The organism is Luteimonas sp. A482, from assembly GCF_054072655.1.
In genome coordinates this window covers 1,645,104-1,872,626 of sequence record NZ_JBSVRO010000001.1, presented here as the reverse complement: position 1 = coordinate 1,872,626, position 227,523 = coordinate 1,645,104, and the positions used below count along the sequence as shown (strand labels likewise).

Annotated in this window: 204 protein-coding genes, 5 tRNA genes and 3 pseudogenes (2 of these 212 running past the window's edge); 116 read left to right on the top strand and 96 right to left on the bottom strand. The window is 68.1% G+C overall.

Features of this window, described 5'->3' with window-relative positions; translation table 11 throughout:
• The 6 genes from bamB to ACW5DW_RS08330 all read left to right on the top strand — a co-directional run.
• On the top strand, positions 1-851 hold the 3' portion of the coding sequence (gene bamB, locus ACW5DW_RS08355) for an outer membrane protein assembly factor BamB (protein WP_457018295.1). Its footprint begins 376 nt before the window's first position; 851 of the gene's 1,227 nt are visible here — the last part of the coding sequence; its start codon lies beyond the left edge, outside the window; the stop codon is at positions 849-851.
• Between the two features lie 427 nt (positions 852-1,278).
• Complete coding sequence (gene der / locus ACW5DW_RS08350) at positions 1,279-2,673, top strand: ribosome biogenesis GTPase Der (protein ID WP_457018294.1); 1,395 nt, start codon at positions 1,279-1,281, stop codon at positions 2,671-2,673.
• A gap of 7 nt (positions 2,674-2,680) precedes the next feature.
• On the top strand, positions 2,681-3,277 hold the full coding sequence (gene mobA / locus ACW5DW_RS08345) for a molybdenum cofactor guanylyltransferase (protein ID WP_457018293.1): 597 nt from the start codon (positions 2,681-2,683) through the stop codon (positions 3,275-3,277).
• A 3-nt stretch (positions 3,278-3,280) separates the two neighbouring features.
• Positions 3,281-4,510 carry a molybdopterin molybdotransferase MoeA gene (locus ACW5DW_RS08340; RefSeq protein ID WP_457018292.1) on the top strand — a complete coding sequence of 410 codons (1,230 nt, stop codon included), beginning with the start codon at positions 3,281-3,283 and terminating at the stop codon, positions 4,508-4,510.
• Positions 4,511-4,653: 143 nt separating this feature from the next.
• A complete protein-coding gene (gene moeB / locus ACW5DW_RS08335; protein ID WP_457018291.1) occupies positions 4,654-5,781 on the top strand; it encodes a molybdopterin-synthase adenylyltransferase MoeB in 1,128 nt (375 codons plus the stop codon).
• A 197-nt stretch (positions 5,782-5,978) separates the two neighbouring features.
• Positions 5,979-6,836, top strand: a complete 858-nt coding sequence (locus tag ACW5DW_RS08330; RefSeq protein WP_457018290.1) for a DUF2272 domain-containing protein — start codon at positions 5,979-5,981, stop codon at positions 6,834-6,836.
• 33 nt (positions 6,837-6,869) lie between these two features.
• Here ACW5DW_RS08330 and ACW5DW_RS08325 read toward each other — a convergent pair whose 3' ends face one another.
• Complete coding sequence (locus tag ACW5DW_RS08325) at positions 6,870-7,178, bottom strand: DUF1244 domain-containing protein (RefSeq protein WP_457018289.1); 309 nt, start codon at positions 7,176-7,178, stop codon at positions 6,870-6,872.
• Between the two features lie 71 nt (positions 7,179-7,249).
• Between ACW5DW_RS08325 and folD the strand changes: the two genes are divergently transcribed.
• The 5 genes from folD to ACW5DW_RS08300 all read left to right on the top strand — a co-directional run bounded on the left by folD (position 7,250) and on the right by ACW5DW_RS08300 (position 12,359).
• A complete protein-coding gene (gene folD / locus ACW5DW_RS08320) occupies positions 7,250-8,128 on the top strand; it encodes a bifunctional methylenetetrahydrofolate dehydrogenase/methenyltetrahydrofolate cyclohydrolase FolD (RefSeq protein WP_457018288.1) in 879 nt (292 codons plus the stop codon).
• Positions 8,129-8,270: 142 nt separating this feature from the next.
• A complete protein-coding gene (coxB, locus tag ACW5DW_RS08315; protein ID WP_457018287.1) occupies positions 8,271-8,966 on the top strand; it encodes a cytochrome c oxidase subunit II in 696 nt (231 codons plus the stop codon).
• Positions 8,963-11,488, top strand: coding sequence for a cytochrome c oxidase subunit I (gene ctaD, locus ACW5DW_RS08310; RefSeq protein WP_457018286.1), 2,526 nt, complete (start codon positions 8,963-8,965; stop codon positions 11,486-11,488). Before coxB ends, ctaD begins: the two co-directional genes overlap by 4 nt.
• Positions 11,485-11,820: a hypothetical protein gene (locus ACW5DW_RS08305; RefSeq protein WP_457018285.1), complete on the top strand. Its 336-nt coding sequence runs from the start codon at positions 11,485-11,487 to the stop codon at positions 11,818-11,820. Before ctaD ends, ACW5DW_RS08305 begins: the two co-directional genes overlap by 4 nt.
• An 8-nt stretch (positions 11,821-11,828) precedes the next feature.
• Positions 11,829-12,359 (top strand): DUF2231 domain-containing protein, encoded by a 531-nt coding sequence (locus tag ACW5DW_RS08300; protein ID WP_457018284.1) that lies wholly within the window; start codon positions 11,829-11,831, stop codon positions 12,357-12,359.
• Here ACW5DW_RS08300 and ACW5DW_RS08295 read toward each other — a convergent pair.
• Positions 12,305-12,820, bottom strand: coding sequence for a CopD family protein (locus ACW5DW_RS08295; protein WP_457018283.1), 516 nt, complete (start codon positions 12,818-12,820; stop codon positions 12,305-12,307). The genes ACW5DW_RS08300 and ACW5DW_RS08295 overlap by 55 nt on opposite strands.
• A gap of 81 nt (positions 12,821-12,901) precedes the next feature.
• On the opposite strand from ACW5DW_RS08295, the gene ACW5DW_RS08290 reads away from it, so the two are divergent.
• From ACW5DW_RS08290 to tadA, 5 genes are all read left to right on the top strand, one after another.
• On the top strand, positions 12,902-13,822 hold the full coding sequence (locus ACW5DW_RS08290; RefSeq protein WP_457018282.1) for a cytochrome c oxidase assembly protein: 921 nt from the start codon (positions 12,902-12,904) through the stop codon (positions 13,820-13,822).
• 164 nt (positions 13,823-13,986) lie between these two features.
• On the top strand, positions 13,987-15,444 hold the full coding sequence (gene guaB / locus ACW5DW_RS08285) for an IMP dehydrogenase (RefSeq protein ID WP_457018281.1): 1,458 nt from the start codon (positions 13,987-13,989) through the stop codon (positions 15,442-15,444).
• Between the two features lie 135 nt (positions 15,445-15,579).
• Positions 15,580-17,145, top strand: coding sequence for a glutamine-hydrolyzing GMP synthase (guaA, locus tag ACW5DW_RS08280; RefSeq protein WP_457018280.1), 1,566 nt, complete (start codon positions 15,580-15,582; stop codon positions 17,143-17,145).
• Between the two features lie 67 nt (positions 17,146-17,212).
• The gene (locus tag ACW5DW_RS08275; protein ID WP_457018279.1) at positions 17,213-18,199 is read left to right on the top strand and encodes an aldo/keto reductase; all 987 of its coding nucleotides are present in this window, start codon (positions 17,213-17,215) and stop codon (positions 18,197-18,199) included.
• A gap of 14 nt (positions 18,200-18,213) precedes the next feature.
• The gene (gene tadA / locus ACW5DW_RS08270) at positions 18,214-18,771 is read left to right on the top strand and encodes a tRNA adenosine(34) deaminase TadA (protein WP_457018278.1); all 558 of its coding nucleotides are present in this window, start codon (positions 18,214-18,216) and stop codon (positions 18,769-18,771) included.
• Between the two features lie 87 nt (positions 18,772-18,858).
• Here the strand turns inward: tadA and ACW5DW_RS08265 are convergent, their stop codons facing one another.
• Positions 18,859-19,338, bottom strand: a complete 480-nt coding sequence (locus tag ACW5DW_RS08265) for a DUF2721 domain-containing protein (RefSeq protein WP_457018277.1) — start codon at positions 19,336-19,338, stop codon at positions 18,859-18,861.
• Between the two features lie 64 nt (positions 19,339-19,402).
• Between ACW5DW_RS08265 and orn the strand changes: the two genes are divergently transcribed.
• A complete protein-coding gene (gene orn, locus ACW5DW_RS08260; RefSeq protein ID WP_457018436.1) occupies positions 19,403-19,984 on the top strand; it encodes an oligoribonuclease in 582 nt (193 codons plus the stop codon).
• A gap of 54 nt (positions 19,985-20,038) precedes the next feature.
• A complete protein-coding gene (locus ACW5DW_RS08255) occupies positions 20,039-20,896 on the top strand; it encodes an EcsC family protein (protein WP_457018276.1) in 858 nt (285 codons plus the stop codon).
• A 40-nt stretch (positions 20,897-20,936) separates the two neighbouring features.
• Here ACW5DW_RS08255 and ppsA read toward each other — a convergent pair whose 3' ends face one another.
• A complete protein-coding gene (gene ppsA / locus ACW5DW_RS08250; RefSeq protein ID WP_457018275.1) occupies positions 20,937-23,354 on the bottom strand; it encodes a phosphoenolpyruvate synthase in 2,418 nt (805 codons plus the stop codon).
• 114 nt (positions 23,355-23,468) lie between these two features.
• Here ppsA and ppsR point away from each other — a divergent pair, with 114 nt between their 5' ends.
• A complete protein-coding gene (gene ppsR, locus ACW5DW_RS08245; RefSeq protein ID WP_457018274.1) occupies positions 23,469-24,290 on the top strand; it encodes a posphoenolpyruvate synthetase regulatory kinase/phosphorylase PpsR in 822 nt (273 codons plus the stop codon).
• Between the two features lie 216 nt (positions 24,291-24,506).
• Positions 24,507-24,989 (top strand): DUF1249 domain-containing protein, encoded by a 483-nt coding sequence (locus ACW5DW_RS08240; protein WP_457018273.1) that lies wholly within the window; start codon positions 24,507-24,509, stop codon positions 24,987-24,989.
• A 142-nt stretch (positions 24,990-25,131) separates the two neighbouring features.
• Here ACW5DW_RS08240 and ACW5DW_RS08235 read toward each other — a convergent pair.
• The 4 genes from ACW5DW_RS08235 to ACW5DW_RS08220 form a co-directional block, all read right to left on the bottom strand.
• Positions 25,132-25,207 (bottom strand) — tRNA-Glu (locus ACW5DW_RS08235).
• Positions 25,208-25,261: 54 nt separating this feature from the next.
• Positions 25,262-25,337: transfer RNA gene (locus ACW5DW_RS08230), tRNA-Ala, on the bottom strand.
• 44 nt (positions 25,338-25,381) lie between these two features.
• Entirely contained in the window at positions 25,382-25,648 is a 267-nt protein-coding gene (locus ACW5DW_RS08225; RefSeq protein WP_457018272.1) for a hypothetical protein, read from the bottom strand.
• A 193-nt stretch (positions 25,649-25,841) separates the two neighbouring features.
• Positions 25,842-26,270: a DUF4124 domain-containing protein gene (locus ACW5DW_RS08220; RefSeq protein ID WP_457018271.1), complete on the bottom strand. Its 429-nt coding sequence runs from the start codon at positions 26,268-26,270 to the stop codon at positions 25,842-25,844.
• Positions 26,271-26,552: 282 nt separating this feature from the next.
• On the opposite strand from ACW5DW_RS08220, the gene ACW5DW_RS08215 reads away from it, so the two are divergent.
• Positions 26,553-27,029, top strand: coding sequence for a hypothetical protein (locus tag ACW5DW_RS08215; RefSeq protein WP_457018270.1), 477 nt, complete (start codon positions 26,553-26,555; stop codon positions 27,027-27,029).
• Positions 27,030-27,039: 10 nt separating this feature from the next.
• Here the strand turns inward: ACW5DW_RS08215 and cydB are convergent, their stop codons facing one another.
• The 5 genes from cydB to ACW5DW_RS08190 form a co-directional block, all read right to left on the bottom strand.
• Positions 27,040-28,053: a cytochrome d ubiquinol oxidase subunit II gene (gene cydB / locus ACW5DW_RS08210; RefSeq protein WP_457018269.1), complete on the bottom strand. Its 1,014-nt coding sequence runs from the start codon at positions 28,051-28,053 to the stop codon at positions 27,040-27,042.
• Complete coding sequence (locus ACW5DW_RS08205; RefSeq protein WP_457018268.1) at positions 28,053-29,456, bottom strand: cytochrome ubiquinol oxidase subunit I; 1,404 nt, start codon at positions 29,454-29,456, stop codon at positions 28,053-28,055. The genes cydB and ACW5DW_RS08205 overlap by 1 nt, the downstream gene beginning before the upstream one ends.
• 127 nt (positions 29,457-29,583) lie before the next feature.
• The gene (locus ACW5DW_RS08200) at positions 29,584-30,741 is read right to left on the bottom strand and encodes a BON domain-containing protein (RefSeq protein WP_457018267.1); all 1,158 of its coding nucleotides are present in this window, start codon (positions 30,739-30,741) and stop codon (positions 29,584-29,586) included.
• Complete coding sequence (locus tag ACW5DW_RS08195; protein WP_457018266.1) at positions 30,734-31,594, bottom strand: SDR family oxidoreductase; 861 nt, start codon at positions 31,592-31,594, stop codon at positions 30,734-30,736. The genes ACW5DW_RS08200 and ACW5DW_RS08195 overlap by 8 nt, the downstream gene beginning before the upstream one ends.
• A gap of 215 nt (positions 31,595-31,809) precedes the next feature.
• A complete protein-coding gene (locus tag ACW5DW_RS08190; protein ID WP_457018265.1) occupies positions 31,810-32,112 on the bottom strand; it encodes a DUF3247 family protein in 303 nt (100 codons plus the stop codon).
• A gap of 243 nt (positions 32,113-32,355) precedes the next feature.
• Between ACW5DW_RS08190 and ACW5DW_RS08185 the strand changes: the two genes are divergently transcribed.
• Together ACW5DW_RS08185 and ACW5DW_RS08180 are read left to right on the top strand one after the other, a co-directional pair.
• A complete protein-coding gene (locus ACW5DW_RS08185; protein ID WP_457018264.1) occupies positions 32,356-32,532 on the top strand; it encodes a hypothetical protein in 177 nt (58 codons plus the stop codon).
• 240 nt (positions 32,533-32,772) lie between these two features.
• On the top strand, positions 32,773-32,943 hold the full coding sequence (locus ACW5DW_RS08180; RefSeq protein WP_457018263.1) for a hypothetical protein: 171 nt from the start codon (positions 32,773-32,775) through the stop codon (positions 32,941-32,943).
• An 18-nt stretch (positions 32,944-32,961) separates the two neighbouring features.
• Here ACW5DW_RS08180 and ACW5DW_RS08175 read toward each other — a convergent pair whose 3' ends face one another.
• From ACW5DW_RS08175 to ACW5DW_RS08165, 3 genes are all read right to left on the bottom strand, one after another.
• Positions 32,962-33,600, bottom strand: a complete 639-nt coding sequence (locus ACW5DW_RS08175; RefSeq protein ID WP_457018262.1) for a M15 family metallopeptidase — start codon at positions 33,598-33,600, stop codon at positions 32,962-32,964.
• A gap of 261 nt (positions 33,601-33,861) precedes the next feature.
• Positions 33,862-35,397 (bottom strand): serine hydrolase, encoded by a 1,536-nt coding sequence (locus tag ACW5DW_RS08170; RefSeq protein WP_457018261.1) that lies wholly within the window; start codon positions 35,395-35,397, stop codon positions 33,862-33,864.
• A gap of 116 nt (positions 35,398-35,513) precedes the next feature.
• Positions 35,514-38,411: a TonB-dependent receptor domain-containing protein gene (locus ACW5DW_RS08165; protein WP_457018260.1), complete on the bottom strand. Its 2,898-nt coding sequence runs from the start codon at positions 38,409-38,411 to the stop codon at positions 35,514-35,516.
• 386 nt (positions 38,412-38,797) lie between these two features.
• Between ACW5DW_RS08165 and ACW5DW_RS08160 the strand changes: the two genes are divergently transcribed.
• The 4 genes from ACW5DW_RS08160 (at position 38,798) to ACW5DW_RS08145 (ending at position 43,597) form a co-directional block, all read left to right on the top strand.
• On the top strand, positions 38,798-40,147 hold the full coding sequence (locus ACW5DW_RS08160; RefSeq protein ID WP_457018259.1) for a C40 family peptidase: 1,350 nt from the start codon (positions 38,798-38,800) through the stop codon (positions 40,145-40,147).
• Positions 40,148-40,190: 43 nt separating this feature from the next.
• On the top strand, positions 40,191-41,288 hold the full coding sequence (locus ACW5DW_RS08155) for a dipeptide epimerase (RefSeq protein ID WP_457018258.1): 1,098 nt from the start codon (positions 40,191-40,193) through the stop codon (positions 41,286-41,288).
• A 4-nt stretch (positions 41,289-41,292) separates the two neighbouring features.
• Entirely contained in the window at positions 41,293-42,135 is an 843-nt protein-coding gene (locus tag ACW5DW_RS08150; protein ID WP_457018257.1) for a MurR/RpiR family transcriptional regulator, read from the top strand.
• Positions 42,136-42,310: 175 nt separating this feature from the next.
• On the top strand, positions 42,311-43,597 hold the full coding sequence (locus ACW5DW_RS08145) for a dicarboxylate/amino acid:cation symporter (protein WP_457018256.1): 1,287 nt from the start codon (positions 42,311-42,313) through the stop codon (positions 43,595-43,597).
• 25 nt (positions 43,598-43,622) lie between these two features.
• Here ACW5DW_RS08145 and ACW5DW_RS08140 read toward each other — a convergent pair whose 3' ends face one another.
• From ACW5DW_RS08140 to ACW5DW_RS08080, 13 genes are all read right to left on the bottom strand, one after another.
• Entirely contained in the window at positions 43,623-45,251 is a 1,629-nt protein-coding gene (locus ACW5DW_RS08140) for an FMN-binding glutamate synthase family protein (RefSeq protein WP_457018255.1), read from the bottom strand.
• 537 nt (positions 45,252-45,788) lie between these two features.
• Positions 45,789-45,862, bottom strand: a tRNA-Cys gene (locus ACW5DW_RS08135).
• 81 nt (positions 45,863-45,943) lie between these two features.
• Positions 45,944-46,019 (bottom strand) — tRNA-Gly (locus tag ACW5DW_RS08130).
• Positions 46,010-46,660, bottom strand: a complete 651-nt coding sequence (pgsA, locus tag ACW5DW_RS08125; RefSeq protein ID WP_457018254.1) for a CDP-diacylglycerol--glycerol-3-phosphate 3-phosphatidyltransferase — start codon at positions 46,658-46,660, stop codon at positions 46,010-46,012. Before pgsA ends, ACW5DW_RS08130 begins: the two co-directional genes overlap by 10 nt.
• Positions 46,657-48,822: an excinuclease ABC subunit UvrC gene (uvrC, locus tag ACW5DW_RS08120; RefSeq protein WP_457018253.1), complete on the bottom strand. Its 2,166-nt coding sequence runs from the start codon at positions 48,820-48,822 to the stop codon at positions 46,657-46,659. The genes pgsA and uvrC overlap by 4 nt, the downstream gene beginning before the upstream one ends.
• Positions 48,819-50,243 carry a thioredoxin-like domain-containing protein gene (locus ACW5DW_RS08115; protein ID WP_457018252.1) on the bottom strand — a complete coding sequence of 475 codons (1,425 nt, stop codon included), beginning with the start codon at positions 50,241-50,243 and terminating at the stop codon, positions 48,819-48,821. Before ACW5DW_RS08115 ends, uvrC begins: the two co-directional genes overlap by 4 nt.
• Positions 50,244-50,252: 9 nt before the next feature.
• Positions 50,253-50,735, bottom strand: a complete 483-nt coding sequence (locus tag ACW5DW_RS08110; protein WP_457018435.1) for a low molecular weight protein-tyrosine-phosphatase — start codon at positions 50,733-50,735, stop codon at positions 50,253-50,255.
• Between the two features lie 4 nt (positions 50,736-50,739).
• A complete protein-coding gene (kdsB, locus tag ACW5DW_RS08105) occupies positions 50,740-51,510 on the bottom strand; it encodes a 3-deoxy-manno-octulosonate cytidylyltransferase (protein WP_457018251.1) in 771 nt (256 codons plus the stop codon).
• Positions 51,511-51,714: 204 nt separating this feature from the next.
• The gene (gene lpxK, locus ACW5DW_RS08100; protein WP_457018250.1) at positions 51,715-52,737 is read right to left on the bottom strand and encodes a tetraacyldisaccharide 4'-kinase; all 1,023 of its coding nucleotides are present in this window, start codon (positions 52,735-52,737) and stop codon (positions 51,715-51,717) included.
• Complete coding sequence (gene msbA / locus ACW5DW_RS08095; protein ID WP_457018249.1) at positions 52,734-54,506, bottom strand: lipid A export permease/ATP-binding protein MsbA; 1,773 nt, start codon at positions 54,504-54,506, stop codon at positions 52,734-52,736. Before msbA ends, lpxK begins: the two co-directional genes overlap by 4 nt.
• 7 nt (positions 54,507-54,513) lie before the next feature.
• On the bottom strand, positions 54,514-54,942 hold the full coding sequence (locus tag ACW5DW_RS08090; RefSeq protein ID WP_457018248.1) for an ExbD/TolR family protein: 429 nt from the start codon (positions 54,940-54,942) through the stop codon (positions 54,514-54,516).
• 9 nt (positions 54,943-54,951) lie between these two features.
• On the bottom strand, positions 54,952-55,629 hold the full coding sequence (locus ACW5DW_RS08085) for a MotA/TolQ/ExbB proton channel family protein (RefSeq protein ID WP_457018247.1): 678 nt from the start codon (positions 55,627-55,629) through the stop codon (positions 54,952-54,954).
• A gap of 53 nt (positions 55,630-55,682) precedes the next feature.
• Positions 55,683-58,037, bottom strand: coding sequence for a DNA internalization-related competence protein ComEC/Rec2 (locus ACW5DW_RS08080; RefSeq protein WP_457018246.1), 2,355 nt, complete (start codon positions 58,035-58,037; stop codon positions 55,683-55,685).
• Positions 58,038-58,233: 196 nt separating this feature from the next.
• On the opposite strand from ACW5DW_RS08080, the gene ACW5DW_RS08075 reads away from it, so the two are divergent.
• Entirely contained in the window at positions 58,234-59,337 is a 1,104-nt protein-coding gene (locus ACW5DW_RS08075) for an NAD(P)/FAD-dependent oxidoreductase (protein ID WP_457018245.1), read from the top strand.
• 571 nt (positions 59,338-59,908) lie between these two features.
• Here ACW5DW_RS08075 and ACW5DW_RS08070 read toward each other — a convergent pair.
• Entirely contained in the window at positions 59,909-60,706 is a 798-nt protein-coding gene (locus ACW5DW_RS08070) for an amidohydrolase (RefSeq protein ID WP_457018244.1), read from the bottom strand.
• A 142-nt stretch (positions 60,707-60,848) separates the two neighbouring features.
• On the bottom strand, positions 60,849-61,994 hold the full coding sequence (locus ACW5DW_RS08065; RefSeq protein WP_457018243.1) for a pyridoxal phosphate-dependent aminotransferase: 1,146 nt from the start codon (positions 61,992-61,994) through the stop codon (positions 60,849-60,851).
• Positions 61,995-62,069: 75 nt separating this feature from the next.
• Between ACW5DW_RS08065 and ACW5DW_RS08060 the strand changes: the two genes are divergently transcribed.
• From ACW5DW_RS08060 to ACW5DW_RS07960, 21 genes are all read left to right on the top strand, one after another.
• Positions 62,070-62,561: a DUF3293 domain-containing protein gene (locus ACW5DW_RS08060; RefSeq protein WP_457018242.1), complete on the top strand. Its 492-nt coding sequence runs from the start codon at positions 62,070-62,072 to the stop codon at positions 62,559-62,561.
• A 34-nt stretch (positions 62,562-62,595) separates the two neighbouring features.
• A complete protein-coding gene (gene ccmA, locus ACW5DW_RS08055; RefSeq protein WP_457018241.1) occupies positions 62,596-63,252 on the top strand; it encodes a heme ABC exporter ATP-binding protein CcmA in 657 nt (218 codons plus the stop codon).
• Positions 63,249-63,944 carry a heme exporter protein CcmB gene (gene ccmB / locus ACW5DW_RS08050; protein ID WP_457018240.1) on the top strand — a complete coding sequence of 232 codons (696 nt, stop codon included), beginning with the start codon at positions 63,249-63,251 and terminating at the stop codon, positions 63,942-63,944. Before ccmA ends, ccmB begins: the two co-directional genes overlap by 4 nt.
• A gap of 417 nt (positions 63,945-64,361) precedes the next feature.
• Complete coding sequence (gene ccmC, locus ACW5DW_RS08045; RefSeq protein ID WP_457018434.1) at positions 64,362-65,111, top strand: heme ABC transporter permease CcmC; 750 nt, start codon at positions 64,362-64,364, stop codon at positions 65,109-65,111.
• On the top strand, positions 65,108-65,278 hold the full coding sequence (gene ccmD, locus ACW5DW_RS08040) for a heme exporter protein CcmD (RefSeq protein WP_457018239.1): 171 nt from the start codon (positions 65,108-65,110) through the stop codon (positions 65,276-65,278). The genes ccmC and ccmD overlap by 4 nt, the downstream gene beginning before the upstream one ends.
• Positions 65,275-65,757, top strand: a complete 483-nt coding sequence (ccmE, locus tag ACW5DW_RS08035) for a cytochrome c maturation protein CcmE (protein ID WP_457018238.1) — start codon at positions 65,275-65,277, stop codon at positions 65,755-65,757. The genes ccmD and ccmE overlap by 4 nt, the downstream gene beginning before the upstream one ends.
• A gap of 193 nt (positions 65,758-65,950) precedes the next feature.
• Positions 65,951-67,957 (top strand): heme lyase CcmF/NrfE family subunit, encoded by a 2,007-nt coding sequence (locus ACW5DW_RS08030; protein WP_457018237.1) that lies wholly within the window; start codon positions 65,951-65,953, stop codon positions 67,955-67,957.
• Positions 67,957-68,514 carry a DsbE family thiol:disulfide interchange protein gene (locus ACW5DW_RS08025; RefSeq protein ID WP_457018236.1) on the top strand — a complete coding sequence of 186 codons (558 nt, stop codon included), beginning with the start codon at positions 67,957-67,959 and terminating at the stop codon, positions 68,512-68,514. The genes ACW5DW_RS08030 and ACW5DW_RS08025 overlap by 1 nt, the downstream gene beginning before the upstream one ends.
• 26 nt (positions 68,515-68,540) lie before the next feature.
• The gene (locus ACW5DW_RS08020) at positions 68,541-68,975 is read left to right on the top strand and encodes a cytochrome c-type biogenesis protein (protein ID WP_457018433.1); all 435 of its coding nucleotides are present in this window, start codon (positions 68,541-68,543) and stop codon (positions 68,973-68,975) included.
• Positions 68,972-70,042, top strand: a complete 1,071-nt coding sequence (locus ACW5DW_RS08015; RefSeq protein WP_457018235.1) for a tetratricopeptide repeat protein — start codon at positions 68,972-68,974, stop codon at positions 70,040-70,042. The genes ACW5DW_RS08020 and ACW5DW_RS08015 overlap by 4 nt, the downstream gene beginning before the upstream one ends.
• Before the next feature lie 90 nt (positions 70,043-70,132).
• Positions 70,133-71,245: a homoserine O-acetyltransferase MetX gene (gene metX, locus ACW5DW_RS08010; protein WP_457018234.1), complete on the top strand. Its 1,113-nt coding sequence runs from the start codon at positions 70,133-70,135 to the stop codon at positions 71,243-71,245.
• Between the two features lie 65 nt (positions 71,246-71,310).
• A complete protein-coding gene (locus ACW5DW_RS08005) occupies positions 71,311-71,904 on the top strand; it encodes a cysteine dioxygenase (protein WP_457018233.1) in 594 nt (197 codons plus the stop codon).
• A 49-nt stretch (positions 71,905-71,953) separates the two neighbouring features.
• Positions 71,954-72,412 carry a DUF2214 family protein gene (locus ACW5DW_RS08000; RefSeq protein WP_457018232.1) on the top strand — a complete coding sequence of 153 codons (459 nt, stop codon included), beginning with the start codon at positions 71,954-71,956 and terminating at the stop codon, positions 72,410-72,412.
• Between the two features lie 40 nt (positions 72,413-72,452).
• A tRNA-Leu gene (locus ACW5DW_RS07995) sits at positions 72,453-72,539 on the top strand.
• 569 nt (positions 72,540-73,108) lie between these two features.
• Positions 73,109-74,023, top strand: a complete 915-nt coding sequence (locus ACW5DW_RS07990; protein ID WP_457018231.1) for a nucleotidyltransferase domain-containing protein — start codon at positions 73,109-73,111, stop codon at positions 74,021-74,023.
• A gap of 84 nt (positions 74,024-74,107) precedes the next feature.
• Positions 74,108-74,674 carry a Cap15 family cyclic dinucleotide receptor domain-containing protein gene (locus ACW5DW_RS07985; protein WP_457018230.1) on the top strand — a complete coding sequence of 189 codons (567 nt, stop codon included), beginning with the start codon at positions 74,108-74,110 and terminating at the stop codon, positions 74,672-74,674.
• Positions 74,671-75,012 carry a hypothetical protein gene (locus ACW5DW_RS07980; protein WP_457018229.1) on the top strand — a complete coding sequence of 114 codons (342 nt, stop codon included), beginning with the start codon at positions 74,671-74,673 and terminating at the stop codon, positions 75,010-75,012. The genes ACW5DW_RS07985 and ACW5DW_RS07980 overlap by 4 nt, the downstream gene beginning before the upstream one ends.
• 236 nt (positions 75,013-75,248) lie before the next feature.
• A complete protein-coding gene (locus tag ACW5DW_RS07975; protein WP_457018228.1) occupies positions 75,249-75,674 on the top strand; it encodes a hypothetical protein in 426 nt (141 codons plus the stop codon).
• Between the two features lie 658 nt (positions 75,675-76,332).
• Entirely contained in the window at positions 76,333-77,742 is a 1,410-nt protein-coding gene (locus tag ACW5DW_RS07970) for an ATP-dependent DNA helicase (RefSeq protein ID WP_457018227.1), read from the top strand.
• Positions 77,743-77,994: 252 nt separating this feature from the next.
• Positions 77,995-79,182: a PQQ-dependent sugar dehydrogenase gene (locus tag ACW5DW_RS07965; RefSeq protein WP_457018432.1), complete on the top strand. Its 1,188-nt coding sequence runs from the start codon at positions 77,995-77,997 to the stop codon at positions 79,180-79,182.
• 90 nt (positions 79,183-79,272) lie between these two features.
• Positions 79,273-79,923 (top strand): glutathione S-transferase family protein, encoded by a 651-nt coding sequence (locus tag ACW5DW_RS07960; protein WP_457018226.1) that lies wholly within the window; start codon positions 79,273-79,275, stop codon positions 79,921-79,923.
• A gap of 7 nt (positions 79,924-79,930) precedes the next feature.
• Here the strand turns inward: ACW5DW_RS07960 and ACW5DW_RS07955 are convergent, their stop codons facing one another.
• Positions 79,931-80,674 (bottom strand): extensin-like domain-containing protein, encoded by a 744-nt coding sequence (locus tag ACW5DW_RS07955; RefSeq protein WP_457018225.1) that lies wholly within the window; start codon positions 80,672-80,674, stop codon positions 79,931-79,933.
• 156 nt (positions 80,675-80,830) lie between these two features.
• Between ACW5DW_RS07955 and ACW5DW_RS07950 the strand changes: the two genes are divergently transcribed.
• Complete coding sequence (locus tag ACW5DW_RS07950; protein ID WP_457018224.1) at positions 80,831-81,193, top strand: glycine zipper 2TM domain-containing protein; 363 nt, start codon at positions 80,831-80,833, stop codon at positions 81,191-81,193.
• Between the two features lie 209 nt (positions 81,194-81,402).
• On the opposite strand, the gene ACW5DW_RS07945 is transcribed toward ACW5DW_RS07950, so the two are convergent.
• The 3 genes from ACW5DW_RS07945 to ACW5DW_RS07935 form a co-directional block, all read right to left on the bottom strand.
• Complete coding sequence (locus ACW5DW_RS07945) at positions 81,403-82,542, bottom strand: NAD-dependent epimerase/dehydratase family protein (protein WP_457018223.1); 1,140 nt, start codon at positions 82,540-82,542, stop codon at positions 81,403-81,405.
• A gap of 185 nt (positions 82,543-82,727) precedes the next feature.
• Positions 82,728-83,072: a RidA family protein gene (locus ACW5DW_RS07940; protein WP_457018222.1), complete on the bottom strand. Its 345-nt coding sequence runs from the start codon at positions 83,070-83,072 to the stop codon at positions 82,728-82,730.
• A 115-nt stretch (positions 83,073-83,187) separates the two neighbouring features.
• On the bottom strand, positions 83,188-85,305 hold the full coding sequence (locus ACW5DW_RS07935) for a M13 family metallopeptidase (protein WP_457018221.1): 2,118 nt from the start codon (positions 85,303-85,305) through the stop codon (positions 83,188-83,190).
• 196 nt (positions 85,306-85,501) lie between these two features.
• On the opposite strand from ACW5DW_RS07935, the gene ACW5DW_RS07930 reads away from it, so the two are divergent.
• Positions 85,502-86,551: a diguanylate cyclase gene (locus ACW5DW_RS07930; RefSeq protein ID WP_457018220.1), complete on the top strand. Its 1,050-nt coding sequence runs from the start codon at positions 85,502-85,504 to the stop codon at positions 86,549-86,551.
• 114 nt (positions 86,552-86,665) lie between these two features.
• On the opposite strand, the gene ACW5DW_RS07925 is transcribed toward ACW5DW_RS07930, so the two are convergent.
• From ACW5DW_RS07925 to ACW5DW_RS07890, 8 genes are all read right to left on the bottom strand, one after another.
• On the bottom strand, positions 86,666-87,508 hold the full coding sequence (locus tag ACW5DW_RS07925; RefSeq protein WP_457018219.1) for an endonuclease/exonuclease/phosphatase family protein: 843 nt from the start codon (positions 87,506-87,508) through the stop codon (positions 86,666-86,668).
• A 40-nt stretch (positions 87,509-87,548) separates the two neighbouring features.
• Positions 87,549-88,853 (bottom strand): acyltransferase family protein, encoded by a 1,305-nt coding sequence (locus ACW5DW_RS07920; RefSeq protein ID WP_457018218.1) that lies wholly within the window; start codon positions 88,851-88,853, stop codon positions 87,549-87,551.
• Positions 88,854-88,898: 45 nt separating this feature from the next.
• Positions 88,899-89,429, bottom strand: coding sequence for a hypothetical protein (locus ACW5DW_RS07915; RefSeq protein WP_457018217.1), 531 nt, complete (start codon positions 89,427-89,429; stop codon positions 88,899-88,901).
• A 269-nt stretch (positions 89,430-89,698) separates the two neighbouring features.
• Positions 89,699-91,591, bottom strand: coding sequence for a right-handed parallel beta-helix repeat-containing protein (locus ACW5DW_RS07910; protein ID WP_457018216.1), 1,893 nt, complete (start codon positions 91,589-91,591; stop codon positions 89,699-89,701).
• 156 nt (positions 91,592-91,747) lie between these two features.
• Positions 91,748-94,414, bottom strand: coding sequence for a DNA ligase D (ligD, locus tag ACW5DW_RS07905; RefSeq protein WP_457018215.1), 2,667 nt, complete (start codon positions 94,412-94,414; stop codon positions 91,748-91,750).
• Positions 94,411-95,244 carry an exodeoxyribonuclease III gene (gene xth / locus ACW5DW_RS07900; protein ID WP_457018214.1) on the bottom strand — a complete coding sequence of 278 codons (834 nt, stop codon included), beginning with the start codon at positions 95,242-95,244 and terminating at the stop codon, positions 94,411-94,413. Before xth ends, ligD begins: the two co-directional genes overlap by 4 nt.
• A 159-nt stretch (positions 95,245-95,403) precedes the next feature.
• Positions 95,404-97,956 (bottom strand): diguanylate cyclase, encoded by a 2,553-nt coding sequence (locus ACW5DW_RS07895; protein WP_457018213.1) that lies wholly within the window; start codon positions 97,954-97,956, stop codon positions 95,404-95,406.
• 27 nt (positions 97,957-97,983) lie between these two features.
• Entirely contained in the window at positions 97,984-98,199 is a 216-nt protein-coding gene (locus ACW5DW_RS07890; RefSeq protein ID WP_457018212.1) for a hypothetical protein, read from the bottom strand.
• Positions 98,200-98,544: 345 nt separating this feature from the next.
• On the opposite strand from ACW5DW_RS07890, the gene ACW5DW_RS07885 reads away from it, so the two are divergent.
• Entirely contained in the window at positions 98,545-98,973 is a 429-nt protein-coding gene (locus ACW5DW_RS07885; RefSeq protein ID WP_457018211.1) for a DUF2231 domain-containing protein, read from the top strand.
• Positions 98,970-100,367: a PQQ-dependent sugar dehydrogenase gene (locus ACW5DW_RS07880; RefSeq protein WP_457018210.1), complete on the top strand. Its 1,398-nt coding sequence runs from the start codon at positions 98,970-98,972 to the stop codon at positions 100,365-100,367. The genes ACW5DW_RS07885 and ACW5DW_RS07880 overlap by 4 nt, the downstream gene beginning before the upstream one ends.
• Before the next feature lie 45 nt (positions 100,368-100,412).
• Here the strand turns inward: ACW5DW_RS07880 and ACW5DW_RS07875 are convergent, their stop codons facing one another.
• From ACW5DW_RS07875 to gntA, 6 genes are all read right to left on the bottom strand, one after another.
• Positions 100,413-101,357: a S66 peptidase family protein gene (locus tag ACW5DW_RS07875; RefSeq protein WP_457018209.1), complete on the bottom strand. Its 945-nt coding sequence runs from the start codon at positions 101,355-101,357 to the stop codon at positions 100,413-100,415.
• Positions 101,358-101,674: 317 nt separating this feature from the next.
• A complete protein-coding gene (locus ACW5DW_RS07870; RefSeq protein ID WP_457018208.1) occupies positions 101,675-102,421 on the bottom strand; it encodes an outer membrane beta-barrel protein in 747 nt (248 codons plus the stop codon).
• Positions 102,422-102,737: 316 nt separating this feature from the next.
• The gene (locus tag ACW5DW_RS07865; RefSeq protein ID WP_457018207.1) at positions 102,738-104,198 is read right to left on the bottom strand and encodes a catalase; all 1,461 of its coding nucleotides are present in this window, start codon (positions 104,196-104,198) and stop codon (positions 102,738-102,740) included.
• 91 nt (positions 104,199-104,289) lie between these two features.
• A complete protein-coding gene (locus tag ACW5DW_RS07860; protein ID WP_457018206.1) occupies positions 104,290-105,255 on the bottom strand; it encodes a glutathione S-transferase family protein in 966 nt (321 codons plus the stop codon).
• A 132-nt stretch (positions 105,256-105,387) separates the two neighbouring features.
• Positions 105,388-106,035, bottom strand: a complete 648-nt coding sequence (locus tag ACW5DW_RS07855; RefSeq protein ID WP_457018205.1) for a DUF1989 domain-containing protein — start codon at positions 106,033-106,035, stop codon at positions 105,388-105,390.
• A complete protein-coding gene (gene gntA / locus ACW5DW_RS07850) occupies positions 106,032-106,775 on the bottom strand; it encodes a guanitoxin biosynthesis heme-dependent pre-guanitoxin N-hydroxylase GntA (protein ID WP_457018204.1) in 744 nt (247 codons plus the stop codon). Before gntA ends, ACW5DW_RS07855 begins: the two co-directional genes overlap by 4 nt.
• A gap of 148 nt (positions 106,776-106,923) precedes the next feature.
• On the opposite strand from gntA, the gene ACW5DW_RS07845 reads away from it, so the two are divergent.
• A complete protein-coding gene (locus ACW5DW_RS07845) occupies positions 106,924-107,055 on the top strand; it encodes a hypothetical protein (RefSeq protein WP_457018203.1) in 132 nt (43 codons plus the stop codon).
• 340 nt (positions 107,056-107,395) lie between these two features.
• On the opposite strand, the gene ACW5DW_RS07840 is transcribed toward ACW5DW_RS07845, so the two are convergent.
• Together ACW5DW_RS07840 and ACW5DW_RS07835 are read right to left on the bottom strand one after the other, a co-directional pair.
• Positions 107,396-108,652: a CynX/NimT family MFS transporter gene (locus ACW5DW_RS07840; RefSeq protein ID WP_457018202.1), complete on the bottom strand. Its 1,257-nt coding sequence runs from the start codon at positions 108,650-108,652 to the stop codon at positions 107,396-107,398.
• 52 nt (positions 108,653-108,704) lie between these two features.
• Complete coding sequence (locus ACW5DW_RS07835) at positions 108,705-108,962, bottom strand: hypothetical protein (protein WP_457018201.1); 258 nt, start codon at positions 108,960-108,962, stop codon at positions 108,705-108,707.
• A gap of 250 nt (positions 108,963-109,212) precedes the next feature.
• Here ACW5DW_RS07835 and ACW5DW_RS07830 point away from each other — a divergent pair, with 250 nt between their 5' ends.
• The 7 genes from ACW5DW_RS07830 to ACW5DW_RS07800 all read left to right on the top strand — a co-directional run bounded on the left by ACW5DW_RS07830 (position 109,213) and on the right by ACW5DW_RS07800 (position 117,307).
• Positions 109,213-110,571, top strand: a complete 1,359-nt coding sequence (locus tag ACW5DW_RS07830) for a M14 family zinc carboxypeptidase (protein ID WP_457018200.1) — start codon at positions 109,213-109,215, stop codon at positions 110,569-110,571.
• A gap of 141 nt (positions 110,572-110,712) precedes the next feature.
• Positions 110,713-110,970: a helix-turn-helix domain-containing protein gene (locus tag ACW5DW_RS07825; RefSeq protein WP_457018199.1), complete on the top strand. Its 258-nt coding sequence runs from the start codon at positions 110,713-110,715 to the stop codon at positions 110,968-110,970.
• Positions 110,971-110,973: 3 nt separating this feature from the next.
• Entirely contained in the window at positions 110,974-112,680 is a 1,707-nt protein-coding gene (locus tag ACW5DW_RS07820) for a SulP family inorganic anion transporter (protein WP_457018198.1), read from the top strand.
• A 146-nt stretch (positions 112,681-112,826) separates the two neighbouring features.
• Positions 112,827-113,684, top strand: coding sequence for an N-formylglutamate amidohydrolase (locus ACW5DW_RS07815; protein ID WP_457018197.1), 858 nt, complete (start codon positions 112,827-112,829; stop codon positions 113,682-113,684).
• Complete coding sequence (locus tag ACW5DW_RS07810) at positions 113,684-114,901, top strand: tyrosine/phenylalanine carboxypeptidase domain-containing protein (RefSeq protein ID WP_457018196.1); 1,218 nt, start codon at positions 113,684-113,686, stop codon at positions 114,899-114,901. Before ACW5DW_RS07815 ends, ACW5DW_RS07810 begins: the two co-directional genes overlap by 1 nt.
• Entirely contained in the window at positions 114,898-115,959 is a 1,062-nt protein-coding gene (locus ACW5DW_RS07805; RefSeq protein ID WP_457018195.1) for an ATP-grasp domain-containing protein, read from the top strand. Before ACW5DW_RS07810 ends, ACW5DW_RS07805 begins: the two co-directional genes overlap by 4 nt.
• A 379-nt stretch (positions 115,960-116,338) precedes the next feature.
• On the top strand, positions 116,339-117,307 hold the full coding sequence (locus tag ACW5DW_RS07800; protein ID WP_457018194.1) for an alpha/beta hydrolase: 969 nt from the start codon (positions 116,339-116,341) through the stop codon (positions 117,305-117,307).
• Between the two features lie 282 nt (positions 117,308-117,589).
• On the opposite strand, the gene ACW5DW_RS07795 is transcribed toward ACW5DW_RS07800, so the two are convergent.
• Positions 117,590-118,447 carry a PA4780 family RIO1-like protein kinase gene (locus ACW5DW_RS07795; protein WP_457018193.1) on the bottom strand — a complete coding sequence of 286 codons (858 nt, stop codon included), beginning with the start codon at positions 118,445-118,447 and terminating at the stop codon, positions 117,590-117,592.
• A 121-nt stretch (positions 118,448-118,568) separates the two neighbouring features.
• On the opposite strand from ACW5DW_RS07795, the gene ACW5DW_RS07790 reads away from it, so the two are divergent.
• Entirely contained in the window at positions 118,569-119,291 is a 723-nt protein-coding gene (locus ACW5DW_RS07790) for an rRNA pseudouridine synthase (protein WP_457018192.1), read from the top strand.
• 54 nt (positions 119,292-119,345) lie between these two features.
• Here ACW5DW_RS07790 and ACW5DW_RS07785 read toward each other — a convergent pair whose 3' ends face one another.
• A complete protein-coding gene (locus ACW5DW_RS07785; protein WP_457018191.1) occupies positions 119,346-122,027 on the bottom strand; it encodes a glycoside hydrolase family 3 C-terminal domain-containing protein in 2,682 nt (893 codons plus the stop codon).
• Positions 122,028-122,312: 285 nt separating this feature from the next.
• Between ACW5DW_RS07785 and ACW5DW_RS07780 the strand changes: the two genes are divergently transcribed.
• Entirely contained in the window at positions 122,313-122,861 is a 549-nt protein-coding gene (locus tag ACW5DW_RS07780) for a YaeQ family protein (protein ID WP_457018190.1), read from the top strand.
• A 70-nt stretch (positions 122,862-122,931) separates the two neighbouring features.
• Here ACW5DW_RS07780 and ACW5DW_RS07775 read toward each other — a convergent pair whose 3' ends face one another.
• Positions 122,932-123,630 (bottom strand): class I SAM-dependent methyltransferase, encoded by a 699-nt coding sequence (locus ACW5DW_RS07775; RefSeq protein WP_457018189.1) that lies wholly within the window; start codon positions 123,628-123,630, stop codon positions 122,932-122,934.
• A gap of 233 nt (positions 123,631-123,863) precedes the next feature.
• Between ACW5DW_RS07775 and ACW5DW_RS07770 the strand changes: the two genes are divergently transcribed.
• Entirely contained in the window at positions 123,864-124,847 is a 984-nt protein-coding gene (locus ACW5DW_RS07770) for a GGDEF domain-containing protein (RefSeq protein WP_457018188.1), read from the top strand.
• Between the two features lie 514 nt (positions 124,848-125,361).
• Here the strand turns inward: ACW5DW_RS07770 and ACW5DW_RS07765 are convergent.
• Together ACW5DW_RS07765 and ACW5DW_RS07760 are read right to left on the bottom strand one after the other, a co-directional pair.
• Positions 125,362-126,384, bottom strand: a complete 1,023-nt coding sequence (locus tag ACW5DW_RS07765) for a histone deacetylase family protein (protein WP_457018186.1) — start codon at positions 126,382-126,384, stop codon at positions 125,362-125,364.
• Positions 126,385-126,603: 219 nt separating this feature from the next.
• Complete coding sequence (locus tag ACW5DW_RS07760; RefSeq protein WP_457018184.1) at positions 126,604-127,863, bottom strand: amidohydrolase; 1,260 nt, start codon at positions 127,861-127,863, stop codon at positions 126,604-126,606.
• Positions 127,864-128,151: 288 nt separating this feature from the next.
• Here ACW5DW_RS07760 and ACW5DW_RS07755 point away from each other — a divergent pair, with 288 nt between their 5' ends.
• Positions 128,152-128,943: an alpha/beta fold hydrolase gene (locus ACW5DW_RS07755; protein WP_457018183.1), complete on the top strand. Its 792-nt coding sequence runs from the start codon at positions 128,152-128,154 to the stop codon at positions 128,941-128,943.
• Positions 128,944-129,021: 78 nt separating this feature from the next.
• Here the strand turns inward: ACW5DW_RS07755 and ACW5DW_RS07750 are convergent, their stop codons facing one another.
• The 6 genes from ACW5DW_RS07750 to ACW5DW_RS07725 all read right to left on the bottom strand — a co-directional run bounded on the left by ACW5DW_RS07750 (position 129,022) and on the right by ACW5DW_RS07725 (position 133,750).
• Entirely contained in the window at positions 129,022-129,411 is a 390-nt protein-coding gene (locus tag ACW5DW_RS07750) for a hypothetical protein (protein ID WP_457018182.1), read from the bottom strand.
• Between the two features lie 215 nt (positions 129,412-129,626).
• Positions 129,627-129,860, bottom strand: a complete 234-nt coding sequence (locus tag ACW5DW_RS07745) for a hypothetical protein (protein ID WP_457018181.1) — start codon at positions 129,858-129,860, stop codon at positions 129,627-129,629.
• A 449-nt stretch (positions 129,861-130,309) separates the two neighbouring features.
• Positions 130,310-131,200 (bottom strand): pseudouridine synthase, encoded by an 891-nt coding sequence (locus ACW5DW_RS07740; protein ID WP_457018180.1) that lies wholly within the window; start codon positions 131,198-131,200, stop codon positions 130,310-130,312.
• A gap of 78 nt (positions 131,201-131,278) precedes the next feature.
• Complete coding sequence (locus ACW5DW_RS07735; protein WP_457018179.1) at positions 131,279-131,749, bottom strand: DUF1456 family protein; 471 nt, start codon at positions 131,747-131,749, stop codon at positions 131,279-131,281.
• A gap of 63 nt (positions 131,750-131,812) precedes the next feature.
• Entirely contained in the window at positions 131,813-132,919 is a 1,107-nt protein-coding gene (locus tag ACW5DW_RS07730) for an alkene reductase (RefSeq protein ID WP_457018178.1), read from the bottom strand.
• Between the two features lie 69 nt (positions 132,920-132,988).
• Positions 132,989-133,750 carry a hypothetical protein gene (locus ACW5DW_RS07725; protein WP_457018177.1) on the bottom strand — a complete coding sequence of 254 codons (762 nt, stop codon included), beginning with the start codon at positions 133,748-133,750 and terminating at the stop codon, positions 132,989-132,991.
• A gap of 202 nt (positions 133,751-133,952) precedes the next feature.
• On the opposite strand from ACW5DW_RS07725, the gene ACW5DW_RS07720 reads away from it, so the two are divergent.
• From ACW5DW_RS07720 to ACW5DW_RS07710, 3 genes are all read left to right on the top strand, one after another.
• Entirely contained in the window at positions 133,953-134,375 is a 423-nt protein-coding gene (locus ACW5DW_RS07720) for a YciI family protein (protein WP_457018176.1), read from the top strand.
• 210 nt (positions 134,376-134,585) lie between these two features.
• Positions 134,586-135,353, top strand: a complete 768-nt coding sequence (locus ACW5DW_RS07715) for a HipA family kinase (RefSeq protein WP_457018431.1) — start codon at positions 134,586-134,588, stop codon at positions 135,351-135,353.
• Positions 135,340-135,735, top strand: a complete 396-nt coding sequence (locus tag ACW5DW_RS07710) for a DUF3037 domain-containing protein (RefSeq protein WP_457018175.1) — start codon at positions 135,340-135,342, stop codon at positions 135,733-135,735. Before ACW5DW_RS07715 ends, ACW5DW_RS07710 begins: the two co-directional genes overlap by 14 nt.
• 36 nt (positions 135,736-135,771) lie before the next feature.
• Here the strand turns inward: ACW5DW_RS07710 and ACW5DW_RS07705 are convergent, their stop codons facing one another.
• From ACW5DW_RS07705 to ACW5DW_RS07695, 3 genes are all read right to left on the bottom strand, one after another.
• Positions 135,772-136,683, bottom strand: a complete 912-nt coding sequence (locus tag ACW5DW_RS07705; protein WP_457018174.1) for an acyltransferase — start codon at positions 136,681-136,683, stop codon at positions 135,772-135,774.
• Between the two features lie 91 nt (positions 136,684-136,774).
• A complete protein-coding gene (locus tag ACW5DW_RS07700; protein ID WP_457018172.1) occupies positions 136,775-138,079 on the bottom strand; it encodes a PQQ-dependent sugar dehydrogenase in 1,305 nt (434 codons plus the stop codon).
• 153 nt (positions 138,080-138,232) lie between these two features.
• The gene (locus tag ACW5DW_RS07695) at positions 138,233-139,747 is read right to left on the bottom strand and encodes a beta-N-acetylhexosaminidase (protein WP_457018171.1); all 1,515 of its coding nucleotides are present in this window, start codon (positions 139,745-139,747) and stop codon (positions 138,233-138,235) included.
• A gap of 374 nt (positions 139,748-140,121) precedes the next feature.
• Here ACW5DW_RS07695 and ACW5DW_RS07690 point away from each other — a divergent pair, with 374 nt between their 5' ends.
• On the top strand, positions 140,122-140,475 hold the full coding sequence (locus tag ACW5DW_RS07690; protein WP_457018169.1) for a nuclear transport factor 2 family protein: 354 nt from the start codon (positions 140,122-140,124) through the stop codon (positions 140,473-140,475).
• A 24-nt stretch (positions 140,476-140,499) separates the two neighbouring features.
• Here ACW5DW_RS07690 and ACW5DW_RS07685 read toward each other — a convergent pair whose 3' ends face one another.
• The 5 genes from ACW5DW_RS07685 to ACW5DW_RS07665 all read right to left on the bottom strand — a co-directional run bounded on the left by ACW5DW_RS07685 (position 140,500) and on the right by ACW5DW_RS07665 (position 144,986).
• Complete coding sequence (locus ACW5DW_RS07685) at positions 140,500-141,453, bottom strand: glutaminase (protein WP_457018167.1); 954 nt, start codon at positions 141,451-141,453, stop codon at positions 140,500-140,502.
• A 126-nt stretch (positions 141,454-141,579) separates the two neighbouring features.
• A complete protein-coding gene (locus tag ACW5DW_RS07680) occupies positions 141,580-142,548 on the bottom strand; it encodes a DUF4344 domain-containing metallopeptidase (RefSeq protein WP_457018166.1) in 969 nt (322 codons plus the stop codon).
• 73 nt (positions 142,549-142,621) lie between these two features.
• Positions 142,622-143,722, bottom strand: a complete 1,101-nt coding sequence (locus tag ACW5DW_RS07675) for an extracellular catalytic domain type 1 short-chain-length polyhydroxyalkanoate depolymerase (protein ID WP_457018165.1) — start codon at positions 143,720-143,722, stop codon at positions 142,622-142,624.
• Positions 143,723-143,735: 13 nt separating this feature from the next.
• Positions 143,736-144,146, bottom strand: a complete 411-nt coding sequence (locus ACW5DW_RS07670) for a hypothetical protein (protein WP_457018164.1) — start codon at positions 144,144-144,146, stop codon at positions 143,736-143,738.
• 162 nt (positions 144,147-144,308) lie between these two features.
• Positions 144,309-144,986, bottom strand: coding sequence for a DUF5666 domain-containing protein (locus tag ACW5DW_RS07665; protein WP_457018163.1), 678 nt, complete (start codon positions 144,984-144,986; stop codon positions 144,309-144,311).
• Between the two features lie 218 nt (positions 144,987-145,204).
• On the opposite strand from ACW5DW_RS07665, the gene ACW5DW_RS07660 reads away from it, so the two are divergent.
• The 7 genes from ACW5DW_RS07660 to ACW5DW_RS07630 all read left to right on the top strand — a co-directional run bounded on the left by ACW5DW_RS07660 (position 145,205) and on the right by ACW5DW_RS07630 (position 151,923).
• Complete coding sequence (locus ACW5DW_RS07660; protein WP_457018162.1) at positions 145,205-146,794, top strand: SDR family NAD(P)-dependent oxidoreductase; 1,590 nt, start codon at positions 145,205-145,207, stop codon at positions 146,792-146,794.
• Positions 146,795-147,149: 355 nt separating this feature from the next.
• Positions 147,150-147,644, top strand: a complete 495-nt coding sequence (locus tag ACW5DW_RS07655) for a response regulator transcription factor (RefSeq protein WP_457018161.1) — start codon at positions 147,150-147,152, stop codon at positions 147,642-147,644.
• Positions 147,645-147,729: 85 nt separating this feature from the next.
• A complete protein-coding gene (locus tag ACW5DW_RS07650; protein ID WP_457018160.1) occupies positions 147,730-148,845 on the top strand; it encodes a hypothetical protein in 1,116 nt (371 codons plus the stop codon).
• A gap of 271 nt (positions 148,846-149,116) precedes the next feature.
• On the top strand, positions 149,117-149,494 hold the full coding sequence (locus ACW5DW_RS07645; RefSeq protein ID WP_457018159.1) for a hypothetical protein: 378 nt from the start codon (positions 149,117-149,119) through the stop codon (positions 149,492-149,494).
• Positions 149,495-149,876: 382 nt separating this feature from the next.
• Positions 149,877-150,542, top strand: a complete 666-nt coding sequence (locus tag ACW5DW_RS07640) for an NAD-dependent epimerase/dehydratase family protein (RefSeq protein WP_457018158.1) — start codon at positions 149,877-149,879, stop codon at positions 150,540-150,542.
• Positions 150,543-150,715: 173 nt separating this feature from the next.
• Positions 150,716-151,033, top strand: coding sequence for an HPF/RaiA family ribosome-associated protein (locus ACW5DW_RS07635; protein ID WP_457018157.1), 318 nt, complete (start codon positions 150,716-150,718; stop codon positions 151,031-151,033).
• 221 nt (positions 151,034-151,254) lie between these two features.
• Complete coding sequence (locus tag ACW5DW_RS07630; RefSeq protein ID WP_457018156.1) at positions 151,255-151,923, top strand: class I SAM-dependent methyltransferase; 669 nt, start codon at positions 151,255-151,257, stop codon at positions 151,921-151,923.
• 83 nt (positions 151,924-152,006) lie between these two features.
• Here the strand turns inward: ACW5DW_RS07630 and ACW5DW_RS07625 are convergent, their stop codons facing one another.
• The 4 genes from ACW5DW_RS07625 to ACW5DW_RS07610 form a co-directional block, all read right to left on the bottom strand.
• Positions 152,007-152,357 carry a hypothetical protein gene (locus ACW5DW_RS07625; protein ID WP_457018155.1) on the bottom strand — a complete coding sequence of 117 codons (351 nt, stop codon included), beginning with the start codon at positions 152,355-152,357 and terminating at the stop codon, positions 152,007-152,009.
• A gap of 21 nt (positions 152,358-152,378) precedes the next feature.
• A complete protein-coding gene (locus ACW5DW_RS07620; protein ID WP_457018154.1) occupies positions 152,379-152,747 on the bottom strand; it encodes a YajD family HNH nuclease in 369 nt (122 codons plus the stop codon).
• Between the two features lie 118 nt (positions 152,748-152,865).
• Positions 152,866-153,933, bottom strand: coding sequence for an HDOD domain-containing protein (locus ACW5DW_RS07615; RefSeq protein ID WP_457018153.1), 1,068 nt, complete (start codon positions 153,931-153,933; stop codon positions 152,866-152,868).
• Positions 153,934-154,070: 137 nt separating this feature from the next.
• Positions 154,071-154,724 carry a GNAT family N-acetyltransferase gene (locus ACW5DW_RS07610; RefSeq protein WP_457018152.1) on the bottom strand — a complete coding sequence of 218 codons (654 nt, stop codon included), beginning with the start codon at positions 154,722-154,724 and terminating at the stop codon, positions 154,071-154,073.
• A gap of 502 nt (positions 154,725-155,226) precedes the next feature.
• Between ACW5DW_RS07610 and ACW5DW_RS07605 the strand changes: the two genes are divergently transcribed.
• The 4 genes from ACW5DW_RS07605 to ACW5DW_RS07590 all read left to right on the top strand — a co-directional run bounded on the left by ACW5DW_RS07605 (position 155,227) and on the right by ACW5DW_RS07590 (position 159,894).
• Positions 155,227-155,718, top strand: coding sequence for a Csu type fimbrial protein (locus ACW5DW_RS07605; protein ID WP_457018151.1), 492 nt, complete (start codon positions 155,227-155,229; stop codon positions 155,716-155,718).
• A gap of 84 nt (positions 155,719-155,802) precedes the next feature.
• Positions 155,803-156,555, top strand: a complete 753-nt coding sequence (locus tag ACW5DW_RS07600; protein ID WP_457018150.1) for a fimbrial biogenesis chaperone — start codon at positions 155,803-155,805, stop codon at positions 156,553-156,555.
• Positions 156,556-156,643: 88 nt separating this feature from the next.
• Positions 156,644-158,935 carry a fimbria/pilus outer membrane usher protein gene (locus ACW5DW_RS07595; protein ID WP_457018149.1) on the top strand — a complete coding sequence of 764 codons (2,292 nt, stop codon included), beginning with the start codon at positions 156,644-156,646 and terminating at the stop codon, positions 158,933-158,935.
• The gene (locus ACW5DW_RS07590; protein WP_457018148.1) at positions 158,926-159,894 is read left to right on the top strand and encodes a Csu type fimbrial protein; all 969 of its coding nucleotides are present in this window, start codon (positions 158,926-158,928) and stop codon (positions 159,892-159,894) included. Before ACW5DW_RS07595 ends, ACW5DW_RS07590 begins: the two co-directional genes overlap by 10 nt.
• A gap of 21 nt (positions 159,895-159,915) precedes the next feature.
• Here ACW5DW_RS07590 and ACW5DW_RS07585 read toward each other — a convergent pair whose 3' ends face one another.
• Positions 159,916-160,266: a helix-turn-helix domain-containing protein gene (locus tag ACW5DW_RS07585; RefSeq protein WP_457018147.1), complete on the bottom strand. Its 351-nt coding sequence runs from the start codon at positions 160,264-160,266 to the stop codon at positions 159,916-159,918.
• A gap of 432 nt (positions 160,267-160,698) precedes the next feature.
• On the opposite strand from ACW5DW_RS07585, the gene ACW5DW_RS07580 reads away from it, so the two are divergent.
• The 5 genes from ACW5DW_RS07580 (at position 160,699) to ACW5DW_RS07560 (ending at position 166,528) form a co-directional block, all read left to right on the top strand.
• Complete coding sequence (locus ACW5DW_RS07580) at positions 160,699-162,312, top strand: CoA transferase (RefSeq protein ID WP_457018146.1); 1,614 nt, start codon at positions 160,699-160,701, stop codon at positions 162,310-162,312.
• 81 nt (positions 162,313-162,393) lie between these two features.
• Positions 162,394-163,152 carry a transporter gene (locus tag ACW5DW_RS07575; RefSeq protein ID WP_457018145.1) on the top strand — a complete coding sequence of 253 codons (759 nt, stop codon included), beginning with the start codon at positions 162,394-162,396 and terminating at the stop codon, positions 163,150-163,152.
• Positions 163,153-163,226: 74 nt separating this feature from the next.
• The gene (locus ACW5DW_RS07570; protein ID WP_457018144.1) at positions 163,227-164,609 is read left to right on the top strand and encodes a carbohydrate porin; all 1,383 of its coding nucleotides are present in this window, start codon (positions 163,227-163,229) and stop codon (positions 164,607-164,609) included.
• A gap of 99 nt (positions 164,610-164,708) precedes the next feature.
• Positions 164,709-165,974, top strand: a complete 1,266-nt coding sequence (locus ACW5DW_RS07565; protein WP_457018143.1) for a lipopolysaccharide biosynthesis protein — start codon at positions 164,709-164,711, stop codon at positions 165,972-165,974.
• A 110-nt stretch (positions 165,975-166,084) separates the two neighbouring features.
• Entirely contained in the window at positions 166,085-166,528 is a 444-nt protein-coding gene (locus tag ACW5DW_RS07560) for an FKBP-type peptidyl-prolyl cis-trans isomerase (RefSeq protein ID WP_457018142.1), read from the top strand.
• A 63-nt stretch (positions 166,529-166,591) separates the two neighbouring features.
• On the opposite strand, the gene ACW5DW_RS07555 is transcribed toward ACW5DW_RS07560, so the two are convergent.
• The 7 genes from ACW5DW_RS07555 to ACW5DW_RS07525 all read right to left on the bottom strand — a co-directional run bounded on the left by ACW5DW_RS07555 (position 166,592) and on the right by ACW5DW_RS07525 (position 173,307).
• The gene (locus tag ACW5DW_RS07555) at positions 166,592-167,632 is read right to left on the bottom strand and encodes a sensor histidine kinase (RefSeq protein WP_457018141.1); all 1,041 of its coding nucleotides are present in this window, start codon (positions 167,630-167,632) and stop codon (positions 166,592-166,594) included.
• A gap of 25 nt (positions 167,633-167,657) precedes the next feature.
• Positions 167,658-169,145, bottom strand: coding sequence for an RAD55 family ATPase (locus ACW5DW_RS07550; RefSeq protein ID WP_457018140.1), 1,488 nt, complete (start codon positions 169,143-169,145; stop codon positions 167,658-167,660).
• Entirely contained in the window at positions 169,142-169,552 is a 411-nt protein-coding gene (locus ACW5DW_RS07545) for a hypothetical protein (RefSeq protein WP_457018139.1), read from the bottom strand. Before ACW5DW_RS07545 ends, ACW5DW_RS07550 begins: the two co-directional genes overlap by 4 nt.
• A gap of 122 nt (positions 169,553-169,674) precedes the next feature.
• Positions 169,675-170,460, bottom strand: coding sequence for a restriction endonuclease (locus tag ACW5DW_RS07540; protein WP_457018138.1), 786 nt, complete (start codon positions 170,458-170,460; stop codon positions 169,675-169,677).
• 2 nt (positions 170,461-170,462) lie between these two features.
• A complete protein-coding gene (locus tag ACW5DW_RS07535; RefSeq protein ID WP_457018137.1) occupies positions 170,463-171,188 on the bottom strand; it encodes a phospholipase D family protein in 726 nt (241 codons plus the stop codon).
• A 167-nt stretch (positions 171,189-171,355) separates the two neighbouring features.
• Positions 171,356-172,801 (bottom strand): hypothetical protein, encoded by a 1,446-nt coding sequence (locus ACW5DW_RS07530; protein ID WP_457018136.1) that lies wholly within the window; start codon positions 172,799-172,801, stop codon positions 171,356-171,358.
• Complete coding sequence (locus ACW5DW_RS07525; protein ID WP_457018135.1) at positions 172,798-173,307, bottom strand: hypothetical protein; 510 nt, start codon at positions 173,305-173,307, stop codon at positions 172,798-172,800. The genes ACW5DW_RS07530 and ACW5DW_RS07525 overlap by 4 nt, the downstream gene beginning before the upstream one ends.
• Positions 173,308-173,518: 211 nt before the next feature.
• Between ACW5DW_RS07525 and ACW5DW_RS07520 the strand changes: the two genes are divergently transcribed.
• Positions 173,519-173,824 carry a YdeI/OmpD-associated family protein gene (locus ACW5DW_RS07520; protein ID WP_457018134.1) on the top strand — a complete coding sequence of 102 codons (306 nt, stop codon included), beginning with the start codon at positions 173,519-173,521 and terminating at the stop codon, positions 173,822-173,824.
• A 33-nt stretch (positions 173,825-173,857) separates the two neighbouring features.
• Here ACW5DW_RS07520 and ACW5DW_RS07515 read toward each other — a convergent pair whose 3' ends face one another.
• Complete coding sequence (locus ACW5DW_RS07515; protein ID WP_457018133.1) at positions 173,858-175,171, bottom strand: aminotransferase class V-fold PLP-dependent enzyme; 1,314 nt, start codon at positions 175,169-175,171, stop codon at positions 173,858-173,860.
• Between the two features lie 325 nt (positions 175,172-175,496).
• Between ACW5DW_RS07515 and ACW5DW_RS07510 the strand changes: the two genes are divergently transcribed.
• Positions 175,497-175,976, top strand: a complete 480-nt coding sequence (locus ACW5DW_RS07510; protein WP_457018132.1) for a VOC family protein — start codon at positions 175,497-175,499, stop codon at positions 175,974-175,976.
• A 217-nt stretch (positions 175,977-176,193) separates the two neighbouring features.
• On the top strand, positions 176,194-176,622 hold the full coding sequence (locus ACW5DW_RS07505) for a VOC family protein (protein ID WP_457018131.1): 429 nt from the start codon (positions 176,194-176,196) through the stop codon (positions 176,620-176,622).
• Positions 176,623-176,781: 159 nt separating this feature from the next.
• Here ACW5DW_RS07505 and ACW5DW_RS07500 read toward each other — a convergent pair whose 3' ends face one another.
• Together ACW5DW_RS07500 and ACW5DW_RS07495 are read right to left on the bottom strand one after the other, a co-directional pair.
• The gene (locus ACW5DW_RS07500; protein ID WP_457018130.1) at positions 176,782-178,074 is read right to left on the bottom strand and encodes a DUF3238 domain-containing protein; all 1,293 of its coding nucleotides are present in this window, start codon (positions 178,072-178,074) and stop codon (positions 176,782-176,784) included.
• A 203-nt stretch (positions 178,075-178,277) separates the two neighbouring features.
• Positions 178,278-178,667, bottom strand: coding sequence for a cupin domain-containing protein (locus ACW5DW_RS07495; protein ID WP_457018129.1), 390 nt, complete (start codon positions 178,665-178,667; stop codon positions 178,278-178,280).
• A 574-nt stretch (positions 178,668-179,241) separates the two neighbouring features.
• Here ACW5DW_RS07495 and ACW5DW_RS07490 point away from each other — a divergent pair.
• The gene (locus tag ACW5DW_RS07490; RefSeq protein ID WP_457018127.1) at positions 179,242-181,860 is read left to right on the top strand and encodes a reprolysin-like metallopeptidase; all 2,619 of its coding nucleotides are present in this window, start codon (positions 179,242-179,244) and stop codon (positions 181,858-181,860) included.
• 108 nt (positions 181,861-181,968) lie between these two features.
• Here the strand turns inward: ACW5DW_RS07490 and ACW5DW_RS07485 are convergent, their stop codons facing one another.
• Positions 181,969-182,559, bottom strand: coding sequence for an NADPH-dependent FMN reductase (locus tag ACW5DW_RS07485; protein ID WP_457018125.1), 591 nt, complete (start codon positions 182,557-182,559; stop codon positions 181,969-181,971).
• 58 nt (positions 182,560-182,617) lie between these two features.
• Positions 182,618-183,418 (bottom strand): annotated as a pseudogene (locus ACW5DW_RS07480) (transposase).
• A 190-nt stretch (positions 183,419-183,608) separates the two neighbouring features.
• On the opposite strand from ACW5DW_RS07480, the gene ACW5DW_RS07475 reads away from it, so the two are divergent.
• The 3 genes from ACW5DW_RS07475 to ACW5DW_RS07465 are packed head-to-tail and all read left to right on the top strand — an operon-like array spanning position 183,609 to position 186,340.
• Positions 183,609-184,757 (top strand): SPFH domain-containing protein, encoded by a 1,149-nt coding sequence (locus tag ACW5DW_RS07475; protein ID WP_457018124.1) that lies wholly within the window; start codon positions 183,609-183,611, stop codon positions 184,755-184,757.
• Positions 184,758-184,775: 18 nt separating this feature from the next.
• Entirely contained in the window at positions 184,776-186,092 is a 1,317-nt protein-coding gene (locus tag ACW5DW_RS07470) for a TFIIB-type zinc ribbon-containing protein (protein ID WP_457018123.1), read from the top strand.
• Positions 186,089-186,340: a hypothetical protein gene (locus ACW5DW_RS07465; RefSeq protein ID WP_457018122.1), complete on the top strand. Its 252-nt coding sequence runs from the start codon at positions 186,089-186,091 to the stop codon at positions 186,338-186,340. The genes ACW5DW_RS07470 and ACW5DW_RS07465 overlap by 4 nt, the downstream gene beginning before the upstream one ends.
• A gap of 39 nt (positions 186,341-186,379) precedes the next feature.
• On the opposite strand, the gene ACW5DW_RS07460 is transcribed toward ACW5DW_RS07465, so the two are convergent.
• From ACW5DW_RS07460 to ACW5DW_RS07450, 3 genes are all read right to left on the bottom strand, one after another.
• Positions 186,380-186,808 (bottom strand): hypothetical protein, encoded by a 429-nt coding sequence (locus ACW5DW_RS07460; protein WP_457018121.1) that lies wholly within the window; start codon positions 186,806-186,808, stop codon positions 186,380-186,382.
• Positions 186,809-186,940: 132 nt separating this feature from the next.
• On the bottom strand, positions 186,941-187,972 hold the full coding sequence (locus tag ACW5DW_RS07455; protein WP_457018120.1) for a helix-turn-helix domain-containing protein: 1,032 nt from the start codon (positions 187,970-187,972) through the stop codon (positions 186,941-186,943).
• Positions 187,973-188,139: 167 nt separating this feature from the next.
• Complete coding sequence (locus tag ACW5DW_RS07450) at positions 188,140-188,838, bottom strand: transposase (RefSeq protein ID WP_457018119.1); 699 nt, start codon at positions 188,836-188,838, stop codon at positions 188,140-188,142.
• Between the two features lie 897 nt (positions 188,839-189,735).
• Between ACW5DW_RS07450 and ACW5DW_RS07445 the strand changes: the two genes are divergently transcribed.
• The 7 genes and pseudogenes from ACW5DW_RS07445 (at position 189,736) to ACW5DW_RS07415 (ending at position 196,984) form a co-directional block, all read left to right on the top strand.
• A complete protein-coding gene (locus tag ACW5DW_RS07445) occupies positions 189,736-190,503 on the top strand; it encodes an eCIS core domain-containing protein (protein ID WP_457018118.1) in 768 nt (255 codons plus the stop codon).
• Between the two features lie 402 nt (positions 190,504-190,905).
• Positions 190,906-191,604, top strand: a complete 699-nt coding sequence (locus ACW5DW_RS07440) for a transposase (RefSeq protein WP_457018117.1) — start codon at positions 190,906-190,908, stop codon at positions 191,602-191,604.
• Between the two features lie 17 nt (positions 191,605-191,621).
• Positions 191,622-192,509, top strand: coding sequence for an IS3 family transposase (locus tag ACW5DW_RS07435; RefSeq protein WP_457018430.1), 888 nt, complete (start codon positions 191,622-191,624; stop codon positions 192,507-192,509).
• 127 nt (positions 192,510-192,636) lie between these two features.
• Positions 192,637-192,801: pseudogene (locus ACW5DW_RS07430) on the top strand (IS4 family transposase); the annotation flags it as partial.
• Between the two features lie 166 nt (positions 192,802-192,967).
• Positions 192,968-195,445, top strand: coding sequence for a glycoside hydrolase family 9 protein (locus ACW5DW_RS07425; protein ID WP_457018116.1), 2,478 nt, complete (start codon positions 192,968-192,970; stop codon positions 195,443-195,445).
• Positions 195,446-195,654: 209 nt separating this feature from the next.
• A complete protein-coding gene (locus tag ACW5DW_RS07420) occupies positions 195,655-196,359 on the top strand; it encodes a transposase (protein ID WP_457018115.1) in 705 nt (234 codons plus the stop codon).
• Entirely contained in the window at positions 196,355-196,984 is a 630-nt protein-coding gene (locus ACW5DW_RS07415) for a transposase (protein ID WP_457018429.1), read from the top strand. The genes ACW5DW_RS07420 and ACW5DW_RS07415 overlap by 5 nt, the downstream gene beginning before the upstream one ends.
• Before the next feature lie 37 nt (positions 196,985-197,021).
• Here the strand turns inward: ACW5DW_RS07415 and ACW5DW_RS07410 are convergent, their stop codons facing one another.
• From ACW5DW_RS07410 to ACW5DW_RS07395, 4 genes and pseudogenes are all read right to left on the bottom strand, one after another.
• On the bottom strand, positions 197,022-197,732 hold the full coding sequence (locus ACW5DW_RS07410; RefSeq protein WP_457018442.1) for a hypothetical protein: 711 nt from the start codon (positions 197,730-197,732) through the stop codon (positions 197,022-197,024).
• A 201-nt stretch (positions 197,733-197,933) separates the two neighbouring features.
• Positions 197,934-198,125, bottom strand: a pseudogene (locus tag ACW5DW_RS07405) (J domain-containing protein); the annotation flags it as partial.
• 115 nt (positions 198,126-198,240) lie between these two features.
• Positions 198,241-199,560 (bottom strand): STAS-like domain-containing protein, encoded by a 1,320-nt coding sequence (locus tag ACW5DW_RS07400; RefSeq protein WP_457018114.1) that lies wholly within the window; start codon positions 199,558-199,560, stop codon positions 198,241-198,243.
• 46 nt (positions 199,561-199,606) lie between these two features.
• The gene (locus ACW5DW_RS07395; protein WP_457018113.1) at positions 199,607-203,419 is read right to left on the bottom strand and encodes a methylmalonyl-CoA mutase family protein; all 3,813 of its coding nucleotides are present in this window, start codon (positions 203,417-203,419) and stop codon (positions 199,607-199,609) included.
• Positions 203,420-203,556: 137 nt separating this feature from the next.
• On the opposite strand from ACW5DW_RS07395, the gene ACW5DW_RS07390 reads away from it, so the two are divergent.
• From ACW5DW_RS07390 to ACW5DW_RS07380, 3 genes are all read left to right on the top strand, one after another.
• Positions 203,557-205,119 (top strand): phospholipase D family protein, encoded by a 1,563-nt coding sequence (locus ACW5DW_RS07390; protein ID WP_457018112.1) that lies wholly within the window; start codon positions 203,557-203,559, stop codon positions 205,117-205,119.
• A 367-nt stretch (positions 205,120-205,486) separates the two neighbouring features.
• Complete coding sequence (locus tag ACW5DW_RS07385) at positions 205,487-206,587, top strand: Glu/Leu/Phe/Val dehydrogenase dimerization domain-containing protein (RefSeq protein ID WP_457018111.1); 1,101 nt, start codon at positions 205,487-205,489, stop codon at positions 206,585-206,587.
• A gap of 281 nt (positions 206,588-206,868) precedes the next feature.
• Complete coding sequence (locus ACW5DW_RS07380) at positions 206,869-208,026, top strand: acyl-CoA dehydrogenase family protein (RefSeq protein ID WP_457018110.1); 1,158 nt, start codon at positions 206,869-206,871, stop codon at positions 208,024-208,026.
• An 87-nt stretch (positions 208,027-208,113) separates the two neighbouring features.
• Here ACW5DW_RS07380 and ACW5DW_RS07375 read toward each other — a convergent pair whose 3' ends face one another.
• The gene (locus tag ACW5DW_RS07375) at positions 208,114-210,963 is read right to left on the bottom strand and encodes a S8 family serine peptidase (RefSeq protein ID WP_457018109.1); all 2,850 of its coding nucleotides are present in this window, start codon (positions 210,961-210,963) and stop codon (positions 208,114-208,116) included.
• Positions 210,964-211,114: 151 nt separating this feature from the next.
• Between ACW5DW_RS07375 and ACW5DW_RS07370 the strand changes: the two genes are divergently transcribed.
• From ACW5DW_RS07370 to ACW5DW_RS07340, 7 genes are all read left to right on the top strand, one after another.
• Positions 211,115-212,287, top strand: a complete 1,173-nt coding sequence (locus ACW5DW_RS07370; RefSeq protein ID WP_457018108.1) for a thiolase family protein — start codon at positions 211,115-211,117, stop codon at positions 212,285-212,287.
• Between the two features lie 131 nt (positions 212,288-212,418).
• Positions 212,419-212,754: a hypothetical protein gene (locus ACW5DW_RS07365; protein ID WP_457018107.1), complete on the top strand. Its 336-nt coding sequence runs from the start codon at positions 212,419-212,421 to the stop codon at positions 212,752-212,754.
• Between the two features lie 147 nt (positions 212,755-212,901).
• Positions 212,902-213,240, top strand: a complete 339-nt coding sequence (locus ACW5DW_RS07360; RefSeq protein ID WP_457018106.1) for a hypothetical protein — start codon at positions 212,902-212,904, stop codon at positions 213,238-213,240.
• 126 nt (positions 213,241-213,366) lie between these two features.
• Complete coding sequence (locus ACW5DW_RS07355) at positions 213,367-214,974, top strand: carboxyl transferase domain-containing protein (protein ID WP_457018105.1); 1,608 nt, start codon at positions 213,367-213,369, stop codon at positions 214,972-214,974.
• A gap of 277 nt (positions 214,975-215,251) precedes the next feature.
• Positions 215,252-216,586: a glycosyl hydrolase family 8 gene (locus tag ACW5DW_RS07350; RefSeq protein ID WP_457018104.1), complete on the top strand. Its 1,335-nt coding sequence runs from the start codon at positions 215,252-215,254 to the stop codon at positions 216,584-216,586.
• Between the two features lie 162 nt (positions 216,587-216,748).
• Positions 216,749-217,312: a bactofilin family protein gene (locus tag ACW5DW_RS07345; RefSeq protein ID WP_457018103.1), complete on the top strand. Its 564-nt coding sequence runs from the start codon at positions 216,749-216,751 to the stop codon at positions 217,310-217,312.
• Positions 217,313-217,316: 4 nt separating this feature from the next.
• Positions 217,317-217,697, top strand: coding sequence for a hypothetical protein (locus tag ACW5DW_RS07340; protein WP_457018102.1), 381 nt, complete (start codon positions 217,317-217,319; stop codon positions 217,695-217,697).
• Positions 217,698-218,072: 375 nt separating this feature from the next.
• On the opposite strand, the gene ACW5DW_RS07335 is transcribed toward ACW5DW_RS07340, so the two are convergent.
• The gene (locus tag ACW5DW_RS07335; RefSeq protein WP_457018101.1) at positions 218,073-220,013 is read right to left on the bottom strand and encodes an FTR1 family protein; all 1,941 of its coding nucleotides are present in this window, start codon (positions 220,011-220,013) and stop codon (positions 218,073-218,075) included.
• A 409-nt stretch (positions 220,014-220,422) separates the two neighbouring features.
• On the opposite strand from ACW5DW_RS07335, the gene ACW5DW_RS07330 reads away from it, so the two are divergent.
• The 7 genes from ACW5DW_RS07330 to ACW5DW_RS07300 all read left to right on the top strand — a co-directional run.
• The gene (locus tag ACW5DW_RS07330) at positions 220,423-221,205 is read left to right on the top strand and encodes an enoyl-CoA hydratase-related protein (RefSeq protein ID WP_457018100.1); all 783 of its coding nucleotides are present in this window, start codon (positions 220,423-220,425) and stop codon (positions 221,203-221,205) included.
• 72 nt (positions 221,206-221,277) lie between these two features.
• Positions 221,278-221,661, top strand: a complete 384-nt coding sequence (locus ACW5DW_RS07325; protein ID WP_457018099.1) for a GxxExxY protein — start codon at positions 221,278-221,280, stop codon at positions 221,659-221,661.
• Positions 221,662-221,708: 47 nt separating this feature from the next.
• Positions 221,709-223,709 carry an acetyl/propionyl/methylcrotonyl-CoA carboxylase subunit alpha gene (locus ACW5DW_RS07320; protein WP_457018098.1) on the top strand — a complete coding sequence of 667 codons (2,001 nt, stop codon included), beginning with the start codon at positions 221,709-221,711 and terminating at the stop codon, positions 223,707-223,709.
• A complete protein-coding gene (locus tag ACW5DW_RS07315) occupies positions 223,706-223,849 on the top strand; it encodes a hypothetical protein (protein WP_457018097.1) in 144 nt (47 codons plus the stop codon). The genes ACW5DW_RS07320 and ACW5DW_RS07315 overlap by 4 nt, the downstream gene beginning before the upstream one ends.
• Complete coding sequence (locus tag ACW5DW_RS07310) at positions 223,846-224,739, top strand: hydroxymethylglutaryl-CoA lyase (protein WP_457018096.1); 894 nt, start codon at positions 223,846-223,848, stop codon at positions 224,737-224,739. Before ACW5DW_RS07315 ends, ACW5DW_RS07310 begins: the two co-directional genes overlap by 4 nt.
• The gene (locus tag ACW5DW_RS07305) at positions 224,736-227,294 is read left to right on the top strand and encodes a sensor domain-containing protein (RefSeq protein ID WP_457018095.1); all 2,559 of its coding nucleotides are present in this window, start codon (positions 224,736-224,738) and stop codon (positions 227,292-227,294) included. The genes ACW5DW_RS07310 and ACW5DW_RS07305 overlap by 4 nt, the downstream gene beginning before the upstream one ends.
• Positions 227,295-227,348: 54 nt before the next feature.
• A protein-coding gene (locus ACW5DW_RS07300) for an SDR family NAD(P)-dependent oxidoreductase (protein ID WP_457018093.1) crosses the window boundary here: on the top strand, positions 227,349-227,523 show its start. 596 nt of this gene lie beyond the right edge of the window; 175 of the gene's 771 nt are visible here — the first part of the coding sequence; its start codon is at positions 227,349-227,351; the stop codon falls past the right edge of the window.

The window sequence follows — 227,523 nt, the reverse complement described above, 5'->3', positions numbered from 1 at the left end:
TGAGCGGTGGCCCCGGCGCCGGCGATGGCCTGGTCGTGGTCGGCAGCCTCGACGGCGAAGTGGTGGCGCTGGACGCAGCCACCGGCGCCGAGCGCTGGCAGGCCAAGGTGCCCAACGAAGTGATCGCCGCGCCCGTGATCGGGCAGGGGATGGTGTTCGTGCGCTCCAACGACGGCCGGCTGAGCGCATTCGACGCAGCCAGCGGCGAGCGCCGCTGGTTCTGGACGCGCGAACTGCCGTCGCTGACGGTGCGCGGCAACGACGGCCCGGTGCTCGGCCCGGGCTTCGTATTCATCGGCAACGACGACGGTACCCTGGCCGCGCTGTCGCTGTCCGACGGCCGCCAGGTGTGGGACCTGCCGATCGCGCAGCCCGATGGCCGCACCGAGCTCGACCGCATGGCCGACATCGACGGCTCGCCGGTGCTCGATGGCACCGTGCTGTATGCCAGCAGCTACAAACAGTCGACCATGGCCATCGACGCGCCCAGCGGCCGTCCGATCTGGGTCAGCGATCGCGGCGGCTCGTCGCAACCCGGCCTGTCGGTCGACAAGGTGCTGGTGTCCGACCGCAACGGCACCGTCTGGGGCCTGGACCGCAGCTCCGGCAATCCGGCCTGGGAACAGGGTGGCCTGGCGCGACGCAACGTGGGCGGCGTGGCGGTGCACGGCGACTACGCGGTGGTCGGCGATCTGGACGGCTACCTGCACTGGCTGCGCCTGGACAGCGGCGACTTCGCCGCCCGTGAACGCGCCGGTCGCGCAGCCATCAAGGGCGCGCCCGTGGTGTCTGACGGCATCCTGGTGGTGCAGAACGTGAAGGGCGACCTGACGGCCTGGCGGATCGATTGATTCGGGGCGGGCGGAGACCCTGACGCGCGGCGGGTTGCCGTCACGGCAGGTCCCGCGCGCGGCTGGAGTTGCATCTACAACCCGGGGTATCCCCATACCCGGCGCCGACTGGAGCGCCTTCAGGCGCGATCGGAAGGTCTGATCACGGCTGAAGCCGCTGTCTGCAGGGCACCGGGCGGTCGGCCGACCGGTGGCAGCTTCGGGCGGCGACAGGCGCCTGGCCAGGTCGAATCGCTGTCGCGGCTGGAGTCGCAGCGGCATCCAACGATCCAGCCGGCCCGCACCGGCGCTGCGCCGGGGGCGTGGGCAGGTTACGCTTTGCAGTCCGGTCGCCCTCGCAGTGGGCGCACAGCAGGCTGGCCCATGGCGGCGCGCGCTGCGCTGCGGCATCCCCGGCTTTCCATTCGCTCCTCCTGAACGGCTCAACATGCTCTCCTCCGTCGCCCTCGTGGGCCGCCCCAATGTCGGCAAGTCGACGCTGTTCAATGCCTTGACGCGCACCCGTGACGCGCTGGTGCATGACCAGCCCGGCGTCACCCGCGACCGTCATTACGGCGTCTGCCGCCTGGACGATGCGCGGCCGTTCGTGGTCATCGACACCGGCGGCATTGCCGGTGAAGAGGAAGGCCTTGCCGGCGCGACGGCCCGCCAGGCGCGTGCCGCCGCCGCCGAGGCCGACCTGGTGCTGTTCGTGGTGGACGGCCGCGAAGGCGCGTCCGCGCTGGACGACGAGATCCTGCAGTGGCTGCGCAAGACCGCGCGCCCGGTGCTGCTGGTGGTCAACAAGACCGATGGCCTGGACGCGCGCGCCGCGCTGGCCGAGTTCGCGCGCTTCGGTTTTGCCGACAGCTTTGCGGTGTCGTCCGCGCATCGCCAGGGCATCGACGAACTGCTCGATACGGTGCTCGAGCGCCTGCCGGCTGATCGCGAAGAACCAGACGAAGACGCGGGCCGCGTGCGCGTGGCCTTCGTCGGACGGCCCAACGTGGGCAAGTCGACCCTGGTCAACCGCATCCTCGGCGAGGAGCGCATGATCGCGTCCGACGTGCCGGGCACGACGCGCGATTCGATCTCGGTCGACCTGGAGCGCGACGGTCGCAGCTATCGCCTGATCGATACCGCCGGCCTGCGCCGCAAGGGCAGGGTCGAGGAGGTGATCGAGAAGTTTTCGATCATCAAGACCCTGCAGGCGATCGAGGAATGCCAGGTCGCGGTGATCATGATCGACGCCGTCGAAGGCGTGACCGACCAGGACGCGGCCGTGCTCGGCGCGGTACTCGACGCCGGTCGCGCGCTGGTGGTCGCGGTCAACAAGTGGGACGGGCTCAGCACCTACCAGCGCGAGCAGACCGAATCGCTGCTGTCGCGCAAGCTTACCTTCGTGTCCTGGGCCGAGGCGGTGCGCATCAGCGCCAAGCATGGCTCGGGCCTGCGCGAGCTGTTCGGCGCGATCCACCGCGCCCATGCCTCGGCCACGCGTCAGTTCAGCACTTCCGAGGTCACCCGCGCGCTCGAGATCGCCTACGAGGCCAGTCCGCCGCCGGTGGTGCGCGGGCACGCGCCGAAGCTGCGATTCGCGCACCCGGGCGGCGAGAACCCGCCGACCTTCATCGTCCACGGCTCGCGCCTGAAGTCGCTGCCGGCGACGTACTCGCGCTACCTGGAGAACTTCTTCCGCAAGCGCTTCAAGCTGGTCGGCACGCCGGTGCGCTTCGTGTTCAAGGAAGGCGACAACCCGTACAAGGACAAGAAAAACGTGCTCAGCGTGCGCCAGGTGGCGAAGAGGAAGCGCCTGATCCGCCACGTCAAGCGCGGCAGGTAGGCCTGGCGTGACCGTCCGGCCCGACGCCATCGCGCGGGAGCACATCACCCTGGGCATCCTGGCCGGCGGGCGCGCCACGCGCCTGGGCGGCCGCGACAAGGCCTGGCTGCAGCGCGAGGGCGTCGCACAGGTCGTGCGCCTGGCGCAGCGGTTTGGCGCGGAAACCGGGGCTGTGCTGGTGAGCGCGAACCGTGAACTGCCGCGCTACGCGCAGGCCGGGATCGAGGCCGTTCCCGATCGCATCGAAGACGCGGGCCCGCTGGGCGGCCTCGATGCGCTGGCTGCTGCCTGCCGCACGCCGTGGCTGCTGACCCTTCCGGTCGACCTGGTCGATGCCAACGACTGCCTGCTGCGCACGCTGGTTTCCGCCGCTGCCGCCAATGGCGCCCGTGCACAGGACGAATCGGGCCTGCAGCCGCTGGTCGCACTCTGGCGCGTGGACGCGTTGCGGGACGCTGCCAGCGCGGCGCTGCGCGGCGGCACGCTCGCCGTGCAGGCGCTGCAGCTGCGGCTGGACATGGCCGTGGTCCACTTCGCGGGGGTACGCTTCGGCAACCTCAACACGCCCGACGACCTGCGCGCGGCCGGCATCGACACGCACTGAAGCATGGCCAACCACGACTTTCCCAGCCACATCAGCTACGCCGAGGCGCGCGCGATCATCGCGCGCATTGCAGAACAGCGCCGCATGCCGAACGAGCGGGTCGCCATCGCGCGGGCACATGGACGCGTGCTGGCAGGCGATGTGGTCGCCTCGATGGCGATGCCGGCCTTCGACAATTCGGCGATGGACGGCTTTGCGCTGCGCCACGCCGACCTGGCCGCCGACGGCGAAACCATCCTCACCCTGCGTGGCGAACAGTTCGCAGGTCCGGCTACGGTGGTCGAAGTCGGGCCCGGCGAGTGCGCGCGGATCACCACGGGAGCGCCGCTGCCGCCGGGCGCGGACACGGTGGTGATGAAAGAGCGTGCGGTCGTCGAAGGGGATTGCGTGCGCATCCTTGGGCCGGTCGCGGCTGGTCGCAACGTGCGGCGCCGCGGCGAGGATGTGGTTGCAGGCGACCTGCTGGCCTTGGCTGGCGAGGTGCTCGGCCCGGCCCGCGTCGCGCTGCTGGCTGCGCAGGGCATCGATTCGCTCGAGGTCGCGCGGCGGCCGACCGTCGCGGTGTTTTCCACCGGCGACGAACTGGTCGAACCCGGCATGCCGCTGGCGCATGGCCAGGTCTACAACTCCAACCGCGAACTGTTGATGGGTCTGCTGCGCGCCGAGGGCCTGGAGCCGGTGGCCTGGCCGACCTTGCCCGACGATGGCGCCGCGATCGAATCGGCCCTGCGCCATGCCGGCGAAGCCTTCGACGTGGTGCTGACCTGCGGCGGCGTGTCGGCCGGCGAAAAGGACCTGCTTCCGGCGCTGCTGCAGCGGCGCGGCAGCGTGCATTTCTGGAAGCTGCGGATGCGGCCCGGCATGCCGGCGCTGTTCGCCGACGGCGGCACGCTCGGGCCGGCGCTGTTCCTGTGCCTGCCGGGCAACCCGGTGTCGGTGCTGGCCACTTGCCTGGCGCTTGCGCGGCCGCTGCTGGACGGGCTGCAGGGCAGGGCGCCGCGCAAGTCCTGGCGTGCGCGGCTGTCCTCGCCATGGTGCAAGCGCCACGAGCGTCGGGAATTCCTGCGCGGGCGGTTGCTGAGCGGTGAGGATGGCGTTCTGCTGATCGAGCCGGACCCGGCCGATGGCTCCCATCGCATGCGCGCGGCCGCCGATGCCGACGCGCTGATGGTGCTGGAAGAAGGCGAGCGCGAGTACGCCGCCGGCAGCGTCGTCGAGGTGCTGCTTTACTGAGGCCTTTGATGGGCCGGCGCGGTCGCTTTCTCCCTCATCCGCTTGCGGGGGAGGGGAGGGGTGGGGGCGTCGGCGCCTCGTCCCTGAACGCAGCGATCCGCACCATGCGGCCACTCCAGCCTTCCCGGGGCGATAATCGACCCATGGCCAAGGAGATCACCCCACGCGACGCCAGCTACCGGCTCGCCCAGGGCGCCGTGCTGGTGGACGTGCGCGACGATCACGAGCGCGAGCTGGGCATGGCCCAGGGCGCATTGGGCGTCGCGCGCGACGAACTGGAAGCCGCGCCCCACCAGTACCTGCCCGGGCCGGACGCCGAGATCGTGCTGATCTGCCAGACCGGCGGGCGCTCGATGCTGGCTGCCGAACAACTGCTGCGCCGCGGCTACCAGCGCGTGTTCTCGGTGCGCGGCGGCACCCTGATGTGGCAGGCCGAAGGGTTTCCGCTGACGCGGCCCGCGGGCACGGTCGACCAGGACTTCCACGAACGCTACTCGCGCCACCTGCGGCTACCGGAGATCGGCGCCCGCGGCCAGCGCAGGCTCGAGGCGGCCAACGTCGTCGTGGTCGGTGCGGGCGGCCTGGGCTCGCCGGCGGCCTTCTACCTGGCCGCAGCCGGGGTGGGGCAACTGCGCCTGATCGATGACGACGTGGTCGACCGCAGCAACCTGCAGCGCCAGATCCTGCACACCGATGCCGACATCGGCGTGGCCAAGGTCGAGTCGGCGCAGACGCGGCTGTCCGCGCTCAACCCGCGGATATCGATCGAGCCGATGGTCGCGCGGCTGGACTCGGCCAACGTCGAGCAGCTGATTGGCGAGGCCGATGTGGTGGTCGACGGCGGCGACAACTTCCCCGTGCGCTACCTGCTCAATGACGCCTGCGTGCACCTGCGCAAGCCTCTGGTGTACGGCGCCGTGCACCGCTTCGAGGGCCAGGTGAGCGTGTTCGATGCAGGGCGCGAGCGGGGCCGCATGCCCTGCTATCGCTGCCTGTTCCCGGAGCCGCCGCCCGCCGGGTCCGCGCCCAACTGCAGCGAGGTCGGCGTGCTTGGCGTGCTGCCGGGCGTGATCGGCATGCTGCAGGCGACCGAGGCGCTCAAGCTGCTGCTGCATATCGGCGAGCCGCTGAGCGGGCGACTGCTGCATTTCGATGCGCTGTCGATGCGCTTCCGCGAAACCCGGCTTGCGCCCGATCCGGACTGCCCGCTGTGCGCGCCGGGCGCGACCTTCCCCGGTTATATCGACTACGCGGCATTCTGCGCTGGCTGAGCCGAAGCGGCACGGCGACGCCGCCTGCACAACCCTGTGCTAGCGTCGGTGGCGCCGCGGGGACCAGTGGGGAGTATGCGATCGGTCCGGACGGCGCCTTTCTACCAGGTGCAGGTGACCTCTTGCCGCGAATCGCCTTACTGCTGTTGCTGCTGTGCGGGCTGCCGTCCTTACCGGCGCAGGCCTCGGATCCCTGCATGCGCCTGGCCACGCCGGCCGCGGACGACGTGCCTGGCCGGATCGCCGCCGCGGCCTGCGAAGAGCACCGAATCTGGTACCGGCCTTTCATCGAGACCGATGGACGGGTGGGCGTGGTGAGCGTGCGCGAGGCCCAGCGCACGCGGCTGGCGAACGGGCAGCCGGCCTGGCAGCGGGTGATCGAGTACTGGCGCGGCAGCGGGCTGCTGTGGCAGGCAGGCGCCGGCGATTGCGCCTATGGCGACGTGCCCGAGCCGTCGTGCCGGACCTTCGTCTTGGACACGCCGTGGTCGGCCGCGTTCGTGTCCTGGGTGATGCAGCGCGCGGGACTGCCGGGCTTCGGTGGATCCGCGAGCCACCTGGGCTACGTACGGCGCGCCTACCGCGAACCCTTCCTCAGCCCCTACCGCGTGTCGAACCCGGAGTCGGGCAAGGTCGCGGTGGGCGACATGCTGTGCAGCGTGCGCGGCGGCTCCCGCATGTACGGGTTCGGCGAACTGGCCAACGTGCTCAGCGGCAACGAGCCGGGCCTGGGCATGCACTGCGACATCGTGGTCGGCACGTCCATCCGCGAGCGCGTGCAGTACGCCCACCTGGTCGGCGGTAATGTGTTGGACACCGTCGCCATGCGCGAACTGCCGCTGAGCCCCGGCGGGCGCTTCGCCGCGCTGCCCATGCGCACCGCCGCCGATCCGGAGTGCACGCCCGAGAGCCGCCACGTCTGCGACCTCAACCGCCAGGACTGGTCGGTGCTCCTGCAACTGCGTCCGGCAGGCGAGCTCGCCGGGCTGCGGGTCGGTCCTGAACCGGTCGCGGCGCCGCCAGCGCCGGTGCCCGCCAGTCCGGCGCAGGAATAAGCTGTCGCGCCGCGCCGACGCCGTTGCGGCGGGTCAGCCGTGGCGCTGGCGCGCGGCTTCGAAGGCGGCCAGCTGTGCGGGGGTCGCTTCGCGCTGGTGTCGCGCCTTCCATTGCGCGAAGGGCTCGCCGTACACGGTGGCGCGCGCCTCGTCCTTGTCCATCTCGATCCCGCGCGCCTGCGCCGCATCGCGATACCAGTCGGCCAGGCAGTTGCGGCAGAAGCCGGCAAGGATCATCAGGTCGATGTTCTGCACGTCCGGCCGCTGCTGCAGCAGGTGCTCGCGCAGGCGGCGGAAGACGGCGGCCTCGATATGGACGGTGTCGTCGGTGCTGGGCTGCATGGGCGCTCCTTGGCGGCGTGCGGGGATGACGTGAGACAATACGCGTTCCCGTTTCCGGCCTCCATGACGGCATGACCGCACGCATCCTCGATGGCAAGCGCATCGCCGATTCACTGCTCGACGAACTGCGCTTGCGCGTCGACGCGCGCGTGGCAGCCAACCTGCCGCGTCCGGGGCTGGCCGTGGTGCTGGTCGGCGGCGATCCGGCCTCGCAGTCCTACGTGCGCAACAAGCGCCGGGCGGCCGAGAAGGTCGGCATCCGCGCCCTCGACTACGATCTTCCCGCCGGCACCAGCGAAACCGAACTGCTGGACCTGATCGACCGGCTCAACGCCGATCCGGCCGTGCACGGCATCCTCGTGCAGCTGCCGCTGCCGGGCATCGCCGATGCGACGCGCCTGATCCATCGCATCGACCCGCGCAAGGACGTGGACGGCTTCCACCCCGAGAACGTCGGCCACCTGGCGCTACGCCAGTTCGGCCTGCGTCCCTGCACGCCGCGCGGCATCACCACGCTGCTGGCCTACACCGACCAGCCCGTGCGCGGGCGCAGCGCGACCATCGTCGGCGTGAGCAACCACGTCGGCCGGCCGATGGCGCTGGAGCTGCTGATCGCCGGCTGCACGGTCACCAGCTGTCACAAGTTCACCCCGCGCAACGAACTGCAGCGGCACGTGGGCGAGGCCGATATCCTGGTGGTGGCGGTGGGCCGGCCGGGTCTGATCCCGGGCGAGTGGGTGAAGCCGGGCGCGGTGGTGATCGACGTGGGCATCAACCGCCTCGACGATGGCCGCCTTACCGGCGATGTTGAATTCGCGCCGGCCGCGCAGCGCGCGAGCTGGATCACGCCGGTACCCGGCGGCGTCGGCCCGATGACCGTGGCCACGCTGATGCAGAACACGATCGAGGCCACCGAGGCCGCGGAAGCGAGCCAAGCGCTCTGCGGCTGATCGTTGCGCCTGTCCGGCGGCGAGCAGGCTCGCAGGGAGTTCACGGCGCGCTGGGCAGACTGACTTTTCCTGTGCACGGGCCGCGCGCTTGCCGCCCCGGGAGGGAGGGGTCATCGAGCGTTATCGACGTGCAATCGGCTGGATGGCCTGCGCAGCATGTGTGGCGGCGCTCGCGTCCGCCTGCGCCGGTCCACAGTCCGCGCTCGATCCGGCGGGGCCGGCCGCCGGCGCGATTGCCACCAGCTGGTGGCTGATGGCGGCAGGCGCGCTTGCCGCCTGGATCATGGTCCTCGTGCTGGCCACGTTGGCCATGCGCCGCGGTCGCAGGCTTGCCACGACGTCCGGCAGGCGTTTGATCATTGCCGGCGGCGTGGTGCTGCCCATCTCACTGCTGTCGGCGCTGCTGGTCTACGGCACACTGGCCAGTGACCGCATCACCGGCGAGAGCGCGCAGATTGGGCATGTGGTGCAGGTCACCGCGCGCCAGTGGCAGTGGGAGTTCGAATACCTCGACGCCGATGGCACTGCGCTTGCCGCTTCGATCGATCATCTCGCCATGCCGCTAGGCGAGATGGTGGAGTTCCGCGTCGACAGCAGCGATGTCATCCACAGCTTCTGGGTCCCGCGCCTGGGCGGCAAGATCGACGCGATCCCGGGCCGCACCAACATGCTGCGCCTGCGCGCCGACCAGGCTGGCCCGATGCGCGGCCAGTGCGCGGAGTTCTGCGGCCTGGAGCATGCGCTGATGGCGTTCGAGGTGACGGTGCTGGCGCCGGACGACTACGCACGCTGGTTGCTGGACAACTCGATCGATGACACCGCGGGCGCGCGGCAGTGAGCGCGGCCGTGGAACAGGCGGACGGGCACGCGCAACGGCTCGAGGCGCTGCGCAGGATCTGGAGCAACGGGCCGGGCCTGCGCGGGCAGCTGACCGCCGTCAACCACGGCACCATCGCGATGCGCTTCATCGTCACCGGCTTCGCTTTCATGCTGGTCGGCGGACTGCTGTCGATGTTCATCCGCCTGCAGCTGGCCTGGTTCGATGCCGACGTGCTCGATCCCGAGCGCTACAACCAGTTCGTGACCCTGCACGGCACGACGATGATGTTCCTGTTCGCGGTGCCGATCATGGAAGGCTTCGCGATGTACCTGCTGCCCAAGATGCTGGGCGCGCGCGACCTGCCGTTTCCACGGCTGAGTGCGTTCGGCTGGTGGTGCTACCTGTTCGGCGGCTTGTTCCTGTATTCGAGCCTGCTGTTCGACGCGGCGCCCGACGGTGGCTGGTTCATGTACGTGCCGCTCACCGATGCCAAGTTCTCTCCGGGCAAGGGCCCGGACTTCTGGCTGATCGGCGTGACCTTCGCCGAGATCGCGGCGGTGACCGCGGCAGTGGAGCTGATCGTGGCGATCCTGCTCACCCGCGCGCCCGGCATGGACATCCGCCGCATGCCGCTGTTCGCCTGGGCGATCCTGGTGATGGCTTTCATGATCGCGCTTGGCTTCCCCCCGTTGATCCTGGCCAGCATCCTGCTGGAGCTGCAGCGTGCGTTTGGCTTCGTGTTCTTCGACCCGGCACTGGGTGGGGATCCACTGCTGTGGCAACACCTGTTCTGGCTGTTCGGCCATCCCGAGGTCTACATCATCTTCCTGCCGGCCGCGGGCGTGGTGTCGATGCTGGTGCCCACCTTCGCGCGGCGGCCGATCGTGGGCTATGCCTGGATCGTGCTCGCGCTGGTGTCCACGGGCTTTCTCAGCTTCGGGCTGTGGGTGCACCACATGTTCGCGGTCGGCATCCCGCTGCTGGCGCTGGCGTTCTTCAGCGCGGCCAGCATGGCGGTGGCGATCCCGACGTCGATCCAGGTCTTCGCCTGGATCGCCACGCTGTGGGCGGGGCGGCCGTGGCTGCGCCTGCCGATGCTGCACATCCTGGGCTTCTTCGTGGTGTTCGTGCTGGGCGGCCTGACCGGGGTGATGCTGGCCTTCGTGCCGTTCGACTGGCAGGCGCACGACACGCATTTCGTCGTGGCGCACCTGCACTACGTGCTGATCGGCGGAATGATGTTCCCGCTGTTCGCGGGGCTGTATTACTGGCTGCCGCTGGCGAGCGGGCGGATGCCGTCGGAGAGCCTCGGCCGGATGGCGTTCTGGCTGGTGATCATCGGCTTCCACCTGACCTTTGTGCCGATGCACCTGACCGGGCTGCTCGGCATGCCGCGGCGGGTGTACACGTATTCGCCGGCGCTGGGGGTGGAGTGGATCAACCTGCTGTCCACCGCCGCCAGCTTCGTACTCGCCGTCGGTATCGTCGCGATCCTGGTCGATGCGGGGCTGTGCTTCCTGCACGGTCGCCGCGCGCGCGCCAACCCCTGGCGCGCGGGCACCCTGGAGTGGGCGGTGCCGGTGCCGGTGCCCAACTACAACTTCGCCTCGATGCCGAGCGTGGACGATGCGTATCCGCTGTGGCGCGACCGCGGGCTGGCCGAGCGGGTCAACCGGACCGACGGGCTGCTGGGCGATCCCGCGCGCGGACGACGCGAGCTGCTGGGCACGGGCATGGTCTCGGCGCGGCCGGAGCAGGTGGTGTTCCTGTCCGGGTCGTCGTGGCTGCCGCTGGCCTGCGCAGGCGTGATCACCGTGCTGCTGGCCTGCTTCATCGCCGGCCAGTACCTGCTGGCGGCCGCCTGCTTGGTGCCGCTGCTGGCCTTGTTCTGCGGCTGGGCCTGGACCACCGGCTGGCGCGGCGGCCCGATATCGGTGGACGCGGGTAACGGCCTGGTTCTGCCCTCGCAGTACGCCTGCCGCAACGCGCCGGGATGGTGGGCCATCGTGGTGACGATGCTCATCGTCGGATCGCTGTTCGCCTCGCTGGTGTTTGCCTACTTCTACCTCTGGCTGGGCAGCGACGCCTGGCCGCCCGCGGGGATGGGCGACGCGGCGCCCGGCACGATGCACTACGCCGCGCTGGCCCTGCTTGCGATCGCGTGGCTGGGCGGTGCGGCGGCGACGGCGGCACTGCGCGCTGGACTGCGGCGTCGCCGCCGCGTCGCGGTGCCAGCCATTGTGGCGGCGGTGGCGGCGATCGCGTTCGCCGCGATCCACGTCACGCTGCTGTCGGGTTCGCCCGGCGCGCCGCAGGCGCATGCCTATGCGTCGGTGGTCTGGACGCTGGCCGGCTTCTGCGCGCTGCACCTGCTGGTGGCGGCGCTGCTGTGCCTGCAGGTGTCCGCGCGCGTGGGGCGGCGGCTGGTGGATTCGGCGCGGTCGCTGGAATGGCGCGTGGCGCATGCGTTCCTGCGCTATGCGATCGTGCAGGCCGCGATCGGCTGGGCGGTCATCCACCTGTTCCCGGTGCTGCAGTGAGCGCGCCGCGACGCCAGCGGCGGCTGAGCTGGATCGCGAGCCCGTTCGTGGTCTGGGGCCTGCATTTCGTCGCGGTCTATTCCATCCAGGGCCTGGCCTGCGGCCGCGGCTGGCCGGTGACGGGCGCGTGGCTGGGCATGGGCCTGGCGACCGTGCCCGCGTTCGCGTCGGTGGCGTGGATCGGGCTGCACGCGCGGCGCGAACTGCTGGCGCCGGAGGTGTCGGGAGAGAAAAGGTTTGCCGCGAAGGTGGTGGCGATGCTGTCGCTGCTGGCCCTGGTGGCGATGGCGTTCACCAGCTTGCCGATACTGCTGCTGCAGCCGTGCGAGTGAGGACAGGCATGCGCAAGACGCTCAGGCAACCGGTTGCGGAACAGCGCAGCCCCTCGGTGGAGAGCCGGGTGGCGATCAAGCACCATCCGCTGCATCCGATCATGGTGGTCTATCCGATCGCCTGCCTGACGCTGCTGCTGCCAGCCGACGTACTCCACCTGTGGAGCGGCGAGACGTTCTGGGCCGAGGTCGCCTGGTGGCTGAATGTCGTGGGCCTCGTCGCTGGCCTGTTCGCAGCCGCGCTGGGCATCTGCGACATGTTCCTGATCCGCGTGGCGCGCAGGCACGTGTCGGCATGGAGCCATTTCATCGCCGGGGTGATGCTGCTGGCGCTGGCGGCGATGGGCGTCTGGCTGCGCTGGCCCGACCCCGCTGCGGCCGGATGGTGGGCGCTGCTGCAGTCGGCGCCGACGGCGGGCATGGTGCTGGTGGTGGGTTGGCTCGGCGGCACGCTCACCTTCGGGCACGGGATCGGCGTCTATGGTCATCGCGAGCGCGAGGACGGCCGGTCTTCCGCAGACCGGGCGCTGGACGAATGAGCAGGACCCTCGACCGCCTGCACCCCGGGCGGCGGAAGATCGCCCACGCTGCGCGGCTTGGCGCCGGTCAGGGCGGCGATCGCCAGCAGCAGCAACAGTGGCGTCCAGCCGAGCAGGGCAGGCAGCACGCCGCCGCGCCGCCGCTTGCCCTTGCCAAGCGCGTGCAGTTGCGCGCCCATCCACAGGTGCACCAGCACCACCAGCGCGACCAGGCCCAGTTTGGCGATCAGCCAGGCGCCGGGCGCCACCCATGGGATCAGGGCCATGCCCAGGGCGATGGTGAGCACGCCGGCCGGCGTGGCAACGCGGAAGAACAGCCGGTTGGCGACCGGGTTGAAGAAGTCCGCCCGCCCGTCGCGCTCGCCGCGACGGCGCGCGGCGAACAGTCGCACGAGCAGGAACAGTCCGGTAAACCAGACCGACATGGATGCGATGTGCGCGACCTTCAGCCAGAACTGCATGGCGCGACTCCTGTGAGGTGTGGGCGATACAGCGGATCCGTCGTTCCGCAGCGACGGGCATCCTCCTTGCCGGGGCAGGACGTGCCCGGGCGCAGGGGGCGCCGCTCGCGCACCGCCGTTTGGCCAGGGCTGCCCGCACTGGTTGCCGTTGCGGTGTCGCCGCTGCCGGCCGCCGCCCACGACAGCGGCCACGGCGTGCCCAGCCTGGCCACGGCCTGGACGCTGTCGCCGCTGCTGCTTGTGCCGCTTGCGCTGTTCGCCTCGCTGTACGTGCTCGGGCTTTGGCGCCTGTGGCGCGGCGGGCATGTCGGGCGCGGCGTGTCCGTGGCCGAGGCGGCGGCGTTCGGCGGCGGCGTGCTGGCGCTGCTGCTTGCGACCGTCTGGCCGTTCGACGCGCTGGGCGAATGGTCGCTGGCCGCGCACATGGCGCAGCACATGCTGCTGCTTGCGGTCGCGCCGCCGCTGCTGCTGGCCGCACGCCCGCGCGCGACACTGGCCGCGGCCCTGCCGCCGGACTGGTCGCGCCTGTCGCATCGCCTCGCGCAGGCCTGCGCGATCCCGCCGCTGCGCTCGCTGGCGGCGGCGACGCTGGCCAACGTGATGGTGATGTGGGGCTGGCACAGCCCGGCCGCGCTCGAACTCGCGCTGGCCAACGAAGCGGTGCACTGGCTGATGCACGGCAGCTTCCTGATCGCCGGCCTATGGCTGTGGACCCTGCTGTGGCAGCGCATCCGCGACGACGCCGCGGGAGGCGCGCTGGCCGGCGCGGTCGCCATCGTGGTGGTCATGATGCAGATGGGCTTCCTTGGCGCATTGATGACCTTCTCGCGGCGCAGCCTGTACCCGTACTACGCCGAACGTGCGCCCGAGCTCGGCCTGGGAGTCCTGGCCGACCAGCAGCTGGCCGGCCTGATCATGTGGGTGCCGTCGTGCCTGCCGTACCTGGTTGGTGCGATCTGGCTGCTGGCGCGGGAGTTCGGACGGCTGCGGCAGATCAGCTGACGCGGAAGCCACCGGGGCCATTCTGGGCAGGCAAGGGTTGATGGCGGGTGATCTGCGGCGAAGGGCCTCGCGCACGCTCCGGTTTTTCGCGCGCGAAGAACCACTCGCGGGCCTGTCGCGGCGCGGTATAATGTCGCGCTTCCCCTCCGATCCCGGGACTGCCGATGCTCCGCATCCAGGCTGAAGCACTGACGTACGACGACGTTTCCCTCGTCCCCGCGCACTCCATCGTCCTGCCCAAGGACGTCTCGCTCGCCAGCAACCTCACCCGCTCGCTGCGCCTGAATCTGCCGGTGGTCTCGGCGGCGATGGACACGGTCACCGAGGCGCGCCTGGCCATCGCCATGGCCCAGCTCGGCGGCATCGGCATCGTGCACAAGAACATGAGTGCCGAGCGCCAGGCAAGCGAAGTGCAGCAGGTCAAGAACTTCGAGGCCGGCGTGATCCGCGAGCCGTTCACGGTCAGCCCCGACACCACCATCGGCGAAGTGCTCAAGCTGACTCGCGCCCGCAACATCTCCGGCGTGCCGGTGGTGGACGGCGGCCAGCTGGTCGGCATCGTCACCGGGCGCGACATGCGCTTTGAGAAGAAGCTCGACGACCCGGTGCGCAACATCATGACCAAGAAGGACCGCCTGGTCACCGTGCACGAAGGCGCGAGCGACGACGAGGTCATCGGCCTGCTGCACAGGCACCGCATCGAGAAGGTGCTGGTGGTCAACGACGCGTTCGAACTGCGTGGGCTGATCACCGTCAAGGACATCCAGAAGAAGTCCGACAACCCCAATGCCGCCTATGACCCGGACGAGCAACTGCTGGTCGGGGCGGCGGTTGGCGTGGGCGGCGACACCGAACACCGCATCGAACTGCTGGCCGCGGCCGGGGTGGACGTGGTGATCGTCGATACCGCGCATGGCCACTCGCAGGGCGTGCTCGACCGCGTGGCCTGGGTGAAGAAGCAGTTCCCGCGGCTGCAGGTGATCGGCGGCAACATCGTCACCGGCGATGCCGCGCTGGCGCTGATGGACGTGGGCGCAGATGCGGTCAAGGTCGGCATCGGCCCGGGCTCGATCTGCACCACGCGCATGGTGGCCGGCGTGGGCGTGCCGCAGATCACCGCGATCTCGATGGTGGCCGAGGCACTGCAGGACCGCATCCCGCTGATCGCAGATGGCGGCATCCGCTACTCGGGCGACCTGGGCAAGGCGCTGGCGGCCGGTGCATCGACGATCATGATCGGCGGCCTGTTCGCCGGCACCGAGGAATCGCCTGGCGAGGCCGAACTGTTCCAGGGCCGCAGCTACAAGAGTTACCGCGGCATGGGCTCGCTGGGCGCGATGGAGAAGGGCAGCAAGGACCGCTATTTCCAGGACTCGAGCGACCCCGACAAGCTCGTGCCCGAGGGCATCGAAGGCCGCGTGCCGTATCGCGGCCCGCTGGGCGGGGTGGTCCACCAGCTTGCCGGCGGACTGCGCGCAAGCATGGGCTACGTCGGCTGTGCGTCCATCGACGAGATGCGCAAGAAGCCGCAGTTCGTCAAGACCACCGGTGCCGGCCAGCGCGAGAGCCACGTCCACGACGTGCAGATCACCAAGGAACCGCCGAACTACCGGATGGGGTGAGGCAACCCGCTTGCGCGGCACTGCCGCGCGGGCTGCCGAACGCCCGGCCATGGTGGCCGGGCCGGGCCATTCACGGACGTGGCGCCCTCTCCATGGTCGCCGCGCCAACTCTTGAAGCTGCCGTCCGAAGGTTCCATGACCGACATCCATTCCGACAAGATCCTGATCCTCGACTTCGGCGCGCAGTACACGCAGCTGATCGCACGCCGCATCCGCGAGATCGGCGTCTATTGCGAGATCTGGGCCTGGGATCATGATCCCTCCGAAATCGCTGCGTTCGGCGCGAAAGGCATCATCCTGTCCGGCGGGCCGGAGTCGACCACGCTGCCGGGTGCGCCGGCGGCGCCGCAGGAAGTGTTCGACAGCGGACTGCCGATCCTGGGCATCTGCTACGGCATGCAGACGCTGGCCGCGCAGCTGGGCGGTGCGACCGAAGCAGCCGACCAGCGCGAGTTCGGCCATGCCGAGGTCGACATCGTCCATCCCGATGCCTTGTTCTCCGGCCTGACCGACCATCCGGGCGCGCAGCGCCTGAACGTGTGGATGAGCCACGGCGACCACGTCTCGCGCGCGCCCCCGGGCTTCACCGTCACCGCCAGCACAGCGCGCATCCCGGTCGCCGCGATGGCCGACGAGCAACGGCGCTGGTACGGCGTGCAGTTCCACCCGGAAGTCACGCATACGCTGCAGGGCCAGACCCTGCTGCGCCGCTTCGTCACCGATGTCTGCGGCTGCACCACGCGGTGGACGGCGGCGCAGATCATCGAGGACCAGATCGCGCGCGTGCGCGAACAGGTGGGTTCGGACGAGGTGGTCCTGGGCTTGTCGGGTGGCGTGGATTCGTCCGTCGTCGCCGCGCTGCTGCACCAGGCGATCGGCGAGCAGCTGACCTGCGTGTTCGTCGACACCGGCCTGCTGCGCTGGCAGGAAGGCGACCAGGTGATGGCGATGTTCGCCGAACACATGGGCGTCAAGGTGATCCGCGTCGACGCCGCCGACCGCTATTTCAAGGCGCTCGAGGGCGTGGTCGACCCGGAAGCCAAGCGCAAGATCATCGGCAACCTGTTCATCGAGATCTTCGAGGAGCAGTCCGACAGGCTGAAGAACGCGCGCTGGCTGGCGCAGGGCACGATCTACCCGGACGTGATCGAGTCCGCCGGCAGCGGGACCGGCAAGGCCCACGTCATCAAGAGCCACCACAACGTCGGTGGCCTGCCCGAACACATGAAGCTGGGCCTGGTCGAACCGCTGCGCGAGCTGTTCAAGGACGAGGTGCGGCGCCTGGGCGTCGAGCTCGGCCTGCCGCGGACCATGGTCTACCGCCACCCGTTCCCCGGGCCTGGCCTGGGCGTGCGCATCCTGGGCGAGGTCAAGCGCGAGTACGCAGAACTGCTGGCGCGCGCCGACGCGATCTTCATCGAGGAACTGCGCAAGGCCGACCTGTATGACAAGACCTCGCAGGCGTTCGCCGTGTTCCTGCCGGTGAAGTCCGTGGGCGTGGTCGGCGACGCGCGCGCCTACGAGTGGGTGATCGCCCTGCGCGCGGTGGAGACCATCGACTTCATGACCGCGCACTGGGCGCACCTGCCGTACGACTTCCTCGGCACGGTGAGCAACCGCATCATCAATGAGCTGCGCGGCATCTCGCGCGTGGTGTACGACATCTCCGGCAAGCCGCCGGCGACGATCGAGTGGGAGTAGCGGGTTTGGAAGCCGGGGCGGGGCGGAGCGTTATGCTTGCGTTCCGTCCATCCAGCAGGATCGCCTGATGCACTCCAGACCCTTCGGCCGCACCGGCCGCAACGTTGGTGAAATCGGCTTCGGCGCCTGGGCCATCGGCGCGGCCTGGGGCAAGGTCGATGACGCCGAGTCCGTGGCCGCGCTGCATGCGGCGCTCGATGCCGGCCTGGATTTCATCGACACCGCAGATGTGTATGGCGACGGCCATTCCGAACGACTGATCGCACGCGTGCTCAAGGAGCGCGGAGGGGAGCGCCCGTTCGTGGCGACCAAGGTGGGGCGGCGCCTGCCGTCCCAGACGGTGGAGGGCTACACCGCGAATAATCTCGAGAGCTGGATCGACCGCAACCTGCACAACCTCGCAACCGACTGCCTGGACCTGGTGCAGCTGCACTGTCCGCCGACCGACGCCTACTACCATGCCGAGTTGTTCGAGCGGATGGATCGCCTCGTCGAGCGCGGCAAGCTGCGCAGCTATGGCGTCAGCGTCGAGCGCGTGGAAGAGGCGCTCAAGGCCATCGAGTATCCGAACGTCGCCAGCGTGCAGATCATCTACAACATGTTCCGCCTGCGGCCGGCGCAGCTGTTGTTCCGCGAGGCCAAGCGGCGCGGCGTGGCGGTCATCGTGCGCGTGCCGCTTGCCAGCGGCCTGCTCAGCGGCAAGTTCCGCGCCGATACGCGCTTCGAGGCCGATGACCATCGCCAGTTCAACCGCCAGGGCGAGGCGTTCGACGTCGGCGAGACGTTTTCCGGCGTGCCCTACGAAGTCGGCCTTGCCGCGGTCGAAGAGCTGCGTCCGCTGGTGCCCGAAGGCGCGACGATGGCGCAGCTGGCGCTGCGCTGGATCCTGATGGACGATGCGGTGAGCGTCGTGATCCCGGGCGCCCGCAACCGCGAGCAGGCGTTGGGCAATATTGCCGCGGCCGATCTGCCTGCGCTTTCGCAGGCGACGATGGATGCGGTCGCGCGGATCTACGACGAACACATCCGCCCGCACGTGCACCAGCGCTGGTGAGCCGCGGGCAGCCCATGCACGGCACGCCTCTCCCGCCTGACGACAGCGCAACGCTGGTGACCGACGAGCGCTGGATGCGACACGCCTTCGCGCTGGCCGACCGCGCCGTACGCGAGTTCGACGAGATCCCCGTCGGCGCCGTGCTGCTGGGCCCGGGCGGCGCGCTGCTTGGCGAGGGCTGGAACCGCAACCTCGCCGAGCACGATCCCACCGCACATGCGGAAATCGTGGCCATGCGCGAGGCTGGACGCGCGATGGGCAACCACCGGCTCGTCGGCGCCACCCTTTACGTGACCCTTGAGCCTTGCGCGATGTGCGCGATGGCGATGGTGCACGCCCGCATCGCGCGCCTGGTGTACGGTGCCGCCGATCCCAAGACCGGCGCCTGCGGCAGCGTCTTCGACCTGGTCGCAGACCCGCGCCACAACCATCGGATCGCGGTGCAGGGTGGGCTGCTGGGTGACGAGGCAGGCCGGCGCCTGAGCAACTACTTTCGCGCGAAGCGCGGCAAGGCGCCGCTCGATCCTTCGGGCGAATCGCCTCTCGAACCACACCCCGAACCGCCCCTGTAGGAGCGGCTTCAGCCGCGAACGGACCGGGCGTATGAAGCCAAGGCTCCCTCGCGGCTGAAGCCGCTCCTACAGGGGGCGAACAGCCCCCTACTGGGCCGGGCCGCGCCGGCTTGCGAAACGGTGGCGGTCGTCCATCTCGTCGTTGACAGCCCGCACCGCCATCGAGGCTTCGCTGGCCAGCAGCAGGCTCGATCCGAACATCGACAGCACGCCCAGTACCGCCATGATCGTCGGCCCCGGTCCGAACAGGTGGTTGAAGAACGAGTCGCCTGCGACCAGCAGGCTGGTGCCCACGAAGCAGCTGATCGCCACGTACAGCAACTGGCTGGCGCGCAGGATGATCTGGCTGCGTCGGCGTTGCACCGTGATCCGCCGCTCCAGTACGGCGCGTTCGCCGGCATCCTCGATCTCGGCTAGGTCCTTGAGCAACTGCCGCGCGCGATCGATGATGCGCGCCAGGCGCGCGTTGGCCGAAGCCAGCAGCGCCGCGGTTGCGGTCAGGAAGAACGCGGGCGCGAGCATCGCGGTGAGGATGGCGTAGTGGGCCATCGAAGCGTTGGAGGGCATGGCGACTCGGGAGCGGGCGGGGCGGCGGGTTATCATGCCGCGTCCCGACAACCACCGCGAGCGCATGGCACCGCACGACACTGCACAGGGCGACGGCTACCTGGTCTGGATCGACCTGGAAATGACCGGCCTGGACACCGACCGCGACTCGATCCTCGAGATCGCCACGGTGGTCACCGACGCTGGACTCAAGGTACTGGCCGAAGGTCCGGCCTTCGCGATCGCGCATCCGCTCTCGGCGCTCGAAGCCATGGACGAGTGGAACCGCAACCAGCACGGCAAGTCCGGCCTGTGGCGGCGAGTGCTGGAGGAGGGCGTCGCGATGGCCGAGGCCGAGCAGCGCACGCTGGCCTTCCTGCAACAGTGGCTGGGTCCGCGGCAGTCGCCGATGTGCGGCAACTCGATCTGCCAGGACCGCCGCTTCCTGCACCGGCAGATGCCGGAGCTGGAACGCTTCTTCCATTACCGCAACCTCGACGTCAGCACGCTCAAGGAGCTGGCCCGGCGCTGGGCGCCACAGGTGCTGTCCGGCGTCAAAAAGGCGGCCGCGCATACCGCGCTGAGCGACGTGCACGACTCGATCGATGAACTGCGCCACTACCGGCGCTTCATGGGGCCGCTGTCGGGCCAGCCTGCGCCGGCCTGAACCGTGGCGCGCGTCAAGGCTCCTGCCCACGCGCGGGAGCGCTAGCATCTCGCCATGGCACAGATGATCGAACCGGCCGGCGGCCTGTCCGCCGATACCCTGGACCGCGCGGATCTGCTGCGCGCCGTAGCGCTCCTGGAAGCGCCAACCATCACCGCGCGCATGGCCAATCTGGTTGGCGCGCCGCTGGAGTTCGCGGTGCGTGCGTTGCCCGCGTCGGTCTCCGCGCGCATCCATGGCGCGGTCGAGGCCGCGCTGTACCGTTCAGCGCAGGTCGCGCTGTCGAGCATGGACAACCGCCCCGGTCGCGTCGCGTCCACGCGCTGGCACAAGGTGGCGGCAGCGACCACCGGCGCGATAGGCGGGGCATTCGGCTTCACCGCGCTGTTCGTGGAGCTGCCGGTTTCGACAACAATCATGATGCGCGCGGTGGCGGACGTGGCGCGCAGCGAAGGCTTCGACCTGTCCGACCTGGCCACTCGCCAGTCCTGCCTCGAAGTCTTCGCCCTGGGCGGCAAGTCGACCAAGGATGACGCCAGCGAAACCGGCTACTACCTCGCGCGCGGCTTCACCGCCGACGTGATGCGCCACCTTTCCGCGGAACTGGCGGGACGCAGCCTGGCGGGGCAGGGGCTGACCGGCGGGATCGGGTCAAAGGAAACGGGCAAGTGGCTGGCGAAACTGGTGGAGAAGGCCGCCGCCCGCTTCGGTGTCGTGGTGACTGAGAAGTTCGCGGCACAGGCCGTGCCCATCGTCGGCGCTGCGACGGGCGCCGCGCTCAACACCATGTTCACCGACTACTACCAGGACGTAGCCCGTGGTCACTTCATCGTGCGACGCCTGGAGCGGCGCTATGGCGAAGCGGTCGTGCGCGAGGCATACAACCGGCTGGCGCGGGGCAGGGCGGGTTGAGCATGCGTGCCCGCGGCGCCTGCCGCGGGCACGTCCACGATCAGCTCCTGGCGTCGGCCTTCGCCTTCGACTTGGCCAGCTTCAGCCAGGTATCGACCACGGTGTCCGGATTCAGCGACACCGACTCGATGCCTTCCTCCATCAGCCACTGCGCCAGATCGGGATGGTCGCTCGGCCCCTGGCCGCAGATGCCGATGTACTTGCCCTTGGCGCGTGCGGCCTTGATCGCCATCGACAGCAGCTTCTTCACCGCCGGATTCCGCTCGTCGAACAGGTGGGCGACGATCGATGAATCGCGGTCGAGCCCCAGGGTGAGCTGGGTCAGGTCGTTGGAACCGATCGAGAAGCCGTCGAAGATCTCGAGGAATTCCTCGGCCAGCAGCGCATTCGAGGGCACCTCGCACATCATGATGATCTTCAGGCCGTTCTCGCCCCGGCGCAGGCCGTTCTCGGCCAGCACCTCGATCACCCTGTGGCCTTCCTCCAGGGTGCGCACGAACGGAATCATCACCCAGAGGTTGTCCAGGCCCATCTCGTTGCGGACGCGCAGCACGGCGCGGCATTCCAGAGCGAACGCCTTGGTGAACGAGGGATCGACGTAGCGGCTGGCGCCGCGGAAACCGATCATCGGGTTCTCTTCATGCGGCTCGTAGTTCGTGCCGCCAATCAGGTTGGCGTACTCGTTGGACTTGAAGTCCGACAGCCGCACGATCACCGGATTGGGCGCCACCGACGCGGTCAGCGTGGCGATGCCTTCGGCAAGCCGGTCGACATAGAAATCCACCGGCGAGGCATAGCCGGCGCTCTTCTCGTCGATCTTCTTCTTCGTCGCCGCGTCCTGGCGGTCGTATTCGAGCAGCGCATTGGGATGCACCCCGATGTGCGCGGCGATGATCATCTCCAGCCGCGCCAGGCCGATACCGGCGTTGGGCAGCTGGCCGAAGTCGAACGCGCGCTCGGGGTTGGCGACGTTCATCATGATCTTGAGCGGCGCCTCGGGCATCGAGGCCAGGTCGGTGGTGATGCGATCGAAGGGCAGGGCGCCGTCGTAGATGAAACCGGTATCGCCCTCGGCGCAGCTGACCGTGACTTCCTTGCCGTCCTCGATCACGTCGAGCGCGTTGCCGGTGCCGACCACCGCCGGTACCCCAAGCTCGCGCGCGATGATCGCGGCGTGGCAGGTGCGGCCGCCGCGGTTGGTGACGATTGCCGCGGCGCGCTTCATCACCGGCTCCCAGTCGGGATCGGTCATGTCGGCGACCAGCACGTCGCCCGGCTGCACGCGCGCCATGTCATCGAGGCTGCGCACCACGCGTGCGACGCCGCTGCCGATCCTCTGGCCGATCGCGCGTCCCTCGGCAATCACGGGGCCGCGCTGCTCCAGCGCGTAACGCTCGATCTGGGTCGCCTTGGTGCGCGACTTCACGGTCTCCGGACGCGCCTGCACGATGAACAGCTTGCCGCTGACGCCGTCCTTCGCCCACTCGATGTCCATCGGACGGCCGTAATGCTCCTCGATCACCAGCGCCTGCTTCGACAGCTCATGCACGTCGGCATCGGAGAGCGAGAAGCTGCGGCGCAGTTCGGCCGGCGTCTCCTCGGTCCTCACCCGCTCGCCGGGCTGGTCGGAATAGACCATGCGCAGCTGCTTGGCACCGATCGAGCGGCGCAGGATGGCGGGCTTTCCGGCCTTGAGCGTGGGTTTGTAAACGTAGAACTCATCGGGATTGACCGCACCCTGCACGACCATTTCGCCCAGGCCGAAGCTCGAGGTCACGAAGACCACGTCGCGGAAGCCAGACTCGGTGTCGAGGGTGAACAGCACGCCGGACGCGCCGACGTCCGAACGCACCATCAGCTGCACGCCCGACGAGAGGAACACGTCCTCGTGCTTGAAGCCGTGGTGCACGCGATAGGCGATGGCGCGATCGTTGTAGAGGCTGGCGAAGACCTCCTTGACCTTGCGCACCACGTCATCGGCACCGGTCACGTTGAGGAAGGTCTCCTGCTGTCCTGCGAACGATGCGTCAGGCAGGTCCTCGGCGGTGGCCGAGGAGCGCACCGCGACCGCGATCTCGCCCCCGCCGTTGTCGGCGCACAGCTGCGCATAGGCCTTGCGGATGTCGGCATCCAGCCCGGACTGCAGCGGCGCGTCGATCACCCAGCCACGGATCTCGCCACCGGCCGAGGTCAGCGCGCCGACGTCCTCCACGTCGAGCGGTGCGAGCCGGTCGAAGATGCGCTGGTGCAGGTCGTTGTGCGCGATGAAGTCCTTGAACGCATCGGCCGTGGTCGCGAAGCCACCGGGCACCGACACACCCAGCCCGGAGAGCTCGCCGATCATCTCGCCGAGCGACGAATTCTTGCCGCCAACCTGAGCCAGGTCGGACAGCCGCAGGTCGTTCAACCAGAGGATGTTGGCCGTCGGTCCGGACGGCTGCGGTGCAGACTGGTTCAAGGCGGAACTCCCAAGTGTGGCGAAAGCGAAAGGACCAGGCAGCGCCCAGTCGAAAAGACGCTATTTTAGCCCCCACACCGGCCACGACAGCCGCCCGCGAACAAGGAGACAGCGTTGTCAACGACCAGACTCGTGTTCTACGTATCCGATGGGACCGGTATCACCGCCGAAACCATCGGCCACAGCCTGCTCACCCAGTTCGCTGGCACGAAGTTCACCACCAGCCGCATTCCCTTCGTCGACAGCGTGGAGCGCGCAGAAGATGTGGCCGAGCGCATCCGTACAACCGCCGCGGCGGAAGAGCAGCGCCCGATCGTGATCAATTCATCGGTCAACCCCGCCATCTCTGCGGCACTTGCCCAGAGCGGGGCGCTGATGCTGGATGTGTTCGAGCCGTTCATCGAGCGCCTCGAATCCGAACTCGGTCAACAGCGCCAGGCCAAGGTGGGGCAGGCGCACGGCATGGTCGATTTCGACACCTACCACCGGCGTATCAACGCGATGAATTTCGCGCTCGCCCACGACGACGGCATGTCGATCAACTACGACCAGGCCGACGTGATCCTGGTGGCGGTGTCGCGCGCGGGAAAGACGCCGACGTGCATCTATCTGGCGCTCCATCACGGCGTGGCTGCAGCCAACTACCCGCTGACCGACGAAGACCTGGAACATGACCGCCTGCCGTCGCGCCTGCGCGCGCACCGCTCCAAGCTGTTCGGCCTGACCATCGATCCGGTGCGCCTGCAGCAGATCCGCCAGGAACGGCGACCGGATTCGCACTACGCGGACCTCGAAACCTGCAAACGCGAGGTGCTCGCGGCCGAGAAGCTGTTCCGCGCCGAACGCATCCCGCTGCTCAGCACCACCCATGTTTCCATCGAGGAAATCTCGAGCAAGGTGATGTCGACCCTGGGTCTGGAGCGGGTCATGTATTGACGGGGCAGGGGAGGCGTGTCGCGCAGCCTGCGTTGCGCGGCAACTGCACGGTGTGCCGGACACCCATGCGGGAATTCGATGGCAGCGCGCTGCGCCGACATGATCCTCATGCGCCGGGTGTTACGCGCGGAGCCCTCTACAAGTTCCTTAACGTAGGCGCTTCCGGCTGAATCTTCAATCCTGCCCGCGCGCGACGCCAGCGTGTAGGATCGATCCATGCACCAGGTCGCCGCACGCAACACGCAGATCCCCAGGCTCGGCCGTTTCGGCTGGCTGATGGGTCTGTACGCGGAGAACTTCCAGCGCATGACGCGCTTGTTCGAACCGGCAGACCTGGCCGTCGGACGCCATGTTTCGAGCATCGGCAACGGGCTGGACGTGCAGCTCGACGTGCTCGAGCAGCATGTCTACACCACCGAGCTGCGCCTGACCTACACCGTAATTGATCCCGTTACCGGCGAGCCGGATCCGTCCGCATTCCTGCGCCTGTACCGCGACGCCAGGCAGGCCGAGGCCACCCACTGCTACGTCGGGCGCCGCTGGCAGGACGTGATCGGCATGTACCCGCCGCCGGGCGAAGTACTCGACCACCGCATGCGGATGAACACCTTCCTCGGCAAATGGCTGCAGTACCTGGCCGAAAGCGGCCATGGTGTGGCCACGCTGCGGCCGGTCGAGCCGGAAGTCGTCGGGACCTGAGCCCGCAAACGCCGCTGCAGGAGCGGCTTCAGCCGCGACCGCGATACGCCGTGCCCGTTCGAATGCCAACGCGCCTTGCCGCGAAGCACTGGCATTCTCGCGCTAAAAAAATGGGCCCGGAATATCCGGGCCCATTGAAAAGTGGCGTCCCCACGGGGATTCGAACCCCGGTCGCTACCGTGAAAGGGTAATGTCCTAGGCCTCTAGACGATGGGGACGCTGTAAAACCTTTCTTCCGCTCATTTTCCGTGCGGCCTGTGCAGCGGAAAACGTGGTGGAGCCAGGCGGGATCGAACCGCCGACCTCCTGCATGCCATGCAGGCGCTCTCCCAGCTGAGCTATGGCCCCACGTGCTGGAAAGCGCGAAATTGTAGGGGCGACCGTGATATCCGTCAACAGGTGTCGACCGATCCGAGCGACGCGCCGCGTACATCCTCGCTGCAGAGGTTCAGTTGCAGCGCCTGCGGCAGACTCAAAACTTGCTGTTGCTGACGGACCAAGCTGTTGCGCAGCTGCGCGATGTTTGTCGATGGCCAACCTCGAAACGCAATCCACATCAAGGTTGCGTTCGTGGCGGTGGTCATCGCGAACACGGGAAAGAACGGCACCGGCACGAGGATGGGAACGTGGCTCCCAAGGATCCGGCTGTACTGGGACAATTTGGAAGGCGGGAACCACCAACTCACCGGGCGCGCCGATCAGGATGTTACATAATATGCATTATGCGAAATCAAGGATGTGCCGATCCGGCACAGAAACCGCCTCGCCCGGAAGGAATTTTCGGTCACCGCTGAGCGCTTCGGCAATGTTGGCGGATGACAGGGACTGCGGACGCGCTGCCCTACACCGGAATCAACGCTTGCAGGCCCGGTTGACGCCTTCGTCCAGGCGTTGGAGATCCTCATAGGTACGCTTCAAGCCGAGGATTCTCAGCATCGTGTCCCGGTACGCCTTCGCGTCCTCGCAGGCTTTGTTGTTTCGATCCGGATCCCACGGCATCGGCCGGGCTCGCGACGGCGCCCGGACGGCTCCGGATGCCGGCAGGAAGCTGCCGACCTGCCGTGATGCCTGAGCACGCCGTACGGCATCACTCCGGGCGGCCCGCGAGGTTTCGGTTTCCTCATAGGCATCAACGGCGACGCGCTTGGTCTCGCGCGAGGTTGCCGGACACGGCGCGTCCTGAATGCTCACGCCGCCCTTGTAGTCCACACACCGGTACAGATTCTGCGCGCCAACCGGAGACATCACGGTCAACAGCACTATCGCCAGGAAACCTTTCATCCCCGCCTCCCCAAAGGCTGGGCGAACTATAGCAACGGAAGAACAAGGGAGCGCGCGCGTTCCGGCTGGAGTTCCCGGGAACACGGAAGCTTCCCGTTGGGTGATCTGCATCTGGCCAGACAGGCGGCAGGCGCACCATCCCGTCGCATCGCGAACACCCTGCCCGCGGCCGGGCCCGCGAGCCCTTCGCCCTGCGTTTACATCCGCCGCACACCCACGTGCCTAGACTCGTCCATTCCCAGCGACGGCAGCGAGGTCGACATGTCCATGAAGCATCGCCACGTGTTCAGAACGCGCAATGTCGATGACGCCAGCCGGGCCGTGCAGGCGGCGGTGGCTGGCGGCATTCCCGATGGCGACGTGCACATCGTGGCGCGCGGCGACATCGAGGTGGGACGGGTCAGCGACCGCCACAAGATGGCCGACAGCGACCTCATCCCTGCGGCCATGCGCGGCATGCTCATCGGTGCAGGCCTCGGGCTGGTGCTGGCCATCGTGCTGATGCTGGGCTGGGATGCGCCGATGTGGTCGCTGTGGATCGCCATACCCGGAGGCGCCGTGGTGGGAGGCTTGGCGGCTTCGCTGGCAGGGGCATCGATCCAGGATCCCGTCCGGCGCCAGTTCGCGTCCGAGCTCGAGGCTGGCGACGTGCTGGTGGTGGTGGACGCCGACGCCGATTCCATGCCGGCCGTACACCAGGCGATGGAACTCGCGGGTGCGACTCCGCTGTCCTACGATGCGCCATCGGCGATGACCTGAGCGGAGGGGCTCAGTGGTAGCCCTGCCCCGCCACGATCTTGCCGCGGAACACCCGGTACGACCACGCCGTGTAGCCCAGGATCACCGGCAGCATCACCACGACGCCGGCCAGCATGAAACCCTGCGACGAAGGCGGCGCGGCAGCCTCCCACAGCGTCAGCGATGGCGGTACCAGGTAGGGCCACATGCCCAGCACCAGGCCGGCGAAGCCCAGGCCGAAGAAGCACAGGGTGAGCACGAACGGGCGTGCGTCGCGGCCTTCGGCCATCGCGGCGCGCCACAGCGCGAACGCGGTCAGCACGGTCAGCACCGGCACCGGCGACAGCCACCAGAAATTGCCGGCTTCGAACCAGCGTGCCATGACCCTTGAATCCAGGAACGGCAGCCAGGCGCTGACCAGTCCCATGAATACCGCGACGACCAGCACCAGCGGCCGCGTCAGCACGCGCGCCATGCGCTGCAGGGTGCCCTCGGTCTTGAGGATCAGCCAGGTGCTGCCCAGCAGCGCATAGCCGAACACCAGCGCGGCCCCGGTAAGCATCGAGAACGGGCTGAACCATGACAGCAGGCCGCCGATGTAGCGACCCTCCTGCACCGGCATGCCTTCCACCAGCGCGCCCAGGATGACGCCCTGCCAGAACGCCGCGCACAGCGATCCCAGCGCGAATGCCCAGCCCCACAGCCACCGCGTGCTGCCGGCCTTGAAACGGAACTCGAAGGCGACACCGCGAAACACCAGCGCCACCAGCATCAGCAGCACCGGCAGGTACAGCGCCGACAGCACCAGCGCGTAGGCCTTCGGGAAGGCAGCCAGCAGCCCCACCCCGCCCAGCACCAGCCAGGTCTCGTTGCCGTCCCAGATGGGCGCCGCGGTGTTCATCATCAGGTCGAGCTGGTCGCCGTCCTCGGCGAAGGGTGCGAGGATGCCCAGACCGAGCACGAAGCCGTCGAGCACGACATACATCAACACGCCGAATCCGATCACGCCAAACCACACCACCGGCAGCCAGGTCTCGATGGGCATCAGCGTATTCCTTCTTCCAGTGATGCGTCTGCCGCGCTCAGCGGCCGCGCAGGGGTGCGCTCGCCGCCCTCGGTTTCTGGCTCAGGCTCGTGCGGCATCGGGCCGCGGCGCAGCATGTTCAGGATGTAGGTCGTGCCAAAGCCGAAGACCACCGCGTAGACCAGCATGTAGATGCCCAGCGACAGCGCCACGCTGGACGCGCCGACGTCACTGACCGCGTCCGCAGTGCGCAACTGCCCGTACACCACCCAGGGCTGGCGCCCCATCTCGGTGACGAACCAGCCGGCAAGAATGGCGATGAAACCCGCAGGCAGCATCACATTCCATGCGCGATGCAGGTGTCGGGCCGTCGCCAGCCGTCCCTGTCGCCAGCGCACGCCCGAGGCGACGGCCAGCAGCAGCATCGCCATGCCAAGTCCGACCATGACCCGGAACGCGTAGAACACCGGCGCCACCGGCGGCAGTTCCTCCGCTGGGGCCGAGTCCAGTGCATCGATCTGCCCATCCCAGGTGTGGGTCAGGATCATGCCGCCCAGGCGCGGGATGGCGATCTGCTGGCGGTTGGTGGCGGCCGCCTGGTCGGGAATCGCCCACAGCACCAGCGGCATGCCCTCGCCTTCCGGCAGCCGTTCCCAGTGGCCCTCCATGGCAGCCACCTTCAGCGGCTGGTGTTCGGCCGTGTTGAGGCCATGCAGGTCGCCGACCAGGATCTGCAGCGGCAGCACGATCAGCGCGAACGCGGTCGCCAGGCGCAGCATGCGGATCGCCGGCTCCCGATGCACGCCCTTGCGCAGGTACCAGCCCGACACGCCCCCAATCACGAAACAGGTGGTCAGGAAGGCGGCCAGGGTCATGTGCACCAGGCGATACGGAAACGAAGGATTGAAGATCACTTCGCGCCACGAAGTGACGTGGAAGATCCCGTCCACCAGTTCGACGCCCTGCGGCGTATGCATCCAGCTGTTGGCAGCCAGGATCCAGAAGGTGGACAGCAGCGTGCCCAGCGCCACCATGCAGGTCGCCAGGAAATGCAGCCGCTCCGACACGCGCTTCCAGCCGAACAGCATCACGCCAAGGAAGGTGGCCTCCAGAAAGAACGCGGTCAGCACCTCGAAACCAAGCAGCGGGCCGATCACGGCGCCCGCGCGCTCGGCGAACACCGACCAGTTGGTGCCGATCTGGAAGCTCATCACGATGCCGCTGACCACGCCCATGCCGAACGACACGGCGAAGATCTTCAGCCAGAAGAAATACAGGTCCTTCCACACCGTGTCGCGGGTGCGCAGCCAGCGATACTCCAGGAAGGCCAGCCAGCTCGACAGCCCGATCGTGAAGGCCGGAAACAGAACGTGGAAGCTGATGACGAAGCCGAACTGGATTCGCGAAAGAAGCAGGGCATCCATCGCGCTGGAATACCACAGCGGCCGCGAAATCCGGGTTAACCCCCTCAGCCTCACCCGCCAACGGTGGCGCAACAAGAAGGGATGGACCCCTACGGGCCCGTCCCTTCCAAAGACCTTCCGCTAGACCTCAGTGGGGTTGTTGCGGCGTCTGCGTACCACCCTGTGCAGTCTGTCCGGTACTGCTGCTACCGCCAGTGCCGCCCGCGCTGGGGGTGCCATCTGTGCTGCCACTGCCGCCGGCGGCGCCAGTGCTGCCGGTCGCGCTTGTGCCACTGCCTGGCTCGCTCGCACCCCGCGTCCGCGCAGAATCGTCTCCGCCGCGCGCACCCGTGGTGGTACTGGTATCGAAGTCGCCTTGGGCCGCGGGCTCCTCCGCCGCCACCTGGATGCGGTTGTCGAGATCCTTGACCCCGGAGATCGAATCGGCGATGTCCTCGGCGCGATGCTTCATCCAGCGCGTGGGCACCTTGCCCTCGAGCACCACACTCCCCTGCTCGCAGCGCACTTCGATGTCCGTGGCGTCAACGATCGGATCATCGCAGAGCCGCTCGTTCACCTCGTCGAGGATGCGCGCGTCCGATCGGGTGTAGCCACGCGGCCCGCGGCCGCGATGACTGCCCTGCCCCTGCGTACGATAGGCCTGCTCCCAGCGTGACGAAGCATCTTCGGCGCCCTGCGTGCCACCGGCCCTGCCCGCCGGCCTGCCCCCGGCCTGTCGGCGCCCTTCGCCTCCAAACCCGAAGCTGCCCGGAAGATAGTCGTCTTCATGGGGCCGGAATCCGCCAGGCTGGCTGCCGTAGTGGCGCGCACCAGCCTGTTCTTCATGGCGCGATTCCCAGCCCGGACGGCCACGGTTGCGCGCCAGTTCGTCGGCGCGTGCATCGAACTCGCGCGCCGGTCGGTCGTCGTAGTCATGGCCGCCGCGCCGGGCACGTGCACCATGGTCGCCCCCGGCGGAAAACGAGTGCTCGTCGGACGTATAGCGTGCGTAGCCGGTCTCGGCTTCCCGTCGCGGCGTGGACCAGTCGTCGCGTCCCGCATCGGCGCGCCCTCCCTGGAACCCGCTGCGCGGCCCGTTGAACTGTTCCCCGCCATCATGACGAGGCGGATGATCGTCGCCCTGCTCCCGTCGCGTTGCGGCATGCAGCCACTCGCGACCTTGCTCGAGGTACTGCGCGCCGGTTTCAAGCAGGCGTTCGGCAACCGCCCTGAGCTCGCCGACGCCGGCGACATTGTGTTCGTTGTCGGGGCGATGACCCCAACGTGATCGGTTGGAATTACGCACTGATATGCCCTCCTCCGTTGATGTGGATGGTCTGGCCGGTAATGAACGATGCTTCTTCGCTCGCCAGGAACACGTAGGCCGGCGCGACTTCGGCAGGCTGTCCCGGGCGCTTGAGCAGGGTCGAGGCGCCAAACTCGGCGACTTCCTCCGCGCTGAAACTGGCCGGGATCAGCGGCGTCCAGATCGGGCCTGGCGCCACCGCGTTGACGCGCACGCCGCGATCCGCCACGGCCTGGGCCAGCGAAAAGGTCAGCGCGTGGATGGCGCCCTTGGTCGCGGCGTAGTCGATCAGCTTCTCGTGCCCGCGCACTCCGGTGACCGAACCGGTGTTGATGATCGATCCGCCTTCGCCCAGGTGCTCAAGTGCAGACGTGGCCATGTTGATGTACGCGAACACATTGGTGCGGAACGTGCGCTCGACCTGACCCGGGGTCAGGTCCTCGGGCTTGTCGACGGTGTGCTGTTCGGCTGCATTGTTGACCAGGATGTCGAGCCGGCCGTGTGCATCAACAGTGCGGCGCACCAGCTCGCGGCAGAACTCCGGATCGCCCAGGTCGCCTGCGATAGCGGTGCATTCGCTGCCTTCGGCCACCACCAGGCGTTCCGTTTCGGAGGCATCCTCTTCTTCGTCGAGATAGCCGATCACGACCTTCGCGCCTTCGCGGGCGAAGTGGATGGCGACTGCGCGGCCGATCCCGCTGTCGCCGCCGGTAATGAGCGCCACCTTGCCGTCCAGGCGCTTCGATCCGCGGTAGCTGTCGCGGATGCTCTGCGGTTGAGGCTGCATCTTCGACTGTTCCCCCGGCTGGTGCTCCTGCTCCTGCGGCGGCAGCTTCGCGGGTTCGTCGTTCATTCTGCGCTCCGTCCTTAATGGGTGGGTACCATGGCATCCAACCCGTGCAGTCCGTGTCGCGGCGGTCTTGCGGAACCGGCAACGCATTGCGTCACACGCGCCTTCGACGCTGCCAGTTCGTGGGAAGCTGCGCATCGGCAACTGCGCAGTTTCCGACGCAGATCAGGGATCGCCGCGACTCCTCTTAGAGCGTCGCGCCAGGCTCACGTCGGATTTCAGCTGCCCGGCGCCTCGTCCGATGGCCGGTGACTCACATCCACCACGTCGTCCAGCCAGAAGTAGCGCACCACGCCCATGCCACCGATGTCGTCGAGCTTGAGCACGGCGTTCATGCCCTCCCTGCCCTCGTGATCGATGAAGGTCTGCAGGCCGGGCTTGGCCAGCACCACGCCCGATACGGACGCACCGCTGGCCAGGGTGACGGTGACGCGCGCCTCCTGCTCCAGCGTGTCGCACAGCGACGAGAGTCTTTGGATGTCCTGTTGTCGGGTATGCACCCGGTCCGCGTGTTGCGCCATGAGCCTTCGCCTGGGGGATATCTGCGACCGATCCTACGTGCCGGCGTGTCAAGCCCGTGCGTGCAAACGGCGCGGGAACGTGCGTCCGGGGTGCAGTGATTAGCAGGCGTTCAGTCCCTGCATTCGCACCGTTGTCAGCCTGGCGTAAGTTGCGGCGGCCGCACTTTGCGACGCGAGTGGAGTCACGTCGGCGCAACATCCGCTGCGCTATCAATCAACCCTTCCAACACGAGGCACGCACCCATGAACCGCGACCGCAAGGATCTGCAGGACCCGGCGTCCCAACCAGCTGGCGAATCGCCGGACGAGCGGCGCGCGCGCAAGGCGCGGGCAAGCGAGAACCAGGACGAAGCCCTGGAGGAAACATTCCCGGCCAGCGACCCGGTGTCGCCGTTCATTCCGGCGAAAAGACCCGAATGAAGGAGGCCGGGCGCGGCGCGTGCCCGCAGCCTTTGATGGGCTCTGCAGATGCGGCTCCTGCCGAACGGAATTGAATTGCAGGCGATTGCGGCTGAAGATGCCCCCGGGACCAGTGGGTTCGTCACTTCCCGGCAAGATAAGCGTAGATCGCCTGATTTTCTCCGACATCCGCAGCAAATTGACAAATTTTTACACGGTTCACGCTATGGTGGCGCACCATCCGCTACCAGAAGACCTTTGATGGCCCCCAAGAACAACAACACAGTCCTCCGCAAGTCCGGGAAGTCCGGCGGCAAGCAGAACGCAGCCCTCACCCGCGAGCAGATCGAAGACCACATGACGGCGTTCCGCAAGGCCGGCGGCAAGGTCGAGAAGCTCGGAAACACCAATACATTCAAGAAGATCGGCTGATACCGCGATCCGGTCCGCTCAGCGGATCGGCACATCGTGGAAGGCCTCAGGTGGCGGATGCATCCGCAACGTGTAGTGCCACCACTCCAACGGATAGTTCTCGAAACCGTGCCGCGCCATGGTATCGCGCAGCCGTGCGCGGCTGTCGCGCTGCCCCTGGCTGATGCCGGGGTGGTCGGTGTTGGCACGTGGATCGAAGAAGTCGAACGCCGTGCCCATGTCGAGCGGCGAGCAGCCGCGCTGCCCGCAGCGAAGCAGCGTGAGGTCCACCGTCGCGCCCCTGCTGTGGCCGGACTGGTCGGCGATGTAGCCGGGCACCAGGCCGGCCTTGTCCAGCGCCGGGTAGTACTCGGCCTTGGTCGACTGGTCGCCCGTGTCCGCCGCCCAGCGCACGAACTGGCGCACCGCGCGTGCGGGACGGTAGCAGTCGAAGATGCGCAGGCGCAGGCCTTGCCGCCGCAGCTCCAGTTCGACATTCCGCAGCGCCTCGGCCGCCGGACGCAGCAGGTAGCACTTTGCTGCGCCGTAGCCGTCGACCGGCCTGCCGGTGAAGTTGCGCGGGCCGGCGTAGCGAATGTCGAGGTCGATGTCGGGCACCAGTTGCCCGATGTCCACCATGCCGACGGATTCGGGCGTGCCTGCGTGTTCGGGTGACACGCCATCTGCGGCAGCGCGCATAGCTGGCCCGGGAACGGTCTGCGGCGACGTGGTGCAGGCCGCGCAAAGCAGCATTCCGAGCAGCGCCATGCCCAGGCCGAGTCCGCGCCTGCCTGTCGATTCACCCGATGCGCGTGGCGCTTGGCAGCAGTGGGAAGCATCGGTCATGCAGTGTCCTCCGGCGCAGGCGCCACGGGACGCTGGATCCAGGCCCCCGGATGGATGAAGCAACTGCCCTGGCCTCCCATGACACCAGGCTGCTCAGGGCGCCGGGCAGTCGCCGATACGCTCGAAAGCGAGATCCTCGAAGTCGTAGCTGAAGTCCGCATCCGGGTCCACCTTGGCCATCGTCATCCGGGTGGAGGCGTCGCTGGCGTCGAACGAGAGCCAGGCCTCGACGTCCACGTCGGGATCATGCCAGTCCACCAGCAGCCGGTCGCGGCTGCGCAGCACAGCGCCGTGCAGCTTGGGCGACTTCAGCGCACGGAACTCGACGCCCTCGCCCGCCGCGCACACCAGCGCTTCGCCAAACCAGGGGTCGGCGTAACGTCCCGGCACCAGCAGCCGATCGGATGCCGTGGCCGTTGCGCGGTCGTCGGCAATTGGGCCGGCCGCATCGGCCGGCGCTTCCCCCGCGGCTGCGCGCGCCGTCGCCAGCAGGCCGGCGTAACGGGCTACCGTCAGCGCGGCGTCATGCGGTTGGGTGTAGCGCTTGACCAGCACCTGGCCCAGCACCGTTCGCAGCTCGTCCGCGTTGCCGTTGGCCAGGATCACGATGCCGACACCGAGTTCCGGCAGCAGCGTGAGCGCCGAATACATGCCCGACAGCGTGCCGGTGTGCGACACCTTCCATCTGCCGTCGACGTCGGCCAGCCGCCAGCCGTAGCCATAAGCCGAGAAATGGCTGTTGTCCCAGTCGCGCATGCGTTGCGACAGCGGCATCGGCATGTGGTTCTTCCAGACTTCCCCGCGCTGCGTTTCCGACAGCCAGGGTGCGCCGGCTGCGTCCAGGCCATGGTGCGTGGGCTGCAGCCACATCGCCGCCCAGCGCAGCATGTCGTCCAGGCTGCAGCGGAGGCCGCCGGCCGCCATCATCGGCACGTCCGCAATCACTTCGCCATCCTGGCGCACCACCACCTGCGTGCCGCCGGGCTGGCGCATGTGCGGCTGCGCGACGTTGCCCACCGCGTCGCGCCTCCACTGCCCGGCCTGGCATCTGTCCATGCCCAACGGCTGGAACAATTCGCGGCGAACCAGCTCGTCGAACGGCGTGGCGCCCACGGCTGCGGCCACCTCGCCGGCAACGATGTAGAGCGTGTTGTCGTAGGCGTAGCGCGAACGGAAGCTGTAGGCCGGCTTGAGGTGTCGCAGCCCGCGGATCACGTCCTCGCGCGTGAACAGGTTGGGCTCCGGCCACAGCATCAGGTCGCCGGCGCCGGCGCCGAGCCCGCTGTTGTGGATCAGCAGGTCGCGCACCTGCATCTCGCGCGTGCCCCAGTCGTCGTGCATGCGGAACTGCGGCAGGTGCTTCACCACCGGATCGGTCCAGTCCAGCTTGCCCTGGTCGACCAGCCGCGCCAGCACGGCCGCGGTCATCGCCTTGCTGTTGGATGCGATCTTGAACAGCGTGTCGCGGTCGATGGCCTGCCCGCTGCCGGCAGCAAGTTCCCCGCGCGTGCGCGCGAACACGACCTCGCCACCGACGATCACACCCACCGCCAGACCGGGCGGGTCGTACCGCTCGAAGGCGTCGTCGAACGCGGCCTCGAGCGCGGCGACATCCGCGTCGGCTCCCACGTCGGGCGCGGGTTGGCGAGCGTGCGCGCAGGCCGCCGACAGCATCATCAGCGCACAGGAAAGGAAACGGCCCGCGTGCAGGCCGTTTCCACGCGTAGCAGCTGAAGCCTGCACGGTCACCAGAAGTCGTATTGCACCAGCAAGGTATAGGCGCGTCCACGCGGATCGGCGATGCGCGGCTCCCAGCCGGCGCCGCTGGCCCAGTCGTTCTTGTGCGCGGTGAACGGCGGATCCTCGTCCAGCAGGTTCTTCACGCCGAAGGTGAGGCGCAGGTTGTCGAAGCCGCTGTAGGTGGTGCTGTAGTTGTAGGTGATGTAACGGTCGACGTCGGGGTTCCACTGCGAAGGAATGTAGTGGCCGTTCGAGACGCTGGTCGGCTCCTCGTCCTTGTAGCCGTGGCGATAGAGCTGGGTCAGGCTGTGCGACCAGTCGCCGCGCGACCAGGCGAAACCGAGCGTGTGCTTCCAGCGCAGCGGCAGGCTCCAGTAGCGGATGTACTCACCGACCCGGTTCTCGGAGTACGGCATGAACTCGAGCAGCTTGTCCTGGTAGTTGTCCAGGTAGCTGCCGTTGAGGTTGACGTTCCAGTTGCCGCCGGCCAGTTCGCCGCGGACGTTGAGGTCGAGCTCGACGCCACTCATCAGGGTGCCGCCCGAGTTGACGAAGCGACGGTCGATCAGGACCACCTGGCCGGCTGCATCACGGATCCAGTTGGCGCTGAAGATATCGTAGTTGTCGCGCAGGACGTCGAGATCCGGGCCGGTGCGGATGGTGTTGAGGCGTTCGATCTGCCACCAGTCCAGGCTCATGTTGAACCAGTCCACTGGCGCGAGCACGAAGCCGAGGCTCTTCTGCCTGGACTCTTCGGGCGCGAGGTTCGGGTTGCCGCCGGTGAGGATATCCGGGTCTATCTGCTCGCAGCCCGGCACGCTTACGTCCACCACGCCGCCCGGGCAGGAGGCCGGGTCGGCCAGGTCCAGCGCGTTGTTCTGGCTCTCGGTCATGCCGCTGAACAGCTTGCTGAACTCCGGCGCCTTGAAGCCGGTGCTGTAGGCGCCGCGAACGGCCAGCGCATCGATCGGCTGCCACTTGAACGAGACCTTGGGATTGGCGGTGCCGCCGAAGCCGCTGTAGTGGTCATAACGGGCGGCAAGGGTGGCTTCGAAGCGCTCGAAGAACGGCAGGTGGATCTCGGTAAACACCGCCTTGACGTCGCGGCTGACCTCGTCGAGGGCGTTGGCATCATCGAATGGCGCGTTGAAGATCGCCGGGCGCGTATCGGCGGCGCGGGGGTCGCCGTTGAACTCGAACGCTTCGCGCCGCAGGTCGACGCCGACCGCGACCTGCAGGTCGCCGCCGGGCAGAGGGCCAATGCTGCCCGACATCACCGCATCGAAATTGGTGACCGTGGACTTGCCGCCATACAGCACCACGCCCTGCGCAGAAGCCGCCTGCAGCGCCGCGACGGCCTCCGCGCTCTGCTGCTGCCCGGGCATCAGGAACGGGTTGAGCAGGCCATCCGCGAAAGCCGCCTGCAGTCCCTCGACGTAGTGATAGCCCGTTCCGAGTTGGGACTCGGATTCGCTGGAAGCGCGCGACAGGCCAAGGCTGTAGTCCCAGCCGCCGAGCGTGCCGTCCAGGCCGGTCATGAATCGGAAGGCTTTGGTGGTGGACTCGATCTCGCGCGGCCCGCACTCCATGCAGCGCCAGCGATAGCCGATGGGCGCGCCGTAGGTCAGCGCACCGGCGCCGAAGTAATCGGCCATCGCGCCGTAGACCATGTCGTAGGTGTCACGGGTGCGGTCGTTGAGCGGATACCAGGTGGAGGGGTTGAACACCGCCGTCGCGGTAGCGGACGAGGAGATCTGGTTGGGTTCGAAAATGCGGTTGGCCTTCGCGTTCGAGCCCATGAACTCGACATAGGCCTGGTGCGAATCGTCGATCCGGAAGGTTGCCCGCCCGATCGCCTGCACGGTTTCCAGCGGCTGCTGCATGACTGCGGCGGCCGGATAGTCCCAGGTGCAGCCGTAGCGCGATGCCACGCTGGCCGCGGTGGTGGCCCACAGCCGGTAGTCGTACGGCCCCATCATGTCGCTGCCGGCCTCACAGCCGGGGCCGCCGGGCAGGTTGAGGGTGTTGACGCCGTTGACCGTGGCGCCGTCAGGCGCGGTGAGCGTCGTTCCGGTGAGCCCGCCGGCGAGGTTGAAGATGGTCGCGAACGGTGTGCCGCGCGTATCGGGCGAGAGTCCGCGCTCGGGCTGCAGGCTGTTGGAGAAGTCGCGGGCGTTGCCGCGGAGCACGTCGTTCTTCCTTGCGCCCACGCTCAGAAAGGCGTTCCAGCGGTCGCGGTCCAGGTCGCCGCCGCCCACCAGGAAGTCGGTGCGGTAGATGTTGCCGCCACCATCCTCGGTCAGGTCGACGAAGGTCGATGCCTGCGCGCCCTGGTAGTCGGTGCGGGTGATGAAGTTGATGACCCCGCCGATGGCGTCGGTGCCGTAGATCGCGGATGCACCGTCGCGCAGCACCTCGACACGGTCGATCGCGGCGAACGGGATCGAGTTCAGGTCGACGGCGGTGCCGCGCAGGCCGTGGGTCGCCACGCGGCGGCCGTTGAGCAGCACCAGCGTCGCATCCGCGCCCTGCCCGCGCAGGTTGGCGCCGGACACGCCATTGTTGCCGCGCAGGTCGGCCGGCGCGATGCCGGCGTTGGCCGACAGGTTGTCCGATCCGTTGCCGGCGATGTTCATGTACATCATCAACTGTTCGGCGGACGAGATGCCCTGCGCCTCGATCTCCGCCTTCTGGATCACGGTGACCGGCAACGCCGCTTCGATATCCGTGCGCTTGATGCGCGAGCCGGTGACGCTGATGCGGTCGAGCGTGCGCGTGGCTTCGCTGGCCGTGTCCGCGGGCGCGGTGTCCTGGGCGGCGGCAGTCCCTGCCAGTGCAAGCGCGATGGCGAACGGAAGCGCGGATACCAGCGCGGTTGTGTTGCGGGTGCGGACTGCAGCCATGGAATTTCCCCGGAAAAAGTGGTCGACAAGCGACGCACAGGCGCGTTGGAACAGATACGCCCGAGTCCGTTGTCGTGTGTTGCCCCCTGCCCTGTTGCCTGAAACGCGCCCCGGAATCCCGTCGGTTTCCGGGTGCGCGTCGCAATGTCGCGCGCCGGATATCCGCACGCCCCTGGAGTCATCGTGCGGCTGCCGTCGTTACCGGAGTGGCTCTGTCGGCTGTGTAACATGACCGTAGTGCGTGGTCAATAAATTATTCTTGACAGAACAACAAGATGAATGATGTATTCCCAGCCGGCGGAAGCGCGGCTTTCCGCAGGAGATTTCTCTTGCAAGAGCGTCGTTCGCTCGCAGGACTGCGATGGCTGGTGGCGGGAATGCTTGCGATGGCCGCATGCGGCTCCAGTGCGCGGGCGCTCCACGATCCGCAGGCCGAAGTGCTGCCCGGCGTGGTCCAGGCGCAGTTGCAGCCGGCGTACTGGGCAGGCCGCTTGCGCGATGCGGATCGCATCATCCTCGATGCCGACGCCATCGCCGCGCACAACGCGCGGATGCGCCAGTCCGAACCATCCTTGCACGACATCGAACAGCTGCCCTCCACGATCGAGGCCGAGCAGGTGCGCGCCTGGATCGAGGCCGCCTCGCCGCGTCCGGAGGGCACGCTGTACGACGCGGACGGCAAGGAAGGCAGCGCCCGCGCAATGGACAGGCTGGTCAACGCGCTCGACCTCAAGGGCATCCCGCAGACCCAGGTGACCCGCCATGGCATGGTGGTGCGGCGCGCGGACCTGCGCACGTTCCCGACCCACCTGCGCGTGTTCAGCACGCCCGACGATCGCGACATCGATCGCTTCCAGGAAAGCGCGCTGTTCCCCGGGACGCCGGTGGCGGTGGTGCACCGCAGCCGCGACCGGCGCTGGCTGTTCGTGCTCAGCGAAACCTATGCGGCGTGGATTGAATCGGACGCGGTGGCGTTCGGCGACAAGGCGGATATCTTCGCCTACACGCGCCGCATCCCCTTCCTCGTGGTCACCGGCGCGCAGGTGCGCACGGTGCACACGCCCGAGCGCCCGGCCGTCTCCGCGGTGCTGCTCGACATGGGCGTGCGCCTGCCGCTTGCCGACTGGCCGACGGACGAGCCGCTCAACGGCCAGCATCCCGGCTTCGGCCATGCGGTGGAACTGCCGGTGCGCGGCGACGATGGCAGGCTGGAGTTCGCGCCCGCGCTGATTCCGCGCTCGGCCGACGTCTCGCCCGACTATCTGCCGCTGACCAAGACCGCGCTGATCGCGCAGGCGTTCAAGTTCCTGGGCGAACGCTACGGCTGGGGCCACCGTTACGACGCGCGCGACTGCAGCGGCTTCGTGTCCGAGGTCTACCGCAGCTTCGGCCTGCTGCTGCCGCGCAATACCAGTGCGCAATCGCGCAGTCCGGGCCTGGACGGGATCGCCATCGACGCAAGCCTCGGTCACGACGAGCGCCTGCGCCTGCTGCGCCAGACCGAGGTGGGCGACCTGATCTATATTCCGGGCCACGTGATGATGGTGATCGGTCGCATCGAAGGCGAGACGTACGTGATCCACGACACCGCCGGCATCTCGCTGCTGGGCGAGGGCGGCGCGCTGCGCAGGTACCGGCTCAACGGCGTGGTGGTCACCCCGCTGCTGCCGCTGATGTCGGACGCCACCACCGCGACCGTCGACCGCATCACCAACATCCGGCGCATCCGGCCATGAGCGACACAGGGAAGGCGGCCGCGGCCGCGGGGAACCCACACGCATGAAGATCACCGAGGTGCGCCTGGGGCGGGTCCGGGTGCCGCTGAAAACGCCGTTCAAGACCGCGCTGCGTACCGTCGACATGGTCGAGGACATCATCGTCTCGATCCACACCGACAGCGGTCACGTGGGCTACGGCGAGGCCGCGCCCACGGCGGTGATCACCGGCGACACCCACGGCTCGATCATCGAGGCGATCGGGCGGATCATCGCGCCGCGGCTGATCGGCGAGGACGTGGCCAACCTCAACCGCATCGTGCGCCTGGTGCAGACGGCGCTGGAGCGCAACACGAGCGCCAAGGCCGCGGTCGAGATCGCGGTGTACGACCTGTGGGGCCAACTGCACGGCGCGCCGCTGTATCGCATGCTTGGCGGCGGCGAACCGGTGATCACCACCGACATCACCATCAGCGTCGACCATATCGACAAGATGGTGTCGGATTCGCTGTCGGCGGTGGCGCGTGGCTTCGAGTCCCTCAAGATCAAGGTTGGCAAGGACATCGGACTGGACGTGGAGCGGGTCAAGGCGATCCACGCCGCGGTCGAAGGCCGCGCCCTGCTCCGCCTCGATGCCAACCAGGGCTGGAGCGCCAAGCAGGCCGTGCAGGCGATGCATGCGCTCGAGGACGCGGGCGTGCACATGGAGCTGCTCGAGCAGCCGGTGCGCGCGCGCGACATCGCCGGGCTCAAGTACGTCAGCGACCGGATCAGGACGCCGGTGATGGCCGACGAGAGTGTGTTCGGGCCGCTGGAGGTGATCGAGCTGATCGAACAGCGCGCCGCGGACATCATCAACATCAAGCTGATGAAGACCGGCGGCATCTCCAACGCGATCCGCATTGCCGACATCGCCGCGCTGTACGGGGTGGAGTGCATGATCGGCTGCATGATCGAAACCAGCATCAGCGTGGCCGCGGCCGTGCACCTGGCGATCGCCAAGTCCGACGTGATCACCAAGGTCGACCTCGATGGCCCTTCGCTGTGCGCATTCGACCCGGTCGACGGCGGGGTCAGCTTCAACGAATCCGAGATCTCGGTGTCCGAAGCGCCGGGCCTGGGCATCCGCGCGATCCGTGGCTACCAGCCGATCGTCAGCTGAGCCGATGCAGCCGCTGCTGATCATCCGCTCCGAGCGGGGACAGATGTCGGCGATCGAGCGCCGCATCGCCGACTTCATCCTCGACAACGCTCAGCTGTTGCGCGACTACTCGTCCCAGCAGCTGGCCAATGCGCTCGGCATCAGCCAGTCGAGCGTGGTCAAGTTCAGTCAGAAGCTTGGCTTCAAGGGCTATCCGGACCTGAAGTATTCGATTGGCGAGGCGGTTGCGCGCGCCGGTGAAAGCGTCGAGCCGGAGAGCCCGTTCCGCACCGGCGATGGGCAGGACACGTTCGCGCGCACGCTGTGGCAGGCCAAGTCGCGCGCCGAGGAGGAAACGCGGCTGCTCAACCCGCCCGATCGCCTCGAAGCCCTGGCCGGCATGGTGCGCGACGCGGACAAGACCTTCGTGGTCGGGATCGGCGAGGACAGCGTGATGGCGCGCGCCTTCGCCATCCGGCTGTCGCTGCTGGGCTTCCTTGCGATTCACCATTTCGATCCGGTGCTGGTGCCGGCCGAGGTGTCGAGCTCGCGCCGTGACGACGTGCTGCTGCTGTTCTCCGAACGCGGCGAGGCCGCAACGCTGTCCCGGCTGGCGCGCGTGTTCCGCACGCGCGGTGGCAAGGTGGTCTCGGTGACCCGCCACACCGCCAACGGGCTGCGCGCCCACGCCGACCTGGCGCTGCTGGTCTCGGCCTACGACGAGGCGCGGCACGTCGAACCCCTGCTCTACCAGGCCGCCCTGCAGCAGTTGCTGGACCTGGTGTTCCTGCGGCTGTGCGATGACGAATCACGGCGGCGACGCCTGGACGATTACCGGGAACACGTGCGCTCGCTGCTGGACGGATGAGTGTCTGCACGATGACCTGCTTCCGCACCGCCCGGGATCCAGTCGGGCGCACCTCCCCCGCAACGACGACGATCATGGGTCGCCGCCCACGCCGGCCCGCGACCCGATCCCGCAAGCGCGACTGGCCGGTTCGTGATATCCAGTCTGCCGCCGCAACCCCTCCACCAGGACCGCCATGACCCAAGCCACCCCCGGCGCGCGCCCCCGCCTGTCCACGCCCGCCCGGGTTCTGATCGCGCTGCTGCTCGGCGCCGCCGTCGGCTTGCCGCTGGCTGCATTCGACCCGGCCCAGGCCGCGCAGGTGGCCGATGCGGTGCAGCCGATCGGCAGGCTCTGGCTCAATGCGCTGCAGATGACCGTGGTGCCGCTGGTTGCCGCGCTGGTGGTGGTGGGCATCAACTCGGCGGCCGATGCGGCTGCATCCGGGCGCACGGCGCGTACGGCGATCGTGGTGTTCCTGGTGTTGCTGGCGCTGGCGGGTGCGTTCGCCGCGGTTGCCGCGCCGGCGTTCCTGTCGATGGTGCCCCGCGACGAGGCGCTCATCGCCACCTTTCGCGCTGCGATCGATGCGCCCGAGAACCTGCCCGTCGCGCCCGGCTTCGGCGCCTGGCTGACCAACATCATTCCCAGCAATGCGATCGCCGCCGCGGCCAACAGCGCCATGCTGCCGCTGGTGGTGTTCGCGATGTTCTTCGGCTTCGGCCTCACCCGGATCGATCCGGATCGCCGGGTGCGCATGCTCGAGCTGGTGCGCACCCTCGGCGACACCATGCTGGTGGTGGTGCGCTGGGTGCTGTGGGCCGCGCCCGTCGGCGTGTTCGCACTGGTGTTGGCGGTGTGCGCGCGGGTCGGCCTCGACATGCTCAGCGCGCTGGGCTACTACATCCTCACCCAGTGCGCGCTCTATATCGCGATCACCTTGCTGCTTTACGTGGTCGCGGTTGTCGCGGCAGGCGAGCGCCCTGCCCGCTTCGCCAAGGCGCTGCTGCCGGTGCAGGCGATCGCGGCCAGTACGCAGTCCTCATTGGCCTCGCTGCCGGTGATGATCGAAACCGCGCGCATGCGCCTGGGCTATCCGCTGGCGGTCACCTCGCTGGTGCTGCCGATGGCGGTATCGCTGTTCCGCATCGCCAGCCCGCCGCAGTACATCGTGGTCGCCTGCTTTATCGCATGGCTGTATGGCATCGACCTCACCGCGCTGCAGCTCGGCACCGCGGTGGGGTTGAGCATCGTGGTGAGCATGGGCTCGGTCGGCCTGCCGGGGCAGGTGAGCTTCATGACCAACAACATGCCGATTACCCAGTCGCTGGGCCTGCCGATCGAGCCGCTGGGCGTGCTGCTGGCGGTGGACACGATCCCGGACGTGTTTGCCACGGTCGCCAACACCTCGGCCGACGTCACCGCGACCGCGATCGTGGTCAAGCAAGCGGGGCATGCGGGCGAGATCGACGACGTGGTTTGAGCTCCGCCGGCGACGCCCTGCCCAACTAGGTCAGCTTGCTCCGCCGCATTTCCAGGGTACGTTCGGGCGGCGCGAAGGAATCGGCCCGCGCATTCGACCAGAACGCGCGGAACACCGCGTGCTCTGGCACGTGGGCGAGCAGTTCGCCCGGATCCAGGAAACGGTACAGCGCCGAGAGCGAGCGCACCTCGGTGGGCGAGACGCGGCGCAGGATGTGTTCCGGGCCGAGCTGCGAGGGATGCTCCAGTCCGGCCGCACCCAGCATGTCGCGCAGTGCGCGCAGGGTGTTCTGGTGGAAGTTGGCCACGCGCGTGGCCTTGTCCTCGACGTCGAGCGCGCGCCAGCGCGACGGGTTCTGGGTCGCCACGCCGGTCGGGCACAGGTCGTTGTGGCAGCTGCGTGCCTGGATGCAGCCCAGCGCGAACATGAAGCCGCGCCCGGCGTTGCACCAGTCCGCGCCCATGGCCACGGTGCGGGCGATGTCGAAGGCGCTGGCGATGCGGCCGGCGGCGGCGATCTTCATCCGGTCGCGCAGGCCGATCCCGACCAGGGTGTTGTGCACCAGCATCAGCCCTTCGTGCATCGGCACGCCGACATGGTTGATGAACTCCAGCGGCGAGGCGCCGGTGCCGCCCTCGGCGCCGTCGACGACGATGAAGTCCGGCGTGATGCCCGTTTCCAGCATCGCCTTGGCGACGCCGAACCACTCCCAGGGATGGCCGATCGCGAGCTTGAAGCCGGTCGGCTTGCCGCCCGACAGTTCACGCAGCCGCGCCACGAACGCGAGCAGCCCCGCAGGCGTGGAAAACTCCGAATGCGACGCCGGCGATATGCAGTCCACGCCCGCCGGCACGCCGCGTGCGATCGCGATCTCGGCGGTCACCTTGGCCGCCGGCAACATGCCGCCGTGCCCGGGCTTGGCGCCCTGGGAGAGCTTGAGTTCGATCATCCTTACCTGCGGGTCGCGCGCGTTCGCGGCGAAGCGCTCCTCGCTGAAGCGCCCTGCCTGGTCGCGGCAGCCGAAGTAGCCCGATCCGATTTCCCAGACCAGGTCGCCACCGCGTTCGCGGTGGTAGGACGAGATCGAACCTTCGCCGGTGTCGTGGTAGAAATTCCCGCGCCGGGCACCTTCGTTGAGCGCGCGGATCGCGTTGGCCGACAGCGAGCCGAAGCTCATCGCCGAAATGTTGAACACGCTCGCGTCGTAGGGCGTGGACTGCGCGCCGCCCACCAGCACCCGGAAGTCGTGCGACTCGGCGTGGGCGGGAGCCAGCGAGTGGTTGATCCACTCGTAGCTGACGTCGTAGGGGTCGTGCTCGCTGCCGAACGGCACGGTGTCGCGTTCGTTCTTGGCGCGCTGGTAGACCAGAGCACGCTTCTCGCGCGAAAACGGCACCTCGGCCAGGTCGTCCTCGATGAAGTACTGGCGGATCTCCGGCCGGATCGACTCCAAGCCATAGCGGAAGTGCGCGATCACCGGGTACAGACGGCGCAGCGTCGTGCGCGTCTGCAGCACGTCGACCAGGCCCAGCAGCGCCAGCGCGCCGGACGATGCCGCCAGCCACCACCATGCCGGAGACCACGCGAGCGCCAGCACGATTCCGGTCAGCGCAAGGGCGATGGAGGCGAACCAGACGGTACGGCGATTGAACATTGGCAGCGGGGCGACGCGCGGGATGGCGCGAGGCCATGATCACATAGGTGGGTGATGCGGGCGTCCGTGCTGCGCAACGATTGCAGGAGCGGCCTGTAGGAGCGGCTTCAGCCGCGATGGCACGCCAGGCCGCGTCACGGCCGATTTTGCAATCGCGGCTGAAGCCGCTCCTACAGGGGCGCGGGAGGATGAGGTGGTGCCCGAGGCCGGGCTCGAACCGGCATGACCGCGAGGTCGAGGGATTTTCGTACCACTTCGACTTTCGCCGCCGGCCGAAGCCGTTCGTGGTCTGGAGCACGCCTTCACCGTGGCGCAGTGCGCTGTAGGTGCCCGCCGTCTGCTCTCTACACCTTCCTTCCGCGAACGGAAGGCTTGGCTCGGCGTTGGCGCGGACCGGGGTCCAGGGCGTTCACCGACTTTGACGGGTGCCACCTCCGGCGTTTCCACCGGAGGGCTCAATTGTTCAAGTCCCTTGTGTCTACCGATTTCACCACTCGGGCGTGGCCGGCGGTCGCGTCACGCTCCCTGTGCGGGAGATGGAGGCCTGGGTCGGAATTGAACCGGCGTACGCGGATTTGCAGTCCGCTGCATAACCACTCTGCCACCAGGCCGGTGACGCTCGCCGCGAGCAACGATACACGCTCGCGGCGCTGATAAACAAAACCCCGGCGGTGCCGGGGCCTGCTTGAAACTGGAGCGGGAAACGAGACTCGAACTCGCGACCTCAACCTTGGCAAGGTTGCGCTCTACCAACTGAGCTATTCCCGCGTTGAGCCGCGCATTTTACCTGGTGGCCGTGGCGTGTCAACAGCCGAGTCCTCTGCAGCGCGCAGGACCGGCCAGGCCGCAAGCAGATAGGCCACTCCGGACCACAGGGTGAGCAAGGCCGCCGCGCCCAGCAGCCAGTCGCCGATGTGGAACACCGGCACGCCCATCCAGATGTCGGTGCCCGGCTGCAGCGGGTGGCGCGGGTTGATCGAGTACAGCAGGCACGACAGCGCGACCATCTGCGCGATGGTCTTGATCTTGCCGATCGCGGCCACCTTCACCGTCGCCCGCTGGCCCAGTTCGGCCATCCATTCGCGCAGCGCCGACACCGCGATCTCGCGGCCCACGATCACAGCCGCCCAGAACGCCATCCACGGCGTGGGATGGCCCTGCACGATCAGGAACAGCGCCACCGCCACCATCAGCTTGTCGGCGACCGGGTCGAGGAACGCGCCGAACGCGGAGTACTGGTTGTAGCGGCGCGCGATCCAGCCGTCCAGCCAGTCCGTGACCGCGGCCAGGATGAAGACGAAGGCGGACGCGAAGTTGGTCCACTGCGAAGGCATGTAGAACACGGCGACCAGCACCGGGATCAGCACGATCCGCAGCAGGGTCAGCCGGGTGGGGACGGTCAGCTTCATTTCGACGAGGGGGGTGGGCCGGGGGGAGCGGCATCCTGCAGGCCGTGCAGGGTCGCATAGATTCGCCCGGCCAGCGCCGCGTTCACGCCCTCGACCCGGGCGATCTCCTCGATCCCCGCGGCCTTCAGCCCGCCCAGTCCGCCGAAATGCTTGAGCAGGCTGGCGCGCCGGCGCGGCCCGATGCCCGGGATGTCTTCCAGCCTGCTGACGCTGCGCGCCTTCTGGCGACGGCCGCGGTGGCCGGTGATGGCAAAACGATGGGCTTCGTCGCGGACCTGCTGGATCAGCTGCAGGCCGGGCGAATCGGCGCCGGGGCGCAGCTCGCGGCCGTCGGGCAGGAGCAGGCGCTCGTGGCCGGCGCGACGTTCCTCGCCCTTGGCCACGCCGACGATGATCACGCCGGGGCTGCCCGGGCGGGTGGAAGCCTCGATACCCAGCGAGGCCAGCACGCCGCGGGCCTGCGCGACCTGCCCTGCCCCGCCGTCGATCAGCAGCAGGTCGGGGAGGATGCCGGCGGGTTTGGGTTCGCGTGGTGGTCGGGACGGTGCGTCCGGGGGCTGCGGGGATTGCCCGCTGTGCCCGGACTGATGGGGCGGGGGCGGCTGCGCGGGAGATTCCTCCCTGCGGTCGGAATGACAAGCGGATTCGCGATCGGAATGCGAGTCGGATTCGCGATCGGAAAGAGAGTCGGATTCGCGATCGGAATGAACGTCGGATTCGCTGCTTGAAGGGAGTTCGGGAGGAGGCGCCGGCGCCGGCTCGCGCGCTTCCGCCGCGCGGCGGAAGCGGCGCGTCAGCGCCTGCTGCATGGCGGCGTAGTCGTCGCCCGGCTCGATGCCGGCGATGTTGTAGCGGCGGTACTGGCTGCGCACCGCGCCTTCGGTATCGAACACCACGCACGAAGCAACGGTCGCCTCGCCCATGGTGTGGCTGATGTCGAAGCATTCGATGCGCGTCGGCGCCCGCTCCAGGCCCAGCAGTTCGCACAGCGAATCGATTCGCGCCTGCTGCGCGGCGCGGCTGCCCAGTTCGGTCGCGAGCGACAGCTCCGCGTTGCGCCGTGCCAGGTCGACGTAGCCCGCGCGTTCGCCGCGCACGCTGTGGCGGATCTGCACCTTGTGGCCGGTGGCGGCGGTGAGCGCCTGCTCCAGCAGTTCGGTGTCCTCGATCGCGCGGTCGAGCACGATCTCGCGCGGGGCCGGCTGCTCGCCGTAGTACTGCGAGACGAAGGCGGCCAACACTTCGGCCGGGTTGTCGCTGCCGTTGGTCTTGGGGAAGAACGCGCGCGTGCCGAGGTTGCGGCCGTCGCGGAACGCCAGCAGCAGCACGCAGGCATGGGTACCCTGCATCGCGACCGCCAGCACGTCGAGCTCGGCGGCGCGGCCGTCGACGTACTGGCGCGCCTGCAGCGTGCGCACGTTGGCCACCAGGTCGCGCAGGCGCGCGGCCTCTTCGAAATCCAGCCGCGCACTGGCCGCCTCCATCGCCTCGCCCAGCTCGCGCGTGAGCTCGTCGCTGCGGCCTTCGAGGAACAGCGTGGCGCGGCGCACCGCGTCGGCGTACTCGCGCGCCGGCACCAGGCCCACGCAGGGCGCGGTGCAGCGGCCGATCTGGTGCTGCAGGCAGGGCCGCGAGCGGTTGCGGAACACGCTGTCCTCGCAGCTGCGCAGCTTGAACAGCTTGTGCATCATGTTCAGCGTTTCGCGCACCGCGGTGACGCCGGGGTACGGGCCGAAATAACGGCCGGGCACGCTGCGCGGGCCGCGATGCAGGGCCAGCCGTGGCCAGGGCTCCTGGGTCACCAGCACGTACGGATAGCTCTTGTCGTCGCGCAGCAGCACGTTGTAGCGCGGCCGCAGCGACTTGATCAGCTGGTTCTCCAGCAGCAGCGCCTCGCCCTCGGTGCGCGTGACCGTGACTTCCATGCGCGCGGTCTGCGACAGCATCGCGACGGTGCGCGCGGGCTTGGGCACGTTGCTGAAGTAGCTGGCCACGCGCTTGCGCAGCGCGCCGGCCTTGCCGATGTAGAGCGCAGCGCCGTCGGCGGCGATCATGCGATACACGCCGGGCGCGGTGCTCAGGCCGCGGGCGAAGGCCTTGCCGTCGAAGGGGACGTCGTCGGGCGCGCTGCCGGTACAGCGAACGGATGCTTCGCCGGTCATTCGCCTATCGGCACGTGGCGCAGCGTGCCGTTGCGCGGGTCGAACCGGAGCACCGCATGGGCGTCGGTGTCGGCGATCCAGATCGCGCCGTTGCCCACCGCCAGCCCGGTCGAGCCGTGCAGGCGCTGCGGCAGATCGATGGTCGACAGCTGGCCGCCGCCCAGGCGCAGGCAGCGCAAGGCATCGTTGCCACCATCGGCGATCCACAGCACCGGCAGCTCGGGATCGAGCGCGAGCGCCTGCGGCTGCTGCAGGCGGGCGTCGGTACGGGCGCCGTCGGCGTCGCCGAACTGCCACTGGTCCTGGCCGACCAGGGTCGAGACCGCGCCGGTGCGGACGTTGACGCTGCGGATCGCCGACCCGGCCGCGTCGCAGACATACAGCGCCTGCTGCACGGCGGCCAGCGCCACCGGCTCGGCGAACGAGGCGCCCACGCCGGTGCCGTCGGTGACGGCCAAGCGCCCGGAGCCAGCCAACAGCTGGATGCCGGGCGAGCCCAGGTCGAACTTCCAGATGCGGTTGTCGCCGGTGGTGGCGATGAACAGCGAACTGCCGCTCAGCGCGACCGCGCGCGGCTGGTCAAGCGCGATCGAGCGCGGATCTGCGACGGGGCCTTCGCGCGGAGTGCCGGAACGACCGGCGCCGCAGATGGTGTCGATGTCGCCGCTGCGCAGCTCGACGCGGCGGATCGCGTGGTTGCCGGTGTCGGCCACGTACAGGGTGTCGCGCCACAGGCACATGCCGTGCGGGCGGTTGAATGCGGCCAGCTCCATCGGGCCGTCGATGAAGCCCGGGCCGCCGCTGCCGAACTGGCGCAGCACCCGTCCGGCCTGGTCGCACTCGAGCACGCGGTGGTGCTCGCAGTCGGCGACGTACAGGTAGTTGCCGGAGACGACCAGCCCGGTCGGGAAGCGCAGCGGCAGCGGCGGTTCGCCGCCGCGCCGCATCTCGATGGGATCGGCGCTGGGCAGGGTCGGCACCAGTTCGGCGGCCAGTTCGGCCACCCGTGCATCGAGTTCCCGGATCGGGCCGTCGCCGACGATGCGGTCGCGGATCCGGCCTTCGCCGTCGATCAGCACCACGGTCGGCCAGGCCTCGATGCCGTAGTGCTGCCACAGCGTCCAGTCCGGGTCATGCCCGATCGGGAAGTCGTAGCGCTGGCGATTCAGGCGCTTGGCGATGCGCCGCGCGTCGCGCTCGCTGTCGAAGCGCGGTACGTGCACCGCCACCACGTTGACCCGGTCGCCGTGGCGCGCGCGCAGCCGCGCCAGGTCGGCCAGCCGCTGCTGGCACCAGGCCGAGCCGGCGTTGACGAACGCCAGCGCACAGACCTTGCCGCGCAGCTGTGCCATGCGCAGCGGCGTCAGCAGGTTGAGCCATTCGACGCCGGGCGGGAACTCAGGGGCGGTGTTCGCGTCCATGTCGGGCGATTATGCGTCAATCCGCGCGGTGCGGCCCGCCAGTCGCGTGACGATGGCGCGCGCGGCGGCGTCGACCAGGGTCCACGCGTGCTCGAACTCCTCCGGGCCGCCCGTGTACGGATCCGGCACTTCGGCGCCCTGCCCCAGCCCGGCCCATTCCAGCAGCAGCGCGCTGCGCGCGGTGGCGCCGGCGGGCGCGCGTTCGCGCACGTCGGCCAGGTTGCTGCGATCCGCGCACAGTAGCCAGTCGAACTCGTGGTAGTCGGCGCTGCGCAGCTGGCGCGCGCGCAGGCTGGTCAGGTCCACGCCGTGGCGCGCGGCGTTGGCGATGGTGCGGTGGTCGGGCGGCTTGCCGGCGTGCCAGTCGCCGGTGCCGGCCGAGTCGAGTTCGACCCGGTGCCCCAGTCGCGCTTCATCGAGCCGCTGGCGCAGCACGCCCTCGGCCAGCGGCGAGCGGCAGATGTTGCCCAGGCAGACGACCAGCAGGCGCAGCGGCTCAGCCACGGGCAGCCTCCAGGATCGTCTCGGCGCGGGCCAGGTCTTCGGGCGTATCCACGCCCTGCGGGAACGGTTCGGGCGCGAGCGCCACCGCGATCGGCAAGCCCGCCTCGAGCACCCTCAATTGCTCCAGCGCCTCGATCCGCTCCAGCCGCCCCGGCGGCATCTTCGAAAACCGGCGCAGGAAGCCGGCGCGGTAGGCGTAGATGCCGATATGCCGCAGCCACTCCCCGGCCACCGTGATCTCGCCCTCGCGCGAGAACGCGTCGCGATGCCAGGGGATCGGCGCGCGACTGAAATACAGCGCATGGCCGGTGTCGGCGACCACCACCTTGACCGTGTTGGGGTCGAACAACACCGGCGGTTCGGTGATGGGTTCGGCCAATGTGGCCATGTCGGCGCGGCCGTCGGCAAGCAGTGCGGCCACCCGGCGGATGCCGGCGGCCGGCGCGAAGGGTTCGTCGCCCTGCAGGTTGACCACGATGGTGTCGTCGTCCCAGCCGGCGATGTCGGCGCATTCGGCCAGGCGGTCGGCGCCGGACTGGTGGTCGGTGCGGGTCATCGCCACCTGCACGCCGCTGCCTTCCAGCGCGCGGGCGATGCGTTCGTCGTCGGCAGCGACCCAGACTTCGCGTGCGCCGGCGGCGAGCGCGCGCCGGGCCACGTGCAGGATCAGAGGCTCGCCCCCCAGCAGCCGCAGCGGCTTGCCGGGCAGCCGCGTGGCGTCGTGGCGGGCGGGAATGGCGACAACAAAATCGGGCAGGTGCATGTGGTCATTCTACTTGGAGCGGCTTCGCCACCACTCCCGGCCTCGCCATCCAACCCCAGCCTCGCCATCCACCCCGGCCTCGCCATCCACCCCGCCTGTCATTTCGACCGGAGGGAGAAATCTGCCCTTCGGCGCCGGGCAGGAGATTTCTCCCTTCGGTCGAAATGACATGGATGGTTGGCGCGCCCTGTCGGGAGGGAAATTTCAGGAATGACCGCCGACGCCCTCCCGCCTTGGTCCCAGCCGGCCCAGCAGCGCGACCCAGAACGCCTCGGGCAGTTGCGCATCGATGCCTACGCTGGACCAGCGCTCGCCCGCGAACGGCGCGCACTTGACCGCGTCCTTCTCGGTCAGCAGCACCGGCAGGTCGCTGCCGAAGCGCAGGTCGTCGGCGACATAGCGGTGGTGGTCGGGGAATGCGTGCGGGACGACGGCGATGCCCTGGCCGCGCAGCATCGAGAAAAAGCGCTCCGGGTCGCCGATGCCCGCCACCGCGTGCACGCGCTGGCCGGCGAAGAACGCCAGCGGCCGCGGCCTGCCGCCGGCCATCGGGCGTGCGTCGCCAGACTCCAGCCACATCGGCCACTCGCCGAAGCCGGCGGCGAGGTCCGGGTCGCTGCCGACATTGAGCACCCGGAACTGGCAGTCGGCGCCGCGCTCGGGCGGTTCGCGCAGGGGGCCGGCAGGCAGCAGGCGGCCATTGCCGTAGCGGCGGCGGCCGTCAATCACTTCGATTTCGAGATCGCGGGCGAGGCGGTAGTGCTGCAGGCCGTCGTCGCAGACCACGATGTCGCAGCCTTCGGCGACCAGCGCACGCGCGGCGGCCACACGGTCGGCGTCGACCCGCACGCGCACGCCGGTGCGGGCGGCGATCAGCACCGGTTCGTCACCGCCCACGGCCGGATCGGTGCCGGCATCGACCCAGGCCGGCTTGCCCGCGTCGCTGCGGCCATAGCCGCGGCTGGCCACGCCGGGCGTCCAGCCGGCGGCGAGCAGGCGTTCGACCAGGGCGATGGTCAGCGGCGTCTTGCCGCTGCCGCCGGCGACGATGTTGCCGACCACCACCACCGGGCGTCCGGGATGCCGGGCGCGCAGCAGGCCGCGGCGATACAGGCCGCGGCGCACGCCGGCGACCGCGCCGTAGAGGCCGGCCAGCAGGCGTGCATGCACCGGCACCGCCGCATTGGCGTACCAGTACGCCGGCACCTCGCGCCTGCCCCGGCTCACGCTTCGTTGCCCTCGCGGAACTGCATCCGGTGCAGGTGCGCGTACAGGCCGCCCTGTGCCAGCAGCTCGGTGTGCGTGCCCCGCTCCACCAGTTGGCCCTGGTCGAGCACCAGCACCTGGTCGGCGTGTTCGATGGTCGAGAGCCGGTGGGCGATGACCAGGGTGGTGCGGTCGGGCATCAGCCGGGTCAGCGCCTCCTGCACCAGCCGTTCGGATTCGGTGTCGAGCGCGGCCGTGGCTTCGTCGAGGATCAGCAGCGGCGCATCGCGCAGGATTGCGCGCGCGATCGCCAGGCGCTGGCGCTGGCCGCCCGACAACATCGAACCGTTCTCGCCGATCGGCGTGTCCATGTCCTGCGGCAGGCGTTCGATGAACTCCCAGGCGTTGGCCGCCTCGGCCGCGGCGCGCAATGCCTCGGGCGTCGCCTCCGCCGCGTAGGCGATGTTGGCCGCCACGCTGTCGTCGAACAGCATCACCCGCTGGCCGACCAGCGCGATCTGGCGGCGCAGGTCGGACAGGCGGTAGTGGTCCAGCGGCACGCCGTCGAGTGTGATCGAGCCCGAGCTCGGCTCGTAGAAGCGCGGCACCAGCCGCACCAGGCTGGTCTTGCCGCTGCCGGATCGGCCGACGATCGCAGTCACGGTGCCGGGCATGGCGGTGAAGCTGATGCCCTCCAGCGCGTGGCGCACCTCGTCGCGCTGGTAGCGCAGCGAGACGTTGTGGAACACCAGCTCGCCGCGTGCGCGCCCCAGCGGCACGCTGCCGGCGTCGCGCTCCTCGTCCGAGTCGAGCACGCCGAACAGGCGCTCGGCCGCAGCGACACCGCGCCCGATCACGCTCTGCACGTTGGTGATCCGGCGCAGCGAGGGAATGATGCCCATCATCGCGGTCATCAGCTGCACGAACTCGCCCGGGTTGAGGCGGCCCTCGAGGGCCTCGTGTATCGACACCCAGACGATCGCGGCCAGCGCCAGCGCGGCGAGGATCTGGACCAGCGCCGAGGACAGCGCGCGCGTGGTCTCGACCTTCATGTTCAGCCGCAGGATGCGGTTGGCGAAGGCCGAATAGCGGCTGCGCTCGAAGGCCTGCGCGCCGTACACCTTGACGTCCTGCTGCGCGGCCAGCGACTGCTCGGCGCTGGCGGCCAGTGCGCCCATGCCGTCCTGGATGCCGCGACTGATGCGGCGGTAGCGCCCGCCCACGTACCAGACCAGCACGCCGATCAGCGGCGCGATCACGATCATCGCCAGGGTGACCTTGACGCTGGTGTAGAGCATCAGCCCGAACAGGAAGAGCACCGTCAGGCCATCGGTGAGGATCGCCTTGAGCGCATCAGAGCTGGCCTGGGTGACCTGCTCGGTGTCGAAGTTCAGGCGGCTGACCATCGCCGGCACCGACTCGGTGTCGAAGCGCGTGCTGGGCAGGCGCAGGTACTTGCCCAGCACCAGCTCGCGCAGGTCGCGCACCACGCTGCGGCCCACGCGCGCCATGCCGTAGTCGGTGGCGAATGTGGCCAGGCCGCGCATCACGAACAGGCCGATGATCGCCAGCGGCAGCACTACGGCCATGCCGGGCTTCGGATCGACGAAGCCGTCGTTGGTCAGCGGCTCCATCAGCCACACGAACGCGGCGCCGGCCAGCGCTTCGATGATCATCGCCGCCATTGCCACGAGCAGGAACGGCCAGTACACCCAGGCATGGCCCAGCAGGCGCCGGTAGACGGGCCAGGCGCCCGGCGGAGCAGCGGTCTCGCTGGAAGGATCGCTCATTGCGGCATCACTGCGCCGGCGCCGCCTGCTCGGGCGCGGTCGCATTGGCGATGCGGGTGAAGCCGAGCTGGCCCAGCGCGTCGTAGGCGGTCACCACCGCCTGCCACGGCGTGCGCGCGTCGGCGCGCAGCAGTACGGTGCGCTCGCGGTCGTCGCCGGCCACTTCGACGATGGTGCGCTTGAGCGACTCCACGTCGGTGCGCAGCGCCTCGCGGTCGCCGACGAAGTAGCGGCCGTCGGCATTGATCAGCAGGCTCAGCGAATCGGATTGCGTGTTCGTCTGGCCGTCGGCACGCGGCAGCTCGAGCTTGAGCACCGAACGCGCGTCGAAGGTGGTGGTGATCACGAAGAAGATGATCAGCACCAGGATCACGTCGATCAGCGGCACCAGGTTGATCTCTGGCACGTCTTCGGCCCGGCGGTCGCGGATCCGCATGGTCAGGCCCTAGCCCTGCACCGGCTGCGCGCCGGGCTGGCCTTCCGCCTGCGGGTACGCGGCCAGGGCGGCGGCGGCGGCGCGCGCACGCGGGTCGATCACGTCCATCAGCTGGATCGCCTCGTGCTCCATGTCGACGATGTAGCCGTCGATGCGTGCGCGGAACCAGCGGTGGAAGATCAGCGCCGGCACCGCCACGACCATGCCGGCCGCCGCGCACACCAGCGCCTTGCCGATGCCGCCGGCGAGCTGGGCGACATCGCCCACGCCGTGGTCCATCACCCCCAGGAACATCTGGATCATGCCGACCACGGTGCCGAACAGGCCCAGCAGCGGACCGGCACCGGCGATCGTGCCCAGCGCGTTGAGGAAGCGTTCCATGCGGTGGGCGATGTGGCGGCCGACGTCCTCCACCCGCTCGCGGATCTCCTCGCGCGGGCGATGGCGGACCTCGAGCGCGGACGCCAGCAGCGCGCCCAGCGGCGAGTTGTTGCGCAGCGATTCGATGTGGACGGGGTCGAGTTTGCCGCGTGCGGCCCAGGTCCGCACTTCCTGCCCCAGCCCGGGCGGCAGCACCGCGCTGCGCCGCAGCGCCCAAAACCGTTCGACGATGATCGCCAGGCCGACCGCCGAGAGCAGCAGCAGCGGCAGCATCGGCCAACCGCCGGCCATCACCAGTTCAAGCACGCTATTCCTCCGGCCCGAAGGCCCGCCCCGGGTACGGCCGATAGGATAGCCGGTCAGCGCGCCGCGTCGGCTCTCCGCACCGCATCCCACAGGCGCGGGTGGGCGCTGCGGCGCCGTTCGATGTGCGTGCGGTCACTTATATGTATCCGCACCGCGCCGTCCTGGGCCGTGTCGGCGGTGCCGGCGCCGGCCTCGGCCCAGCGCTGCATGACCCGCGGGTGCGGGTGGCCGAAGCGGTTGCCGTGGCCGGTGGAGGCGACCGCGAGCCGCGCCTGCGTTGCTGAGACAAACGCCGGATCGGAAGACTTGTCGCTGCCATGGTGGGCGACCAGCACCACATCGCTGCGCAGCTGCCGCGCCTGGTCGTGGACCAGCATGCGCTCGACGACCTCGCCGATGTCGCCGGCCAGCAGCGCTGAGCCGTGCGCGGATTCGACCCGCAGCACGCAGCTCGATTCGTTGCGCATGGCCGGGAAATGCAGGTCCGGGTGCAGGAAGCCGAAGCGCACGCCGTCGAACTCCCACTGCGTCCCGGCCACGCAGGGCGCGGCGCCCTCGACGCCGGCATCGCGCGCGGCGAACACCGGGCCGGTCTCGAAGCGCCGCAGCACCGCCGCCAGGCCGCCGGCGTGGTCGGCGTCGCCGTGGCTGACCACCACCGCGTCCAGCCGGCGCACGCCCAGCGCGCGCAGGGCCGGGGTCACCACGCGCTCGCCTGCGTCGAAACCCTCCGGTACCGCCGGCCCGGTGTCGTAGAGCACGGCATGGCCTGCGGTGCGGATCAGCACCGAGGTGCCCTGCCCCACGTCCAGCACCACCATCTCGAAGCCGCCCGGCGCAGGCAGGCGCCGGTCCGGCCACAGCAGCGGCAGCAACAGCAGCAGGGCCAGGGCCTTGCCCGGCACCCCGCGCGGGAGCAACAGCCAGAACGCGCCCAGCAGCGCCAGCGGCAGCGCGAACCAGCGCGCCTCGGGCAACCACCACAGCGCCAGTCGCGCCGAGGCAAGCCATTCGAACAGCGGCCAGGACAGGTCGAAACACCAGGCCGCGAGCCGCCACGCCGGCCCGCCCCAGCCTGCGTGCAGCGCCTCCAGCCCGGTGCCGACCAGGGCCAGGGGCACGACGACGAGGCTCCACCAGGGAATCGCGACCAAGTTGGCCAGCGGCCCGGCCAGCGAGGCCTGGCCGAACAGGATCGCGGTCAGCGGCAGCAGGCCGAGCGTGGCCACCCATTGCGCCGACAGGAAGCCGCGCAGCAGCGGCTGCGTATGCGCCCGCGGCAGGCACCACACCAACCAGGCGACGCCGGCAAAGCTGAGCCAGAAGCCCGCCGCCAGCACCGACAGCGGGTCGACCAGCAGCAGCGCGATCGCCGCCAGCGCCAGCGAATCGGCCACGCCCATCGGCCTGCGCCACAGCCTGGCCAGGACCACGACCGCGATCATCAGCACGGTGCGCACGGTGGGCAGGGCGAAACCGGCGACGGCGGCGTATCCGGCCGCACCGAGCAATGCACCGCAGGCAGCCGCCTGCGGTCGCGGCATCCGCCGCCCCAGCCCCGGCAGCAGCCACCAGACGCCGGCCACCACCAGCGCGAAGAAGCCGGCGACCAGGCCGACGTGGAAGCCGGAAATCGCGATCAGATGGGTCAGGCCGGTGGCGCGCAGGATTTCCCAGTCGACATCGGCCAGGCCGCGCGTGTCGCCCAGGGCGAGCGCCCGCACGAAGCGCGCGGAGGGACGCGCCAGCGAGGCATCGATGCGGCTCGCGATGCGGTCGCGCCAGCCGTCGATGCCGGCCGCCGCACGCGTACGCTCCCAGGGGGCGGCCGATCGCACATAGCCGGTTGCGGCGAGCCGGCCCGCCAGCGCATGGCGCTCACCGTCGTACCAGCCCGGATTGCGCAGGCCGCGCGGCGCGCGCAGGCGTGCGGTGAAGCGCCATCGGCTGCCTGGCTCCAGCTGCAGGCGCGGCGCGTCGGCGCCGTCGCGGTCGTCGTACCAGGACAGCCGCAGCAGCTTGCCGCGCAGGGCTTCGTGCTGGCCGGCGTTACGGTCCACCCGGAACAGGAAGCGCGTGTGCCGGGGTTCGTGTTCGGGCAGTTGCACCACCCTGCCCTGGATCTCGAAGTCGCCGCGTTCCAGCGCCTGCGGCAACTGCTGCGCGAGCACCCAGGCGGCGTGCAGGCCAAACAGCGCGAATCCCAGCGCCAGCGCGCCAGCCGGTCGGCGCCAGTCGCCGAAGCGCCACCAGGCCCATGCGCCGAGGACGGCCAGCGGCACCAGCACGGGCAGCGGCGGCAGCGCAGGCAGGCGCGAGCATGCCAGCACGCCCAGCACGAGCATCGCGGCAATGGCCGGGCCGGACGGCGCCAGCGCAGGTTGATGGGTTGCTCGGCGACCATCCATGGCCTGTTCCGCGTCGATCAGGCCTGCAGTGTGGCCGGCCCTGGCTTGATGCGGCATCGGCAGCGATGGCGATGGGGCGTGGGATTAATCCCACGGCCGAACGATCCTGACTTCACCCCCACTTCATCGTCCTCCCATCGCCGCAACACGCTGCCACGACACGCTTGACCCATCGCAACAGCCACAAGGCGGGACCATGGGATCAGCAACGACGGCACGGTGGGACGTGGTGGTGGTCGGCGCCAGCTTCGCCGGCGCGGCCTGCGCGCTGGCCGCACGCCGGGCCGGGTTGCGCGTGTGCGTGCTCGAGCGCAAGCGCGACCCGGGCATGCGCCTGCACACCACCGGGATCATCGTGCGCGAAGCGGCCGAAGGCACGCCATTGGCCGCCATCCCCGCGCCGCTGGTGCGTCGCATCAATGGCGTGCGCCTGTACGCGCCGAGCCTGCGCAGCATGGCGCTGCAGCGACCCGGCTATTACTTCCTGGCCACCGATACGCCCGCGGTGATGCGCTGGCTGGCGGGCGAGCTGGAACGCGCCGGCGTCGAGCTGCGGCTGATGCAGTCGTTCACCGATGCGCAGCGCACGGCCGGCGGCTGGCAGGTGGCCGGCCTCGGCAGCTGCCGATGGCTGGTCGGTGCCGATGGCGCGAAGTCGCGGTTGGCGATGCGCGCGGGCCTGGCGCGCGTGCGCGAGTTCCTCTACGGGGTGGAGCACGAGTTCGACGGCGCCACGCTGGCCGAGCCCGACCGCCTGCACTGCTTCATCGACCGCAGGCTGGCGCCAGGCTACATCGGCTGGGCGGCGCAGAATCCGCGCGGCGTGCAGCTTGGCCTCGCGTTCCGCCATCGCGATGACCGGGCCGGCGTGCCCGACATCGCGGCGTTGCGCGCCCGCGTCGGCGAGCGGCTTGGCCTGGATCCCGGACTGTCGCCCACCGCAACCCGCGCCGGCCTGATTCCCTGTGGCGGGCCGGTGCGCCCGCTCGCCGCGCCCGGCGTGGTCCTGACCGGCGACGCCGCCGGCATCGTCTCGCCGGTCACCGCCGGCGGCATCCACTCGGCCTGGCGCCACGGCGAGGCGGTCGGCAACGCGATCGCCGCACACCTGCTCGATGGCGGACCCGACCCCGCGCTGGTCGCGGCGCGCGCGGCGCCACGCTTCCGCGCCAAGCGCGTTCTGCGCTGGGCCTTCGACCATTTGCAGCAGGACTGGCCTTTCGACCTGCTGCTCGGCACCGCGCCGCTGCGCTGGACGGCCGAACGCGTGTACTTCCATGCCCGCGATGATCGTGTATGAACGGCACGCACAGTACACGCGGCCAGGTCCCCAGCTGCGCCATGCGGCTGCTGATGCTGTTAGGCGGGCATGTCTGGCTGGCTTTCCACCTGACGATGACCATGAACCTGCTCGGCGTGATGTACCTGGTGTTCCCACCGCTGGCGCTGATCGCGCTCGGGGCGATACTGGAGCGGTTCGACGCTTTCGCGCTCGTCACCGGCGGGGTCTGGCTGCTGCTGTGCGGGCTCCTGGGCTGGACGTTCCGCCGTCGGCTGGCGGTCCTGCCCCTTTCCGCCTGGCTGCTGCTCGCACCGGTGCCGCTGGCCTGGTTGCCCCTGGGATCAGGCGAGATCGTCCGCGCGACCGCGATGCACGCCGCGTTGCGGCAGATGGGTGCTGATTGCCATGCGACGGCGAGCCTGATCGCGTCGCTGCACGACTCGGGTGCGCATGCGCGCTCCCCCCACGCCTGGATGATGGTCGATGGAGTGTCCTACCTCTGGAGCTATCGCAAGATACGTTTCCTTCCGGACACGCGCTCGGCTGCCAGAAGCTGCCCACCATCGCGGCCGCGCCGAGCCCGAACCGGTCAGCGCAGCTCGAATGCGTCCGCGTCCAGCATCGCCGGGAAGTGCGCGCGGTGCGCGGCCAGCTCGGCCGCCAGCAGCGTCGTGGTCACCACCACCTCGGCATCCGTGCACTCGCTGGCGGGATGGCCCAGGAAGTCGATCACCGCGCTGTCGCCCGAGTAGCTCAGGCCGCCGCCGTCGGTGCCCACGCGGTTGAGTCCGGCCACGTAGCACAGGTTCTCGATCGCGCGCGCGCGCAGCAGCGTCTTCCAGGCGTGCGCCCGCGCCGCCGGCCAGTTGGCGATGTAGATGAGCAGGTCGTAGTCCTGCGCGCCGGGGCGCTCGACGTCGTAGCGGTTGCGCGAATACACCGGGAAGCGCAGGTCGTAGCAGACCAGCGGGCAGATCCGCCAACCCTTCCACTCCACCGTCAGCCGCTCGCGCCCGGCGGCGTAGCGCTCGTGCTCGCCCGCGTAGCGGAACAGGTGGCGCTTGTCGTAGTGCGACAGCGCGCCATCGGGCGTGGCCCACAGCAGCCGGTTGAACACGTCATCGCCCACCCGCAGCTGCACGCTGCCGCAGACCGCGGCGTCAAGCTGCGCCGCCTGCGCGCGCATCCACTCGACGGTCGGGCCGTCCATCGTCTCGGCCTTGTCGATGGCCTCGTTCGAAAAACCGCTGGTGAAGGTCTCGGGCAGCAGCACCACGTCGGTGAAGCCGCGCAGCGGCGCGATCCGCTCGCCGTAGTAGTCGCGGTTGCCGGCCGGGTCGTGCCACAGGGTCGCGCCCTGGACCAGTGAAATGCGCAGGTTGTCCATGCACGCCAGCCTAGCCGATGTGGGGAATCCTGTGGATGGGTTGGAGCGCCGGGGTTGGGCGAAACCAACACGTCGGGGCCGCGCGGCTGCGTTGGGCGACGGAACGGCATATCGCAGCGCGAATTCGCGGCTGGAGCCGCTCCTACAGGTGTTGCAGGCGCTCGATCGCGGCGTCGAGGGTGGCCTCGTTCTTGGCGAAGCACAGGCGCGCCAGGCGCTGGCCCGTCGGCGGCGTCTCGTAGAACGGCGACAGCGGAATCGCGGCCACGCCTTTCTCCACGGTCAGCCAGCGGCAGAACGCCGCGTCGTCCAGGTCGCTGATCGCCGAATAATCGACCAGCTGGAAGTAGCCGCCCGGCACCGGCAGCGGGGCCAGGCGGGTGGTCGCCAGCTGCGCACGGAAGCGGTCGCGCTTGGCCTGGTAGAAGGCGCCCAACTGCTCGTAATGCTCCGGCTCGACCTCCAGCATCGCCGCAAACGCGTGCTGGGCCGGGGCGAAGGTGCAGAACACGTTGTACTGGTGGACCTTGCGGAACTCGGCGCTCAATGCCGGCGGCGCGATGCAGTAGCCGACCTTCCAGCCGGTGCAGTGGTAGGTCTTGCCGAAGCTCGACACCACGAAGGCGCGCTCGCGCAGCGCCGGCCAGCGCAGCACCGATTCATGGCGGACGCCGTCGAAGACGATGTGTTCGTACACCTCGTCCGAGAGCAGGAGGATGCCGGTCCCGTCCAGGATCGCCTCCAGCTCGCGCATATCGTCGGCCGAGAACATCGCCCCCGATGGATTGTGCGGGCTGTTGATCATCAGCATACGCGTGCGCGGCGTGATCGCCTCGCGCACCCGCTGCCAGTCGGGCGCGAACGTCGCCGGGTCCAGCGGCACGTGCACGGCGCGGGCGCCGGCCAGGTCGATGGCAGGCTTATAGCAGTCGTAGCAGGGATCCAGCACGACCACCTCGTCGCCCGCGCGCACCACGGCGTGGATGGCGTTGAAGATCGCCTCGGTCGCGCCGCTGGTGACGGTGACCTCGGCATCCGCATCCGGGCGATGCCCGTACACGCGCGCGGTCTTCCCGACGATCGCCTGGCGCAGCGCGGCGACGCCGGTCATCGGCGCGTACTGGTTGTGGCCGGCGCGCATCGCGCGATCGAGTTCCTCGACCAGGCGCGCCGGCACGTCGAAATCGGGGAAGCCCTGGCCGAGGTTGACCGCACCGTGCTCCTGCGCCAGCTGCGACATCACGGTAAAGATGGTGGTGCCCACTTTCGGCAGCTTGCTCTGCAACATCGACATCCATCCACAACGCGATCGGGAAGCCCGGCAGTTTACGGGCCGGCTCTGATCGGTTAAACCTTGTGCCCGATGTCGATCCCCCAGGCCGATTCCGATGAGACGCGTCTCACGACGCTGCTGCGCGCCTACCTGGCCGCGGAGTATCGCTGGCAGCGCGACGGCGACTGGCATGACATCAACATCGGCCTGCCTACGCCGGGCCTGGACCTGGCGTATCCGCAGGCGCACTCGTTCGGCCTGATATCGGCCTGGAATCCGCTGTCGGTCGAGCGCAGCGCCGCGGAGAACCGCCAGGCCGACCAGCTGCTGTGCGATGCGCTCGACGCCAGCGGCCATCCCTACCTGCCGGCCTTCTCCTCCGCGCGCAACCGCAGCTGGCGCGAGCCGGGCTGGCTGGTGATGGGCATGGACACGGCCGCCTACGACGCGCTGTCGCGCCACTTCGGCCAGCTCGGCGCACTGTGGTGGCGGATGGGCGCGCCGGTGCGGCTGCGCATGGACGGGGGCCGCCCTGCCGAGCTGGACGAGGACGACCGCTTCGTCGACTGGCTAGTAGAATGAGCGCGATGGCCGGTCCGCGGCCAAAGCGCGCCTGATGCCCGAGACCACCACCGCCGCTGCGCCGTTGATCGACGTGCGCGGCCTGAGCTTCGACCGCAATGACCGCCCGGTGTTCGGCCCGCTCGACTTCCGGGTCGAGCGCGGCGAGGCGCTGCTGGTCCAGGGCGGCAACGGCGCCGGCAAGACCACCCTGCTGCGGGTGCTGGCCGGGCTGCTGGACGGCGAATGCGGCGTCGTGCGCCTGGCGGGGGCCCCGGCAGGTCCTGCGGCGCGCGCCGGACATATCGCCTACCTCGGCCACCTGCCCGGGCTGAAGGCGGATCTCTCGGCGCTGGAGAACCTCGACTACCTCTGCGGCCTGCTCGGCCGCCGGCCGACGCTCGAACTGGAGGAAGCGTTGGCCATCGTTGGCCTGGGCGGCTTCGAGGACGCAGCCGCGCGCACGCTTTCGGCCGGGCAGCGCAAGCGCCTGTCGCTGGCGCGGCTGTGGCTGTCGCCGGCGCCGCTGTGGCTGCTGGACGAACCCTACGCCAACCTCGACCTGCCCGGCATCGAGCTGGTCAACCGCATGGTCCGTGCGCACCTGGACGAGGGCGGCGGCGCGCTGGTCACCACCCACGGCGCCTACGCCGCGCCACCGGTGCGCACGCGCCTGCTGGCGCTGGGTGCGGTGGGAGAGGCGGAGGCATGAGCATGTCGAGTGCCACGCCGACGCTGTTCTCGGCCGCACGCGCGCTGGTCCTGCGTGACCTGCGCCTGCTCTGGCGCCGCCGCGGCGACGCGCTGCAGCCGGCCCTGTTCGCGATCCTGGTGGTGGTGCTGTTCGCGCTGGCGATGGGCAGCGAACGCGAGCTGCTGTCGCGCGCCGCGCCGGGCGTGCTGTGGGTGGCGGTGCTGCTGTCGGGCCTGCTGGCGCTGGACACGCTGTTCCGCGGCGACGCCGAGGACGGTTCGCTCGAACAATGGCGGCTGGCGCCGGTGCCGCTGGCCTGGCTGGTGCTGGTGCGGACCCTGATGCACTGGCTGACCACCGCCGCGCCGCTGCTGCTGGCGGTTCCGCTGCTGGCCGAATTGCTGTACCTGCCGCGCACGCTGTGGCCGGTGCTGTTGCTGGCGCTGGGGCTGGGCACGCCGCTGCTGAGCCTGCTGGGGGCGGTGGTGTCGGCCCTGACCGTGGGCATGCGCCGCGCGGGCGTCCTGCTGGCGCTGCTGGCGCTGCCGTTGTACGTGCCGGTGCTGGTGTTCGGTGCCGGCAGCGTGACGGCCGCGGCCCAGGGCCATGATCCGGCGGGCGGCCTGCTGCTGCTGGGCGCCGGACTGCTGATGGCGCTGGTGCTGGCGCCGGTGGCGGCCGCGACGGCGATACGGATCGCGTCGCAGTAGGCGTGGCGGGACGGGGGCCGGTGTCCTGGGTGAGGTGCGCTTGCCGGGTCTCGGGTCTCGGGTCTCGGGTCTCGGGTCTCGGCGCTTGGCGCTTGGCGGTCGCGGGCGGGGGCCATTGACGATCGCGGCTGAAGCCGCTCCTACAGCCGCTCCTGCAGCCGCACGGGACCATGTAGGAGCGGCTTCAGCCGCGATTGCCGCTCAAGCTACGACGTCGCCCGTCGCGAGCCACGCTCTCCGCAAGCCCGCGCCGCACGACGCACCCCCCCGCCATGGGGCATCCTGTCCACCCCAAAAGCTTGGCCGCGCCGGTCGAGTCTGAAAAAATAGGCAGTTGGCCAGGATGGCGGCAGCCAGCCCCGTGCCCGGCCGCCGCCGCGGCCCCTCCCCCAGCGAGCACACAGCCCGATGTCCAAGATGAACCCGATGGTGCGCTGGTTCCACCAGCTCGGGTCACCCCCGTATTTCGACCGCTTCGCCGCGCGCTGGGCGCCGTGGGCGTTCGGGCTGGGCCTGGCGGTCATGGCGGTGGGCGCGTACCTGGGGTTGTTCGTGGTGCCGGCCGACTACCAGCAGGGCGACAGCTTCCGGATCCTCTACATCCACGTGCCGGCTGCGTGGATGAGCATGGCGATGTTCGCGCTGATGGCGTTGTACGGCGCCATCGCCCTGGTCTGGCGGATCAAGCTGTGCGAGATCCTGGCCATGGCCTGCGCGCCGATCGGCGCCGCCTTCACCTTCATCACCCTGGCCACCGGCAGCATCTGGGGCAAGCCGATGTGGGGCACCTGGTGGGACTGGGACCCGCGCCTGACCTCGCAGCTGGTGCTGCTGTTCCTGTACTTCGGCGTGATCGGCCTGTATGCCGCCATCGAGGACCGTCGCGCCGCCGCGCGCGCGGCCTCGCTGCTGGCGATCGTGGGCGTGGTGATGCTGCCGATCATCCGTTACTCGGTGGTGTGGTGGAACTCGCTGCACCAGGGCCAGACCATCCGCGTGTTCGGCGAGTCGTCGATGGACGCGAGCATGCTGCCGCCGCTGCTGTGGATGATCGTCGGCACCAAACTTTGGGCGGTCGGGTCGCTGCTGGCCCGCGCCCGCGCGGACAATCTGCAGCGCGAGGCCGGCAAGGACTGGGTGCGCCGCGCCGCCGGAGTCGCGCGATGAGTTACGCCGGATATGTCGTCGCGGCCTATGCCGTATTTGCCGCGGTACTGCTGTGGGATTTCGTTGCCCCGCGCATCCGCATCGCCCAGGTGTTGCGCGCCGTCCGCCTGCTGGCGCGCCGCGACACCGCCCGTGCGCAGACCAATGCGCAGGAGCTGAAACGATGAACCCCACCCGCCGCCGCCGCATCTGGTTCGTGGTCGCGCTGCTGGCCGCCGCCGCGCTGGCCGCGACCCTGGTCGCCTTCGCACTCCAGCGCAACATCGCCTACCTGTACACGCCCAACGAGATCCTGGGCGGCAGCGCCGGCGAAGCCGTGTCCTCGGGCGAGGCGCGCTTCCGCCTGGGCGGAATGGTCGAGACCGGCTCGTTCCGGCGCGACGAGGGCTCGCTGCGCACCCACTTCCGCGTGACCGATGGCGACGCGCAGCTGGACGTGGTCTACGACAAGATCCTGCCCGACCTGTTCCGCGAGGGCCAGGCGGTGGTCGCCACCGGGCGCATGGAAGGCGGCCGTTTCGTCGCCGAGGACGTGCTGGCCAAGCACGACGAGACCTACGTGCCGAAGGAAGTCGCCGACAAGATGGGCCTGGCGCACACCAAGCACAACGTCGAGACCGCGCCGCAGGCCGAGGCGGGGAACTGATGGCAGGTTGCGCATCCGCCGTGGTGTCACGGGCACCGTACTTGGCGCTGTCTTCGGCACTGTGCCGAGCGCCGTCACGCACCGCCTGTCATCTCGAACGCAGTGAGAGATCTGCTTCGGCGGACGCAAGATTTCTCACTGCGTTCGAAATGACAGACCGGGTGTTCGAAATGTCAGCTGGGGCGCAGCGCTAGTGCTCCCCGAACTCGGTCAGGTCGCCCTCCTCCTCGCCCTGCTTGCGGCCGTGCTGCAGGCCGTGCTGCCGCTGGCGGGCGCCGCCGGCGACAGGCCCGCGTGGATGGCGGTCGCGCGCCCCGCTGCACTGGCCCAGCTCCTGCTGCTGGCCTTTGCCTACGTCGCGCTCACCATGGCGTTCGTGCAGCAGGACTTCTCCGTGGCGTACGTCGCCAACAACTCCAACACCCTGCTGCCGCTGGTCTATCGCTACACCGCGGTCTGGGGCTCGCACGAGGGCTCGCTGCTGCTGTGGGTGCTGATGCTGGGCGTGTGGAACGCCGCCGTGGCGCTGTGGTCGCGCTCGCTGCCGCAGGTGGTGTCGGCGCGCGTGCTGGGCGTGATCGGCCTGGTCGCCATCGGCTTCCTGTCCTTCATGATCTTCACCTCCAACCCGTTCGCGCGCCTGCTGCCGGCGCCGCTGGAGGGCCACGACCTCAACCCGCTGCTGCAGGACCCGGGGATGATCATCCATCCCCCGATGCTGTACATCGGCTACATCGGCTTCGTGGTGCCGTTCGCGTTCGCGATCGCGGCCCTGCTCGAAGGCAAGGTCGATGCGCGCTGGCAGCGCTGGACGCGGCCCTGGACCAACGTGGCCTGGGGCTTCCTCACCATCGGCATCGCGCTGGGGTCGTGGTGGGCGTACTACGAACTGGGCTGGGGCGGCTGGTGGTTCTGGGACCCGGTCGAGAACGCCAGCTTCATGCCATGGCTGGCTGGCGCTGCGTTGATCCACTCGCAGGCGGTGACCGAGAAGCGCGGCAGCTTCGGCGGCTGGACGCTGTTGCTGGCGATCGCGACCTTCTCGCTGTCGCTGCTGGGCGCGTTCCTGGTGCGCTCGGGCGTGCTGACCAGCGTGCATTCGTTCGCCGCCGATCCCTCGCGCGGTCTGTTCATCCTGGTCTTCCTCGCCGCAGTCATCGGCGGCGCGCTGGTGCTGTACGTGCTGCGCGCGCCGCGCTTGCCGGAGGGGCGGCCATTCGCGCCGTTCTCACGCGAGACCCTGCTGCTGCTCAACAACCTGCTGCTCACCGCCGCCTGCGCGATGGTGTTGCTGGGCACGCTGTACCCGCTGCTGGCCGACGCGCTGGACCTGGGCAAGGTGTCGGTGGGCCCGCCCTACTTCGGCACCCTGTTCCTGCTGCTGATGGCGCCGCTGGTGCTGCTGGTCCCGTTCGGCCCGCTCACGCGCTGGCAGCAGGAGCAGGTATCCAAGCCGCTGGCGATGCTGTTGCCGTGGTTGGGGCTCGCGCTGGCATTGGGCGTGATCGCCTGGTTCATGGCGCCGCAGGGCCCGCTCAAGACCGCGGCCGGCGTGTTTGCCGCGGCCTGGGTGGGGCTGGGCACGCTGCGCTTCGTCTGGAGCCGGGTGCGGGCCAGCGGCCGCGCGTTCACCCCGGAAATGCTGGGCATGGTGCTGGGGCACCTGGGGCTCGCGGTGTTCGTGGCCGGCGCGCTGCTGGTCGAGGCGCAGCTTGTGCAGCGCGAGCTGGCGATGTCGCCCGGGCAGACCGTCGAGATCGGCCGCTACGCGTTCCGCTTCGATGGCGTGGAGCGCGTGCCCGGCCCGAACTACATGGCCGACCGCGGCCTGGTGCAGGTGCTGCGCGGCGACAAGCCGCTGGTCCTGCTGCACCCGGAAAAGCGCGCCTACGCCTCCGGCGGCCAGGTGATGACCGATGCCGGCATCCACGTCGGCGTGTTCGCCGACGTGTTCGTGGCGCTGGGCGAGCCGCTCGGCAATGGGGCATGGGCAGTGCGGCTGCAGATCAAGCCGCTGCTGCGCTGGATCTGGGCCGGCGCCTTCCTGATGGCGCTGGGCGGTTTCGTCACGGCTGCCGACAAGCGTTTCCGCAAGGTCACGGGCAGCGACCGCCGCCCAGCCGGCCCGAAGCCTGCAGGCGGCGAAGCACGCGCCGATGCGCGGGCGCCGTCGTCGCCCTTGGCCGGAGATGAAACCTGATGGCACGTCCCGCCACATTGTCCGCCGTGGTCATCGGCGTGGTGTTCGTCGGCCTGGTCGGCCTGCTGCTGTACGGCGTGCTGGTGTCCGACCGCGCCGACCGCGAAGCCCTGCCCTCGCCGCTGATCGGCAAGCCGGCGCCGGCGTTCGAACTGCCGATGCTGCACCAGCCTGGTCGCATGTTCTCGTCGCAGGAGCTGCGCGGCCAGCCCTACCTGCTCAACGTCTGGGGCAGCTGGTGCCCGGGCTGCCGCGTCGAGCACCCGGTGATCACGCGCTTCGCCGAGACCAGGCGCGTGCGCGTGGTCGGCTACAACTGGAAGGACGAGCACGTCGACGCGATGCGCTGGCTCGAACAGTTCGGCAATCCCTACTGGCTGGTGCTGGTGGACTACGACGGCCGCAAGGCGATCGACTGGGGCATCTACGGCGCGCCGGAGACCTTCCTGGTCGACGCCGAGGGCATCGTGCGCTGGAAGCACGTCGGCCCGGTGGACGACACGGTGATCGCCGAAAGCCTTGGTCCGGTACTCGACAGACTGGGGGTGGCGCCATGATCGCCGCCCTGCTGCGCCGTTGCAGCCTGCCTGCCGCCTGGCTGCTTGCGGCGCTGCTGCTTGCGCCCGGCATCGCCGCGGCGCAAGCCGTGCGCGATGCCGCGCCGCTGCAGTTCCAGGACGCCGCCGAGGAACGCCGATTCAACGGGCTGGTGTCGGAACTGCGCTGCGTGATGTGCCAGAACCAGTCGCTGGCCGATTCCAACGCCCAGATCGCCCACGACCTGCGCCGCGAGGTCTTCGACCTGATGCGCAGCGGCCGCAGCGACGACGAGATCCGCAGCTTCCTGGTCGAGCGCTACGGCGAGTTCGTGCTGTACCGCCCGCGCTTCAGCGGCCACACCGCCCTGCTGTGGCTGGCGCCGGGGCTGCTGCTGGTGGTGGGCGGCCTGGTGGTGGTGCGCATCGTGCGTGCGCGCGGCAAGCGGCCGCTGCCGGTCGAAGAGGAGCAGGAGTGGTGAGCGTGACCTTGCTGTATGTCGTGCTGGTCGTGGCCGCGCTGGCAGTGGCGGCGCTCATTGCCGCGCCGCTGCGGCGTGGCGCGCCACGCCTGTTCGGCGCGATCGTGCTGCTGGTGCCGGTGATGGCCTTTGCGCTGTACCGGATCGTCGGCACGCCAGTGGCGCTCGATGCCGAATCGGCCGCCGTCGCCGCCGATCGCGCCGCGCCGACCATGGAAGAAGCCATCGCCGAACTCGAAGCCGCGCTGCAGCGCGACCCCGCGCAGCCGGAAGGCTGGCGCCTGCTTGCCCGCGCCTACGCCGCGCAGGGCCAACAGGTGAAGGCGCGCGATGCATTCATGAGCGCGCTGGAGCAGATCACGGACGATCCGGACCTGCTGATCGAAGCCGCACAGGCCCGCGCCCAGGCCGCGCCGGGCAACCAGTTCGACGACGAGGCTTTGGCGCAGCTGCGCCGCGCCCTGGCGCTGGATCCCGCCAACCAGCGCGCCCAGTGGTTCATCGGCGTGGTCCAGCGCCAGCGTGGCGAGGACGCGGCGGCCGTCGCCACCTGGGAATCACTGCTGCCCGCGCTCGATGCCGAGACCGCCGCCGCACTGCGCACGCAGATCAACGAGGCGCGCGCGGTGGCGGGGATGCCTGCGCTGCCTGCGGCGACACCGGCAACCGCACCGACGTCGCCCGTCGTGCCCGACGGCGCAACTGCCGCGACCGCGGGCGCGGTGCGCGTCCGTGTCTCGCTCGATCCGGACTTCGCCGCCCGCGTGCGCCTGCGCGGCGACGCGACCGTTTTCGTCATCGCCCGCGCCGCCGGCGGCCCGCCGATGCCGGTCGCGGTCGAGCGCCACAGCCTGCAGGATCTGCCGCTCGACATCGTGCTCGACGACGCCGACAGCCTGATGCCCACCTCCAAGCTGTCTTCGCTGACCGAGATCGAACTCGTCGCCCGCATCTCCGCCACCGGCAGCGCCAACCGCGCCGAAGGCGACCTCGAATCGGCAGCGGTGATCGTGAAGCTGCCCGCGGACGCGCCTGTCGAACTGGTGATCGGCGCGCCGGCCCGCTGAGTTCGGGCCGCGCATCGCCCCTGCTTGGCCGCCGCGGGCCACCCAACTGCTCCGCCCTCGGTCAAAGCGCGATCCCGTTAGAATTCCCGGATGACCGAGTTCATCCCCCCCGCCACACGTTGGATCGACCTGCCCTCGACGTTCCCGATGAAGCGCGGCGGCGCGCTGCACGGTGCGCGCGTCGCCTATGAAACCTGGGGCACGCTCAACGAGGGGCGCGACAACACGATCCTGATCGTCACCGGCCTCTCGCCGGATGCGCACGCCGCCTCCAGCGAACTCGATCCCGCGCCGGGCTGGTGGGAAGCCATGCTTGGCCCGGGCAAGCCGATCGACACGGACCGCTGGTTCGTGGTCTGCGTCAACTCGCTGGGCAGCTGCAAGGGCTCGACCGGGCCGGCGTCGGTGGATCCCGCGACCGGAGCGTTGTATCGCCTGTCATTTCCCGACGTGTCGATCGAGGACATCGCCGATGGCGCGGCACACGTGGTGCGCGCCCTGCGCATCGAGCAGTTGGCCTGCGTGATCGGCAACTCCATGGGCGGGATGACTGCGCTTGCGTTCCTGCAGCGGCATCCGGGCCTTGCCCGCACGCATATCAACGTGTCCGGCAGTGCGCGCGCGCTTCCGTTCTCGATCGCGGCGCGCTCGCTGCAGCGCGAGGCGATCCGCCTCGATCCGAACTGGAACAACGGCGAGTACGACGAGGCGACCTACCCCGAGTCGGGCATGCGCATCGCGCGCAAGCTGGGCGTGATCACCTACCGCTCGGCGCTGGAATGGGACGGGCGCTTCGGCCGCGTGCGGCTCGATTCGGAGCAGGTCGACGACGACCCCTTCGGCCTGGAATTCCAGGTCGAGAGCTATCTCGAAGGCCACGCGCGCCGCTTCGTGCGCCGCTACGACCCCAACAGCTACCTCTACCTCAGTCGCTGCATGGACTGGTTCGACCTGGCCGAATACGCGGGCGGCGACGTGATGGCCGCGCTGGCCGGGCTCCGCGTCGAGCGCGCCCTGGCGATCGGTGCACGCACCGACATCCTGTTCCCGGTCGAGCAGCAGGAGGAGATCGCCGACGGCCTCGCCCGCGGCGGCGTGGATGCGCACTTCGTGGGGCTGGAATCGCCGCAGGGCCACGATGCCTTCCTGGTCGACATGGGCCGCTTCGGGCCGGCGGTGGGCGGCTTCCTGCAGGCACTCTGAGGCGCTGCGGCCCGGTCCCGGGCCCACCTTGAATTGTTTCAGCCGGTACGGTCTAGAATGCGGCCATGGCTTCCGACGCCCCGACCGGCATCCCCTTCCAGGGTCGAGACCGCTTTGTTGCGGCCGTCGACGCGTCGGTGCGCAGCGGCGACAAGCACGCGGTGACCGCGCGCCTGCGCAGCGTCCTGTGCGAACTGATCCGCGACCCCGCCGTGCGCCTGCCCGACTGCGTGCACGACAGGCTCGACGACCACTACGCCCGCCGCGAGCTCTACCGCAGCTCCGACCTCGGCTACAGCGTGATCGCCATGACATGGGGCCCCGGCCAGGGCACGCCGATTCACGACCACTGCGGTTTGTGGTGCGTGGAAGGCGTCTGGCATGGCGAACTGGAGATCACCCAGTACGAGTTGCTCGAGACCGACGGCGAACGCTGCCGCTTCCGCGCCGCCAGCGGCATGCATGCCGGCCCGGGCAGCGCCGGCAGCCTGATCCCGCCGCACGAGTACCACACCATCCACAACGCCAGCGACGACGCAGTGGCGGTGTCGGTGCACATCTACCAGGGCCAGATGGATCACTGCTGCCGGTTCGATCCCGAGCAGGCCGAGTGGTACCGGCGCGTGCCGGCGACGCTGTCGGTCGACCGCGCGGCGTAACCGCGCTGCGCTACCCTTCGGCGGCCACGTTGCCCAAGGACACCGCCCGATGCTGCCCGACTTCCTGCTTGCCAGCCTGCACCACCTGCTGTTCTTCGGCCTGATCGTCATGCTCGCCGTGCAGTCGGCGCTGCTGTCGCGCCCCATCGACGCTGCCGTGATGAAGCGGCTGGCCGGCATCGATCGTGGTTACGGCCTCACCGCGGTCCTGCTGCTGTTTGCCGGCGGCGCACGCCTGTTCTTCGGGGTCAAGGGCAGCGCCTATTACCTGCACAACCCCTGGTTCCATGCCAAGCTCGGCGTGTTCGTGCTGGTCGCCGCGCTCTCGCTGTGGCCCACTCTCGCCTTCCTGCGCTGGCGCCTCCAGCTGCGCGCAGACGCCGCCTGGTTGCCCGCCCCGGCGCAGGTCGCGCACCTGCGCACCATCGTCCGCATCGAGTTCGCGCTGATCGCCGTGATCCTGGTCCTCGCCGCCGGCATGGCCCGCCACGGCGGACTGTCGTTCTGACGCGGGACCGGCCGGCTGATTCGCTATACTGCGCCCCCGCGCCGGAGTGGCGGAATCGGTAGACGCAGCGGACTCAAAATCCGCCGCCTTTAAAAGCGTGTGGGTTCGAGTCCCACCTCCGGCACCAGGTAAAAGAAGGGGTTAGGCTTCGCGGCCTAGCCCCTTCGTTTTCCTGCAATAGATTTGGCCCGTAGTTGGCCCGTAAGCTGCGCTATGCGGTGTTACTAATCGCGCCGGTGGTTCACGTTGTCGCCGCACGCATAGCAACGCCGGTAAAAGCGCCGCCCCGGCTGGCGTATCCCGTTCGTGCCCCAGCGGGCCGCCGCAACGCGGGCAATCGAACCCTTGGTCGCGCTGCCACTGTACTAGCCTGTCCGTGGGCGCAGCCACCAGCCACAACGTGGCTGCCAGCGCCAGCACGGGCAGCCAGCGCCCGACCACCACCACGAACCCGGCCAGCAGCAGGCTTGCCTGCCACTACGAAAGCACGGCCACCAACACCACGGCCATCAGCAGTGCGAACATGACGGGGTCGCAGGCCCGAACCGCTATCCAGTGCCATCGATCCATAAACTCCTCTCCGGCGAAACTGCTTCGCACGATATTCTAGGTGGGTGGTCGCAAGGGATGAGACGCCGCTAGCCCAAGCTAGGCGCGCTAGTATCAGCTAAACAACCAACTACAGGATGTAGCTTTATGAGTGCTTACTGGAACGAGCGATTCAGTTCTTGGGCTCAGCCGCCCAGCGCGACTGAGGCACAAAAAATACAAAATTCTATTAATGCGGTTCAGGCGGCCCTCCGCGCAGACAATACGCTTTCCCAGCGAACAAAGGTTTTTGTCCAAGGCTCTTATAGGAACAGGGTCAATGTACGCCAGGAAAGCGACGTAGACATTGGAGTTCTTTACACGGGCAATCTGTTTGGACCCGTCTACCCACCCGGAATGTCTGGCTCAGACTTCAACGTTATCGACGTCTCATATGGGTACTCACATTTCAAGAACGACCTAGAGTCTGCGCTCGTCAGCCATTTCGGAAGAAGCGCGGTCTTGCGAGGCGACAAGGCATTCGACGTGCATGAGAACACTTATCGGGTGGATGCAGACGTAGTGCCGCTGATGGAACACAGACGGTTTTACGATAATGGAACATACATCTGCGGAACAGAACTCAGGCCCGACTCCGGCGGAAGAATTTTTAACTGGCCTGAGAAGCTATATTCCACTCCCGAATGGCCGGAGCAGCACTACGAGAACGGAAACGCAAAGAACAACCAAACTCGGCGCGCGTATCGCGCTGTAGTTAGGGTCGTCAAGAAGTTGCGCCACATTATGAACGAGGGCAACGTTGCTGAAGCAGACCCCATAAAAGGGTTCCTGATTGAATGCATGGTCTGGAACGTTCCTAATGAACATTTCGCACACGAAACGTGGTTTGAAGATGTGAGGTCGGTGCTCAACTACCTTTCTTCGAATACTTACTCCATGAGTGCCTGTGAAGACTGGACAGAGGTCAGCGGATACAAATGGCTTTTCAGAGGAGACGATGCGAAGCGAGCGGAAGCGGAATCGTTCGTAGATGCGGCACGCCGATATATCGGGGTGGCCTGAATGTTTACTCGCCTCCAAATCACCGCAGCGCTTGGGATCGCAACTGCAGCATGGGCGACAGTCCTACTGATACGAGACACCCCAATGACTTGGGACCACCTGGCGCCATTTTCCAGTGTTGTAGCGGTTCTCGCTGCCGTAGCTATAGCGATGGAGCACTTTCTATGGCGTGTTCGTTCGCTCCAAGGAATTCTGTTTGATCGGCCCGACATTCGAGGCACATGGAAAGTCACTATTCAGTCGAGCTGGATCAACCCCGAAACAAATCAAGGAATTCCGCCTATCGCCGCCTATGCTGCTATCACGCAAACCGCGTCTAAACTTGAAATCCACCTACTTACACCAGAATCCGAGTCCTGCCTATTGGCTCACTCGATCAAGCCCAGCACATGCGCATCGCGCTTTGAAATCGCAATCGCCTATGCCAACACACCGAGCGTCTCATTGCGCGGAGTACGAAGCGAAAGGCATGTAGGTGCAGCAGTGATCTCCACCCACGGATCCAAGAAATACAAACCAACCGCCCTAGAGGCCGACTATTGGACGGACCGCAAGACCGTTGGTCACATGGAATTTACGGAGCGAACGGATGAAAGATTCTCACGATTCGTCGATGCAAGAACCTACTTCGATACAAAGGTGAAGCCATGAACATAGGTATCGATATCGAATCATTCGACCGTCAACTGCCATTCCTTATCGCGGACTCCAGCACGATCCAGCAAGGCATGGTCATCGATGCGCCCGGCGGTGCGAAGCTGCAATTTCAAGGCGGGCTGATTCGCAAAGCAGTTGATATCCCCCAGGTAAGCCAATACATTCTGCAACTCGCGGTAGATATCGACGTCGGCCTGTTCTCTGCATGGCTATGCGACAAACTCAAGTCGCGCAGTGTCGAGCGCGTAATCATCAATCGGGTTGAAATTACTGAGATTACCGAGGAGTCAATCCGGCGCGTTATCACTGAACAGATCGAAGAACGGCGTTAACGCGCTCACTCCGCCCGTACCGCGTCCACAAGCTCCGGGCGGGACAGGCTGAACAAGGGGGATGTGGGGGTCAGGTTAACTTCCTCCGAGGGGCAAGCCGTCCGATCCAACGGGATGGCGGTGGGCCGATCCCATCTCCTCTACGGGGCGAAGGGGCCGTTCCAGATGTGCCCGAACAGATCTGATGTTGGCCTAAGGTTCTCGCCTCGACTGGGCAAGGGGTACTCGTGCGAACCGTGACGATCCTGATCCTGGTCTGCGGGTCCTATGGCGCCTTCCAGTTGTGGCCCGACGCGGACGCTCTGGCGGGCGTGGCCACCAGCGCCAACGGTTTTGTGCCGGTCGAGATGCCCGACGGCGCCGCGCGCGGCTCGGTTCTGGTGCTCGCGCCGCGTAACTGTCCGTCGGAGCAGGCTCAACGCACCGAGACCCTCATCCGGGAACTGGCGCGGGCGGGGATCCCGGTCGTCAGGGGCGACGCGTTCTCGTTTGACCTGGCGGAGCCGACGCCCGATCAGATGGCCGGCATCGACAGGGCCGTGGACGTGTTCAAGCGCGGTGCGCCTGCGGTCTTTGTCAATGGCATGGCGATGTCCAATCCCAGCGCCGCACAAACGGTTGCGGAGTACAGGGCGACGTCGGGCATGCGCTCGGCCGATTGATCCTCGAGGAAAGGTGCCATGACGTTCCGGGCCAACGGGGTTCGTAGGCGTCTGCCGCGTGGGGAGGTTCGGCGGACGCTGGATCATCGGCAACGCGCCGGGAAACCCCAGCGGGTCAGGGGTCACGACCGCAGCGGGGCGCGCCGCAAGCCTGTCTGGTCCGAAGGCGGACGATTGCGGCTCGTGCGCAACTGATTACTGGTCGCGCGCAAGCGTTTTTTGCTTGCGCGCAACGTGGCGTCGCTTGCGATCGGGCGGCAGGCGTGTCGCCCTCGACCGAATTCCCCCCGCGCGCAAGCCAATTTCGCTTGCGCGCGACCGCCAAACGCTTGCGCGCAAGCCGGTTTCGCTTGCGTGCGACCGGAAACGGCTTGCACGCAACCCGGATTCGCTTGCGCTCGACCGGAAGCGGCTTGCGCGCACCCCGGTTTCGCTTGCGCGCGACCGGAAACGGCTTGCGCGCACCCCGGATTCGCTTGCGCGCGACCGGAAACGGCTTGCGCGCAACTCGCATTCGCTTGCGGCCGGCGCTCCGTGGCTTGCGCCCGGTGCGAAACCTCAGGGCCGCCCCGCCGCGGTGCACGAACGGGCCTGTCACGGCACCGACGCAGCACCGTACTTGCTGGCCAGCCCTGGACAGGCGGCGCATCATCCCCCCATGAGCATCCTCGACACCCTCAAGTGGCTCGCGCGCGACCTGTCGAAGGTGCAGGACGTGATCGTGCCCGAGCATGGCGAGCGCAAGGCCAAGCGCTATACCTCGACGCCGGACCAGCTGGTGGGCGTGGAGGTGCTGCCGGAGTACGAGTTCATCCTGGAGGCGCTGCGGGCCGGCTGCCCTGCCCTGTTCGTGACCGGCAAGGCCGGGACGGGCAAGTCGACGCTGATCCACTGGCTGCGCAGCCAGCTCGACTCCTGTGCGGTGGTGGCGCCCACGGCGGTCGCGGCCGCGGCGGTCCAGGGCGACACCATCCACTCGTTCTTCGGCCTGCCGCCGCGGTTGATCGATCCGGAAGAGAAGCATCCGGTGAGCGCGAAGGTGCGACTGGTGCTGGAGAACGTGAAGTGCCTGATCGTCGACGAGGTGTCGATGGTGTTGCCGAACATGGTCGACACCATGAGCAACATCCTGCGCAGCGCCCGCGGCAACGACCAGCCCTTCGGTGGGGTGCCGGTGATCTTCGTCGGCGACTTGCTGCAGCTGCCGCCGGTGGTGGGGACGCCCGAGGAGGTCGTGTACTTCTCGCACCGCTACCAGACGCGCTATTTCTTCTCGGCCGACATCTTCCGCGAGCAGCCGATCGTGCCGATGGTGCTGGCCAAGGTGCGGCGCCAGGCGGACGGGGAATTCATCGAGGCGCTCAACCGCATCCGCCTGAACGACGATTGCCGCGATGCGGTCGCGCTGTTCAACCGCACCTGCTATCGCGACCGCGCGGCCGATGCGCCGGTCGGCACGTATCTGGTGCCGACCAACCAGAGCGCGCGCAGCATCAACATGCGCGAGCTGGACCAGTTGGCAGGCGAGGTGCAGCTGTACGAGGCGCGCGTGGGCGGCACGGTGGCGGCCAACAAGTGGAAGCTGCCGGTGCCCGACAGGCTGGAGCTGAAGGTCGGCGCCAAGGTGATCTTCCTGAAGAACCGCAAGCCCGAATGGATCAACGGCGATCTGGCGACCGTGGTTGGGATGGAAGACGACCACATCCGCGTGCGCAAGGACGAGACCGACAATGTGTTGCTGGTCGGGCGCGAGACCTGGCACAAGTACAAGTATTCCTACGACTACCAGACGCGGCGGGTGGAGGCGGAGGTGGTGGGCAGCTTCGAGCAGTTTCCGCTGGCGCTGGGCTGGGCGATGACGATCCACAAATCGCAGGGGCTGAGCCTGGACGCGCTGACCCTCAACCTGGGCGATGGCGGCGCGTTCGCCGAGGGCCAGACCTATGTGGCGCTGTCGCGGGCGCGGACGCTGGAGGGGATCACCCTGGCGCGGCCGATTTCGATGCGTGACGTGCGCACCGATCCGGTGGTGGTGGCGTTCTATCGGGAGCTGGGGATCGATCGGTAGTTGCGGAGGTGCGGTCGTTGCCGCTGTACGCATTGCCGGAATCACGGCGTGCTAACGTCCGCGGCGGTAGTGAAACGCGTCGCGCATCGAGGATGTGCGCCCTGCCCAGCAAGGAGCTCTCGCATGCGCCTGTCCTGGTTGCTTCCCGCGAGTCTCGCCTTCGCCTTGGCCGGCTGCGATGACGTGATCGTCGACACCACGTCGCGAAAGGACCAGACAGCCGAGGCGGCGCCTCGGCAGACCGCCGTTGCCGTGACTCTGCCAGTGGCCGTCGTACGCGCCAGCTCCAGCACGGCGGAAACCGCCAGCCCTGCTCCGGTGCGCACGCCCGCAGCGACCGCGCCAGCTGCCGTCACCCGCGTTACCGGCGGCAACGGCCCGCGGCGACGCATCGTCGAACCCGATCCGCCATTCCGCAGCACGCCGGTCGCCAGCTTCAACGAGCCCTGGGCGATGACCTTCCTGCCCGACGGTCGCCTGCTGGTCACCGAGAAGGGTGGCGCGCTGCGGCTGCTGAACCCGGCCACCGGCCAGGCCGGAACGATCAGCGGCGTGCCGGCCGTCGCCTATGGCGGACAGGGCGGACTGGGCGACGTGATCCTGCATCCGCAGCATGCGGGCAACCGCCGCATCTACCTGAGCTACATCGAGCGCAGCGGCAGCGTCTACGGTGCGGTGGTGGTGCGCGCGCGGCTGACTCTAGACGGCACAGGCGGCGGCCACCTGGACAGCATCGAGCGCATCTGGGAGCAGGCGCCGAAGGTGAGTGGCCAGGGCCACTTCAGCCACCGCCTGGCCTTCGACGCGGCCGGCAAGCTGTGGATCACCTCGGGCGACCGGCAGAAGTTCGATCCGGCCCAGGACATGTCGACCAACCTGGGCAAGATCATCCGGCTCAACGACGACGGCACGATCCCCGCCGACAATCCCTTCGCCAGCCAGGGCGGCGTGGCCGCGCAGGTCTGGTCGCTCGGCCATCGCAATCCGCTGGGCATCAGCTTCGATGCCGAGGGCCGGCTGTGGTCGCACGAGATGGGGCCGGAGGGCGGCGACGAACTCAACCTGGTCCTGCGCGGGCTCAACTACGGCTGGCCGCTTGTTTCCAACGGCAGCCACTACGGCGGCGCGCCGATTCCCGACCACGACACCCGGCCCGACCTCGAGGCGCCGAAGACCTGGTGGACGCCGGTGATCGCGCCGGCCGGCATGGTCATCTACTCGGGCAGCCTGTTCCCCACGTTCCGCGGCGATGCCTTCATCGGCGGGCTGGCGTCGCAGGCGCTGGTGCGGGTGCGCTTCAACGGCACCAACGCGGCCGAGTACCGGCGCTATCCGATGGGCCGGCGCATCCGCGAGATCGAACAGGGCCCCGACGGGGCGATCTGGCTGCTGGAGGATGGCGGTGGCGGGCGCCTGCTGAAGCTCACCCCGCCCGGCTGACGCTGGCACAACGGCCCACGGCAGACCTGCCATCTGTCGATCGCATGGCGGGTGGATCGTCGTAGGCGACACCTCCGGATGCCTGCATCGATGAAGCCGATCCTCTACGCACACCCCTTTTCGTCCTATTGCCAGAAGGTGCTGGTCGCCCTGTACGAGAACGACACGCCGTTCGAGTACCGCCATCTCGAAGAGGGCGGGCACATGGAGGAGCTGGCGGCGCATTGGCCGATGAAGCGATTTCCGGTCCTGGTCGATGGCGGGCGCACGGTGATCGAGGCCAGCACGATCATCGAACACCTGCAGCTGCATCACCCGGGCCAATGCCAGCTGATCCCGGCCGATCCGGAGACAGCGCTCGAGGTCCGGATGCTGGACCGGTTCTTCGACAACTACGTGTCCACGCCGCAGCAGAAGTGCGTATTCGACGCGCTGCGGCCGGAAGGTTCGCGTGACCCGTACGGCGTCGCCGATGCCAAGGCGATGCTCGAGACAGCCTATGCCTGGCTGGAAGTGCATATGGCCGGACGCACGTGGGCGGCCGGGGACCAATTCAGCCTGGCCGATTGCGGGGCAGCGCCGTTCCTGTTCTACGCCCAATGGACGCACGCCATCCCGGAAGCACTCACGCAGGTCCACGCGTACCGGCGACGCCTGCTGGCGCGGCCCTCGTTCGCGCGGGCGGTGGACGAGGCGCGGCCGTACCGGAGCTATTTTCCGCTGGGTCGCATCGAGGATTGAACGCCGCCTAGCGGCAGATGCGCGCGCGTCCGCGATCGAAATGGAAATGGTCGGCGTGGGCGGCGTTGTAGTCGGGGCCGAGCACGGCATCGAACCAGTTGCAGGCGCCGTCGCGCACATCGCGCAGGAATGCGGCTTCGGGGGTGAGCTCGGCTGGTGCGTCGCCCTCGCCCGGCGCCGTGTCCCAGTCGCCCAGCACACGGATCCGGCGGCTGTCCTCCAGCACGAAGCCGCCGATGTCGAAGGCGTCCGCGGTCGCGTGCTGGCTGCGCCGGCCGCCTTCGCGGCCGTACAGGTTGCGGCAGCTGTAGGAGCCGAAGTGCTCGATCCGCGCGACCGGGCTGCCGAGATGGCGCTGCGCGGCCTGCTGTAGCGCGTGCTGTTCCCACATCGCCAGCGACAGCGCCGTGCGACAGCTCAACGCGAACGGCTCGCCCACCGCCACGCTGGTGCGGGAGATGCGGACGGCGTTGTCGAAGCCGCAGCCTTCGCCGGTGTTGCGATCCTCAAGGGGCGATGTGGCCAGTTGCGCCTGCGCAAGCGCGTCACTGCAGGCGGCACGATCGGCCGAGGCGCGGTCGAGCTTGAAGCGCGTCAGCATGTTGGGCGGATCATCGATGCGCAGCGGCGCCCATGGATTCCAGCGATCGGGAAAGGGTAGCGCGCCGGACCACAGGGCCCAGCCGGCGAAGGCGAGAAGCAACAGGAACAGCAGCCCGCCGAGCGGACGGCGTCGGGGTTTTTCATCCATTGCATGCATCGTGGCGGCGTGGCACCCAAGCCTGCGTGACGGCGTGGACAGGCATGTCACGCAACTGAACCGCGGCGCCGGCAGTCGCGTATTTTCACCGCGGTTTTGCGCCGTGCCTCCCAGCATGCGCCCTACATGTCACCGACGGAGATTTCGATGAAAGCATTCCACGGTATTGCGATCGCGACGCTCGCCCTGGCGGCCATGCCTTTGGCGCAAGCCCAGACCTACGGACCCCAGGACGAAGGCCGCCGCTTCAATGACGGCAGCCGCGTGGTGTGCGAGGAGGTCGAGGTGCGTCGCGCGGACAGGGATCCCAACAAGATCGCCGGTACGGCGGCGGGAGCGGTGATTGGCGGCGTGCTGGGCAGCCAGATAGGCAGCGGCCGCGGACGCGACCTGGCCACGGTCGGCGGCGCAATCGCCGGTGGTGCGGTTGGTCGGAACGTGCAGGAGAACCGGCAGGAGCAGCGCGGCGACCGAGTGACGGAAGAGCGGTGCGAGCGCGTGTGGCGTTGAGCGCCCAGTGGTCGAAATCTGTCCGGTTCAGGCGATAGACGCTTGAGCGCTACGGTGTCTTTTCGATCGCAGGGAGAAATCTGCTGTCGGACCCGGAGAAGCAGATTTCTCCCTGCGGTCGAAATGACAGGGAGCTGCGATCGAAATGACAGGGAGCTGCGAGCGAAATGACAGGGATCTGTGGTCGAAATGACAGGGAACTGCGCTCTTCAGCCCTGCTCTTTCCACGCCCGCAGGATCGCCGCTTCCTGCTGCCGGCCTGGTCCCGCTTCAAGCTTGGCCTGCCGGTCCGTCGGCAGGCCGCGAAACCATTCGAGCAGGTCAGCCACCGTCGTTGCCAACGGCCGGAACGTCAGTCCGGCTGCGATCGCGCGCGCATTGCCCACCGAGCCATAGCCGCCGTACTGCGCATGATCGCGTGATACCCAGATCGGGAAGCCCGCCTCCTGCGACTCGAGGAACGCTGCCGGCACGTGCGTGAATGTTGCCGGTCCGCCGGTGACGGCGTGGCAGCCGTGCACCATCGCATCCATGCCCATGACGTAGTCCGGCCCGCAGGCATTGAAGGTGCCGGTAGTGCCGTCCTCCGCCAGGCGGATCATCCATTCGCCCAGGTCGCGACCGTCGATGATCTGCACCGGATCGAGGCCGTCGCCAGGCACCAGTATTTCGCCGCCCTGCGCGATGCGGTGCGGCCAGTAGGTGAAGCGGTCGGTCGCGTCGCGCGGGCCGACGATGTAGCCCGGGCGCACGATGGTCACGCGTGGGCCGAATTGGCGGCGTGCTTCGGCCTCGCTCAGCGCCTTGAGCGGGCCATAGAGGTTGGCCATGTCGGCGAGCAGCGTCCCGCGCGTTTCGGCCATGGCGTCGCGGCCCTGGTACTGCGCCAGCGGCGCATCCTCGGTGATCCCCGGCTTCGAGCCGTCGGCATAGACCGAAATGGTGGACACGAACAGGTAGTGGCCAACGCGCCCCTTGAGCGCCTGGCCCGCGTCGCGCACCCAGAACGGCAGCGTGGTGGGGTTGTCGATGCACACGTCCCACTCGCGGCCTTCCAGCGCCTTGAGGTCGCCCGTGTTGCGATCACCGTGCAGTTGTTCCACCTCGCCCGGCCACGCCGGCGACGGGCTCCTGCCCCGGTTGAACAGGGTGACCCGATGGCCCCGCGCAAGCGCGTACTGGACCTGGAACGGCCCGGTGAAGCCGGTGCCGCCGAGGATCAATATCCGCAGCGGCTTCGCAGCGCGCGCGATGGGGGCCGTGGACGTGGTCGAGCCGATCGACGGCAGCGCGGTGGCGGCGGCGGCAAGCGCGCCGAGCTTGAACAGGGTGCGGCGGGTGGTGTGCATGGCCGGGTTCCACGGGAAGGTGCCGCCGTTCTACCACCGGCAGGCCCCGCGCCGCCCATGGCGGAAGTCGGAGCCGGCCGATTCGCCAGACGCGGCAAACCTGCGCCGGATCCAATGTCGCCCGCTGCGGCTCCCGAGCGGCAGCTGACTCGCCCCATCGTGCGTCCTGCCGCCAGCCCTGGCGATCAGACGGCCGCAGTCACCACGATCTCGACCTTCCACTCTGGCCGGGCCAGCTTGGCTTCCAAGGTTGCGCGCGAGGGTGCGTTGCCCGGCAGCACCCATTCGTCCCAGGCGCGGTTCATGCCGGCGAAGTCGGCGATGTCGGCCAGGTAGATCTGCGCGCGCAGGATCCGCTGCTTGTGGCTGCCAACCTGCGCGAGCAGGGCATCGATCGCCGCCAGCACTTCGCGGGTCTGGGTTTCGATGTCCGCGCCGTCGGTCTCGGGCACCTGGCCGGCGAGATAGACCACGCCGTTGTGGATGCTGGCTTCCGACATGCGCGGGCCGGCGTCGATGCGCTGGATCATGGTGCGGTTCCATCGGGGAAAGGAGCGCCACGATATGCCACCGCCCTTCCGTCGGAAAGCGCCCGGTGCCGCCAATGACGAAGGGGCAGGCCCAAGCCTGCCCCTTCAATGTGCGTCACCAGATGCGGACGCGGTCTTCCGGTGCGATCCACAGCGGATCGCCCTGCTTCACGTCGAAGGCCTCATACCAGGCATCGATGTTGCGCAGCGGCGCAAACGCGCGGATATGCCCCGGCGAGTGCGTGCCGTTGACCAGCTGCTGGCGCAGCGCATCATCGCGCCACAGCGTGCGCCACACCTGCGCCCAGCCCAGGAACAGGCGCTGCTCGCCGGTGAAACCGTCGATCACCGGCGCCGGCTTGCCGTCGAGCGAGCGCCGGTAGGCCTCCAGCGCGATGGTCAGGCCGCCGAGGTCGCCGATGTTCTCGCCCATCGCAACCTTGCTGTTGATGTGCATGCCCGGCAGCTGCGGGAACTCGTAGGCCTCGTACTGCGCGCCCAGCTTCGCCGCCTGCGCCTCGAACTTGGCCGCGTCCTCGGCCGTCCACCAGTCGCGCAGCAGGCCGGCGCCGTCGGACTTGCGGCCCTGGTCGTCGAAGCCGTGGATGATCTCGTGGCCGATCACGCCGCCGATGGCGCCGTAGTTCACCGCCGGATCCGCATCGGGGTCGAAGAACGGCGGCTGCAGGATGCCGGCCGGGAACACGATCTCGTTCTTCACCGAGTTGTAGTAGGCGTTCACCGTCTGCGGGGTCATGCCCCACTCGGCCTTGTCCACCTTCTGGCCAAGGCGTGCGCGGCGGTAGTCCCACTCGAAGCTGCGCGCGCGCAGCGCATTGCCCAGCACGTCGCCGTCGCGCACTTCCAGCGCGCTGTAGTCGCGCCACTCGTCCGGATGGCCGATCTTCAGCCCGAAGCCGGCCAGTTTGGCGCGCGCCTCGGCCTTGGTGTCGGGCGACATCCAGTCCAGCGCATCAAGCCGGGCGCCCATCGCAAGCTTCACGTTGGCGACCAGGTCGTCCATCTTGGCCTTGGCGTCAGGCGGGAAATACAGGGCCACGTAGTCGCGGCCGATCGCCTCGCCCATCGCGCTCTCGACGAAGGACACGCCGCGCTTCCAGCGCTCGCGCTGCTCCGGCTGGCCGGACATGAACTTCTCGCGGAACTCGTAGTGCGCGTTGACGAAGCGAGCCGGCAGCAGCGGCGCCATCGAATCGACCAGCTCGGCCGCCTGCCAGGCCTTGAGGGTGTCGAGGTCGGTTTCGGCGAAGGCCTTGGCCATCTCCGGGATGGCGCTGTCCTGGCGCACGACGGCGAGTTCGGCCTGGCCGACGCCCGACGCCTCGAAGAACGTCGCCCAGGGGAAGCCCGGCGCCTTGCTGGCGAACTCCTTCAGCGGCAGCGGGTTGTAGGTCTTGTCGCGCTCGCGGCTCTGCGCGCGGGTCCAGTGCGCTTCGGCGATCCGGGTTTCGAACGCCAGCACCTTTTCGGCCGCTGTCTTGGAGTCTTCCCATCCAGCAAGTTCAAGGAGTTGCGCGACATAGCTCAGGTAACGCTCGCGCTGCGGAGCGAAGTTGTCGCGCAGGTACATCTCGCGGTCGCCCAGGCCCAGGCCCGACTGCGACAGGTACAGCGTGTAGCGGTCCGGGTTGCGCTGGTCGTCGGAGACCATCAGCCGGTACAGGCCGCCGCCGAAGCCGCGCGAAACGCTGGCGCGCACCAGTGCGTCCTTGTCCGGGGCCTCGCGCAGCTGCGCGATCAGGGGCTGCAGCGGCGCGTCGCCGCGCGCCTCGATCGCGGCCTCGTCCAGGAAGTCCTGGTAGAGCGTGGCGATCTTGCCCGCGTCGTCGCCGCTGGCGGGATCGGCCTTCGGGTAGCTTTCAAGCAGTCGCCGCACGCGCGCCTCGGACAGGTCGCGCAGCACGCGGAAATTGCCGTAGCTCGACTGGTCCGACGGAATCTGCGTGGTCTTGGCCCACTGCCCGCTGGCGTAGGCGAAGAAGTCCTCGCCCGGGGACACATTGGGGTCCATGCCGGCGGTGTCGACGCCCCAGCTGCCATAGCGCTGCGCCTCGATGGCGCCCTGGTCCGCCGCTCCGCCACCGGCGTCGACTGCGACCAGCGACTGCAGCGTGCAGGCCTCGTCGAGGCAACCGTGGCTCTCGTGCGCGGCCAGCTGGGCCGACATGGCCAGGGCCAGCAGCGTCGCTGCAGACAGGATGTTCTTCTTCAAGATCGATCTCCAATACTCTGAAAAATATAGGAAGGCGATCTACAGTCGCGCTGCCCGGCCGCCAGCATAGCGGCCTGCGCGCAGCCTGGCCCGGGCCGAATGGCATGGGTCGGGCGGCAAGCTCGGGAGGCCGATGCCGCGGCCGTTAGCCGGATTTGACCCAGGCCATACGGCGATCCGGGCAATGTGACTGTCGATGACGGAATACACCAACACGCAACGCAACCGTAGCCGCAAGCTGCGGTTTATCCGGCGCATCCACGGCATGCGCATGCTGGGGACGGCCCTGTGCGCCCTGCCGATCGGCTCGGTGCTGGCCGAGCGCGAAGCGCCGTTGGCCGTGTGGATCCTGGTGGGCATCAATGCCCTGCTCTGGCCGCAGATCGCCTACTGGATCAGCATCCGCGCGCGTAATCCGGTCGCCGCGCAGTTCCGCTGCCTGAGCCTGGATTCGGCCTTCTCCGGCATGTGGATCGCCTTCATGGCGGTCAGCGTCGCGCCGACGGCGCTGTTCGTGACCATGGCGACGGCGGACAAGATCGCGGCTGGCGGATGGCGGCTGCTGGGACGTTCGACGGTCGCGCTGGCCTGCGGCTTCCTGCTCACCTGGACCCTGCTCGGGTTTCCTTTCCAGCCGCTGACCTCGCAGCGCACGCTGCTGCTGACCATCCCGTTCCTGTTCGTCTACACCGTGGTGCTGAGCATGGTCACGCACCGCCTTGGCAGCCGCATCGCCGAACAGAAGCGCGAGCTGCAGCGTCTGAACCGCACCGACCCGACCATGCAGCTGCCCAACCGGCCGCACCTGGAGGAGGTGGCGGCCACCGAGCTTGAGCGCTTCCACCGGTTGGGGCGGCCCGCGACGCTGCTGCTCGACGTTGATCGCTTCAAGACGATCAACGACCGCTACGGGCACGGCATGGGCGACGTGGTGCTCAAGCGCATCGCCGCCATCCTGCGGCAGAGCGTGCGGGGCACCGACCTGCCCGCCCGCTACGGCGGCGACGAGTTCGCGGTGTTGCTGGTCGACACGGATACCGCGAAGGCCGGCCAGGTGGCCGAGCGCATCCGCAGCGAGGCGGAGCGGCAGGTGTTCGACGCCGAGCCCGGCCTGCGCTGTTCCCTGAGCATCGGTGTGGCCGCCGCGACCGCGCAAGACGCCAGCCTCGACAGCTGGGTGCGAGCCGCCGACGCCGCGCTGTACCGGGCCAAGGCCGCGGGCCGCAACCGGGTGGTCACGGCCTAGGGCAATGCTGAAAAAGTCCGGTTTGTCATTCCGAACGCAGTGAGGAATCTCGGGAAATCAACAGCATAGATTTCTCGCTACGCTCGAAATGACAGTTTTTCAGCGTTGCCCTAGCTACTCAGCGCGCGCCGACGGCGACGCGACCTCGAACTCCACCAGCACCGGGAAGTGGTCCGACACGTGGCGGCCGTCGACCGGTTCGGCCAGGGTGCTTGCGCTCCGCGCCTGCAGGCCGCCCGACAGCACCCAGTCGATACGCGCCCCGGGCGTGCCGCTGAAGCCATGGAAGGTGCCGGCAGGCCCCTCGCGCTGCGGCGCCTGTTCCCAAGCATCGTGCAGTGCGGCGGTGAGCCGGCGATGCACCGCGCTGCCGGGCGTGTCGTTGAAGTCGCCTGCCAGGATGATCGGCCCATCCACGTGCGCGATGCGCTCCAGGATCAGCTCCGCCGCGCGCAAGCGGGCCTGGTTGTCCTCCGGCCGGTACGGCAGATGGGTATTGAACAGGTGGAAGCGCAGCCCGTCCGCCCGCCGTTCGAACAGGCCCCAGCTCACCATCCGCGGATAGAGGTGGCCCCAGCTGATGCTGCCGGGCAGCTGCGGCGTGTCCGACAGCCAGAAGTGCCCCGACTCGAGCAGGCGCAGGACGTCGGGCCGGTAGAACACGCCCATGTGTTCGTCCCCGTCGCCACCGCGGCGCCCGCGGCCGAACCAGGCGTACTGCGGCAGGCGCGTGGACAGGTCGTCGGCCTGCACGCGCATCAGCTCCTGGGTGGCGATCACGTCGGGGGCGGTGGCGTCGATCAGCCGCGCCATCGCATCGCGCCGTAGTGGCCAGTGGTTGACGCCGTCGGATTCCAGCGGCAGGCGCACGTTGAGGGTCATCACGCGCAAGGTGGGCGCGCTGGTCTCGACCGAGCGGCAGGCGGCGAGTGCCATCAACAGGCAGGCGATGAGCATGCCGGTGATCGCGGTTCCCGGGTGGGAACGCCGGGACGCATCAGGCCGCATCGGCATCGGCCGCTGCCTCGACGCCGCGCCGGCGCAGCTGCCACGAAGCCAGCAGCACGGCAGGCAATCCGGCCACTGCGCCCGGCCACACGCCCCAGACCAGCGCCGCCGCCAGGCCGAAATACAGCGCGATGCCGCCGACGACGATCCGCCCCATCGCATCGACCGCAGGCACCTCGCGATCGCGGCTGAGCTCGAAGCGCAGCACCGCCGCGATCACCGGCGCCACCATCAGCAGGCACAGCGCGATCCAGCAGGCGCGGCCCAGCCAGAAACCTGGTTCGCCCGGCAGCCCGGCGTCGATCGGCAGGCCGAGCCGTTCGCCCAGCCACGCAGCCGGCAGTTCGGCCAGCTTGTGCCACAGGTACAGCGGCATGCCGAGCGCGCCGAGCACCGCGATCGCCCGCGCCGGGACGCGTCCGGCCAGCAGGCGCCTGGCCAGCGGCTCGAACAGCAGCACTGCGCCGACCTGCAGCCACATCACGCCGATCAGCGCGAGCGTCGGCGGCAGCATGTTGTTGCCGGCCAGCGCCACGCCCACCATCGCCACGGGATAGCCGCTGGCCATTGCCAGCAGCAGCCAGGCCGCGCCCAGCAGCACGAACGCCGCGCCCGCACCCACGCCGCGGAAGCGGCCGCGCTTCCAGGCGATGCCCAACTGCTGCGGGATCAGCCATACCAGCAGCATGTTCAGCCAGGCGATGCCGGCAGGCCGCTCCGAAACGCGCGCGCCAATGCTGAGCAGCGCGTCGAGCGATGTCACACCCGCCCGCGCCGCGTCGAGCGCGGCGGCGGCGACCACCAGCGCGAGCACCGCAGCAAGGCCGAAGCGCGCATCCAGCTTCAGGCACCAGGGCAGCAGCGCCTGCACCGTGAGCAGCATCAGCAGGAACCACAGGTGGATGGTCAGCGACTGGTCGAACACGCCCAGCAGGCGCCCGCCCGACAGCAGCGCAACCAGCGCCAGCGCGACCAGCACCGCAAGGTAGGTGACCGTTGGCCGCGCCAGCGACAGCGCGCGCGCCGCCCACCAGGTGCCCTGCCCGTTGTCTGCCATCCGCCGTGCGACGCCGTCGGCGCTGACCGCGGCGGAGACAAACACGAACAGCGGTACCACCTGCACCAGCCAGGTAAGCATGCCGGCCGCATCCCATGTGGCCAGCAGATGGTCGGTCCCGATCAGGCGCCCATCGACCATGCGCGGCAGCGTGGCCACCCAGTGTCCGAACACCACGACCAGCAGTGCGCCGGCCCGCAGGGCATCGGGATAGGGATCACGCTGCGGCGTGGACATCGGCGCTCCGGCGCGGGGACGGAGCATGGTAGCCCGGCCTGCGGCCTAGAGCGTCTGCGTTACATCCGCGCCGCGGGCGGCCAGGAACTCGGCGGCGCGGCTGCGCTGTTCGCTGCTCAAGGCGTGCACCACGACCGTGGTACGGCCCTGCTCCATCGCATCGTGGGTAGCGTGGATATAGCGGTCGTGGTCGGGCCGCAGCGACACCAGCCCGCCGAGCAGCAGCCCTGCGGTGCTGCCGAAGAACAGCAGCGCCAGGATCGCCGCCACCGGCGACTGCACGATGAAGGGCACGCCGCCCCAGTACAGCAATCCGAAAGCAACGAGCCCCAGCACTGCGCCCCAGATGCCGAGCCACATGTGTGCGCGGAGGATCGTATGCCAGATGCCGCCACCCTCGGGTTCGAGCTGGATGTCCACGTCAGTGGAGTCGGCGCCGATCACCTTGACTTGCGGCAGAGCCAGGTCGAGTTCCCTGCACAGCGCTGCCGCAGCTTCGCGCGCGGCACGCTGGCTGTCGAATACCGCGGCCAGCTTGCTGTTGGAGACCTCTCCGGTCAGGGGGATGTCGGACATCGCGCTAGCTCCTTGCTGCCTGTGCGCAGGCTCGCAAATGCGGTGTCGCTCCGACGTGACGCGTGCAAGTATTCGATAGTGCGTGACGCCGTATATCGACCTGGCATCCCCACCAGTTCGACATGGCGGCAGCCTGTCTCATTCGATCGAAGCCGGCTGTCGTTGTCGCGCAACGCAACAGCCTGCCGCGACGCGTCGCGGCAGACCGTGGTCTGGGCCTGCAGGCGCTCCTGCACGATGCCGTGGGAGCGCCCGTGCTGCGACGGACTCTACTGGACGGCGCCCGCAGGCCAGGCGGTGGAATGTGCGCCAGGCAGCGCGTCGCCGGTCCAGCCCAATACCTTGCGCGCTTCGGCGGGGACGGCGGCGGGATTCAGGCCTTCGGGCTGGCGCGACAGTTCGAAGCGGCCCAGGTCGACGCTGCGGAACAGCGAGCCGTGCGGCGACACCAGCGCGACCCCGTTCGCCTCCACGCCCGCCGCTTTCTGGAACGCAGCCAGATTGTCGTAGCGCGCCAGGCAGTCCTTGCCACGTACAGGGCTCCAGGTCACGAGGGGTTCGTCGCTGGGACCGCGCACATAGGCGTTGCCATCGACCCGGGTCGACATCGGCCGGGTCAGGGTGCCGCACATCGCGGCGGGCTGGTCGAAATGCAGCAGCGGCTTGGTGAAGCCGTCCCCGCCAACCAGCAGGTTGCCTTCGAACACATGGCCCTCGCGCTCGTCCACGTCCGGTCCGGTCGCAGGATGCCAGGCGAAATGGTCGGCCGTGGCGCTGCGCTCGTTGCGGTCGAACATCACCGGCGAGTTGTAGAAGGTGTTGTGGTAGACGCGTGCATCGGCGCTGTTGAGGATGCGGATGCCCTGCTCGTTGTTTGCGAACACGTTGCCGGCCACCACCACGCCCCTGGAGATCTCGAAGAAGAAGCCGATCCCCGTGCCTTCGACGTGGTTGTTGGCGAACACGCCTTCCTCGTTGCCCACGTCATACCAGACGCCGTTCGAATGCGGATGCTCGATCACCAGGTTGTCGCGCACCGTGACGCGGTGGGACTGGTTGAATATCTTCACCGCCGCCGGGTAGTAGCCACTGAGTTGCTCGATGTTGTTGCGGCGGACGATGTTGCGCTCCAGCAGCACGTCCGACGAGCCGATCACGTAGATGCCCTCGGTGCCGGTGTCGCTGATCAGCGAGTTGCGGATGGTCAGGCCATCGCCGCGGAAATAGCCGGCCACGCGCGAGGTGAAGCTGATGGTGACGTTGTCGAGGGTGGTGCCCACCACTTCCTTGCCGTGCTGCGACGGGTCGGAGATCCCGACCGGATCATCGGTCGGCTCGTCGTTGGGGCCGGTGGATGGCTTCTTGCCTTCGATGTCGATGGCGCGGAAGGCGTACTGGGTGAAGGTCAGGCCGCGGATGGTCGGACCCTTGCGGTCGGAGTCCTTGCCGTGCACCGGACGCGAGGGCCGATGCAGGGCGATGTCGTGGGCGGTGATCTCGATTTCGTGCTCGGCCGGATCGACGCCAACGTAGACGTAGCCGTGTTCGTAATCGATGTAGTAGCCCGCGTCGCCAAGATCGCCGGCCCAGCCCTGCGAGAGCAGCGGCTTGCCGTCGACGAACACCATGTCGTTGTTGAAGCGGTGCAGCGGCGTGCGCATGCCCTCGCGCTCGATGCGCCACCACGCCAGAGGCTGGGCCGGAAACAGCCGGTCCCACTTCGTGCGCCACACGTTGTCGCGCAGCTCCTCCCACTCGGTGGCGACCCGCGTGCCCTTCAGCACCGGGCGCTCGCCAAGGTAGGGCTGCATGGTGATGCCCTGGTTGAGCTGCAGGCCGCCGGTGCGGTAGGTGCCGCCCCGCAGGACGATGGTGTCGCCGGTGACCACCCGCGCCATTGCCGCTTCGATGGTCGTCGGCTTCTGCAGCGAGGTCCCCGGGGAAGACGCGTCGCCGTCTGGCGCGACATGGTGGATAGTGCCTGCCGTGGGCACCGCGTAGGACTGCGGGATCGGGCCATACGGCCCGCCGGAAGGCTGCGCCGCGGCCGACAGCGGCAGCAGCAGCGCCACGACGGGCACGAACACCGAGAACATGCGAATCGAGAGTGCGCGGAACAGATGACGTGAACGCGCCGGCGGCGCATTGACGGAAAGCGGCATGTGGTTCCTCCCAGAGACAGCCGGACGGCTTGGAACATGCGGCAGGTCCGCCTGCATGTTAGCGCTACCAGAAGGTACCACCCCGAAGCGCTACTGGCGACACATGGACGCAGGATGCGGTTGGTTTCCGCACTCCATCTGCCGGATGCAGCTTGATCAGTCGTCCTGCGCCCAGCGCGCCAGGTTCTGCCGGATGTTGCCAATCCCCTCCCAGGGATCCTTGCGTCGGCGCTTGAGTCGCGCGGGCACGTCCTGGATGGTGAACACGTTCGCAGCCTGCAGCTTCGACAGCTCTGGCCAGGCCAGCGGCATCGCCACCGGCGCGCCTGGCCGCCCGCGCAGCGAGTACGAGGCCACGGCCGTGGCGCCCCGCCCGTTGCGCAGGTAGTCGATGAAGATGCGCTTGCTGCGCTTGCTCTTGGTGGCCGTGGCCAGGAAGCGGTCGGGCTGCGATTGCGCCAGCGTCTCGGCGAAGCCGCGGGCGAAGCGCTTGGTCAGGTCCCAGTCGCAGCCCGGACTGAGCGGCACCACCACGTGCAGGCCCTTGCCGCCGGAGGCGCGCAGGAATGATTCGAGTTCGAGCTGCTCCAGCAGCTTGCGGATGTCCGCGGCTGCCTTCTTGATCTCGGCGAAGGGCACGCCCTCGCCCGGGTCGAGATCGAACACCACGCGATCGGCCACGTCCGGATCCTGCGCGTGCGATCCCCAGGGATGGAACTCGAGCGTGTTGAACTGCACCAGCTCCATCAGCCCGGCCGCGTCCTCGACCACGAGGTAGTCGGCACTGCGCCCGCTCTCCTCCTTGAGCCGCGCGGTGGACACGCGCTCCAGGCCGGCGGTCAGATGCTTCTGGAAAAAACAGGCCTGGCCGATGCCGCCCGGGCAGCGGATGACCGACAGCGGTCGCCCGATGATTTCCGGCAGCAGGTGGTCCATCACGGCGGTGTAGTAGTCCCACACCTCCTGCTTGGTCGTGCCCGTGTCGGGAAACAGGATCTTGTCGGGGCTGGAGAGCGTGGGCAGGCTGGTGTCGCGTTGCGGCCCGCGGCTGTTCTTGCCCACAGCGGTCTGGGCGGCCTTCTTCGTCGCTCCCTTGGCAGCCGCTTTCTTCCTGCCGACCGTCTTCGTGCCGACCTTCTTCGTCGCAGCCTTCGTGGTGCCCGCCTTCTTCGAGGTGCCGCGCGTCGCGGCGGTTGCCTGTGCCATGTCCGTCACCCGGGTGCTGGTGGAGTCGCGATCGCTGTCGGCGAGGTCGCCGATGTCCTTGTCCCAGCGCACCGCCTTGAGCGAGGGCTGGCGCAGCAGCTCCTGCCGGCCGATGCCGCGGAAGTTCACTTCGACCACGAAACGTGGCGCGAACCACGTGGCGCTGCGCAGGTCGGTATCGGTGGTGCCGACGAAGGCGGTCGCCTTGCTGCCGCCACCACGCAGCTTGTCGCCCACCTCGCGCATCAGCGCGTCGTTGAACCCGCTGCCCACGCGACCCACGTAGCGCCAGCGGTGTTCCGGGTCGGGCCTGGCCAGCAGCAGCGAGCCGAATCCCTTGCGGCTGCCCTTGGGCGCGGTATAGCCGACCACCGCGAACTCGTCGCTGGCCAACTGCTTGGTCTTGCGCCAGTCGTCGCCGCGGCCGCCGTGGTAGGGCCGATCGCCGCGCTTGGAAATGATCCCCTCGAAATCGCCCTCGCCCGCCAGCTTGTAGGCCGCCTCGCCGTCGCCCTCGATATGCGAGCTGTAGGCCAGCTGCGGAGGCGCGCCTTCGAGCAGTTCCTCCAGCAGCGACTTGCGCTCGATCAGCGGCGCGGCGGAGATGTCGACGCCGTCCACGTGCAGCAGGTCGAACAGCGCCAGCGCAAGCCGACCCTGGCGCTCGCCCGACAGCGTGGACTGCAGCAGGTTGAAGTCCGCGCGGGTGCCGCTGCCGGCCAGCAGTTCTCCGTCCAATGCGCCCGAGCGCAGGCCCAGCGCCTCGATGGCGGCGCGAATGTCGGGCAGCCTGTCGGTCCAGTCCAGCGCGTTGCGCGACCACAGCCGCACCTGCCGATCCTCGATCGTGGCAACGATGCGGTAGCCGTCCCATTTGAGCTCATGGATCCAGTGCTCGCCCTTTGGCGGTGCGTCGCCGAGCCTGGCCAGCTGCGGCTCGAACGGGCCGGAGGGCGCATCCGCCTTCGTCGCGCCCGCCAGCTTCAGGGCCTTGCGCGCCCAGTCCTTGCGTCGCGCCCTGGCGACGGGGACTTCGGCGAGTTTCCTGCGCGTGGTCTTGCCCGCGCCGGCGCGCTTGACGTCGCCTTCGGGCGCCTTGGCGACATCGGCCAGCAGGTCGTCCGCCTCGAGGGTGCCGGCGTAATCGTCGCGGTCCTTGAACAGCAGCCACTGCGGCTGCCGGGCCGGCTTGCCCGAGCGCACCAGGTGCCAGCCGCCCTTGAGCTTGCGCCCGAACAGCTCGAAGCGCAGGTGGCCCTTGGCCAGCTGCGCCGCGGGATCACCATCGGTGGTCCACACGCCGTGGTCGAAGCGCGCCACGTGCCCGCCACCGTATTCCTCGCGCGGGATTTCGCCTTCGAACGAGGCGTAATCGAGCGGATGGTCTTCCACCTCCACCGCCATGCGCTTGACCGTCGGATCGTAGCTCGGGCCCTTCGGCACCGCCCAGCTGCGCAGCGCATCGCCCACCTGCAGGCGGAAGTCGTAATGGCGGCGACTGGCGTGGTGCAGCTGCACCACGAAGATCGGACGCTTCCCGCGCGGCGCGGCCTTGCCCGGCTCAGGCTCGCGGGTGCGGTCGAAGCGCCGCTTGCGGCGGTAGTCCTCGATCGTCATGGCTGCACCCGGCGCGCGGGAGCGCGCTTGCCCGGTGCCTGCGTCCGCACTTCCACCCAGGTTGGCGCGTGGTCGCTGGCCTTCTCCTGCAGTCGCACCCAGCGGTCCACGCCGGCGTCGACCAGCCGGTTGGCCAGCACCGGGTTGAGCAGCAGGTGGTCGATGCGCAGGCCGCGGTCGCGCTCGGCATGCTGGCGGAAGTAGTCCCAGAAGGTGTAGATGCGCGCTTGGCCATGCACGTGCCGCAGTGCGTCCGTCCAGCCCTGCTCGAGCAGGCGCTCGTACTCGGCGCGTACCTCCGGCTGCAGCAACGCATCCTTGCGCCAGCCCTTGGGATCGTAGATGTCGTCATCGGTCGGGATGACGTTGAAGTCGCCGATCAGTGCCACCGGATGCGGCAGCTCCACCAGCGATGCCGCATGCCGGATCAGGCGCTGCATCCACTTGAGCTTGTAGTCGAACTTGGGGCCTGGCTGCGGATTGCCGTTGGGCAGGTAGAGCCCGGCCACGACAACGCCGTGGATCGCCGCTTCCAGGTAGCGGCTCTGGCCATCGCTGCGGTCGCCAGGCAGGCCGCGCCTGCTCTCGACCGGAACCGTGTCGCGCCCCAGTAGGGCGACCCCGTTCCACGAGCGCTCGCCCTGCCAGATTGCCCCGTAGCCGGCCTGTTCGAGCTGGGCGGCGGGGAACGCCTCGTCCACCGCCTTGAGTTCCTGCAGCGCGACGATGTCGGGCTGCTCGCGCTGCAGCCAGGCCAGCAGGTGCGGCAGGCGCGTGCCGATTCCGTTGACGTTGAAGGTGGCCAGCTTCAGCGTTTTCGCGCGCGGCATTGCGGCGGCCTCTTGTCGGACTGTCGTGCCGGGCCTTCACCCGCAGGACGAGTTGCAGCCGGACAAGGACGATGTCACGGCACGCAGCCGTGCACATGGAAGGAACACCGGATCATCATGATCGGACCGTGAATGCTGCGAGACAGCGCCACCGTGACTTCAGCCGCGACCCGTCGCGCCCGTGACCCTGGCACCGCCCCCGGCCTCCCTCGTCGACCCGGCGGCCGCACCGGCCTCGCGCAGCGGCACCAGCGGCGGGATCACCAGGGTGGTGTATTCCACGTAGTGTGCCTGCGCGAGATCGCGCAGCATCAGGCGCTCTGCCCGCGGACTTTCGATCGGCAGGCGCGCGGCTTCGTACAGGATCACCTCGTGCTCGCCCGGGTACCAGCGCTGCAGCCGTTCGACCAGCGCCTGCAGGCCTTCGGGCTCGGCGTGGAAGCGCGAGCACGTCAGGTCGCCCGACAGCGCCACCTGCCACAACAGCACCAGTCCGCTGTTGTCGGGCACGCGGTCGTAGACCATGAAATGCGTGGCTTCCATCGACTGCACGCCGTGCCGGCCCGGGTCGATGCCGAGATCGGCGTACAGGCAGGCCTCGGCCGAGATCCCCGGCTCCATCCGTGCGGCGAAGCCTTCGGCACGGGCCTTGCGCACGACCGCGTGCGGCACGTCGGCGAATACGCCCGGGTGCCCGTAGAACACCGCGCACACGCGCTTGCCGGACCGCACTTCAGCCATGATCGCGGCATCCATCTCGCGGTAGGTGTCGCGCCGGTCCTTGCCGTCCGCGTAGTGCACGCCCAGGTTGACCGCATCGGGACGGAAATCGCGGATCATGCCCAGCGAGAACGCATCGACCAGGCACAGCACCACGTCGGCTTCGCGGATCTCCGACAGGCTGCGCTCGCTGATGTGGCGGCCGAACTCGATGCCGCTGCCCACGACCACCAGCCCGCCGGACGGGGACGATGGGCCGTCGCCTGCGTTGCAGGCATGCACGACGCGATCCCGGCCTTCGTGCTTGGCGCGGTACAGGGCCTGGTCCGCCTCGTGGATCAGCTGCTCCAGGGTGTGGGCGCCGTCGTTGGCCTGGCAGACACCAGAGCTGACGCTGAAGCGCACCGTCTGCCCGAACACCGCAAGCGGTTCGATGCGCGCGCGCAGGCGTTGCAGCATGGCCTCGGCCGCTGCCGCGTCCGCGTTGAGCAGGATCGTGAACTCGTCGCCGCCGCTGCGCCCCGCGACGCCGCTGTCGCCAACCTCGTCGCGGATCCAGACACCCAGTGCGCGCAGTGCCTCGTCGCCGGCGGCGTGGCCGTGGCGGTCGTTGACCCCCTTGAAGCGGTCGATGTCGAGGACGATCGCGGTGAACGGCGCGCCGCGGCGCTGCGCCTGCGCGAACGCGTCCTCGCCCAGCTTGCGCGCCTGCTGGTAGTTGTAGAGGCCGGTCAGGCTGTCGTGCTCGGAGCGCCAGCGGTAGCGACGGCGCTCACGCAGCGAGTGGCGCAGCAGCAGTACCAGGAGCAGCGCGATGATCACCAGCCCGGCCATGCCCGAGGCCAGCAGCCACTGCCTGCGCTGGGTGGCGGTCACCTGCAGGGCAGCCAGTTCCTTCTCCGCCTCCAGCAGCGCGATCTGCTGCTCCTTGAGGCGGGTGTCGAACTCGACCTGCAGGTAGGTCAGCCGACGCTCGCGCGCGTCGCGATCGGCGATCGCGGTGGCTTCCGCACCGGCGCGGAAGTGGGCCAATGCGGCGACCGGATTGCCGCGACGCTCGGCCAGCCGCGCGCGCAGGTTCTGCGTTTCGGCAATGGCCAGGTGCGCCTCTTGCTTGCGGTAGTAGGCCAGGGTGCCATCGAGCAGGACGTCGGCCTGGTCGAGATCCCGGTCCAGTTCGATCAGGCTCTCGGCCAGCACCAGCCGCGTGCTCCACACGCCCGCGGTAAAGCCCGCCGCTTCGAATTCCGCCAGCGCCTGGCGGGCCCAGTCCAGCGCCTCGCCGTGGCGGCCCAGGCGGGCCGCCATCTTGCCCACGCCGTATTTGCCGTTGGCGGTGAACACCGGATCGCCCGCGCGTGAGCAGGCCTCGATCTGGCGCCGGCGCCAGGCCTCGGCTTCGGCGTAGTTGCCCGAGTGGTCCTCGGCAAGCGCGACATCGCTCAGCGCCAGGCACAGCGCCCTGGGATCGTTGCCCGGCAGCACCACCTCGAGCGCGCGCATGGCCAGGTCACGCGCCTTGCCGGTCTCGCCGACCAGCGTATGCAGGTAGCTCGCGCCGCTCAGCAGGCCAGCCGATTCGGATGGCGCCTCGGGCAGGTACGCAAGGCCTTCGCCGAGCCAGGCGAACGCACGTGGCCATTGCTCGAGATTGGCGGCAACGCTGATGGCCGTGTTGTACACACGCAGCCGCAGCTCGACGGGGAGCTCGTGTTCGAGCAGGTTGGCCAGCCCTTCAAGTGCCTTGGCCTGGTCTCCGGCAAGCGCAAGGTTGCGCAATCGCACGAAGTCGAGGCGATGCCGCTGTACGTCGGTTGGCGTGCCGGGCTGCTCGGCCAGCCGCGCGATCGCCGCCTCGGACTCGCGCCAGTGCGCGGTCACCGCCAGCCGTTCGATCTCGCGGACCTGCGCCTCCAGGGGATCGTCCTGGGCGAACGCCGGCATGCATGCAAGTGCCAGCCCCAGCAGGGCACCGGCGATCAATCGGCCCATGGCGGCTGCACCGGGACGCCGGCGCGATTACTCGTAGAGCTTGATGGTGTGGTTGGTCGCGAACTTGCCATCCGCCAGCCCGGTGAGCCGCTTGACCGCCGCGTAGTCGCGTTCGGCCATCGCCTTGCGCTCTTCATCGGTCAGGCCTGCGCGCTGCAGCACCGAATCAGGATCCCGTGCATATTCCTCGGCAAGCGCGGCATCGCTGCCGAGCCTTCTCATCAATCCAAGCAATTTCGACATTTCAAGTCCCCCGGTCGCCCCACGTCCATCGTTACGCCGGGTATCGCCAGGCCCGGCGTTGCGCCGGGTCTCCCGCGACACGGGCGCACTGCCCCTGCTGTCTTTACCGGGGCGACATTAGCACAGCGCGCAGACGCAGCGGACGTGCCGCCGGGAAACAAGCTTCCACCCCGCGTGCACACCGCGGCCGCTAGCCTAGCTGGCGCTACAGCCATCCCGGCCCCGGTTCGCACCCGTGCGACCGGCGCGGCACCACCGCCTGCCCGGCCCCGCAAAAGGCGGTAGCCAGCCCCTGCACGAAAGCGATCCGCCTGTCCGCGTCGTCAACAGCTAAGGAGTTCCCGCGTGGCCGTCATCGTCGAGCACCGGTATCCCGATACCCTCCATCCGCTGCATGCGGTCGTCCTCGCCGGCGCGCTGCCGCTGTTCGTCGGCGCGCTGCTGAGCGACATCGCGTATGCGCGGCATTACGAGATCCAGTGGAACAACTTCGCATCCTGGCTGATCGCGGGGGGGCTGGTCCTGGCGGGCATCGCAATCGCATGCGCCGTGGTGGGCCTGGCCCGCAAGGGATCGCGAACCCGCCGCCGGGTCGCCTACCTGCTGGTGCTGGCGGCGGCCTGGATCGTGCAGTTCTTCAATGCCCTGATGCACGCGCGTGATGCCTGGGCCAGCATGCCTGCCGGCCTGGTGCTTTCGGTGATCGGCACCGTGCTGGTCGCGATCGCGGTTGGGCTCGGCTTCTGGGCACCGCGTACTGGAGGACAGCCATGACCATGTTCCTGCGATTGCCCGCCATCGCCCTGGCCGCGGCCATCCTGGTTGCCTGCAACGCGGCACCGCAGCCAGCGGAGCGCCAGTACGGCTCCGAACCCGACCTGCCGCAGCCACACCGCGGCGTGCTGCCCAACATGACCATTTCGACCCCCGTCGAATGGGGTGGGCTGCAGCCGGTCGCGCCTGCGGGCTTCACGGTCCGCGCCATTGCCACCGATCTGGGGATTCCGCGCCAGACCCTGGTGTTGCCCAATGGCGACATCCTCGTGGCCGAAGGCCGGGGCGGCTATGCCAAGCCGCTCAAGCCCAAGGACGTGATTGCCGGGATGATCAAGTCCCGCGGCAACACGTCCGTGCCGGGCGGCAACCGCGTGACGCTGTTGCGCGACGCCGATGGCGACGGCACCTATGAACTCAAGACCGTCTTTGCCGAAGGCCTCGACGCACCCTACGGCCTGGCGCTGGTCGGCGATGACCTGTTCGTCGCCAACCAGGACGCGGTGGTGAGGTTCGACTACCAGCCCGGCCAGACGCGCGCATCCGGCCCGCCCGAGACGCTCGCCGAACTGCCTTCAAAGATCAACCATCACTGGACCAAGGCGATGGCCGCGAGCGACGACGGCCGCTTCCTCTACGTCGGCATCGGTTCCAACAGCAACATCACCGAGCGGGGCATGAACGCCGAAGCCAACCGGGCGGTGGTGTGGCAGATCGACGTCGCCACCGGCATGCACCGCACCTATGCCACCGGCCTGCGCAATCCGACCGCCCTGGCGGTCCAGCCCGGCAGTGGCCAGCTCTGGGCCGTGGTCAACGAGCGCGACGAGATCGGCCCGGACCTGGTGCCCGACTACCTCACCTCGGTGCGCGACGGCGGCTTCTATGGCTGGCCCTACAGCTATTGGGGCAGCAACGTCGACGATCGCGTCAGGCCGCAGGATCCGGAGAAGGTCGCATCCGCGATCACGCCGGACTATGCGCTGGGTTCGCATGTGGCGGCGCTGGGACTCGATTTCTCCGAGCCGGTGATGGGGCCGGAATTCGCCGATGGCGCATTCGTCGGCATGCATGGCAGCTGGAACCGCGCCGATCCGGTGGGCTACAAGGTGGTGTTCGTGCCGTTCCGCGATGGACGGCCCGCCGGGGATCCGGTGGACTTCCTGACCGGCTTCCTCGACCAGGACGCGCAACAGGCACGTGGCCGCCCGGTCGGCGTTACGGTGGATCCGCGTGGCGCGCTGATCGTCGCCGATGACCTGTCAAACACGATCTGGCGCGTGAGCCGAGATGGTGCGGTGCAATCGGTGCCGGTGCCTGGAGCTGCGGGCGAATTGACGCCCGGACCGGGGATGGAAGCGCAGGCAGAGGCAGAGACGCCGCCGGAGGAATGATGGCGGCGCGGGTCTCGACGTGACGGCGCGCGACCAGCGCAGCGCTCAGGCCTGGAACACGGGTTCGAGCAGGCGGAAGGTCCCGGCATCGGCGTCCATCTCCACCCTGCCGCCGACCGGGACGATGAACTGCTGCCGGATGTGCCCGATCATCGCGCCACGATAGGCGGGAATTCCGAGCGGCCTGATGTGGTCGTCCAGGATTTCGTCCAGCGTCAGTGAGCCGTAGCCGTCGCCGGGATCGCAGTCCGTGCATTCACCGAACACGAGTCCGGCGATGCGGTCGAGCGCGCCCATCAGCTTGAGCGTGCTGAGCATGCGGTCGATGCGGTACGGCGCTTCCGACACGTCCTCGAGGAACAGGATCCTGCCGGTGAAGTCAGGCAGGTAAGGCGAACCGGCAAGCGCGGTCAGCACCGTGAGATTGCCGCCCACCAGCTCACCGCTGGCCTTGCCGCCCGCAATGGTGAGCGTGCGGTTGCGCCGCGGCACCAGCTCGTCGCCGGCCTCGACCAGGTTGCGGTACTGCATCAGCTCGCGCTGGAAGAACAGGCGCTCGAACTGGTCGGCATTGAAGCGGTTCCAGCTGCCGGTGCCATTGGGGCCGTGGAAGGTGACCAGTCCGCTGCGGGCAAGGATCGCGTTGTGCAGCGCGGTGATGTCCGAATACCCCAGCAGTACCTTGGGATGGGCCCGGATCATGTCGTAGTCGAGCAGCGGCAGCACGCGCGCCGCGCCCGACCCGCCGCGCACGCAGATGACGGCATTGACCTCGTCGTCGGCGAACGCCGCGTTGAGATCAGCGGCGCGCGCTTCGTCCGTACCAGCGAGGTGTCCGCGCCGTGCGCCGTAATGCGCGCCGGTCCTGACGCGGAAGCCCAGCGCTTCCATCACCTCCTGCGACAGCTGCAGGTTGAGCCGGTCATCTGTCGCCGACGACGGGCTCACCAGTGCCACCGTGTCGCCCTTGTTGAGCGGTGGCGGAAGCACTCGCGCGGGACCGGATGCGGCTGCAGCTGCAGCACCAACGCCCGGCAGCGACGCCATCAGACCTGCGAGCGCCGCGTTGCCAAGAAACTGTCGCCTGTGCATGCCGCCGCCTGTGGTTCGGAAGTCCGACACAGGGTAGCCGTCACCTGCCCGGTCAACAATCGGCGAGCCGACATCCTTGTGCCGCATGGGAAAGGCGTCGGTTCCGTAATCGGACCCAGCCGGTTGGACCGCGCGCCCCACAGAAATCGGGCGACTGCCCCCTACCCGCCCTTCCGGTGTGCCGGAAGGGCGGCTCGCAAGCTTGGCGCGTTGGATCAGAAGCGCGCTTCTACGCCCAGCATCAGCATGTCGGCGCGGTTTGCGTCGTAGAAGAAGTCGCCGTCTTCCCAGTAATAGTCGTTGAAATAGACGTAATTCGTGTACACCAGGCTCATGTTGAAGTGGCGGTTGAAGTCGACGCCCAGGCCGACGCCGAAGTAGCCGCCATCGACGCTGTTGTCGAACTCGTCCTCGGCCGCCATGTAGCCGGCCCGCACGAGGCCGTAGACCGGATTGGTCGCGCCAAAATTGAAACGGGCGTTCACCCCGATGCTGGCGTAGTCGATTTGGGAGATGCGCCAGCCGTCGTCCGTGGTGTCGCTCAACTGCCCGCGCGCCACCTCGATGCCCACCAGCGCCACGGGACCGGCCTGCCATCGATAGCCTGCGCTGACCGCGCGTGCGGACTGGTCCACGTCTTCGTAGATCCAGCCCCTGCCGCCCTGCACGCCCACGAAGAAGCCACCGCGGCCTTCCTCGTAGTGCGACCTGACCTGCTGTTCGCCCGCGTAGGGCTGTGCCTGCGGGTATTCGCCGACCTGCGGCTGTACCGACTGCTGCGTTGCATGCCCACCATCGTGGGACTGTGTAGCCGTCGGCAGGCGCTTGGCCGGGTCCGGGTCTTGGCCCTGTGGCGGCGCCCAGGCCTGGACCGGTTTGTTCTGCGCATGCGCGCCCGCGGATGCCAGGACGGCAGCCACCATGACGGCGGCCATCGCGGCCGCCAGTCTGTTCGTACTCATGTTTTTCCCCTGATTGGACTTGGCCGACGCGCGTGGCGCGACCGCTTGCGCGACACGGTGATCGTCAGGCAGATGCCGTCCGAAACCAGGCGGTAATGCCCATCGGTGCGCCGGGGCTTCGCCCCACCCCACGTCCGTGTCGGCGCACAGCGTGGGGAGCGCGTCCCTGAGTGTCAAGCACACACAAGCCCGGTCGGGCCGGGAACCGATGACATATGCGGCGACTCCGCTCCCGAAGCCGCCTCACGGTCATGCGCCGACCCGTCGGCGGGGGGATTCCGCTGGCGGCGTTGTCGCCGCCAGCCATCCCTTGTGCTCAGGCTTCGCTCATTCCAGCGGCCGGCTCCGGCGCGCTGCCGCTGCGCACTTTTTCCTCGATGCGCCGGCCCACGTCCGGATCGACCGACGTCCAGTACCAGAAAGCGCGTTCCAGCACCGGGCTGCGCACGCCACCGAGCAGCGCGCCGGCGACGGTGTCGACCAGCGCCTGCCGCTCGGCGTCGTTGAACACCTCGCGCACCAGGGTACCGGGCTGGATGAAATCGTCGTCGTCTGGCCGCAGGGTGTAGGCGCTGCGCACCATCGGGCCGTCCACCTCCCAGCCATCCTCCATCGCGCCGGTGTCGTCGGCCCAGGAACGGCCGCCGCTGTTGGTGGCGTACACGGGTGCGGCGCCGCTGTGGTGGTAGGCCATCTGGCCGTCGAACATGTAGGTGTTTACCGGCACCTTGGGCTGGTTGACCGGCAGCTGGTGGAAGTTGGTGCCGATGCGGTTGCGCTGGGCATCGTTGTAGGCGAAGGCGCGGCCCAGCAGCATCTTGTCCGGCGACAGCCCGATGCCCGGCACGGTATTGCCCGGCGAGAACGCGGCCTGTTCGATCTGGGCGAAGAAGTTCTCCGGGTTGCGGTCGAGCGTCATCGTGCCGACTTCGATCAGCGGGTAGTCGGCGTGCGGCCAGACCTTGGTCAGGTCGAAGGGATTGAAACGGTAGGTCTTCGCATCCTCGTAGGGCATCACCTGCACCGACAGCACCCACTTGGGATGCTCGCCGCGGGCAATGGCGTCGAACAGGTCGCGGCGATGGAAATCGGCATCGCTGCCGGCCATGTCCTTGGCCTCGGCGTTGCTGAAGAAGTCCATGCCCTGCTGCGTATGGAAGTGGTATTTGACCCAGAAACGCTCGCCGGCGGCGTTGATCCACATGTAGGTGTGCGAACCGTAGCCGTTCATGTGGCGCCAGGTGCGCGGCAGGCCGCGCGGGCCCATCAGATAGGTCACCTGGTGCGCGGATTCGGGATTGTTGGTCCAAAAATCCCACTGCATGTGGTTGTCGCGCAGGCCCGAATCGGGCAGCCGCTTCTGGCTGCGGATGAAGTGCGGGAACTTCATCGGGTCGCGCACGAAGAAGATCGGGGTGTTGTTGCCGACCAGGTCGTAGTTGCCTTCGCTGGTGTAGAACTTCATCGAAAACCCGCGCACGTCGCGCCAGGTGTCCGGGCTGCCCATCTCGCCGGCCACGGTCGAAAACCGGATCAGCATGTCGGTCTTCGCCCCGGGCTGGAACAGCGCGGCCTTCGTGTACTTCGACACGTCCGCGCTTGTCTCGAACACGCCGAAGGCGCCGGCGCCCTTGGCGTGCGGCTGGCGCTCGGGCACCTTCTCGCGGTTGAAGTGCGCCATCTGCTCCAGGAAATGCACGTCGTGCAGCACGATCGGGCCGTCCGGGCCGATGGTGAGCGAGTTGCGGTCGCTGGGTGCGGGGGCACCGGTACTCATTGTCGATCCGGTTGCGTGCTTGTCGTCCTGATCTGCCATGGCGTTGCCCTCTATGCTTGTGAAGATTGTGTGGATGCTGCGCCGGGATACGTTAAGGTTCTGTACCGCGAGCCGGTAAAGGTTGCAGCGGCCCGAGGGGCACCACGCCGGTGGGGTTGATGGTGAGGTGGCTCTCGTAATAGTGACGCTTGATATGGTCCAGATGCACGGTGTCAGCGATCTCCGGAATGGCCATCATCCTGCCCAGGAAGGCGCTCAACGCCGGATAGTCCGCGATCCGCCGCAGGTTGCATTTGAAGTGACCGTGGTAAACCGCGTCGAAGCGCACCAGCGTGGTGAACAACCGGATATCCGCCTCGGTCATGCACTCGCCGACCAGCCACTGCTGCCCTGCCAGCCGGGTTTCCAGCCAGTCGAGCGCCGCGAACAGTGGCCGCACCGCGTCCTCGTAGGCACTCTGGGTGGTCGCGAATCCGGCCTTGTAGACGCCGTTGTTGACCTCCGGGTACACCCGCGCGTTGACCGCGTCGATCTCCGCGCGCAACGCCTGCGGATAGTAGTCGCCGGGCTTCGCCCCGAGCTGGCCGTAGGCGTCGTTGAACATGCGGATGATCTCGGACGACTCGTTGCTGACGATGGTGTCGGTGGCCTGGTCCCACAGCATCGGTACGGTGACACGTCCGCTCATGCCCGGCCTGGCGCGCACGTACAGCTGGTGCACGTAGTCGGCGCCCATCACCGGATCGGGGGTGACGCCCGGCCCCTCCTCGAAGGTCCAGCCGTGTTCGAGCATGCGCCAGTGCACGACCGACACCGGCACCAGGTCCTCCAATCCTTTGAGCGCGCGCAGGATCAAGGCCCGGTTTGCCCAGGGACAGGCGTAGCTGACGTAGAGGCGGAAGCGTCCGGCCTCGGCGCGATGACCGCGCTGCCCGTCCGGGCCGGGACCGCCATCGGCGGTCAGCCAATCGCGGAAGCTGGCCTGCTCGCGCTTGAACGCGCCGTCGCTGGTTTCGTACCACTTGTCATGCCACTGGCCGTCGATCAGAAGTCCCATGCATCCTCCGCCGTGTATGCCTGCCCACAGGATACCGGCGCGACGATGGGCGGGGCGTATCGTTCACGGGTCACTGCGTTCCCGGGTGGCGGCGTTCTGCCTCCCCACGGCGGGGCCGCATGAAGCTCAGCCTCAGCCTGGACCCGTATCGCGGGCGCGCTCGATCCGGTAGTCGATGGGTTTGTAGCTGAAGTTGTTCGACTGTCCCGCCGAACACGCGGTCATCGCCACCACCAACGGCATTTGCGCGCGCAGCCGCACCAGGTCTCCCGGCCTGCTCAGCGGCGGACGCACGGCGATGGCGCCGGTGTCGGCATCGACGGTGACGTGCATGAAGATATTGAAGGCGACCGGGATGCGGTCCACGCCGATGCCGTAAGGCGCCAGCGCCGCGGCCAGATTGCCCTCACAGCCCGGACGCCCTTCCTTCTCGTCGTAGAGCAGTTCGAACATCCGTTTCGAACACGGCGTCAGGGTGAAGTCGTGGCGGCCGCAGCTGTCCTCGACGATGGTGAACATCGGGCGGCTGCGGTTGGAGTACAGCACATCGCCGGTGGTCAGCCAGAGCCTGGAGGCGTAGTCGATCGAGCGGCCGGAAGACAGGTATTCGTCCAGATCGTCGCGGGCGAACGCGGTGAGGTCACTCACCTGCTGGCCCAGTGGATCCACCACGATCAGCTCATCGCCGGTGTCCAGTTCGACGGCGACGCCCGAGCATGGCGCGATGCGCTCGAACCCGCCATCCGCGGGCGCCGTCGGCTGCGTTCCCTGCCCGCTCATCGGGTCTTCCGGATCCGCAGCGGGCAACCCCACTCCGGCTCCACCGCGCGACCGCTGTATTGACGGGTTTCGCTGGCGACGCCGAAATCGGCCAGGTTGGGGTTGATCGAGCCCTGCAGCGCGACGTCGCGTGTGCGCGTGGCCTTCTGCATCTTCGCGTAGCGTCCATCGGCGCGCAGCCGCTCGAACTGCCGGTGCGAATTGAACACCAGCGCCGGGACTTCGAAGCGCCGCGCGGTCCGCGACGCGCCCGGATGCAGCCCGATCACGAAGAACGGATGGCCGCCCAGGCTCAGGCTGAAGGCCGGGTCGTCGGGATTCCGGCTGACATCCGCTGCCCAGGGATTGCCGGCGCGTGCATCCAGATCGTGCAGGCGCTGCAGCTGCGACCACAGCAGGGCCTCGAACCGTCGCTCGTCGGTGTCGCGGGGGCCGTCGAACAGCGCGACTAACGACCGCAGGATCGTCGCATCGCCGTCGACGCCTTCGTCCAGGACCGGTATGAAGGATTCGATCTGGCTCAGCAGCCGGGCATCGTTGTGCCGGTCGCCCAGCGCGGCCAACTCGAGCACCTCGATCGATTCACGCGCCAGCGCAGCCTTCGCGCCCACGCAGGGAAACGACGCCTCGCCAAGAAAATCGCGGAAACGCGCGGTCAGTCCATTGCTGGCAGCTGAACGCGGCTGTGGCGGGCGCGGCTGCGTGTCGGGGTAGTTGCGGGTGGTGGCAAACGCTCTCATCTGGCGCGAATTCCTGGCTGCAGGCGGAGATCCCGTGATCGGGTTTCGTGCACCCTATCGACAGGCATGCCAAGGCCGCGTGTGGGGCGCACGCGACCGCGCCCGCGCAAAATGCGACACTGGGCATTCGTTCATACGTGGAGTACCCGTGGCCAAGCCCAACTATTCATTTGAAAAGCGCCAGCGCGAACTGGCCAAGAAGAAGAAGCAGGACGAGAAGGACGCAAAGAAGCGCGCCGAGCGCGATGCCAAGGCGGGCACCGCACCCCCGCAGGACTAGGCCTTGCCGGCGAGCCTCTGGCTCATCCAGGCCGCTGGTCACCCGCGGCCCGGCCGGATCCGCCTGCCAATGCGACGAATGCCGCGAATGGGTGCGGTCCCTGCCTCCGCGTAGTCCGCGCATGCCGCGGTCGATTTCCCGGACTCCCGTTCGTCGACAGGAACAGGAGGACAACTCCTGCATCACGACAGCGGAGCAGGAACGTGGGCAACCCGAACACGATCTGCCTCTGGTTCGACGGCACGGCGCTTGACGCCGCGACGCACCGCCGTCATGTCGGTGCATGCCGGCATCCATTGGGCTCACGTGAGGGGCCGCGCCCTCTCCCGGGGGCAGCCGGCTACCAGTGGTCTTCCAGCATCCGCGGCCGGCAGGCCTGCCAGGCGCCGGCCAGCATCAGCCCCACGCACAGGACGAGGAAGGCGAACGACCACGTCCAGCCGCCCGTCGCCTCGTGCAGCACCCCGAACAACAGCGGCCCGGTGCAGCTCATCGTATAGCCCACGCCCTGGGTGAAGCCCGACAGCGCGGCCGAACCACCCGCCGTGCGCGTGCGCAGGTTGATCAGGGTCAGGGCCAGCGGGAAGGTCGTCGGCCCCAGTCCCAGCAGGACCACCCACAGCACCGGCCACTGCATCGGCGCCAGCCACAGGCCGGCGAACGCGGCCAGGTACGCCAGCACGCAGGCGGCCACCAGCGGGAACGGGTTGCGCACCCGTGTCGCCCATCCCGGCACCAGCAGCGCGCCCAGCAGCCCGAGCGCGGCGAACAGCGCGGTCATGGTCCCGCCGAAGGCTTCGCTGGCGCCGGATTCGGCCAGCAGCTTGGGCAGCCAGGTGAACATCGTGTAGGTGATCAGCGAGGTCATGCCGAACATGAAGCTCATGCCCCAGGCCAGCGGCGAGCGCCAGACCTTGCCGCGGGCCGGGGCCGGGGCGAGCTCGGGCGCCTCGTCGCCGGTCGCGACCGCACGGTCGTGGATCGCCGCAAGCACGCCCTGGTGGCGCCGCTCCTGCCACAGCACCGCCAGCCACGACAGCACCGCCGCCACCGCCAGCAGCGACCAGATGCCCAGCGACACGCGCCAGCCAGCGGCCTGCGCCAACGGCACCGCCGCCAGCGCCGGCAACATCGTGCCCAGCTGCAGGACGGTGATGTACAGCGTGCTGACCGTGCCGACCCGGTCGGGGAAGTAACGCTTGACCAGCGGCGGCAGCACGACGTTGCCGATGCCCATGCCGGCCAGGGCCACGATCGAGCCGCCCAGCAACCCGCCGGTCCCCCCGGCGAAGGAACGCACCAGCAGGCCGGCGGCCGCCAGCAGCATCGACAGCAGCGCGGTGCGCTCCAGTCCGATCCGGTGCGCCAACCGCGGCGTCAGCACGCCGAACACGGCGAACGCTGCGGTCGGCACCATGCCGAACACGCCGGTCATGGTCGCGCCGAAGCCAAAGGTCTGGCCCAGGCTGTCCAGCAGCGGCGTGAGCGAGGTCACCGCCGTCCGCAGGTTGAACGCGGACAACAGGATGCACAGCAGGGCCAGCAGGCGGCCGGCCCAGGGGAGACGGGGGGAAGTCATCGCGGCATTTTCGTCCATCGCGCAGCGGAAAGGCAGGGTGCTGCGCGCGCTGCAGTGTTGCGCCGGAGCCTTATTCCACCGGCACCAGTCGATGCGCTGCGTCCTCGCACACCACCAGTCCACCCTCCCCGCCTGCCGCGCCCATGGCGCGTACACGCATGCCGACGGCCAGGGCCTCCACGTCGACCGGGGCGGCCTTGCACAGGTTCCAGCGCGCCGGCAGCTCCACCGCCACGCTGCCACGGTCGGCGGTGTCGACCCGGATCACCGCATTGCCGTCATAGGTCCACGGCTGTGTATCGATCGAGGCGACCGTGCCTTCGATCACGGAGGCCCCGGCCGTCGAAGGTGCCACGGCCGGCGCCGTCGCGCAGCCGGCAACGCACAGGGCAAGGCACAACGCGACCGAAACTCGAACGCATGCAGGACTGGGCATCGCAACTCCAGGATCGCCATCGAGGGCGGCAAGATGACATGACGGCGTGCATTCCCCGTCAATGCCCCGCGCGCGATCCAGCGCACCGCGAAACCCGCGCCTGCAATACTGCGCCACCGCTGTGCCACGGAGTTCGAACCGCATGCGTCACATCACCGCCTTGCTGCTGCTCTCGGCACTGGCCACGTTGGTGCCGACCTGGCACGGCAGCGCGCAGGCCGGCGAAGCCGACGCGCGTACCGCGTCCCGGGACGCGCCTCTGCCACCGCCGCCTGCGTGGCTCGACGAACTGGACAGGCTGTACGACAGGCAGGTCCGCGTCGCGGGCCTGGAAGACCGCCGATTCAAGCCGGAGCAGTGGTGGCAGATCGCGCACCCACTGATCGACGGCGCCCGCGGCTTCCGGATCGAGGAAGTGGGCCGCAGCGCCGAGGGCCGACCGCTGCAGCACGTGTCCTGGGGCGACGGCGACACACGCGTGCTGCTGTGGTCGCAGATGCATGGCGATGAGAGCACCGCGTCTATGGCGCTGGCGGACCTGTTCCGATTCCTGGGCGAACATCCCGCCCATCCGCTGGTGCAGCGCCTGCGCCAGGGCACGACCCTGCACGTGCTGCCCATCGTCAATCCCGATGGCGCGGCGCGCTTCCAGCGCCGCAATGCGCAGGGCATCGACATCAACCGCGACGCACGCGCCCTCGCCTCGCCCGAAGCGCGCGTGCTGCACGCGTTGCGCGAACGCGTCAAACCCGCGTTCGGTTTCAACCTGCATGACCAGCAGGTGGGCTACCGCGCCGGCAGTTCCGACCGCGGCACCGCCATCGCCCTGCTCGCGCCGGCGTTCAACGAGGCGCGCGACGTCGACGCCAGCCGCGGCCGGGCCATCGAGGTTGCGGTGGCCATCAGGGCGGTGCTCGAGCCCCATGTCGGCGGACACATCGCCAAGTGGGACGACACTTTCAACCCGCGCGCCTTCGGTGACCTGACCGCGAAGGCCGGCGTTTCCACCGTGCTAATCGAATCGGGCGGCATCGAGGGGGACCTGCACAAGCAGCAGCTGCGCAAACTCAACTTCCTGGCCCTGGTCGCCGGGCTGGAGGCGATCGCCACCGGCTCGCACGCCGGCCTTCCGCACGCGCGCTATGACGAACTCCCGCGCAACGGCAAGCCCTGGCCGGACCTGCTGGTCCGGGGTGGCACCCTGGTCCTGCCCGGACAGTCGCCGGCGCAGGTGGACGTGCTGGTGGACTTCAGCGAACCCCTGCTCGAGCGCGGCGGCCGCATCGAGGACATCGGTGATCTGCGCGACACCCGCGCCCGCCGCACGATCGACGCCAGCGGGCTCTACATCCTGCCATTCTCGCCGGCCTCGGCGGATGCGGGGCCGACCGGCTTCTCGCCGGGGGCGCCGGCCTACTTCCTGCTGAGCCGGGACGCGGCCGGCAGTGAGCCCGTCTGGACGCTGGCCGGGGACGTCGATCCCTCCAGCCCGGCGCCCTGACGCGACGAAGCCCCGGCGCGGACGCAAGGCTTCGGATCGACCCGGGATTTCCGATGATTGATGCATGAAACATCATCTTTCAATGTTTTCATATCAATTATGCGGTGCTGGACCTTAGAATCGAACCATGCAGGAGACCCCGTGATCACCGCCCCACAACTGCGCGCCGCGCGCGCCTTGCTTGGCATCGACCAGCGCCGGCTGGCCGAACTGGCCGGCGTATCGCTGCCGACCATCCAGCGCATGGAAGCGAGCGATGGCACGGTGCGCGGCGTGGTGGGCACGCTGATGAAGGTGGTGGATGCGCTCGAGGCTTCTGGCATTGAGATGATCGGCGATGGCCAGGCCAGCGTCGGGCAAGGACGCGGTATCCGGTTGAAAGCACCACGGGAGGGCTGAGCCATGACACCCGAGGATCGCAGCCGGTACCTGCGCATGTTCGAGCCCAAGCTGCTCAGCGTGCTGCGCGAGGGCTATGGGCTGCAGACACTCAAGGCCGATGCGCTGGCCGGCCTGACCGTTGCCGTGGTCGCGCTGCCGCTGGCAATGGCCTTGGCCATCGCGTCGGGGACAACTCCCGAAAAAGGCCTGCATACGGCGATCATCGCCGGCTTCCTGATCTCGTTCTTCGGCGGCTCGCGGGTACAGATCGGCGGGCCGACCGCCGCGTTCATCCCGGTCGTGTTTGTGGTCATCCAGACCTTCGGCTACGGCGGACTGATCCTGTGCACGCTGATGGCCGGGCTGATGCTGATCGCCGCCGGCCTGCTGCGGCTGGGCACGCTGATGAAGTACATGCCGCAACCCGTGATCACCGGTTTCACCGCCGGCATCGCGGTCAGCATCTTCTCCAGCCAGGTCAAGGACGCGCTCGGCCTGCAGATGGGCGAAGTGCCCGTGGGATTCCTGGAGCGCTGGAGTGCGTACGGCACGCACCTGGCCAGTACCCAGCCGGCGGCCGTGGCGCTCACGGTACTGGGACTGGCGCTGATCTTCGGCCTGCGGCGCCGGCGGCCGAAGTGGCCTGGCTTCCTGATCGCGCTGTGCGCATGCACCTTCGTGGCGACGGGGCTGGGGCTGCCCGCCGAAACCATCGGCTCGCGCTTTGGCGACCTGCCCACGTCCCTGCCGCAATTCGAACTTCCGCACATTCCCTTCGATCGCTTCTTCGAACTGCTCCCGAGCGCGTTCACCATTGCCTTCCTGGCCGGCGTCGAATCGCTGCTGTCGGCGGTGGTGGCCGACGGAATGACCGGCGGGCGCCATCGTTCCAACGGCGAACTGGTGGCACAGGGCATTGCCAACGTGGGGTCGGCCCTGTTCGGCGGCCTGCCCGCCACCGGCGCGATCGCGCGCACCGCCACCAACATCCGTGCCGGCGGCCGCACGCCCATGGCCGGCATCCTGCACGCGGGTTTCCTGCTGCTGTTCGTGCTGCTGCTCGCGCCGCTGATGCGCTACGTGCCGCTGGCCGCGCTGGCGGCGGTGCTGCTGGTGGTGGCCTGGAACATGAGCGAGGCGGAGAACTTCCGCAACACCATGTCCGCGCCCTGGGGCGACCGGCTGGTGCTGCTGCTGACCTTCGTGCTGACGGTGATGTTCGACCTCACCATCGCGATCCAGGCGGGCGTCGTGCTGGCCGCCTTCGTTTTCATGTTCCGCATGGCCGAGGCGGTGGAGGTCAGCTCGGGCATCAGCATGATCGACGACGACCTGCATGCCGATCCAGGTCGTGAGGTCGATCTCGACCAGCGGGCGAAACTTCCCGCGGGTGTCGAGGCCTACCAGATCGGCGGCCCGCTGTTCTTTGGCGCGGCCAACCGCCTGGACAACCTGCTCGACCAGTTCTTCGAGCCGCCGAAGGTGCTGATCCTGCGCATGCGGCTGGTACCGGTGATCGATTCCAGCGGCGTGCATGCGCTCAAGAAGCTGGCCGAACGCTGCCATCGCCAAGGCATTGCGCTGATCGTCTCGGGCCTGCAGGAACAGCCCAACCGCGTGATCGCGAAGATGGGGCTGCACAATGGCCCGGTCGCGCTGCACCTGGCCTCGAATTTCGAGCGTGCGGTGAAGATGGCGAAGTCGATCATCGGGCTGCGCGTGGACTGATACCGGCCGCGGCACTGCCTTGCGGCTTGCGACGCGGTGGCGTCGAGCCTGGACGACGACGTAACGCGGCGTACGTTTTCCCGCCGTGGCGCAGAATGCCGCCCCATCACGAATCGATCATTGTGTGCCTGACAGCATCGGCACCCATGATGGCACCCGAGGGCAATGCACCGGCGCGGGGTTGGTTCGAAACGCGCCCACAACTGGTACAGACGGCGCAGGCAGGCGACTGGGACATCCGCCTTGCCGATGGCCCCATCGTGGCCACCGCGATCCACGACGGGCATGCGATTCGCCCGTCGCTGCACTCGCTGCTTGCGCTTTCCGACGAAGAACGCTGGCGCGAGGAGGACCCGCTGACGGGTCTGCTGACCAGCGCCGGCGACGTGCGCATCCGCGTGCCCGTGTCGCGTTTCGAGGTCGACCTCAATCGTCCGCGCGAGCTGGCCGTCTATGCGCAGCCGGAGCACTGCTGGGGACTGCAAGCGTGGAAGTCGCCGCTGCCCGCAAACGAGATCACGCGCTCGCTCGATCGCTGGGACCGCTTCTACGGCATGTTCGCCGAGCTCATCGAGCACATGCTCGAGCGCTGGCAGGCCGTGCTGCTGATCGACCTGCACAGCTACAACCATCGGCGCGACGGCGCCGCCGCGGCCTGCGCCCCACGGGCGGACAACCCCGACATCGAGCTGGGCCTGACCACCGCCGATCCCGACCGCTGGGGTGAAGCGACGGAACGCTTTGCCCAGGCCTTGCGCAGCGTCCCGGTCGCGGGGCGCACGCCGGACGTGCGCGCCAACGTGCGCTTCCCCACCGGCGGGCACTTCCCCGAATGGGTGTATGCCCGCTGGGGATCCCGGGTGTGCACGATCTCGCCCGAGTACAAGAAGATCTTCATGGACGAGTGGACCGGGCACGCGGACATCGCGGCGCTGCACGCACTCGAACGTGGCCTGCGCAAAGCCGTTGACGCCGTGCGGCCCGCCTTCCGGAAACGCGCCTAGTGGACGCGTTTGCACCGCCGCTGCGGGCCCTGCCCCCGATCGCGGCCGACGTCGATGCCGCGCTGCTGGCAATGGATGCCGAACTGGACTGGCTGCTGGCGCTCAACCCGCTCGGTACCGACGCGCTGTGGGATGAGTTCGACGCCAGCGGTCGCACCCGCGTCTCCGGCCTGCGCTATGCCGAGCCGCTGCTCGACCTCGACGCCATGCGCCAGCGGCTGCTTGCGCTGCCGGTCGACCACATCGAATCGCCGCTGCTGGCTGAGGTTCTGGGCGAAAAGCAGCGAGATCTCGCGCGCACCATCGAACTGGTCCGCCTGCGCGGCACCGAAGGCTTCATCGGCGCGAGTATCGAGCTGTTTGGTGGCGTCGAGGCGGACCTGCTGCAGCTGGCGCGCCGCATCCTTGCCGATGTCGAACCCGGTGAGCCGCTTGAGGCGGACATCGGTGTCGACGCGGTCGTGACCGCAGTCGAGGCCGAAGTCGCGTGGTATCGCGAACAGGCGCCGGATTTCGTGCTGGACGTGACCATCAACGCCGACGTCGGCTCGCTGATGATGGTTTCGCACGGCCGGCTGTACCTGGACGCGGACCTGCGCCTGCCGGCAGCGCGCCTGCAGCCCTTGCTGCAGCATGAAATCGGCACCCACGTGATCACCCACTACAACGGCGCGCGCCAGCCGCTGCGCCAGCTGGCAGTCGGCCTGGCCCAGTACGATCCGCTGCAGGAGGGGCTGGGCGTGCTGGCCGAATACCTGGCCGGCTACCTGCCGGGCGAACGGCTGCGCATCCTCGCCGCACGCGTGCTCGCCGCCGACATGGCGATCCACCGGCAGGGCATCCCGGAGATCTTCGCCTGCCTGCACGATTGCCACGGCTTCGCCACCGATGATGCCTTCGACGTGGCCGTGCGCGCACTGCGCGGCGGCGGACTGACCAAGGACGCGGTCTATCTGCGCGGCCTGCGCGAGCTCCTCGCCGACCTGCGCGAGGGCGGCGACTTCGCTGCGCTGTTCAGCGGCAAGTTCGCACTGGCCCACCGCGGGATCCTGGCCGCGCTGATCGACGACGGTTGGGTGGCGCCGCCGCGCCTGCTGCCGCGCTACGCCAGCGCCGACGGCTTTGCCCAAGTGCTCGAACGCTGCCGGACCGTCGACGTCGGGCAGCTCCACCATTCCCACCCCGCACCCCTTCCCCTCGAGGAACAACCTGCATGAGCGAGCGACCCCTGCGCCTGGGCTTCGTCGTCAACGACGTGGCCACCGAACAGGACAACTACACCACCATCCGATTGACGCGCAGGGCGCTCGGCATGGGCCATTCCGTTGCGTTGATCGGGCTGGAAGGCTTCATCTACGACCAGGACGGGCACGTGTACGCCAAGGCCCACGTGCCGCGCGGCGACGCCTATGCCGACGATGCGGCGCTGCTTGCGGAGATCCAGGACGAAGATGCCGCCGTCGAGCGCGTCAGCGTCGAGGAACTGGACGTGCTGATGCTGCGCAGCGACCCGGCCGAGGAGCTGGTCGACCGCCCATGGGCGCCCAACAGCGCGCTGCTGTTCGCCCAGCTGGTGGTGCGCCGCGGCGTGATCGTACTCAACGACCCGACCCATCTGACCGACGCCTCCAACAAGACCTACTTCCAGCATTTCCCCGAGGACGTGCGGCCGGTCACCTGCATCAGCCGCGATGCCGACGAGATCAAGGCCTTCATCGCCGCGCAGGGCGGACGCGGCGTGATCAAGCCCCTGCAGGGATCCGGCGGCCAGGGCGTGTTCGTGGTGAACGACGACGGCGGCGCCAACGTCAACCAGATGATCGATGCGGTGACACGCGACGGCTACGCGATCGCGCAGGAGTACCTGCCCAAGGCGGCCGACGGCGACCTGCGCCTGCTGACGCTCAACGGCCGGCCGTTGCAGGTGGACGGGCGCTACGCCTGCTTCCGCCGCTACAACGACAGCGGCGACGCGCGCAGCAACATCAGCGCCGGCGGCAAGATCGAACTGGCCGAGCCCGATGCGGACGCGCTGCGCCTGGCCGAACTGGTTGCGCCCAAATTGATCCGCGACGGCATGTACCTGGCCGGGCTCGACATCGTCGGCGACAAGCTGATGGAGGTGAACGTCGACACGCCCGGTGGCATCAACATGGCCGAAGAGCTGACCGGCGTGGACTTCAGTGGCCACATCATCGAGGACCTGGCGCGCAAGGTGCGGCTGCGCAACCAGTATCGCGGCAACCTGTCCAACGTGGAACTGGCGATGCTGTAAGCGGGCACCGCGTGTCCCACGCGCATGGTGCGCGGTGCGGATGGTAGCGGCAGCGCGCGCCAAGTCGATCCATGCATGCCCGGCATGCCTGGTTTGCGCTTGCAGCAAGTCGGGTGACATCGATGTGATTCGCGCCTTGCAAAGCCCGGCAGTCGGCGCCCCAACCGTTCACGTTCCTGACGTCTCCCGGGGCATCGCCGCACGCATGCAGCTTGCGCCGGGCCCGGCGTAGATCCCGCCTGCCCAGGGAAACGTCCAGAAGCGAGACTTATTCCGCTTCAGTGATCGCTCCACGCCAGTTTGTGATCGCAGCGCCGCGCCAACGTCGCCGTGGCCTATGCTCGCCCGGGCGCTGCATGCGCAGCCTAGGGAGGACACCATGACAACGAATACCAGCCCGCTCCGAACCGCGAACCCGCGGTCGCGCCACCGCATCGCCCTGGGCGCCACGCTCGCCCTGCTTTGGGCCGTGGTGCCGCTTGCGTCCGCACAGGACGACAAGATGACGATCATCGACACTCCGGACCAGCCGAACGCGATCGCGCTCGACACAGGCCCCTTGCCCGATGCGAAGCAGAAGGAAGCCTGGCATCGCCAGTACGGCAGCGTGTTCGCGCGCAATGTCACCGATGCCACGCTGACGCCGTTCCTGCCCGATCCGGCGAAGGCGACCGGCGCCGCGGTGATCGTGGCACCGGGCGGCGGCTTCCGCTCGCTGTCGATGGAGAACGAAGGCTGGGACGTGGCGCGCGCGCTCGCCGATCGTGGCGTCGCCGCCTTCGTGCTCAAGTACCGCCTCAACCAGACGCCGGCTGACCTTGACGGTTTCGCCAAGTCGATCCGCGACATGCTGGCCGGTCCGCGTCCGCCGCGCGATCCGGGTTCATCCGAGTCGGCAACCATGCTCGCGCCGCAGCTGGAAGATTCGCGCGCGGCCTTCGCCCTGGTGCGCAGCCGCGCCGAAGAGTGGAACGTGGATCCGGACCGCATCGGCATGATCGGCTTCTCGGCCGGCGCCATGCTGACGATGGTGACCGCGCTGTCGGGCGAAGACGCCAAGCCGGCCTTCATCGGCAACATCTATGGTCCGATCGCGCCGCTGGAAGTGCCGGCCGATGCGCCGCCGCTGTTCGTCGCGCTGGCTGCCGACGACGGCCTGTTCTCGAACACCGGCTTCGGCCTGATCGAGAGCTGGCAGAAGGCCGGGCGCCCGGTGGAGTTCCACTACTACGAGCGCGGCGGCCACGGCTTCGGCATGTACCCGAAGGACACCACCAGCACCGGCTGGTTCGAGGCCTGGGTCAGCTGGCTGAAGATGCACGGCATGCTGGAAGGCAAGGGCTCCTGAGGTCTTGAAGCAACCGGGCTGGTCCAGTCGGCCCGGTTGCAGTCGTTCCTCCGCCGCAAGGCCTGCACGCCTGTCGTCCCCGTCAGGACGGGAAGCGGGATCTCTCGGAGAGCGTGAGAACTGGAACTGTCATTTCGACCAAAGGGAGAAATCTGCAGTCCGGCAGACAAGGCAGATTTCTCCCTTCGGTCGAAATGACAAACAGCTATCGGATGGCCGCGCGATGGCCCGGACGGCAATGTGCTTTCGCGGAAATGCCGATCGACAGGGCCCAGTCCATCCCTAGTCCGATTCCTCCGCCGCCTCGCGCCCCTGCTGGCGGATCAGCGCCTCTTCGCGCGCATCGTTGATGGCATGTCGCACGCCGTCGATATCGGGGGCGGACTCATCGTGTTCGAACTCGCCGGTCAGCTCGCTGTCCGGCCGCAGTTCGCCGGCTTCGAACAGCGCCCACATTTCCTCGCCGTACCAGGTCTCCAGCAGCTCGGGCGCCCAGCCGCCGAGGCAGGCGGTGATGTTGTTCACATCACGCAGCAGCATGGTGCGCGCGGCGTTGTTGCCGGCGGCGCTGACCACCTGCGGGAAGTCGATGAGCACCGGCCCGTCGGCGGCGACCAGCACGTTGTAGGGCGACAGGTCGCCGTGCACCAGGCCGACGCACAGCATCTTCACCACCTGCCGCACCAGGAACCGGTGGAAGCCGCGCGCCTCGTCCGGCGACAGCTCCACCTCGCCCAGCCGCGGCGCCGAATGCCCGTTCGCATCCACCACCAGCTCCATCACCAGCACGCCGTGGAAATAGCCATGGGGCTCGGGCACGCGCACGCCGGCGTCGCGCAGCTGGTACAGCGCCTCGACCTCGGTGTTCTTCCAGGCCGCTTCCTGCTGCTTGCGCCCGTACTTGCTGGCCTTGCCGATCGCGCGCGCCTCGCGGCTGCCGCGCACCTTGCGCCCTTCCTGGTACTGCACGCGCTGCTGGAAGCTGCGCTGGGCCATGTCCTTGTACACCTTGGCGCAGCGGATCTCTTCGCCCGCGCGCACCACGTACACGGCCGCCTCCTTGCCGCTCTTGAGCGGACGCATCACGGCATCGATCACGCCGTCTTCGATCAGCGCCTGCAGGCCTGCGGGAGTTTTCATGGCACCTCTTGAGGAAACGGGTCGACGGCGCGCCCGGTTCGACACCGGAACCGGCGCCGTCCGGCGCGCCAGAGTGCGCGAACGATACACTGCGCGTCCCTGATCCCGTGGCACATCATTCATGTCCGACCCGGTTCGACTGGCCAGGCGCGTGGCCGAACTGGCGCGGTGTTCACGCGCCGACGCCGAACAGTACGTCCAGGGCGGCTGGGTGAAGGTCGACGGCCAGGTGGTGGAAGAGCCCAATCGCATGGTCACGGAGGAAGCGGTCGAGATCGACGACGCCGCGCAGCTGCAGGCCAGCGAGCCCGCCACCCTGCTGCTGCACAAGCCACCCGGTTTCGACGCGATCACGGGCGCCAACCCGGCCGCGGCCCTGGTCACGCCCGCCACGCGATGGAGCGAGGATGCCAGCGGCGTGCGCCCGCTCCAGCAGCATTTCCAGCGGCTGGTGCCGCTGATGCCGCTGGAGCGCGAGGCCAGCGGGCTGGTCGTGCTGAGCCAGGACGGCCGCGTGCGGCGGCGGCTGGCCGAGGACGTGGACACCATCGAGCAGGAATTCATCGTGGAGGTCGACGGTACGTTGGGCCCGTGGGGCCTGAGCCGGCTCAACCACGGCCTGGTCTACGAGGGCCGGCCGCTGCCGCCGTGCAAGGTCAGCTGGCAGAACGAGATCCGCCTGCGTTTCGCGATCAAGGCCGTGCGCGACGGGCAACTGCGCGACATGTGCGCGCAGGTGGGCCTGAAAGTGGTGTCCATCCGCCGGATCCGCATCGGCAGGATTCCGCTGGCGAAGATGCCCGCCGGCAGCTGGCGCTACCTGCCGGTGGGCGAAAAGTTCTGAGTCGGCCGTCCAGTCGATCGAAGTGCGGGCGCGGGCGTCGCTGCCCTGTTCGCCTCAGCGCGCCACCTGCCGCCCGCGATCGATCGTGAATTCCACGCGCTGGCCGGCGATGTCCGGACCCGGCTGCCCCGATCCCACCCAGATGCGATAGCGTCCCGGCATCACCTGGCGGTCGCCTTCCACATCGACCGCACTCAGGTCGCGCGGGTCCAGCTCGAATTCCAGCGTGCGGGTTTCGCCCGGGGCCAGCGTCACCCGCTGGAATCCGCGCAGCGCGATCCGCGGCACGCCCTCCAGCTCCGGGAACTCCAGGTAGAGCTGGGCGACCTCGTCGCCGGCGCGTTCGCCCGCGTTGCGCAGCTGCGCGCTCACGCGGACCCCTTCCGAGGCACCGCCGGCCGCGGGTACAAGCTGCAGCGGCGCGTAGGCGAAGCGCGTGTAGCTCAGGCCGTGTCCGAAGGGATACACCGGGGTGCCTTCGAAGTAGCGGTAGGTGCGGCCGCGCATGTCGTAGTCGCCGAACGGGGGCAGCTCGTCGACCGAGCGGTAGAAGGTCAGCGGCAGGCGACCGGCCGGATTGACGTGGCCAGCCAGCACGTTGGCCACGGCCAAGCCGCCGGACTGGCCCGGATACCAGGCCTCGACGATGGCGTCGGCGTGCGCCTTCGCCCAGGCCAGGTTGACCTGGCTGCCGTTCATCAGCACCACCACCAGCGGCTTGCCGGTGGCGCGCGCGGCCACCAGCAGCGCCTGCTGGTCGGCCAGCAGGTCCAGCGAGGTCTTGTCGCCGCCCTTGAAGCCTGGCACCTCGATCGGCGCTTCCTCGGCCTCCAGGTCCGAGGTCAGCCCGACCACCGCCACCAGCACGTCGCTGTCGGCGGCCGCCGCGCGCATGTCGGCTTCGGGCGTGTCGGACACGCGTTTCCAGACCATGCCGATGCCGGTCAGGATCCGCGCCTCGGTGGTCACGGTCACCGGATAGCGCCGGCCGCCCTCCAGGCGCACGGTCTTCATGGTGGGCAGGCTGTTCCAGGACGCGCCGCGCAGGTCGACGAAGGGCTGGCCGTCGAACCGCATCTCGCCGTTGAAACCGCCGATGCCGAGCCGGTAGAGGCCGGTTTCCGGCGGAACGAGGTAGCCGCTCCACTGCACGCGGTGCACGTCGCGCACCTGCGCCAGGTCGAGGCTGCGCGAGTTGACGTCGGCCTCGACGCGGGTCACGACCGGCTCGGCCTCGAACCCGGTGCGCTGCACCCAGGCATCAAGTTCGCCCGGCCCGAAACGCGCCGGCGGAACTGCGGCCGCGTTGTAGTAGCGGGCGAGCAGGCCGGGTGCGCCGTCGGGCGTGCGCAGCGCGCTGGTGGGCACCGGATCGCCGTCGGTGAAGGTCTCGCCGAACGGCACGTGGCGCACCTGCGCGTCCGGCATGGCGCGGCGCAATCCTTCGAGCACGGACACCGGCGCCGCCGACTGCGGCGATGAATAGTTGCCGCGGAGCACGCGGGTCGCGTCGCCCAGCGGCCCGATCACCGCGACACGCGTGTCCGCGCGCAGCGGCAGCACGCCGTCGTTCTTGAGCAGCACAAGGCTCTTTTCCGCCGCTTCCAGCGCGACTGCGCCATGCGCCGGCGTGCCCACATCGGCGGGCGATGCGCTGTCGATGGACAGAGGACGCAGGCCCGGCAGGTCGCCGGTGCGGTAGCGCGCCGCGAACAGCCGCACCAGGGCGCGGTCGATGTCGGCCATCGACAGCAACCCGCGTGCCAGCGCCTCGCGGTAGGGCTCGGCCAGGCCATCGGTATCGGTGAGCGTGGCGCCGCTGCATTCGTTGTCCACGCCCGCGCGCATCGCCGCCGCCACCGCGCTCGCGGGGTCCGGGGCGAAATGATGGTGCTTGCGGATGTCGGTCACGGCATCGCAATCCGACACCACATAGCCCTTGAACGACCAGGCATCACGCAGGTAGTCCTTGAGCAGCATGTCGCTGGCGCAGGCGGGCTGGCCGTCGATGCGGTTGTAGGCACACATCACCGACGCGGCGCCACCCTCGACGATCGCGGCGCGGAAGGCAGGCAGGTAGGTGTCCTCCAGGTCACGCCTGGACACGAACACGTTCGCCTCGTGCCGCGTGGACTCCGGGCCGCTGTGCACCGCGTAGTGCTTGGGCGTGGCGACGACGTCGATCCAGTCCGGGTGCGCGCCCTGCATGCCGCGCACGTAGGCCACGCCCATGCGCGCGGCGAGGAACGGATCCTCGCCGTAGGTTTCCTGGCCGCGGCCCCAGCGCGGATCGCGGAAAATGTTGATGTTGGGCGACCAGGTGTTGAGGCCCGTGCCGATGCGCCCGGTGCGCCCGGTCTGCCGCGCCAGTGCATGCAGGCCTCGCACCTCGGTGCTGATCACCGCGGCCACGCGCTGCACGAGTGCGTCGTCGAAGCTCGCCGCCAGCCCGATCGGTTCGGGGAAGTTGGTCGTGGGCAGCGAGCCCATCGCCCCGTGCAGCGACTCGGTCCACCAGTTGTAGGACGGCACGTCCAGCCGATCGATGGCCGGCGCGGTGTTGAGCAGCTGCGCCAGCTTCTCGTCGGTGGTCATGCGTGCGACCAGTTGCGTAGCCAGCGCCTCCGCCCCGCCCGCCTGCGTGCCACGCGCCCCGCCCTGCTGCGCGGCCAGCGGCGCCATCGTGATCATCGCCAACAGCGCCACGGCGCAACGTATCCGGTGCAACGGATGCATCCTGCTCTCCTCGGTGGGCCCGCCGTAGGGTGGACACGGAGTCCCGGCGGCATGCGCAGCCAGCCTGCTTCGGCGGCGCGTCAGGGATGATTGCACGGCGGCGCCTGGCGACTGATCGAGATTCGCGCCGCCGACTTGCCAGTTTGGTGATGGCGGTGCGAATGCGCCCACGCGGCCTGCACGTGCCCGTGAGCCGGCCGATGCTGGTAACAGGCATGGCCGCGACCGTTTGGACTGTCGTCCCGGGCGACTACAATTGCCCGCTTCCCGCATCCCGGCACGCGCATGGCCCTGAACTCGACGATCTACAAGCTGGAGCTGCAGGTCAGCGACATGGACCGGCATTACTACGCCAGCCACAACCTCACCCTCGCCCAGCACCCGTCGGAAACGCCGGCGCGGTTGATGGTGCGGCTGATCGCGTTCGCCCTGTACGCCCATGAGCGCCTGGAGTTCGGCCGCGGGTTGAGCACCGACGAAGACCCGGACCTGTGGCTGCGCGATTACACCGGCGACATCGACCTGTGGATCGAGCTGGGCCAGCCCGACGAGAGCCGCGTCCGCAAGGCCTGCGCCCGCGCGCGCCAGGTGGTGGTGATCAACTACAGCGGCAACGGCGCCGAAATCTGGTGGAACAAGGCCGCCAGCGCGCTGTCACGGCTGAAGAACCTGACCGTGATCGACCTGGCGCCGGACGACATCGAGGTCATCGTCGGGCTGCTCGAACGCGGCATGCGCCTGACCGCGATGATCCAGGACGGCGAACTGCAGCTGATGAGCGATCGCCAGAACGTCGCGCTCACGCCGCGCGTGCGGATCGCCGCTGCCGGCTGAGCACGCGCGGCGGGCATGGCGAGCGTCACACCGCCGTTGACCCTCGGCCTGCAGTGGTCGCCGCGCGGCTTCAGGCCCGCTTCGACGAGATCCACGCGTGGATCAGCCCGGCCTGGAAAAACTGCACCGGCGGCTCGAAACCACCCGCCGCGATGATCGAGGCCACATCGGCCGCGGGAATCACCGCGACGTCCTCCGAATAAGCCGCCCGCATCCGCTCGATGGCCTCGGCAGGCACGTCGGCGGCGGCCATCATGCGCGTCCACGCAGGCAGCAGCACTTCGTAAGCGGCCGAGTGCACGTCCGACGCGAGATCCGAGCTCGCCAGCAGCCCGCCAACGCGCAGGCGCGTCGCGATCGCGCGGAAGAATTGCGTGCGCTGCACCTGGTCGACGAGGAACTGCGACACCAGCAGGCAGGTGGCCGCATCGAACGGCGCATCCGCGGGCAGCGATTCCAGGAACCCCTGGTGGAAGCGACAGCGCTGCGCGAAGCCCTCGGCCTCGGCCCGCTCCCGGCACGCCGCGAGCATGGCGCCGGAGGGTTCCACCGCGGTGAACGTCCACCCCGGGAAGCGGCGCGCCAGATGGGCCATCTCCTGGCCCGTGCCGACGCCGACGCACAGCACGCGCGCGTCCTGCGGCAGCCCCGCGAGCAGGGGCTCCAGCATGAGGTAGAGACAGTCGCGGATGGCAGCGGTCTTCGCCCACCGGCTGTCGTATCCGGCGGCCTGCTGGTCGAACAGGGCAACGATCTGGTCGGATTGCATCGCGGCAGCTTAGCGCAGGCTGCCGGGGCGGCGTCCATCGTCAGGTGGCATCGAAGGCACCCACTTGCGCCGGGCACGGCACCCTGCACCGGGCGCGCGCGTTCACGCGCGTTCGCGTGGCTGTCCGCTAGCCTGCCAGGCTTGAGTGCGCCTCAAACGTGGCCTGCTCGCGCGCGACGCAGGCAATGCGTGCGCTGCCCCCGTATTCCCTGCCCAGGACCTCGAAAGTCGACATGTGGAAAGAGAGGATCAAGGCCGATTTCCAGCTCGCGACCGTCCTCATGTTCGCCGCGATCACGGTGTTGGGGGTCACCCCGTTCGCCGTGTACAGATTCATGTCCGGCCAGCCCCTGACGGGCATCATCGATCTGCTCATCGTCGCCTGCATCAGCGTGGGCGCAGTGCATGCGTGGCGAACCGGGCGCACGGACGGCGCGGCGACCTTCCTGGCGGTCAGCTACTCGATCGGATGCATCGGCATCGCGCATGTGGCTGGCCTGTCTGGAGTGCTCTGGCTGTATCCGGTCCTGGTGGCCAACTTCCTGCTGGTGCGGCGCAGGCCCGCGCTGCTCATGTCGGTGGTCGCCATCACCGGCGTCGTGCTCAGCGACCCGGCGCTGGGCACCGCTGCGCACAAGATCGGCTTCATCACCACCGCGGTCGTGGTGAGCCTGTTCTCCTTCGTCTTCGCGTCGCGCGCAGCAGTACAGCGCTCGCAGCTGCAGGCGATCGCGCTGCGCGATCCGCTCACTGGGGCGGGCAACCGCCGCGGCATGGAGGCCGAACTGGAGATCGCCATCGCCTCCAGCGTCCGCAGCGGCGTGCCGATGGGGTTGCTGGTGTTCGACCTCGACAACTTCAAACAGATCAACGACAGCTTCGGCCACGAGGCCGGTGACGAGGTGCTGGTGCAGATCGCCGACGTGGTCCGCGCCAGCACGCGCATGGACGACCGCTTCTTCCGGCCGGGCGGCGAGGAGTTCGTGCTGCTGCTGCCGGGCGCGACCGCAGGCTCGCTTCGCGAGGTCGCCGAGAAGCTGCGCAGCGCGGTGGAGCGGGAAGTCCAGGCGCAGGGACGCACCGTCACCATCTCGGTCGGGGCCACCCCGTTTCACCCCACGGACTCTCCCGGCGAATGGCTGGCCCGCGCCGACGCGGCCATGTACGAGGCCAAGCGCACCGGGCGCAACCGCACGGTGGTGACAGGCCTGCGATAGTCGCAATACCAACCCGGGCGGCCATCCAGCGAGGTGCCTCGCGACGGCCGAGGTTGGTCATGCCGGACGCGGTACCACCGCCGACAGGTGGCGCATCGCCTGCTGGCCTGGGCCGGGCGCGAAGTCGCCGCGGTCCGATGGCGCCATGTTGCCGCGACGCAGGCTGGCGCATAATCCCCCTGACGACTGCACCGCAGTCAGCGCCAGAGCGCCAGGAGAAGAAATGAGCAAGGGCCTGAACCAGAAGAAGGAACAGAAGAAGAAGCCGGCCAAGACCATGAAGGAGAAGAAGGCCGAGAAGCGCGAGAAGACCGAAACCAAGCGCTTCGGACCCGCCTGAGCAGAGCCTGTCTCAAAAGCACCAGGGGGTGGAGTCAGAGGGACGCGACTCCACCCGCCAGCGGCCCAGGTCTGCGGGTCCGCCGACTACCATCCGATGATGGGCTAGCCCGACCGAACCCGAACATGGGGCCGGAAAGCGGCATCCGGCCTGCGGTGACGATCCCCGCAGGCGCTAGCCGAACGCGCCCAGCACCCCGGCCACGTTGGTCCCGATCTCCTTCACCGCGTAGCCGCCTTCCTGCACCAGCACGGTGGGCAGTCCCAGCGCCGCCATGCGCGCGCCCAGCTGCGGAAAATGTGCGGCGCCGAGCCGGAACGCGCTGATCGGATCGCCTTCGTAGGTGTCCACGCCCAGAGACACCACCAGCGCGTCCGCGCCGAAAGTGGCTACCGCCTGCAGCGCGGTATCCAGCGCCTGCGCGTATTCGTCCCAGGTGGTGCCGCGCGGCAGCGGCAGGTTGAGTGTGGCGCCCTCGCCCGCTCCCGCGCCGCGTTCGTCGGCATAGCCGAGGAAGTAGGGGTATTCGGTTTCGGGCGTCCCGTGGATGGAGACGAACAGCACGTCGCCGCGCTCCCAGAAGATGTCCTGGCTGCCGTTGCCGTGGTGGTAGTCCACATCCAGCAGCGCGACGCGCTGGAAACCGCGATCGCGCAGCCGCTGTGCCGCCAGCGCCGCATTGTTGAGATAGCTGTAGCCGCCATAGCTGCCGCGCGCCGCGTGGTGCCCCGGCGGCCGGCACAGCGCATAGGCCGCACGCTCGCCTTCGGCCACCAGTTCGGCGGCCGTGAGCGCGCACTGCGCCGCGGCGAACGCGGCATCCCAGGTGCCGGCGACGATCGGCGTCCCTGCATCGAAGGCGTAATAGCCCATCGCCCCGTTGATACCGGTCGGCACCCGGTCCTGGCGCAGCCCGCGCGCCGGAAAGCCGCTGGGCAGCATCGATCCACCGCGCCCTTCCGCCTGCCAGCGTGCGTAAGCGGTGCGCAGGAACTCCACCAGTCCCGCCTCGTGTACGCCCAGCAGGACATCGACCGCGAACGGACGTGGCCCCACCAGTGCATGCCCTGCCTCGACCAGCGCTTCGCGGATGTACTCCGCGCGCTCGGGACACTCGTAGCTTGGCACCAGCTCGGCGCGATGGAGTTCGACCCCGCCGGCGTGGCGCTGGTGCAGGGGCGAGTGGACGATCTTCATGACGGCTCCGCGCTGGCGTGGCGGTCGATGCTACGCAAGCGTCGCGACTTTGCGAAGACAGAACCGGGCCAGTGCGGTGCGAAAGCGGGCCAGGGTGAAGTTTTCGTCCCGCACGCGCAGCCCTGCAGGCTGCGAAAGGTGGTGCCGGGCTTCGCCGGGAAGCTGCACCTCCAGCCCGCGCTCGACCGACCGGCGCGGAGCCGGCGATGCCGACCGTGCTCATGCCGCATCTCCCGGTGAATCGCCCGCGTCCGGTGCACACAGCCATGCCGACGCCGCCGCCAGCATCGCCTCGAGGCCCGTCCTGAGCGTGGGGTCGAGCACCGGCGCGAAGCGCGGCGAGTGGTTGTCGGGGATGTCCTTCACCGTGCCAGCCTGCCGGTGTTGCTCGTACGTGGCTGGATCGGTGCCGCCGACGAACCAGAACACGTACGGCACGCCCCAGCTGCGGCCGAAAATGCTGAAGTCTTCGCTGGCGGCGGAGGGCCTGGTTTCCCGGGCGCGATCGCCGAACTGCGCGTGGAACGCGGCCACCACCTTCGCCGTCGCGACGTGGTCGTTCTCGGTCAGTGGATAGCTGCTGAGCGTGGTGAACTCCGGCTCCTTCAGCGCGGCCGAGGCATGCGCCTCGGCGCAGCAGATCCTGCGCACCGCATCCAGCATGTGCGCGCGCACGCGCTCGTCGTAGGTGCGCATGTTGAGCTTGATCGTGGCCTCTTCTGGAATGATGTTCTCCTTGGTGCCGGCCTGCAGCGAGCCCACGGTGAGCACCGCGCTGTCCAGCGGCGCGACCTCGCGCGAGACGATGGTCTGCAGGCGCAGCACGGTGGACGCCGCCATCACCACCGGGTCGACCGAGTTCTGCGGCTGCGAGCCGTGCGCGCCGCGGCCGAACATCCGCACCTGCAGGCTGTCGCCCGCCGACAGGATCACCCCAGGCCGATAGCTCACGCTGCCAGCCGCGCCCACCATCACGTGCTGGCCCAGCACCACGTCGGCACGCGGCAGGCCGGCCTTGTCCCAGTCCTCGACCATCGCGCGCGCGCCCTGGGCGGTCTCCTCGCCGGGCTGGAACACCACCAGCAGCGTGCCGCGCCAGGCGTCGCGCGCTTCGGCCAGCAGCCGTGCCGCGCCCATCAGCCAGGCCATGTGCAGGTCGTGCCCGCAGCTGTGCGCCACACCGGGCACCTGGCTGGAATACGGCAGCCCGGTGTCCTCGTCCATCGGCAGCGCATCCATGTCGCCGCGCAGCAGCACCGTGGGGCCGTCACCGTTGCGCAGCACGCCGACCACGCCGGTCACGCCCACGCCGCGGCTGACCTCGTAACCGAGCCGTTCTATCCAGTCGGCGGCAATGCCTGCGCTGCGCTCTTCGCGCATGGAGAGCTCGGGGTTGCGGTGCAGGTCTTCGTAGATGGCCAGCAGCTCCGGGGCCATGGCCTTGAAGCGCGATTCGAGCGCTTTCACCAGCGGGTTCATCACCATGCCTCCGACCGGATGGTGGCTGGAGCATAGAACATCAACGGCGACGGGTTGACGGCTCCTGTCCGTGCGCGCCGCAACCCCGGCAACCTCCCCGCGCCTTCCGCCGCGCACACGCGCCGCCCGTCATCAGCGGGCCGGTCGCGGGGTCCGTCGGGCCGTTCCGATTCCCGGCAGGCATCGCTGCGGACGGATATGGAATCGCAGCCGGTTTGCGCGCCCCGCGCCGTCCCCGACGTGGCAACCTGCCCTGCGCATCTCCTTTCCCGACATCGCGAGCGACCAATGACACAGCTGCCATTCCGCCCCATCGCCCTGCTGCTGGGCGCCCTGTTCCTTGCATGCTTCGTCATGCCGGTTGCGCTGGCGGGTGAAAAGCAGACCTTCGTCCTCGTGCATGGCGCGACCGCCGGCGGCTGGGAGTGGAAGCGCACCGGCCAGTTCCTCACCGACGACGGGCATACCGTGTACCGCCCCACCCTCACCGGCCTGGGCGAGCGCGAACACCTCAACAGCAGCGAGGTCGACCTGCAGACGCACATCGACGACATCGTCAACCTGATCCTGTTCGAGGACTTGCACGACGTCGTGCTCACCGGACACAGCTACGGCGGCATGGTGGTTACCGGCGTGATGGACCGGATCCCCGAACGCCTGCGCCACGTGGTGTTCCTCGACGCCGCCGTGCCCGAGGACGGCCAGTCGATCTGGGACCTGTTCGGCAGCCGCGGACCGATGCCCGCCGACCGCTTCCGCGACGGCTTCATGCAGGTGCCGTGGGTGAAGCCGGGCGACAAGCCGCCGTACAGCGTCAAGCATTCGATCAAGTGCTTCGAGCAGCCAGTGTCGTATCGCAATCCCGCCGCGCTTGCGCTGCCGGTCACCTATGTGGCCTTCGTGCCGGCGGACCAGTCGGTCGAACAGCGGGCGAAGACCGACAAGAGCTGGCAGAACGCGCAGGCACGTGGATGGGCCATCCACAGCTTTCCCGGTGGCCATGTCGCCCACCAGGAAGACCCGCGCGGCGTGGCGACGCTGATCGCGCAAGCGGCCGATGCTGGCGACGGCGATCAGTGAAAGCGGCGGGAGACGCTACTTGCGCACCTCGCAGCCAGGGTCGCGGGAATCAGCGGTCGTCGAATGGAATGCCGGCGGTCAGGGTCCGCACTGCCACTGCCCCGTGACTGTACGCCTGGCACCATCGGCGCGGTGGTAGGTCAGGGTCGCCGGGCTCGGCGGTGATTCGCCGCCACCGGAGGCCGGTCCAGTGGGCTCGATGTCGATGATCTTGCCGGCGCCGTGGAAGCGCGCGCCGCGCAGCATCGCGTTGAAACCGCCGGGCGCGGCCACCGCCTCCACTTGATCGCCCAGCTTGACCACGCCGCGCGCAGGGTCGTCCGATGCCACGTGGCCCCTGGCGAGCAGCAGCATGTCGCCGTCGACGCTGAATCCGCAGGCCAGTTCACCCTCGAGCGTGAGCGCCTCCAGGTCGGAAGATGACAGCGCTTCGAGTTCAATTGCCGAGCCGTCGCCGCCTGTGGTCACTCCACGAACCGCCGAGGCTTGCCGAGTATTCCCCGGCAGGCCGGCGTGGTCCGCCGCAGGGCCTGCCGCTTGTTCATCCGGCGCGGATGAAGCCGTGCTCGTGGCGGACGCTGGCACCTCGTCTGGCACCTTCCCGTCCTGTTGTCCCTGGCAACCCGACAGCAGCAGTGCCAGCACGACGAGCGCGGCGCGCAGCACATCGCCTCCGCGCGTGCTCACGACGCCAGCCTTGTACGGCCTGCCGGGGTAGTCGGCGGCACCGGCTGCCCCGTGGGCGCGTTCAACAACGCGATATCGGTCCCGCCACGCGCATCGAGCAGCCCCGGAGTGCCCGAGCAGTGCGCATAGGCTTGGCAGTCGCTGCAGTAGCACGCCGCCCCTGCGTATGTGCCGTGCGCATCGGTCTCGCCGCGCAGCGTCCTGCAGCGGCATTGCAGCTGGATGGACATGGCATCCCTCCCTATTGGATGGCGGCAGCATGGCTGCTGCTGGCGCAAGGGCGCGTGCAGGGGGGGGTAGCCGGCTGCGTGCCGAGTGTGCCGCGCCGCGACCACCCGGCGTGCCCGTGCTCGCTCACCCTGTCATCTCGACCAGAGGGAGAGATCTGCTGTCCCGAGCCTGAGATTTCTCCCTTTGGTCGAAATGACAAGCACACGCACTCCGCGCCCCACACCCACACGATATCCCTGCCCCTCAGCCTGCCCCTCAGCCTGCCCCTCGGCCTGCCCCTCGGTCTGCCCCTCAGCCTGTCATCTCGACCGAAGGGAGAGATCTACCGTTGAGGGGGGACGGATTTCTCCCTTCGGTCGAAATGACACAGGGGAGGTTTCTTCCCTCGTTGTAATACCAAAGACCAAACTTGACGACGCACTCGCGGCACGCCCCCGTCGGCCATGCCTCAAGCCCCGTCACCCATCCCCGCATCGAACCCCGGTGCCGCCATGAAGTGCCGCGGCTCCCCACTGATCGGATCCTCGAACGCCAGCGCATGGGCAAACAGCCGCAGTGTGCGGCCCGGGTCATCCGGCGCCTGCGCTTGCAGCAGCGGATACAGTCGATCGTGCAGGATCGGCGCACCCAGCGCCGCCATGTGCACGCGCAGCTGGTGCTTGCGCCCGGTGACGGGTTCCAGGCGATAGGTCCAGGCGCCCTCGCCGCGCGCGACCACCTCGATCACGGTCTCGCTGTTGGGCTCACCAGGCACTTCGTGCATGCGGAAGAACGGCTCGCCGCGCTCCAGCCGGCTGCGGTGCACATGCGGAAACGCCAGCCCGGGCAGCGGCGGCGCGATCGCGAGGTAGTGCTTGCGGATGCGCCGCTCGCGGAACAGCGCGTGGTATTGCGCGCGGCTGCCGGGATGCGCCGAGAACAGCACCAGGCCGGCGGTGTCGCGGTCGATACGGTGCAGCGGGACCAGCGCCGGATTGTCGAAGCGGCGGACCAGGCGGGTCAGCAGCGTCTCGCGCACGTAGGCACCCGTCGGCGCCACCGGCAGGAAGTGCGGCTTGCAGGCCACCACCAGGTGCGCATCGGCATGCAGCACGGCTTCGGCGAGGGGGATGTCGGGCTCGTCGGCCACTTCGCGGAAATAGCGGACCTCGGCGCCCGCGCGATATGCAGCCGATACATCAAGCGCGCGCCCCTCCGCATCGAGCACGCGTCCACGCGCGAACCGACTGCGCCAGGTGGTTTCGTCCACGCCGGGGAAGTGCGCAGCCAACGCCTCGAGCACCGTCGTCCAGGGCCCGCGCGGAAGCTGCAGGCGGCTGGGCGGCAGCGATCCCTGCATGCCGCCGCCCTCCTCGTGGGCGCCCTGCCGAGTTTCCTCGTGAGTCGTGATGCGCGGCAATCCAGTACTCGCGCGGCGCTAGCTGCCGCGCAGGCGCAGCGTCAGTCCCTTGAGGAAATTGCGCAGCAGCTGGTCGCCGGCGAGGCGGAAGTTGCGGTGCCCGGCCTGCCGGAACAGCGCCGAGAGCTCGGGCTTGGTTACCGGGAAGCCGGCGTCGGCAAACACCTGGTGCATGTCCAGGTCCGACAGCTCGAATGCGACCCGCAGCTTCTTCAGCACCACGTTGTTGCTGATGCGCTTCTCCACCGGCCGCGCGGGCTTGCCCTCCTCGCGACCGCGCAGATGCACGATCAGCCCGTCCAGCACATGCGCCAGCGCCTCGTCGCTGCAGGCCTGGTAACCCGGTTCCTCTTCCTTCAGCAGCATCGCGCGCACGTCTTCGCGCTCCAGGGCGAACGCCGGATCCGCCAGGTGGGCGATATCGACGACCTTCTGGTCGCTCAGATCGAGCATGTAACGGAGGCTGCGCAGGACGTCGTTGGTGATCATTGAACCGGAACCGGCGTGGGAATGCGGTGCAGTCTACCGACTGCCCGCTGCCTGCGCGAAACGTCAGCCCAGTTGCCCGAGCGTGGGATAGTCGGTGTAGCCGCGCTCGGCACCGCCATAGAACGTCGACGGATCCGGCTCGTTGAGATCGGCACCCACGCGGAAGCGCTCGACCAGGTCCGGGTTGGCCAGGTACGGCCGCCCGAAGGCCACCGCATCGGCGATGCCCGAGGCGATCAGCGCTTCCGCGGTTTCGGCCTTGTAGCCGCCGCAGAAGACCAGCACGCCGGCAAACGCCTCGCGCAGGGCGCCGCGGAAGTGGTCGCTGAGCTTGGGCCCGCCCGCCCAGTCGGGCTCGGCGATATGCAGGTAGGCGATGCCGCGCCGGTCGAGTTCCCGCGCCAGGTACAGGGCGCTCTCCTCGGGTTCGTCGTCGGAGATGCCGTGCCCGGTGAATCGCGGCGACAGCCGCACGCCGACGCGGTCCGGGCCCAGTTCGGCGATCACCGCGTCCGCCACGTCCAGGGTGATGCGGGCGCGGTTCTCCAGCGAACCGCCATAGCCGTCGCAGCGCCGATTGCTGTTGGTCGACAGGAACTGCTGCAGCAGGTATCCGTTGGCGGCGTGGATCTCGACCATGTCGAAGCCGGCGCGGTCGGCGCGTCGTGCCGCCTGCGCGTAGTCGGCGACGATGCCCGGGATCTCGTCGGTCGCCAGTGCGCGCGGCATCGCGCTGGGCACGTTGCCCGGCGTGCCATCGGCCTGCACGACAAAGCACTTCGCCCCTTTGGCGACGATCGCCGAAGGCGCCACCGGATCGGCACCATCGGGCTGCACCAGCGGATGCGAGATGCGTCCCACATGCCAGAGCTGCGCGGCGATGCGTCCGCCCTGCACATGGACGGCGTCGGTCACCAGCCTCCAGCCGGCTTCCTGCGCATCGGTGTGGATCCCCGGCGTCCAGGCATAGCCCTGGCCCTGCGGCGAGATCGGCGTGGCCTCCGACACGATCAGTCCGGCGTCGGCGCGCTGTGCGTAGTACTCGGCATTCATGGCGGTTGGCACGTCGCCGGGCTGGCCAGCACGCGAGCGGGTGAGCGGCGCCATGAATACACGATTCGGCAGCATGAGGGAGCCGGTCTTGAGCGGTGCCAGCAGATGCGGATGCATGGGATCTCCAAATGATTGTGGGATGGGACGGACGCGCTGCGGTACGCGCATCGAATCCGGGTAGCAAATTCAGCCGTGACGCGCGCGGTGGCGTTCCAGTGCGCGCGAGACCCGATGCAGCGCCGCATCGACCTCCTGCGCAAAGCCACCTGCGAGCAACTCGCGGACCGCCGAATGCGCGGCGCAGACGATGCGGACGTCGGCCCAGCGCGAAGCCAGCCCGCGTGCCCACGCAACATAGGCATCCGCGGCACCGGCCTCTGGCCTGAGCGCGCGCGACAGCAATGGATGCATGCGCAGCGAGGATTGCGGAAGCACCCGTCGCAGCCATCGCGGCGGGGTCACCACGTTGAGCGTGTCGTCCACGTGCACGATGCCCGCCTGGCGATGGCGCATCAGGACGGACGCCACATGCACGCGTTCGTCGGGACAGATGAAGTCCACCCCGTCGGGCACCGAAAGGTCGAACACATCGGCAAGCGGGTGGTCCTCGCCCCACTCCTCCACCGGCGCGCCGGCCCACGGAAGCGAAGGCAACAGCCGGCGATGGCGCGCGGTGCCGTGCAGGGCAGCCGACGGAAACAGCCGCTGCGTCGCCTCGACGTGCAGGGTATGGAACGGGTGTACGTGCACCACCGCATCCACGCGTTCGCCATTGCCGGTGAGCGACAGCAGCGCGCCGCGCGCTGCATCGTCCAGGGGGCAGCCGTCGATGACCACGAACCGCCCATTGTCGCGCCGCACCAGCGACATGTGCGTGCCCACATCGAGCACGCCCGCGACCCGGTGCACGCCGCGGATATTCCAGAAGGTTTCGGCAAGTTTCTGCATGGCAGAAGGATAGGCGGCGAATGGTGAAGACGCTGCGCTTGCGCCGCGCTCGGGCTGCCATCCCCAGAGGGCCTGCGCCTCCACCTCAAAGGCCATCGCCACGGACGCCTGCGCGCGCGCCGATGTCGATCTGCAGCCCCCTGCTTCGTCGTCACACCACAGGCGACCGATGCCCGGCACCATGCAGACCAGGAGACACACGATGCGCGTGATGGTGTTCGTGAAAGCTACCGAGGACAGTGAACAGGGCCTGCTGCCCACGGCGGAGGCTCTCGAAGCGATGGGCCGGTTCAATGAAGAACTCGCCAGCGCAGGCGTGATGCTGGCCGGTGCCGGGCTCAAACCCACGTCGCAGGCCCGGCGCATCGCGTTCGATGGCCCGAGGCGCTCGGTCATGGACGGGCCGTTCACTGAAACCCGCGAGCTTGTTGCCGGGTTCTGGCTCTGGGAGGTGCAGGACATGGACGAAGCGGTGGCCTGGGCGAAACGCTGCCCCAACCCCATGCCGGGTCCGAGCGAACTGGAGCTGCGGCCGTTCTACGAGATGTCGGACTTTGCGGAGCTGCTGTCTCCGGAGGAACATGCGACGCCCGATGGCGTGCGCGGAAAACTTGGCGTGGCCTGAATCCGCTCCACGTGGATGGCAGGCCCGCTGCGGCCGCCATCCGGGCGCGGCCGCCGGGCAGATCGCAACCCGGCCAACTTTGCGAGGATCAGTCCGGGCTGATGACGACCCGCTGTCGTCTGGCGTGGCGGCCGGTGCCGATCGGCCCGGGCCGTGCCGGAGCCGCGGCGATGGTCGTGCATCAGCGCCAGACGCTATCCTTGCCCGATGCTGCGCACCGTCACCGCCACCCGCTACGTCACGCCGCTGCGCGAGGGCGGCTCGATGCCGGCGATCATGGAAGCCGACGACGACCACATGTACGTGGTGAAGTTTCGCGGCGCCGGGCAAGGGCCGCGAGCCCTGGTAGCGGAGCTGGTGTCCGGGGAAATCGCGCGAGCGCTGGGCCTGCCGATTCCCGAAATCGTGTTCGTGGAACTGGACGTCGCGCTGGCCAGCACCGAGGGCGACCCCGAGATCCAGGAGCTCATCCGCGCGAGCGGCGGGCTCAACCTGGCCCTCGACTACCTGCCGGGCGCGGCCAACTTCGATCCGGTGGCAGAGCAGCCACCGGCTAGGCTGGCTTCGGAGATCGTGTGGTTCGACGCCTACACCAGCAACGTCGACCGCAGCGCGCGCAACCCCAACCTGCTGGTCTGGCACGGCACGCTGAAGCTGATCGACCATGGTGCTTCGCTGTATTTCCACCATGGTTGGGATGGCGACACTTCCGGCGCCGGCAAGCCCTTCCCGCTAATCCGCGACCACGTGCTGCTGCTTTTGGCCAGCGAGCTGGCGCAAGCCGACGCGACGCTCAGCCCACTGCTCTCGCCCGCGCGACTGGCGGACATTGTTGCGCTGGTCCCGGATGCGTGGCTGCAGGGCCCAGACGCTTTCGGCAGCCCGCAGCAACAGCGCGATGCCTATGCCGGGTACCTGCAGCAACGCCTGGCGCTGCCGCATGCCTTCGTCGAGGAGGCCCAACGTGCGCGCGCATGACAGCTACGACTATGCGGTGATCCGCGTGGTCCCGCGCGTCGAACGGGGCGAGTTCATGAACGTGGGAGTGATCGTGTCCTGCCAGCAGACCCGGTACCTCGAAGCCGCGATCGAACTCGACGAGGCCCGCCTGCTCGCGCTTGATCCGCACGTGGATCTCGCCACGCTCCGGCGACACCTTGGCGCCATCCAGCGCATCTGCGAGGGAGGCGCTGACGCCGGCCCCATCGGCCTGCTGCCGCAGCGTGCCCGCTTCCATTGGCTGACTGCCCGGCGCAGCGCGATCATCCAGACCTCGGCCGTGCACATGGGTCGCTGCGGCGACATCGATGCGATCCTCGACCACCTGATGGACAGGATGGTGCGGCTACCCGCTGCCTGAGCCCGCGCCTGAGGCGACGCGCGGCTCGACCACGCTTCAGCCCGCGTTGCCGCGCCCATCCCCCAGCAACCGCCCCAGCTCTTCGTCCTTCTCCCGCCAGAGCCCGTTCATCCACCGCTGGAAGCGGGCGCGGGCTGCGCGCTCATCGCCATCGCCACTGCCCGGAGTATCGAGCGGCAGGGGGCGCTGGCGTACCGACACGTGCACCATCGGCAAACGACCCCCCATCAGGTCGATCATCGTCGGCCGTCCACCCGGATAGGCGATGGTGACGTCCAGGATGCCGTGCAGCGCGTCGCCCATCGCATCGAGAACGTAGGCCACCCCGCCCGCCTTCGGCTTGAGCAGGTGGCGGTACGGCGACGACTGGCGCGCGTGCTTCTCCGGCGTGAAGCGCGTGCCCTCGACGAAATTCATCACCGCGACCGGAATCGCGCGGAACTTTTCGCAGGCCAGCCGCGTGGCCTCCATGTCGCGCCGCCCGAGGTCGGGGTTCTTCGCGATCTGGGCCCGCGTGTGGCGACCCATGAACGGGAAATCCAGGGCCCACCACGCCAGGCCCAGCAGCGGCACCCAGATCAGCTGCCGTTTGAGGAAGAAGCGCAGCAGCGGGATGCGGCGGTTGAGCACCTTCTGCAGGACCACGATGTCGACCCAGCTCTGGTGGTTGGCCAGCACCAGGTAATGGCCGTCGACCTGCAGGTCGTCCGCACCGGTCACATGGAAGCGCGTACCGCTGAGGCGGTCGACCAGGAAGGTGTTGACCGCGATCCAGCTCTCGGCGATCCCGGTCAGCAACGAATTGCAGGCCCGCCGCACGTGCCGGAACGGCAGCAATGCCTTCAGCAACGCCACCAGCAGCAGCGGCGTCACGTGCAGCACGGTGTTGGCCGCCACGATGGACAGGATCAGTACAGCGCGTAGTGACGACATCGGGTGCGCGGGCATGGCTGGCGGGGATGCGAAGGGTAACAGCCAAGGTCGACTGGATCACGGCAAGGCCGCAAACGGCCACGGCCTTACCACCATAGCTTGTGCCTCAATCGTCCCTGGCGAAACGGATGACAAGACCGGCGCGGTCGTCCGTGGCCCAGATGGCGCCATCGTCGGCGACGGCGAGTCCCACGGGCGAGCCTTGCGGGCGCACGCCGCGGCGCAGGCCCCAGCCGGGCGTCAGGACCACCGGCGTCGCCGCCGGCCCTGCGTCGTAGGCGCGGGAACCCTGGCCATACACCGGAAAGCGCGCCTGCGCATCGGGCACCGGCACGCCGCGCGCGTCCACCGCGAAACTGGCGATGCGTCCGCCAACGGAACGGTGCCCATGCCAGCTCATCAGCAGCCGCCCCTGCAGCGCGGGGAACATCGGGCCGTCGTACCACAGCATGTCCAGCGGCGCGGCGTGCGGCGGCAGCAACAGCGCAGGCGCGCTGTGCGCGTCGGAGCGGCACCAGGCGTCTCTGTCCCGCCACGCTGGCGTCGCCTGCGCAATGTCGGCGCAGTACGGCCAGCCGTAATGACGACCGGCCTCGATGATATTGAGTTCCTCGAAGGGCGACCAGCGTGCGTCGAAGTCGTAGCTGTTCTCGGCCTGCAGCACGGTGCCAGACACGTGCACCGACAGCGCCAGCGAATTGCGCAGCCCGCGCGCGAACACTTCGTAGTCAGACGTCCAGTGGCCGTCGTCGCCGCGCCGGTAAAGCCGCAGGCTTGCAGCATCGCCGTCACCTTCGCTGTGCGCGCACAGCCCGGACGCGGTGCGTGCATCGGCACCCGTGCACTGGTCGTTCGGCGCACCCACGTTGACCAGCAGGTCGTTGTTGGGGAGGAACACGAACTTCGACAGCGGATGCCGGTGGTCGTGCAGGCGATTGTCGGGCAGTCCGCCGACCACCTCCTGCACGGTCGCAGCCGGATCATCCGCCTGCGGGTCGAAACGGATGATCCGGCTCATCTCGCCGACGTACACCCGGCCATCCGGGCCACTGGCGATCGCATGTGGCAGATGCAGTCCTTCGAGCAGCCGCTCCACCTGGACGGGCTGGCCAGCAACGGTGCGCAGCCGCCACACCGCGCCCCGCGTCCCGTCCCACACGCCCAGGTCGGTCACCAGCCAGGTTCCGGCATCGAGCTGCAGCAACGACCGCGGCAGATGCAGCGGGCGCGACGGATCCTGCGTGGTCGGGCCAAGCACCAGCCCCGCGCACATGCCGCGCATGGTCTCGATCGCCAGGCGCGGATAGCCATCGCAGTCCGCGTCCTGCACCGCGTGGCGCGCGCGCGCGACGCCCGGCAGTGCGGGCAGCAGCCACAGGCAGATCAGCAGGCAGGTGCGCAGGCCGGACATGTCGTTGTTCCTCGCATGGACTGCTGCGCCATGATCGGGCACCGCGGTATTCCGGTCACGCCTGCTCTCGCGAGAGGTTGCCTGCAATCCTGTGTGCATGCGCGGAAACCGGGCGCCTCGGGCTTCGGCGCCCAGGGATAACCGCCGTCCGCCTCAGGGTTCGTCTGCGGCGTCAGCCCAGCCAAGATCCGGCTCCGGGTGATACGCGATCCCCATCGCATCCAGATGGGACCGCAACGCGCCCATGCGCTTCACGAAGCCGGTGTAGCTGCGCTGCTCCGCGGGGCTCCAGGCCAACTCCGCCGCGGCGGCCAGGCGTGGCCACAACCGGTTGTCCGCGGCCGCGTCGGTGTGCACCAGCTCCGTCCACAGCGCCGCCTCGATGCCTACCGCGGTCTTGAACGGCGCGGGGTCGAAGCTGTAGAGCCGCACCAGCGGCACGCCCTCCTTGCGACACCAGTCGTAGGTCTGCGGCTGGCCGGCGTAGTTGCCATGGTCGATGTAGAAGTGCGAACACGGCGACAGGATCAGCGGGTGTCCCTTCGCGACTGCCGCGCTGATGTCGTAGCCGTCGTTCCAGAACTGCAGCAGGACATTGGGCCTGGTGTCGGCCACCGAGCCCTCCTCCCAGAAGATGGCGGTGCGTCCCATCTCCTCCACCATCGCCGCGGTGCGCGCCACGAAATCGGCATAGAGCGGATGCTTGATCTCGTCGCCGCCCATGTGGATCTCGTGCGATGGGAAGATATCCAGCACTTCCTCCAGCACGTTGCGTACGAAGGGATACACCACGTCCGGCTTGTCCAGGCACAGCACGCTGAAGCCCACTTCGAGGCCCGAGTACGGCGCCAGGTTGTCCTCGTCGTCGCAGGCCAGTTCGTTGTACGAGGCCAGCGCCGCCTGCACGTGGCCGGGCACGTCGATCTCCGGCACGATGGTGATGCCGCGCGCCTGCGCATAGGCCACCAGCTGGCGCAGCTCGTCCTGCGTATACCAGCCGCTGCGCCCGCCCGTTACCGCGCTGGCGCCACCGATCTCCATCAGCTTCGGATAGCGCTTGATCTCGATGCGCCAACCCTGGTCGTCGGTCAGGTGCAGGTGCAGGCGATTCAACTTGAAAAAGGCCATGCGGTCGAGGGTCTTTTCCACGTACTCGACCGGCAGGAAGCTGCGCGCCACGTCCAGTGAAAGTCCGCGCCAGCGGTAGGCCGGTGCATCGACGATCTCCATGTGCGGCAGCGCCAGCTGTGGCTGCGTGGTTGCCGGCAGCAGCTGGCGCAGGGTCTGCACCGCATGCAGCAGGCCCGCATCGCTGCGCGCGCTCAGCTGGATATCGTCGGCCACCACCAGCCGGTAGCCCTCCTCCGCCAGCGCGGCATCATCGGTCAGCTGCATGCGGACGCGCGTCGTGGCCGCGTCGCTGATGGCGATTCCCAGGCCGTCCAGTGCCGCCTTCAGTGCGCGCGTCGCATTCGGCGCGGCTGCGTCCGCTTCGAGCTTGACCGAACCGGAGAGTTCCAATGCGCCCGAGCGCATTTCCAGCGACTGCGGCACCGGCACCAGATGCACCGCCGCAACGGGAGTATCCGCCGCGCCGGCCGGCAGGTACGCGCTGCAGACCAGCAGCACGACTGCGACCAAGCTGGGAAGGAAGGCGTTGGGCTTCATGGGCATTTGATCTCGACAGTCCTCCGCAGGGGCCGCGGAATTCAGCGTGCACTGTCCTTGCAGAGGATCAGAATGTCCACCCTGTCGGTCGTGTCCGTTGGCTGTACTGGGCCATGCCTGCAGGACATTTCCTGTCCTCTCCCGTGACCGCAGTGCGAGTTGACGGACGGGCGTATCGGCAGCAGCCGCGATATCTGCGACATGCAGTGCCACTCCATTCGCAGCCGCCTAACAGCCATCGGCGTAGGTAGTCGTTCTCTCATTCCCGTCGACCGCCTCGGAGATGCCATGAAAATCGTCATCGGATTGAGCTTCCGGGGACATTGCCGCCGCAAAGCCTGCCCGTATCCATCAAAAAGCCATGGAGGACACGAATGCCCACTGACCCAAGGACCATCCTGCAACAGGCCAATGCGGCGGTCGCAGCCGGCGACAACGAGGGTTTCCTCGCATTCTGCACCGACGATGTCACCTGGCATTTCATCGGCAACCGGACGATCACCGGCAAGGGTGCGGTCCGTCGCTACATGGACGAGACCTATATCCATCCACCGGAATTCGACGTCGCCGATCTGCTGGTCGACGGCGACACCGTGGTCGCGATCGGTGACATCACGATCACCGATGCCGGCGGCGCGCAGATGCGGTCGGCCTATTGCGACGTCTGGCGCCTGCGCGATGGCAGGCTTGCCGAACTGCGTGCTTTCGTGGTGCCGGAACGGACGTAGCGCCCTGGCACGCGCGCAAAGCCTTCAGAACACCGACAGTCCGGTCATCCGCGTGAAGCGATGGAGCGCGTAGCGACCAAGCAGCGAGTTGCCCTTCTCGTCCAGTCCTGGCGACCACACGCACAGGCCCATCACGTGCGGCACCACCGCGACGATGCCGCCGCCCACGCCGCTCTTGGCGGGCAGGCCGACATAGAACGCGAAATCGCCCGCTGCATCGTAGGTGCCCGCCGTCATCATCACCGAGTTGATGCGCGTGGCGCCCTCGCTGGTAGTCACCTGCACGCCGGAGGACGGACAGTGGCCGCCATCGGCCAGGTACTGCACGCTGCGCGCCAGGTCCACGCAGTCCATGCACAGCGCACACTGCAGGTAGTAGAAATCCAGCACGTCCTGCGGTTTGTTGTGCAGGTTGCCGTAGCTGCGGATGAAGTTGGCGAGCGCCACGTTGCGGTAGCCGCTTTCGCGCTCGGACTTCGCCACCACATCGTCGGCGCCCACGTCGGGATTGCCCGAACGCGCGCGCATGAACTCCAGCAGCATGGTTTCCGCATCGTCGTGGTTGGACAGGATCACGTCGGCGGAGATCAGCGCACCGGCATTCATGAAGGGATTGCGTGGAATTCCCTTCTCGTGTTCCAGCTGGATCAGCGAGTTGAACGGATCACCCGACGGCTCGCGGTCCACGCGCTTCCACAGCCTGTCGCCGATCGCTTCCAGCGCCAACGTGAGCGTGTACACCTTGGACACGCTCTGGATCGAGAACCTCTCGCGCGAATGCCCTACCTCGTGGATCTCGCCATCCAGCAGCGCCAGCGCCATGCCGAAACGGTCCAGGGGCACGTCGGCAAGCGAGGGGATGTAGTCGGCCACCTTGCCTTCGCCAAACCGCTGGCTGACCTCCCTGTCGATGGTGCCGAGGATGTCGTCGAGATCGAGCCGTGCCAGGTCGTAGGGATTCTGCGGAGGTTTGCGCATGTGCGGTCCGTCGGGTGCTGGAGCGGACACTGTATCGGGCGACATGCATGGTGGCGTCAGCGCAAGGACACCGCCATCGCCACCAACGCTCCCCTTGAGCTCTCGACGACCCTTGTGCCCTTGGTTCTAGCGACGCTGTCCCAGATAGCGCGCGGCCTCCTGCTGGTACACCTCGTGACCCTGCGTCAGGTGCGGCAGCAGCAGGCGCAGCCACGCGCGGCTCACCCTGCGCATTTCCCGGGCGCAACCGCTGGCGCGTGCGGCGGTCAGATCGCCCGCCTCCACCATCCCGGCAAACCCGGCCGGATCAGTGCCGTAGATCAGGCACTGCAGGTTGAAGTAGCGCTGCTCGCCCAGCGCATGCTCGTCGGCATAGGCGTCCAGGTTGTAGGCGCCGGTGCTGCGCGAGAGCATCCAGTTCGCCGCCATGCGCAGGTTGTCGATCACCTCGGTCGGCGATTCCTCCAGGCTGGCGAAACGCAACATCAGGATCGCCGCAAGCTGGTCCACCGCATCCTCCTGGCGGCCGGTGACGGGCAGATCCAGCAGGTGCACCAGCGCATGGCCGGTCTCGTGCAGCACGATGAAACGTACGTTGGCGAGCAGGTAGCGCAGCGGGTGCCCGTCGCCCAGGCCCAGCGCATGCTGGTGCACCTGGCCGCGCTCGTAAAGCGTGCGCAGGGTTTCGTAGCACAGCACCACCTCGGCCTCGGCCGGCCGGTAGAAGGCGCCGAACTCTCCGCACTCCGCGGTCACGTAGCGCAGCCGCCGCGGCAACGCGAACATGCCGTCGATCGCCTGCACCTCGGGCAGCCTCCTCAGCAGGTCGGCATCACGCACGCGCAGGTGGATCTGCTGCAGGTCGGGCGACCGGGGCACCACGTAAGCGTATTCGAACGCGGGCGGCGCAGGCCGCGTCGGATCCTCAGCGGACGGCGCCCTTGCCTGGACCACCGTGAGTGACATCGGGCCCGGCGCCTGCTGCGGCAACGCTCCTGGCGCCTCGCGATCTCGCATGGGCGCCGGCGCGTTGGCGCAACCGGTGGTCGCGGCCAGCAGCGCCAGCAGTGCGGTCATGCAGAGCTTGAAAGACATGGTGTGAACCGTCCGCCCCCGACACTGCAGGAAAGATTGGGAGAGCACGCTCCCGTAATCCACGCGAGTTCGATCAGACGCTACGCCTGCATCCGTCGAAAAACCGCAGCATCTGCAGGGAGGCATCGGGACCCTGGGGATCGGTATAGCTGCCCGCCGCATCGCCACCCGACCATGCATGTCCGGCGCCGTGGATGAGCCAGTGCTCGGCAACGATGCGACCGTCGGCGGTGCGATGCACCGTGCGCGTCGCACTGCGCTCGCCCGGTGCCGTCCCGCGTTCGCTAGTGGCGACGGCGTCCGCCGCGCTGCTGCTGCCCAGACTCTGCTCGACCACGCCCTGTCCGTTGCCGGGATGCACGGTCGAATCGCTGTCGCCATGGAAAACAATCGCGGGCACGGGCCCGCCATCGTTGGCCGCTGATGGCCGACGTCCTCGACCGCCCTTGCGCATCGCCGCGAAGGCCGAAGGCATGTCGCTTGCCATACCGATCGGCAGCCCCGAGTGCACGCCGATCGCGGCGTACACATCCGGATGGGTGCTGGCGAGCACTGCGGCCATCGCGCCACCTGCAGACAGGCCAGCCACGTACACACGTTCGGCATCGAGCCTGTGGCTGGCCAACAGGTCCTGTGTCAGCGCGGCGAGAATCGCGGGCTCGCCGGCGCCGCGCTGCTGATCGCTGCCGCGGAACCAGTTCCAGCAGCGATTGGGGTTGCGCTCGGCCGACTGCGCGGGCCAGGCGACGACATAGCCGTGCTCCTGCGCAAGCTGGTTCATGCGAGTGCCGCGGGCGAAGTCCTCGGGCGTCTGCGTGCAGCCGTGCAGCATCACCAGCAAGGGCGCACCGGCCGGATCGAGGCCGGGCGGAATGTGCAACAGATACTCCAGTTCTCCGGCTGCACACGAGAAGCGCTGGCGTCCGTTGCCGTCGGCGCGCGGACCCGCCGGCGCCGACGCGGACCGCGCCTGGCCTTCGTTGACCACGCGGAACTCGCCCTCGATAGGCGCGACGTGCGCAGCAGCATGTCCAGCGGCATCCTGTGCAAAGGGGATTGGCGCCGGATAGCCTGCGCCGCTGAGCGCATCCTGGAGCGTGCGTGTAGCGGCCTGCAGATCGCCGGCCTGCATCAGGCGCATCGCCTGACGCATGTGGTCCTGACTGGGTGTCATGGAAATCCTGGTTTCAGTGGGTGCGGGCGGCCAGCGCGGCCTTGACCCTGGGGCTTGCCTGGAGGGCGCCGAGCACGCTGATCGACTCGATCGCCGCCAGCGCCAGTTCCGGCGTGACGTCTTCGGCGATGCGGACCAGGCCCAGGGCCTGGATGCGCAGTCGTTGGCCGGCATCGCGCGCGGCCTCCAGCTCGCGGCGACCGTAGTCCTGCAGCCCCACGACCAGGGTGCGGCGGGCAACGGTGTGGCGAAGCGCCTCGCCGTGGGTCGCCAACTGGTTGCGGATGGCGGTGCGGATCAGGTCGGTCCGGTTGGAATAGAAGCCTTCCTGGACCAGCAGGTCGATCTGACCCAGGTCGACTACGCCCAGATTGATGGTGATCTTCTCGCTGTCGGCGATGGCCCGGGGGCGCAGATCTGACATAAAACTGGCTTCCGGATGGTCTACGCCATCCTACCACCATCCAGGCGGATGGTGACAAATCGTCCACGCCGCCCGTTCATGCCAAAGGCTGTTCGTTCAATCCGACAGCGATACAGCCCAGGCCGTTCGCAACGCGGGGCGACGCGGACAAGCGCCAATGGCCTAACGGCGGACGGAGCGCTCCACGAAGATCCGCTCCGCAAGCCAGTCGCCATTGCCCAGCCGGCGCGCCTGGATGCGCACCAGGTCGCCGCGGTCCAGATCCTCGGGCCGATAGTGGCGGCCACGGTATTCGACGGTCGTACGCCTGTCGTACCGCAGCTGCATGTCGCGCGCGTACCCGCCGCCGTCCAGGCCAATCACCTGCGAACGCGGGTCCACAAAGGCGACCGGGCCGCGTGCATCTTCGGCGTGGCGGCCTGGATAGCCATCGCCATGTCCGCCATCGCGGACATCACGAAGTACCTCGATCGAACGCGCCCACAGATCCCGCCCGGACTCCGCGACATCGACCCGCACAACATCACCGCGCTCCAGGCCTTCCACCGCGGCTTCGCGCCCCTGGTGGAACAGGCGCGTCCGCTGGTCGTAACGGACTTCGGTCCGCCCGGTCCGACCGCTGCGCGGATCGTCGACGACCAGCAGGATGCGCCCGTACGACCTGTCGAGCCCGTCGATGGTGCCCTGCAACTGGCGGCCATACCCCTGCGGATAGCCCGGATCCGGTTGCCGGTATCCGCCGGGATCGCCGCCGCCATGTCCGCCCGGACTCACGCATCCCGCCAGAAACAGGACACCTGCGCCCAGCAGCATGCCGATACCGCGCCTGATCCCGTCCATCGCCCGCTCCTGTGCCTTCGCCCAGCACGCCATATGCACCTGCACAGGTGAACGCGGGGTTGATTGCCCCGTTGCCTGGCCGGGAACCGGCCACGCACTCCGACCCGTGCGCCCGTTTGCCCTACCATGACGCCCCTGCAGGCATCACGCGGCCTCCCGCGCAAGCCTCCATCCGGTCGCCTATCCCGCGACCCCGATCCGGTTCTAGTACCTACGCCATGACCAGCCAGCCCCGCGCGTCCGCCGACGAAGGCGACGCCACCCTGTCCGAGCGCGCACGCATCGCGCTCGACGTGCTCGAAGCGATCCGCGACGACCGCAGCCTGCTCGACACACTGCCCGATGCCGACCGCATCCGCCTGCTGCAGGCGGTCGCGCTGGTGCACCATCCCGAGCCGCGCGTGCGCCGCAAGCAGGCCAAGAACGACGCGCGCGAACTCGCACGCGAGAAGGCGCGCCAGACCGAGGCACTTCTCGACCAGACCGGCATCCGCACCCTGCGCCGCAAACCGGTGTTCAGCACGCCCAACTATTTCCCGCCACAGCCCCCCGGCCAGCACGACCCGCACAACAACGCGGTCGACCCGGTCTCGCACGGCGAGTCGCCCGAACTGCTGCACTGCTATGTCTGCAAGCAGAAGTACACGCAGGTGCACCACTTCTACGACCAGCTGTGTCCGTCCTGCGCGCAACTCAATTTCCACAAGCGGACCGAGACCGCCGACCTCGACGGGCGCGTCGCCCTGCTGACCGGCGGGCGGGTGAAGATCGGCTACCAGGCGGGACTGAAGCTGCTGCGTGCCGGCTGCAGCCTCATCGTGACCACGCGCTTCCCGCGCGACTCCGCGCAGCGCTACGCGCAGGAGCCGGATTTCGCCGAGTGGGGACATCGCCTCGAAGTGTTCGGCCTCGACCTCCGGCATACGCCCAGCGTCGAAGCGTTCTGCGCCGAACTGCTCGCCACCCGCGACCGGCTCGATTTCATCATCAACAACGCCTGCCAGACCGTGCGCCGCCCGCCGGCGTTCTACGCACACATGTTGGCCGGCGAAACCGCCGCCCTGCACACCCTGCCCGCACACGTGCGCAACCTTGTCGGCGGCTACGAAGGCCTGCGCGCCGCCGACCTGCTGCCGGGCGGCAGCCAGTCGCTGGTGTCAGGAGCTTCGTTGTCCACGCCCGCCGGCCTGGCGCGTGCGGCGGAACTGTCCCAGGTGCCGCTGCTGGCCGACGAACTGCTGGGACAGGCGCACCTGTTTCCCGAAGGGCGCGTCGACAAGGACCTGCAGCAGGTGGATCTGCGCGGACGCAATTCCTGGCGCCTGCAGATGGACGAGGTGCCGGCCGTGGAACTGCTGGAGACGCAGCTGGTCAACGCGGTCGCGCCCTTCATCCTCAACGCGCGCCTGAAGACGCTGATGCTGCGCACGCCGGACGGCGAACCACCCACGCGCGACAGGCACATCGTCAACGTGTCGGCCGTCGAGGGCCAGTTCTACCGCAACTTCAAGACCACCAGGCACCCGCACACCAACATGGCCAAGGCCGCGCTGAACATGATGACGCGCACGGCGGCCGCCGATTACCACGGCGACGGCATCCACATGAACGCCGTCGACACCGGCTGGGTGACCGACGAGGATCCGGCCGAGCTCGCCGCACGCAAGATCATCGAGGAGCGCTTCCACCCGCCGCTCGACATCGTCGACGGCGCGGCGCGCATCGTCGACCCCATCATCGACGGCATCAACACCGGCAGCCACGTCTGGGGCCAGTTCCTGAAGGACTACGCGCCGACGGACTGGTAGGCGACAACTCGTTCGGTCATCCGCGTCGGAGTTGGGCCGGCGATTGGCTGCACGTACCTCACACCGCTCGAATTGACTCGATCCGTCCTCTCGACTTCCGGGCGCGATCTCGCCCTAGCGCGCACGATCCGTGTTCCCCGGAAATATCCCGACTCCAGGAGTGTGCCATGCGCTCAGCCCATCCGGGCCGAGCGGCTGAGAGCACCAGAGCCGGCGCCAATATTGGGAAAACCGCCTCCGCCATCCCTTGCTCCCATGCAATGATGACAAATGCCCTACACGGGCTCGCGCGCACGGCGGGGAAGCTGCCCGCTGCGAGGAGATGTCACGCCATTGACAGGCACGCGCTGCGGACATGGTCCCGGATGAGCCGGCGCACGGAAACTTCACCGCGCGGGAAACAGAGATCCTCGCCGCGATGGCGCAAGGGCTTGGTTGCCGGGGAATTGGACAACTACTCGGCATCAGCGAGTTCACGGTGCGCAAGCACCGAAGCAACATGCTTGCGAAGGCGGGTCTGGGCAACCTCCCCCAGCTGATCGCTCTCGCCCGCGACCGCGGCTTGTTGGCGTCGCCTCCCGCCCCGCCACTGACACGGCTGACGCCGCGGGAAACCGCGGTTCTCTCGCTGGTCCTGAAAGGATGCACGAGCAAGCAGATCGCAAGATGCCTGGCGATCAGCGACCTGACCGTGCGCAAGCACCGCGAGAACCTGATGGCAAAGCTGGGCGTCAACAGCACCGCCGCGCTGGTCGCGCTGCTGCCCGCATCCGCCGTCGCACCTGCGCCGTCCACTACGACATCGGGAGTATTGACCGCGCCTGCGTCGGGTCAGAGGATCAGCCGGTAGCGCAGGCACGCTGCCGTGCTCCAGCGCTACCGAGTAGTCACTCTGATCATCATCCGTACTGCCATCCAGCAAAGGAGTTGCACTCATGAGAGAGTCAAAGGACCAAGAGTATCGTCTCGTCGCAGAGTCCGACGGTCTGCTGAACGAGGACGGCACCGCGTGGAACGTCCAGCTCACGCGCCTGCTGCGTAACACCGAGCGCCATACGTGGGGGAACTGGACCCTCGACCCGACCATCAAGGTCGGTGCGGTGGGCTGGTTCGGCCTCACCGATTCCCAGTTCCAGTCCACCGGCACCAGCTTCGATCCGCCGTTACAGTCGCAAAGCACCAACACCGATTGGCACATCGAGAAGGGAGACGTCAGGCAATCATCCGCCGGGGTCGAGTTCAAGGTGCCCTACAAGGATCCCACCACCGGCATCGAGGTCTCGGTGGGCATGCAGAGCAAATGGGAGTTCGGTACCAAGGGCTCGCTCATTTCGCAGGGATCGACCGTACGCATCGACTATGCGGACAATCCCGCCGACTACATGCTGCGCAACTACGACCAGTTCCTGGAACTGGCAAGGAAGTACAACAAGGCCGATGGCGACAGGATCGACCAGGGCTTCGGCATGATCACCCGGGTCTGGCTGACCAGCGGCTGCGTCAACGTCGGCTCCCGCCAGGACAACGCATCCTTCAGCATCACCGGTTCGGTCGACGGCATTGCGGCGATCACCGGCAGCGATGAGTCGGCCTCACTCAAGGGTTCGTACAAGAGTACGGACACGGTCGACAACATCGAGAAGCGTACCTTTCCCGGCAAGGCCAATGTGGTCGAGGCCCAGCCGGTCGGCTACGCGTATGAGTTCACTTCGTTCGCCGGTCGCACCATCGTCCCGCGCTGGGTCAGCGACATTCCGTACCTGAATCTCTGGCTGGACAATGGCGGTTCGTATATCGTCGATGCGAAGCTCAGCTATCTCGCCGATGGCGAGAAGCACACTAGGACCGTGCGCGTGTCCGGCGGCATGGACGGCCAGATCACCGGCATCCCGATCTCCGCGACGGATCTCGACATCGAGCTGCATTTCGTCGCCGGCGCATCCCAGTTCCTGCGGGTGCAGAACCCGCTGGGGGCCTGGCACCTCGGACGCGGCCACCTGAAGCTGACGGGATGGTGGCCGGGCCCGACCGGCGCAACCTGGATCGATTGACCCGGGCGCCACGCGCGCAAGCCAGGCACGACCCGCCTGCGGACGCTGCAGTGCGCACAGGGCCGAACCTGTAGGCATGACCATCCGACGCCGGGCGAGTTGCCCGCGCGGATCCGCTGACGCCAACCAAGCGCCTGCCCACGTTGCCAGCAGCACCGCGACCCATGCTGGCAGCGCTCCGCGCGGCCCTGACGCACCGGGCCGCACACCGGACCTGCGCAGTGCTGCGCAGGCCTCGCATCCATGACCCGATCCACAAGGACCACTTCTCATGAAGATCCATCCCGCAATCGCCACCTCCATCGCCGCCGCAAGCCTTGCCTTGTGCAGCCCGGCGCAAGCGCAGTCGGTCTATTTCATGTCGGCGCCGCTCTCCAATGCCTGCAACTATCCGAACGTCGTCAGCCTGCTTCCGCCTCCGGCCATCGATATCGCTCCCCAGGCGGCAAGGGTGGTGACCAAGAGCGTGTCCGTTTTCCGATCCCCGCATGGCCTGTACATAGCGGACCGCGACTACGAGATTCATCCCGGCGCGTTGTGCTACTTCCACGGCTGTACCGCGCAAGTCATCCTGCTGACCTGCGCGACACCCGGAGCAGCGGGGCTGAAGCAGACGACAAACGTGCGGCTGGAGCGAAAGGAGGATTGACCTCGTCGCGCAGCGGTCGACCCCGGACCAGGATCGATGATCCCAGGAGATCCTCGATCCTGCCGGCTTCGGCCGTCCAGGCAAGCGCCTGTGCGCTGGCGGCCCGCCACGGCGGCGCGCAGGAGCCGCGTCGCCAGGCGCGGATGGCCTTGTGACGGCGGTGTTTGCCGCTCTCGTCCAGCACCAGCGCATCGGTGGTGAACACGGTCGCCTGCAGGTAGGTAGCGACAGCGCCAGGCAGTTCGGGCGCGGTCATGGCAGTGGTTGCCCGAGCGAGGATGGCTCGACTGGCAGCGTTTGATCCCTTGCTCGCTGCGCGCACACAGCCCGAGCGCTAGACTCCAACGCACCTGCTCCATTCGAGGCTCGTATGCGCATCCTGATGACTGGCGCGACCGGACTGGTTGGACAGGGCGTGCTGCTGGAAACGCTCGCGCATCCGGACGTGTCGCAGGTGACGGTGCTGGGACGCCGCGCGGTCCGGCACCCCGATCCACGCGTGGAAGACCTGGTGGTGGAACGGTTCGACGACCTCGCTGCCGTACTCGATCGCCTCGCGCCGTTCGACGCCTGCTTCTACTGTGCCGGCGCGCCACCACTGGGCACGCCGGAGGATCGCTACCGGCACGTCACCCACGACCTCACCCTGCACGTGGCCCGCGCATTTGCCGAACGCAATCCCCGGTCGCGCCTGATCTACATCTCCGGCGCGCACGCCGACCCCGCCAGCCGCTTCATGCCGATGCGTGTGAAGGGCGAAACCGAGTCCGCGCTGGCTGCGCTGCCCATCACCACGGTGATGCTGCGTCCCGGCGGCATCCAGCCCGCACACGGCGAACGCAGCCCCCACGCCTGGATGCGGCCGTTCTACACCCTCGCCGCACCCGTCATGGGATGGGGTGTGCGGATGATGCCGCGGATGATCACCAGCACCGCGCATGTCGGCCGGGCGATGCTCGCGCTCGCGGGCATGACTTCGCCGCCACGGGTGGTAGAGAACGATGCGATCAACCAGCTTGGCGAAAGCGCCGCGGATGGCGCCCGCTGACAACGCCTGGTCGCCGAGGCTCCGCGTTCAAATCGGCCGGACGGTTTTAACGCACCCCGCCACAAGGCTAACTTTGTGGCGGGATCAAACACATCTTCCGTCCCCGCTTCACGCAGCAACAGCGGCCGCCTGGGATACGCTGGGGCTCATCGCAAGTGAATGGAGGAGTCCGAATGTTGAATATCCAGTTGAACACCGACAACCACATCGACGGCACCGACGCGCTGGAATCACGTGTCACTGCCATGCTGGAGCAGTCGTTGGGTCGCTTCTCCTCCCGCCTGAGCCGGATCGAGGTCTACCTGTCGGACACCAACTCCACCAAGGGTGGGCCGAACGACAAGCGTTGCGCCCTGGAAGCCCGATTGGAGAACGATGACCCGCTGGGCGTCAGCCATGAGGACGAGAACATGGAAAAAGCGATTCGCGGCGCATGCGACAAGCTCAAGACCGTGCTTGACACTCGCATCGAGAAGCAGCGCGGGTACTGAGCGGCGACCGGCCCAGTGACCAGGGCGTCCAGGACTCTGCGTCCAAGATCCAGGCATACGGCAACCCGTTCAGGCCTTCGCATGTCCCCCTGCTGTTTCGACTAGCATGGCAATGCGGGCATGCGCCCGCTTCGCGCGTTCCGGGCGGCGCCCGTCGCCCCCCTCGCTCCCTTCCATGCGTCATCGTCCGGCTTGCCGGGCGGCGCTTTACGGGGGAGCTCATGCCCGGTTTCAGCACCCGCAATCTCACCGTACTGGTCGGGGGCCATGCCTACAGGCTGCGCGTTCTCAGCGACCGCCAGCAGTTCGCCGATCCCGACGGCCATGGCGCGCGCCTGGGCATCTCGTCGGCGCAGTGGAGCCTGTTCGGGCAGCTGTGGCCATCAGGACGCCTGCTGGCCCAGGCGATGGACCGCGCCGACATCACTGGCAAGCGCGTGCTGGAAATCGGCTGCGGCATTGGCCTGGCGAGCCTGGTGCTGCAGCGACGCGGCGCCGACGTGGTGGCTTCGGACATGCACCCCTTGGCCGAACCCTTCCTGGCCTACAACGCCGCGCTCAACGCCCTGCCCGCCCTGCATTACCGGCAACTGCGCTGGGGACAGCCGCTGCCCGCGCTGGGCGAGTTCGACATGCTCATCGCCAGCGACGTGCTGTACGAACGCGGCCATGCCGAACTGCTCGCGGGCGTGGTCGAGCGCCATGTGCGCCCGGACGGCGAAATACTGATCACCGATCCCGGTCGCGGCCACAGCAGCGGCTTCACCAGACTGCTGGCGGCGCAGGGGTTCGAGGTCAGCGAATCGCGCTGTGCGATGGACGACGCGGACCAGTCCTCGCGCGGACGCCTGTTGCACTATCGACACCAGGCGCCCGCTCGCGACGGGTGAGCACACGCCAACGACGCGGCGGTGGCATCAGGGCAGGACGACGCGGCATTGCCGTGCATGTGTCGGGGTTCCGCGTCCGCCGCCTACTCATGGCCCGCCACTCCGGGCCGCATGAGACTTGTTGTGCCTGATGCCTCCCGACGGAAGTGACAGAGGGTCATCGTCTCGTCTTCGCTGATTCTGCGGTAGTGGAGCCCGAGTTCGGCGAACAGGCCCTGCGGGGTGCGGCACGCGGGGTCGTGTTCGAACCGCAGCGCGTCCTCGTCGATATCACGCAGCACACGCAGTTCGGTCTCCAGCGCAACCGGCGGCGACAGGCTGCCGTCCTTGAGCCGCAGCCGGGCAGCGGGTACGCCGTACCAGCGCGCTCCCCGGCGCACCGTCGTGTTACGCCCTTCCAGGAAGCTGGCGTTGGCAAACTCGAGGATCGGCAAAACTGCCGTCACCGGGGCGACTCAGCTCTTGCGGTCAAGCAGCGACTTCAGGTCGGCGAACGGATTGGCCTTGGCCGTTACAGGCGCGTCCTCCGCAGCCAGTGCACTGACCCCGGTGTGGTCGACCTGGCGCGAATGCTCGTTGTCGTGGCAGTACACGCACAGCAGCTCCCAGTTGCTGCCGTCGGGCGGATTGTCGTCGTGGTTGTGGTTGCGGTGGTGGACCGTCAACTCCTGCAGGTTGGCGCGGGTGAAATCGCGCGCGCAGCGGCCGCAGGTCCACGGGTACATCTTGAGGGCGCGCTCGCGGTAGCCCTTGGCGCGCTGCTCGGCGCTGCGACGGGCCTCGGCCACGATGCGGTCAAGTCTGGCGTTGTCGGGCGTGGACATGGTCGCGGAGTTCGATGGGAACGGCGGGGAAAGGGTAGCACCGGCGCCCCCGCCCCCTGCTTCCCGCGTTGACCAGACCGCTCGATGGCGGACGCTGCGTCTTCTGTATCAACGACCGCTACGACCCGACCGGTTCCGCGCCGGGGACGCCCGACATCTCCGCGGCGGCCTGCGCGCGGCTGCTGCGCAGCGACCGGCCGAGATCGCCCAGGGCCTCCCCATCGGTACCGCCGGCCAGTTCTTCCAGTGCGCGCTGCACCCGCACCGACAGCCCCCAGTCCACCGAAATCGAGCGCGCGCAGCGCACCGACCAGGTGTCAATCAGCGACACCAGCGCGTCCGGGTCCGGACCGCCCTTGCCGCGCTTGCCCCAGGTGTCGCGCAGCACCTGCACCACCACCACCGACCCCAGTCCATAGAGCAGCGCCAGCAGCTGCGTCGCATGCAGGTCATCGCGCGTCGCGCCTTGCGCCGGGCGCGTGGCGATGTTCGCCGACAGCAGGGTGTGGTCCCACAGCAGTGCCGCACACCGCCCGAAGACGCTGCCATCGTCGGTGATCACCGGCTGCAGCAGGGCCGCCATCACAGTCTGGCGCAAGCCCTCGGTGCCGAGCAGCGCCACCGCCCGCTCCAGGTGCTCGATCGGCGCACCCCGGCGGCGATACAGCGCGCTGTTGGCGATGCGCAGCAGGTTGCCGGCCAGCGCAGGGTCCTGCCCCAGGATCGCGGCGATGGACTGGGCGCTGGCGGCAGGATCGTTGATGGCACGGGTCAGCTGCGGCAACAGCTGCGGGCGGCGCGGCGTGTAGCGCGGATGCGCGTCGATGCGCGCGAGCACCTCGACCGCGGCAGCCTCGGCAGCCGCTTGCGCCGCAGCCGGCATGGCACCTGGCGCAGCTGTCGCATCCGCGTACGCGCGTCCACACAGCCGTTGCAGGATCACCCGCTCCGGCTCGAGCGCGAACGTATCCACCAGCGGCACGGCATCGCTGTTCGATGCCGCTCCGTCGGCCGGTCGAGGCGCGGCCTCGTTGCGCGCCGCGCGTGGCACCATCGCGTCAGGCGCGGATCGCACCGATCCCGCCGTACCGCCGCGACGCCGGCGCGCGAGCATCCAGCCACTGGCGCCCAGCACCAGCACCGCAGCAAAGACTGCTATCCACAAGGTCGGCACGATCGTTGTCATCCGGAGTCGCCGGGTTCCCCGCCCGGCCGCGTGGCGTATTCAAGCATGGTGAGAGGGTATGGCGTCGGACAGCGTGACCGGCGACAGGTGCATCACCGCTACTCTCCCCATGCGCGGCGAGGTGGCGTTGCCCCGGCTTACCGCCCCCGCTCCGAGACAAGCGAACCTGAGTCGGTGCCCACGGGGTGCCGCTGCATGAACCAGTTGGTCACCCCGAGTACCGACTGCTCGGCGATCACCTCGAAGCCGCCCCGGCGATAGAGCCGCACATTCGCGGGCTTGTCGGTCTCAAGGTAGCCAATGCCCTGGTTCCGATCGAGCTGGTCGCAGATCGCCACCATCAGCCGGCTTCCGATTCCCTGCCCCTGGCGCGTGCGATCGACCGCCGCCGGGCCCAGATGCCAGTGAGCGTACGGCGGATCGTGCCGCCGCCAGGTCCGCAGCCAATGCCCGATCCGCGGCAGGCGCCGCAGCGCCCGTCCGCGGGCGAGGATCGACAGCATCGCAAGCTTCTCCTGCAGGTCTGGCTGGCAATGGCCGGGCGGTACCACCGCCGCGACACCGACCAGCACATCGCACTCGTATGCGCCCAGCACGTGGCCGGCCCGCATCTGTCGGCGCAGCAGGCGGACAAAGGCCGTCGCGAGCAGTGGCTCGAGCCGCGCGTCATCGCTCGCGAACACCCGTTGGTGCAGCGGGTTGTCGCGCATGCTGCTGGCCAGCAGTCGGGCCGCCTCAGCAAGCGACTCTTGCTGGAGCGGTCTGATCACAGGCTGAGGGCTCAGATCCATTGCTGCACCATACCCGGTGCCCGTTCCTGGGCGTCGGCGTCAGGTCCGTCGCTGTTCGCGGGCCAACTGTGGATTGCTGGATATCCGGAGCTAAGCCCGCGCCGCCTGACGAAGCGTCCGCCCATCGCGCCAATCGCATCTGGCAGTCCATGGCCCCGCACTGCGGATGCCATGCGCGACAACCACCCTCAGGAGACCACACGGGGTGATTTACAAGAACACCCAGCCCTGAGGGGATACCTTCAACCCGGGTCCGGATTCTGATTCTGGAAAGGGAACGGCGCCGCGCCGACAAGCGGCTGGTTATTTACCGGCGCCTTAATGCAACCTTGATTCCGTATTAACAATAGCGGGTGGCAGTATGTCGCAATGGCTGCGCGACCGATGCCTCCGTCGGTCGCGTGGTGCCCGCGCAAGGCCGGACTGGCATTCGACGGGCGGAACGAAAGGATGCTTCCCCCGCGTCGATCCCGTGTTCGTCCAACGTTGAAGGAGCAATGTCATGCGCGCACACCGTCTGTTGGCCATTCCGCTTGCGGCCCTGATGTTCCATGCTTCCGCACAGACCACGGAGGCGCCCACCCAGGCCTTCAACGTCACTATCGATGTCACCAGGGTGTGCCTGCTGGACGCGGCCTCCGACATCAGCTTCGGCACCGTGTCCCCGATGGCTGGCTCACCGGCGACGACGGGCAGCATCCAGGTGCGATGCAGTACCGGGACCGACTACGCCGTGGGCCTGGACCAGGGAAGGAACTGGACCGACGTCCGCAACATGGCCTCCGATCCGGACCTGATCCCCTACACCCTCTCGTCGGACGCCGGCCATGCCAGCGCCTGGGGCAATGAGGAAGGCAGCTGGGTGACCGGCGTCGGGCAGGGTCTGGCCGCCGGGCAGGCCACCCAGCATCAGGTGCATGCCCGCGCCACCCTGACCGGCAACGAGCCGCCGGGTACCTACTCCGACACGGTCACCGCCACCCTCATCTTCTGACAGGGAAAACACGTCATGTACGGAAAGCATTCCATCGGCCACGTCCGGCGTGGCCGGGCGTTCGCATGCGCGCTCCTGGCGCTGATGGCGACCGTCGCCGCCGGCACGGCGCAGGCCTCGTCGTTGCAGGTCTCGCCGGTTCGCATCCGCATCGATCCCACCGCGCAGGCCGAGGCCATGTACCTGACCAACGCGGGCACGGAGCCGCTGGAGGCGCAGGTGCGCGTGCAGCGCTGGTACCAGCGGGACGGGGAGGACTGGCTGGAAGCGGCCGACGACATGGTGGCGACGCCCGCGATCGTCGAGATCGCGCCCGGCCAGCGCCAGATCGTGCGGCTCGTCCGCAACCAGGCCCGCGCGCCGGCGCAGGAGCTGAGCTACCGCGTGCTGGTCGACGAATTGCCGCGCAATGCGCGCCAGGAAGATGGCCGCGCAGGGCTGCAGGTGCTGCTGCGCTATTCGATCCCGGTGTTCGTCGCCACGACCGCGGCGCCCGCGAAGGCCGCGCCGTCCTCGGACGGTACCCGCCCGGCGCCGGTGCCTTCCGATCTGTCGGGGATCAGCGCACAGCTGGTCCAGGGCGCCGATGGCGGTAGCGCGCTGCGGGTGCGCAACTCCGGTCCGCGGCACCTGCGCATCGGCGCGCTGGGCCTGCAGTCCGGCGGCAACGCGGAGCAGCCGGTGGTGCCGGGCCTGGTCGGCTATGTCCTTCCGGGCCAGCAGATGTCGTTCCCGCTCGGCCTTGCCGCTCCCCTTTCAGCAGGCCAGACATTGAAGGCGCGTTTCAATGACGACAGGGAAGCACGGCCGGTTCCGCTGGACCGCGTTGGCCCTTAGTCTCGTTCCGGCATGTGCTGCCTTTGATGCATGGGCGCAGGCCGACACGCCGTCGGCCGCCGCGGCCCGCAAGGAGAGAGTTGCCGGGATGGCCGGTGCGCAAGGCGCTGCGGACCGCCTCGACGATCAGGGCTTGTTCCTGGACGTGGTGCTCAACCACGTGCCGCTGCATCGATTGGGCTGGTTCGTGCTCGTGCGCGGGAAGCTGCACGCCACCCCGCGCACGCTGCGCGAACTCGGGCTGACCTGGCCAGGGGAAGACGGCACCGACGCGCTGGTGGCGCTGGACGCGCTGCCGGGTGTGCGCAGCCGTTACGACGCGGCGCAACAGCGCGTGTACCTCGACGTGCCGGTGTCGATGCTGGTCGCGCCGCCGGTGGCCATCGGCTACCGCGCGCCCCCCGCGCCGCGGCTGGATCCTGCCACCCGTGCGCCGGGGCTACTGCTGAACTACAGCCTCTGGGCGCAGGGCAACGATGGCCACCGCAGCGTCAGCACCTGGCAGGAGCTGCGGCTGTTCGGCGTGGGCCCCGGCGTGTGGCGCAGCAGCAGCCTGCTGTCGTCCCACCACGGCGAGGGCGATGACCGCAGCGATGCGGTGCGGCTCGACACGTCGTGGCAGCTGGATTTTCCCGAGCGCATGATCAGTGTGGTGGTGGGCGATACCTGGGGCAGCGGGCCGGACTGGACCCGCAGCGTGCGCTTCGGCGGCGTGCGGGTGTCGCGCAACTTCGGCCTGCAGCCCTACCGCGTGACCGTGCCGCTGGCCTCGTACGCGGGCGAGGCGGTCCTGCCCTCGACGGTGGACTTGTATATCGACGGCATCCGCCAGGCCCGACAGGCGGTGATGCCCGGGCGTTTCCAGATCGACAGCGCGCCGGTGCTTGGCGGCGTGGGCAATGCACAGGTGGTGGTGACCGACATCACCGGGCAGAGCCGGGTGGTGGACTTCTCGATCTACAACGCACGCCACCTGCTGCAGCGCGGACTGTCGGACTGGTCGCTGGAAGCCGGTGCCTTGCGCCGCGGCTACGGGTCGGACTCCTTCTCCTACGCCAGCGACGCAATGGGACGGGGCAGCCTGCGCCACGGGGTGCGCGATTTCCTGACCGTGGAGGCGCATGCGGAAGCCACCCGCGGCCTGCGGATGGGCGGCGTCGGCGCGATGCTGCGGCTCGGCCACGCCGGCGGCGTGTTGAGCGCCTCGTGGGCGCGCAGCCAGCACGCCTACGCGGACGACGGAACCCGCTACGGCCTGGGCTACGAATGGCAGAGTCGGCGCTTCAGCGTCAGCGCGTCCACCCTGCGCCGCGATGACGACTTCCACGACGTGGCAAGCGTGGAAGGCAGCTTGCTGCCGCTGCGCAGTGATCGCGCCTACCTCGGCCTCAACCTGGGTAACAGCCAGGTCGGCGCCGGCTACGTGCGGCAGGACCTACCCGGCGAGACGCGCGCCCGCTACGCCACGCTGAGCGCATCGCAGCGACTGCATCGACGCGCCCACCTGGGCCTCAGCCTGAGCCGCGACCTCGACGGCGGCACTGGCACTGTCGCCCTCCTCCACCTGAGCCTGCTGCTGGACGACGATCGCCAGGCTTGGGCCAGCGCCCAGCGCCGCGATTCCGGGCACGGCCTGGTCGTGGGCGCGCGCCGCGCGCTGCCGGTCGAGGCCGGCGGCTGGGGCTGGCGGGCGCAGGCCGGCACCGGCGACAACGCCGGAGGGCAGGCCGAGATCGGACGTGCAAGCGAGCATGGGCAGTGGAATGCCGGTGCGCTGGTCTGGCGCGGCGACGGGACGTCCGACACCACGGGCTATTTCGAGGCCAGCGGTGGCCTGTTGTGGATGCGGGGCGGGCTGTTCCCGATGCGCCAGGCCTTCGACGCATTCGCGCTGGTTTCCACCGGCAGCATCGCGGGCGTGCCGGTGATGCTGGAGAACCGGCCGGTCGGCCGCACCGATGCGCGCGGGCTGCTGTTGGTCGCCCCGCTGAATGCCTGGCAAGACAACGACCTGTCGATCGATCCGCTGGTGCTGCCGGCTGACGTGAGTGTGGAGCGCACCCGCATGCAGGCCGTTCCCGCCACCGGCAGCGGCATGCTGGCGCGCTTCCCGATGCGCGGCGTGGTGGCGGTGCAACTGGCCCTGCGCGGGCCTGACGGCCGGCCGATCCCCGCGGGTTCGCCGGCAGAGTTGATCGGCCCCGACGGCTCGGTCACGCCGGTGGCCTCCATCGGTTACGACGGGCAGGCCTTCCTGGAGGATCCGCCAGGGGGCGCGCGCCTGCGCATCACACTTGAGCGCGGCCAGTGCACGGCTACGCTTCCGGACGCGCTGCCGCAACGCGGCTGGGTCGAACTTGGGGAACTGCCGTGTCGCTGACACCGGGCCGGCTTGTGCGCGCCCTCGCCTTTCCGGCGCTGTGCGTGCTGCTCGCGTTCGCGCCACGCATCGCCCAGGCGCAGCAGTGCTGGATCCACGGGGATTTCTGGATGGACTTCGGCAGCATTACCCCGGCCGGCGCGAAGAGCAGTACCTACGTCACCTATCGCTGCCAGGCCCCGTACGCACGCCGGTACTACTTCCGCATGTGCCTGTTCATCGGCCCGGGCAGCCAGGGACGCATCAACCCGCGACGCATGACCAACTACAACGGCAGCTATCTCGCGTACGACCTGTACTCCGATCCGGGGCGGCAGGCCATCCTCGGAGGCGTGGCGACCGCGCCGGCCTACCAGCTGCAGCTCGAGGTGGCGGCCAACAGCATCAGCGAGGGGCACGCCCCGATCTATGGCCAGGTCCATCCGGGCCAGTCGGTGCCTGCGTTCGCGGAGTTCCAGGAGACCGGCCTGCCCGGCAGCCTGGTATTCCTCGCCAGCCCCACCGCAGTCCCGGAGACCGTCGACTGCCGGGGCGGGACCACGGTTGGATTCAATACCCGGGAGGTCGAGGCGCGGTTCGAGAACCGCTGCAGCTTCACCGCCAGCGACCTGGACTTCGGACAGGTGGAAACGCTGGGCGGATTGGCCCAGGAAAGCGCTTCCCTTCGCGTCGACTGCCCGGCCGGTACCCACTGGAGCCTGGGCCTGGGCAACGGGCGGCACTACGCGGGCGGCACCCGGCGCATGGAGGGTGGCGGCGACTACGTCGTCTACCAGCTCTACCGCGATCCGGCCCGCAGCCAGGCCTGGGGCAACACGGGGCCTGGCGACCGCCTGGCCGGCAGCACCGACGCCGCCGGGAACACCGTCACCGTCACCGTCTACGGTCGCGTGCCCGCCCAGGCCGACGTCCGGCCTGGGCGATATGCCGATACGGTGATCGCCACGCTGTACTACTGACCGGTCCGGCTTGCGCGACGCTCAGGTCGCTATCAGTTCGACGACGCGACACACCATTTCGCGCTTGCGCCGGGTCAACCGCCGGACGGCCTCCAATATCCTGCTTTCGAGCTCGTCCATCGCGAAATCCGTGGTCGTGGCCGCGTTGTCCAGTTCGACACCCTCGGGGTGACTGCCCCCCCTGCCGGTGGCGAGCCACTCGAACAACACGCCCGTCACTATTGCCACCTTGGCCAGATGATCGACGCTTGGCGAAGTACCGCCTGTCCGCTCCCACTGCGCCACCGCGCTCCGACATACGCCCAACTGCACCGCAAGCTGGGCTTGCGAAAACTGGGCCTCGCGCCGCGCTTGCCTGATTCGGATCGGCATCGAAATACATATGCACCCCTCAAAAAGTGGCAAGGAGACAGCGATACTGCATATGTACAGGAATTCTACCTGAATTATGTGCAGAAACGCTGCGGATGCGCCTGAGCGGCAGCAACGGCGGCGCCTCCGCTGCCGACGTTAGCGATACTCACCCAGCAGGGCGCGGCAGGGGCCCCGAGTTCTCCTTTTGTCGTTTTCAGCCTGTTTTTCCGGCCTTTTTCTTCAAACCGCTTCAAGTTCCATTTTTTTCCTGCTTCTTCTCGGTTCCCGTTCCATTTATCTACTATTTATTCTCCGTAATGCGGTGCTAGGCTCCGGCCACGGTCGCCGATGGCAAGGAATGCTTCGCGCTCACAGATTCCGCGATTGGCTCCAGACGACGCTCCGTCAGCATCCGTCCAACGGTTCAGCACGCGCCTCCAGGAGAAGCTCATGTCGCAGCATGATCCGAATCGCCGTTCCCTACTCAAAGCCGGCTCCGGCGCCGCCATCGGCGCCGCGTTGGCGCTGCATTTCCCGCTGCATGCCCTCGCGGCCGAGCCTCAGCCATCCACGACCTTCGATATCGACACAGGGTTCGCGGAGTTCATGCGCGACATCGGCGGCAGTCCCGCCGACGCCGGCGGCCGGGTCGAGTTCACAGGCTCCGACCCGCTCCTGCGCAGCCATTTCCGGATAGGCGCCTGCATGGCGATTCCCGCGATGGCGGCCGGGCTGGGTGCCGCGGCAATCTGGCGGCATCGCACCGGCGAAGGCCAGGACCTGACCGTGGACCTGCGCCAGTCGGTATGGAACGTCAATCCATTGATCGGCATGGTCCACGGCAAGCTGCAGGCAGCCGGGATGATCCCGGCGAGCGACCCGGTGCCCGCCTCCCTCACCGCGTGGAAGCCGAGCGTCAACGGCCTGATGTTGCAGGCCCCGCTCGGCCTCGACAATCCGCTTTCCTTCCAGGCATTCGAGACTCGCGATGACCGATACATCAACCTGACGGGCATCTACCCGCATCTGATGGATCGCGTGCTCAACGTGCTCAAGACCCCGCCGGATTCAGCGGCGATCCGCGCCGCGGTGAAGAAGTGGGACGGACAGGAACTCGAGGACACGCTGGCCGCCAACAACGCCGTGGCCGCGCTGCATCGCACCCGCGAGGAGTGGCTCGCCCATCCGCAGGGCCAGTACCTGGCGGGCACGCCGCTGATCGAACTGGTCAAGGTCGGCGAGGCTCCGCCCAGGGAGTTCGCATCCCAGGCGACCCGCCCGCTGTCGGGCCTCAAGGTGATCTCGTGCACACACGTGATCGCCGGCACGACCGCGGCACGCACCTTGGCCGAGTACGGCGCCGACGTGCTGCACATCGCCCGCGACCAGAGCTTCGAGCACGAGGGACTGGTGATCGATGTCAACGTCGGCATGCGCTCGGCCTGGGTGGACCTGCGCAACCAGGCACAGCACCAGCGTTTCACCGGCCTGTTGCCCGAAACGGACGTATTCATCGAGGGCTTCCGGGGCCGCTCGATGGAGCGGCTGGGCTTCGGCGCAGAGGAAGTCGCGTCGCGACGGCCGGGCATCGTCTACCTGTCGGTGCGGGGCTATGGCTGGGAAGGTCCCTGGGCAGACCGCGCCGCGTTCGACATGGAAGGCGTATCCACCACCGGCTTCACCATCATCGAGGGTGGCGGCACCGGCGTGCCGCGCTTCCCCCCTACCCTGGTGATGAACGACTACATCACCGGTTACATCGGCGCGGCCGGCATCCTCGCCGCGCTGCGGCGCCAGGCGACCGAAGGCGGCAGCTGGCACGTGCGCGTCAACCTCTCCCGGGCGGCGATGTGGTTCCAGAGCCTGGGCCATTTCCCCGGTATCGACTTCGATGCCGCGCGGCCGAACAACCGCATGGCCCCGCCGGAAACCATGGCGGGGCAATCGCCATACGGGCGCGTGGAGCGCCTGGTGCCGCAGGTCCGGCTGACGAAGACGCCCGGGCGCTGGCGCGAGCCGCTGGTGGCCGTACGCGGCGGCGACCTGCCCCGCTGGGAGGGCTGAGCCATGCCCGCCTCCCGATGCGCACCGCCCCCCGCGGCGCGGACCGGGATACTGGCCCTCGCCGTCGCGGCGACAGCGGGCATGGCCCCGTCGCATGCTGCCGCACAGGATGCGGACCAGCTCGCCCAGCAGCTCTCCAACCCGATCTCCAGCCTGACCAGCGTGCCCTTGCAGTTCAACTACCACGACGGCATCGGCGTTGGCGACGATGGCTCGCGCACGTTCCTCAACGTGCAGCCGGTGATCCCGATGTCCATCGGTGAGGACTGGAACCTGATCTCGCGCACCATCATCCCGGTGGTGTACCAGGAGGGCCTTTTCCCCGGCGCCGGGAGCCAGTTCGGGACCGGCGACGTGGTGCAGAGCCTGTTCTTCTCGCCCGAGGCGCTGACCGCCTCGGGCTGGACCTGGGGCGTTGGCCCTGTGCTGCGCCTGCCGACCGCCAGCGACGACCTCCTCGGCGCCGAGAAGTGGGCCGCAGGTCCGACCGCCGTCGCGCTGAAGCAGTCTTCCACGGGCTGGACCTACGGTGCGCTGGTCAACCACATGTGGTCGTTCGCCGGTGAAAGCAGCCGCGACGACATCAGCGCGACGTTCCTGCAGCCGTTCCTGTCGCGCGGGCTCGGCCAGGGGCGCACGGTGTCAGTGAGCCTGGAGTCCAGCTACGACTGGAAGGACAGCCAGTGGACCGTGCCGGTGAGCCTGTTCTACTCGAAGGTCTCGAGCGTCGGAACCCAGCTGGTGAGCTACCAGCTCGGCGTCAGCTACTTCGCCGAAACGCCCGCGCTCGGCCCCGAGTGGGGCGCGCGGTTCACCGTCACCCTGCTGTTCCCCAGATGACCCGCGACAGCGCCGGCCCGGCACGTTTCCGCCGTCCGCTGCGATGTTCGCACCCCACGTTTCGGGAGGATGAGATGTCCACGCAAAGCGACACGCGCTATCCCGCGGCCTCCTCCTTGCACGACGGACCGCCTTCGCATCGCGCGCGGCGCCGGCACGTCCTCGCCGTCGCGGCCTGGTGCATCCTGGTGCCCGGCATCGCCGCAGCCCAGCAGGCCGAGCCGACGGCCGGATCGGCCGCACCGCTCGACCTGACCTTGGGCGACAAGGCGGCGTATGAGCTTTATCCAGACCTGCTCGACACCTCGATGTCGGTGCAGGGCGACCTGCAGGAGGACACCGCGCAGCCCACCGGTTGGATGCGCAGTCCGACGTCCCTGGAATCATGGTTCGCATGGAAGAATCAGGTGCGCGAAAACACCGGCCTGACCTTCGGCGGCTCGTGGATGATGCTGTGGCAGAACTACTCCCGCAGCCTCGTCGACGAGCACAACTCGGTGGGCAGCAAGCTGACACTCAATTTTTCCTACGATCTTTTCAACCGCGGCCAGGCCAACGCATTGTCGTTCGACGTGGCTGTCGAAGACCGCCGTCCGATCGGCACCGACCTGGCGCCGCTGCACGCAGGCATGTCCACGGGCTCGATGATCCCCACCGCGGCCACCTACGGTGATTTCAGCCTGGGCGTGACCCAGGCTTATATCCGCCAGAACCTGGCCGACAACCGCTTCCAGTACACGATCGGAAAGATCTTCGCGCCCAATTTTCTCAACGCGTATCCGTTCTTCGACGACAACCGCCAGTTCCTGACCCAGGCATTCTCGACCAGTCCCAGCATTGCCTCGCCTCTGCGGGGATTCGGCGCAGTCGCAGCCTGGTACCCGACCACCGGTGGGCTGTACATCAAGCCGGGCGTATTCACCGTGCACAGCAGTGATACCGGCAGCACGATCGGGGATTTCTTCGAGAAGGACGAGCGGTTCTACATGCTCGAAGTCGGCGTCACCTCCCTGGGTCGGACCCGCACGCCGATCCACGCGCGCGCGGCGATGGACGCAAACAACATCCACTTCACCGCCTGGTACAAGGAAGCCGAGGAAGGTGGGCTGCCGCGCGCGCGCGGGCTGGTTTTCAACGCCAACTACATGGCCGGCGCGAACCTGATGTGGTTCGCCCGTGCCGGCTGGTCGGACGGGTGGTTCGTGGACCGCAACGCGGCGGTCGGCATCGGCTGGCGGCCAACCGAACACTTCTCGGACCTGTTTGGCGTGGCCGTGGGTGGCTTGAAGCCGGCCAATCCGCAGTTGCGAAACCAGTACACCGCCGAGGTGTTCTATCGCTTCCACGTCACCCCCAACCTCGCCATCACCCCGGACCTGCAGGTGCAGGTCGATCCGGCGCTCAGCACGGCGGACGCGGTCTGGGTGGTCAGCCTGCGTGGACGGCTCACGTTCTGATGCCGGGCAGGCGGAGGCGCTGACGATGCTGGTTCCGGCGCGGCCTGCCGGAACCGGATCCTGGCCGGAGTCCTCCCGCGGTCGGCGTCAGTGACCGGAATGAAGTGGGAATCGCGGCTGGTGCTGCTGGCCCTGTCAGGACAACTGCTGTCCTACGGCCTGGGAATTCTTGTGGCCAGAGCTTTGGGCGTGGATGGCTTCGAGGCCTATGTCGTCGCCTCGGCGGTGTTCATCCTGATGGTGAGCTTCGTCCCGCAAGGCTTCGACAAGTATGCGCTGGCACTGCTGCCGCCCTTGTTCAAGCGTGGCGAATGGGCACGGCTGCATGGCTACTGGCGATTCTCGAGTCGGCGGATCCTGATTGCCTGCCTGCCGGTGGCAACGGTAGTTGCCGCCATCACCTGGAGCGCGGACGGCCTGTCCCTGCAGGCACGCATTGCAATCACCGTGAGTTGCCTCGCACTGCCGGCCGGCGCGCTTGTGCATCTGGCGCTGGAGGTGCTGGCCGCGGCCGGCCGTGCCGTGGCCGCCACGGTGGTGTTCCGCGTGGTGGTCCCGGGCGTTGCACTGTTGCTGGTCTGCATCCTGCTCTCGTTCGCGCCAGCGATGCAGGCGTGGTGGGCCGTCGCGGCCTGGGGCGTGTCGTGGTGCTTCGCGCTGGCGCTGATGGGCGGCCAGCTGCGCCGTGTGTTTTCCGCCTCCACGCGGGCGGTGCGGCCGGTGGAGGATGCGGCGGCCTGGGCATCCGGGGCGCGACCCTTCTGGATCTATCGGGTATCGCTGGCCGTGCTGGCCCAGGCAGGGATCGTGGCGATGGAGGCGTTCCAGCCCTCGGCTAGCGCGGTGGGCGCGTTCGCCGCCGCGCTCGGTACCGCCGCGATGGCACAGATCCTGGCTACGGCGACCAATCGGGTCTATGGCAGCAAACTGTCCTTGCTGCTCGATCAGGGCAACATCGACGGCATCCAGCGCCTGAGGATGGCGCGCCTGCGCTGGCTGGCGGCACCCTTGCTGGGCTACCTCCTGCTGGTGTTCGCATTCGCGCCCATGTTGCTCGGCCTGTTCCATGCCGAGTTTGTGGACGAAGGCACGACCGCACTGCGCATACTGGCCTTGAGCACGGCGCTCAGCACGGTGCTGGCCATGGGGCCCACTTACCTGAAGCACCGTGGCGAGAACCGCCCGATCATGTGGATCGTCGCGATGGCGGCGATCCTGCAGTTCGTGTTGCTGGTGCTGCTGGTGCCGCGTTACGGGACCACTGGTGCGGCGCTTTCGTACGCGCTGGCGAACGGTTTCATGTATGGCTGGCTGGCGCGGCTGGCACACCTCGGGTTGAGGAACCTGCGACCGCGCGATGGCTAGCTGTGCAAACCCAAGGACGGAGTGCAGGCGTCAATGCCAGCCATTTCACCGCTGCGGCGTGATGGAGGGCACACGGCTATCCTGTCGCTCCATCCATCGCGCCACTTCACATGACCTATCGCCCGCTCCGCCACGCCGTCATCCTTTCTGTCCTGCTGCTGCTCGTCGCCTGCGGTGGCCCTCCGCCCTATACCGGAGGCGACGTGGCCGAACTGCAACGCATCGACGTGACGACGGGGGAAGGCCCTGCCGCTGCTGCCGGTGACGAGGTCAGCGTGCACTACACCGGCTGGCTCTACGACGAAAACGCGCCCGACAAGCGTGGCGCCAAGTTCGACAGTTCGCACGATCGCGGCCAGCCCTTCGTGTTCCCGCTTGGCGCTGGCCGGGTCATCCGGGGCTGGGACGAGGGCGTCGCGGGCATGCAGCGTGGCGGGACGCGCGAGCTGCATGTCCCCGCATTCCTCGGCTACGGCGCGGATGGCGCCGGCAAGCTGATCCCGCCGGGCGCATCGCTGGTATTCGAGGTGGAATTGCTGGATATCCGGAGATAAGCCCGCGCTGTCTGCCTTGAGAAACCCTAGCCTTGCGATTAGAGCCGGAACTACCGCGCGCGGCTACGAGACATCCACCGGCAGCGTCACCTCGAACGTGCTCCCCTGGCCCTCGCCGCCGCTGCTGGCCACGACCGTGCCGTCGTGTGCCTCGATCAGCTCGCGCACGATGGCCAGGCCGATGCCGAGCCCACCGGGGCGCAACGCAGCGGCGGCGGTCTCCTGGAAGAACAGGTCGAAGATGTGAAGCAGCGCACCGGCCGATATGCCGTTGCCGGTGTCGTGGATGCGGACCGTGAACGCGCCGGCCGTTCGGGTCGCAACCAGGTCGATGCTACCGCCCTCGGGGGTGTACTTCGAGGCGTTGTCGAGCAGGTTGGTGAACACCTGCACCAGGCGCGTGTGATCGGCGTGCAGGTGCATGGCATCGCCCGGCGGAAGTACGACCTCAAGTTGCTGCCGCCGTGACTCGATCACCGGGCGGCACGTCTCCACGGCAGTCTCCAGCACCCGGGCAAGCCCGGTGTCCGCACGCTCCAGGCGAAGCTTGCCGCTGGCCAGCCGCGACCCGTCGAGCAGATCGTCAACCAGGCGGACGAGGTGCACGACCTCGGATTCGATGATGTCGCGGAGCCGGGTGAACCGCTTCAGGTCCCCGCGTGCCTCGCCCAACATTTCGGCAGCCAGCCTGATGGGCGATAGCGGATTGCGCAGCTCGTGCGCCGCCGTCGCCATCGAAGCGAGCGCCTGCGCGTGCGCTTGCTGCGCCTGTGCTTCCTGTTCCTGTGCATGCAGGCTGGAAGTCACCAGCTGGCTGTTGGCTTCCTGCAGGTCATGGTTGCGCGCCCGGGCGGCGGCCTGGCGGGGGAGTCGAAGGGCTGCGGCGTTCTCGGCGACGGCCTGGGCCCGCATTGCCGCCAGGACCAGCTGTTCATTGGCCTCGAGCACGTCACTCTCGCTGCGCAGTGGCGTGCGGCCGCGCAGGGCGGCAAGTTCGGCTTGCAGTCCTGCGACCTCCGCGCGCAGCTTCACCGCGTCGGCCTCCAGCGCGACCAGGGACTGGATCGACGCCGCGGTCCGCGAAGGGGAATCCTGCCCGCTCATGTGGCCCCCGGCGGTCGTGTCGCGTTCATTCCTGCGGAGCGCCCGCTGACCTGGTCCCGGTCGCGCGCGTGGGGCGGCCGCCCAGCAGGCCTTCGTGGCCGGCCAGGCGTTCGCCCAGCTGGAGGCCTTCAGCATCGATGTCGAACAGACGCAGGTCGTGCGAGTGCGCGCTGCCACGGACCTTGACCACGGCAAGCACGCGCTCCAGCCGGCTGTCCACTTCGATGTAGCGCTGCACGATGATCGCGTCGGTGAGGAAGGCGGTGCCATAAGGGCTGAAGCTGAGTTCGTTGTAGCGGTCCTCGAGCTCCGACGTCATCAGCACCGTGGCGCCGGTGTCCGCCAGCGCCGACACCAGCCGCGCCAGGGACTCCCGGAAGTCATCACGGAACGTCGGCGCGAGCGCAAGTTCGAAACCGGACAGCGAATCGATGACCACGCGCGTCGCCTTCAGCCGCTGCACTTCCTCGATCAGCAGCAGGGCGATCTCGTCCACCGACAGCGTCGCCGCCTGGGTGTCGATGACGCCGATGCGGCCGGCCTCGATCAGCCCGGCGATCGTGGCCCCGCGCGACTGCCGGGAACGCTGCTCGAAAGCCGCGATCACGCCGGTCTCGCCCTGGCGCGCGCCCTCGGCCAGGAACGACGTGGCGAGGATGCTCTTGCCCGACCCCGAGGGTCCCGCGACCAGCAGCGAATATCCGCGAGGCAAGCCGCCACCCAGCATGTCGTCCAGGCCGGGGACGCCTACGCTGCGACGGTCCTCGAGCGGCGAGACCTCATCGATCGCACTTGAAGCAAGCGGGATGCGTGGCGGCGGCGCAAAAACCTTGAGCCCTCCCTGCGTGATGCGGAACGTGTGCAGCCCGGGCAAGGTCGGTTGCCCGCGCATCTTCACGATCTCGAGTTTGCGCACCACCGAGTTGCGCTGCACGCTCTGGCGCAGCCAGATCAGGCCGTCGGCCACGGTGAAGATGGGATTGGGGTCGGCGTCGCTGAAGTACTCGCCCAGCAGGAAGGTGGTCGCCTCCCAGCTGGTCAGCAGTATCCCCAGACGCTGGATGAACTCCTGCAGCGACAGGAAGGCCTCGCCCTCGCCCTGGCCTGCGAGGATCACCGAGCGGAACGAATCCACGAACACGAAGCCCGGGGCATGGGTGCGTACTTCCTCGACGATGCGCGCGAGCACCTTGTCCAGGTCGCCGTTGGCGGTGTCGGCGGCGAGGTTGACGAAGCGAATCGACGAGTTGATCTGCTCCGCATCGAAGAAGTCGAACTGCTGCTGGTAGCGCAGCATCTTCAGCGCCGGCTCGCCGAGCACGGTGAAATACAGCGCAGGCCGCTCGGGCGTCGCCATCGCGAACATCATCTGGTGCGCGAGCGTGGTCTTGCCCGCACCCGGCGATCCGGCGATGAGGTTGAAGGAGAACTCCGGGATGCCGCCACCGAGGATGCCGTCGAGGCCGCTGACGCCGGTGGACAAGCGTCGGATGGTCGCGTTCTGGCTGTTCATGGGGCAGTGTCCTGTCGGGTGGGGCCGGCGGACGGGACGTCCCAGACTGGCTTCAGCAAACGCCCGGTGAGCGATGCACCAATCAGGTTGACCAGCAGGCGGTCGAAGGTTTCAAAGAGGGTGGTGACCGCCGCGATCGCGTCGTCCACCGCTTGCCCGGAGGCGGCGCGTGCCAGCATGGGGAAGGCCGGGGGTTCGCTGCCCGCGTCAACGCTCCGCGCCTGTTCCAGCCACCGGTGCTTGGCCGCTGCCAGGTGCAGGGCGCGATCGTACAGCGCGGACATGCCGTCCTGGCCGATGATGGGAACGAGCGCGCGCGCTACTTCGGTCCAGAGCACGACCGTCCGGTCGCAGATGGCTTCGATACCATGCCCTTCTGCAACGATGTGGCGCAGCACAATGTCCACTTGGTGCACTTGGACTGGCATTTGCCACCTGATACCCGCAATGCGGGTCGCCTGCATCCTACGGCATGCCCAACAGGAGCGCAAAGCCGGCGACGCAGCGCCGTGCATGGATCCGGCTGGTGTCAGGGCGCCAAGTCGATCTCGGGCGTCGTCTCGCGAAGGATCTCCATCGACTCGCGGTTGCGACGTTCCCACTCATCCATCGATTGCGAAGGAGTGGTGACGTTTTGCGCGGGCTGCTGGATGAGCTCTGCTCGCGCCACCGGCCTGGCCGGCGCGGCGCGCGCGGTCACTGCGGCCGGCTGGGCGTCCGGGCGTCGCGCATGCTGTCGCGAATCAGGTCGGGAACATTGCCACAGCACCAACGCTACGAGGGCTGCCATGGCTACCGCGGCCTTGATTCCATCGTCTTTCTCCCGGCGGCTACGCCGGCGCACCGGAGAGTTGCCGCCAACCGACACCGCCTCCCATTGCGGCTCGGCCGCCGCGCCAGCCAGCTCGGGGAACCAGCGACGCACCTCCTCGCCGTCGACCAGGGTCAGGCGCCGCTCGCGCTGCGCAGTTTCGCGGGCGGCATCGGTGAACTCACCTGTATTGACCACGATCGCACCGGTGGCGCCCTGCGTGCACATGACCCCGATCAGTTCGTGGCTCACATTGTGTGTGACCTTGTAGGCGTTCTCGCGCTTGCACTGGACGACGATGTAGTCGTCGCCGCGTCGCAACTTGAGGTCGATGCCGCCGTCGAAATGCGCGCCGCCATGCCCTACCCGCTCCACTGCGTAGCCCTGACGTCGATAGTGCCCGGCGATCAGCGCCTCGAAGGCCGAGGGGTCCAGACGCGCAAGCTTGTCGTCCCGGCGATATCGGACGGGAGTGCGGCCCTTTCGCCAGCGATAGGCCGCCATCGTCAAACCGTCAAGTTGTCGGGCCAGAGAAAGTACGAGCCAAAGCGCTGACCCATCCGGAACTCGCCACCGGCCTGCTTGCCCGCTTCTGTCAGGTAGGGCTTGCCGTCCCGCAGTTCCAGCAGTCCTGTCTCCACCAGCTTGTCCAGCAGGTCCTGCGTCTTCAGACCGAGCTTGCGCGCCAGCTTCGAGGACGTGAGCTTGGTGCCGTCACCGCTTTCACCTTCGGCATCTGTCGCCGCTGCTGAAGCCGACTCCTCCGTGGATTCCTCGCCGCTTGGTACACGCTCCATCGAAATTCGCACCTCGTCGCTGATGCGGATGATGCGTTGTGCTTCCTCATAGGCATCGCGGTACAGCTCGGCGTCTTCTCCGCGCCGGATCAGGATGCCCATCTCGTTGTTGTTGACCTGGCTGAACTCGTAGAGGTTGAGGCTGGTGACGATGCACAGCTCTTCGTTGAGGTAACACTTGGCGTGCAGGTTCTTGCAAAAACTGGTGCGGATGTAGGACTGCTCACGCAGCCAGGTGATCTCGGCCGGCTGCAGTTCGCTCTTGCCGTACACGATGCGCACGTCGATCTTGAGCCGATTCTTGTCGGCAAGCAGCTCCTTCACCCGATCGTTGAGCTTCAGGTACGGGCTGATCAGGATCAGGCGATCCTTGGCATCCTTGATCAGTTCCTCAAGGAAGTAGTTGGTCGCACTTGTATTGAGAAACTTGGCCATCATCGGCTCCTGATGCTTTCCATGTATGCGATGCGGGGCGTCCAGACGTCCCAGACACGCCGCCCTTGCCGGCAACGCTGGACAAAGTGAAGGCCTTGCCCGGAGGCTCCCCATTCTACGATTGCCCAGCAACCCGACCGGACGCACGCCATCAGCGTGACGAATCTCTATGGTGCGTGTTCGCGCGCAGAATGCAGGGAGACATCATTCGTCGCGCTCTGCACTTCGACCGCTTGCGGTCCACGGGGCGTCGCATCACGTACCCGCGTCATCATGGCCAGGATCCGTTCCTCGTCGTACCACGCCCCGATTGACTGCCGTAGCGACTCGGCGATCGCATGCTCGCGCTCGTCGAAGGGGTGCTGGTGCGTATCGTCGTCTAGCCCCGACACCCCCGCGCGCGGCGCGCGGGCATCCGAGTCCACCCGCAGCAGCGTCGCCACCTGTCCGTTCTCCTGGAGCCGGAGCTCCGTCGCTCCGTCCGGATTGCGAACACGGGTCAGGTGGTCCGGCTCCACGGTACGCCATTGCCCGGCGATGAAGGCCCACCCTTCCCCATTCCGGTTCCAGTGCACAAAATCGTCGCCGGACACATGGAATCCCGCCTGCCGGCCACCACCGGCCCGACGCTGTGGATCACCTTCGGCCAGCGTGCCGCCGGTATCGAGCGCGGCAATGAAACGGCGCGACGCCTCGGGCGTGAGGAAAAGCGACCGGATGGTGTCGTATTCGAAAGCGAGATCAGGCCGGTTGACATCCGGCCCGTGCGCCACGACCTGCCCTATCAGCGGATCAGCGAGCACGCTGGTCCACGCCCGCGCCAGCGGATTGCCGGCGTCCGCATCGCGCAGCGCGTTGAGTACGCCGACACCTCGCAGGGTATTGTCCGCGCCGCTCTGCAGATAGTCCGGTTGGCCATTGGGCTGATTGCGCAAGAGGCCGTCGATGGCTGTCTTCATCTCGGCCGCGGACGCCACGCTGCCCACCTCGACCTGATCCATCAACCCAGGCCAGCGTGCGTTCCCCGCCTGGTTCTGCAGCTTCATGAACATGCCCGCCAGTGCCGCTTGTTCGCTGCTTGCCGCGTCCCGGTACAGCCTGGTGCGCTGCAGGCGCTCGATCGCGGTGTCGCCGTTCCCGGACACGTCGTCTACTGCAGTGACCCCTGCGACGTGTGTGGAATCGAGGCCATGCACGAACGTCCGCCCATCGTCAGAGGCGAGGAAACGGTCGATGCGAGAGCGGTCGATGTCCACCGCGTTGGCCGCGCGCATCTGGCGACCCGTGCGCTGCAGCGCTGCCAGCGTCTCATCGAATTCCCGCTGACCCAGTACGGGCGCGTTCTGATCGGGCTGCGCCTGCGCCCAAGCCTGGTAGTTGTCCAGCAATTCGCGCGCCACGTCCGGATGCTGCCCAAGGTCGATCTGCAGAGTCCCGAAGGAATAGCCGCTGTTGGCGACCGGCTCCATGCGTCGTCCGGGACCCACGTTCCCGGCGAAGCTCAGCCGGTACGAAACATCGCGACCGCCAATACTGCCTTCCGAAGCGACGCCGACGGCGAAGTACGCAACCGCGCGCAGCTCGTTCGCGGTCAGGGGCGCCGGATCCGTCACCATCCGTCTCCGATCGCGTTGCCCGAAAGACAGGCCCGCACCCACGGTTCGGCCGCCAACGCGTCCAAAGCCGCCTGCGCATTCGGCGTCCGCGCGTAATCCGCGTGGCAGGCGCCGCTGGCATCGGGCAGATCACCAAGCATCCCGTCGCACAGCTGCAGGGGCTTGTCGACCAACTGCCAACCGGTATCGCATCCCGTGTCGGTTTCGCTGCCGGGGCGACCGCAGACGTGGGTGCGTCGTGCCTGTGTCGGCGACGAACTCTGGGCAACGACCTTGCCCTCGTACGCCTTGCCTGACGCCACATAGGACCAGGTGCCACAGATGCGGCTACCCCGCTGCACCAGCTGGTAGCGGCTGCACTCCTCCGGTGACGTCGTCCCCTGGCAGGCCTGCCATTCCCCGGTGAACGGCGTTGTGTTCGTCCCATGGGGATCACGGGCCGCGCCAGTCTCAAGACCTGCAGTCGACGCGGAACACGCGGCGACACCCAGCAGCAGCGCCATGCCAATCGTACGCATTCAGATTCCCTCCCGAGCGTAGGCGCACACTAACGCGTGCGCTAGACCGCGACAACCGGCGCTGCTTCCGCCATCTCGGCGGGCTGGCGAACGTCCTGGGGAGCTGCCTCGAGGGTGTTCCCCGTCAATCTGGCCACCTGCGCGCCACTCGCAATTTCACTCTACCGTAGGCGTCAAGCCTGTTGCTGGAGTCGATATGCCACTCGTCGCTTTGACGGTGCAGGGTCGCATGCAAGCGGCCGGGCTTGCCGCGTTCGAAGCCAGGCGCCCGGAGAAGACCGGCATCTACGCGTTCGAACGCGAGCAGGCGGCCGAGTTGGCCGCGGATGAGGTGCGCGCGTTCAAGAAGAACCGCGACGCTTGGACCTACTTCGAAGCGACGCCGCCGGGCTACCGGAAGGTCATCACGCACTGGGTCACCAGCGCCAAGCGGGGCGAGACGCGTGCCCGCCGGCTCGAACAGCTGATCCAGGCTTGCGCCGAGCAGCGGCGCATCGTCTGAAGTGGGTCACTCCAACCTGACCTCCGCCCCGCCCTACCCCGAAATCTCCCGCACCGCACGCACCGCGTGCTCGACCTGCTCGCTCGTATTCACCAGGCTCGGCGCCAGCCGCGCATAGGGGATCGCGTAAGGACTGGTGCTGGCGATGATCCTGCGCGCCAGCAGTTGCTTCACCACCTCCGCAGGCGCCACGCCCTCCACCTCGAACGCGACCAGCCCAGCCGACAGTTCGCCGGACATCGGCGTGTGCAGCTTGATCTTCGGGTTGGCTGCGAGGCCCGCCTTGCAATGGTCGTTGAGCTCGCGGATGCGTGCCGCGACCCGCGCGCGCCCCATCTGCTTGTGCATGCGGAATGCCGCAGCGGCCGCCCACTGGTGCTCGTAGGCGTGGAAGCCGCCGGGACTCATGCGGTCGGCGGTGGTGGGCGTGGCCGGCGCCACCTGCCGTTCCCAGGCGACGTACTGGTCGATGTCGGTGAAGCTGGGAATCAGTGGGCGCAGCCGCGCCCAGTTTTCTGCGTTGGCCCACAAAAGTCCGGTGCCGCGCGGCGCGAACATCCACTTGTGGGTGCCGGCGCAGAAGTAGTCGCAGCCCATCGTCGCGACGGTCTCGTCGGTGGAGCCGAGACCGTGGACGCCGTCCACCACCAGCAACAGCGGCGGCCCCGGACGCGCACGTAGCGCCGCGGCGATCTCGCGGATGGGCAACCGGATGCCGCTGCTGGAATGCACCCAGGTCAGCCCCACCACCCGCGTCCGTGGCCCGATGCCCTTGAGCAGCGCGTCTATCATCGATTCCGTGGTGGCCGTTGCGGCCTCCTCGAACAGCGGCACCAGGCGCATGCTCGCGCCGACGCGATCAACCGCCAGCCGGATCGACTCATGGTGCGAGTAGTGGTCGTGCGTGGTGCACAGCACTTCGTCGCCGGCCTGCAGCGGCAGCCCCTGGTACACCAGCGCCAGACCGGTGGTGGTATTGCCGGTCAGGCAGACGTCCTGAGGCCGCGCACCCAGATAGTCGGCGATCTCGGCCTGCACCTGCATGTGGAGGTTGTCCGCCCCTTCCGAGAACATGCCGTGCTCGACCGTGTGGAAGGGATTGCGGTCGATGGCGCGACGGTACCCGTCGATCGCCGCCTGCACCGGCGCCGGGTGGCTGGCGATGAAGAAGCTGGCGAAGTGCATCAAATCGGAATCCAAAGCGAACTGTGCGCGGACGGCATCCCACGTGGAGAGGTCCGCCATGGGCGGGGTCTCGGCCTCCAGCGCGGCCATCAGGCTGCCCGGCAGCAGCGCGGTGGACAGGACGGCCGGAGCCGCAAGGAACCCGCGTCGCGTGATCTGCATGAGCGTCTCCCGGCGTGGCCCCGCAGGGCCGATGGTGGGTCAACGCGAGCGGCGGCCGCGGGCGGTCAGGGAAGCCGGCGGGACGCTCTGGCAGCCACTGGAAAGCCTGCCTGGGCGACGCATGGCCATCGACGTAGTGCAGTTGCGAGCGGCTGCGGCGGCATGGATGCGGTGGGCGACGGCGCGTGGACCCGGCGTCCGGGATGCCTCGAAGTGCGACCTCGGCCGATGATGTCGATCCTGGCGTCGCCTGTTCGTCGGTCCGGTGAGATGGCGATGCCGCAGGTATGCGGTCCGCCCCCCATTTCGCCCGCGGAGCATGACGATGATCCCCAAGAACACGATTTGCCTGTGGTTCGACAACGACGCGCTCGATGCCGCCACGTTCTATGCCCGAACCTTTCCCGACAGCGCCGTGGGCGCCGTGACCCGCGCGCCCGCCGATTTCCCGTCCGGCAAGGAGGGCAACGTGCTGACGGTGGAGTTCACCGTCCTCGGCATTCCCTGCATCGGCCTCAACGGCGGCAAGGAGTTCAAGCAGAGCGAGGCGTTCTCGTTCCAGGTGGCGACCGACGACCAGACCGAGACCGACCGTTACTGGAACGCCATCGTCGGCAACGGCGGCCAGGAAAGCGCCTGCGGCTGGTGCAAGGACAAGTGGGGCCTGTCGTGGCAGATCACGCCCCGCGTGCTCACCGAGGCCTACACCGGCTCCGACCGGGCCGCCGCCAGGCGCGTGTTCGACGCCATGATGACGATGCGCAAGATCGACATCGCCGCGATCGAGGCCGCGCGGCGTCGCTGAGGCAGCACGAGGCTGCGCCCCCGCCGTGTTGCACCGGGCCGAGCGCCAACCGGGACTGCTGCCCGACGATGCCAATGCCCGCGCGCGCCATCGCGCGGTTGTTCGCCGCGCCGGTTGACCCCGCCCCATCAAGCAGCGCCCGCCGGCAGGCCAAGGCCGCTGGCGCTGGCGCTGGGCAGCGTTACACCCGCACACCACCCACCACCGAGGAGACGCCATGAAGATCGTGACCAGCCTGAGTTTCCAGGGCCAATGCCGCGAGGCATTCGAGTTCTACGCCAAGGTGCTCGGAGGCAGGATCACCGCGGCATTTCCCTATGCCGACGGCCCGCCGGAGATGCCCATCAACGACGAGAAGTACAAGACATGGCTGATGCATTGCTGGCTCGAGGTCGGCGACCAGGCCTTGATGGGTGCCGACATGGACGTGGACTGGGCACCCAACGTCGACAAGCCCAAGAACGGCTTCGATGTCACCCTGCACACCGATGACATCGCCCAGGCCAGGCGCTGGTTCGAACAACTCTCCGATGGCGGCAGGCAAGTCATGCCCTTCGCGGAGACATTCTGGTCGCCCGGCTATGGCGCGCTGATCGACCGGTTTGGCGTGCCGTGGATGGTGAACACGATCCCGACGGCAGCTTGAACCTTGGCGGCGCGGCACCGCAAGCGCGACCACGTCAGCGCAAGGCCCGCGAGCATCACGAAGCCCGCCAGGCGGGCCTGCCACCGCAACCGTGCGTTGCGGTAGCCAGTCGCGAAGGCTGCGGCCAGGAGCAGCGATGCCGATCGAGAAGCCAACCGATCAATCAAGAACGCGGTCGATCTGGTCGTGCAGTGCCCGGCCTTCGCTGGTGGCGGCCAGCCCGGATTCATCGTCGTCATACAGCGGATCGACCAGGCTCGCGAAGTTGTACTGCGCTTCCGGATAATCGCCCAGGGCCTCCAGATAGGCCGATGCCGCGTCCACTGCCGCCACGTCCCCGCCGTACATGGCGTCGCGGTTGTGCAGCCCGAAGGCGTACAGGATCTCATCGGCAGCGAGTTGCTCCGGCGCATGCTGCCCCACCGCCAGGATCACTTCCATGCCCGCCGGGGTGAGCGCGAGTGCGATGTACTCGTCGTGGGCCGGTCCGCCACCGGGCCCTGGCGTCCTGGACAGGCCGTCGAAAAACGCATTCGCGGCGTCGCTGCGCTGGTCCGGAGGCAGGGCCGCGAAGACCTCCTCCACGAACGTCGTGTCGACCGCGCCGGTCTCGGCCGATGCGGCCAGGTCGGCACCGAGCGCGCCAGTGTCGACGACGCCGTTGGTCGTGTGCCGCTCGACCAGGGTTTCGGGCGTCAGAGTATCGGGGCCGAGGGTCAGCGAGTCGTCCACTTCGATGCGTGAGTCGCCCCAGATCAGCCCTGCGAGGCCGCCCTCGCCTTCCAGCAGCGAGAACGCGCCAGCGCCGTTGTAGGCGGGGTCGTATCCGTACACCACCTGCTGCTCGCCGTTGCCCACGGTCGCGAGCACCTCGTACCCGGGAAATGAATCGTGCTTGCCGCGGGCGGTGATGGTCCATGTGCCGTCCGCATTGGGCGTCATTTCCACCGTCATCCCGTAGCTCAATCCGGGGGCACCCGTCACCAGCGGGTCGGCCGCCTGCCCGCTCATCGTCACCACGATCGTGCCATCCGCGCGGACCTCGGTGACTTCAGCCTGCAGGCCGCTGACTGGCGCCTCCCCCGTCTCGACCACGTTGCCGTTGCCATCGACGCGCTGGGTCAGCCCGACATCGGCCGGCAGCTCGACCCGGTAGCCACCGGGCTGCGACGGATCGGCGAACACCAGGATTTCCTGCTGCGTGCGCTGCGTGCCGTCCTCGCCCACGCGGCGCCCATCGCCGATGAAGGTGCCGCCGTCGGGCACGAACCATGGCGTGGTGATCCGCGCGTCGGGGATAAAGGCGTTGACCTCCACCGAGACCACGGGCTGTCCGGTGCCCGGCGAGGGCGCGGGGGGCGTGTAATCCGGGCCCAACTGCGGACGTTGGGAGCGCAGCGATTCAAGCGACTGCGGGCGCATGGCAGACACGCCGAGACCATCGATGACCATGTCCTGCATTCCATGAGGTGGGCGGGCCGAGTGTAGGGGTGGCCGATGCAGCGCGATATCCGGGCCAACCCTAGACGTGCCCACGCAATGGGGACCAGGCAGCACGGGGGTCGCGAAGACGTTCGTGAAAAAGCGTGGAAGCTTGCGACGGGTGGCGCCAGCTGATCCGCCCAAGCCTCGCCGCGAACGAGCGAGACGTGTAGCTAATCCAGATCGGTCTGGATCCAGCGTGGCGAGTGGTGGATGTCGATCGTCTGGAGTCGATCCGGCCCGAGGTTCTCGAACCTGTGCGGGATGCCGGCCGGGCCGAAGACCGCCTCACCCGCGCCTGCCTCGAGGATCGTCCCGCCAACAAAGAACCTGGCGCGGCCGGCGACAACGATGAAAGTCTCGTCGTACGGGTGCACATGCAGGCGCGGCCCTGCGCCCACCGTGTCGGTGCCGTAGGCCAGCACGGTCACCGCCCCACCCATGGCGATGCCCTCGACCACACCGCGCCAAGGCCCATCCGCGGCCGGATCGAACAGCCTGGCGCGCACCGCAGGGCGCCCATCCGCTGCGATCGTGGCGGGGTCGAGATCCTTGCGCGCCATTGGGGTCCTCCTGTGCGTGTTTCGTGGTGGATCAAGACCGGGTCAGAGTGGAAGATCGTAAGGCCGTCCCGCTGGCCCTTTCCGGGCAAGCACGGTGCGCCAGGTGCCGCCATTGCCTCGGCGGGGCCGGGCAAGACACGAAGGATGGAACCCAACCAGCCCCGTCACCTTCTAGCGACCGAGGATGCTGTGAAGAAGTTGACTCTGATCCGTATTCTTCTGGGCGTAAGAATTGTCCCAGACACCATTATCCCCAACACCATTATCCCCATTATCCCCGCTGACACCATTATCCGCTGGCACCACTATCCCCATCACGGGTTGTACTCCGGCGCCAACCGCGCGATCACCCCTGTGGCCGCGACGTCCTTGGGGACGATCCGTCCCGTAACCGCGTCGCTATCATCAGCCGTGACTGACCGCTGCCGCAGCCTCCCACGGTGCCGCGCCCGGAAGCCGGCCAAGGCGAGACCTTTCCTTTCTCCCGAATCATCGTGGATCGCCATGTCGGCTCCGCCTGGTGATATCGTTCGGGCGGGCATGCCGGCGCGGGCCGGACTTCCAGGGGAAAAAGATGACGCGATGGGGGATTGCGGTCGCAGCGCTGGCTGCGGCGGTTTTGCTGGCGCTCGTCGCAACGACTCGCATGGAATCGGGACGCACGATTTCGCTGATCGACGACAACCGGCCGGCGGCCGAGCCAACCGGCGCCAGCCTGGTGGATGCCAGTGGCCATCCTGCCACAGCCACGAACCGCGCGATCATCAAGGTGCCGCAGCTCAAGGCAGGCAACCCGCGCCTGCTGCGGCTGACGCGCCCCATGCTGGAGCAGGCCTGGCACGATGGCGAGTTGGACGTGCTCGGGCCCGCCGGTCGCTATCGCGTGGTGATCGAGGATCAGCGCTTCGAGCCGGGCGGCCAGTGGACGGTCGTGGGCCGGGTGGAGAGCGACGTCGGTGCGCAGGCGATGGTCCTGACGTTTGGTCACGACGCCGTCTTTGGCGTCCTGCCGCAGCCCGACGGCTCATTGCTGCAGATCACCACCGCGCGAGGAATCACCGCCATCGCCGCCGCTGGCGGCCTGCAACCGCCCGGGAGCAAGCGGACACTGGCCATCGAGCCTGACTATCTGATTCCCGACACGCGCCAGGCAGGGGTTGCCACCTCGCTTCAGCACACCCGCGTGCTGGACGCCGCGCAACTCAAGTCCACCAGCCTGGTCGAAGTCGTCGTCCTGGGCCTGTATACGGACAACCTGGTCCAGCTACGGGGCAGCGTTTCGGCGGCAGAAACCGAGGTCGCCAGCCTGTTCGCGATCGCCAACCAGTCGCACATCGACAGCGGTACGCGGGTGCGCCTGCGGCTGGCTGGCCAGCGGAAGATCGCGCTGGATCCCGCCCTGGACAACAGCCAGGCCCTGTGGGCAATCACCGACAACACGGTGCCCGGAATCGACCTCGCGCAACTTCGCGACGCGATGGCCGCCGATCTGCTGGCGCTGGTTCGACCCCACGTCGATACTTACGGGACCTGTGGCGTCGCCTGGTTGAACGGCGAAGGTCGCAGCCCCGAGTTCATCTGGGACCACTACGGCGTTTCCGTCAGCAACGTGGCACCGTGCGGACCCTACGTGCTGGCACACGAGATTGGCCACAATATGGGGTCCGCGCACGACCGCGAAGCCCATTCGGGCAATGGCCAACTCGAGTTCGGTGCGTACCGCTATTCCTTTGGCTATCGCCAGGACGGGCCGGTGGCGTTCGCCACGATCATGGCCTATTCGCAGGGAGAGCCCTGGATCGGCTATTTCTCCAACCCTCGCTCAAACGTCTGCGGCGCACCGTGCGGCGTGGAGAATCGCGCGGACAACGTCCGTAGCCTGGGCGCCATCGCGCCGCTCATCGCGGCGTTCAGGGGGCCGCCGGGAACGCTATCGATCACGGACGCGGAAATATACGAACCCGATCCCGGCAGCAACGCCATCCTGCTGTTCAGGGTCCTGCTGTCGGGTGCGGCGCCAGCAGGCGGCGTGCGGTTCGACGCCGTGGTCTCCGGCGGCAGCGCCCAGGAAGGCAGGGACTACCTTGTCGACGGGTACGGCCACACGGGCGCCACGATCCCCGAAGGCGAGCGAACGGCCAACATCGTGGTCGAAGTCGTCGGCGAGGCCGAGGTGGAGCCTGACGAAACCATCGTGCTGCGGCTGGCCAACGTCACTGGCGCCGCCGTACACGACGGCGAGGCCGTCGGCAGGATCCTCAATGACGATCCGCGTCTGAGGCTGTCCGGGCGCTTGCATTTCGAAGCGGGCGCTCCGGTTCCCCAGGCTCCGTTCTGGATGGCAGTCAGCGGCACGTCGGGCGGCAACGAAACCATCCGCGTGGAAGTGTCCCCGCCCGACTTCACGTACCAGGTGCCTTTCGTAAGCGGATCGAGCCTGACGGTCACGGTCGAACCACCGGCACCGTTCGCCATTCTGCCCTTCAGCTTCGATGAGGTCGAAGCGTCGCTGCGACACGACATCACCCTGCGCAAGGGGCTGAAGGTCTCGGGCAGGCTCCATCTCCCGGCGGGCCAGCCCGCCCCCACCGAGCCGTTGATGCTGGACATCCGCGCGTCCATCGACGCACGCTACCAAGTCAATCCCTACCCCATGCTTTCGCCGCCGGATTTCCGCTACAGCCACTGGGTCGTGCCCGGCGCCTGGGTCTACATGGAAGTCAACCCTCCAGCACCCTACGCCCGCTTCTTCGCAGTCCACAACCCGGTACTTTCGGACATCGTCCAGGACATCACGCTCTCGCCCCTGCCCGCGCTGGTGATCTGGGGAGGCAAGCAATGGCGAGAAAGCCATCATGGCTCGAGTCTCACGACAGCGTTCGTTCTGGAGCTGTCTGCGCCGGCTCCTGCGGGCGGCGTGCGCATGCGTTATCGCACCGTCGCAGGCACGGCCAGGCCGGGCGAGGACTACACTCCGGTGGACGGCATCGCGGAGATTCCGGCCGGTGAAACGGTCACCTATACGGATCAGATAGAAGTCATGAGCGACAACATTCTTGAGGGCGACGAATACTTCGATGTGGTCCTCAGCGATATCTCCGGTGCAAATCCGGTCGTGACACGCAGCCGGTTCATCGTGCAGGATCCGCCCCGTGTCATGGGCGGGCGACTACCGCCGCGCCGGAAGAAGTAACCCAGGCAGGCGGGCGGGAGAGTCGACTCTGACCCCTGTTCTTGTTCTTGCCGGCTCGGGCCGGGCAAGTGAACCTGGCGCCAGTATCTCCGGCACCTGAGTCCCGGCTCAGTACGGTGGCGCCCTGCGCTTGCTCTGCAGGCGCGCGGCTTCGGTCCACCAGGTCAGGTCATCGGCAAAGCGGGCAAAGCTTTTCTCAAGCGACTTGCCGGCCTGGTCGACAAGCTGTCCCTGATCATCCAGGGTCCTGGCAATCGGCCCGACGTTGACGGTGCTGGAGATCACCACCATGCCCATCTCCGACAAGGTGCCGTGCCAGGCGGCATTCGCGCGCGCGCCGGCAAGACGCCCGGCCGAATAGCTGACCACGCCGGCAGGACGCCAGAACCACTCCTCCAGGAAATGGTCGGTCAGGTTCTTCAGACCCGGCTGCATGCCCCAGTTGTATTCGCCGGTGACGAACACGAAGCCATCGGCGCTGCGTATCTTTTCGGCCAGCGCCTCCATCGCCTCGGGTGCCTGGCCCTTTGGGTACTCCTTGTACATGCGGTCCAGCATCGGCAGGTCGACCGCCTTGGCGTCGATTAGTTCGGCCTCGATGCCGCGTGCCTGCAGCATGCGCACGCAGTAGTCGGCCAGGCGGATGCCCATGCGATCGGTGCGATAGGAACCGTAGAAAACCAGGATGCGTTCAGACATGGCCTTGCCTCGAAGGTAGTGACCGTGACAAAAGGTGTCAGGGACGAATGGCGCTTATTTAAGCCGCAACATGCTGTTCTGTCGTGTTATTTCTGAGGCCTTTGCGTTCGATCTGGCGCGGTTGATTGAGAAGCGGCAGGCTTTCGGTCGTCGCTTGATCGCTCGTGGCTCCATGCGTCCCGGACGATTCCCCACGCGCTTCCTGGCAATCAGGATCAGGAGTGGCGGGTCCCCGACAGCAACGTCGAACGCGCATTGCTGCCAAGCCAGCCAGAGCTGCAGGCTGTACTTGAAGCTCAACTGGCGAGGGGTCATTTGTGTCTGCAAGGCGGCGCGCATCATCGTGCGGCGGATCAGGTTAGGCGGCCAGATAGATCCAGATTTCCTTGCGGGCCATGGCAGGTGTCTTGCAGGTGAGCATGTCCATGCCCAGCGTCGCCTTGAGGTTGCGCAGATCCAGTTCCACGTTCCAGCGTTGGCGATACAAGGCTTTAAGTTCGGCCTTGGGTACCTGCTTGGCGCACAGCATCGTGGTGACCAGCGTCTTGCCGCCCACCCGCAACTCGCGCACCGCCAACTTCTCGGGTGCCGCGGCATACCCGCCCGCCACTCGTCTGGCCGCCAAGTCATTGACCGCCTTCTGACACGAGCGATCGGCGCTGAGCGCTTGCGCCAGAAACATCGACAGAACTTCGGTGGGTGGCAACAGGCGCTCCCGGTGCGCGGGCAGCAAGGCTTCGACCTGATCCAACGATTCGTCGTCAGTGAGCAAATTGAAGAAGGTGTAGGCGTCGCTGCGGGCAACTTCGCGGCGAAAGACACGTCGTTGCTGCGCATAAGCATTGCGCATGGGATCCATCGAAGCTGGCTCCTTGGGCGAAGGGTGTTGTCTCGCAACTCCACCTTAGCATTTGGAGACAGTTTTTCTTCTTAGATCATGGGCTTGGGCTTAAGTAAGCGCCATTCGTGCCTGATCCCGCTATTGCCGGGATGTATAGTCTGGCGCGCATGGCCGGTACCCCACCGGCCGCGACTAACGGAGAGACGTCATGGGTCTTGTGCAAGCGGTGGCGGGTGCGGTGGGTGGCGTGCTGGCCGACCAGTGGAAGGACTTCTACACGGTGCCGGCCGGTCTGCCGGCTACGGCCGCGCTGTTTGCCGCCGTGCCGAATGGCACCAATGCCGGTCGCGGCTCGAACACCAAGGGCTCCTCGAACATCATCACCAACGGGTCGAAGATCGTCGTACCCGAAGGCTACGGGCTGCTGCTGTTCCAGGACGGCGCCATCACCGGCTTCGCAGCGGAACCGGGCGGCTACGAATGGCGCTCGGACGACATCAATTCCAAGTCCGTGTTTGTCGGCGACGGCCTGGTGTCCTCGTTGATCAAGCAGAGCTGGGAGCGCTTCAAGTTCGGCGGCCAGCCCGGCGGCCAGCAACTCGCATTCTTCGTCTCGCTGAAGGAACTGCCGGACAACCGCTTCGGCACCCAGTCGGAAATCTACTGGGACGATGGCTTCCTCAACACGCAGGTCGGCGCGGTGACGCGCGGATCGTACACGCTCAAAATCACCGATCCCATCCTGTTCGTGAAAAACTTCGTGCCAGCCAAATACCTGCAGCCCGGCCAGGTCTTCGATTTCACCGACATCGACAACCCCGCTGCCACCCAGCTGTTCAACGAAGTGGTGGGTTCGCTCGCGCCGGCCTTCAGCCTGTACACGAACGATCCGGGCAAGGGCAACCGGATCACGAAGCTGCAGCAGGACTCCGTGGGCTTCGCCCAGAGCCTGTCGGCGGCGGTCGAGCACGCCTACCAGTGGAGCTCCGACCGCGGCCTGGCCATCGTCAAGACCGCCATCATTTCCATCGAGTACGACCCCAACACAAGGGAACTGCTCAAGACCGTGCAGCGCGCCGATGCGCTGGCCGGTACCCGCGGCAATTCAAACCTGCAGGCCAGCGTGGCCGCAGGCGTGCAGTCTGCCGGCGAGACCGGCGGTGCTGCAGGCCTGGTGGGCGTGGGCATGGCGACGGGCATGCTCGGCGTCGGCGCCCTGCAGCAGCCAGTGCCACCGGCCGCGCCGGCGGCCGATGATCCGATCGCCAAGCTCACAAAGGCCAAGCAGATGCTCGACCTCGGCCTGATCACGCAGGGCGATTACGACGCGCTCAAAGCCAAGACGCTGGGCCTGTAAGGCGGGTTGGCTTCCACGATGTCCAGACACACGGTTCCCACGCCGCCGCCCTTGCCGCCCGCCATCGGGCCCGGCTCGCCGCAGGACGTGCCGCCGGCAGCGGGCAGTTTCCCGGTGGACCCGGCCACCCTGCCCGACCCGATCCGCGACGAAGTCCTGGCGCCCGACCCGGTCGCGATCGATACGGGCTCCGACGAGCTCAAGGACGGCCAGAACCACTGCCCGAAATGCGGCGCCACCGACATCAGGCAGCGGCCCGGCACCGACATGCTGATCTGCCTGTTCTGCCGAAACGAGTGGCATGGCGAGGGCGTCGAAGAGGCCTACGGACTCGGCGTGGGCCTCGACGAATTGCACGGCACCGTGATTGCGTCCGGCGCGCAGGCCATCGCAGCCGACGCCACCAGCCTCATGAGCTTCAAGTGCACCGGCTGCGGCGCCGAGGTCACCGTCAACACGGAAAGTTCGATGACGGCGCGCTGCCACTGGTGCCGGCACGTCTTCGGCGTGAACGAACAGGTGGCGAACGGCGCCGTGCCCGACGCCGTGCTGCCCTTCCGCATCAAGAAGGAAGATGCGGTGGCGCGCATCCGCCAGTTCGTGGACAAGCGGCGGATGTTCGCGCTGAAGGTCTTCAAGCAAGAGTTCACGCCCGAGAACGTGGTGGGCGTGTACCTGCCGTACATGATCGTCGACGGCAAGGCGAGCGCCAGCGTGGTTGGCCAGGGCGAAATCGAAACCCGGCGCTACACCCAGGGCACCGGCGACAAGAAGCAGACGTACTACGACGCCGATGTGTACCAGCTGGATCGGCACGTGGACTTCACCGTGGACGACCTGCCGCTGGAATCATCGCGCGAACGCAGCAAGCTGGACGCGAACGTAAACACCAACAACATCATCAACACCATCCTGCCCTTCGATACCAAGAACGCGGTGAAGTGGAACGCGTCCTACCTGTCGGGCTTCACCTCCGAGAAGCGCGACAGCGACGTGGAGCACCTCCACCCGCGCCTGGAGGACCAGCTGCTTTCGATCGCCCGCTCCCAGGTCGAGCCGTCGGTGCGCCGTTTCGACCGCGGCGTGCGCTGGGAAACCGAACGCCTGGACGTACAGGGCACGCGCTGGGTGGCGATGTACCTGCCGGTGTGGCTGTACTCCTACCACCAGCCCGGTGCCAATGGCGGCATGCTGCACTACATCGCGGTGAACGGCCGCACCGGAGAAACCATGGGCAGCGTACCGGTGCAGCCGTGGAAGCTGCTGCTGGCTGCGCTCACCGCCGGCACGATCCTGGAAGCCGTCGCCCTGATCATCATAGGAATGCAGCAATGAGCGACGACGGTGGACTCTGGCTGCTCGCCCTCGGCCCGGCCGGCGCTGCTGCGCTGTACTGGGCCATCTATCGGCACTACCGCAACACCGACAAATCGCATGCCTTCGAGCGCGAGACGACCGTGGATGCCAAGCCAGTGACCGGGTCGGAGCGCAAGGTGAGCGAAGTGAGGGGGACGCAGGCGACGCGCATCAGTGGGGACAATGTGAAGGCGTATCGGCACAGGGTGAAGCGGGTCGCTGAGTGACGCGTTGCCCTGCGACGTGCACGACCCCGTCCTTCTTTCTCAGCCCAGCGGTGGCGGGCCAACGCGACCGTCCCGGCGTGCCTGGCCATCGTCCGCCTGGTCACGCGCCCAGGCCTTGACCGCCCGGCCGAACTTCGCGATCAGGATCATGTTGAGGAAGTGCATCAGGCCTAGCACCAGCAGGCTGATGCCCACGCGGGAGCCGACCTCGGGGATCAGGCTGATCGTGTCGACCTGCCAGTTGCCCAGCCGGTAGCTGATGAAGCCCAGGTTCACCAGATAGAAGCCGATGACCAGCAGGCGATTGGTGGAGGCGGCCAGCTCGGTGTCCTGGCCGAAGCAGCGGACCAGGAAGACCTCGCCATTGCTGGACAGGGCGCGCGCCACCCAGATGGTCATCCCGCTGGAAATGGTGAGGTAGAGGCCGTAGGCAAGATGCGTCATGACGAAATCTCCGAGTTCAAGCATGGGTGTCGCTCCGGGTTGGGAGTGACGCCAACTTGACCCGGTGTGCCCGTCATGGGCCTCCGGAAAGATAATTCCGGAACAAGTCGCACCCCGATCCACGCAGGATCAAGGGCTTATCCATGTCCAGAGTGATCATTCCGGAAGGTCGGGTGCGCCGCTCACCGCCAGCATCCGCTGCCGATATGCGCCTGGCACCTCGCCCACCTGCTCCTTGAACGCAACGTAGAAGCTGGACTGCGAATTGAAGCCCGACGCCATGCCCACCGACAGCACCGACGCGCGCGGCTCCTCCACCAGCATCCGTTGCGCGGTCTCCACCCGGTACCGCCGCACCAGCCTGGGGAAGCCCATGCCGAACTCGGTGTTGACCAGTTCCGACAGCTGGTGCCCATTGAGACCCAGCAGGTCGGCCACGGCCGCAAGGCTCAGCGACTCGGCGCGATGCGCCTGGTCGACCTCGAACACCTGACGCAGCCGCGCGGCCATCGCCTCGCGATCCACGCGAGTGAGCGTGGACTGCGCGTAGGCCACCGCCACGGCCTCGCGCGCCTTCGGCACGATGTCCGGCACGGCCAACAGCAGCCAGCCGGCCAGGCCGAACCCCAGCGCGATCAGCACCGTGTACGTCCACGCGTAGGCATCCCAGCCGAAGCTGTGGGGCGCCAGCAGGCCCGTAGTCGCCACCGCCAACGCCATCGCGCCGAACAGCGCCAACACCTTCAACTCCAGCGCAAACCAGCGCCGTAACACGCGCAGGCGATAGACCAGCACGGACAGGTGCAGCGCGAAGGCGGTGCCCATCAGCAGCGCCGCCGGAATGGCCCATGCCAGCGGCACGGCAAGTGCGACCACCAGCGCCAGCACCGGCAGCGCCCATTCCACCCGGCGCCAGGCGCCCTCCGGACGCAACACGCCCAGCAACAGCCAGTAGAACCCCAGCGACTGCAGAAACAGGACGACCACATAGCGGCGCACAGGCAGCGCGTCGCCTGCCTGCGCGATCATCCCCAGATGCCCCAGCTGGGTCAGCGCGAGCCCTGCGAGCATCACGAAGCCCGCCAGGCGGGACTGCCACGGCAACGGCGCGTTGCGGTAGCCAGTCGCGAAGGCTGCGGCCAACAGCAGCGACATTCCGACCGAGAAGCCCACCATCATCTGCAGCATCGGATCCCCTACTTTCGCGATGGCGTCGACCGCTGCACGATCGTAACTCCACCATCCAGGGAAATGGGCTGAGGCTGGAGTGACCCCGGGAAGGCCAGCCTCGTCGCCAGGAAACGGGCCAGACCGCGCTCTCTCTGTTCCCGCAAGCCCCGCTTGGGCAAACGGTGTCAGGGACAATTGTCGCTGGCTGGTGGCCTGCCCCTCGCCCGCAGTCCCGCGAACTGTCCCGTGCGCTGCGTGACCCACGCCTGGAACCTGTCCGAGCCCAGCGCCTTCTGCTGCTGCAGGTGAGCCCGGATCTCTGCGAGCAAAGCATCCCCAGTGGCTTCCGCCACGATTGTCCGGTAGGCGGCCGCCCGCGCGGGCGGATCGCTCCCCAAGGCCAGGTATTCGGGATGCGGAACCAGCAACGGATCTCCGCGGTACCCGGCGTTAGCGCCATGGCTCGACCAGGGATAGTCGTCGGGCTGCGCCACCATCCACGCGCGCACCGGATTGAGCTCAATGTACCGACTGCACGCCAGGAAGTATCGACCCGAATCCACCAGGCAGGCCTTGAGCCTCCCTTCCCACAACGTGCCCGTGCGGCCGTGCCGCCCGTTGAACAGGCCGGTGTAGTTGCACGCGAACGTATGCATCAGCCGCAACACCGCCCCCGTGCTGCCAGGCGTCACCAGCAGATGCACGTGATTGCTCATCAACACGTAGGCGTGGAGCTGACAGTCGAACCTGGCCAGGCCCTCGCGCGGACATTGCAGGTACCGCTGGCGGTCACCGTCGTCCAAGAAGCACGGCAGCCGGTTGTTTCCACGCTGCACTACTTGCTGTGGGACGCCTGCAAGGTCGAATCGCGGTTGGCGGGCCATGCCCAAGCCTCACCGCATCGCCTCCACGGACCTATCAGGCCCTCGTGCTGCGCAACGTCGGAGAACCCCTCAGCATCAGTCGGTAGTTGTCCCTGACACCTTTTGTCGCGTGACACCTTTTGTCGCGTCATGGTCCTGCCAGCCGAAACCCTCCGCCGCGATGATTCGGCCGTCCTTGACGATGGCATACGACAGGCTGAGGATCCCGCGCTCGGCGCGGTAGGCCTGCGCGAACGTCTTGAATTCCGCCAGCTTCGCCGCGTCCCCTCCGGCTGCGCCTGCAGCGGCCCCGCCAGGGCGAGCAATGCGATGACCACGACGCTCCGCAGCATGACGCTTCTCCGCTGCGCCCGGCCGGGGCGTGTCGCCGATTGAACCAGAGCCGGGCCGGCCGATCCACCGCCTCGCAGCCCGCCTCGACCGCTGCAAGGTCCTCGCCGCGCGCCGTCGTCTAGAAAGCACGCCAAGCGGTTGTTTCTGCGCTGCACCACGTTCTGCGGGAGGCCGCGAAGGTCCAACCGGGATTGGCGGGGACTTGCTCGGGCGTAGACGGGCCAGCGTCCCAGAGCCATCACGCTGCGGGGAGGGACATCATTGGACAACACCTGAGCGCAGGGGCGGGAATCGTCCCTGACACATTTTCTCCGCAAGCACTTTTTCGCCATGTGTCCGATAAATCAGGAGTGCCCCACTCTGACACCGTTCCCCCGCTTCTTCCGTTTCTCCCGGTTGGATGCACGTCCGGCTGGCCGCGGCGCAATCGAACGGACTTCGGTGGCCGCACCGCGATCGAACTTTCGTTGCACGCAATATTGGATCGAAACGTGGCTCGGGGGTAACTGGAAGACGCAACCAGCCAGTTACTGGTCACTAGGGTTGCCAAATTGGAGATCCACCATGAAACGCTACACGCCAGTCTTTGCATGCTTGCTAACCCTCGCGACCGTTCCGGTCCTTGCTTGGGACCCGATCGGCGACATCACCAACCCCGGCCGAATCATTCGGAATGTCGGTCGCGAACTCGACAATGCCGGCCGCGAGGTCGACCGCGCAAGAATCGAAGCACAGGCACAAGCCGGAGCGCCGGTGTTCGAGCAGTGGCTGGCACAATCCCGCGACAACTCCATCAACGATGCGTCGCCGATCCCGCCTCACATCAAGCAACAATTGAGCGGATTCTATGACGAGGACGTTCTCCAACGCGCAAGATTCAGGATAGGCGATGCTGGCGTTTTCAACCTAGCCAGTTTGTCGGTTCAGTACGGGGGCGCAGAGGCCGTTGCCTTGATCGATGTCATTGTCTTTAAAAATGCCGGGGATGCCTATAACAACCCAATCCTCTGGGCACACGAACTGAAACACGTCCAGCAGTTCCGCGACTGGGGAGTACGAGATTTCGCGATCCGATACCTTCGTAGCTGGAATGGTGTCGAAGGCGAGGCATACGCGGCTCAAAGTTCCTACGTGAACTGGAGTGACCAGATGGCTCAAGTCGACCACAGCTCAACTGGTCCTGCGGTCCAAGTCGCCAACTTCGCTCAACCGGCAGCAGCCAGCTTGTGCGCCACGAACTTGGGTGTCTGCGGCATGGGGGTAGCCATCCCCGTGGGATCATCGTGCTACTGCCCGACTTTCAATGGCCCGATTTGGGGCGTGGCACGTTGACGCGAAAGGCCAGATCAACCGATTCATGGCCATGAAAACGCCACACAGCGGAACAAAAACATGTGTTTGGTTCGACTTGCCAGCGCTTTCGTGAGAAGGGCAAGACTCTCGTTCCAATCTTCCGTGGAACACAGGGCCCGCAACACGGGCCTTGTGCGTTATCGGCAGAATGCGCCCGCACGGGGTCCGCCCGAACGGGGTCAGGTTGGAGTAGCCCGGTTTTTTCGGACAGTGGACCTAGGGCACATACCCTAGGTAATTCAACCGCTCTTCGTATTGGGCAGGCGATTGGAAGAACGGGCGTCCGGTTCACTTTTTCCTCCGGGCCTGTCCTGCCCCGACTTACAGCTCCATCGCCGGCAGGCGGATGCCCTGACTGCTCGGCAGATCACACCATGGCTCATGGCCCGCCTGCCTCGCCAGGATCTGCCCCACGTGCCGCAGCACATCGTGCAACGCGGCAACAATCGCCTGCCCTGCTTCCTCGATGACGGCGACAGGCTCCGCTACCTCACCGTGCTACGCGAAGCGCTTCTGGCCACGGGCGTGCGCCTGCATGCCTATGTGCTGATGGACAACCATGTCCACCTGCTGGCCACGCCACCGGAAGCCGGCGCCATCACTCGCCTGATGCAACGGCTCGGCCGGCAGTACGTAGGTTTGTTCAACGCCCGCCACGGCCGTAGCGGCACCCTGTGGGAAGGTCGCTACAAGGCTTGCCTGGTGGACAGCGAACGCTACGTCCTGGCCTGCTACTGCTACATCGAGCTCAACCCGGTCCGCGCTCGCATGACCGACGATCCCGGCGGCTATCGCTGGTCCAGCTGCGCGGCAAACCTCGGCCAGCGCCTCCAGTCCGGCCTGTGCCCGCATCCCACTTGGCTTGCGCTCGGGAACACGTCCGCAGAGCGCTCTGCCGCCTACCGTTGCCTGCTGGACGAGGCGATCCCCGACGACACGCTGGCCGACATCCGCCACTACCTGCAACAGCAACGTGCATGGGGTCGGGACGACTTCCGGGCCATGGTCGAAGCCAAGACCCGGCGATTCGCTGGCGTCAGGCCTGCACACCGACCGCGGAGATCTGACCCGACCGGGTAAGTGAACCTGACCCCGTTATCCACACCGACGCGCGGTACGCCTGGATCCAAGCGCAGCAAGCGACCTATCCGGTGAGCGCTTTGTGCCGCGCATTGGGCGTGTCGCGAAGCGGCTTCCATGCCTGGCAGACACGCTTGCCTAGTGCCCGGCAGCAGGCCGATACGCGGCTGGCGACGGTGATCCAGGCCACGCACATGGAACATCGGCAGGCCTACGGCACACGCCGCCTGTGGCGCGTGCTGGTCGCTCGTGGAGAAGACTGTGGCCGGCATCGGGTCGCGCGCCTGCGGCGCCGGCATGGCATCGTCACCCTGCGACGGCGGCGCTTCGTACGCGCTCGTGCGCCATACCACCGCACGCTAGCCGCCCCTAACCGCCTTGCCTGGCCGTTTACCAGCCCCGTCCCCAACCGGGTGTGGGTCGGCGATATCACCCATATCCCCACGCGCGAAGGCTGGTTGTACCTGGCCGCCGTGCTGGACGTGTGCAGCCGGCGCGTCGTCGGATGGGCGATGGCCTCGCAGCAGACCCGGGATCTAGCCGAACGCGCTCTGGCCATGGCCCTCGTGCAGCGTCGTCCGGGGCCCAACGTGGTCCTTCATCACGACCGCGGCAGCCAGTACACGAGCGCCAGCTACCGGGCGAAAGCGGAGGCAGCGAATATCATGCTGAGCATGAGCCGACCCGGCATGCCTTACGACAATGCGATGGCGGAGAGCTTCTTCAGCACGCTCAAACTGGAGCTGGTACCAGACAAGGCCTTCGCCTCACGCGAAGCTGCTCGCTTGGCTGTGTTCGATTACATCGAGACCTTCTATAACCGAACACGCATGCACTCGGCTCTAGACTACCAATCGCCCGCCCAATACGAAGAGCGGTTCAATCGCCTGGGGTATGTGCCCTAGGTCCACTGTCCGAAAAGCCGGGGTCACTCCAACCTGACCCCGTTATCGATTGAGCTTCAAGCAGCGCCTGCAGCTCTGGCTGGCTTGGCAGCAATGCGCGCTCGACGCTGCCGTCGGGGACCCGGCACTCCTGATCCTGATCGCCAGCAAGCGCGTGGGGAATCGTCCGGGACGCATGGAGCCACGAGCGATCAAGCGACGACCTAAAAGCCTGCCGCTTCTCAATCAACCGCGCCAGATCGCACGCAAAGGCCTCAGAAATGACACGACAAAACAGCATGTTGCCGCTTAAGTAAGCGCCATTCGTCCCTGACACCCTTTGCCCCTTTTGCCTTGCGCAGCCGGGACGGCTACTGTCGGCGATCGCGTCGAGCCACTCGGATGGACATCCCGGGGCTGGCATCATCACCGCCGCCCGGGCAGATCGGGATGGCAAGGGATCGAACTGGGGAGAACCGATGAAGCGTGTGACATTCGTGGCGGCAGCCAGCCTGCTTGCCCTGGCGGGCAATGTGGGCGCTGCCTCGCAGCTCAAGCTCAACGAGCAAGGCTATTTCGAGGCGCCGGGCCTCAACGTCACCGTCTTTGCCGACATCTATCCCGATGGGCACCAGACCGGCGTGACCGTGATCCAGCATGGCGAGCGCGTGGCAGCCAATGGCGACCTGCGCCTGGAGCCTTCGCCCGGCCAGTGGTCGCCGGTGCCGGCTGGTGACGGAACGGCTGCGCATGACCCGGCCACCGGTACGGTGACCCAGGCCCTGCGCTACCCGGACGAGAGCAAGAACCGCAAGGGCTTCAATCCGATCGAGTATCCGGACCTGGACTTCCGTTACGAGGTGGGAGTGACGCCGCTGGACGGCCACGCCTTCCGGATCGCGGTCCACCTGGACAAGCCCCTGCCCGCCGAATGGGAAGGCAAGGTCGGCTTCAACTTCGAACTGTTCCCGACCGACCTGTTCGGCAAATCCTTCCTCATGGATGGCGCCGCTGGCAGCTTCCCGCGCCAGGCCAATGGCCCGGTGGTCTCGATGGAAGGCCACACGCTCACTGCGCCCCTGGCGACCGGCAGCAGCCTGGTGGTCGCGCCGGAGAGCCCGCTGCAGCGGCTGAAGATCGAAAGCCGCAGCGGCGAGCTGGTGTTGCTGGACGGTCGCGGCAACATGAACAACGGCTGGTACATCGTGCGCGAGCTGACCCGTCCCGGGGCCACGCGCGATGCGATCACCTGGGTGGTGACGCCCAACGTGGTGCCGGAATGGCGCTATGCGCCGGTGGTCCAGGTATCCCAGGTGGGCTACCGGCCCGAGCAGGCCAAGACCGTCATCATCGAACAGGACAAGCGCGATACCCGCGCCGACCCGCTGACCCTTTACCGGATCACCGAGGATGGCCCGAAGGAAGCCGCGCGTTACACGCCCAGGTCCTGGGGCAAGTTCCTGCGCTATCACTACCTGACCGCGGACCTGAGCGCGGTGCGCGAGCCGGGCATGTACGAGCTGTCCTACCGCGGCAAGCGCACGCACGCCTTCCGCATCGGCGGGGACGTATTCGACCGCGGCGTGTGGCAGCCCACGCTGGAGTACTTCCTGCCGGCGCAGATGTGCCACATGCTGGTGAAGGAGAACTACCGCACCTGGCATGGCCTGGACCACATGGATGACGCGCGCATGGCGCCGGCCGGCGTGCATTTCGACGGCTACGACCAGGGGGCGGACACCCTCAGCCGCTTCAAGCCCGGCGACCGCATCCCGGGCATGGCCGTGGGTGGCTGGCACGACGCCGGCGACTACGACCTGCGCATCGAGAGCCAGATGGGCACGATCAAGCTGCTGGCGCAGATGGTCGAGGAATTCGGCCTGGACCACGACACCACCACCATCGACCAGGCACGCAAGGAAGCCCTGCTGCTGCGCCCGGACGGGGTCAACGACGGCCTCCAGCAGATCGAACACGGCCTGCTCAATGTGCTGGCTGGTTATCGCGCCCTGGGCCGCACCTACCGCGGCGTGATCGAGCCGACCCTGGAGCAGTACGTGCTGTTGGGCGATGTCACCATCCAGACCGACAACCTGGCCTACGACCCCGCCCTGCCCGCCGGTGGCCGCACCGGCACGCCCTCCGCGATCAACGACGACCGCTGGGTGTTCACCGAGGACAACCCCAACCGCGAACTGTCCACGGCCTCGGGCCTGGCGGTGGCGGCGCGGGTGCTGCGCGCGTCCAATCCGGCCATGGCCCAGGAAGCGCTGGATGCGGCCATCGACCTGACCGCCAAGGCCCTGGACCGCGCGACCAGCGTCGGCGCGAAAGTGGCAGCGTTGAGTGAACTGGCCCGCAGCACCGGCGACCAGGCCTACGTGGACGCGCTGGTCGCGCTCAAGCCGGACATCGTGGCGGCGATCGACAAGACCGGCCCTTCCCTGTCCAGCGCCCTGCCCCTGGTCAAGGACGCCGCGTTCCTGCGCGAGGTCGATGCCGCGGTGGCGGCACACCAGGCCAAGCTGGCCGACGACGCGACCAAGACCCCGTACCGGGTTCCCTACGTGCCCCACATCTGGGGCGCCGGCTGGGACATCCAGCGCTTCGGCGTGGACCAGTACTTCTTCAGCAAGGGCTGGCCGCAGCACACCCCCGATGCCCTGCAGATGGACGCGCTCAACTTCGTGCTGGGCGTGCACCCGGGCAATGTCACCGAGTCCTTCGCCTCCGGCGTGGGCGCGCACTCGGCCACGGTGGCGTATGGCACCAACCGCGCCGACTGGGGCTATATCCCCGGCGGGGTGATCTCGGGCACGGCGCTGATCCGCCCGGACCTGCCCGAACTGAAGATCTGGCCCTACTTCTGGCAGCAGCGCGAGTACGTGATCGGAGGCGGCGCGGAGAACTTCATGTTCCTGGCGCTGGCCGCAGCGCAGCGCGACGCGTCCAACTGAGCCTCGCCCGGGCGCTTTGTGCCCGGGCCGTTCAGTCGACCTGCGCAGGCCCTGCTTGCGCAGGTCGACTCACGCTGCCGCAACCGTTAACGGGGCCACGTTAACGGGGCCAGGTTAACTTTCCTGACAACGCTTGATGGCGATTCCCGAGACACGGTTCCGGGATGTACGGACCGCAGCCAACCACATGCTTCCGCATGCTCACAGGCATGGCCCGCCTCCCTCGTATCGACCTGCCCGGCATCCCGCAGCACGTGGTGCAACGCGGCAACAATCGCCTGCCCTGCTTCCTCGACGACGGCGATCGATTGCGCTACCTCCAGCTCCTGCAGGAGTCACTGGCCACGACGCACTGCCGCCTGCATGCCTACGTCCTGATGGACAATCATGTCCACCTTCTTGTGACACCGCAGAACGCCGGCGACGTTGGCCGCTTGATGCAACGACTCGGCACGAACTACGTCGGCCTCTTCAACGCCCGGCATGTCCGCAGCGGGAGCCTGTGGGAGGGGCGATACAAGGCGTGCCTGGTCGACAGTGAAGACTACGTGCTGCGCTGCCATCGCTATATCGAGCTCAATCCCGTCCGCGCGCGACTGACCGACGATCCAGCAACGTATCGCTGGTCCAGCTGCCCGGCATACCTGGGCCAGCGCCCGACTTCCGACCTCTGCCACCACCCGGTCTGGCAAAGCCTCGCCGGCAGCCAACCCGAGCGTCGGGAAGCCTGGCGTCGCATCCTCGAGGAGGTCGTGCCGCCGGAACAACTCGCTGAAATCCGCCTCTACCTGCAACAGCAACGGGCACTGGGCCGCGACGCCTTCAAAGCGATGGTCGAAGCGAAAACCCGACGCTTCGCTTCTACCCGACCTGCCCATCGTCCATGCCGAAGGCCGGAAGAAGCAAGAGATTAACTACACCTGGCCCCGTTCTTGTTCCTACCTCCACCTTCTGCGCGAGTCGCTGGCCAGGACGCAATGCCACCTGCATGCCTATGTCTTGATGGACAACCATGTCCATCTCCTGGTGACTCCGCAAAACGCCGGCGACGTTGGCCGCCTGATGCAGCACCTCGGCACCAACTACGTCTGCCTCTTCAATGCCCGGCATGGGCGCACCGGGAGTCTGTGGGAGGGCCGTTACAAGGCCTGCCTGGTCGACAGCGAAGACTACGTACTGCGCTGCCACCGGTACATCGAGCTCAACCCGGTCCGCGCGAGGCTGACCGACGATCCAGCGACGTACCGCTGGTCCAGCTGTCCGGCATATCTGGGCGAGCGCCCTGCTTCGGCCCTTAGCCCGCATCCGGTCTGGCAAGGTCTCGCCAGCAGCCAACCGGAGCGCCAGCAGGTCTGGCGCCGCATCCTCGATGAGGCCCTGCCCGCGGAACAGCTCGCGGAGATACGCCTCTACCTCCAACAGCAACGGGCACTGGGCCGCGATGCCTTCAAGGCGATGGTCGAAGCCAAGACCCGACGCTTCGCGTCTGCGCGCCCTGCCCATCGTCCACGCCGACGAGCAGAGGGAGCATCTGATTAACTACACCTGGCCCCGTTCTTGGCCCCGTTCTTGCCGGCTAGAACTCATCTTCCGCTAGATCGTAAGTCTCGAAGTTTCCACCATCGACCTTGTACAGCGTCATAGTCATCTCGCTGTACTCGATGCCCTCTACAGTACGACGTTCTTCTACATCGAAGGGCTCAGAACGCGTCAGGGCACCCGATTCCAGATCCCTATAGCGAATGTCGTAGGCGCCGGCTGTCACCTGATTCATGGTGAATCTTGATCCTGCAGGGATGAAGAAGTGCCTGACGGGACGGGCTATGTCGCCATTCAGTGAGACAAGCTTGGCAAAGACATCTGAGTCGTTTCGAGTGTTATCCACCGTGACATTCGAGTGTCCATCGTTGTTGCCTATCGAATACCTAGCCAGGTACTCAGCGCGCTTGGGCCACGGGGTATCGTCGGGCGCGTGGTTCGGTCGGAAATAGGCGGTCGCCGGAACCGGTGCTGGCGCCCCTGGTCCTTGGCCGGTACCTTGGCAACCTGGTGGCAACTTGCTTGCATAGTGTCGCGTGCCGTTTTCCACGTAGGTGTAGATCGCGCTTTCCCGCCCGCCTTGTCCTTTTATTGAACTGACCTTGCGACAGTCCGAGATCGCGACGTCGGGCAATTTTGCGGGCGCAGTGGCCTGATACGGTTTGGGGCCTGGGCGCGGTGGTGGTGGTGGACGATCTGGCGTCACCGCGTCCCATATCCAAATGCCGCCGATCAGCAAGGCCAGCATGGTCAGCTGAGGCACGGCCCGCGCGACTCTGATCACCGTCCTGAAGGGCCATAGCAGTGCTGTCGCCAGCAAGTTGCCCTGCAAACGCGAAGTGCGGGACGGGGCTGGTTGCCTCCATTGCGGAGGAATAGGCGGCGCCTCGGAATGAGTCCGTTGCGCGCGTCTTAGCTCTTCCCGTGCGATCCATGCATCGTGCTCCCGCCGCCGGCTCGGATCGGAGAGGATCTCGTACGACTGGTTGATGAGCGACATAACCGCTGCAGCGCGGGCGTCGCCAGGTCGTTTGTCGGGGTGGTACTGCTGGCTTAGTGTCCTATAGGCCGCCCGAATGACAGAGTCGGGCGCATCCCGAGACACCTTCAAATTATCGTAATGCGTCCGCAATCCCGCCATGATCTGAAGCCCCCAGGCTAACGCCGCGGTTGCAGGGGAATGCGTTGACGACACGCCCGCCCGTCAACCTCCCGATCTAGGTGCCGCTTGAATTTCCCCTAGCCGCTCAACAATCTTATCCAGGCGTATTTTCCGATATGATGTAATCAATGGTTTCCCGAATCTCTGCGGCGCAGTTGATGACTTTTAGGCGCTTATAAGCGAGTAGACCAAGCCTGTTAGCGGGCGTTGCCAGCAACGCACCGAGAAAGCTATGCGGCGCGGCAACAACGTCTGAGAAATCGATAACGATCACCTTTCCCTGATCAATCTGCGGCAAAAGCGTTCTATCTCGAAATCTGATCGCAGCATCCTTATCCTCTGCCCGCGTCCCAAAGATGTTGTAAATGCTGAGATAAAACTTACCCAAATCCTCCGCAGCCGTCTTCTTCTGGAGCTCCGTCTGCGCCCGCTCACGCAATTCCTGCATCAGCGAATGAAGCTCAAATTGCACGGTAGGGGAAACCTTGATCGCCACTAGGGCGAACGTGCCCGGCCAACAGGACACAATCGTCTTGGCGGTCGTATCCCGCGGAGAGACGTGCAAGACGCCGTTCCCCGACACTAGCCACATGTCAGCCTGCAACTTTCGTACGACGTTTGAGGAAATATAGAGTCCGACGCCCTGGTTGTTCTTGCCAGCGTATGGATTAACAGCCCCAAAGGTGCCGGAAACGTTTGGCTCGATCGCCTTCTTGAGCGCTTCCGCATCTGACTCAAACGCGGGATACGCTTGCTCCAAATGCGCCTTGATACCTACACCCAGGTCACCGATCAGAAAGTGAATCTCGTGCTGGGTCTCGTACCATGTGAACTGAATGACAGATGGCAAACGCTTCTGCCCACGGTATGATTGGAAGTAAGAATCCCCGTGCTCAATCGTGTTGTAAAGCAACTCTGACAGCACGTAGCGGAGAGTGTTGATGTACTCGACATTGAAGCCTTCGCAGTACTTCTCAGCTCGTGACATAGCGAACTTGAAATCGCCACTATTCCTAATCGCGATCAGCGGCTTGTGCTCGTGCCCATTGAAGTTTACTGAGTCGTCGAACAATACTGTGAACGCGCCCAGCGCCCCCATTAGGCGCCACATCTCCGAGGCGCCAGCCCCCTCCTCGGCGTACTTGAACGACACTGTGCAGCCTTGGGTCTTTAGCCGCATTACGTACAGCACGAGCAAGCTAAGGGCTTGATAGTTCGCCGACTTGCAGATCGAAAAGTCGATCTCGACCGGACGGTCGGTCAAGCTCCAGTCGAAGAATGGCAGGACCTGATCGAAGTCAGTGACGTTATGCCTCTTGAAAGCGAAGTACGCTGGCAGCTTCTTTCTTACGGTCCGCTGTCTTCTAATCTCCTTAGCGGCTTTGCCAAGATCTGCCTTCCAGTCCTTCGTCACGCGCTCATCGCCCTCTGTTTTTTGATCGCAGCGTTGTCGTCAGGCACTACATATTCCTCCGATACTCCCCCCCCACCTCATACAAGGCATGACTGATCTGCCCCAATGAGTGGGTCTTCACCGCTTCGACCAGCGCCTCGAACACATTCCCCCGTCGCCGCGCCGTGTCCTGAAGATACGCCAGCCCGCGCCCGTCGTGAATCTCGCCGGCGATGGTTTCGGGTGAATCTGGTTGCGACGAGGCGGGCTGGCCCCCATCCCGGCCTTCCCCCGCTCGCGGGGGAAGGAGCGGAGCGAGGGGGTTGCGTGAGGTCTGCCAGCTTCCAACGTTGGCAATCTGCTGCCCCTTCTCCCCCTCCGTCGACCGGATCAGCTCGATCTCCGTCGCCACCTCGCCTGCATGCTCCTTGGGCAGGAAGGTGTTCACCCCCACCAGCGGCAGCGAGCCGTCGTGCTTCTTGTGTTCGTAGTACAGGCTCTCTTCCTGGATCTTGCCGCGCTGGTACATGGTGTCCATGGCGCCCAGGACGCCGCCGCGCTCGCTGATGGCCTCGAACTCCCTGTAGACGGCCTCTTCCACCAGGTCGGTGAGGTAGTCAACGGCGAAGCTGCCCTGCCAGGGGTTCTCGATGAAGTTGAGGCCCAGCTCCTTGTTGATGATCATCTGGATGGCCACGGCGCGGCGCACGCTTTCTTCGGTGGGCGTGGTGATGGCCTCGTCGTAGGCGTTGGTGTGCAGGCTGTTGCAGTTGTCGAACAGGGCGTACAGCGCCTGCAGTGTGGTGCGGATGTCGTTGAACTGGATCTCCTGCGCGTGCAGGGACCGGCCGCTGGTCTGGATGTGGTACTTCATCATCTGGCTGCGTTCGTTGGCGCCGTAGCGCTCGCGCATGGCGCGTGCCCAGATGCGGCGGGCGACGCGGCCGATGACGGTGTACTCGGGGTCCATGCCGTTGCTGAAGAAGAACGACAGGTTGGGCGCGAAGTCGTCGATCTGCATGCCGCGCGCCAGGTAGTACTCGACGATGGTGAAGCCGTTGCTCAGGGTAAAGGCGAGCTGGCTGATCGGGTTCGCCCCGGCCTCGGCAATGTGGTAGCCCGAGATCGACACCGAGTAGAAGTTGCGCACCGCGTTGTCGACGAAGTACTGCTGGATGTCGCCCATCATGCGCAGGGCGAACTCGGTGCTGAAGATGCAGGTGTTCTGGGCCTGGTCCTCTTTGAGGATGTCGGCCTGCACGGTGCCGCGCACGGTGGCCAGGGTTTCGGCCTTGATGCGGGCGTAGGTGTCGGCATCCACCAGCTGGTCGCCGGTCATGCCGAGGAAGGCCAGGCCGAGGCCGTCGTTGGTGGGCGGGAGGTCGCCGTGGTAGCTCGGGCGCTCCTTGTCCTTGAAGAACGCGTCGATCTTCTGTTGCGCGTCCGCCCAGCGGGCGTCGTCGGCCTTGAGGTATTTCTCCACCTGCTGGTCGATGGCGCAGTTCATGAACATCGCCAGGATCATCGGCGCCGGGCCGTTGATGGTCATCGACACGCTGGTGGTGGGCGCGCACAGGTCGAAGCCCGAGTAGAGCTTCTTCATGTCGTCCAGCGTGGGGATGTTGACGCCGGAGTTGCCGATCTTGCCGAAGATGTCGGGGCGCGGGGCCGGGTCTTCCCCGTAGAGGGTGACGCTGTCGAAGGCGGTGGACAGACGCGCGGCGGGCTGGCCGACGCTGAGGTAGTGGAAGCGGCGGTTGGTGCGCTCGGGCGTGCCTTCGCCGGCGAACATGCGGATGGGGTCTTCGCCGGTGCGGCGGTAGGGGTAGACGCCGCCGGTGTAGGGGTAGCTGCCGGGCAGGTTTTCCTTGCCCAAAAAGGTGAGCAGTTCGCCCCAGGATTTGTAGGTGGGGGCGGCGATCTTGGGGATCGGCTGGTGGCTGAGGGACTGGCGGTAGTTTTCGACGCGGATGGTCTTGTTGCGGACCTGGTATTCGGTGGCTTCGTCGGTGATGGACTTGAGGCGTTGGGGCCAGTCGCGGAGGTTGCGGAGGTTTTCGGCGGTGAGGGACTGGATGGCGTCGTTGTAGCGTTGGCGGAGGGTGAGGAGGGAACGGTCGGGGGCGATGTCATTCCGAGGCGGAGCCGAGGAATCTGCGTTGGTGTGGGAAGCGAGATCCCTCGCTGCGCTCGGGATGACACCGGTGGTGGTCGGCAGGCGTTGGGTTCCCGCTTTCGCGGGGACGACGTCTGTCGTGTCGTAGAGGTCGAGCTGCCTGGGCAGCTTGGGGTCTTCGAGTTCCTGCAGGGACTGCCAGAAGGATTGGGCGCGGTTGGCGGCTTCGGCCTGCTTTTCGATGGAGGCGTTGATGGCGCGGCCCTGCTCGGCGATCTCGGCGAGGTAGCGGACGCGGGCGCCGGGGATGAGGATGGTGGCGCGAGGTTCCTTGAGCGAGGTGTCGATCTGCGGGGTGAAGTCGCAGCGCGGCGCCGCCGTCGCCGCTGTAGGAGCGGCTTCAGTCGCGATCGGTACCTGGGTGGAGCCGTCTGCCGGTTTCGTGGTCGCGGCTGAAGCCGCTCCTACAGGAGACGCGGGAGAGGCAGAGGCTGCGGGCGGCAGGGCGAGATTCTCCCGCAGCAACCGGCACAGGTTGGCGAACATCCAGCTGATGCCGGGGTCGTTGAACTGGCTGGCGATGGTGGGATAGACCGGCACATCCTCGTCGGCCATCTGGAAGGCGACGCGGTTGCGCTTCCACTGCTTGCGCACGTCGCGCAGGGCGTCTTCGGCGCCGCGCTTGTCGTACTTGTTGAGCACGATCAGCTCGGCGAAGTCGATCATGTCGATCTTCTCCAGCTGGCTGGCAGCGCCGTAGTCGCTGGTCATGACGTACATGGGGAAATCGACCAGGTCGACGATCTCCGAATCGCTCTGGCCGATGCCGGCGGTTTCCACGATCACCAGGTCATAGCCCAGGCCCTTGAGGAAGCCGATGCAGTCCTTGAGCACGGCATTGGTCGCCACGTTCTGGCGGCGGGTGGCCATCGAGCGCATGTACACGCGATGGCTGCGCAGCGAGTTCATGCGGATGCGGTCGCCCAGCAGCGCGCCGCCGCTGCGGCGGCGCGTGGGGTCGACGCTGATCACCGCCATGCGCATCTTCGGGAAGTGGGCGAGGAAGCGGTTGAGCAGTTCGTCGGTCACCGAACTCTTGCCGGCGCCGCCGGTGCCGGTGATGCCGATCACCGGCGTAGTGCCGGCGTGCCCGGCCGCGCCTGCCGCCCACTGCTTGCGCAGCATGGCCAGCTCGGCATCGGAATAGGCGCCGTCCTCGATGGCCGAGAGCACGCGGCCGATGGCGATCTCGTCCTCCAGCGGCGGGCGCGTGTTGGCCGGCTGGCGGGCCTGGGCGGCCGTGGCCTCGCGGGCGTTCGACACGCGCGCCACCACGTCCTCGATCATCTCCACCAGGCCCAGCTTCATGCCGTCGTTGGGGTGGTAGATGCGCTCGACGCCGTAGGCCTCCAGCTCGCGGATCTCCTCGGGGGTGATGGTGCCGCCGCCGCCGCCCACCACGCGGATGTGGCCGGCGCCGCGCTCGCGCAGCATGTCGACCATGTACTTCATGTATTCCACGTGCCCGCCCTGGTAGCTGGACAGGGCGATGGCGTCGGCGTCCTCCTGCAGCGCGGCGCGCACCACGTCCTCGACGCTGCGGTTGTGGCCGAGGTGGATGACTTCGGCGCCCTGGGCCTGGATCAGCCGGCGCATGATGTTGATGGCCGCGTCGTGCCCGTCGAACAGGCTGGCGGCGGTGACGAAGCGCAGCGGGGTGGCGTCGGGCTGGGTTTCGGTGAGCTGGGTGGCTGGCGTGCCCATGGCGCGCTCCGGCATGATTTCAGATGAGACGGATTGTAGCGTGGGGGTGGAAGCCGTCCGGGGAGGCACGCGCCCATCCGGTAATGCCACACTTCCGCCCCACCCGTCCTTCCTACGCCACCAAGCCACTGGATTCCATGAAGAAGCGCATCAAACGCATCCTGGCCTGGGGCCTGTTCTCGCTGACGCTGCTGGTGGGCAGCGGTGTGCTGCTGGCCGATCGGCTGATGCCGCCGGCAACGGGCGCACCGGGCCTGGTGCTGCCGGTGGTGCCGGGGCAGACCGCGCTGGACCAGGAACTCGAGCCGCTGCTGGCGCGCAATCCGGGCAAGACCGCGGCGCTGCTGATCCCCGACGGGCTGGATGCCTTCGCCTCGCGGGCGATCTCGGCGCGCCAGGCCGGGCGCAGCCTGGACCTGCAGTACTACATCTGGCACGACGACCTCACCGGCCACCTGCTGATGTACGAGGCCTGGAAGGCGGCCGAGCGCGGGGTGCGCGTGCGCATGCTGCTCGACGACATCAACACCTCCGGCAAGGATGCGGCGCTGCTGGCGCTGGACTCGCACGACAACATCGAGATCCGCGTCTACAACCCGTTCCGCAACCGCAACGGCGTGGCGCGCGTGATCGAGATGGTGCAACGCATGTTCTCCATCACCTACCGCATGCACAACAAGGCCTGGATTGCCGACAACCAGGTGGCGATCGTGGGCGGGCGCAACATCGGCATCGAATATTTCGACGCGCACAACCAGACCAATTTCCGCGACCTGGACGTGCTGCTGTTCGGGCCGGCAGTGTCGCAGGCCAGCGCGATCTTCGACAACTTCTGGAACAGCGATGCGGTGGTGCCGATCGCCCAGCTCAACCGCAAGCCGCGGCAGAAGCTCGAGGCGGTGCTGGCGGGGATCAAGGAAGAGGCCAACGGCCGCGTGGCGCGGCGCTACCTGGACCGCGTGGACCTGTCGCCCAACGTGCGCGCCTACCTGGCCGAGGAGCTGAGCCCGCACTGGTCCGACCGCATCCGCGTGCTGTCCGATCCGCCGCTGAAGTGGAAGGAACACCAGCCGGGCGAGTACCTGGCGGCCGAGCTGTTCGAGGTGGTGCGCAATACGCAGCACAAGGCGCTGCTGATCTCGCCCTACTTCGTGCCCGGCAACGAGGGCGTGGTCGCGCTGGCGGCGCTGGTGCGCGAGCGCGACGCACACGTGGGCGTGATCACCAACTCGCTTGCGGCCAACGACGTGATCGCGGTGCACGGCGGCTACGCCAACTACCGCAAGGACCTGCTGCGCACCGGCGTGAAGCTGTACGAGATGCGGCCGCAGGTGAAGGGTTCGGATTCGAGCCTGTTCGGCAGCAGCGGCGCCAGCCTGCATACCAAGGCGTTCGTGGTGGACGACCGCTACGGGTTCATCGGCTCGTTCAACATCGACCCGCGTTCGATCGAGCTCAACACCGAGATGGGCGTGCTGTTCGACGACAAGCCGCTGGCGCTGGCGCTGCGCGAGGAATACCTGCGCCTGTCGGGCGGCGAGAAGAGCTACTGGGTGTACCTGGACGGCGAAGACGACCTGCGCTGGCTCGACCGGGTGGAAGACCCGCCGGTGGTCCTGGACCACGAGCCGGAAACGGGCCTGTTGACCCGCGCCCTCGCCCGCGTGGTGGGTTGGCTGCCGGTGGAATCGCAGCTTTAGGGCGGGGCGCACACGATGTTGTCATCCCGAGTGCACAGCTGTCATCCCGAGTGCACAGCTGTCATCCCGAGCGCAGCGAGGGATCTCGCCGCAAGCGCCTCCGGAGCCGAGATCCCTCGCTGCGCTCGGGATGACAGCGATTGACAGCCCCGGATCAGGCAAGCGCCACGGATGCAGTCCCCGCCGCCACCCGCCCTCGCCTTCACACCCCTGACGGGCATTTCCCGGGAGACGGGCGTAGAATGCCGCGCCTGTCACGCCTGACCGCCCGCCGCGCGGGCCGATCTTCACATCCAGTCAGCCCACTCCCAACCTGATCAAGGGTCCCGCACGCAGCACGCGCGGCGCCCGCGACGGAGTTTTATCCATGATCTTTGAACAGCTTGCGACCTACGGCCATGAGCAGGTCGTGTTCTGCCACAACCCGGACGTCGGCCTGAAGGCGATCATCGCCATCCACAACACCGTGCTCGGCCCCGCGCTGGGCGGCACCCGGATGTGGCCATACGCGACCGAGCAGGAAGCGCTGGACGACGTGCTGCGCCTGTCGCGCGGCATGACCTACAAGAACGCGGTGGCCGGCCTGAACCTGGGCGGCGGCAAGGCGGTGATCATCGGTGATCCCTCGAAGGACAAGTCCGAAGCGCTGTTCCGCGCCTTCGGCCAGTTCGTCGACACGCAGGGCGGGCGCTACATCACCGCCGAGGACGTCGGCATCGACGTCAGCGACATGGAATACGTGTACCGCGAAACCCAGTTCGTCACCGGCGTGCACCAGGTGCATGGCGGATCGGGCGACCCTTCGCCGTTCACCGCCTACGGTGCGCTGCAGGGCCTGATGGCAACGCTGAACCGCAAGTTCGGCGACGAGGAAGTGGGCAAGTACAGCTATGCCGTGCAGGGCCTGGGCCACGTAGGCATGGAATTCGTGAAGCTGCTGAAGGATCGCGGCGCGAAGATCTACGTCACCGACATCAACAAGGCGCGCGTGGAACAGGCGGTGAGCGAACACGGCGCCGAGGCCGTGGGCCCCGACGAGATCTACGACGTCGACGTGGACGTGTACTCGCCCTGCGCACTAGGTGGCACGGTCAACGAGAAGACGCTGCCGCGGCTCAAGGCCAAGGTGATCTGCGGCGCGGCCAACAACCAGCTGGCGAGCAACGCAATCGGCGACGAGGTCACGCGCCGCGGCATCCTGTACGCGCCGGACTACGCGGTGAACGCGGGCGGCGTGATGAACATCTCGCTGGAGATCGACGGCTACAACCGCGAACGCGCGATGCGCATGATGCGCACGATCTACCACAACCTCGGCCGCATCTTCGAGATCGCTGACCGCGACAACATCCCCACCTACCAGGCCGCCGACCGCCTGGCCGAAGAGCGCATCGAGACCATCGGCAAGCTCAAGCTGCCGATGGGTCGCGCCACCCCGCGTTTCCAGGGGCGCGTAAGGGGGAATTGAAGGCTCGGGTTCCCCGCTACTGCCCCTTCCCCCGCCAGCGGGGCTACGTGCCCTCGGGGTAGAAGGCTGGGATGGGGGCGCGCGCCAAAGGCGCGCGTGGAAACAGCGCGGCGATCTGCTCGCCCCCACCCCAACCCTCCCCCGCTCCGCGGGGGAGGGAGCCAAAACGACGACGCTGCGCTGTTGCACCTTCCCCCGCAAGCGGGGGAGGGAGCTAAACGCGGCGACGCGTCGACACGCCCGTTGTAGCATGTGAAACCAGTCCCACAAGGAAGCACGGCATGCGCACTTTCCCGCTCGGCGAGGACATCGACACGCTGCGTGAGGCGGTGCGCCGGTTCGCCGAGTCCGAGATCGCGCCGCGGGCCGCGTCGATCGACGAGGACAACGCCTTCCCGCAGGAGCTGTGGCTCAAGCTCGGCGAGCTCGGCCTGCTCGGGATGACGGTTCCCGTCGAGCTGGGCGGCAGCGGGATGGGCTATCTGGCCCACCTGGTGGCAATGGAGGAGGTTTCGCGCGCCTCCGGTTCGGTGGGCCTGAGCTACGGTGCGCACTCCAACCTGTGCGTGTCCAACCTCCATACCAACGGCAACCAGGCGCAGCGCGAGAAGTATCTGCCCAAGCTGTGCACCGGCGAGTGGAAGGGCGCGCTGGCGATGAGCGAGCCGGGCGCAGGTTCGGACGTGGTCGGCTCGATGTCCTGCCGCGCCGAACTCAAGGGCGACACCTGGATCGCCAACGGCAACAAGATGTGGATCACCAACGGCCCCGAGGCCGACGTGCTGGTGGTCTACATGCGCACCGCCAGCCGCGAGCTCGGCAGCAAGTGCATGACCGCCTTCATCGTCGAGAAGGGCATGAAGGGGTTTTCCACCGCGCAGAAGCTCGACAAGCTCGGCATGCGCGGCTCCAACACCTGTGAGCTGGTGTTCGAGAACTGCGAGATCCCCAACGAGAACGTGCTGGGCGAGGTCAACAACGGCGTCAAGGTGCTGATGAGCGGGCTCAACACCGAACGCCTGGTGCTGACCGGCGGGCCGCTGGGCCTGATGCAGTCCGCACTCGACATCGCCCTGCCCTACACGCGCGAACGCCGCCAGTTCGGCCAGGCGATCGGCACCTTCGGGATCATGCAGGCCAAGATCGCCGACATGTACACGGCGCTGCAGTCTTCGCGCGCATTCGCCTACCAGGTGGCGCGGGATTACGACGCCGGCCACCGCTCGCGCATCGACGCAGCCAGCTGCCTGCTGCATGCCAGCGAAGCCGCGGTGCAGGTGGCGCTGGAGGCGATCCAGGCGCTGGGCGGCAACGGCTACATCAACGAGTACGCAACCGGGCGTATCCTGCGCGACGCCAAGCTCTATGCGATCGGCGCGGGCACCAACGAGATCCGCCGGATGCTGATCGGGCGCGAGCTGGTGGCGGGAAACCACTGACGCGGAGTCCTGTCATCTCGACCGCAGGGAGAGATCTGCTTCGTCGCAGGGATTTCTCCCTTCGGTCGAAATGACAGGTGGCCGCCGTCAGAACCCCAGTACGTAGCGCACCGATCCCATCCGCTCATTCCCGCGCGGGCCAAAGCGCTGGTCGCAGGCGAGCGACAGCTGCGCGTTGTGGCCCAGCCATGTGTCGATTCCAACGCCGAGCAGCCCGCCGGACTTCGCCGCGCCGGCTAGCGGCAGCGGTGACCAGCTGTCGATGCCGGTGAAGCTGGCCTGCATGTCGAAGCCACTGGCCTGCAGGGTCTGCTGCCACTCCGACCAGGCGTGCAGCCGCACGCCATGCCAGTCGCGGCTGGCGCGCAGGCCGGTGGTGACCTGGGTGCGCGTCAGGGTGGCGGCGTTGGCGCGCAGGCCAAACCCGCTGCCCCATTCCTCGAAACCGTCGCTGTGCAGGCGCACGTGGTCCACGCCCAACCAGGGCGTGAGCTGCCATTCGCCCAGCTGGAGGCGGCGCCCCGCCTCGGTGCCGAGGCTGGTGTAACTGCCCGCGTACGCGCTGGACACGCCCGTGCGCGCGTCGGCACCGGCGAACAACCAGCGCTCGATGTCACGGTCGTAGCGGCCGGTCGTCAACTGGCCGGTGGCATAGGCATCCGCAGACAGGCGGCCGAGATAGACGCTGGCCTGCGTCTGCCGGTCGCGGCTGCGGTCGCGGTTGCCGCCGACCCAGCCGTCGGCGCGCGTTTCGCCAAAGGCGAAACCGGTGACCAGGCCGTTGGCCAGCACCTGGTCGCTGCCCATCAGCCAGCCATCGAGCTGGAAGCCGCCGCCGGCGATGCCGGTTCCCGCACCGTTTGTACCCAGCGACTGCTTCCATGCGCCCGCCTGCCGCCCACCGGGCTGCAGCTGTCCCACACGCCAGGACAGCGCACGCCGCCCCATGTCGATCGCATCGAAGGTGAGCGTGGTGGCCAGCGCGTGCGACTCGCCGGACAGGCTGTCGAACGCGGCCTTGGCCTGCCCCTCGTCGCCGATGGCCTGGAACTCGCCGGCCAGGCGCAGGAGGTCGTCGTCCACGGTGCCGGCGGGGTCCTCGGTCACGCGGTCGATGCCGGCGAACGCGTTCTCCACGCGCTGCGCGGCCGACAATCCCGCGGCGCGCATGCCGGCCATCGCCTTGGCCGCAGCGACGACGTCGGCACGCTCGATGTCCAGCCAGGCGGCGAAGTCGTCGTAGCCAAGCGTCGCCTCCAGGAACAGGGAATCGGCCCAGGTCATCGTGTCGAAGCGGCCGTCCAGCCCAAGCGTGGTCGAGACCACCGGTTCGCGGTCGCTTGTCGTGTAGCCCTCCTGCACGCCGCGAACGTGCAGCGTTCCGTCGAGCGAGGCCGTCAGCGGGGACAGGAACTGGCCGATGTCCAGTGCAAGCACGGCGCCGTCGGCCTGGCTGTAGTGGCCGCCGACATCAGACCCAGTGAGTCCGGCGCCTGCGCCTTCGCGTTCGAGCAGGTCCACCCTGCCGCTGTTGCGCAGGTCACCGTCGACCGCGATGCCGATGCCGAAGCTGGCGTTGCGTTCCACCGCCACGTCGCCGGCGACGTAGAAGCGGGCATGCAGCGCGCCTTCCTCCACTCGGATGCCGCCGGCGTTTCCGGATGAGGCGTCCAGCACCAGGGTGCCGTTGCCGCGCTTGACCAGTGCGCCCCGGCCTTCCAGCGCATTGCCCCAACGCGAGCTGATGCCGTCGAAGTCGACCGTGAGGTCGCCCCAGTCCAGGCGCGCCGGTCCAGCCACCGCGCGCGCGACGTCGACCCGACCATAGCCGAACACCGCGTCCACGCCCGGATCACCGATATCCGTGGCAGTGCCCAGCAGCGTCTGCCGCACCAGGTCGTTGTTGAAGTACGGAAACGCCTCCCACACCAGCGCCGCCGCGCCGGAGACGATGGGCGCCGCGAACGACGTGCCGGACCCCTGGTAGTACTCCGGTGCGTCGGGCGCATCATCGGTGCCGGTGAAGACGACCGTGCCCGGCGCAACCAGGCAGTAGTGCATCGCCACGCCACAGGCGTTGGAATAGACCGCCAGCCGCGCCGGATCGACGGCATCGAGCGCGGCCACGGCCAACCAGCCGCGCTCGAGGTCGGCCGCGGGCCTGCTGCCACCGGTGCCGGCCTGGCTCGGCAGGGCGGCGGTATCGGAGGGGTCGGCGAAGCCGGCGTTGCCGGTCGAGAACACCACGAGGCCACCGTGGTCGACGATGAAGGGCCGATACTCGGCGGCGATCGGAGCGGTCGCGGCGGCATTGGTCCAGTACAGGCCGCCCCAGGAGTTGTTCATGACGCGCACGCCGTGGCGCATCAGGTCGGCGTGGATCGGCGCCAGCCCGAGCGCGCCGTCGACCTCGTTGCCCTGCCCCGTACCGTCGTCCTCCGGCGGCTTGTCGTTGATGATGCGTGCCGACACGATCTGCGCACCGGGTGCGATGCCGCCGGGCCAGCGCCCGAACGGCATGCCGGCCGCGATCTGGGCGACCGCGGTGCCGTGGCCGACCACGTCATCGAGCCGCAGGTTGTTGCTGGCCGGATCGATGTAGTTGAGGTTGACCACGACGCGGTCCTCGCGCATCGCCGGATGGTTGCGGTTGACACCGCTATCGACGATGCCGATGCGCACGCCGGCGCCGGTCAGGCCGGCGGCGTGCGCCGACGCGGCACCTGTCCAGGCCAGATGGTTGCTGTAGGCCGGGTCGGGTTCCAGCACGACCGGTGGCGTATCCGGCGGCGTGACCGGCGGTGGCACGGGCGGTGGGGCCAGCGGCGGCGGGTTCGGACGGGTACCGCCACCGCCACCGCCGCAGGCCGCCAGCAGGCAGGCCGATACCACGGCCGCGGCCAGCAACGACGTCTTCCCCTTTGCCCGGTCCTGCATCGCTTCCACTCCTGATCGCGCCCTGCGTCGAGCGCCCCGCGCCTCTATAGCGCCATTCCGGGTGCTGAGCCAGCGAACCAGGGGTCCGTTTGCCGGGCCGCTCCGGCGGGAGCGATAATCGATGTCTCCCCACGCGGTCCCGGAGTTTTCCATGAGCGACGTCGTCATCGTCGGTGCCAAGCGCACCGCCATCGGTTCCATGCTCGGCCAGTTCACCGGCGTGCCGACGCCGACCCTGGGCGCCACCGCCATCCGCGGCGCGATCGAGCAGGCAGGCATCAAGGGCGAGGATGTGTCCGAGGTGATCATGGGCTGCGTGCTGCCGGCCAACCTCGGCCAGGCACCTGCACGCCAGGCCGCGCTGGCGGCAGGCCTGCCCAGCAGCGTCGGCTGCACCACCATCAACAAGGTCTGCGGCTCGGGCATGAAAGCGGTGATGCTCGGCCACGACCTGATCAAGGCGGGTTCGGCCAGCGTGGTCGTCGCCGGCGGCATGGAGTCGATGACCAATGCGCCGCACATGGTGTCGGCGCGCCCGGGCCTGCGCTACGGCGAGGCCAAGCTGGTCGATCACCTGGCCTGGGACGGATTGACCAACCCCTACGACGGCCAGTCGATGGGCGTGTTCGCCGAGGCGACCGCCGACAAGTACGGGTTCACCCGCGAGGAGCAGGACGCGTTCACCATCGAGTCGGTCACGCGCGCACAGGGTGCGATCGCATCGGGAGCGTTCAAGGACGAGATCGTCCCGGTCAAGGTGTCCACCCGCAAGGGCGAGGTCGAGTTCGACACCGACGAGCAGCCGGGCAAGTCGGACGTGTCCAAGATCCCCGGTTTGCGCGCTGCGTTCCGCAAGGACGGCACGGTGACCGCCGCGAGTTCGTCGAGCATCTCCGACGGTGCGGCGGCAACGGTGCTGACCAGCGCCGAAAATGCGGCAAAGCTCGGGCTGGAACCGATTGCACGCATCGTCGGCCATTCCACCTTCTCGCAGGAGCCCGAGTGGTTCACCACGGCCCCCGTGAGCGCGATCCGCAACCTGCTCGACAAGGTGGGCTGGTCGGTGGACCAGGTGGACCTGTTCGAGGTCAATGAAGCCTTCTCGGTGGTGGCGATGGCGCCGATCCGCGAGCTGGGCATCCCGCATGACAGGCTCAACGTCAACGGCGGCGCAACCGCCCTGGGCCATCCGATCGGTGCCAGCGGTGCCCGCCTGCTGGTGACCCTGCTCTACGCGCTGCGCGCACGAGGCGGCAAGCGCGGCATCGCCACCCTGTGCATCGGCGGCGGCGAGGCGACGGCGATCGCGGTCGAGCTGGTCTGAGCCGGTGAACGCTTAACGTCGCCTTGACAAAATTTCCACGCGATCCCGCTTGACAGCGGTCACGGGCTTGTCATCATTGTTATGGCGCGCACCTTTGCGCGTTTGCCAAACTTCAGACGAGGAAGACGGATATGACCATCAACAAGGCTCTGCTTGCGCTGGCTCTGGGCTTCGCCCTGGCTGCGTGCAGCAACCAGCAGCAGGCCGAGAACGCCGCTGCCGACGCGGCTGACGCCGCTGCCGACGCCGCAACCGCTGCCGTCGAGGCCGACGGCACTGCGTCCGCCGACACCGCCCAGGCTGCCGCCGACGACGCAGCTTCCGCTGCCGACGCCGCTGCCGACGCTGCTGCCGACGCCGCTGCCGCCACGACCTCGGAGGCTGCTGACGCGGCTGCCGATACGGCCGAGGCTGCGGAAGACGTTGCCAAGGACGCCGAGGACGCTGCCCAGGAAGCGACCCCGTAAGTCCGACGCCGCAAGGTAGTCAAGGAAGCCGCCGGCCCGTCCGGCGGCTTTTCTTTTTTTAACATCCCGTTTTGCACAATTGCGCTGCGGCCTGTGGGGAGCCCCGGGCCGGACGACATCCCACCACCCAGATTCCGGAGATCACCCTTGAACACGAAGCTCATCGCCATTGCCGCCGCCAGCATGCTGGCCCTCGCCGCCTGCGGGAACACCGCCGACGGTGCCAAGGAAGACGCGGCCGCCAACGCCGCCGCCGCCGAGCAGGCTGCCGCTGACGCCGCCGCCGCCACCGAGCGCGCCGCCGACAACGTCGCCGCCGCTTCGGAAGAGGCCTATGCCGACGCCGCTGCCGCGACCGAAGCAGCCGCCGACAACGCCGAGGCCGCTGCCGACGACGCCGCTGCCGCCACCCGCGAAGCCGCCGCCGACACCGCCGGTGCGGTGAAGGACGCCGCCGCCAACGCCGAAGAAGCCGCGCGCAACTGATCCACGCTGCATGATCGACCGGGAGGCCCGCCACGTGCGGGCCTTTCCTTTTGCGGCATCGGCAGGCGGGCGCACCGCCGCGCACGCTCACGTATCCTTCGGCGCATCCCATTGCAGATGCGCACCATGCCCGCACTGACCTCGCAGCTCGATCCACGCTCGCCGGAATTCCTGGACAACGTCGCCTACCACCGCGCCCTGGTCGAGGAGCTGGAGCGTCGTCTTGCGCGGGCGGCCGATGGTGGAGGTGAACAGGCGCGCACGCGCCATACCGGGCGCGGCAAGCTGCTCGCCCGCGACCGGATCACTGCCCTGCTCGATCCTGGCTCGCCCTTCCTCGAGATCGCGCCGCTGGCCGCCGAGGACATGTACGAAGGTGCCGCGCCCGCGGCCGGCATGGTCTGCGGCATCGGCCGGGTGATGGGCCAGGAGGTCGTGGTCGTGGCCAACGACGCCACGGTCAAGGGCGGCACCTACTTCCCGATGACGGTCAAGAAGCACCTGCGCGCGCAGGAAGTCGCGCGCGAGAACCGGCTGCCCTGCATCTACCTGGTCGACTCCGGCGGCGCCTTCCTGCCGCTGCAGGACGAGGTGTTTCCCGATCGCGAACACTTCGGCCGGATCTTCTACAACCAGGCCCGGCTGAGCGCGGACAACATCCCGCAGATCGCCGTGGTGATGGGCAGCTGCACCGCCGGCGGCGCCTATGTGCCGGCGATGTGCGACGAGTCGGTGATCGTCAAGGAACAGGGCACGATCTTCCTGGGCGGGCCGCCGCTGGTGAAGGCCGCCACCGGAGAGGTGGTGGACGCCGAGTCGCTTGGCGGCGCCGACGTGCACACCAGCGTCTCCGGCGTGGCCGACCACTTCGCCGAGGATGACCGGCACGCGCTGGAGATCGCGCGCGGCATCGTTGGGCATCTCAACCGCCGCAAGCAGTTGCCGGTGGCGGTCCGCGAGGTGCGCGACCCGCTGCATCCGGCCGAGGAGCTGTACGGCATCGTGCCGAAGGACACGCGGCGTCCTTTCGACATCCGCGAGGTGATCGCGCGTATCACCGACGGCAGCGTGCTCGACGAGTTCAAGGCGCGCTACGGCAAGACCCTGGTGACCGGGTTCGCGCACCTGCACGGCTACCCGGTCGGCATCATCGCCAACAACGGCATCCTGTTTGGCGAGAGCGCGCTCAAGGGCGCGCACTTCATCGAGCTGTGCAACCAGCGCGGCATCCCGCTGGTGTTCCTGCAGAACATCACCGGCTTCATGGTCGGCCGCAAGTACGAGAACGCGGGCATTGCAAAGGACGGGGCAAAGATGGTCACCGCGGTGGCCTGTTCGAGCGTGCCGAAGTTCACCGTGGTCATCGGCGGCAGCTTTGGCGCCGGCAACTACGCGATGTGCGGCCGCGCCTACGGCGCGCGCTTCCTGTGGATGTGGCCGAACGCGCGCATCAGCGTGATGGGCGGCGAACAGGCGGCGAGCGTGCTGGCGACGGTGCGGCGCGACGGCGTCGAGGGGCGCGGCGGGCAATGGTCCGCGGAAGAAGAGGAGGCGTTCAAGACGCCGATCCGCGAGCAGTACGAAAGCCAGGGCAGCCCGTGGTACGCCACGGCGCGGCTGTGGGACGACGGCATCATCGATCCGGCCGATACCCGGCGCGTGCTGGGGCTGGGGATTTCCGCGTCGCTCAATGCGCCGATTGAACCGGCGAAGTTCGGCGTGTTCCGGATGTAGTGATGCTGGGCGCGGGTGTGTGGCTTGCGACCATCTTGTGTCGCGTCGGTGGCCCCCTCCCCAGCCCTCCCCCGCAAGCGGAGGAGGGAGCTGTTCTGCGCGTCTGCGAGACCGTGCCCTATCCAGGCTTGCGGCCGAGGGCGCTGGTCGCGTTGTGGCTGCGTGCTCAAGCTTGTCTCCCTCCTCCGCTTGCGGGGGAGGGCCGGGGTGGGGGCAAGCATCCGCATCGACGCTGTCTGCTACCTTCGTCGCCCCGACCAGCACCGCCCTGCCCTTCATGCCCAAGCTGCTGCGCCAAGTCCTCCACGCCTCCGCCCTGGTCCTGTTGGCATCGCTGCTGACGGCCTGCGCCGCGACCTCGACCGGCACCGTCGGCGGGGATCACCTCGCCAATGCCGCACCCCAAGCCGATGCCGGCGCTGCCGTCACCGGCCAGTATCCGAACCTCTTCGCCGAAGCCGGCTACAGCCAGGCCGACATCGAAGCGAAGATCCAGGCGAGCTTCGCGCAGCTCTTCCACGGTGATCCGGAAGACCAGGCCATCTACTACGACGCCGGCAGCAACGCCGATGGCCCGCTGGCCTACATCCTCGACGTCAACAGCGACGATGTGCGTTCGGAAGGCATGTCGTACGGGATGATGATCGCGGTGCAGCTGGACCGGAAGCACGAGTTCGACGCGATCTGGAACTGGGCGATGCACCACATGTACCACGCCGATCCCGCGCATCCGGCGCATGGCTACTTCGCGTGGTCGGTGCGGACCGACGGCACCGCGATCGACGAGATGCCCGCGCCCGACGGCGAGGAGTACTTCATCACCGCGCTGTACTTTGCTTCGGCGCGCTGGGGCGACGGCGACGGCATCCATGCCTATCGCGCGCAGGCCGACCGCCTGCTTGCCGACGTGCTGCATCGCGAGTCGATCACCGGCCCGACCAATCGCGGCCCCATGACCGCAGTCAACCTGTTCGACCGCGACGCCAAGATGGTGCGCTTCACCCCGGACGTGGTGAACGCCGCACACACCGACGCGTCCTACCACCTCCCCGCCTTCTACGAGGTCTGGGCGCAGCTTGGCCCCGAGGCAGATCGCGCGTTCTGGCGCGAGGCTGCACAAGTCAGCCGCGACTACTTCGCCGCCGCCGCGCATCCGCAGACCGCGCTGACCCCCGACTACGGCAACTTCGACGGCAGCCCCTGGGCGGCCTCGTGGCGGCCCGAATCGGTGGACTTCCGCTACGACGCCTGGCGCAGCGCGATGAACTGGTCGATGGACTGGTCGTGGTGGCGCGCCGATCCGCGCCAGGTGGAGCTGTCCAACCGGCTGCAGGCGTTCTTCCACGGCCAGGGCCTGGACGATTACGTGAGCCTTTACACCCTGGACGGCCAGCCGCTGGGCGGTGGCCAGACCACGGGGCTGGTGGCGATGAACGCGGTCGCCAGCCTGGCGGCCGACCATCCGCGCAAGCTCGAATTCGTGCGCGCCCTGTGGGAGCGGCCGGTGCCCACCGGGCAGTTCCGCTACTACGACGGCGTGCTGCAGATGATGGCGCTGCTGCACCTGGGTGGGCAGTACCGGGTCTGGCTGCCGGAGGCTGCCGCCCGGTAACGGCGCAGCTCAAAAAAGTGCGGCAAGTGCCTGCCGCAACACGGATTTGGTGAGCCGCGTCACAGAGTGAAGGCCATGTCAACGTGCTAGCCTCCAAGGCCCCCAACGCCGTCCGGCGGCGCCAGCCCGGACGGTCCCTGCCCAGCCCGAGGAATCCGCGACATGGCCATTTTCCCCTCCCAGAACAACGCCAACGCACGCAAGGACATCCCGTCCTTCGCGCCCGATGCGCCGCCGGCCACACCGCCACGGGAAACTCCTGGGGTCGCCGACTTCAGCCCCACCCAGGTCGGGCCGCCCCGTGCCAACGTACCCGCTACCGCGCCCGAGCCGGTGGCGAAGGAATCGCTGATCGCCGCCGACCTGACCATCGAAGGCAAGATCGAAGGCAGCGGCCATATCCGCATCGCCGGCCGCTTCAAGGGTGACGTCAACGTGCAGGGCAACCTGCGCATCGAAAACGGCGCCAAGCTCAATGGCGCGGTCAAGGCCAAGCAGGTGGTCGTGGCCGGCGAGCTGGACGGCAACATCGATTCGGCCTCCAAGGTCGATCTGCTCGACTCAGCCGTGCTGACCGGCGACATCAAGGCCGGCTCGCTGACCGTCGCGGCCGGCTCCAGGATCCGCGGCCACGTCGAATGCGGCTGGGACGCCACCGAATCCGCAGCGGCGCCGCGCAAGGACAAGGCGAAGGGCGAGGCGGAGACGCGCGAACTGGCCAGCTGAGCCGATGGCCGCGCCGAAGCCGGGTACGGCAGGTGCCACGCGCACCTGCCCGCACTGCAAGACCACGATCCTCGAAAGCGCGACCATCTGCCCGTCGTGCAAGCACTACCTGCGTTTCGATACGCCGCGCACCGGTCCGGGCGCGGTGCTGGCCAGCACCACCGCCCTGCAGGTCGAGGGCATGATCCGGCACCCGGCCGAAGGCGGCGCCTGGGAATATTCGGTGCTGCTGACCGTGCGCGACGATGAAGGCAACGAGCTTGCCCGCCATGTCGTCGGTGTTGGTGCGATGCATGCCGGGGAGGAGCGCACCTTCAACCTGTCGGTGGAAGTCACCCCGACCAGCGACATGCGCAGGCCGGCCAAGCGGGGACTGAGGCACTGATCTGCCGGCGTGCGGGGCGCGCCGGCTGACTTTATCTTTCGGATGTCATCATCTTTCGGATGTCATCCCGAGCGCAGCGAGGGATCCTGTCTGCCGTCGCGGTAACCGACCCTGGAGATCTCTCACTGCGTTCGAGATGACAGGGTCCGGCGCGTCGCGGATATCACTACGCGCGCCGTGCCTGTTTGACCCGCCAGGCGGCAGCCAGCCCGAACGGGCGAGCCGACCTATCCATCCGGTGTCATCTTGAGCTCACCGTCATCCCCGCGAAGCGCTTTACAACAGCCGAAGGCTGGTCAAGCGGGGATCCATTGTCTTTCTGGATCGGCCGGCATTCACCCTTCGGGTTGCCGCCGCAGGCGCGGATGCCCCGGCTCAGGCCGGTGACACCTGCCGCGCCGCGCGGTTCGACAGCATGAAGCCCACCACCAGCACCAGCGCCACGAGCAGCTGCGCGCCAATGCCCTCCATCGTCGGATACAGGCCCAGCAGTTCGATCCGCGGCCAGCCTTCGAGCCAGGTGACCGGCAGGTAGCCTGCTTCCTGCAGCGCCGAGACCGCCTTGCCGATCAGCACCACCGCCAGGACTGCGATCAGCAGCGAGCTGTAGCGGAAGAACTGACCGATCGGCAGACGCCGGCTGTAGCGCATCAGCGCCCAGCCGATCGCGACCAGCGCCAGCGCCGCGGTAGCGCCGCCGGCGAGCACGGCCCCCTGGCTGCCCTGGTTCCAGATCGCGGCAAAGAACAGGATGGTCTCGAACACCTCGCGATAGACCACCACGAACACCAGGCCCAGCAGGAACACGCCCGAAGACCTGCCCAGCGCGTGCCCAAGCTTGTCGCGCACATAGCGCTGCCAGGCGTCGGCGTGGCTCTTGCCGTGCATCCACAGCCCGACCCAGACCAGCACCACCGCCGCCAGCAGTGAGCCGAAGCCTTCGGACAGCTCACGGCTGGCCCCGCTGATGGTGATGACCCAGGTCGCCAGCGCCCAGGTGACCACGCCGGCCGCAAGCGCGGACAGCCAGCCGCCGTGGACCCAGGGCAACATCTCCTGACGGTTGGCCTTGCGCAGCAGCGCGATCATCGCGATCACGATCAGCAGCGCCTCCAGGCCCTCGCGCAGCAGGATGGTGAAGGCGGCGACGAAGCTGGCGGTGGCGGACGTGTCGTCCCGCGCGAGGACCTGCTCGGCCTCGGCAAACAGTCCATCAAGCGCTTCGACCTGGCCCTGCAGCGTATCGGCGTCGACGCGGGCGGCGAGGTTGGAGCGCAACCGCGCCATCGCCGCCTCGATCTTCACCATCAGGGGTTTGTCGCGCGCCGCGAGCAGCGGCTCGACGGGCTCGAAGCCATCCAGGTACGCCGACAGCGCCAGGTCCTGCGCTCGCTTGGGGTCGCCGCCCCGGTAGGCGGCCATCGCGTCCCTGAGCAGCCCGCGCGAAACGGCCAGCGCCGAGCTTGGATCCTGCACCTGCGACTGCGACGCCTCGGGGTGCCGGCGCAGGTAGGCCACGATCGCCGCGGCGTCGTCCGGCGAGCCCAGCTCCTGCGCCAGGTCCGCCGGCGTGGCGCTGACGTAGCGCTCCAGGTCGAGCTTGGCCCGCAACGCCGGGTCGCGCTCCAGCAGCATGCGACCGGCCTCGGCGAGCGCTTCGGGATAGGCGATCGCACCGCTGTAGGTCGCCAGCGCCCACAGGTCTTCGGGCGGCAGGCCGCGGTAGCTGATCATCGAAGTGCCTTCCAGACCCTGCTCGATCACCTGGTAGAGCGCGAACACGCTGCGCTCGTCGGCGCGCGCGCGATCGGTGAAGTCGATCGGCGGCGGATCCAGGCCGACGCTGGCCGGCCCGTCGCCGGCACCGGTCGCGCCATGGCAGCTGGCGCACAGCTGCGCGTACAGCGCTTCGCCGCGCGCATGCTGCGGGGCGCTGGCCGGCATCAGCGGGATCGGGTGCGCCTGCACCAGCGCCGCCGCAAGTCCACGCGCCTGCGCCGCGATGCGGTCGGGCTCGGCCTTGTCGACGATGGCCTGCTGCAGCGCGCCGGCCTCACGCTTGAGCTGCGCGGACCCGGGCGCCTGCGGCAGCGCATCGATCGCGGCCGCCGCGGTGGCCGAGAACTCCAGCATCTCGTCGTACTCGAGCTGGTTGACCACCTCGCCGTTGGCCACGGCTTCGCGATAGTCGACGGCGATGTAGTCGAGCAGGCGCCAGGTGGTGGCGACGGAAGCCTCGGAGGCGAAGGCGGCGGTGCATGTGCAGATCAGGGCGACGCTGAGCAGCAGCGTTGCCAGCAGGCGGCGTGGGAGCATGGGATGCAATGAGAATGGGACTCATCCATTTTAGGGCAACGCTGAAGCACTGTCATTTCGAGCGTAGCGAGAGATCTATGTTGTTGATTCTCCGAGATTGACCGGCTTCGCCGTTGTAAAGCGCCTCTCACTGCGTTCGGAATGACAACCGGGCTTTCAGCATTGCCTTGGCGCACGTGCCGCATTGAATGCTGCCCGGATCGACAGCGCGTCTGTCCGGCCCATCCCTGTCGACAGTCGGTATCGGTTGGGCGGAACGGCATTCCGGCCATAGCCCACGGCCGGTTTCCGTGGCGGAACAGCTCGCGCACAGGCAGTGCGCCCCCTACCCCGTCATCGCTCGGCGCTTACCCGGGTGGCGACTTGCCGGCGGCTATGATGCAGGGCCTGCCGCATCCACCACGACGCCATGTCCGCACCGCTGTCGATCCGCCGCACCGGAGCCGTCCTGCGGCTGTGCCTGCAAAGGCCCGAACTGCACAACGCCTTCGACGCCGGGCTGATTGCCCGTCTGACCGCCGCGCTGGACGGCGCCGCCGCCGACCCCGGCATACGCGTGGTGGTGCTCGAAGGCGAAGGCCCCTCGTTCTCGGCCGGCGCCGACCTCAACTGGATGCGCGGCATGGCCGCTGCCGGCGAAGACGCCAACCGCCAGGACGCGCTGGCGCTCGCCCGGCTGATGCGCACGCTGGATGAGCTGCCCAAGCCGACGATCGCGCGCGTGCACGGTGCGGCGTTCGGCGGCGGCGTTGGCCTGGTCGCGTGCTGCGACATCGCCATCGGCGTAGCGGAGGCCAAGTTCGGCCTGACCGAAAGCCGGCTCGGCCTGCTGCCGGCGGTGATCTCACCCTACGTGGTCGCGGCGATCGGCCCGCGCCAGGCGCGGCGCTGGTTCGCCACGGCCGAGGTCTTCGATGCGGCGCAGGCGCTGCGGATGGGGCTGCTGCACGAAGTGGTGGACGCCGACGCGCTGGACGCCGCGGTCGAACGCCAGGTCGCGCTGCTGCTCAAGGCCGGCCCCATCGCCTCGGCGACCGCCAAGCGGCTGGTCCGTGACGTCGCCCTGGAGCCCGACCGCGACCAGCTCGACCAATCCAACGCCCGCCTGATCGCCGCACTGCGCGTCTCGCCGGAAGGCCAGGAAGGACTGGCCGCGTTCCTGGACAAGCGGAAGGCGAGCTGGGTGGAGTGAATGTGTGGCGGGGTTTGGCCACGGATTGCGCAGATGAACGCGGATCAGGCGAATGGGATCGGGAGGAGTCGCATGGATGCGGACGCGGTGGGACTTTTGCATCGGGACATCAGCAGACGCGTGATCGGGGCATTTTTCGAGACGTACAACGAACTCGGCCATGGATTTCTGGAGGGCGTGTACGAGGCGGCGTTGGCCATGCGGCTGGAAGAATGCGGGCTGACCGTCGAACGGCAGATGCCCATTGAGGTGCGCTTCCACGGCCAGGTCGTTGGCTGCTTTCGCGCCGACCTGCTGGTGGAAGACTGCGTACTCGTGGAGGTCAAGGCCGGTCGTGGCCTGCTGGCAGCCCATGAAGCCCAATTACTCAACTATTTGAAAGCGACCGGCATCCAGCTCGGCCTGCTCCTCAACTTCGGTCCGCGCGCGGAGTTCCGCCGCCGCGTTTTCTCATAGACTCCGCGTCATATCCGCGTGTATCCGCGCAATCCGTGGCCAGAAAAATGTTCACCAGAATCCTCATCGCCAACCGCGGCGAAATCGCATGCCGTGTGATCCGTACCGCGCGGCGGCTTGGCATCGGCACCGTGGCCGTGTTCTCCGAGGCCGATGCCGATGCGCAGCACGTGCGCCTGGCCGACGAGGCGTATCCGATCGGCGGGCCGCGGCCCGCCGACAGCTATCTGCGCGGCGAGGCGATCATCGAGGTGGCCAGGCACTCCGGTGCGCAGGCGATCCACCCGGGCTACGGCTTCCTCAGCGAAAACGCCGAGTTCGCCGACGCGGTGGAAGCGGCAGGCCTGGTTTTCATCGGCCCGAAGGCCGCCTCGATGCGCAAGATGGGCAGCAAGGCCGGCGCCAAGGACCTGATGCAGGCCGCGGGCGTGCCGGTGGTGCCTGGCTACACGGGCGAGGACCAGTCGCCGGCGCTGCTGGCGCGGGAGGCGGCACGCATCGGTTTTCCGCTGATGATCAAAGCCGCGCACGGCGGCGGCGGCAAGGGCATGCGCGTCGTGCATTCGGCCGACGAATTCCTGCCCAGCCTGGAAAGCTGCCAGCGCGAGGCCGCCAACGCCTTCGGACGCGATCGCGTGCTGCTGGAGCGCTACGTCGAATCGCCGCGTCATATCGAGATCCAGGTGTTCGGCGATGCGCACGGCAACGTCATCCATCTCAACGAACGCGAATGCTCGGCGCAGCGCCGCTACCAGAAGGTGTTCGAGGAGTCGCCCTCGCCCTTCCTCACTCCGGCGCTGCGCCAGGCGATGGGCGAGGCCGCGGTGCTGGCGGCGCGCGCGATCGACTACGGCAACGCCGGCACGGTCGAGTTCATCGTCGACCCGGCCGGCAACTTCTATTTCATGGAGATCAACACCCGGCTGCAGGTCGAGCATCCCGTCACCGAGATGACCACCGGCCTGGACCTGGTGGAATGGCAGCTGCGGATCGCCGCGGGCGCGTCGCTGCCGCTGGCACAGGCGGACGTGCCCCAGCGCGGCCACGCGATCGAGGTGCGGCTGTACGCTGAGGATCCGGACGCCGGCTTCCTGCCCGGATCCGGACGGCTGGACCGGCTGGAACTGCCGGACCCCACGGCGCAGGTGCGCATCGACTCGGGCGTGGTTGAAGGCGACACGGTGACGATCTTCTACGACCCGATGATCGCCAAGCTCATCGTCCACGACCGCGACCGCCCCTCCGCCCTCGCCCGCCTGCGCGAGGCGCTGGCGCAGTGCGTGATCGAAGGGCCCAAGTCCAACATCGCCTTCCTCGAGGCGCTGGTGCGGCACCCGGCGATCGTCGAGGCGCGCATCGACACCGGCTATCTCGACCGTCACCTGGACGAGTTCACCACTGCGCACGCGGCGGACACCGGACTGCTGCTGGCAGCGGCCACCGCCACCCTGCTCGACCAGGAGCGCGGCCAGCGCGAGGCCGCGGCCGCATCGAACGATCCCACCTCGCCGTGGGCGATCGCGGACGGCTGGCGGCTGGGCCACGCCGGCCAGCGGCCGCTGGCGTTCCAGCACCGAGGCGAACGCATCGAACTGCTGGCGCAGGGCGACGATGGGCGCTATCGCATCCGCTGCGGCGACCGCTTTGCCGCGATCGAAGGCGCACGCCTGTCCGACGACAGCCTCTCCCTGCGTATGGATGGCCAGGGGCGGCGTTTTCGCGTGTCGCTGCGCCCGGGCCGCGTCGACGTGCACGATGGCGTGCGGCGGCTCTCTTTGCAGTCGCTTGCGGTGTACCGGCACGAGCCCGCGGCGCAGGATGCCGGCGACGACCGGGTGCGCGCCCCCATGCCCGGACGCGTGGTGGCACTGCGCGTCGCCGCGGGGGATCAGGTGGAAGCTGGACAGGAGCTGGCCGTGCTGGAAGCGATGAAGATGGAGCTTGCGCTGAAGGCGCCGCGCACCGGCGTGGTAGGCGAAGTGCGTGCGAGTGTGGGCGAGTTCGTCGAGGCCGACAGCGTGCTGGTCGTGCTGGAGGCTGCGCAATGACGGCAGCGCGCACGCAAAGCGCGTATCGCGGCGCGCAGCTGCCGCCCCCGGCCGCGTGCCTGCAGGTGAGCACGCAAGTCGAGGCGCAGGCGCTTTACCCGACCAGGCCCGTGGCGCCGCACCCGGAACTGCTGGCGTGAACGCCCAGGTGCGCATCGTCGAGGTCGGCCCGCGCGACGGCCTGCAGAACGAGAAGGTGGCGGTGCCCACGGCGGCCAAGATCGAACTGATCGACCGCCTCTCGGCGACCGGCCTGCAGACCGTCGAAGCCACCAGCTTCGTCAGCCCCAGATGGGTGCCGCAGCTGGCCGACGCCGCCGAGGTGTTCGCCGGCATCGACAGGCAGCCGGGGGTGTCCTACCCGGTGCTGGTGCCGAACCTGCAGGGCTACGAGCGCGCCCATGCGGCCGGCGCGCGCGAGGTGGCTGTCTTCACCGCCGCCTCCGGCGCGTTCACCCAGGCGAACATCGGCGCCGGCATCGACGAATCGCTGCAGCGCTTCGAGCCGGTGCTGGAACGCGCGAAGGTCGACGGCGTGCAGGTGCGCGGCTATGTGTCCACCGTGCTCGGCTGCCCCTACCAGGGCGAAGTGCCGCTGGCCGACGTGGTGCGGGTGGCCGCCGCCCTGCACGCGATGGGCTGCTACGAGATCTCGCTGGGCGACACCATCGGCGTCGGCACGCCGCGCAAAGCCCGGGCGATGCTGCGCGCGGTGGCTGGCGCGGTGCCGATGACGTCGCTGGCGGTACATTTTCATGACACGTACGGCCAGGCGCTGGCCAACATCCTGGCGTGCCTGGAAGAAGGCGTGGCGGTGGTGGACAGCGCAGTGTCCGGCGCAGGCGGCTGCCCCTACGCGAAAGGCGCCAGCGGCAATGTCGCCAGCGAGGATGTGGTGTATATGCTCCACGGCATGGGCATCGACACCGGAATCGACCTGGCGGCGCTGGCGGCAACGGGGCGCTGGCTGGCGGGGCTGCTCGGCCGCGAAACCGGCAGCAAGGCCGGCCGGGCGCTGGCGGCCGGATGAACGCGCAGCCGTCGTCCGAAGAGGAGGCGGCGCCCGGCTGCGGCAACGCCGACATCCTCGCCGCGCTGCAGGCCGCCAGCGTCGACGCCTCGCTGCCGCCCGACGCGCGTGCCCTGTTCGGGCAGGCGCGCGAAGCACTGCAGGCCACCAGCGCCGACGCCGAGAGCGCCCGCCTGCGCTACCACGCGCTGTTCGACGCGGTCCCCGACCCGGTCAGCATCCTCGACGAGAGCGGCATCGTGCTCGACCTCAACCGCGCCGGCATGGCCGCGTACCGGCGCCCGCGCGAGGAGATCGTCGGCCAGCCGATCGAAGTGCTCAACCCGGACCTGCCCAAGGACCACATGCGGCCGGTGCTGGAAACGCTGCACCGTGGCGAGACCTACGTCATCGAGGTCACCAACAAGCGCGGCGACGGGACCCGCTTCCCGGTCGAGGTGCATTCGGCCGGCTTCGTGCACGACGGCCGCCGCTGCGTGGTGGCGGTGGCGCGCGACCTCAGCGCACGGCGCATGGCCGAGCTGCGCTACGGACAGCTGCTGGAGGTGATCGACAAGGGCGTGGTGGTGTTCGACGACAGCGGCCACCTGCTGCAGGCCAATGCGGCGGCGATGCGGATCCTCGGCGCCGACGAGCACCAGGACTTCCAGGCCTACCTGCAGCCGGCCGACTGGGCGGTGGTCGACGAAGCCGGCCACCCGCTCGACCTGCGCGAGCTGCCGCCAACGCTCACGCTGCGCACCGGGAAGGCGACCGGCAGCCAGGTGCTCGGCCTCTACCACCGCCCCGAGCGCCGCCTGCGCTGGCTCTCGATCAGCAGCGTGCCGTTGTTCGCGCCGGGCGGGCGCAGCCCGCTGCAGGTGCTGTCGTTCTTCAGCGACGTCACCGAGCTCAAGCGCGACAGCGCCCTGTTCGACCGCGCGCAGTCGCTGGCGCACATCGGCGGCTGGGAATGGGAGGTCGACCGCGACGCGCTGTACATGACCGAGGAAGCGTTGCGCATCATCGGCGGCGGCCGCGATGTGCACTCGATCGGCGACCTGCTGGCGGTGCTGTCCGAACCCGACTGCCTGCGCCTGGACGCCGCGCTGCGCCGGGCCATCGACGGCAACCGGCCGATCGACCTGGAGGTGGAAGGCAAGCACTCCGACGGCAGTCCGCTGTGGCTGTACATCATCGGCGAGGCCGAGATCAACCGTTCCGAAGGCACCAGCATCACCGGCACCCTGCAGGACATCACCGAGCGCAAGCAGGAGCAGGAAGCCCTGCGCATCCGCGCGCGTACCGATCCACTCACCGGCCTGCTCAACCGCGACGCGATGCTGCACGAGCTGGAGACGCGCATGCGCGATCCCGTGCACGGCCCGATGGCGGTGCTGTACATCGACCTGGACCGATTCAAGGTGGTCAACGATGTGCTCGGCCATGCCGCCGGCGACGACCTGCTCGCCGCCGCCGCGCGCCGCATCAGCCGCGCCACCGGGACCGAAGGGCTGATCGCGCGCTTCGGCGGCGACGAGTTCCTGGTGATCTGCAACACCGGCGACGACGACGCGCGGCCCGAGCGTATCGCCGACGCGATCCTGGACGCCTTCAGCGAAAGCTTCCGCTTCGACAAGGAGGAGTTCGCGATCACCGCCAGCGTCGGCATCGCGCGCGCGCCGCGCGACGGCGACCGGCCACAGACGCTGATCCAGAACGCCGACGCGGCGATGTACGACAGCAAGCGCCGGATCCGCAACGGCCGCCAGGAGTTCACCCCCGAACTCGCGCAGTCGCAGCAGGACCGGCTGCGCATGGAAACCCACCTGCGCCGCGCCGCCGACAACGACGAGTTCCGCCTGGTCTACCAGCCGCAGGTCGACCTGCGCCGCGGCACCACGGTGGCCGCCGAGGCGCTGATCCGCTGGCAGAACCACCAGCTGGGCGAAATGCGGCCGGACCATTTCATCGGCCACGCCGAAAGCACCGGCGACATCGTCCGCATCGGTCGCTGGGTGCTGCACGAGGCCTGCCGCCAGGCGGCCGAATGGCGCGACGCGGGCCTGGGCATCATCCGGGTCGCGGTGAACGTGTCGTACCGCCAGTTCCTGGCCGAAGACCTGGCCGACACCATCCGCCAGGCGCTGGACGAGCACGGACTGCCGGGGTCGGCGCTGGAGCTGGAATTCACCGAGCGCGTGCTGATCGAGGATGCGCCCGACACCCTGCGCACCTTCGCCACGCTGCGCGAAATGGGCGTGATCCTGACCATCGACGACTTCGGCGAAGGCTACAGCGCGCTCAACTACCTGCGCCGGCTGCCCATCCACGGCCTCAAGCTCAGCCAATTGTTCGTCGAGGGCGTGCCAACCAACCACTCTGACGTGGCGGTTTGCCAGGCGGTGGCCGGCATCGCCCGCAGCCTGGGCCTGGGACTGGTGGCCGAGGGCATCGAATCCGAGGCGCAGCGGCGCTTCATGCTGCAGCTGGGCGTGCCGATCGGCCAGGGCTTCCTGTTCGCGCCGGGGCTGCCACCGGACGAGTTTGCGCGACGGCTGCGCGCGCAAGGCTGAGGCAGTCTGCAAGGCGACACGCTAAAATCGCGCCTTTCCGATCCGGGGCACCCCATGCAGCCTTCCTCCATCCGCGCCGTCATCACCGGGGGCGTCTCGGGACTGGGCCTGGCCGTTGCCCGTCGCATCGTTGCCGATGGTGGCCAGGTCGCGCTGTTCGACGTCAACGATGACAAGGGTGCCGCTGCGATCGCCGGGCTCGGCAATGCGCGGGCGCGCTACCTGCGCA

Bases quoted from the DNA above. Each gene is read 5' to 3' on its own strand.
- der (WP_457018294.1), top strand. From the start codon at position 1,279: ATGCTCTCCTCCGTCGCCCTCGTGGGCCGCCCCAATGTCGGCAAGTCG.
- ACW5DW_RS08340 (WP_457018292.1), top strand. From the start codon at position 3,281: ATGGCCAACCACGACTTTCCCAGCCACATCAGCTACGCCGAGGCGCGC.
- moeB (WP_457018291.1), top strand. From the start codon at position 4,654: ATGGCCAAGGAGATCACCCCACGCGACGCCAGCTACCGGCTCGCCCAG.
- ACW5DW_RS08330 (WP_457018290.1), top strand. From the start codon at position 5,979: ATGCGCCTGGCCACGCCGGCCGCGGACGACGTGCCTGGCCGGATCGCC.
- ACW5DW_RS08325 (WP_457018289.1), bottom strand. From the start codon at position 7,178: ATGCAGCCCAGCACCGACGACACCGTCCATATCGAGGCCGCCGTCTTC.
- folD (WP_457018288.1), top strand. From the start codon at position 7,250: ATGACCGCACGCATCCTCGATGGCAAGCGCATCGCCGATTCACTGCTC.
- coxB (WP_457018287.1), top strand. From the start codon at position 8,271: ATGGCCTGCGCAGCATGTGTGGCGGCGCTCGCGTCCGCCTGCGCCGGT.
- ACW5DW_RS08300 (WP_457018284.1), top strand. From the start codon at position 11,829: ATGCGCAAGACGCTCAGGCAACCGGTTGCGGAACAGCGCAGCCCCTCG.
- ACW5DW_RS08295 (WP_457018283.1), bottom strand. From the start codon at position 12,820: ATGCAGTTCTGGCTGAAGGTCGCGCACATCGCATCCATGTCGGTCTGG.
- guaB (WP_457018281.1), top strand. From the start codon at position 13,987: ATGCTCCGCATCCAGGCTGAAGCACTGACGTACGACGACGTTTCCCTC.
- guaA (WP_457018280.1), top strand. From the start codon at position 15,580: ATGACCGACATCCATTCCGACAAGATCCTGATCCTCGACTTCGGCGCG.
- ACW5DW_RS08275 (WP_457018279.1), top strand. From the start codon at position 17,213: ATGCACTCCAGACCCTTCGGCCGCACCGGCCGCAACGTTGGTGAAATC.
- tadA (WP_457018278.1), top strand. From the start codon at position 18,214: ATGCACGGCACGCCTCTCCCGCCTGACGACAGCGCAACGCTGGTGACC.
- ACW5DW_RS08265 (WP_457018277.1), bottom strand. From the start codon at position 19,338: ATGCCCTCCAACGCTTCGATGGCCCACTACGCCATCCTCACCGCGATG.
- orn (WP_457018436.1), top strand. From the start codon at position 19,403: ATGGCACCGCACGACACTGCACAGGGCGACGGCTACCTGGTCTGGATC.
- ACW5DW_RS08255 (WP_457018276.1), top strand. From the start codon at position 20,039: ATGGCACAGATGATCGAACCGGCCGGCGGCCTGTCCGCCGATACCCTG.
- ACW5DW_RS08240 (WP_457018273.1), top strand. From the start codon at position 24,507: ATGCACCAGGTCGCCGCACGCAACACGCAGATCCCCAGGCTCGGCCGT.
- ACW5DW_RS08220 (WP_457018271.1), bottom strand. From the start codon at position 26,270: ATGAAAGGTTTCCTGGCGATAGTGCTGTTGACCGTGATGTCTCCGGTT.
- cydB (WP_457018269.1), bottom strand. From the start codon at position 28,053: ATGCCCATCGAGACCTGGCTGCCGGTGGTGTGGTTTGGCGTGATCGGA.
- ACW5DW_RS08205 (WP_457018268.1), bottom strand. From the start codon at position 29,456: ATGGATGCCCTGCTTCTTTCGCGAATCCAGTTCGGCTTCGTCATCAGC.
- ACW5DW_RS08195 (WP_457018266.1), bottom strand. From the start codon at position 31,594: ATGAACGACGAACCCGCGAAGCTGCCGCCGCAGGAGCAGGAGCACCAG.
- ACW5DW_RS08190 (WP_457018265.1), bottom strand. From the start codon at position 32,112: ATGGCGCAACACGCGGACCGGGTGCATACCCGACAACAGGACATCCAA.
- ACW5DW_RS08185 (WP_457018264.1), top strand. From the start codon at position 32,356: ATGAACCGCGACCGCAAGGATCTGCAGGACCCGGCGTCCCAACCAGCT.
- ACW5DW_RS08180 (WP_457018263.1), top strand. From the start codon at position 32,773: ATGGCCCCCAAGAACAACAACACAGTCCTCCGCAAGTCCGGGAAGTCC.
- ACW5DW_RS08165 (WP_457018260.1), bottom strand. From the start codon at position 38,411: ATGGCTGCAGTCCGCACCCGCAACACAACCGCGCTGGTATCCGCGCTT.
- ACW5DW_RS08160 (WP_457018259.1), top strand. From the start codon at position 38,798: ATGGCCGCATGCGGCTCCAGTGCGCGGGCGCTCCACGATCCGCAGGCC.
- ACW5DW_RS08155 (WP_457018258.1), top strand. From the start codon at position 40,191: ATGAAGATCACCGAGGTGCGCCTGGGGCGGGTCCGGGTGCCGCTGAAA.
- ACW5DW_RS08150 (WP_457018257.1), top strand. From the start codon at position 41,293: ATGCAGCCGCTGCTGATCATCCGCTCCGAGCGGGGACAGATGTCGGCG.
- ACW5DW_RS08145 (WP_457018256.1), top strand. From the start codon at position 42,311: ATGACCCAAGCCACCCCCGGCGCGCGCCCCCGCCTGTCCACGCCCGCC.
- ACW5DW_RS08140 (WP_457018255.1), bottom strand. From the start codon at position 45,251: ATGTTCAATCGCCGTACCGTCTGGTTCGCCTCCATCGCCCTTGCGCTG.
- pgsA (WP_457018254.1), bottom strand. From the start codon at position 46,660: ATGAAGCTGACCGTCCCCACCCGGCTGACCCTGCTGCGGATCGTGCTG.
- uvrC (WP_457018253.1), bottom strand. From the start codon at position 48,822: ATGACCGGCGAAGCATCCGTTCGCTGTACCGGCAGCGCGCCCGACGAC.
- ACW5DW_RS08115 (WP_457018252.1), bottom strand. From the start codon at position 50,243: ATGGACGCGAACACCGCCCCTGAGTTCCCGCCCGGCGTCGAATGGCTC.
- kdsB (WP_457018251.1), bottom strand. From the start codon at position 51,510: ATGCACCTGCCCGATTTTGTTGTCGCCATTCCCGCCCGCCACGACGCC.
- msbA (WP_457018249.1), bottom strand. From the start codon at position 54,506: ATGAGCGATCCTTCCAGCGAGACCGCTGCTCCGCCGGGCGCCTGGCCC.
- ACW5DW_RS08090 (WP_457018248.1), bottom strand. From the start codon at position 54,942: ATGCGGATCCGCGACCGCCGGGCCGAAGACGTGCCAGAGATCAACCTG.
- ACW5DW_RS08080 (WP_457018246.1), bottom strand. From the start codon at position 58,037: ATGGATGGTCGCCGAGCAACCCATCAACCTGCGCTGGCGCCGTCCGGC.
- ACW5DW_RS08075 (WP_457018245.1), top strand. From the start codon at position 58,234: ATGGGATCAGCAACGACGGCACGGTGGGACGTGGTGGTGGTCGGCGCC.
- ACW5DW_RS08070 (WP_457018244.1), bottom strand. From the start codon at position 60,706: ATGGACAACCTGCGCATTTCACTGGTCCAGGGCGCGACCCTGTGGCAC.
- ACW5DW_RS08065 (WP_457018243.1), bottom strand. From the start codon at position 61,994: ATGTTGCAGAGCAAGCTGCCGAAAGTGGGCACCACCATCTTTACCGTG.
- ACW5DW_RS08060 (WP_457018242.1), top strand. From the start codon at position 62,070: ATGTCGATCCCCCAGGCCGATTCCGATGAGACGCGTCTCACGACGCTG.
- ccmA (WP_457018241.1), top strand. From the start codon at position 62,596: ATGCCCGAGACCACCACCGCCGCTGCGCCGTTGATCGACGTGCGCGGC.
- ccmB (WP_457018240.1), top strand. From the start codon at position 63,249: ATGAGCATGTCGAGTGCCACGCCGACGCTGTTCTCGGCCGCACGCGCG.
- ccmC (WP_457018434.1), top strand. From the start codon at position 64,362: ATGAACCCGATGGTGCGCTGGTTCCACCAGCTCGGGTCACCCCCGTAT.
- ccmD (WP_457018239.1), top strand. From the start codon at position 65,108: ATGAGTTACGCCGGATATGTCGTCGCGGCCTATGCCGTATTTGCCGCG.
- ccmE (WP_457018238.1), top strand. From the start codon at position 65,275: ATGAACCCCACCCGCCGCCGCCGCATCTGGTTCGTGGTCGCGCTGCTG.
- ACW5DW_RS08025 (WP_457018236.1), top strand. From the start codon at position 67,957: ATGGCACGTCCCGCCACATTGTCCGCCGTGGTCATCGGCGTGGTGTTC.
- metX (WP_457018234.1), top strand. From the start codon at position 70,133: ATGACCGAGTTCATCCCCCCCGCCACACGTTGGATCGACCTGCCCTCG.
- ACW5DW_RS08005 (WP_457018233.1), top strand. From the start codon at position 71,311: ATGGCTTCCGACGCCCCGACCGGCATCCCCTTCCAGGGTCGAGACCGC.
- ACW5DW_RS08000 (WP_457018232.1), top strand. From the start codon at position 71,954: ATGCTGCCCGACTTCCTGCTTGCCAGCCTGCACCACCTGCTGTTCTTC.
- ACW5DW_RS07990 (WP_457018231.1), top strand. From the start codon at position 73,109: ATGAGTGCTTACTGGAACGAGCGATTCAGTTCTTGGGCTCAGCCGCCC.
- ACW5DW_RS07985 (WP_457018230.1), top strand. From the start codon at position 74,108: ATGACTTGGGACCACCTGGCGCCATTTTCCAGTGTTGTAGCGGTTCTC.
- ACW5DW_RS07980 (WP_457018229.1), top strand. From the start codon at position 74,671: ATGAACATAGGTATCGATATCGAATCATTCGACCGTCAACTGCCATTC.
- ACW5DW_RS07970 (WP_457018227.1), top strand. From the start codon at position 76,333: ATGAGCATCCTCGACACCCTCAAGTGGCTCGCGCGCGACCTGTCGAAG.
- ACW5DW_RS07960 (WP_457018226.1), top strand. From the start codon at position 79,273: ATGAAGCCGATCCTCTACGCACACCCCTTTTCGTCCTATTGCCAGAAG.
- ACW5DW_RS07955 (WP_457018225.1), bottom strand. From the start codon at position 80,674: ATGGATGAAAAACCCCGACGCCGTCCGCTCGGCGGGCTGCTGTTCCTG.
- ACW5DW_RS07950 (WP_457018224.1), top strand. From the start codon at position 80,831: ATGAAAGCATTCCACGGTATTGCGATCGCGACGCTCGCCCTGGCGGCC.
- ACW5DW_RS07945 (WP_457018223.1), bottom strand. From the start codon at position 82,542: ATGCACACCACCCGCCGCACCCTGTTCAAGCTCGGCGCGCTTGCCGCC.
- ACW5DW_RS07940 (WP_457018222.1), bottom strand. From the start codon at position 83,072: ATGATCCAGCGCATCGACGCCGGCCCGCGCATGTCGGAAGCCAGCATC.
- ACW5DW_RS07930 (WP_457018220.1), top strand. From the start codon at position 85,502: ATGACGGAATACACCAACACGCAACGCAACCGTAGCCGCAAGCTGCGG.
- ACW5DW_RS07925 (WP_457018219.1), bottom strand. From the start codon at position 87,508: ATGCTCATCGCCTGCCTGTTGATGGCACTCGCCGCCTGCCGCTCGGTC.
- ACW5DW_RS07920 (WP_457018218.1), bottom strand. From the start codon at position 88,853: ATGTCCACGCCGCAGCGTGATCCCTATCCCGATGCCCTGCGGGCCGGC.
- ACW5DW_RS07915 (WP_457018217.1), bottom strand. From the start codon at position 89,429: ATGTCCGACATCCCCCTGACCGGAGAGGTCTCCAACAGCAAGCTGGCC.
- ACW5DW_RS07910 (WP_457018216.1), bottom strand. From the start codon at position 91,591: ATGCCGCTTTCCGTCAATGCGCCGCCGGCGCGTTCACGTCATCTGTTC.
- ligD (WP_457018215.1), bottom strand. From the start codon at position 94,414: ATGACGATCGAGGACTACCGCCGCAAGCGGCGCTTCGACCGCACCCGC.
- xth (WP_457018214.1), bottom strand. From the start codon at position 95,244: ATGCCGCGCGCGAAAACGCTGAAGCTGGCCACCTTCAACGTCAACGGA.
- ACW5DW_RS07895 (WP_457018213.1), bottom strand. From the start codon at position 97,956: ATGGGCCGATTGATCGCCGGTGCCCTGCTGGGGCTGGCACTTGCATGC.
- ACW5DW_RS07890 (WP_457018212.1), bottom strand. From the start codon at position 98,199: ATGTCGAAATTGCTTGGATTGATGAGAAGGCTCGGCAGCGATGCCGCG.
- ACW5DW_RS07880 (WP_457018210.1), top strand. From the start codon at position 98,970: ATGACCATGTTCCTGCGATTGCCCGCCATCGCCCTGGCCGCGGCCATC.
- ACW5DW_RS07870 (WP_457018208.1), bottom strand. From the start codon at position 102,421: ATGAGTACGAACAGACTGGCGGCCGCGATGGCCGCCGTCATGGTGGCT.
- ACW5DW_RS07865 (WP_457018207.1), bottom strand. From the start codon at position 104,198: ATGAGTACCGGTGCCCCCGCACCCAGCGACCGCAACTCGCTCACCATC.
- ACW5DW_RS07860 (WP_457018206.1), bottom strand. From the start codon at position 105,255: ATGGGACTTCTGATCGACGGCCAGTGGCATGACAAGTGGTACGAAACC.
- ACW5DW_RS07855 (WP_457018205.1), bottom strand. From the start codon at position 106,035: ATGAGCGGGCAGGGAACGCAGCCGACGGCGCCCGCGGATGGCGGGTTC.
- gntA (WP_457018204.1), bottom strand. From the start codon at position 106,775: ATGAGAGCGTTTGCCACCACCCGCAACTACCCCGACACGCAGCCGCGC.
- ACW5DW_RS07840 (WP_457018202.1), bottom strand. From the start codon at position 108,652: ATGGACGAAAATGCCGCGATGACTTCCCCCCGTCTCCCCTGGGCCGGC.
- ACW5DW_RS07830 (WP_457018200.1), top strand. From the start codon at position 109,213: ATGCGTCACATCACCGCCTTGCTGCTGCTCTCGGCACTGGCCACGTTG.
- ACW5DW_RS07820 (WP_457018198.1), top strand. From the start codon at position 110,974: ATGACACCCGAGGATCGCAGCCGGTACCTGCGCATGTTCGAGCCCAAG.
- ACW5DW_RS07815 (WP_457018197.1), top strand. From the start codon at position 112,827: ATGATGGCACCCGAGGGCAATGCACCGGCGCGGGGTTGGTTCGAAACG.
- ACW5DW_RS07805 (WP_457018195.1), top strand. From the start codon at position 114,898: ATGAGCGAGCGACCCCTGCGCCTGGGCTTCGTCGTCAACGACGTGGCC.
- ACW5DW_RS07800 (WP_457018194.1), top strand. From the start codon at position 116,339: ATGACAACGAATACCAGCCCGCTCCGAACCGCGAACCCGCGGTCGCGC.
- ACW5DW_RS07795 (WP_457018193.1), bottom strand. From the start codon at position 118,447: ATGAAAACTCCCGCAGGCCTGCAGGCGCTGATCGAAGACGGCGTGATC.
- ACW5DW_RS07790 (WP_457018192.1), top strand. From the start codon at position 118,569: ATGTCCGACCCGGTTCGACTGGCCAGGCGCGTGGCCGAACTGGCGCGG.
- ACW5DW_RS07785 (WP_457018191.1), bottom strand. From the start codon at position 122,027: ATGCATCCGTTGCACCGGATACGTTGCGCCGTGGCGCTGTTGGCGATG.
- ACW5DW_RS07780 (WP_457018190.1), top strand. From the start codon at position 122,313: ATGGCCCTGAACTCGACGATCTACAAGCTGGAGCTGCAGGTCAGCGAC.
- ACW5DW_RS07775 (WP_457018189.1), bottom strand. From the start codon at position 123,630: ATGCAATCCGACCAGATCGTTGCCCTGTTCGACCAGCAGGCCGCCGGA.
- ACW5DW_RS07770 (WP_457018188.1), top strand. From the start codon at position 123,864: ATGTGGAAAGAGAGGATCAAGGCCGATTTCCAGCTCGCGACCGTCCTC.
- ACW5DW_RS07765 (WP_457018186.1), bottom strand. From the start codon at position 126,384: ATGAAGATCGTCCACTCGCCCCTGCACCAGCGCCACGCCGGCGGGGTC.
- ACW5DW_RS07760 (WP_457018184.1), bottom strand. From the start codon at position 127,863: ATGAACCCGCTGGTGAAAGCGCTCGAATCGCGCTTCAAGGCCATGGCC.
- ACW5DW_RS07755 (WP_457018183.1), top strand. From the start codon at position 128,152: ATGACACAGCTGCCATTCCGCCCCATCGCCCTGCTGCTGGGCGCCCTG.
- ACW5DW_RS07745 (WP_457018181.1), bottom strand. From the start codon at position 129,860: ATGTCCATCCAGCTGCAATGCCGCTGCAGGACGCTGCGCGGCGAGACC.
- ACW5DW_RS07740 (WP_457018180.1), bottom strand. From the start codon at position 131,200: ATGCAGGGATCGCTGCCGCCCAGCCGCCTGCAGCTTCCGCGCGGGCCC.
- ACW5DW_RS07735 (WP_457018179.1), bottom strand. From the start codon at position 131,749: ATGATCACCAACGACGTCCTGCGCAGCCTCCGTTACATGCTCGATCTG.
- ACW5DW_RS07730 (WP_457018178.1), bottom strand. From the start codon at position 132,919: ATGCATCCGCATCTGCTGGCACCGCTCAAGACCGGCTCCCTCATGCTG.
- ACW5DW_RS07725 (WP_457018177.1), bottom strand. From the start codon at position 133,750: ATGCAGAAACTTGCCGAAACCTTCTGGAATATCCGCGGCGTGCACCGG.
- ACW5DW_RS07720 (WP_457018176.1), top strand. From the start codon at position 133,953: ATGCGCGTGATGGTGTTCGTGAAAGCTACCGAGGACAGTGAACAGGGC.
- ACW5DW_RS07705 (WP_457018174.1), bottom strand. From the start codon at position 136,683: ATGCCCGCGCACCCGATGTCGTCACTACGCGCTGTACTGATCCTGTCC.
- ACW5DW_RS07700 (WP_457018172.1), bottom strand. From the start codon at position 138,079: ATGTCCGGCCTGCGCACCTGCCTGCTGATCTGCCTGTGGCTGCTGCCC.
- ACW5DW_RS07695 (WP_457018171.1), bottom strand. From the start codon at position 139,747: ATGAAGCCCAACGCCTTCCTTCCCAGCTTGGTCGCAGTCGTGCTGCTG.
- ACW5DW_RS07690 (WP_457018169.1), top strand. From the start codon at position 140,122: ATGCCCACTGACCCAAGGACCATCCTGCAACAGGCCAATGCGGCGGTC.
- ACW5DW_RS07685 (WP_457018167.1), bottom strand. From the start codon at position 141,453: ATGCGCAAACCTCCGCAGAATCCCTACGACCTGGCACGGCTCGATCTC.
- ACW5DW_RS07680 (WP_457018166.1), bottom strand. From the start codon at position 142,548: ATGTCTTTCAAGCTCTGCATGACCGCACTGCTGGCGCTGCTGGCCGCG.
- ACW5DW_RS07675 (WP_457018165.1), bottom strand. From the start codon at position 143,722: ATGACACCCAGTCAGGACCACATGCGTCAGGCGATGCGCCTGATGCAG.
- ACW5DW_RS07670 (WP_457018164.1), bottom strand. From the start codon at position 144,146: ATGTCAGATCTGCGCCCCCGGGCCATCGCCGACAGCGAGAAGATCACC.
- ACW5DW_RS07665 (WP_457018163.1), bottom strand. From the start codon at position 144,986: ATGGACGGGATCAGGCGCGGTATCGGCATGCTGCTGGGCGCAGGTGTC.
- ACW5DW_RS07660 (WP_457018162.1), top strand. From the start codon at position 145,205: ATGACCAGCCAGCCCCGCGCGTCCGCCGACGAAGGCGACGCCACCCTG.
- ACW5DW_RS07655 (WP_457018161.1), top strand. From the start codon at position 147,150: ATGGTCCCGGATGAGCCGGCGCACGGAAACTTCACCGCGCGGGAAACA.
- ACW5DW_RS07650 (WP_457018160.1), top strand. From the start codon at position 147,730: ATGAGAGAGTCAAAGGACCAAGAGTATCGTCTCGTCGCAGAGTCCGAC.
- ACW5DW_RS07645 (WP_457018159.1), top strand. From the start codon at position 149,117: ATGAAGATCCATCCCGCAATCGCCACCTCCATCGCCGCCGCAAGCCTT.
- ACW5DW_RS07640 (WP_457018158.1), top strand. From the start codon at position 149,877: ATGACTGGCGCGACCGGACTGGTTGGACAGGGCGTGCTGCTGGAAACG.
- ACW5DW_RS07635 (WP_457018157.1), top strand. From the start codon at position 150,716: ATGTTGAATATCCAGTTGAACACCGACAACCACATCGACGGCACCGAC.
- ACW5DW_RS07630 (WP_457018156.1), top strand. From the start codon at position 151,255: ATGCCCGGTTTCAGCACCCGCAATCTCACCGTACTGGTCGGGGGCCAT.
- ACW5DW_RS07620 (WP_457018154.1), bottom strand. From the start codon at position 152,747: ATGTCCACGCCCGACAACGCCAGACTTGACCGCATCGTGGCCGAGGCC.
- ACW5DW_RS07615 (WP_457018153.1), bottom strand. From the start codon at position 153,933: ATGACAACGATCGTGCCGACCTTGTGGATAGCAGTCTTTGCTGCGGTG.
- ACW5DW_RS07610 (WP_457018152.1), bottom strand. From the start codon at position 154,724: ATGGATCTGAGCCCTCAGCCTGTGATCAGACCGCTCCAGCAAGAGTCG.
- ACW5DW_RS07605 (WP_457018151.1), top strand. From the start codon at position 155,227: ATGCGCGCACACCGTCTGTTGGCCATTCCGCTTGCGGCCCTGATGTTC.
- ACW5DW_RS07600 (WP_457018150.1), top strand. From the start codon at position 155,803: ATGGCGACCGTCGCCGCCGGCACGGCGCAGGCCTCGTCGTTGCAGGTC.
- ACW5DW_RS07595 (WP_457018149.1), top strand. From the start codon at position 156,644: ATGGCCGGTGCGCAAGGCGCTGCGGACCGCCTCGACGATCAGGGCTTG.
- ACW5DW_RS07585 (WP_457018147.1), bottom strand. From the start codon at position 160,266: ATGCCGATCCGAATCAGGCAAGCGCGGCGCGAGGCCCAGTTTTCGCAA.
- ACW5DW_RS07580 (WP_457018146.1), top strand. From the start codon at position 160,699: ATGTCGCAGCATGATCCGAATCGCCGTTCCCTACTCAAAGCCGGCTCC.
- ACW5DW_RS07575 (WP_457018145.1), top strand. From the start codon at position 162,394: ATGGCCCCGTCGCATGCTGCCGCACAGGATGCGGACCAGCTCGCCCAG.
- ACW5DW_RS07570 (WP_457018144.1), top strand. From the start codon at position 163,227: ATGTCCACGCAAAGCGACACGCGCTATCCCGCGGCCTCCTCCTTGCAC.
- ACW5DW_RS07565 (WP_457018143.1), top strand. From the start codon at position 164,709: ATGAAGTGGGAATCGCGGCTGGTGCTGCTGGCCCTGTCAGGACAACTG.
- ACW5DW_RS07560 (WP_457018142.1), top strand. From the start codon at position 166,085: ATGACCTATCGCCCGCTCCGCCACGCCGTCATCCTTTCTGTCCTGCTG.
- ACW5DW_RS07555 (WP_457018141.1), bottom strand. From the start codon at position 167,632: ATGAGCGGGCAGGATTCCCCTTCGCGGACCGCGGCGTCGATCCAGTCC.
- ACW5DW_RS07550 (WP_457018140.1), bottom strand. From the start codon at position 169,145: ATGAACAGCCAGAACGCGACCATCCGACGCTTGTCCACCGGCGTCAGC.
- ACW5DW_RS07540 (WP_457018138.1), bottom strand. From the start codon at position 170,460: ATGGCGGCCTATCGCTGGCGAAAGGGCCGCACTCCCGTCCGATATCGC.
- ACW5DW_RS07535 (WP_457018137.1), bottom strand. From the start codon at position 171,188: ATGGCCAAGTTTCTCAATACAAGTGCGACCAACTACTTCCTTGAGGAA.
- ACW5DW_RS07525 (WP_457018135.1), bottom strand. From the start codon at position 173,307: ATGGCGCTGCTGCTGGGTGTCGCCGCGTGTTCCGCGTCGACTGCAGGT.
- ACW5DW_RS07520 (WP_457018134.1), top strand. From the start codon at position 173,519: ATGCCACTCGTCGCTTTGACGGTGCAGGGTCGCATGCAAGCGGCCGGG.
- ACW5DW_RS07515 (WP_457018133.1), bottom strand. From the start codon at position 175,171: ATGCAGATCACGCGACGCGGGTTCCTTGCGGCTCCGGCCGTCCTGTCC.
- ACW5DW_RS07510 (WP_457018132.1), top strand. From the start codon at position 175,497: ATGATCCCCAAGAACACGATTTGCCTGTGGTTCGACAACGACGCGCTC.
- ACW5DW_RS07505 (WP_457018131.1), top strand. From the start codon at position 176,194: ATGAAGATCGTGACCAGCCTGAGTTTCCAGGGCCAATGCCGCGAGGCA.
- ACW5DW_RS07500 (WP_457018130.1), bottom strand. From the start codon at position 178,074: ATGGTCATCGATGGTCTCGGCGTGTCTGCCATGCGCCCGCAGTCGCTT.
- ACW5DW_RS07495 (WP_457018129.1), bottom strand. From the start codon at position 178,667: ATGGCGCGCAAGGATCTCGACCCCGCCACGATCGCAGCGGATGGGCGC.
- ACW5DW_RS07490 (WP_457018127.1), top strand. From the start codon at position 179,242: ATGACGCGATGGGGGATTGCGGTCGCAGCGCTGGCTGCGGCGGTTTTG.
- ACW5DW_RS07485 (WP_457018125.1), bottom strand. From the start codon at position 182,559: ATGTCTGAACGCATCCTGGTTTTCTACGGTTCCTATCGCACCGATCGC.
- ACW5DW_RS07475 (WP_457018124.1), top strand. From the start codon at position 183,609: ATGGGTCTTGTGCAAGCGGTGGCGGGTGCGGTGGGTGGCGTGCTGGCC.
- ACW5DW_RS07470 (WP_457018123.1), top strand. From the start codon at position 184,776: ATGTCCAGACACACGGTTCCCACGCCGCCGCCCTTGCCGCCCGCCATC.
- ACW5DW_RS07465 (WP_457018122.1), top strand. From the start codon at position 186,089: ATGAGCGACGACGGTGGACTCTGGCTGCTCGCCCTCGGCCCGGCCGGC.
- ACW5DW_RS07460 (WP_457018121.1), bottom strand. From the start codon at position 186,808: ATGCTTGAACTCGGAGATTTCGTCATGACGCATCTTGCCTACGGCCTC.
- ACW5DW_RS07455 (WP_457018120.1), bottom strand. From the start codon at position 187,972: ATGCTGCAGATGATGGTGGGCTTCTCGGTCGGAATGTCGCTGCTGTTG.
- ACW5DW_RS07450 (WP_457018119.1), bottom strand. From the start codon at position 188,838: ATGGCCCGCCAACCGCGATTCGACCTTGCAGGCGTCCCACAGCAAGTA.
- ACW5DW_RS07445 (WP_457018118.1), top strand. From the start codon at position 189,736: ATGAAACGCTACACGCCAGTCTTTGCATGCTTGCTAACCCTCGCGACC.
- ACW5DW_RS07440 (WP_457018117.1), top strand. From the start codon at position 190,906: ATGGCCCGCCTGCCTCGCCAGGATCTGCCCCACGTGCCGCAGCACATC.
- ACW5DW_RS07425 (WP_457018116.1), top strand. From the start codon at position 192,968: ATGAAGCGTGTGACATTCGTGGCGGCAGCCAGCCTGCTTGCCCTGGCG.
- ACW5DW_RS07420 (WP_457018115.1), top strand. From the start codon at position 195,655: ATGGCCCGCCTCCCTCGTATCGACCTGCCCGGCATCCCGCAGCACGTG.
- ACW5DW_RS07410 (WP_457018442.1), bottom strand. From the start codon at position 197,732: ATGCTGGCCTTGCTGATCGGCGGCATTTGGATATGGGACGCGGTGACG.
- ACW5DW_RS07395 (WP_457018113.1), bottom strand. From the start codon at position 203,419: ATGGGCACGCCAGCCACCCAGCTCACCGAAACCCAGCCCGACGCCACC.
- ACW5DW_RS07390 (WP_457018112.1), top strand. From the start codon at position 203,557: ATGAAGAAGCGCATCAAACGCATCCTGGCCTGGGGCCTGTTCTCGCTG.
- ACW5DW_RS07385 (WP_457018111.1), top strand. From the start codon at position 205,487: ATGATCTTTGAACAGCTTGCGACCTACGGCCATGAGCAGGTCGTGTTC.
- ACW5DW_RS07380 (WP_457018110.1), top strand. From the start codon at position 206,869: ATGCGCACTTTCCCGCTCGGCGAGGACATCGACACGCTGCGTGAGGCG.
- ACW5DW_RS07375 (WP_457018109.1), bottom strand. From the start codon at position 210,963: ATGCAGGACCGGGCAAAGGGGAAGACGTCGTTGCTGGCCGCGGCCGTG.
- ACW5DW_RS07370 (WP_457018108.1), top strand. From the start codon at position 211,115: ATGAGCGACGTCGTCATCGTCGGTGCCAAGCGCACCGCCATCGGTTCC.
- ACW5DW_RS07365 (WP_457018107.1), top strand. From the start codon at position 212,419: ATGACCATCAACAAGGCTCTGCTTGCGCTGGCTCTGGGCTTCGCCCTG.
- ACW5DW_RS07355 (WP_457018105.1), top strand. From the start codon at position 213,367: ATGCCCGCACTGACCTCGCAGCTCGATCCACGCTCGCCGGAATTCCTG.
- ACW5DW_RS07350 (WP_457018104.1), top strand. From the start codon at position 215,252: ATGCCCAAGCTGCTGCGCCAAGTCCTCCACGCCTCCGCCCTGGTCCTG.
- ACW5DW_RS07345 (WP_457018103.1), top strand. From the start codon at position 216,749: ATGGCCATTTTCCCCTCCCAGAACAACGCCAACGCACGCAAGGACATC.
- ACW5DW_RS07340 (WP_457018102.1), top strand. From the start codon at position 217,317: ATGGCCGCGCCGAAGCCGGGTACGGCAGGTGCCACGCGCACCTGCCCG.
- ACW5DW_RS07335 (WP_457018101.1), bottom strand. From the start codon at position 220,013: ATGCTCCCACGCCGCCTGCTGGCAACGCTGCTGCTCAGCGTCGCCCTG.
- ACW5DW_RS07330 (WP_457018100.1), top strand. From the start codon at position 220,423: ATGTCCGCACCGCTGTCGATCCGCCGCACCGGAGCCGTCCTGCGGCTG.
- ACW5DW_RS07325 (WP_457018099.1), top strand. From the start codon at position 221,278: ATGGATGCGGACGCGGTGGGACTTTTGCATCGGGACATCAGCAGACGC.
- ACW5DW_RS07320 (WP_457018098.1), top strand. From the start codon at position 221,709: ATGTTCACCAGAATCCTCATCGCCAACCGCGGCGAAATCGCATGCCGT.
- ACW5DW_RS07315 (WP_457018097.1), top strand. From the start codon at position 223,706: ATGACGGCAGCGCGCACGCAAAGCGCGTATCGCGGCGCGCAGCTGCCG.
- ACW5DW_RS07305 (WP_457018095.1), top strand. From the start codon at position 224,736: ATGAACGCGCAGCCGTCGTCCGAAGAGGAGGCGGCGCCCGGCTGCGGC.